172 protein-coding genes, 3 pseudogenes and 1 riboswitch (1 of these 176 cut by a window edge) are annotated in these 183,028 nt (G+C 62.5%); of the genes and pseudogenes, 88 read left to right on the top strand and 87 right to left on the bottom strand.

Translation table 11 applies throughout. From position 1 onward, the window contains the following. From ATY76_RS06680 to ATY76_RS06655, 6 genes are all read right to left on the bottom strand, one after another. Positions 1–631, bottom strand: a 631-nt coding sequence (locus ATY76_RS06680; RefSeq protein WP_088673991.1) for a transporter substrate-binding domain-containing protein, incomplete at its 3' end; no start/stop codon positions are given. 91 nt (positions 632–722) lie between these two features. Further along, positions 723–2,498 carry an amino acid ABC transporter permease/ATP-binding protein gene (locus ATY76_RS34435; protein WP_088673990.1) on the bottom strand — a complete coding sequence of 592 codons (1,776 nt, stop codon included), beginning with the start codon at positions 2,496–2,498 and terminating at the stop codon, positions 723–725. 36 nt (positions 2,499–2,534) lie between these two features. Continuing rightward, positions 2,535–3,098: a GNAT family N-acetyltransferase gene (locus ATY76_RS06670; RefSeq protein WP_088673989.1), complete on the bottom strand. Its 564-nt coding sequence runs from the start codon at positions 3,096–3,098 to the stop codon at positions 2,535–2,537. Next, positions 3,095–4,294 carry a M20 aminoacylase family protein gene (locus ATY76_RS06665; protein WP_088673988.1) on the bottom strand — a complete coding sequence of 400 codons (1,200 nt, stop codon included), beginning with the start codon at positions 4,292–4,294 and terminating at the stop codon, positions 3,095–3,097. Before ATY76_RS06665 ends, ATY76_RS06670 begins: the two co-directional genes overlap by 4 nt. Before the next feature lie 18 nt (positions 4,295–4,312). Beyond that, positions 4,313–5,662, bottom strand: a complete 1,350-nt coding sequence (locus tag ATY76_RS06660; RefSeq protein ID WP_088673987.1) for an LLM class flavin-dependent oxidoreductase — start codon at positions 5,660–5,662, stop codon at positions 4,313–4,315. Positions 5,663–5,685: 23 nt separating this feature from the next. Beyond that, entirely contained in the window at positions 5,686–6,678 is a 993-nt protein-coding gene (locus ATY76_RS06655; protein ID WP_088673986.1) for an LLM class flavin-dependent oxidoreductase, read from the bottom strand. Between the two features lie 220 nt (positions 6,679–6,898). On the opposite strand from ATY76_RS06655, the gene ATY76_RS06650 reads away from it, so the two are divergent. Further along, complete coding sequence (locus ATY76_RS06650; RefSeq protein ID WP_088674002.1) at positions 6,899–7,180, top strand: type II toxin-antitoxin system Phd/YefM family antitoxin; 282 nt, start codon at positions 6,899–6,901, stop codon at positions 7,178–7,180. After that, positions 7,180–7,503: a type II toxin-antitoxin system RelE/ParE family toxin gene (locus ATY76_RS06645; protein WP_088673985.1), complete on the top strand. Its 324-nt coding sequence runs from the start codon at positions 7,180–7,182 to the stop codon at positions 7,501–7,503. The genes ATY76_RS06650 and ATY76_RS06645 overlap by 1 nt, the downstream gene beginning before the upstream one ends. 78 nt (positions 7,504–7,581) lie before the next feature. Here the strand turns inward: ATY76_RS06645 and repC are convergent, their stop codons facing one another. The 5 genes from repC to ATY76_RS06620 form a co-directional block, all read right to left on the bottom strand. Beyond that, positions 7,582–8,886 (bottom strand): plasmid replication protein RepC, encoded by a 1,305-nt coding sequence (gene repC / locus ATY76_RS06640; RefSeq protein ID WP_088673984.1) that lies wholly within the window; start codon positions 8,884–8,886, stop codon positions 7,582–7,584. A gap of 199 nt (positions 8,887–9,085) precedes the next feature. Next, entirely contained in the window at positions 9,086–10,075 is a 990-nt protein-coding gene (gene repB / locus ATY76_RS06635; protein WP_088673983.1) for a plasmid partitioning protein RepB, read from the bottom strand. Continuing rightward, positions 10,072–11,289: a plasmid partitioning protein RepA gene (gene repA, locus ATY76_RS06630; RefSeq protein ID WP_088673982.1), complete on the bottom strand. Its 1,218-nt coding sequence runs from the start codon at positions 11,287–11,289 to the stop codon at positions 10,072–10,074. Before repA ends, repB begins: the two co-directional genes overlap by 4 nt. 279 nt (positions 11,290–11,568) lie before the next feature. Next, the gene (locus ATY76_RS33625; RefSeq protein ID WP_190233607.1) at positions 11,569–11,745 is read right to left on the bottom strand and encodes a hypothetical protein; all 177 of its coding nucleotides are present in this window, start codon (positions 11,743–11,745) and stop codon (positions 11,569–11,571) included. Positions 11,746–12,196: 451 nt separating this feature from the next. Next, positions 12,197–13,282 (bottom strand): ROK family protein, encoded by a 1,086-nt coding sequence (locus ATY76_RS06620; RefSeq protein WP_088673981.1) that lies wholly within the window; start codon positions 13,280–13,282, stop codon positions 12,197–12,199. Between the two features lie 169 nt (positions 13,283–13,451). On the opposite strand from ATY76_RS06620, the gene otsB reads away from it, so the two are divergent. From otsB to ATY76_RS06585, 7 genes are all read left to right on the top strand, one after another. Continuing rightward, entirely contained in the window at positions 13,452–14,183 is a 732-nt protein-coding gene (gene otsB / locus ATY76_RS06615) for a trehalose-phosphatase (RefSeq protein WP_190233609.1), read from the top strand. Between the two features lie 179 nt (positions 14,184–14,362). After that, entirely contained in the window at positions 14,363–15,247 is an 885-nt protein-coding gene (locus tag ATY76_RS06610) for an AraC family transcriptional regulator (RefSeq protein ID WP_088673979.1), read from the top strand. A 242-nt stretch (positions 15,248–15,489) separates the two neighbouring features. Continuing rightward, a complete protein-coding gene (locus tag ATY76_RS06605) occupies positions 15,490–16,563 on the top strand; it encodes a sugar ABC transporter substrate-binding protein (protein ID WP_190233606.1) in 1,074 nt (357 codons plus the stop codon). Between the two features lie 67 nt (positions 16,564–16,630). After that, a complete protein-coding gene (locus ATY76_RS06600) occupies positions 16,631–17,452 on the top strand; it encodes an ATP-binding cassette domain-containing protein (protein WP_088673978.1) in 822 nt (273 codons plus the stop codon). Continuing rightward, positions 17,449–18,708, top strand: coding sequence for an ABC transporter permease (locus ATY76_RS06595; RefSeq protein WP_088673977.1), 1,260 nt, complete (start codon positions 17,449–17,451; stop codon positions 18,706–18,708). Before ATY76_RS06600 ends, ATY76_RS06595 begins: the two co-directional genes overlap by 4 nt. 26 nt (positions 18,709–18,734) lie before the next feature. Then, positions 18,735–19,463: an SDR family oxidoreductase gene (locus ATY76_RS06590; RefSeq protein ID WP_088673976.1), complete on the top strand. Its 729-nt coding sequence runs from the start codon at positions 18,735–18,737 to the stop codon at positions 19,461–19,463. A 42-nt stretch (positions 19,464–19,505) separates the two neighbouring features. After that, positions 19,506–20,270, top strand: a complete 765-nt coding sequence (locus ATY76_RS06585; protein WP_088673975.1) for a 3-oxoacyl-ACP reductase family protein — start codon at positions 19,506–19,508, stop codon at positions 20,268–20,270. Positions 20,271–20,331: 61 nt separating this feature from the next. On the opposite strand, the gene ATY76_RS06580 is transcribed toward ATY76_RS06585, so the two are convergent. The 3 genes from ATY76_RS06580 to ATY76_RS33955 all read right to left on the bottom strand — a co-directional run bounded on the left by ATY76_RS06580 (position 20,332) and on the right by ATY76_RS33955 (position 22,875). Beyond that, positions 20,332–21,600 carry a D-tagatose-bisphosphate aldolase, class II, non-catalytic subunit gene (locus ATY76_RS06580; RefSeq protein WP_088673974.1) on the bottom strand — a complete coding sequence of 423 codons (1,269 nt, stop codon included), beginning with the start codon at positions 21,598–21,600 and terminating at the stop codon, positions 20,332–20,334. Positions 21,601–21,603: 3 nt separating this feature from the next. Beyond that, positions 21,604–22,587: a sugar kinase gene (locus ATY76_RS06575; RefSeq protein ID WP_088673973.1), complete on the bottom strand. Its 984-nt coding sequence runs from the start codon at positions 22,585–22,587 to the stop codon at positions 21,604–21,606. Between the two features lie 93 nt (positions 22,588–22,680). After that, entirely contained in the window at positions 22,681–22,875 is a 195-nt protein-coding gene (locus ATY76_RS33955) for a hypothetical protein (protein ID WP_141104992.1), read from the bottom strand. 42 nt (positions 22,876–22,917) lie between these two features. Here ATY76_RS33955 and ATY76_RS06570 point away from each other — a divergent pair, with 42 nt between their 5' ends. The 4 genes from ATY76_RS06570 (at position 22,918) to ATY76_RS06555 (ending at position 27,406) form a co-directional block, all read left to right on the top strand. Further along, on the top strand, positions 22,918–24,231 hold the full coding sequence (locus ATY76_RS06570; protein ID WP_190233605.1) for a sugar ABC transporter substrate-binding protein: 1,314 nt from the start codon (positions 22,918–22,920) through the stop codon (positions 24,229–24,231). A 138-nt stretch (positions 24,232–24,369) separates the two neighbouring features. Continuing rightward, complete coding sequence (locus ATY76_RS06565) at positions 24,370–25,140, top strand: L-iditol 2-dehydrogenase (protein ID WP_088673972.1); 771 nt, start codon at positions 24,370–24,372, stop codon at positions 25,138–25,140. A gap of 33 nt (positions 25,141–25,173) precedes the next feature. Continuing rightward, positions 25,174–26,184 (top strand): zinc-dependent alcohol dehydrogenase family protein, encoded by a 1,011-nt coding sequence (locus ATY76_RS06560; protein ID WP_088673971.1) that lies wholly within the window; start codon positions 25,174–25,176, stop codon positions 26,182–26,184. Positions 26,185–26,392: 208 nt separating this feature from the next. Continuing rightward, a complete protein-coding gene (locus ATY76_RS06555) occupies positions 26,393–27,406 on the top strand; it encodes a LacI family DNA-binding transcriptional regulator (protein WP_190233608.1) in 1,014 nt (337 codons plus the stop codon). 9 nt (positions 27,407–27,415) lie between these two features. Here the strand turns inward: ATY76_RS06555 and ATY76_RS06550 are convergent, their stop codons facing one another. The 5 genes from ATY76_RS06550 to ATY76_RS06530 all read right to left on the bottom strand — a co-directional run bounded on the left by ATY76_RS06550 (position 27,416) and on the right by ATY76_RS06530 (position 33,201). Continuing rightward, positions 27,416–29,305, bottom strand: a complete 1,890-nt coding sequence (locus ATY76_RS06550) for a sugar phosphate isomerase/epimerase and 4-hydroxyphenylpyruvate domain-containing protein (RefSeq protein ID WP_088673969.1) — start codon at positions 29,303–29,305, stop codon at positions 27,416–27,418. A gap of 28 nt (positions 29,306–29,333) precedes the next feature. After that, positions 29,334–30,194, bottom strand: a complete 861-nt coding sequence (locus tag ATY76_RS06545) for a shikimate dehydrogenase (RefSeq protein WP_088673968.1) — start codon at positions 30,192–30,194, stop codon at positions 29,334–29,336. 64 nt (positions 30,195–30,258) lie between these two features. After that, positions 30,259–31,275, bottom strand: a complete 1,017-nt coding sequence (locus tag ATY76_RS06540) for a TRAP transporter substrate-binding protein (RefSeq protein ID WP_088673967.1) — start codon at positions 31,273–31,275, stop codon at positions 30,259–30,261. Between the two features lie 71 nt (positions 31,276–31,346). Then, positions 31,347–32,627: a TRAP transporter large permease subunit gene (locus tag ATY76_RS06535; RefSeq protein ID WP_088673966.1), complete on the bottom strand. Its 1,281-nt coding sequence runs from the start codon at positions 32,625–32,627 to the stop codon at positions 31,347–31,349. A 10-nt stretch (positions 32,628–32,637) separates the two neighbouring features. Next, positions 32,638–33,201, bottom strand: coding sequence for a TRAP transporter small permease (locus ATY76_RS06530; RefSeq protein ID WP_088673965.1), 564 nt, complete (start codon positions 33,199–33,201; stop codon positions 32,638–32,640). A 280-nt stretch (positions 33,202–33,481) separates the two neighbouring features. Here ATY76_RS06530 and ATY76_RS06525 point away from each other — a divergent pair, with 280 nt between their 5' ends. Next, entirely contained in the window at positions 33,482–34,120 is a 639-nt protein-coding gene (locus tag ATY76_RS06525) for a TetR/AcrR family transcriptional regulator (RefSeq protein ID WP_088673964.1), read from the top strand. Between the two features lie 15 nt (positions 34,121–34,135). Here the strand turns inward: ATY76_RS06525 and ATY76_RS06520 are convergent, their stop codons facing one another. The 6 genes from ATY76_RS06520 to ATY76_RS06490 all read right to left on the bottom strand — a co-directional run bounded on the left by ATY76_RS06520 (position 34,136) and on the right by ATY76_RS06490 (position 40,131). Next, positions 34,136–35,158: a HAMP domain-containing sensor histidine kinase gene (locus tag ATY76_RS06520; protein ID WP_088673963.1), complete on the bottom strand. Its 1,023-nt coding sequence runs from the start codon at positions 35,156–35,158 to the stop codon at positions 34,136–34,138. Beyond that, positions 35,158–35,856 carry a response regulator transcription factor gene (locus tag ATY76_RS06515; protein ID WP_088673962.1) on the bottom strand — a complete coding sequence of 233 codons (699 nt, stop codon included), beginning with the start codon at positions 35,854–35,856 and terminating at the stop codon, positions 35,158–35,160. Before ATY76_RS06515 ends, ATY76_RS06520 begins: the two co-directional genes overlap by 1 nt. Continuing rightward, entirely contained in the window at positions 35,856–37,400 is a 1,545-nt protein-coding gene (locus tag ATY76_RS06510) for a DUF4173 domain-containing protein (protein ID WP_088673961.1), read from the bottom strand. Before ATY76_RS06510 ends, ATY76_RS06515 begins: the two co-directional genes overlap by 1 nt. Positions 37,401–37,672: 272 nt before the next feature. Continuing rightward, the gene (locus tag ATY76_RS06500; protein ID WP_348627508.1) at positions 37,673–38,929 is read right to left on the bottom strand and encodes a helix-turn-helix transcriptional regulator; all 1,257 of its coding nucleotides are present in this window, start codon (positions 38,927–38,929) and stop codon (positions 37,673–37,675) included. A 127-nt stretch (positions 38,930–39,056) separates the two neighbouring features. Beyond that, positions 39,057–39,245, bottom strand: a complete 189-nt coding sequence (locus ATY76_RS06495; RefSeq protein WP_088673958.1) for a hypothetical protein — start codon at positions 39,243–39,245, stop codon at positions 39,057–39,059. Positions 39,246–39,411: 166 nt separating this feature from the next. After that, entirely contained in the window at positions 39,412–40,131 is a 720-nt protein-coding gene (locus tag ATY76_RS06490) for an Ig-like domain-containing protein (protein ID WP_088673957.1), read from the bottom strand. A 380-nt stretch (positions 40,132–40,511) separates the two neighbouring features. Here ATY76_RS06490 and ATY76_RS06485 point away from each other — a divergent pair, with 380 nt between their 5' ends. The 5 genes from ATY76_RS06485 to ATY76_RS06465 all read left to right on the top strand — a co-directional run bounded on the left by ATY76_RS06485 (position 40,512) and on the right by ATY76_RS06465 (position 42,353). Further along, entirely contained in the window at positions 40,512–40,715 is a 204-nt protein-coding gene (locus ATY76_RS06485; protein WP_088673956.1) for a hypothetical protein, read from the top strand. 37 nt (positions 40,716–40,752) lie between these two features. Further along, on the top strand, positions 40,753–40,986 hold the full coding sequence (rpsU, locus tag ATY76_RS06480) for a 30S ribosomal protein S21 (protein WP_088673955.1): 234 nt from the start codon (positions 40,753–40,755) through the stop codon (positions 40,984–40,986). A 40-nt stretch (positions 40,987–41,026) separates the two neighbouring features. Further along, complete coding sequence (locus ATY76_RS06475) at positions 41,027–41,221, top strand: hypothetical protein (protein WP_088673954.1); 195 nt, start codon at positions 41,027–41,029, stop codon at positions 41,219–41,221. A 16-nt stretch (positions 41,222–41,237) separates the two neighbouring features. Further along, complete coding sequence (locus tag ATY76_RS06470; protein WP_088673953.1) at positions 41,238–41,810, top strand: alpha-ketoglutarate-dependent dioxygenase AlkB; 573 nt, start codon at positions 41,238–41,240, stop codon at positions 41,808–41,810. A 63-nt stretch (positions 41,811–41,873) separates the two neighbouring features. Then, entirely contained in the window at positions 41,874–42,353 is a 480-nt protein-coding gene (locus tag ATY76_RS06465) for a pyridoxamine 5'-phosphate oxidase family protein (protein ID WP_088673952.1), read from the top strand. Here the strand turns inward: ATY76_RS06465 and ATY76_RS06460 are convergent. Further along, positions 42,343–43,275: a LysR family transcriptional regulator gene (locus ATY76_RS06460; protein WP_088673951.1), complete on the bottom strand. Its 933-nt coding sequence runs from the start codon at positions 43,273–43,275 to the stop codon at positions 42,343–42,345. The genes ATY76_RS06465 and ATY76_RS06460 overlap by 11 nt on opposite strands. Positions 43,276–43,371: 96 nt before the next feature. On the opposite strand from ATY76_RS06460, the gene ATY76_RS06455 reads away from it, so the two are divergent. Continuing rightward, on the top strand, positions 43,372–44,247 hold the full coding sequence (locus tag ATY76_RS06455; protein ID WP_088673950.1) for an aldo/keto reductase family oxidoreductase: 876 nt from the start codon (positions 43,372–43,374) through the stop codon (positions 44,245–44,247). A gap of 91 nt (positions 44,248–44,338) precedes the next feature. Here ATY76_RS06455 and ppk2 read toward each other — a convergent pair whose 3' ends face one another. Beyond that, complete coding sequence (gene ppk2 / locus ATY76_RS06450) at positions 44,339–45,253, bottom strand: polyphosphate kinase 2 (RefSeq protein WP_088673949.1); 915 nt, start codon at positions 45,251–45,253, stop codon at positions 44,339–44,341. A gap of 329 nt (positions 45,254–45,582) precedes the next feature. Between ppk2 and ATY76_RS06445 the strand changes: the two genes are divergently transcribed. The 5 genes from ATY76_RS06445 (at position 45,583) to ATY76_RS06425 (ending at position 51,349) form a co-directional block, all read left to right on the top strand. Next, a complete protein-coding gene (locus ATY76_RS06445; protein ID WP_088673948.1) occupies positions 45,583–47,457 on the top strand; it encodes an adenylate/guanylate cyclase domain-containing protein in 1,875 nt (624 codons plus the stop codon). 118 nt (positions 47,458–47,575) lie between these two features. Then, a complete protein-coding gene (locus ATY76_RS06440) occupies positions 47,576–48,907 on the top strand; it encodes a hypothetical protein (protein ID WP_088673947.1) in 1,332 nt (443 codons plus the stop codon). A gap of 8 nt (positions 48,908–48,915) precedes the next feature. Then, a complete protein-coding gene (locus tag ATY76_RS06435) occupies positions 48,916–49,521 on the top strand; it encodes a hypothetical protein (protein ID WP_088673946.1) in 606 nt (201 codons plus the stop codon). 31 nt (positions 49,522–49,552) lie between these two features. Then, complete coding sequence (locus tag ATY76_RS06430; RefSeq protein ID WP_088673945.1) at positions 49,553–49,927, top strand: hypothetical protein; 375 nt, start codon at positions 49,553–49,555, stop codon at positions 49,925–49,927. A gap of 237 nt (positions 49,928–50,164) precedes the next feature. Then, entirely contained in the window at positions 50,165–51,349 is a 1,185-nt protein-coding gene (locus ATY76_RS06425; protein WP_088673944.1) for a hypothetical protein, read from the top strand. Here the strand turns inward: ATY76_RS06425 and ATY76_RS06420 are convergent. From ATY76_RS06420 to ATY76_RS06385, 8 genes are read right to left on the bottom strand one after another with little or no spacing between them, the layout of a single operon-like run. Beyond that, complete coding sequence (locus tag ATY76_RS06420; protein WP_088673943.1) at positions 51,346–52,359, bottom strand: succinylglutamate desuccinylase/aspartoacylase family protein; 1,014 nt, start codon at positions 52,357–52,359, stop codon at positions 51,346–51,348. The two genes, ATY76_RS06425 and ATY76_RS06420, sit on opposite strands and share 4 nt — an antisense overlap. 20 nt (positions 52,360–52,379) lie before the next feature. Next, positions 52,380–52,724, bottom strand: coding sequence for a RidA family protein (locus tag ATY76_RS06415; protein ID WP_088673942.1), 345 nt, complete (start codon positions 52,722–52,724; stop codon positions 52,380–52,382). Positions 52,725–52,759: 35 nt separating this feature from the next. After that, a complete protein-coding gene (locus ATY76_RS06410) occupies positions 52,760–54,067 on the bottom strand; it encodes an alanine racemase (protein ID WP_088673941.1) in 1,308 nt (435 codons plus the stop codon). Continuing rightward, on the bottom strand, positions 54,060–55,016 hold the full coding sequence (locus tag ATY76_RS06405) for an amidohydrolase family protein (RefSeq protein ID WP_088673940.1): 957 nt from the start codon (positions 55,014–55,016) through the stop codon (positions 54,060–54,062). The genes ATY76_RS06410 and ATY76_RS06405 overlap by 8 nt, the downstream gene beginning before the upstream one ends. Beyond that, positions 55,013–55,954 (bottom strand): ABC transporter permease, encoded by a 942-nt coding sequence (locus ATY76_RS06400; protein WP_088673999.1) that lies wholly within the window; start codon positions 55,952–55,954, stop codon positions 55,013–55,015. Before ATY76_RS06400 ends, ATY76_RS06405 begins: the two co-directional genes overlap by 4 nt. Next, complete coding sequence (locus ATY76_RS06395) at positions 55,951–56,916, bottom strand: ABC transporter permease (protein ID WP_088673939.1); 966 nt, start codon at positions 56,914–56,916, stop codon at positions 55,951–55,953. Before ATY76_RS06395 ends, ATY76_RS06400 begins: the two co-directional genes overlap by 4 nt. Next, a complete protein-coding gene (locus ATY76_RS06390; RefSeq protein ID WP_088673938.1) occupies positions 56,913–58,427 on the bottom strand; it encodes a sugar ABC transporter ATP-binding protein in 1,515 nt (504 codons plus the stop codon). Before ATY76_RS06390 ends, ATY76_RS06395 begins: the two co-directional genes overlap by 4 nt. Before the next feature lie 21 nt (positions 58,428–58,448). Continuing rightward, positions 58,449–59,522, bottom strand: coding sequence for an ABC transporter substrate-binding protein (locus tag ATY76_RS06385; protein WP_088673937.1), 1,074 nt, complete (start codon positions 59,520–59,522; stop codon positions 58,449–58,451). 239 nt (positions 59,523–59,761) lie between these two features. Between ATY76_RS06385 and ATY76_RS06380 the strand changes: the two genes are divergently transcribed. The 5 genes from ATY76_RS06380 (at position 59,762) to ATY76_RS06360 (ending at position 64,925) form a co-directional block, all read left to right on the top strand. Then, positions 59,762–60,547, top strand: coding sequence for an IclR family transcriptional regulator (locus tag ATY76_RS06380; RefSeq protein ID WP_088673936.1), 786 nt, complete (start codon positions 59,762–59,764; stop codon positions 60,545–60,547). Between the two features lie 360 nt (positions 60,548–60,907). Next, on the top strand, positions 60,908–62,260 hold the full coding sequence (locus tag ATY76_RS06375; protein WP_088673935.1) for an LLM class flavin-dependent oxidoreductase: 1,353 nt from the start codon (positions 60,908–60,910) through the stop codon (positions 62,258–62,260). A 10-nt stretch (positions 62,261–62,270) separates the two neighbouring features. Next, entirely contained in the window at positions 62,271–63,122 is an 852-nt protein-coding gene (locus ATY76_RS06370; protein WP_088673934.1) for an ABC transporter permease, read from the top strand. A gap of 39 nt (positions 63,123–63,161) precedes the next feature. Continuing rightward, complete coding sequence (locus ATY76_RS06365) at positions 63,162–64,145, top strand: ABC transporter substrate-binding protein (RefSeq protein ID WP_088673933.1); 984 nt, start codon at positions 63,162–63,164, stop codon at positions 64,143–64,145. A 9-nt stretch (positions 64,146–64,154) separates the two neighbouring features. Further along, the gene (locus ATY76_RS06360) at positions 64,155–64,925 is read left to right on the top strand and encodes an ABC transporter ATP-binding protein (RefSeq protein WP_088673932.1); all 771 of its coding nucleotides are present in this window, start codon (positions 64,155–64,157) and stop codon (positions 64,923–64,925) included. A gap of 24 nt (positions 64,926–64,949) precedes the next feature. Here the strand turns inward: ATY76_RS06360 and ATY76_RS06355 are convergent, their stop codons facing one another. The 3 genes from ATY76_RS06355 to ATY76_RS06345 form a co-directional block, all read right to left on the bottom strand. After that, positions 64,950–65,372: a type II toxin-antitoxin system VapC family toxin gene (locus ATY76_RS06355; RefSeq protein ID WP_088673931.1), complete on the bottom strand. Its 423-nt coding sequence runs from the start codon at positions 65,370–65,372 to the stop codon at positions 64,950–64,952. Next, positions 65,369–65,635 (bottom strand): type II toxin-antitoxin system Phd/YefM family antitoxin, encoded by a 267-nt coding sequence (locus tag ATY76_RS06350; RefSeq protein WP_088673930.1) that lies wholly within the window; start codon positions 65,633–65,635, stop codon positions 65,369–65,371. Before ATY76_RS06350 ends, ATY76_RS06355 begins: the two co-directional genes overlap by 4 nt. Positions 65,636–65,708: 73 nt before the next feature. Further along, the gene (locus tag ATY76_RS06345; RefSeq protein WP_088673929.1) at positions 65,709–67,520 is read right to left on the bottom strand and encodes a chloride channel protein; all 1,812 of its coding nucleotides are present in this window, start codon (positions 67,518–67,520) and stop codon (positions 65,709–65,711) included. A gap of 209 nt (positions 67,521–67,729) precedes the next feature. On the opposite strand from ATY76_RS06345, the gene ATY76_RS06340 reads away from it, so the two are divergent. Continuing rightward, positions 67,730–68,167, top strand: coding sequence for a MarR family transcriptional regulator (locus ATY76_RS06340; RefSeq protein ID WP_088673928.1), 438 nt, complete (start codon positions 67,730–67,732; stop codon positions 68,165–68,167). Between the two features lie 21 nt (positions 68,168–68,188). Here ATY76_RS06340 and ATY76_RS06335 read toward each other — a convergent pair whose 3' ends face one another. The 8 genes from ATY76_RS06335 to ATY76_RS06300 form a co-directional block, all read right to left on the bottom strand. Further along, a complete protein-coding gene (locus tag ATY76_RS06335; protein WP_088673927.1) occupies positions 68,189–68,977 on the bottom strand; it encodes an ABC transporter ATP-binding protein in 789 nt (262 codons plus the stop codon). Next, positions 68,974–70,026 carry an iron ABC transporter permease gene (locus tag ATY76_RS06330; RefSeq protein ID WP_088673926.1) on the bottom strand — a complete coding sequence of 351 codons (1,053 nt, stop codon included), beginning with the start codon at positions 70,024–70,026 and terminating at the stop codon, positions 68,974–68,976. Before ATY76_RS06330 ends, ATY76_RS06335 begins: the two co-directional genes overlap by 4 nt. Positions 70,027–70,095: 69 nt before the next feature. Further along, positions 70,096–71,214 (bottom strand): ABC transporter substrate-binding protein, encoded by a 1,119-nt coding sequence (locus ATY76_RS06325; protein ID WP_088673925.1) that lies wholly within the window; start codon positions 71,212–71,214, stop codon positions 70,096–70,098. Between the two features lie 111 nt (positions 71,215–71,325). After that, the gene (locus ATY76_RS06320; RefSeq protein ID WP_088673924.1) at positions 71,326–72,234 is read right to left on the bottom strand and encodes a homocysteine S-methyltransferase family protein; all 909 of its coding nucleotides are present in this window, start codon (positions 72,232–72,234) and stop codon (positions 71,326–71,328) included. Positions 72,235–72,310: 76 nt separating this feature from the next. After that, positions 72,311–73,000, bottom strand: coding sequence for an ABC transporter permease (locus tag ATY76_RS06315; protein WP_088673923.1), 690 nt, complete (start codon positions 72,998–73,000; stop codon positions 72,311–72,313). Positions 73,001–73,012: 12 nt separating this feature from the next. Next, on the bottom strand, positions 73,013–73,738 hold the full coding sequence (locus tag ATY76_RS06310) for an ABC transporter permease subunit (RefSeq protein WP_088673922.1): 726 nt from the start codon (positions 73,736–73,738) through the stop codon (positions 73,013–73,015). Between the two features lie 12 nt (positions 73,739–73,750). Next, the gene (locus ATY76_RS06305; protein WP_088673921.1) at positions 73,751–74,524 is read right to left on the bottom strand and encodes a transporter substrate-binding domain-containing protein; all 774 of its coding nucleotides are present in this window, start codon (positions 74,522–74,524) and stop codon (positions 73,751–73,753) included. A 40-nt stretch (positions 74,525–74,564) separates the two neighbouring features. Next, positions 74,565–75,344, bottom strand: a complete 780-nt coding sequence (locus tag ATY76_RS06300) for an ATP-binding cassette domain-containing protein (protein WP_088673920.1) — start codon at positions 75,342–75,344, stop codon at positions 74,565–74,567. Positions 75,345–75,505: 161 nt separating this feature from the next. Between ATY76_RS06300 and ATY76_RS06295 the strand changes: the two genes are divergently transcribed. The 5 genes from ATY76_RS06295 (at position 75,506) to mctP (ending at position 80,017) form a co-directional block, all read left to right on the top strand. Then, positions 75,506–75,970, top strand: a complete 465-nt coding sequence (locus ATY76_RS06295; RefSeq protein ID WP_088673919.1) for an Lrp/AsnC family transcriptional regulator — start codon at positions 75,506–75,508, stop codon at positions 75,968–75,970. A gap of 83 nt (positions 75,971–76,053) precedes the next feature. Beyond that, positions 76,054–77,439, top strand: a complete 1,386-nt coding sequence (locus ATY76_RS06290; protein ID WP_088673918.1) for a cache domain-containing protein — start codon at positions 76,054–76,056, stop codon at positions 77,437–77,439. Beyond that, the gene (locus tag ATY76_RS06285) at positions 77,436–78,107 is read left to right on the top strand and encodes a response regulator transcription factor (RefSeq protein ID WP_088673917.1); all 672 of its coding nucleotides are present in this window, start codon (positions 77,436–77,438) and stop codon (positions 78,105–78,107) included. Before ATY76_RS06290 ends, ATY76_RS06285 begins: the two co-directional genes overlap by 4 nt. Before the next feature lie 247 nt (positions 78,108–78,354). Further along, the gene (locus ATY76_RS06280) at positions 78,355–78,552 is read left to right on the top strand and encodes a DUF3311 domain-containing protein (RefSeq protein WP_007539443.1); all 198 of its coding nucleotides are present in this window, start codon (positions 78,355–78,357) and stop codon (positions 78,550–78,552) included. Continuing rightward, the gene (gene mctP, locus ATY76_RS06275; protein WP_088673916.1) at positions 78,542–80,017 is read left to right on the top strand and encodes a sodium:solute symporter family monocarboxylate transporter; all 1,476 of its coding nucleotides are present in this window, start codon (positions 78,542–78,544) and stop codon (positions 80,015–80,017) included. The genes ATY76_RS06280 and mctP overlap by 11 nt, the downstream gene beginning before the upstream one ends. Positions 80,018–80,094: 77 nt before the next feature. On the opposite strand, the gene ATY76_RS06270 is transcribed toward mctP, so the two are convergent. The 13 genes from ATY76_RS06270 to ATY76_RS06210 form a co-directional block, all read right to left on the bottom strand. After that, a complete protein-coding gene (locus ATY76_RS06270) occupies positions 80,095–82,068 on the bottom strand; it encodes a methyl-accepting chemotaxis protein (RefSeq protein WP_088673915.1) in 1,974 nt (657 codons plus the stop codon). Between the two features lie 667 nt (positions 82,069–82,735). After that, positions 82,736–83,806, bottom strand: coding sequence for an LLM class flavin-dependent oxidoreductase (locus ATY76_RS06265; protein ID WP_088673914.1), 1,071 nt, complete (start codon positions 83,804–83,806; stop codon positions 82,736–82,738). 58 nt (positions 83,807–83,864) lie between these two features. Continuing rightward, the gene (locus tag ATY76_RS06260; protein WP_088673913.1) at positions 83,865–85,232 is read right to left on the bottom strand and encodes an LLM class flavin-dependent oxidoreductase; all 1,368 of its coding nucleotides are present in this window, start codon (positions 85,230–85,232) and stop codon (positions 83,865–83,867) included. 21 nt (positions 85,233–85,253) lie between these two features. Next, positions 85,254–86,003, bottom strand: coding sequence for an ABC transporter ATP-binding protein (locus tag ATY76_RS06255; RefSeq protein WP_088673912.1), 750 nt, complete (start codon positions 86,001–86,003; stop codon positions 85,254–85,256). Further along, entirely contained in the window at positions 85,979–86,887 is a 909-nt protein-coding gene (locus tag ATY76_RS06250; protein WP_088673911.1) for an ABC transporter permease, read from the bottom strand. The genes ATY76_RS06255 and ATY76_RS06250 overlap by 25 nt, the downstream gene beginning before the upstream one ends. 33 nt (positions 86,888–86,920) lie before the next feature. After that, entirely contained in the window at positions 86,921–87,946 is a 1,026-nt protein-coding gene (locus ATY76_RS06245; protein WP_088673910.1) for an ABC transporter substrate-binding protein, read from the bottom strand. 250 nt (positions 87,947–88,196) lie between these two features. Beyond that, positions 88,197–88,535 (bottom strand): hypothetical protein, encoded by a 339-nt coding sequence (locus ATY76_RS06240; protein ID WP_088673909.1) that lies wholly within the window; start codon positions 88,533–88,535, stop codon positions 88,197–88,199. A gap of 88 nt (positions 88,536–88,623) precedes the next feature. Continuing rightward, positions 88,624–89,724, bottom strand: coding sequence for a substrate-binding domain-containing protein (locus tag ATY76_RS06235; protein ID WP_088673908.1), 1,101 nt, complete (start codon positions 89,722–89,724; stop codon positions 88,624–88,626). Between the two features lie 48 nt (positions 89,725–89,772). Further along, entirely contained in the window at positions 89,773–90,813 is a 1,041-nt protein-coding gene (locus ATY76_RS06230) for an ABC transporter permease (protein ID WP_088673907.1), read from the bottom strand. Between the two features lie 18 nt (positions 90,814–90,831). Then, positions 90,832–92,328, bottom strand: coding sequence for a sugar ABC transporter ATP-binding protein (locus ATY76_RS06225; RefSeq protein WP_088673906.1), 1,497 nt, complete (start codon positions 92,326–92,328; stop codon positions 90,832–90,834). Positions 92,329–92,433: 105 nt separating this feature from the next. Further along, a complete protein-coding gene (locus tag ATY76_RS06220; protein ID WP_088673905.1) occupies positions 92,434–93,327 on the bottom strand; it encodes an NAD(P)-dependent oxidoreductase in 894 nt (297 codons plus the stop codon). Continuing rightward, the gene (locus tag ATY76_RS06215) at positions 93,317–93,871 is read right to left on the bottom strand and encodes a gluconokinase (protein ID WP_088673904.1); all 555 of its coding nucleotides are present in this window, start codon (positions 93,869–93,871) and stop codon (positions 93,317–93,319) included. Before ATY76_RS06215 ends, ATY76_RS06220 begins: the two co-directional genes overlap by 11 nt. Before the next feature lie 13 nt (positions 93,872–93,884). Then, on the bottom strand, positions 93,885–94,649 hold the full coding sequence (locus tag ATY76_RS06210) for an SDR family oxidoreductase (RefSeq protein ID WP_088673903.1): 765 nt from the start codon (positions 94,647–94,649) through the stop codon (positions 93,885–93,887). A 137-nt stretch (positions 94,650–94,786) separates the two neighbouring features. Here ATY76_RS06210 and ATY76_RS06205 point away from each other — a divergent pair, with 137 nt between their 5' ends. Next, entirely contained in the window at positions 94,787–95,728 is a 942-nt protein-coding gene (locus ATY76_RS06205; protein WP_088673902.1) for a 2-hydroxyacid dehydrogenase, read from the top strand. Between the two features lie 8 nt (positions 95,729–95,736). Beyond that, the gene (locus ATY76_RS06200) at positions 95,737–96,768 is read left to right on the top strand and encodes an L-idonate 5-dehydrogenase (protein ID WP_088673901.1); all 1,032 of its coding nucleotides are present in this window, start codon (positions 95,737–95,739) and stop codon (positions 96,766–96,768) included. 12 nt (positions 96,769–96,780) lie between these two features. On the opposite strand, the gene ATY76_RS06195 is transcribed toward ATY76_RS06200, so the two are convergent. Continuing rightward, positions 96,781–97,848 (bottom strand): LacI family DNA-binding transcriptional regulator, encoded by a 1,068-nt coding sequence (locus ATY76_RS06195; protein ID WP_088673900.1) that lies wholly within the window; start codon positions 97,846–97,848, stop codon positions 96,781–96,783. A gap of 179 nt (positions 97,849–98,027) precedes the next feature. Here ATY76_RS06195 and ATY76_RS06190 point away from each other — a divergent pair, with 179 nt between their 5' ends. After that, complete coding sequence (locus tag ATY76_RS06190) at positions 98,028–98,954, top strand: SMP-30/gluconolactonase/LRE family protein (protein ID WP_088673899.1); 927 nt, start codon at positions 98,028–98,030, stop codon at positions 98,952–98,954. A 55-nt stretch (positions 98,955–99,009) separates the two neighbouring features. Here ATY76_RS06190 and ATY76_RS06185 read toward each other — a convergent pair whose 3' ends face one another. Then, the gene (locus ATY76_RS06185) at positions 99,010–101,157 is read right to left on the bottom strand and encodes a VWA domain-containing protein (protein ID WP_088673898.1); all 2,148 of its coding nucleotides are present in this window, start codon (positions 101,155–101,157) and stop codon (positions 99,010–99,012) included. Next, positions 101,154–101,678, bottom strand: a complete 525-nt coding sequence (locus tag ATY76_RS06180) for an RNA polymerase sigma factor (RefSeq protein WP_088673897.1) — start codon at positions 101,676–101,678, stop codon at positions 101,154–101,156. Before ATY76_RS06180 ends, ATY76_RS06185 begins: the two co-directional genes overlap by 4 nt. 257 nt (positions 101,679–101,935) lie before the next feature. On the opposite strand from ATY76_RS06180, the gene ATY76_RS06175 reads away from it, so the two are divergent. Further along, positions 101,936–102,847 (top strand): alpha/beta hydrolase, encoded by a 912-nt coding sequence (locus tag ATY76_RS06175; protein ID WP_088673896.1) that lies wholly within the window; start codon positions 101,936–101,938, stop codon positions 102,845–102,847. Positions 102,848–102,850: 3 nt separating this feature from the next. On the opposite strand, the gene ATY76_RS06170 is transcribed toward ATY76_RS06175, so the two are convergent. The 10 genes from ATY76_RS06170 to ATY76_RS06125 form a co-directional block, all read right to left on the bottom strand. Beyond that, positions 102,851–104,854: a CocE/NonD family hydrolase gene (locus ATY76_RS06170; RefSeq protein ID WP_088673998.1), complete on the bottom strand. Its 2,004-nt coding sequence runs from the start codon at positions 104,852–104,854 to the stop codon at positions 102,851–102,853. An 11-nt stretch (positions 104,855–104,865) separates the two neighbouring features. After that, on the bottom strand, positions 104,866–106,497 hold the full coding sequence (locus tag ATY76_RS06165; RefSeq protein ID WP_088673895.1) for an ABC transporter ATP-binding protein: 1,632 nt from the start codon (positions 106,495–106,497) through the stop codon (positions 104,866–104,868). Further along, positions 106,490–107,317 (bottom strand): ABC transporter permease, encoded by an 828-nt coding sequence (locus ATY76_RS06160; protein WP_088673894.1) that lies wholly within the window; start codon positions 107,315–107,317, stop codon positions 106,490–106,492. Before ATY76_RS06160 ends, ATY76_RS06165 begins: the two co-directional genes overlap by 8 nt. Continuing rightward, positions 107,314–108,321, bottom strand: coding sequence for an ABC transporter permease (locus tag ATY76_RS06155; protein WP_088673893.1), 1,008 nt, complete (start codon positions 108,319–108,321; stop codon positions 107,314–107,316). Before ATY76_RS06155 ends, ATY76_RS06160 begins: the two co-directional genes overlap by 4 nt. 95 nt (positions 108,322–108,416) lie before the next feature. Then, complete coding sequence (locus ATY76_RS06150; RefSeq protein ID WP_088673892.1) at positions 108,417–110,006, bottom strand: ABC transporter substrate-binding protein; 1,590 nt, start codon at positions 110,004–110,006, stop codon at positions 108,417–108,419. A gap of 118 nt (positions 110,007–110,124) precedes the next feature. Further along, positions 110,125–110,907, bottom strand: a complete 783-nt coding sequence (locus ATY76_RS06145) for a carnitinyl-CoA dehydratase (RefSeq protein WP_088673891.1) — start codon at positions 110,905–110,907, stop codon at positions 110,125–110,127. Positions 110,908–110,914: 7 nt separating this feature from the next. Beyond that, positions 110,915–112,969, bottom strand: coding sequence for an acetate--CoA ligase family protein (locus ATY76_RS06140; protein ID WP_088673890.1), 2,055 nt, complete (start codon positions 112,967–112,969; stop codon positions 110,915–110,917). A gap of 4 nt (positions 112,970–112,973) precedes the next feature. Next, complete coding sequence (locus tag ATY76_RS06135; protein ID WP_088673889.1) at positions 112,974–114,134, bottom strand: acyl-CoA dehydrogenase family protein; 1,161 nt, start codon at positions 114,132–114,134, stop codon at positions 112,974–112,976. 11 nt (positions 114,135–114,145) lie between these two features. After that, on the bottom strand, positions 114,146–115,636 hold the full coding sequence (locus ATY76_RS06130) for a carnitine 3-dehydrogenase (protein WP_088673888.1): 1,491 nt from the start codon (positions 115,634–115,636) through the stop codon (positions 114,146–114,148). Between the two features lie 7 nt (positions 115,637–115,643). Next, positions 115,644–116,546 (bottom strand): 3-keto-5-aminohexanoate cleavage protein, encoded by a 903-nt coding sequence (locus ATY76_RS06125; protein ID WP_088673887.1) that lies wholly within the window; start codon positions 116,544–116,546, stop codon positions 115,644–115,646. A gap of 105 nt (positions 116,547–116,651) precedes the next feature. Here ATY76_RS06125 and ATY76_RS06120 point away from each other — a divergent pair, with 105 nt between their 5' ends. Next, positions 116,652–117,641, top strand: coding sequence for a GlxA family transcriptional regulator (locus ATY76_RS06120; protein WP_088673886.1), 990 nt, complete (start codon positions 116,652–116,654; stop codon positions 117,639–117,641). Here the strand turns inward: ATY76_RS06120 and ATY76_RS06115 are convergent. Continuing rightward, complete coding sequence (locus ATY76_RS06115; RefSeq protein ID WP_088673885.1) at positions 117,619–118,491, bottom strand: LysR substrate-binding domain-containing protein; 873 nt, start codon at positions 118,489–118,491, stop codon at positions 117,619–117,621. The genes ATY76_RS06120 and ATY76_RS06115 overlap by 23 nt on opposite strands. A gap of 111 nt (positions 118,492–118,602) precedes the next feature. Between ATY76_RS06115 and ATY76_RS06110 the strand changes: the two genes are divergently transcribed. Further along, positions 118,603–119,511: a DMT family transporter gene (locus ATY76_RS06110; RefSeq protein ID WP_088673884.1), complete on the top strand. Its 909-nt coding sequence runs from the start codon at positions 118,603–118,605 to the stop codon at positions 119,509–119,511. A gap of 91 nt (positions 119,512–119,602) precedes the next feature. On the opposite strand, the gene ATY76_RS06105 is transcribed toward ATY76_RS06110, so the two are convergent. Continuing rightward, on the bottom strand, positions 119,603–120,037 hold the full coding sequence (locus ATY76_RS06105) for a hypothetical protein (protein ID WP_088673883.1): 435 nt from the start codon (positions 120,035–120,037) through the stop codon (positions 119,603–119,605). 661 nt (positions 120,038–120,698) lie between these two features. On the opposite strand from ATY76_RS06105, the gene fdhA reads away from it, so the two are divergent. Beyond that, entirely contained in the window at positions 120,699–121,889 is a 1,191-nt protein-coding gene (gene fdhA / locus ATY76_RS06100) for a formaldehyde dehydrogenase, glutathione-independent (RefSeq protein ID WP_088673997.1), read from the top strand. 73 nt (positions 121,890–121,962) lie between these two features. Here fdhA and ATY76_RS06095 read toward each other — a convergent pair whose 3' ends face one another. Continuing rightward, the gene (locus ATY76_RS06095; RefSeq protein WP_088673882.1) at positions 121,963–122,766 is read right to left on the bottom strand and encodes a transporter substrate-binding domain-containing protein; all 804 of its coding nucleotides are present in this window, start codon (positions 122,764–122,766) and stop codon (positions 121,963–121,965) included. 150 nt (positions 122,767–122,916) lie between these two features. On the opposite strand from ATY76_RS06095, the gene ATY76_RS06090 reads away from it, so the two are divergent. Then, positions 122,917–125,280, top strand: coding sequence for an EAL domain-containing protein (locus ATY76_RS06090; protein WP_088673881.1), 2,364 nt, complete (start codon positions 122,917–122,919; stop codon positions 125,278–125,280). A gap of 76 nt (positions 125,281–125,356) precedes the next feature. Then, on the top strand, positions 125,357–125,941 hold the full coding sequence (locus ATY76_RS06085) for a cysteine hydrolase (RefSeq protein ID WP_088673880.1): 585 nt from the start codon (positions 125,357–125,359) through the stop codon (positions 125,939–125,941). A 21-nt stretch (positions 125,942–125,962) separates the two neighbouring features. Here ATY76_RS06085 and ATY76_RS06080 read toward each other — a convergent pair whose 3' ends face one another. Beyond that, the gene (locus ATY76_RS06080) at positions 125,963–126,913 is read right to left on the bottom strand and encodes a helix-turn-helix domain-containing protein (protein WP_245309742.1); all 951 of its coding nucleotides are present in this window, start codon (positions 126,911–126,913) and stop codon (positions 125,963–125,965) included. A 201-nt stretch (positions 126,914–127,114) separates the two neighbouring features. Here ATY76_RS06080 and ATY76_RS06075 point away from each other — a divergent pair. From ATY76_RS06075 to ATY76_RS06030, 10 genes and pseudogenes are all read left to right on the top strand, one after another. Next, a pseudogene (locus tag ATY76_RS06075) lies at positions 127,115–127,543 on the top strand (glycine betaine ABC transporter substrate-binding protein); the annotation flags it as partial. Between the two features lie 74 nt (positions 127,544–127,617). Continuing rightward, positions 127,618–129,654: an FAD-dependent oxidoreductase gene (locus tag ATY76_RS06070; RefSeq protein WP_141104991.1), complete on the top strand. Its 2,037-nt coding sequence runs from the start codon at positions 127,618–127,620 to the stop codon at positions 129,652–129,654. A gap of 130 nt (positions 129,655–129,784) precedes the next feature. Beyond that, complete coding sequence (locus tag ATY76_RS06065; protein WP_088673877.1) at positions 129,785–130,027, top strand: hypothetical protein; 243 nt, start codon at positions 129,785–129,787, stop codon at positions 130,025–130,027. Positions 130,028–130,344: 317 nt separating this feature from the next. Next, the gene (locus ATY76_RS06060) at positions 130,345–130,776 is read left to right on the top strand and encodes an acetyl-CoA carboxylase biotin carboxyl carrier protein subunit (RefSeq protein ID WP_088673876.1); all 432 of its coding nucleotides are present in this window, start codon (positions 130,345–130,347) and stop codon (positions 130,774–130,776) included. After that, on the top strand, positions 130,776–132,170 hold the full coding sequence (accC, locus tag ATY76_RS06055) for an acetyl-CoA carboxylase biotin carboxylase subunit (RefSeq protein WP_088673875.1): 1,395 nt from the start codon (positions 130,776–130,778) through the stop codon (positions 132,168–132,170). The genes ATY76_RS06060 and accC overlap by 1 nt, the downstream gene beginning before the upstream one ends. Further along, positions 132,167–132,592, top strand: a complete 426-nt coding sequence (locus ATY76_RS06050; RefSeq protein ID WP_088673874.1) for an acetyl-CoA carboxylase — start codon at positions 132,167–132,169, stop codon at positions 132,590–132,592. Before accC ends, ATY76_RS06050 begins: the two co-directional genes overlap by 4 nt. Continuing rightward, positions 132,589–133,293: a 5-oxoprolinase subunit PxpB gene (pxpB, locus tag ATY76_RS06045; protein ID WP_088673873.1), complete on the top strand. Its 705-nt coding sequence runs from the start codon at positions 132,589–132,591 to the stop codon at positions 133,291–133,293. Before ATY76_RS06050 ends, pxpB begins: the two co-directional genes overlap by 4 nt. After that, complete coding sequence (locus tag ATY76_RS06040; RefSeq protein WP_088673872.1) at positions 133,290–134,285, top strand: biotin-dependent carboxyltransferase family protein; 996 nt, start codon at positions 133,290–133,292, stop codon at positions 134,283–134,285. The genes pxpB and ATY76_RS06040 overlap by 4 nt, the downstream gene beginning before the upstream one ends. A gap of 46 nt (positions 134,286–134,331) precedes the next feature. Continuing rightward, a complete protein-coding gene (locus ATY76_RS06035) occupies positions 134,332–135,099 on the top strand; it encodes a 5-oxoprolinase subunit PxpA (protein ID WP_088673871.1) in 768 nt (255 codons plus the stop codon). Between the two features lie 62 nt (positions 135,100–135,161). Then, positions 135,162–136,364, top strand: a complete 1,203-nt coding sequence (locus ATY76_RS06030; RefSeq protein WP_088673996.1) for a pyridoxal phosphate-dependent aminotransferase — start codon at positions 135,162–135,164, stop codon at positions 136,362–136,364. Positions 136,365–136,370: 6 nt separating this feature from the next. Here ATY76_RS06030 and nac (ATY76_RS06025) read toward each other — a convergent pair whose 3' ends face one another. Further along, the gene (nac, locus tag ATY76_RS06025; RefSeq protein ID WP_088673870.1) at positions 136,371–137,276 is read right to left on the bottom strand and encodes a nitrogen assimilation transcriptional regulator NAC; all 906 of its coding nucleotides are present in this window, start codon (positions 137,274–137,276) and stop codon (positions 136,371–136,373) included. Positions 137,277–137,509: 233 nt separating this feature from the next. Here nac (ATY76_RS06025) and ATY76_RS06020 point away from each other — a divergent pair, with 233 nt between their 5' ends. The 6 genes from ATY76_RS06020 to ATY76_RS05995 all read left to right on the top strand — a co-directional run bounded on the left by ATY76_RS06020 (position 137,510) and on the right by ATY76_RS05995 (position 142,137). Beyond that, positions 137,510–138,289 (top strand): SDR family oxidoreductase, encoded by a 780-nt coding sequence (locus tag ATY76_RS06020; protein ID WP_088673869.1) that lies wholly within the window; start codon positions 137,510–137,512, stop codon positions 138,287–138,289. Then, positions 138,286–138,993, top strand: coding sequence for an amino acid ABC transporter permease (locus ATY76_RS06015; protein ID WP_088673868.1), 708 nt, complete (start codon positions 138,286–138,288; stop codon positions 138,991–138,993). Before ATY76_RS06020 ends, ATY76_RS06015 begins: the two co-directional genes overlap by 4 nt. Further along, the gene (locus tag ATY76_RS06010) at positions 138,990–139,745 is read left to right on the top strand and encodes an amino acid ABC transporter permease (RefSeq protein ID WP_088673867.1); all 756 of its coding nucleotides are present in this window, start codon (positions 138,990–138,992) and stop codon (positions 139,743–139,745) included. The genes ATY76_RS06015 and ATY76_RS06010 overlap by 4 nt, the downstream gene beginning before the upstream one ends. Further along, positions 139,742–140,506, top strand: coding sequence for an amino acid ABC transporter ATP-binding protein (locus ATY76_RS06005; RefSeq protein ID WP_088673866.1), 765 nt, complete (start codon positions 139,742–139,744; stop codon positions 140,504–140,506). The genes ATY76_RS06010 and ATY76_RS06005 overlap by 4 nt, the downstream gene beginning before the upstream one ends. Before the next feature lie 31 nt (positions 140,507–140,537). Further along, a complete protein-coding gene (locus tag ATY76_RS06000; RefSeq protein ID WP_088673865.1) occupies positions 140,538–141,374 on the top strand; it encodes an ABC transporter substrate-binding protein in 837 nt (278 codons plus the stop codon). Between the two features lie 88 nt (positions 141,375–141,462). Continuing rightward, on the top strand, positions 141,463–142,137 hold the full coding sequence (locus ATY76_RS05995) for a 4-carboxy-4-hydroxy-2-oxoadipate aldolase/oxaloacetate decarboxylase (RefSeq protein WP_088673864.1): 675 nt from the start codon (positions 141,463–141,465) through the stop codon (positions 142,135–142,137). 50 nt (positions 142,138–142,187) lie between these two features. Here the strand turns inward: ATY76_RS05995 and ATY76_RS05990 are convergent, their stop codons facing one another. Continuing rightward, positions 142,188–143,090, bottom strand: a complete 903-nt coding sequence (locus tag ATY76_RS05990) for a LysR family transcriptional regulator (RefSeq protein ID WP_088673863.1) — start codon at positions 143,088–143,090, stop codon at positions 142,188–142,190. 401 nt (positions 143,091–143,491) lie between these two features. Here ATY76_RS05990 and ATY76_RS05985 point away from each other — a divergent pair, with 401 nt between their 5' ends. The 13 genes and pseudogenes from ATY76_RS05985 to ATY76_RS05925 form a co-directional block, all read left to right on the top strand. Continuing rightward, the gene (locus ATY76_RS05985) at positions 143,492–144,535 is read left to right on the top strand and encodes an Atu2307/SP_0267 family LLM class monooxygenase (protein ID WP_088673862.1); all 1,044 of its coding nucleotides are present in this window, start codon (positions 143,492–143,494) and stop codon (positions 144,533–144,535) included. A 326-nt stretch (positions 144,536–144,861) separates the two neighbouring features. Next, positions 144,862–146,055 (top strand): ABC transporter substrate-binding protein, encoded by a 1,194-nt coding sequence (locus ATY76_RS05980; protein ID WP_088673861.1) that lies wholly within the window; start codon positions 144,862–144,864, stop codon positions 146,053–146,055. Between the two features lie 23 nt (positions 146,056–146,078). Further along, complete coding sequence (locus ATY76_RS05975; RefSeq protein ID WP_037137580.1) at positions 146,079–146,951, top strand: branched-chain amino acid ABC transporter permease; 873 nt, start codon at positions 146,079–146,081, stop codon at positions 146,949–146,951. Positions 146,952–146,989: 38 nt separating this feature from the next. Then, positions 146,990–147,976: a branched-chain amino acid ABC transporter permease gene (locus ATY76_RS05970; RefSeq protein ID WP_088673860.1), complete on the top strand. Its 987-nt coding sequence runs from the start codon at positions 146,990–146,992 to the stop codon at positions 147,974–147,976. Further along, positions 147,973–148,746, top strand: coding sequence for an ABC transporter ATP-binding protein (locus tag ATY76_RS05965; RefSeq protein WP_088673859.1), 774 nt, complete (start codon positions 147,973–147,975; stop codon positions 148,744–148,746). The genes ATY76_RS05970 and ATY76_RS05965 overlap by 4 nt, the downstream gene beginning before the upstream one ends. Then, complete coding sequence (locus ATY76_RS05960) at positions 148,739–149,479, top strand: ABC transporter ATP-binding protein (protein ID WP_088673858.1); 741 nt, start codon at positions 148,739–148,741, stop codon at positions 149,477–149,479. Before ATY76_RS05965 ends, ATY76_RS05960 begins: the two co-directional genes overlap by 8 nt. 42 nt (positions 149,480–149,521) lie before the next feature. Continuing rightward, positions 149,522–150,730 (top strand): aspartate transaminase, encoded by a 1,209-nt coding sequence (locus ATY76_RS05955; RefSeq protein ID WP_088673857.1) that lies wholly within the window; start codon positions 149,522–149,524, stop codon positions 150,728–150,730. Between the two features lie 128 nt (positions 150,731–150,858). After that, the gene (gene nac, locus ATY76_RS05950) at positions 150,859–151,797 is read left to right on the top strand and encodes a nitrogen assimilation transcriptional regulator NAC (RefSeq protein WP_088673856.1); all 939 of its coding nucleotides are present in this window, start codon (positions 150,859–150,861) and stop codon (positions 151,795–151,797) included. A gap of 229 nt (positions 151,798–152,026) precedes the next feature. After that, positions 152,027–154,090 carry a hydantoinase/oxoprolinase family protein gene (locus tag ATY76_RS05945; protein ID WP_088673855.1) on the top strand — a complete coding sequence of 688 codons (2,064 nt, stop codon included), beginning with the start codon at positions 152,027–152,029 and terminating at the stop codon, positions 154,088–154,090. An 11-nt stretch (positions 154,091–154,101) separates the two neighbouring features. Next, positions 154,102–155,778 (top strand): hydantoinase B/oxoprolinase family protein, encoded by a 1,677-nt coding sequence (locus ATY76_RS05940; RefSeq protein ID WP_088673854.1) that lies wholly within the window; start codon positions 154,102–154,104, stop codon positions 155,776–155,778. A gap of 9 nt (positions 155,779–155,787) precedes the next feature. Beyond that, the gene (locus ATY76_RS05935; protein WP_088673853.1) at positions 155,788–156,591 is read left to right on the top strand and encodes an SDR family oxidoreductase; all 804 of its coding nucleotides are present in this window, start codon (positions 155,788–155,790) and stop codon (positions 156,589–156,591) included. A 16-nt stretch (positions 156,592–156,607) separates the two neighbouring features. Beyond that, on the top strand, positions 156,608–157,309 hold the full coding sequence (locus ATY76_RS05930) for an aldolase/citrate lyase family protein (RefSeq protein ID WP_088673852.1): 702 nt from the start codon (positions 156,608–156,610) through the stop codon (positions 157,307–157,309). Between the two features lie 360 nt (positions 157,310–157,669). Continuing rightward, positions 157,670–158,483, top strand: a pseudogene (locus tag ATY76_RS05925) (IS30 family transposase); the annotation flags it as partial. Between the two features lie 85 nt (positions 158,484–158,568). On the opposite strand, the gene ATY76_RS05920 reads toward ATY76_RS05925, so the two are convergent. Next, positions 158,569–160,575: an EAL domain-containing protein gene (locus ATY76_RS05920; RefSeq protein WP_190233604.1), complete on the bottom strand. Its 2,007-nt coding sequence runs from the start codon at positions 160,573–160,575 to the stop codon at positions 158,569–158,571. A gap of 259 nt (positions 160,576–160,834) precedes the next feature. On the opposite strand from ATY76_RS05920, the gene ATY76_RS05915 reads away from it, so the two are divergent. From ATY76_RS05915 to ATY76_RS05880, 8 genes and pseudogenes are all read left to right on the top strand, one after another. Continuing rightward, positions 160,835–161,878: a class I SAM-dependent methyltransferase gene (locus ATY76_RS05915; protein WP_088673994.1), complete on the top strand. Its 1,044-nt coding sequence runs from the start codon at positions 160,835–160,837 to the stop codon at positions 161,876–161,878. Positions 161,879–162,005: 127 nt separating this feature from the next. Further along, positions 162,006–162,138: riboswitch (TPP riboswitch) on the top strand. A 92-nt stretch (positions 162,139–162,230) separates the two neighbouring features. After that, complete coding sequence (thiC, locus tag ATY76_RS05910) at positions 162,231–164,075, top strand: phosphomethylpyrimidine synthase ThiC (RefSeq protein ID WP_088673851.1); 1,845 nt, start codon at positions 162,231–162,233, stop codon at positions 164,073–164,075. A gap of 1 nt (position 164,076) precedes the next feature. Next, positions 164,077–165,057, top strand: a complete 981-nt coding sequence (thiO, locus tag ATY76_RS05905; RefSeq protein WP_088673850.1) for a glycine oxidase ThiO — start codon at positions 164,077–164,079, stop codon at positions 165,055–165,057. Further along, on the top strand, positions 165,048–165,245 hold the full coding sequence (gene thiS, locus ATY76_RS05900) for a sulfur carrier protein ThiS (RefSeq protein WP_088673849.1): 198 nt from the start codon (positions 165,048–165,050) through the stop codon (positions 165,243–165,245). Before thiO ends, thiS begins: the two co-directional genes overlap by 10 nt. Before the next feature lies 1 nt (position 165,246). Then, the gene (locus tag ATY76_RS05895) at positions 165,247–166,020 is read left to right on the top strand and encodes a thiazole synthase (protein ID WP_088673848.1); all 774 of its coding nucleotides are present in this window, start codon (positions 165,247–165,249) and stop codon (positions 166,018–166,020) included. Continuing rightward, positions 166,017–166,631: a thiamine phosphate synthase gene (locus ATY76_RS05890; RefSeq protein ID WP_088673847.1), complete on the top strand. Its 615-nt coding sequence runs from the start codon at positions 166,017–166,019 to the stop codon at positions 166,629–166,631. Before ATY76_RS05895 ends, ATY76_RS05890 begins: the two co-directional genes overlap by 4 nt. Positions 166,632–166,718: 87 nt before the next feature. Continuing rightward, positions 166,719–166,958, top strand: a complete 240-nt coding sequence (locus tag ATY76_RS05885) for a type II toxin-antitoxin system ParD family antitoxin (RefSeq protein ID WP_088673846.1) — start codon at positions 166,719–166,721, stop codon at positions 166,956–166,958. 16 nt (positions 166,959–166,974) lie between these two features. Then, a pseudogene (locus tag ATY76_RS05880) lies at positions 166,975–167,286 on the top strand (type II toxin-antitoxin system RelE/ParE family toxin); the annotation flags it as partial. An 81-nt stretch (positions 167,287–167,367) separates the two neighbouring features. On the opposite strand, the gene lpdA reads toward ATY76_RS05880, so the two are convergent. From lpdA to ATY76_RS05845, 7 genes are all read right to left on the bottom strand, one after another. Beyond that, entirely contained in the window at positions 167,368–168,765 is a 1,398-nt protein-coding gene (gene lpdA, locus ATY76_RS05875) for a dihydrolipoyl dehydrogenase (RefSeq protein WP_088673844.1), read from the bottom strand. Positions 168,766–168,768: 3 nt separating this feature from the next. Continuing rightward, positions 168,769–170,007 (bottom strand): dihydrolipoamide acetyltransferase family protein, encoded by a 1,239-nt coding sequence (locus tag ATY76_RS05870; RefSeq protein WP_088673843.1) that lies wholly within the window; start codon positions 170,005–170,007, stop codon positions 168,769–168,771. Positions 170,008–170,010: 3 nt separating this feature from the next. Continuing rightward, positions 170,011–171,024 carry an alpha-ketoacid dehydrogenase subunit beta gene (locus ATY76_RS05865; protein ID WP_088673842.1) on the bottom strand — a complete coding sequence of 338 codons (1,014 nt, stop codon included), beginning with the start codon at positions 171,022–171,024 and terminating at the stop codon, positions 170,011–170,013. A 1-nt stretch (position 171,025) separates the two neighbouring features. Further along, positions 171,026–172,258, bottom strand: coding sequence for a 3-methyl-2-oxobutanoate dehydrogenase (2-methylpropanoyl-transferring) subunit alpha (locus ATY76_RS05860; RefSeq protein WP_088673841.1), 1,233 nt, complete (start codon positions 172,256–172,258; stop codon positions 171,026–171,028). A gap of 63 nt (positions 172,259–172,321) precedes the next feature. Then, a complete protein-coding gene (locus ATY76_RS05855) occupies positions 172,322–173,449 on the bottom strand; it encodes an acyl-CoA dehydrogenase family protein (protein ID WP_088673840.1) in 1,128 nt (375 codons plus the stop codon). A gap of 15 nt (positions 173,450–173,464) precedes the next feature. Continuing rightward, positions 173,465–174,652, bottom strand: coding sequence for an acetyl-CoA C-acyltransferase (locus ATY76_RS05850; RefSeq protein WP_088673839.1), 1,188 nt, complete (start codon positions 174,650–174,652; stop codon positions 173,465–173,467). Between the two features lie 20 nt (positions 174,653–174,672). Then, positions 174,673–175,440 carry a 3-hydroxyacyl-CoA dehydrogenase gene (locus ATY76_RS05845; protein WP_088673838.1) on the bottom strand — a complete coding sequence of 256 codons (768 nt, stop codon included), beginning with the start codon at positions 175,438–175,440 and terminating at the stop codon, positions 174,673–174,675. A gap of 83 nt (positions 175,441–175,523) precedes the next feature. Here ATY76_RS05845 and ATY76_RS05840 point away from each other — a divergent pair, with 83 nt between their 5' ends. The 6 genes from ATY76_RS05840 to ATY76_RS05815 all read left to right on the top strand — a co-directional run bounded on the left by ATY76_RS05840 (position 175,524) and on the right by ATY76_RS05815 (position 182,780). Further along, a complete protein-coding gene (locus tag ATY76_RS05840; protein ID WP_088673837.1) occupies positions 175,524–176,591 on the top strand; it encodes an AraC family transcriptional regulator in 1,068 nt (355 codons plus the stop codon). A 277-nt stretch (positions 176,592–176,868) separates the two neighbouring features. Further along, positions 176,869–178,014: an isovaleryl-CoA dehydrogenase gene (locus ATY76_RS05835; RefSeq protein WP_088673836.1), complete on the top strand. Its 1,146-nt coding sequence runs from the start codon at positions 176,869–176,871 to the stop codon at positions 178,012–178,014. Next, positions 178,011–179,621: a carboxyl transferase domain-containing protein gene (locus ATY76_RS05830; protein ID WP_088673835.1), complete on the top strand. Its 1,611-nt coding sequence runs from the start codon at positions 178,011–178,013 to the stop codon at positions 179,619–179,621. Before ATY76_RS05835 ends, ATY76_RS05830 begins: the two co-directional genes overlap by 4 nt. Before the next feature lie 8 nt (positions 179,622–179,629). Beyond that, entirely contained in the window at positions 179,630–181,495 is a 1,866-nt protein-coding gene (locus ATY76_RS05825; protein ID WP_088673834.1) for an acetyl/propionyl/methylcrotonyl-CoA carboxylase subunit alpha, read from the top strand. Beyond that, positions 181,495–181,947: a MaoC family dehydratase gene (locus tag ATY76_RS05820; protein ID WP_088673833.1), complete on the top strand. Its 453-nt coding sequence runs from the start codon at positions 181,495–181,497 to the stop codon at positions 181,945–181,947. The genes ATY76_RS05825 and ATY76_RS05820 overlap by 1 nt, the downstream gene beginning before the upstream one ends. After that, the gene (locus ATY76_RS05815; RefSeq protein ID WP_088673832.1) at positions 181,944–182,780 is read left to right on the top strand and encodes a CoA ester lyase; all 837 of its coding nucleotides are present in this window, start codon (positions 181,944–181,946) and stop codon (positions 182,778–182,780) included. Before ATY76_RS05820 ends, ATY76_RS05815 begins: the two co-directional genes overlap by 4 nt. 18 nt (positions 182,781–182,798) lie before the next feature. Here ATY76_RS05815 and ATY76_RS05810 read toward each other — a convergent pair whose 3' ends face one another. Further along, positions 182,799–183,028, bottom strand: partial view of an efflux transporter outer membrane subunit gene (locus ATY76_RS05810; protein ID WP_088673831.1) — the final stretch only. The gene runs 1,219 nt beyond the window's last position; 230 of the gene's 1,449 nt are visible here — the last part of the coding sequence; its start codon lies beyond the right edge, outside the window; the stop codon is at positions 182,799–182,801.

The raw sequence follows: 183,028 nt of genomic DNA, 5'->3' as shown, positions 1-183,028 counted from the left end.
CGTCGTCGTCGTAATACTGCACCTCGATCGGCTTCAGACCGGCCGCGACATTCTGCCGGTCCCACTCCAGCAGGATCTTCTCCTGGTTGGTGCCGGCATCGGTGATGACCTTCAGGCCGGCAATATCCTTCGGATCCTTGATCGAGGTGATCGGGTTGTCGGCCCTGACGTAGAAGCCGAGCTCATCTTTGCGGTAGGTGGAGAAATCGAACTTTTCCTTGCGCTCTTCCGTCACCGTGACGTTGGAGATCACTGCATCGAACTTGCCCGAGGTGAGCCCCAGCGGCCAATCGGCCCAGGCGACGGAAACGAGGTTGAGCTTCAGGCCCAGGCTGTCGGCGATCGCCTGCGCCAGATCGACGTCGTAGCCGATGACCGTCTTGGAGTCGGAGGCATAATCGTGCAGCGGCAGATTACCGCTCGAGCTGATGCCGACGGTGAAGACGCCGTTTTCGACGAACTTGAAGTCCTTGATCTCGGCGATGCGCTTCTCGTTCTTTTCCACCCGCAGCCGGTTCGGCTGTTCGGGGCTGAGATCGAACTTCTGCTGCGCATCAGCGGAACCGAAACCGATCGCGCCAATGGCGACGGCTCCTGCTATCAGAAGCCTTACCCTATCTGTAAATGCCATGCCCCTTCTCCATTTCGTCTTAAGGTTGTGGTTGTTGTCATTCGGCCGGAGCAGCCCGTCGCGGCCCGGCATTTCACCAGCGCTGTCTGCGCTAGAGAACCTTGGCGAGGAATTCGCGCGTTCGAGGATGCTCCGGTTGCGTGAAAATCCGGGCCGGCGGACCGGCCTCCAGAATGCGTCCGCTTTCCATGAAGACGACGGTGTCGGCGACTTCGCGGGCAAAACCGATTTCATGGGTGACGATGACGAGGGTCGTGCCAGTGCGGGCGAGCTCCTTGATGACGTCGAGCACCTCGCCGACGAGTTCCGGATCGAGTGCGGAAGTCGGCTCGTCGAAGAGCAGCACCTTGGGGCGGAGCGCCAGCGCGCGGGCGATTGCGACGCGCTGCTGCTGGCCGCCGGAAAGCTGGCGCGGATAGGCATTGATCTTGTCGCTGAGACCGACGCGTGCCAGCAGTTCCTGCGCCAACTGCACGGCCTCCTCGCGGCCGAGACCACGGACCTCGATCGGCGCCTCGATGAGGTTTTCGAGCACGGTCAGATGCGGGAAGAGATTGAAGCTCTGGAAGACCATGCCGATATCGGCGCGGCGTTTGAGGATATCCTTCTCCTTGAGCTCATAGAGCGTGTCGCCATTCCTGCTATAGCCGACGAAATCGCCATCAATGGAGATGAAGCCGTCGTCGACGCGCTCCAGATGATTGATCGACCGCAGCAGCGTCGACTTACCCGAGCCGGAGGGGCCGAGAATGGCGGTCACGCTGCCGGCTGGCAGGTTGAGCTCGACATCGTCGAGCACCTTCAGCGAACCGAAGCTTTTCGAGATGCCGTGGATGCGCACCGCACCGCCTGCCCGGAGAGCTCCCGCATCATGGAAACCAAGATTGCGCCCTTTATCGGCCGCTCTATCCAGAACCGGCAGCGGACGGCGGAAGCGTTCGAAAAAGGCCTGGAAAGGCAGCGGTGCCGGATTGCGCACGGCGCCCCTGGAGAAGTAGCGCTCGATATAGTGCTGGGCGACCGACAGCACGGTCATGATGATCAGATACCAGACGGTCGCGACCATCAGCAGCGGAATGACCTCGAGATTGCGGCGGTAGATCACCTGGACGGTGTAGAAGAGCTCCGGCAGCGCCAGCACATAGACGACGGACGTGCTTTTCGCCAATCCGATGAGCTCGTTGAAACCGGTCGGCAGGATGGAGCGCATGGCCTGCGGCAGCACGATGCGAAACGCCTGGCGGCGGCGCGGCAGACCGAGTGCGGCGGCGGCCTCCAACTGCCCATGATCCACCGACAGAATGCCGCCGCGGACGATCTCGGCGAAGAAGGCCGATTGGTTGAGCGTGAGGCCGAGATAGGCAGCGGCGAAGGGCGTCAGCAACTGCACGGTGGGATAATCGAACAAGACCGTGTCGGTGAACGGGACGCCGATCCTGATCGTTTCATAGAGATAGCCGAGATTGTTCAATATCAGGAGCAGCACGATCATCGGGATCGAGCGCAGCAGCCAGATATAGCCCCAGGAAAGGCCCGATAGCAGCGGCGACTTGGAGACGCGGGCGAGCGCCAGGGCTGTTCCGAGGATGGAACCCGATATGGCGGCAAGCGCGGTCAGCAGCAGTGTCCGGCCGAGGCCGACGAGCACCGGCTCGGCGAAGAACCATTCGGCAAAGACGTTCCAACCCCAGCGCGGATTGGTGAAGGTGGAATAGAGCACGGCGACGATGACGACGGCCGCGAATATCGTGCCTGCCAGCCGCTCGGGATGGCGCGCCGGCACGATGCGGTAACGGGAATAGTCCTGCCTCGGTTCTGCCGTCCTGCTGCCGGGCTCGATGCCCGCGAAATCCGTCGTCAGTGCCATTCTTGCTTCCCTTTTATGATTATCGTCGTGTCGCTTTCAGAGATTTGCGCCGGCCACGCGCAGGCGCGGTTCGGCCGCCTCGGTTCCGAAGACCGGCGGAACGAGATGGGTGATGTCCTTCTCGAAGGGCAGGCTCTTGTAGATCTCGGGATCGGCTGACGTGTCGAAGAGAGCGCTGTAGCCGTAGTTCAGATAGAGACCGACGGCCTCGGGCTGGCGGAAACCGGTTGTCAGATAGATCCTCGTATAACCTTGACGGGCCGCCTGAGCTTCCAGCTCCACCAGCAGCTTGCGGGCAAGGCCCTGGCGGCGCAGATCCACGCGTGTCCAGATGCGTTTGAACTCGGCCGTGCGATCGTCGTAATGCTTGAAGGCACCGCCGCCGATGGTTTCGCCATTGCGGATCAGCAGGAGGAAATTGCCGTGAGGCGGCGCGAAAGCTTCGGGCGGATAGCGGTTCAATTCGGCCGCCGCGCCTTCGGCATTGAAATAGGTGCCGTAGCGGCTGTCATATTCGTGGATCAGTTCATCGATCAACGGCTTGGCGCGGGGATCGAGAGGGGTCGTATAGAGAAACGTGTCGCTCATATCGTTCGTCACCCATTGTCTTCAGTGAGGAATGTTTCCGCGAGCCGGACCCAGTAGCGGGCGGCCGGCGCGATGATCGCATCGTTGAAATCGTAATGGGCGCTGTGGAGAGGCGCGCTGTCGCCGTTGCCCACGAAGAGGTAGCTGCCGGGATTGGCCTGCAGCATGAAGGCGAAATCCTCGCTTGCGGTTCTCGGACGGAAATCCTTCTCGATCGCGGCGAGACCAAGCGCGTCATAGGCGACGTCACGGGCAAACGCCGTTTCCTTGGCGTGGTTGACCAGCGCCGGAAAACCGAGCCGGTAGTTCACGTCCGCCTCGGCGCCGAAGCTTTCGGCCTGGGCGCGGGCGAGCGCTGGAATGCGCTCCTGCAGCAGCCGGCGAACTTCTTCGCTGAAGGCCCGCATGGTGAGTTTCATCTCCACGCTCTCGGGTATGACATTCGAGGCGGAGCCGGCATGGATCGAGCCGACGGTGGCGACCGCCATATCCTGCGGATCGACATTGCGGGAGACGACGCTCTGCAATGCGGTGATGAAGGAAGCCGAAGCCAGCACCGGATCGACGGCGCGGTGCGGCTCAGCGCCGTGGCCGCCCTTGCCGATGATCCTGATGACCGCCTGGTCGACCGAAGCCATGGCCGGACCGGTGACGAAGCCGAACTGGCCCGCCGGCACCCCCGGCCAGTTATGCAGTCCGAAGACCGCATCGACTGGGAAACGTTCGAACAGTCCTTCCGAGATCATCTTGCGCGCGCCGGCGCCGATTTCCTCAGCGGGCTGGAAGATCAGCCTGAGCGTGCCGCTGAAATTGCCGCTTTCGGCGAGATAGCGGGCGGCGGCAAGTAGGATCGCGGTATGCCCGTCATGGCCGCAGGCATGCATGACGCCGGGATTGCTGCTGGCATAGGCAAGGTCGGTCGCCTCCTCGATCGGCAGCGCGTCCATGTCCGCCCGGATACCGATCCTCTTCCCGCCCTCGCCGCGTCTGAGGGTGGCGACGATGCCGGTGCCGGCAATGCCCGTCGCCACCTCATAGCCCCAGGAGGAAAGGCGGGACGCCACCAGCTTGCTGGTCCTGAGCTCCTGAAAGGCCAGCTCGGGATATTGGTGCAGGTCGCGGCGAAGCGCGATGATTTCATCGAGATAGGCGGCGATGCCCTTCTCGATCGGATCGTTGCTGCGCGTGTTCAGAGCGATGGTGTCCATAGCGGTTCGCTCGGCGCCTCAGGCGCCGACAGCCCTTCCCTGCTCAACCTGATCGGCGCCGGCCGCATACCGGCTTTCCCGGAAGGGCAGGCCCAGATGATCGCGCAGCGTCTCGCCCCTCAGGACCGGATCGAAATAGCCGCGCGCGGTCAGGATCGGCAGGACGTGCTCGGCGAAGTCGTCGAAGCCTTCGGCGATGACGGGGAAGCCGAGAATGAAGCCGTCGGCGGCGCCATGATCCACCCAGCGGATGATCTCGTCGGCGATATGCTCTGCCGTGCCGATGAAGGCAGTGCGCGGCGTCGCGGAATCGAGTGCGACCTGGCGCAGCGTCAGCCCCTTCTCACGCGCCGTCCTCTTGATGCGGTCGGTGGTGGCGCGGAAATTGTTCCTGCCGATATCGCCAATGTCGGGGAAAGCCTCATCGAGCGGGTAGACGCTGAAATCATGGTGATCGAAGAAGCGGCCGAGATAGAGGAGCGCCTCCTCGATCGTGACGAGATTGCGGATCGCCTGATACTTGGCTTCCGCCTCCTCCGACGTCTTTCCGACGATCGGGCCGATGCCGGGATAGATGCCGACCTCCGCCGCGGCGCGTCCCTGAGCGATGACACTGTCCTTGAGCTGCCGATAGAAGCCTTGAGCCTCTTCGAACGGTCCGCCATTGGTGAAGACGGCATCGGCATGCTTGCCGGCAAGCCTGATGCCGGAATCGGAAGCCCCCGCCTGGAAGACGACGGGCTGACCTTGCTTCGATCGGCCGATGTTGAGCGGTCCTTCGATGCGGAAGAACCGGCCCTTATGGTTGAGACGATGCATCTTCGCCTTGTCGACAAAGACGCCGGTCTCGCGATTGCGCACGAAAGCGTCGTCGTCCCAGGAATCCCAGAGACCCTTGATCGCGTCGATATAATCCTCGGCGATCTCGTAGCGCAGCTCGTGCTCAGGATGTTCACGGCTGTAATTTCGCCCCGAACCCTCGAGCGGCGAGGTCACTGCATTCCACCCTGCCCTGCCGCCGCTGATGAGATCGATCGTGGCAAACTGGCGGGCAACGGTGAAGGGGTCGCTATAGGAAGTCGAGACCGTGCCGACGAGGCCGATCTTCGAGGTGGAAGCCGCCAGCGCCGAGAGAATGGCGATCGGCTCGAACCGGTTGAGGAAATGCGGGATCGACTGCTCGTTGATATAAAGCCCGTCGGCGACGAAGGCGAAAGCGATGCCCGCCTCCTCCGCTTTGCGTGCCGTATTGACGAAGAAGTCGAAATTGACGCTGGCATCGGCTGGGCCGCTCGGATGTTTCCAGGCATTCATATGGCCGCCAGGACCTTGCAGCATGATGCCGAATGTGACGTGTTTCTGAGCCATGGGATCGATCCTCCTTGGAAAGGTCAGGCGACGAGGGAAAGGCGCTCGGCGGCGAGCAGCTCGATGGAGGCAAGGCGGTCGGCGGTTGAAAGCGCCGGCGTGTCCAGCACGAATTCCTTGACGCCGTGGCGGCGGTGGAGCTCGTCCAGTTCCTTGCGGATCTGCTTTGCCGTGCCGTGCAGCACGCTCGGCACCCTCTCCTCGATGCGGTAATCGCTGACGCCGGCCTGCCGGGCGAATTCGGCTGCTTGCTCTTCGCTGCCGACATTGACGGTCTGACCGTTCGGCAGGAACACTTTAACGATCCGAAGCTTACCGACACGCTCGCGGGCATATTCCTCGCTTTCGGCAGCGAAGGCCGCGAGTGCCAGGATGGGACGCTTGCCGCCCGAGGCCCGTTCATAGGCTTCGAAGGTCTTGCTCAGATTTTCGGGATCGCCATTCAGATGGCCGGCGAACACGAGCTCCCACCCCTTCTCGGCCGCGAGTTCGGCGCTCTCCACGCTGGCGCCGAGCAAGAAACGCTCCGGAGCCGTCGGCGGGAAAGGGATCGCCTGGGCACCGTCGTAACTGGGATCGGCCGCGAGATAGGTGTTGAGATCGGAAAGCTGGCTCGCAAAATCCGGCTTCCTCACCGGATCGACGGCAAGCTGCAAGGCGCGCGTCGACAGCGGAAAGCCGCCCGGCGCCTTGCCGACACCGAGGTCGACGCGGCCAGGCGCAAGCGATGCCAGGAGATTGAAGGTCTCGGCAACCTTGTAGGCGCTGTAGTGCTGCAGCATCACGCCGCCGGAGCCGACCCGGATCCTCGAAGTCTTGGCGAGAAGATAGGCGATCAGCGCCTCCGGCGCGGAACTCGCCAGGTTGGACATGTTGTGATGTTCGGCGACCCAGAAACGGTGATAACCGAGCTCCTCGGCCCGGGCGGCAATCTTTACCGTCGCCCGCAACGCGTCGGCGGCGGAGAGACCCTGTTCGATCGGGCTTTTGTCGAGAAGGCTGAGGAGGTATGTCATGGCGCCACGATCCGCTCAGTGGTTGTAATATTTAATCTATAAAATCAGTAGACAAACATCATTATAAGAAATGACATTCTCTTTCGCGGACATTGAGAGGAAAAAAGCAGCCGCAGCTGCGACGGAAATTCAGATGCCGGGAATGCGGGCGCGCATGCGCATGGATCTTTCAATCGACCATTTAATGATCTATATTCTGGTCAAAATGGAGAGTAGCCGCATGAAGCTGTCAGAACAGGTCAAGCCGATCAGCTATCTCAAGGCGCATGCGCCCGAGATCATCCGGACGCTGAAGGACAATCCGCAACCCGTCGTCATTACCCTTCACGGCGAGGCCAAGGCGATCCTTCAGGATGTCGGCCAATATGAAGAAACGCAGGAAACCCTGGCACTGCTGAAGGTGCTGGCGCTCACCAATCGACAGGTCGAGGAAGGCAAGCTGCGTCCTGTATCGGAATCCTTCGCGCGCATCCGCAAACGTCTGGCCGACGACCAGTCCTGATGCGTTATCGTGTTCTTCTTGCCGAGGACGCGGAACGCGACGTCGAGGATCTCTATCGTTTCATTGCCGCCCGCGACGGCGCCGAGATGGCAGAGCGCATCCTGACGGAAATCGAAAGCGCCTGCGCCGATCTCGAAAAATTCCCGGCCCGCGGAAATATTCCAAAGGAACTGGCCAGCATCGGTATCTCCGAATACCGCGAACTGCACCATAAGCCCTGGCGCATGATCTACCGTATCATCGGCACCGACGTCATCGTCTACTGCGTGGCCGACGGCCGTCGCGACATGCAGGCCTTCCTGGAACGAAGGCTGATCCGCTAACATTCGGCATTCCCATCTCCTTCGGCATCGTCGCCGGCGCTCATCCGAGCATGGATGACCCGGACGAGCGCCGAAAACTTATCCCGCCTTTCGGCCGGCCGGCGCATTTGCCCGCAAGAGCGCCATCAACATCGGGCCGATCGCGAATTCTCCCTTTTCGCTTCGCCGCGTCAGGTCGCGAAGATAGCCGCCGGCGGAATTGATGTGGCCCCCGCGCTCCAGGATGCACGCCATCACGGTCGCGGCATTTTCCGCGCCCATCACACTTGCCGCCTCCTCATAGGCGGACGGGCTGACGCCCAGCATCGATCGAACTGTGACGGCCGCCGTCATCAGGTCGCGCCAGTTTCGGATCACGCCATCCGGCCCGTAGGCGAGGATCTCGGGGCAGGCCTGCAGAACCAGACCAAGCGGGAAGGATTTCAATCCGCCGGCATCATCACGGCCGCCCGACCGTCCCCTTTGCCGCTCCTCCTGTCTGGGCTGATCAGCTGCCTCCTGCCTTTTCTCGTCTATCGTCACGCCCCCTCGCCCGTTCTCTTGCTCCGGCCTCGCGCCCTGCTTCGATTCGAAGCTTGGTTCAAGTTCAGAGATGGAGTCGGGGTTTGAATTCTGTATGTGACGCTCGTTATAATAGGCATTGCCGCGTTCTTTTGTTGTTTTAACGCGAACTTCCAACCGGTTAAGGATATCCGCCCTCAGCGCCGTCAATTCATCCAGCAGCTGCTCGAGTTGTGCAGTCGTTGGCGACCGCGGCAAACCCTCGACCAGGTCGCGGAACAGCTGGTAGACGGCCTGCCAGTCGTCTTGAACGTCTTCCTCGACCGCCGCTTCGATTAGCTTTGCGATGTCGCGGCGGCAAAGCGTGACGCGTTCGCGCAAACGCTGAACGTGCAGCCGCTCAGCCATCACCGCGGCCGCCAGTTGCTCAATCTCCTCGGCGCGGGCAAGCAGCGGCGCCAGCGAGAAGCCGAAGGCCTCGTCGATCTCCCCTGCCCTGTCCCTGCGGACGTAACGCTTGCCATTGGGACTGTCCTTGCGCACCAGAAGACCCGCATCGACGAGCGCTGCGAGGTGCCGGCGAACGGTTTGTTCGGCCATGCCATGGGTCCTCAGCGAGAGCTGGACATTCGACGGGAAGACGATCAAGCCATTGTCCTGCGCCAGCTCGTTCTTCGGATAAAAGCTGAGGAGCGCATTGAGCACGGCAAGCGCGCGATCGGTGATGCCGAGCAACGGTTTTGCTTCGCACAGCGTACGAAACAATTTCCACTTGTCGACGGATTGATCGGGCTTGATCTCGCCTGCGGCAACCTGGCTTGCGAGCATGCCAAGCGTCATCGACCGCCGCCCGAACGGCGTCGTTATACTTCCGGTTTCCATCTCTTCCACCTCATCAAGGCAAAAGAAATCCGCTCACCAAAACGGCGCCAAAAACTCTTGACAGCGATTCTCGGAAGTGCGATTCTCGGAGGTGTTCAAGACTACGAGGAAAGCTTCCGTGACGGTGACGTTCGGGGGCTTTTTTCTTTTGCGGGTTATCTCCTGTTCGAATTGTCAGCTGACAATTCGTCTAACTGCCTCATTTCCTATCATTTTCCTCTTCGAACTCAACGGCGAGACCTGCCAGCCGCTGAGCCAGGAATTCCGAAAACGCCGCCGATTTGGCGGTGATGCGAAAGGTTTTGCCGGCGCGAGACACCGAAGCAAGCGGCGCACCCGCTGACGTGCGAAGGGTCTGCTCGTCGCGCTGCGGCGGGCTCTTCTCCTCCAGCGCTTTCCAGACGACATCGAAACGGCCGTTGGTTTCCAGCGCCTCGAAACCGGCGGCGCGGATCGCCGCCTGCGCTTTCTTCGGCCCGCCTGTTTCTCTGAATTTTTCGGCGAAGGCCAGCCAGCGTGGGCGGCCGACCTTGGGGGCCGGTCCGATGGCCAGAATAATCTCCGGATCGATCGTCTGCGCGACCTGCAGCAGCCTCGAGGTTTCCGGCTTATCCGTCGCCAATGCCCTGGCAATCATGTCACGGTTGAAGCCATGTTCATCCATGCGGCGCGCAAACAACGCCCGTTCGATGAAGCTCAAGTCGACGCGAGGGCCGTTCTCCTGACCCTGAGCAAGGATCAATTCCTCATCCGTCAGCTTGCGCACCACGGCCTTAACCGGAACGCCGAGTTCTGCGGCCGCGCGCAGGCGCCGATGGCCATAGGCCGCCTGATAATGGCCGGCCTTTACAGGGTCCGGCCGGACCAGGATCGGAACCTGCTGTCCGCTGTCCTTAATCGATTGCTTCAACCGCTCGAATTCAGGATCCTGATCGACGGGGATACGGTCACGGATGAAGGACATTTCGACCGCAGCCGGATCGATCTCCAGCACCTTGTCTCCGGAGGCGAGGGATTCGCGCAATGCCTTGGCGGCCGCTGCTTCCTCTCCCAGCCGCCCGAGCGACAGGTTCATCGCCTTGACCGCGCCGGACGGCCGATGCGGCGGCGGCGCGCTCGGCGCATCCGGTCGCGCCGGCTCGACCGAACCAACCATGCTCTTCAGGATGTCGCGACCTTTCGGGCTCATGTCCTGCTCCATGCATTGCGAATGAGTTGCTCGACCTCGGCATTGACGCTGTCGACGGATTCCACCCCGCGGTCATAAGTCTGGCGATGCATCGTCTCACGCCCCGCCTCGTAGATCGTCTGCTTGGACAGGCCCGCATCCGAGACCGCCGTCGATTTGACCATCATGGACGTCAGCACGCGCTCGCCGAACAGGCTGCGCAGGAAGGCAACGATCTGCGCCTGCGGACCGTCATTGGACTCGTAACGAGTGATCAGATAGCGCATCCAGTCATATTCAAGATTGCCGCCGGCCTGCTTGACGACCGCCAGAAGGTCGGAGGTCATCGTCAGGAACTGGTTCATCGATGCCACGTCGAGCATCTGGGGATGAACGGTAATAAGAACGGCTGTGGCGGCGCAGAGAGCAGACAGCGTCAAGAAGCCGAGGGTAGGGGGGCAATCGATGATGACGACGTCGTAGCTCTGCTCGAGCGAATGCAGCGCATTGCCGACCCGCATGAAGAACATGTCTTTGTCGTCGCGGTTGGTGTCGGCCAGCGCCTTTGGGGTATCGTGTTCGAACTCGTGCAGTTCGAGATTGCCGGGGATGAGATCGAGACCGGGGAAATAGGTCTGGCGGACGATGTCGCCCACGTCGCGGCGCGTCTCGTCATATTTGATGGCGCCATAGAGCGTCTCGTTTTCGCCGACGTCGAATTCCGGCTGATATCCGAGCATCGCCGACATCGATGCCTGCGGGTCGAGATCGACAGCGAGCACGCGGTAGCCGCGAAGCGCCAGGAACTGCGCCAGATGGATGGACGTCGTCGTCTTGCCGGAGCCGCCTTTGAAATTGGTGACGGCGATGACCTGGAGATGGTCACCCGGCCGGCGCATCGGCAGATAGGAAGGTTTGGTGCGCCCGAGATGCTGGCGCATCGCATGGATTTCCTCGAGCGAGAACACCCGGCGCCCGGCCGGCGTCTTCTCGGGGTTGATGGTTTCCACCTGGGCAGCGAGGTGGCGAACATAGCTGTCGGTCACGCCGAGTAGCTTCGCCGCCTCAGTGCTGCTGAACCGCCGCAGCGATTTGCGCGCATCAGGCGAGAACAGCCGCTCGAACAGCACCTGCAACTGGCTGCTGAGCATTGTCGAGTCCTGCGCAATCGTCTCGTCGATCGAGACCTGACTCGCCCTCTTGGCTTTCTCAACAATCGCGGCCTTGTTCGGCATTCACGCAAATCCTGATAAATCGGGTAATTTTGCGCAAATGATCGTGAGTCTGGCGATTCCGTCAAGCGATTTCTTGGTTAGCAAACAGATAACGGGACGGATTCGATGGGAAAATAGCGTGGAATTCCGGAATCTTAGCGAGGTTGTCAGCTGACAACGACAGCTCTAGCCGCACCGTCCAGGTCATCCTTAATCTATGGAAGCGTGATTTCGATATGTTGATGACATCGGCGACTCAGCTTGCCGCCGCTCATAACGGCCCGGGCAGGCGACCTTATCTCACTTATAAGCAGACGGGCGGTACAGGCTTTCGCCCTCCAATCCACGGACGGGCTCGCTGCCGGAGGACTTGTCGCTCGCATCGTGCGTTTCAGGATCACGGCGTGACGGGGCAAGGCCGAGCATCTGCTCGAGACGGCCGGCATTGAGAGGAGCGCTTATTCCCTTGAAGTTCATGATCCATCTTTCGTCTGCGCATGACCTGCGTAATGACGCAGAGATAAGCGCAATTTGAAGCTGGCGAGAACTGTCCCTCGACGTTATCACCATCTTTTCCCACGCAAGCAGCAAGGGGAGGGGTGCACCATCGATTGAGCGGAGCAGGGGGAGGGACATCACTTCGGCAAGATTGCAGACGCTCATCCTATGCGAATCAAGTGCTTGCGGATATGATCGGATGCATAGAGAGACGGGCATTCGTCGCTTTTCAGCCCGAGCGATCGGGCAGGCCTCGCAAAGATCTCCTCGCGTCTAGCGGAACTTATTAAGGCCTTCGCTTCCGTCTGCCGAATTCCTCTTTGTTTACCGACTATTTACCATACGCCTGTGCGAGCTCAGATCCTGTCGTCGGGCAACGGATTGCGAGCACTGAGGCAGAAGTCGGCATGCACGACGGGGGTAGAGGTCGCTATCGCGCCTTCATTCCCTCGCGATTGGTGAAATGGGCGTTGCCCAAACCCGTGCCGATGGTCAGCACCGCCCATCTCGAAACGTCCTTCATGAGAGGGATCTGCGACAGCCCCTGCACCACGGCATCGTTGTGCATCATCACAAAGGTGCTGTGATCGCCGATTTCGGGAATGGCCTTCATCAGCGCCAGAGGAAGGTTGAAGCTATCGCTTTCCCAATTCCCGCCGGGCAGGTTCTGTCCGCCGCGTTCGATCGAACCGTCGGCTTTGATGATGCCGGGGCAGGCGATCCCGATGATGGGAGCAGGTTTCAGATTGGCCTTTTCGGCTTTCTCGATCAGGTTCCGCAACATGGTCGCCAGCTTCTCTATCGTGGCGCTGCGGCTCGGCTCATCGTCGGCGTGGCGCCAGATCGCCGAGTCCCAGACGCGCGCATCGGCAAAATCCGGCGATTTTTCCTTTCCGAACTCGACGACTCCAGCGCGGACGTTCGTGCCGCCGATATCGACGGCGAGAATCGCCTCATAACCTTTGAACATCCAGGGCGGCATCAGGTGAACGGAGCCGATCAGTCCCGCCTCGTCGGGATGATGGGCGATCGGCACGACTTCGATATTGATGCCGTCCGCTTTGAGAAGAACCATGGTCCTGGCGATTGCGAGCTCTCCGAAGCGGCTTTGCCGGAAGCCGCCACCCACCACGATCCGCTCCGTCTTCGACCAGCGCTCGTCCTTGAGAAACTTTGCGATCACTTTCGCAAAGTCCTGCGAGAAGTCCTCCACCGCGCCCATGACCAGCGCGGCGGCTTCCATATCATCGCCCTTCAGCAGGGCCTCGATCTTTTTCTTGGAAAGCTTCTCCGTCGCAACCTTACCGATCGGGTCGTCTCCGAACTTGCGGACGCGTTTTCGCCAATCGTCCAGCTTCTGCTGGAAGGTCTTCTTATTGGCGTTGTCGCCGACGAAACCGTTCTTGTCACGCAGTTCATTGTTGTAGTCGTCGATGGTCACCAGCGGCAGCACCGATGCGCCGTGCGCCAAAGGCGCGTTGATTTCGTCATGATGCTTGGAACTGCCTTTGGCCATCAAACTACCTTTTGCTGCGCGAGTGCATGAGCGGGCGGCCTGACAAAACGCGGAGTTGCTCCGGATGTTCCGGGGACCGGCTCGTCATCTTGCCCTCGTCGGACAGCGACCTAGCTTCAATGATGCAGAATTGGAGAATGCCGTGCAGGAAGACGCCGCTACGCAGGAAATGCTTTCCCTTGTCTTGGAGGAGCCGGATCGTTGGGCGATGTTTCTCGACATCGACGGAACGCTGCTCAATCTCGCGCCCACACCGGATGCGATCGAGGTTCCCGAGGCTCTTCCCGGGCAGCTTCATCGCTTGTCGAACAAGCTCGGCGGCGCCCTGGCGCTGGTCACCGGCCGATCGCTCGCCTTTGCCGACACTTTGTTCAAACCCTTCGCATTTCCGACGGCAGGTCTCCACGGGGCGGAGATCAGAAGCGCCACCGGGATGCATACCGTCGAGGCGACCACAGAGTTTCAGGCATTGAAGCATGCACTGACGGCAGAAGCCGAGCACTATCCCGGCGTATTGATCGAAGATAAGGGCGCTGCCGTTGCCGCCCATTACCGGCTTGCGCCGGAATATGAAAAGGTTCTCGAAGAACGCATGCATCATTATGCGGAGCTCGCCGGACCGAACTGGGCGCTGCAGCTCGGCAAGATGGTGTTCGAGCTGCGCCCGGCACGGTCGAGCAAAGGCGATGCGCTGGAACGGTTTTTCCAGTCCGAGCCCTTCAAGAACCGCTGCCCGATCACCATGGGCGACGACCTGACCGATGAGTCGATGTTTGCGATCGCCAATGCGCGCGGCGGCGTCTCCGTGCGTGTCGGCACCATCGGCGCCCCGAGCTGCGCCACTAACCGGCTGTCTTCCGCCGCGCTGGTGAGGAACGTCATTGCCGCTTTGGCTGCCTGAGGCGGCGGAACGCGCTCGTCTTTCCACCGGCTGCGCAGCTTCGATTGTCAAAAAAGTATCGGTTTCGGCAGGGAATCGTGGTGGCGGTCAGCAGATGAGCCCACTACACTCCCCTCAAGAATAAAGCCAAACAGAGAATTTGGCTGACGGGCTTAAAACCGTCCTCGGAGGAGGAAACAATGGAACCTGACTTGGAAGTCGTTCAGATCAGGCCGGGCGAATCTTTCGCAACGAAGGCGCATGGCTATCCCTATCATACGGTTCGCTGGCACTTTCACCCGGAATATGAACTTCATCTCGTCGTGGCGACAACGGGCCGCTATTTTGTCGGCGATTTCATCGGCGAGTTCGAGCCCGGCAATCTGGTGCTGGCCGGCCCCAACCTTCCTCACAACTGGATCAGCGATGTCCCGAAGGGATCGAGCATTCCGCTTCGCTGCCAGCTCATCCAGTTCAGCGAGAGTTTCATCAGCGGCACCATGAAGGTGCTGGCCGAGCTCGGATCCTTCGAGCCGGTTCTCGAGGCCTCCCGCCGCGGCGTGCTCTTCGGCACCGAGACCAGCCGGCAGATCGCCCCCTTGATGAACGAGGTGCAGCAGGCGCAGGGTGTACGGCGCATCGAGCTCTTCATGATGATGGTCGGCCTGCTCGCCCGAGCGCAGGATGCGCAGTTGCTCGCAAGCCCGAGTTATCTGCCCGATCCCTCGGGCTACATGTCGGCCGGCATCAACAAGGCGCTCGCCTATATCAGGGAGCACCTGACCAAATCCTTCGACGAAACCGATCTCGCAACGATCGCTGGACAATCGACCGGCGCCTTCTCGCGCGCCTTCCGCCGCCACACCGGCATGTCACTGGTGCAATATGTGAAGCGGCTTCGCATCAACCTCGCCTGCCAGATCCTGATGAGCGACGACCATGCATCGATCACCGATATCTGCTTCGAGGTCGGCTTCAACAACCTGTCCAACTTCAACCGGCAGTTTCTCGCGGAAAAAGGCATGACACCGTCCCGTTTCCGGCGATTGCTGGGAGACAATATCAACGTGGCGAAGGCGGCTTAATCGGCCGGACGATTTCGTTTCGAGGAGCACGAAGCACGGTCCGCCGAACGACCAGAGGAGGACGAGGGAGGAGGCAGCAAAACGACACTGACTTGAACGTGAGCACGCCACGAGCGGCTCGCGATGGGGAACGCTTGTCCTCAAGAACTGCAACCGCTGGGACAGGCGCGGCCGTTTCTTCACGAACGGCACAGCAGAGCATTGCAACCACGAAGCTATACGATTTTTTCCAATGGGAGGAGATGGAAATGATGAAGTTCTCGATGAAAACGGCAGGCGCTGCGGCCCTTGTCCTGTCCCTGCTCGGCGGCACGTCCGCCTTCGCGCAAAGCGCCGTTGCCGATGCGACGGTCGCGTTCCTCATGCCCGACCAGGGTTCGACCCGTTACGAAGAGCACGACCATCCGGGCTTCGTCGCGGAAATGAAGAAGCTCTGCGCGTCCTGCAAGGTCATCTATCAGAATGCCGATGCCGATATCGCCAAACAGCAGCAGCAGTTCAATTCGGCAATCACCCAGGGCGCCAAGGTGATCGTGCTCGATCCGGTGGACTCGGCGGCGGCTGCGTCTCTCGTCCAGCTCGCCCAGAGCCAGGGCGTCAAGGTCATCGCCTATGACCGGCCGATCCCGACCGGCAAGGCCGATTTCTACGTCTCCTTCGATAACAAGGCGATCGGCAAGGCGATCGCGGAATCGCTCATTGAGCATCTCAAGGCCAAGAACGTGCCGGCCGATGGCGGCGGCATCCTGCAGATCAACGGCTCGCCGACTGATGCGGCGGCAGGGCTGATCAAGGACGGCATCCACGAGGGTCTGGCCAGCGGCGGCTACAAGACACTTGCCGAATTCGACACGCCGAACTGGCAGCCGGCAAATGCCCAGCAATGGGCGGCCGGCCAGATCACCCGCTTCGGCAAGCAGATCGTCGGCGTGGTCGCCGCCAATGACGGCACCGGCGGCGGCGCCATCGCCGCCTTCAAGGCGGCAGGCGTCGATCCGGTTCCGCCGGTGACGGGCAATGACGCGACGATCGCAGCCTTGCAGCTCATCATATCGGGGGATCAGTACAACACGATCTCCAAGCCGAGCGAAATCGTCGCCGCTGCGGCTGCGAACGTGGCGGTGAAGCTCTTGGCGGGAGAAACGGTCAAGGCCGAAATGACCCTTTACGACACGCCTGCCCAGCTTTTCGTCCCGGCTGTCGTCACCGCCGAGAACCTCAAGGCGGAGATCATCGACAAGAAGATCAACACCGCCGAGGAACTGTGCACCGGCCGCTATGCCGAAGGCTGCAAGAAGCTCGGCATCATCAAGTAACCCGCAAGGAAAGCGCGGCCGGCCGCCGGTCGCGCTTTCAGTTTCGCTTTTTACGAAAGGCCAGACGATGTCTGAAACCTCTCATATCCTCGATCCCACGCGTCAGCCCGTTCTCAGCCTGCGCGGCATATCGAAGAACTTCGGGGCGGTGTCGGCGCTGACCGATATCGAACTCGACGTGCATGCCGGCGAAGTCGTGGCGCTGGTGGGCGACAATGGCGCCGGCAAATCGACGCTGGTCAAGATCCTGGCCGGCGTGCACCAGCCGAGCTCGGGCACCATCCTGTTCGAGGAAAAACAGGTCGATCTGTCGAGCCCGAGTGCCGCCCTCGACCTCGGCATCGCGACGGTCTTCCAGGATCTGGCACTCTGCGAAAATCTCGATGTCGTCGCCAACATCTTTCTCGGCAAGGAACTCAATCCCTTCCAGCTCGACGAGGTCGCCATGGAGATCCGCGCCTGGAAGCTATTGAGCGAGCTTTCGGCCCGCATCCCCAGCGTGCGCGAGCCGGTGGCCTCGCTTTCTGGGGGGCAGCGCCAGACCGTCGCGATCGCCCGGTCGCTGCTGCTCGAGCCGAAACTCATCATGCTCGATGAGCCGACTGCGGCACTCGGCGTCGCCCAGACCGCCGAGGTGCTCGATCTGATCGAACGCGTGCGCGAGCGCGGCCTCGGCGTCATCATGATCAGCCACAACATGGAGGATGTGCGTGCCGTCGCTGACCGCATCGTCGTCCTTCGGCTCGGGCGCAACAACGGCACCTTCATGCCCGATGCGTCCAACGAGGCGCTGGTCAGCGCGATCACCGGCGCATCCAACAATTCCGTCTCCCGCCGCGCGATGCGCCGCCAGGCGCAAAGCCGAGAGAACGAGGAGGGCAGGCCATGATGAAGACCATCCAGAACGAACCGGCGGCCCCTTCGCTTCTCGACCGGCGCGATGAAAGAGTGCGCCATGACGACAGCCTCAGCGGATGGGTTCGCGGCTTTATCGACCGCATCCGCTCCGGCGACCTCGGCTCGCTGCCCGTTATCGTCGGCCTGGTGATCATCTGGACGGTATTCCAGGCGCTCAATCCGGTGTTCCTCTCCAGCGCCAACCTCGTCAACATGCTGTTCGATTGCTCGACGGTCGGCGTCATCTCGCTCGGCATCGTCTGCATCCTGATGGTGGGCGAGATCGACCTGTCGGTCGGCTCCGTCAGTGGCTTCGCCTCGGCGCTCACCGGCGTCTTCTGGATCAACCAGGGCTGGCCGGTTGTGCTCGCCATCCTCGCCGCCATGGCTGTCGGCGCCTTGATCGGCTCGCTCTACGCCTTCCTGTTCAACCGCTTCGGCATGCCGAGCTTCGTCTCCACCCTGTCGGGACTGCTCGCCGTTCTCGGCCTGCAACTCTACATTCTTGGATCGACCGGCTCGATCAATCTGACCTATGGTTCGTGGCTGGTGAATTTTGGTCAGATCATGGTCATGCCGGATCCGGTCGCCTATGCGCTCGTGGCGCTTGCCGGCATTGGCTTCTTTTTCTCCAGCTATCGGACAGCGACGCGGCGGCGGGTAGCCGGCCTTTCGTCGAAATCGGTCGGCGGACTTCTTCTGCGCGCCGTCATCATCACCGTTGCTCTGGAGGCGGTGGCCTTCTATCTCAACCAGTCGCGTGGCGTCCCCTGGATGTTCGGCCTCTTCGTCGGCCTCGTCATTGCCATGAATTATGCACTGACGCGCACGAAATGGGGGCGCTCCATGCATGCCGTCGGCGGCAACAGAGAGGCTGCCCGCCGCTCGGGCATCAATGTGTCGCGCATCTATGCGAGCGCCTTCGTCATGTGCGCCCTGCTTGCGGCAACCGGCGGCGTGCTCTCGGCGGCGCGGCTTGCCACGGCAAGCCAGCAAGCCGGCACCGGCGACGTCAATCTCAACGCCATCGCTGCGGCGGTGATCGGCGGCACGAGCCTGTTCGGCGGGCGCGGCAGTGCCTATTCGGCCCTTCTCGGCATCATCGTCATCCAGTCGATCGCCAGCGGACTGACGCTCCTCGATCTGTCGTCATCGCTTCGCTACATGATCACCGGCGCCGTTCTTGCCGTTGCCGTCATCGTCGACTCTCTGGCACGCCGCTCGCGCATTTCGCACGGCCGGGCCTAAACCAACCAGGAAAGCAGAGGAAGAAAATGGGACAGGATCTGTCTGGAAAAGTCGCGGCCGTCACCGGGGCGGCGTCAGGTATCGGCCTGGAATGCGCCAAGGCCATGCTTGGCTCCGGCGCGCGCGTCGTGCTGATCGATCGCAACGAAGAAGGCTTGAGGGAAATTTGCTCGACGCTCGGCGCAGACGCCATCCCGCTGGTCGTCGACCTCTTGGACCCCGAAAGCGTGGCGCGGATGATGCCCGCAATCCTGGAGAAGGCGGGGCAGCTCGACATCTTCCACGCCAATGCCGGCTCCTATATCGGCGGCGAAGTACTCGGCGGCGACCCTGATGCCTGGGACCGGATGCTCAATTTGAACATCAACGCGGCCTTCCGCTCGGTGCATGCCGTTCTGCCGCACATGGTCGAGCGCAAAACAGGAGACATCATCCTCACGAGCTCCGTCGCCGGGATGGTCCCCGTCGTCTGGGAGCCGGTCTACACCGCTTCCAAACATGCGGTCCAGGCCTTCGTCCACACGCTCAGGCGACAGGTGGCCAAGCACGGCCTGCGCGTCGGCGCCGTCGCGCCGGGCCCCGTCGTCACTGCGCTTCTCAGCGATTGGCCGCAGGAAAAGCTGGATGAGGCGCTCGCCGCCGGCGGCCTGATGGAGCCGAAGGAAGTGGCCGAGGCCGTGCTCTTCATGCTGACGCGCCCGCGCAACGTCACCATCCGCGACCTCGTCATTTTGCCGCAGAGCACCGATATCTGAGAGGGATTTGCCAGCCTCCACAACCGGACAAAGGAAACGGCCATGATCTTCGATAGATTTCGCCTGAACGGACAGGTGGCGCTGGTAACCGGCGGCACGCGCGGCATCGGACTGGCAATCGCCGAAGCGCTCGGCGAAGCGGGCGCTAAGGTCGTTATTGCGGGACGAACGCCCAATGCGGCCGCGGACGCACGGCTCTCAAAGGCCGGGATCGATTTCGAGTTCATCGCCGCGGATCTGGTGAAGGAGCGCGCTGCCGACGAACTCGTGGCTGAAACCCTTTCACGGGCCGGCCGGCTCGACATTCTCGTCAACAATGCCGGCATCGCCATTCATGGCGACAGCGGCGAATTCTCCGATGCCATCTGGCGCGAGATCATGACCGTTAATGTCGATGCCGTCTTCCGTGCCTGCCGGGCCGCGCTCGCGCCGATGCGGCGTCAAGGTGGCGGCGTCATCCTGAATATCGGCTCGATGTCCGGCATCGTTTCCAACATTCCGCAGAACCAGGTCGCCTACAACACCTCCAAGGCGGCGGTCCACATGATGACGAAGAGCCTCGCGAGCGAAGTCGCCGCCGAGAACATCCGCGTCAACGCCATTGCGCCGGGCTATATCGAGACCGATCTGTCGCGCGGCGGCATCGACAATCCCGACTGGTTTCCGACCTGGCGCAGCATGACGCCGATGGGCCGCGTCGGACAGCCGGAGGAGGTGGCGGGTGCTGCCTTGTTCCTCTGCTCGGCGGCGGCAAGTTACGTCACCGGTGAAGTGCTCGTTATCGACGGCGGTTATACGACGCGATAGCCTCGGAAAGGGAAGGCGAGTTCCCGCCCGATGGCTAAGCCGTTTTTTTTGGGGCAGAAGTTCAAGGCGTCGCGCCACAGGCGCTCTGGTAATCGGCAAGCACGCGGTCGATCGCGGCAATCAGTATAGTCCGGGGATCGCCGGCTTCGGCTGAGGAGAACTGCGGCAGGTACTGGTGCAGCAGCGTCTCCGGGATCGTCTTTCCGCGCAGGGCGGCGAGCAACTTCTCAAACGCCTTCTCCGCCTCGGGCCTGTTCCAGTAATAGCGGATACGGTCGCTGTAGCTATAGTGCCGCTGCAGGCGCAGGGCCGTCTCATCGCCGTGATAGTGAGCCCGCCAGTCGCCGGGTGCCGACAGCATCACCGCCTCCATCGTGGCGGCCAGCGGCCTGTCGCCGTAGCCGGGGACCATCTCGCTGGCGATCATGTCAAGCGCATAAGCTGCCTCGCGCAGCGCGAAGGTCAGGCCGGGGCCGACCTTGAGGATCGGGAAGCCATCCTGCACCAGCCGCGTCAGGGCCTCCCGCGTCTGATAATCGGTGGAATGGGCCTCGAAGACGAATTGCGGTTCCTCGTCGAGAAGCGCGGTCAATTCAGTCGCAAGCTCCGGTCTGTAGCCGATGACGTTCTCGCTGCCGAATTCGACGCCCGGCTGGACGACGAAGGCGATGACGCGGGAAAAGGCGTCCTCCAACCCAGCCCGCGAAAAGATTTCGCGATGAATGGCGATCGTTGCGCGAGCGGCCTCCGGCGCGGTCGGCCGGAGTTCTTCGAGCGCATGATCGGCGCCGCCCGGCACCGGAACCTCGGTGCCGAGAATATAAAGCGGCATCGGCGCGCCGATCGCCTTCGCCGTCCTTTCGCTGATCTCCGCCAATCTTGCGGCGCGCTCGGCGATCGTCCGGTCGTCGAGCGCGGCCGGCTCGCCGGCACAGCCCATCGAGGCGTCGAGATGGATCTTGCCGAACCCGGCCCTGACATAGGCTTCGACCATCAACTCCGCCTGCTTCAGCGCGGCTTCCGGCCTCTCCTTGCGCCACGGGTTGGGGCCGAGATGATCGCCGCCGAAGATCATCCGCGCGCGATCGAGACCCTCCTCGGCGGCAATGCGCTCGGTGAAGCGGATGAAGTCTTCCGGCGTCATGCCGGTATAGCCGCCGAGATGGTTGACTTGGTTGCAGGTCGCCTCGATCAGGACCGGCCCGCCTTCGCGCACCGCTCGCCGGATGGCAGCCCTGAGCACGAGGGGATGGGCGGAGCAGACCGAGGTAATGCCGAAGGGTCTGCCTTCACGCCGGGCGGCGGCAAGACGGGTCAATATCCGGTCCATCGTCTATCTCCTCGGGGTTTCGGCGATAAAGGCCGTGAGTTCGGCAAAGGTGGAGACGCCTTCCATAGGCCCGAGCCGCGTCACGTTGCGAGCACCGGCCGCATTGGCGTGGAGCAGGGCGGCATCCGGCGCCATGCCCTCGCGGCGGCAGGTGAGATAGGCCGCGCCGAAACAATCTCCGGCGCCGGTCGGATCGACCTCGGCAACCGCAAAGGCGGCGCAATCAATGCGCGGAAAGCCGCGGGTGAAGAAGGACGCGCCCTGTTCACCCCGCTTCAGCACGATCTCGCCGACGCCGCTCTCCAAAAGCTTGGCGACAGCCGCAGCTTCGTCCGTCCGGCCGGCGGCGGTGAAGAGTTCCTCGCCGGAGGGCAGCAGCAGGTCGGCGGCGGCAAGCACCTTGTCGAAGCTTTCCAGCGCGCCGTCATCCGTCAGCAGTTCCTTACGAAGGTTGGGGTCCAGCGACACCGAACCGCCGCGAGCCTGCACCGTCTCGACGGCATAGAGGATCACTTCGCGGGCACCGGGAATGGTGAGAGCCGTTCCCATGACATGCACATGGCCGGCACGCCGGACGAGAGCCTCGGCGGCGGAGGTCAAGCCGATCTGGCCGGCCGCGGATCTGGCGATGTTGAAGACGAAATCACGGGCGCCATTCGGCCGGTAGCGAACGAAAGCACTGCCTGTCGGCCAATCTTCATGGATTGCGATGGCGGATACGTCGACGCCGTCGTGGCGCAGGCGGTCGACGTTCAAGCGGCCGAAATCGTCATTGCCGACGGCGGCGATGATGCCGGCCGCACCGCCCATGCGCGCAACCTGGTCGACGAAGATGGCCGGCGCGCCGCTCGGATAAGGCCCCGTCAGGGATTGCGGCTCGAGGAAGCCCGCGCCGACCGTCGTCGCCATAATCTCCACCAGGATTTCGCCGACGGTGATCGTCGGCCCGAGCGCTTCCGGCGCAATCGCCCTTTGAGATAACGGCATCTGCAATCTCCTCCATGCGGAAAGCGGCGGTATCTGCGCTCCGCGCACTCATCAAAAACCTCAATCCGCCCGTAACTTGCTTGCAAAGGCCAGTCAAGAATAATTTTTACGCGCGGCAATTTCAATATTTGCGGCGCAGCAAACAAAAGTTACAACATTTTGCGCTGCAAAACTTGTTCCCGTTTTCATAAATCCCAATTTCAACGCGAACGATCGATATCCGGCCGCTTGATCTTCCAAAACCTTCTTGACAACAATGATCAAGATGGCAGATAAAACTTTACGCATGTAATTTTATGCGTGAACATCCGTAAAGGAGGAGCGGAGACCATGAGCAAGATCATTTGCATTCTGTCTGCATCCGTCGCCTGCCTCGCGCTGACCGCGGGACTGGCGGACGCCGAGGAACTGACGATCGCCACCGTCAACAATGGCGACATGATCATCATGCAGAAACTGTCGCCGGAATGGGAGAAGGAGACCGGCAACAAGGTGAACTGGGTGGTGCTCGAAGAAAACGTCCTGCGCCAGAAGGTGACGACCGACATCGCGACGAAGAGCGGCCAGTACGACATCATCACCATCGGCGGCTATGAGGCGCCGATCTGGGGCAAGCAGGGCTGGCTCGCGCCCGTTGACGATCTCGGCGCCGATTACGACTATGACGACCTGCTCGCCCCGATTAAGGCCGGCCTGACCGTCGACGGCAAGCTCTATGCCGTGCCCTTCTATACAGAAAGCTCGTTTACGCTCTACCGCAAGGACCTCTTCGATGCCGCCGGCATCAAGATGCCTGATGAGCCGACCTACGACCAGATCAAGGAATATGCGGCCAAGCTGACCGACAAATCGAAGGAACAGTACGGCCTATGCCTGCGCGGCAAGCCCGGCTGGGGCGAGAACATGGCGTTCCTCGGAACCATGATCAACGCCTATGGCGGGCGCTGGTTCGACATGGACTGGAAGCCGCAGATTAATTCCGAGCCCTGGAAGAAGGCGATTACCGACTATGTCGAGCTGATGACCAAATATGGTCCTCCAGGCGTGACTGCGAACGGCTTCAACGAAAACCAGGCGCTGTTTTCGACGGGCCACTGCGCGATGTGGATCGATGCGACGTCGGCTGCCGGCCGTGTCTACGACCCGAAGCAGAGCAAGGTCGCCGACAAGATCGCTTTTACGCGCGCGCCTATCGCCGTAACGGCGAACGGCTCGAGCTGGTCATGGTCCTGGAACCTGGCGATCCCGGCGACATCGACCAAGCTCGATGCGGCCAAATCCTTCCTGAAATGGGCGACATCCAAGGAATACGTCAAGAAGGTTGGCGAGACGGAGGGCTGGGTCGCGGTGCCGCCCGGCACCAGAAAATCGACCTACGCCCTGCCGGAATATCAAAAGGCGGCCCCCTTTGCCGATACTGTGCTGAAGGCCATCCTCTCGGCCGACCCGTCCAAGCCGACCAAGGACCCCGTTCCCTATACCGGTGTTCAGTTTGTCGCCATTCCCGAGTTCCAGGGCATCGGCACGCTCGTCGGCCAGCAGATCGCCGCCGCCCTGTCCGGACAGCAATCGGTCGATGCCGCTCTCGACAGTGCCCAGAAACAGGTCGAACGCGACATGAAGAAGGCCGGCTACCCGAAGTGAGCCTTTCATCCTCGCGGCCTGCCCGCGAGTTCCTCCCGGAAAGGTCCCGGCAGCACGACTGCCGGGACCTTCTAGTCAGGCGATTGGCCTTCATTTTTTGCATTACCGGCGTCTGCGCCGGCTGAACTGGAGAACGACATGAGACTGAAAGACAAGGTCGCCCTGATTACCGGCGGCGCGCGCGGCATCGGCCTCGGCTTTGCCGAGGCCTTCGTCAGGGAAGGGGCCAAGGTCGTCATCGCCGATATCGATATCGAACGGGCAACGAAATCCGCCGCCGCGATCGGCCCTGCGGCCAAGGCGATGAAGCTCGATGTCACGGATCTCACGGCGATCGACACGCTCGTTGCAGAGGTCGACAAGGAGTTCGGCGGTATCGACATCCTCGTCAACAATGCTGCCATTTTCGACATGGCTCCGGTCAACGAGATCACCGAGGCCAGCTACGACAAGGTTTTCTCGATCAACCTGAAGGGCCCGCTCTTCATGATGAAGGCCGTCTCGAACGTCATGATCAACCGGGGCAGGGGCGGCAAGATCATCAATATGGCCAGCCAGGCCGGGCGTCGCGGCGAGGCGCTGGTGCTTTTATACTGCGCTTCCAAGGCGGCGATCATCTCGGCGACACAGTCGGCAGCCCTTGCGCTCGTCAAATACGGCATCAACGTCAATGCGATCGCCCCCGGCGTCGTCGACGGTGAGCATTGGGATATCGTCGATGCGCATTTTGCCAAATGGGAGGGGCTGAAGCCCGGCGAGAAGAAGGCCTCCGTCGCCAAATCCGTTCCGATCGGCCGCTTCGCCACACCCGACGACATCAAGGGGCTGGCAGTCTTCCTTGCCTCATCGGACAGCGACTACATCCTTGCGCAGACCTACAATGTCGACGGCGGCAACTGGATGAGCTGATCGCCCTTCCGCAAGAAGTCTGGAGCCAGAGAGATGGAAGCCATCTGCTATACCGAGAAGGGCGTCGCGGTCACCAAGCCGCTGCCGCTGCCGGAGCTGCGGCCCGGCCATGCACTGGTGCGCGTGCGCGCCGCCGGTCTTTGCCACACCGATATCGACGTCCTCCATGGCCGTTACGGCGAGGGCCGCTTCCCGCTCGTCCCCTGCCATGAATATGCCGGCGTGATCGAGGCCGTGGCCGGCGATGTCTCCGGTCTTGCCGTCGGCGCCCGTGTCGTCGTCGATCCCAATCTTCCCTGCGGAGAGTGTAGGGCCTGCCGCAAGGGATTGACCAATCTCTGCCGCAACCTGAAGGCTTACGGCGTGACGGAGGACGGCGGTTTTGCCGAATACAGCCTGGTCAGGACCGATCACCTGCACGAAATCGGCGATCTCGACTTCAATCTTGCCGCCCTCGCCGAACCGCTCGCCTGCGTCTTGAATGGCCTTGGCAGCGCCGGCCTGCGGGCCGGCCCCACGGGAACGGAAACGGCGCTCGTCTTCGGCGCCGGACCGATCGGGCTGCTGCTCGCCCTTTCCCTGAAGGCCGAAGGCGTTTCGTCGGTGACGGTTGCCGATATCAACGAGGGCCGCCTGGCCTTTGCCGAACGGCTGGGACTGGAGACGGCCGTCTCCGGCTCCGAAGCGCTGGCCGGGCGCCGCCGCAGCTTCGATTTCGTTGCCGACGCAACCGGCATCGCCCGCGTCGTCGAAGGCATGATCGACTTCGCCGCCGATGGCGGCACGGTTCTCGTCTTCGGCGTCTGCGCGCCCGACCAGCGCATTTCCCTCGCGCCCTTCGAGATCTTCCGGCGCCAGATCCGCTTCGCCGGCTCCCACTCGCTGAACCGCAACATTCCTCAGGCGCTCGACATTCTAAGAAGGGATACCGGCGCAATGGCGCAGCTGGTGTCCCACCGGCTACCGCTTGGCGAGGTACTTCCCTTCATCACGAAAAAGTCCGCCGATCCGGCAACGATGAAGGTGCAGTTCTCCATAGACTAAAGCACGTCGCGATCTTTCAGATTCGCTCCCCGTGCTTTAGGTCTTTGTTTTTACGCGTGTCGTTATCGCAAAACCGCGCACACTTTTGCGCGACACGCTCTAGGTTCGGGTGATCGACAGGGCGGCTTTCCGTCCGGCGATGAGTCATCTAGAAACCGTCGGAGACGCCGCGTCAGGAGATCAGATGGTGGGAAAGACGATCAAAACCATGGAGGACTTTTCGGAGTTCGTCGGCCTGTCGCGTCCCACCGTCTCGAAATATTTCAGTGATCCGATGTCGGTGCGCCAGAAGACGCGGGAGACGATCGAGCAGGCCCTGAAGAAATCGGGGTTCCGTCCGAATATCTTCGCCGTCAATCTCAATCGGCGGCGCAGCAACATTCTCGGCGTCATCATCCCCAATTCCACCGACCCGTTCTATATGGCGCTCACCCGCCGCATCGAGATGATCGCCAACGAGACCGGCTTCCTCGCCTTCGTCCTGTCGTCGGACGGCAAGGCTGAAATGGAGGACCGGGCGATCAAGACGCTGAAATCGATGAATGTCGCAGGCGCGATCATCGCGCCGCTCGGCGTGGAATCCCACCACGCCACGCTCGACGAGCTCGGCCGCAGCGTACCGCTCATCTATGTCGATTCGCCGCTCGACGAGACATCCTCCTTCGTCGGCACGAACAATCGCCAGAGTTTCAGCCTGATCGTCGATTATCTCTGCCGCTCGGGCGAACCGCCCTGCTATTTCGGCATGCCGCATGTCAACACCAACGCCTTGACCCGCCAGACGGCCTATCTGGAAGCGATGGAGCAGTTCAAGATGGCGCCCAGCATCGTCGAGCTGACAGACAGCAAGAGCTGGGACTTCGAACGCTTCGGCTTCGAGGAGGCGACCCGCATCCTGACGTCCGGCCAGGGCTTTCCGACGCGCACTGTGCTCTGCGCCAACGACCGCGTCGCCTTCGGCGTCATCGCCGCCGCATTCCAGCTGGGCCTCAAGGTCGGCCATGGCGCCAATTACGACTTGCGAGTCGCGGGACATGACGATCACCCGCTGTCGCGATACGCCTGCCCTCCGATCACGACGGTGGCGCAGAATTATAACGAGATCGGCCGGCTTGCGATCGAAATGCTGCTCGCCAGGCTCGGCGAGGGCGAGGGGCCTGCCGCGACGCCGGCAGCCCGCATTCTTCTCAATGCCGAGCTGATGCTGCGGACCTCGGCGTGATATGGCGTCTCAGGCGCGGGGCAGTCCCGGCGGCCTTAAATGTTTCCTCAGCGCGGCAATCCTGAAGATGGCATTCGCGGCGCCATAACCGCGATAACCGCGCCGCTCGACGATTTCGAAGAACAGACCCTCGCCATAGGTTGGGCTGTAGAGCTGGAAATATTCGCCAGCCTCGTCGCGGTCATAGAGGATGTTGTTGGCCTTAAGGCAATCGGCGAATTCGGCGTCGAGGCCGAAGCGGGCTTCGAGATCGTCATAATAGTTCGGCGAGATCGAAAGCGAGACGAAGCCGTTTGCGGCAAGGGCGGCGGCGGTCGCGAAGATGTCGTCGGTCCTGAAGGCAAGATGCTGGATGCCGGAACCGAAGGTTTCGGCAATGAAGCGGCCGGCGAGCGTATTGCGGTTTTCCGCCCCGTTCATGGTGATGCGCAAGGACCCTTCCGCATTCTCCACCACCTGGCTGCGGACGATGCCGGAAGGATCGACGATATCGACCATCGGCGTCTTCTCCGCTTCGACGAGCGAGGTGTAGAACAGCAGCCAGGTCAGCAGTTCCTCATATTTCATCGTCTGCGCCATATGGTCGATCGATTGCAATCCGGCGGGCAGCGGCGCGGTTTCGTCTTCGATCGCATCGAATTCGATCTCCCAGATGCGGGCAAGCTCGCTCTTGCGATCGAGGAAATAGAGGACGCCGCCACCGACGCCGCGCACGGCCGGCATCTCGATCTCGCCGGCATCGAGCGATTGCTCGAAGCGTTCCGCGCCAAGCGCCACGGCGCGCTGCAACGCGGCCTTGGCATCGTCAACCATCAAGCCTGCAGCATAGGCCGAGGTGCCATGGACGGCGTAGGAGGCGCTGGCAAAGCCCTTCTGCTCCGTGTTGATCACGAGATTGATCGCACCCTGGCGGAAGACCGTCACGCGCTTGCTCTTGTGTCTGGCCGCCTTGCTAAAACCGAGGCTCTTGAACAGCGCCTCGAGCTCAGGCGCTTCGTCTTCATCCGCCGTGAACTCGACGAAGGCAATACCCTCGACAGCGGCGCGCGGCGGCATGGCCGGCACCGGCAACGCACTCTCCGGCTGCTGGCGCTTCACCTGGTCGTCGAGATAGATCAGCGAGCGGCGGCCATCGACGGCGATCGCGCTCGGCGAGCCGCCGCGAAACTGATCGTTGAAGATCTCAAGCGAGAGATAACCGTCATAGCCCGTCGCGGCGACGGCCTTCATGAAGTCGAGCACCGGCAGGTCGCCTTCCCCCGGCATGTTGCGGAAGTGCCGGCTCCAATAGAGCAGATCCATGTCGATCAGCGGCGCATCGGCAAGCTGGATGATGAAGATCTTCTCCTTCGGGATCGACCGGATCGAATTGACGTCGATCTTGCGCGACAGCGTATGAAAACTGTCGAGGATCAGGCCGATATTCGGATGATCGGCCCGCCGGACGATTTCCCAGGCATCGCGGTGATCGTGGATGTGGCGGCCCCAGGCAAGCGCCTCGTAGCCGACGCGCAGCCCGCGCTTGGCGGCCCGCTCGCCGAGTTCGTGAAAATCCGCCGCCGCCCGGTCGAGGCCGCCAAGCGCGGCCGGCGAGACGTTGGAGCAGACGAGCACGAGGTCGGTTCCCATCTCCTGCATGATGTCGAACTTGCGTTCCGCCCGGTCGAAGGTACGGCTGCGCAGCGGCTCCGGCATGCCTTCGAAATCGCGGAACGGCTGGAAGAGCGTGATCTCCATGCCGAGGTCGCGCACCATCCGGCCGACCTCCTTCGGGCTCTCGTCGAAGATCAGAAAATCGTTCTCGAAGATCTCCACCCCGTCGAAGCCGGCCTTGGCGATCGCCTCCAGCTTGTCTCGGAGGTCGCCGCTCAGCGAAACAGTCGCAATCGATGTCTTCATCGGCGTGATCCTTCCGGAGTTCAGGCGTTTACGTCGTCATCGTCTTGAAATGCGCGAGCATGCGGCCGGCATCGGGTTCCCTGCCGGTGATTAGGCGAAAGGCGCCGACCGCCTGGAAGACCGCCATGCCGCCGCCATCGAGCGTCCGGCAGCCGCGCTGCCTCGCCTGCCGCAGAAGCTCGGTCTCCAGGGGGAAGTAGACGATCTCTGCGACCCAATGGCGCGTTTCCAGGAGTTCCGGCGGAAGCGGTGTGCCGGGATATTTGGCCATGCCCGTCGGCGTCGCATGGATCAGGCCCGATGCGTCTTTCATCGCTGCTTCCCGGTTGCTTCCCGCAGCGATCGACGCGCCGGGAAAGAGCGCGGACATCGTTTCGGCCAGATCGACGGCGCGCTCGTGCTCGCGATCGAAGACCGTCAGCCGCTTAAGGCCGAGCGTCAGGATCGCATAGGCGGTCGCCACACCCGCGCCGCCGGCGCCAAGCTGCACGGCGGAAGAAAGGTCTGCCTGCGGCAGCCCGCGCCGGAAACTCTCGGCAAAACCCCACCAGTCGGTGTTGTGGCCGAAGCGCCGGCCGTCCTTCAGGACGACGGTGTTGACGGCGCCGAGTGCGCAGGCTTCGGGCGACAAGTCGTCGAGCAGGGGGATGACGAGCTGCTTGCAGGGATGCGTAATATTGAGACCGGCAAGTCCCCGCGCCTCGGCATCGCCGATCAGACGCGGAAGATCGGCCGGCGACGCGTTCAGCTTGATGAGATCGATCAGCTCATAATCGTAGTCCAGCCCCTGCGCCGCACCTTCTTCCATATGCATGGCAGGCGTCAGCGAGGCCTGGATGCCGGAGCCGATCAGCCCGGCCTTCAACGGTTTCAGGAGTGTCTCGGCCATGCGCCAGTTCCTGTCTTGCTCGTGATGGGAAAGGCCCGCGGGATCGCCCGCGGGCCCGATCTGCTTACTTGCCGCGAACCGTGTCGAGCTCCTTGAAGAGCTGCGTGACGGTCTCCGCACCGATCTGAGCCGCGAACTTGTCGACCAGCGGCTTGACGGCGTCGCGCAGCTTCTGCGTCTCTTCAGGGCTGAGTTCGGCGACTTCCATGCCTGTCTTCTTGATTTCCTCGATCGCCTTGGCGTCCAGCTCCCTGGAAACCTTGCGCTGATAGTCGCGGGCTTCCGTCGCGGCCGCCTCGAAGACCGCCTTTTCCTCGTCGTTCAGGCCGTCCCAGAACTTCTTGCTGATCAGCACGATCTGCGGATTGTACTGGTGACGGGTGATCGTCATGTACTTCTGCACTTCGAAGAACTTGGCGTTGATGATGTTGGCGGCCGGGTTTTCCTGGCCGTCGACCGTGCCGGTTTCGAGCGCGGTATAGAGTTCCGTATAGGGCAGCGGCACCGCATTGGCGCCGAGGCTGTTGAAGAGTTCGATCGGGATCGGCGACTGGATGGTGCGGATCTTCAGGCCCTTGATGTCCTCGAGCTTGGTGACAGCATGACGGTTGTTGGTGAGGTTGCGGAAACCGAGCTCCCAATAGGCGAGACCGACGAGGCCGGTATCGGGCAGGAGCTTCATCAGGCTGGTGCCGAACGCGCCGTCCATCACCTTGTCCGCCTCTTCGCCGCTGTTGAAGAGGAAGGGCAGGTCGACGGCGCCGAACTGCTTGACGTTGCTTGCGAGGATGCCGGCGTTGAGCACCGTCATCTCGATGACGCCGCCCTGCAGGGCCGACACCGTCTGAACGTCGCCGCCGAGTACGCCGCCCGGAAACAGCTTGACCTCGATCTTGCCGCCGCTCTTTTCCTTCACCAGCTCGGCGAACTTCTCCATGCCCATGACCTGGGGATGGCCCTTATTGTTGGCGGCGGCGAATTTGAGGCTGTGTTCGCGGATTTCGGCCATGGCAGGGCCGCTCGCCAAGAGGGCAATGGGCAGAGCTAGTCCCAGCGCCAGTTTCGTCAATCTATTCAGCATGTTTTCCTCCCAGGATAGAGCCGGCATCTCCCTCCGGCCGCGTTGAAATTCCATCACCGTCATCGGCGACATCAGTGTCCGAACCAGGCGACCGGAGCGGTCACCAGCGCAGGGAAAAGGACGAGCAGAAGCAGAACGATCAGCTCGGCGATCATGAAGGGAATGACGCCCTTCATCAGATCCTCCATCGACAGCTTCGAAACGCCGCAAATGACGTTGAGCACCGTGCCGACCGGCGGCGTTATCAGCCCGATCGAGTTGTTGATGATGAACAGCACGCCGAAATAAACCGGGTCGATGCCCGCCTGCTTGATGATCGGCATCAGCACCGGCGTCATCACCAGGATCGTCGGCGTCATGTCCATGGCGGTGCCGACGACGACGATGAGCACCATGATGGCAAGCAACAGCAGCGTCTGATTGTCCATCAGCGGCTCGACCAGGCCGGCAAGCTCGCCGGGCACATCGGCAACGGTAATCAGCCAGGCCGAGACGGCGGCGCAGGCAACCAGGAACATCACCACCGAGGTGATCTTCGCCGCCGCGACGAAGACCTCGAACAGCCGCGACGGCGGCAGTTCGCGATAGATCACCATCGACACGAAGAGCGAATAGACCGCTGCGACGACGCCGGCTTCGGTCGGCGTGAACACGCCGAATTTCAGGCCGACGATGATGATGACGGGAAGCATCAGCGCCCAGATGCTTTCGACGAAGGCCTTCATCCGCACGGCGCCGCTCTGTTTCGGCGGCAGGGCGAACTGTTCCTTGCGGGCGACGATCAGCCAGGTGACGCAGAGGGCGGCACCGATCAGCAGGCCGGGAAAGATGCCGGCAAGGAACAGCTTGGTGATCGAGACCCCGCCGATGACGCCATAGAGAATGAAGCCGATCGAGGGCGGGATGATCGGGCCGATGATCGAGGCCGAGGCGAGAAGGCCGCCGGCGCGAGCTGGATCATGTCCCGATTTCAGCATCATCGGAAAGAGCAGGGCGCCGAGGGCGGCCGCATCGGCGACGGCCGATCCCGAAAGGCTGGACAGTACGCAGGCCGCGAAGATCGCGACGAAGCCGAGGCCGCCCCTGATATGGCCGACCATGGCCATGGCGAGATTGACGATCCGGCGCGAAAGGCCGCCGGTGTTCATCACCTCGCCGGCGAGAAGGAAGAAGGGCACGGCCATCAGCGGAAAGCTGTCGGCGCCGTTCAGCACGTTCTGCGCGACGATCTGCGCATCGAACATGCCGAGATACATCATCAGCGCCACGCCTGTGATGATGAGAGCAAAGGCAATCGGCACGCCGAGCGCCATGGGGCCGAGAAGTGCGCCGAGGAAGATGGTGACGGTCATGGCGCGCTCCTCAATGCTTCGGCTTCAGCACGGGAAAGGCCGTGTGCGAGGGATCTTCGAGCGCGGCCTGTTCCTCGCTGTCACGCACGAGTGCGGCGGTCGTCACGTCGATGCGGCCGGTGGCGATCGCAAAGGCGTCCCAGAGAAGGATGAAAAAGGCGGGCACACCGAAGGCAAGGCCGGCGCCATAGAAGACACCCATCGAAATGCCGGTTGCCGGAGCCGAAACGTGCAGATTGATCAGCGTCTGGGTCCAACTGCCGCTGATCATCAGCCATGTGGCGGCGAGCATCATGCCGTAACCGAGGAGGACAGCGAGTTTGGCGACGGGCTTCGGCAGGCGCGTGATCAGGGAATCGACGCCGAGATGCGCGTGCTCGCGCATCGCGACGACGGCGCCGAGGAAGGTCAGCCATACGAAAAAGATGCGCGAGAGTTCTTCCGAAGAGGTGATGCCCTGGTTGAAGGCATAACGCAGCACGACATTGCCGAAAACCAGCACGACCATAGCTGCCAGCAGGAGCGCGATCGTCACCTTCAGCGCGAAGAAATAGAAATCGATGATACGGGTCATTCGCTCCTCCCAAGCGTGGCCTTGCTCTTACCGGCCGACCCTCGTCAGGCCCGCCGGAGCGCGTCATGACCGAGATATTGCCGTCGCGATCAATTCCTCCACTGTTCGCTTCTTCAAAATGTACTAACTAGTTCGTATGTCAAGCGGCATCTATTGAAACATGTCGCCAACGTGAATAAGACTGACGGACATCGGAAACAGAAACGCATGCTTCCACTGAAGCCGAAGATCGAAATTCGGAATATAAAACAATAGATTGGAAAGCGCGGTAACGAGGCTCATGGCGGAACGGGGAGAAAACGGCCGGAAGAACGATCCACAGCAGACGAAGGAGGACATTCTCCTCGTCGCGACCGAAGAATTCTCGACCCATGGGCTCGCCGGCGCCCGCGTCGACTCGATCGCCGAGAAGACGCGCACCTCGAAGCGGATGATCTATTATTATTTCGGCAGCAAGGAGGGGCTCTATCTTGCCGTGCTGGAACAGTCCTACCGCAAGATCCGCTCGCTGGAATCCGATCTGCATCTGTCCAACCTCGAGCCGGAAGAGGCGCTGCGGACGCTGATCTCGACGACCTTCGACCACGACGAGGCCAATCCCGATTTCGTCCGGCTCGTCAGCATCGAGAACATCCATCATGCCGCGCACATGCTTCGCTCGGAGGCGATCCGCGATCTCAACGTCTCCGTCATCGAAACCATCGCCGGCATATTAGAGCGCGGCTTCGATCAGGGCGTCTTCCGGCGCAAGGCCGACCCGATCGACATCCATATGATGATCAGCGCCTTCTGCTTCTTTCGCGTGTCGAACCGCTACACCTTCGGCACGATCTTCCGGCGCAATCTCTCGGACGGCGAAACCATCGAGCGCCATCGCGGAATGATCGCCGATGCCGTCGTCAGCTATCTGAAAAGCTGACGGGACAGGTCCTCGTCACCCGCGCTGGGATGACAAGGGGATCGCAATCTCGAATTCGGCGCCTGCACCTGTCGTCTGCCGAAGGTGGATCGTGCCGCCGTGGGAGCCTAGCATGGCGTGGACAATACCGAGGCCCATGCCGGTGCCGCCCTCTTCGCGGCGGGTCGAGAAGAACGGCTGAAAAATGCGGTCGCGGTTCGCTTGGGAAATGCCGCTGCCGTCGTCACGCACGAGAATGAAGGCGCTTCGGGCGTCGGCCGACACCATGAATTCGAGCAGTTTGGCGCCATGCCGAAAGGCGTTGTCGGCCAGATTGGCGAAGACGATGACGGCGGCTTCCTGGGGAAGCGCGATCGGTGTTTCCGTATCTCCCGTGCCTGAAATATCGAGCGCGGGAAAACGCTGGCGCAATGGGCCTATGATGCTTGCGACGCTGCTTCTGCCTTCGGCCATCGGCGTTTCCGCCTGTGCAAGCTCCCTCAGCCGCTGCAGCAAGGCGTCGAGCCGGACAGCGTCGGCGACGATATTGTCCAGAAAATGCAGGCGCTGGGCTTTCGTCATCGGCCTTTCCGCGTCATCGTCACGCAAGAGTTCCGCCGCGCCGCGAATGGCCGTCAGCGGCGATTTCAGTTCATGCGAGACATGCGCAGCAAAAGAGCGGACATATTCGGTGCGGTCGACCAGCTTTCCCGCGAGATCGAGGAAGCTCTGCGACAAGACGGCAATCTCCCGCGTCCCGTAGCTTTCCAGCGGACGGATCGCCGCCTTGCCGCCGCGGGCGATCTCTTCCGTCCGGGCGATCAAGGCATCAATGGGGCCGGTGATGGTGCGCGTCAGCACATAGGCGACGCCGAGCGTCAGGATAAGCACGACGACGAGGGCGATGATCTCCACCGGCTCCATCCGGTTCACGCTCGCCTCGGTGGCGCGAAACCAGATGACGATGAGAACAGGCAGCGCCATCACGGTCAAAAGCACGGCATAGACGATCAGCGCCAGCGGCGGCCGCCATTTCGCCCTGACTTTTAGCGCCGGCATCAGGCCTTCCTCCCGTCGCCGAGCTTGAAGCCGATGCCGTGAACGGTGGCGATGACCCCGGAGCCGCCGGCCGCTGCGAACTTCGACCTTATGTTGCGGATATGGCTATCGATCGTCCGATCCGAGACATAGGTACCGGCACCATAGGCCGCTTCCATCAATTGCTCGCGGCTGAAGACCATGCCGGGACGCGACAGCAATGCGTCCAGGATCGCGAATTCGAGCGCCGTCATGGCGACGGCACTCTCGCCGAACATCACCGTCCGGCCATGGCGGTCCAGGCTGATCTCGCCGGCGACGAGGGTGGAATGGCGTCGGTCGGAGCCTGCTTCATTGCCGCTGCGCTTCAGGATCGCCTTCACCCGCGCGACCAGTTCGCGCGGGCTGAACGGCTTGGTCACATAGTCGTCCCCGCCGATTTCGAGACCCAACACCCTATCGATCTCCTCGTCGCGCGCCGAAAGAAACAGGATCGGCAATCCCGATGTCTTGCGGATCTGGCGGCAGACTTCGAGGCCATCCATGCCGGGCATGCCGATATCGAGAATGATGAGGTCGATATTGCCGCGCCGGAAGGCCGCCATCGCTTCGGTGCCGCTGCGGGCGGCCGTCGATGCCAGGTCGGCGCGCTCGAGGGCAAAGCAGATCACATCGCGAATGTGCGGTTCGTCATCGACGACGAGAATGCGGGGCGCCATCACCGGTCCTGTATCGGTTTGTCGTGCCTGTTGTCACCGTTCTCGTCCGATCTTGCAATGGCCGCGGGAGCCAGGAGATGAGCCTGCAGCCGCGCCGCGCGAAAATTCCAGCTGCGCCAGCCGCGCGGGCGCCACTCGAAATCCCTGACGAGATAAAACCGAACTGACAGCGCGTCATTCCGCTGAGCGACCATATGGTCCGGCAGCTTGGAGAGATAGAGGTCGAGCGCCGGAATGACGGAGGGACCGAGCAAGGAGAGATAGGCAAGGTCGAGCGGTGGGCCTTCCTGGCTGATTTCGCGGCTGTGGGCGACATTGAAGCGCGCGATGAAGGCCGAAAAATCGATGAAGGCGCTGATATAGAGCACCGCAATCAGGGAAACGAGGTTGGCGGCGATCAGCCACTTGTTTGACCGGTTGAACAAAATGCGCAGCAGGATCAGGACAAGGCCGATGGCGACGAGGCCCATCCAGATGCCAGCGGCGACACGCAGTTCCGTCAACGAATAGACTTCGACGTAGAGCCCGAGCCGCAGCATCGACGACAGGCAGAGAAGGACGTTCTGGCCGATCCAGGCATGGACCAGGCCGCGGATAAGCGGACTACGGTCGCCGGGGCCGCCGCGCCGCATGGCAATGAGGACGAAACCGGCGGCAAGAAGCGCGGTCGCGATCAGGGGATAGGCGCCGCGATGCGCATATTCGGCATGGCTCATGTGAGCAGGCAAATCCGCGCCGCCCCAGAGATAGACGAGATCGAGAAGCGTCTGCACCGCAAAGACCGCATTGAACAAAGCGAGCGACCGCAAGAGCGAGGCGTGGCCGAGCGGCGCATTCCTGGCGGGCACGATCATGAACCCGCGATCAGGCTGCGGCCGGACGCCACGCCGATTCAGGCGCGGCCGCAGCATCGCCCAAACCACGATGGCGATCATCATCCAGAAGCCGATCCGCCACGGATCGAGGAACTGCAGCAGAAGGCCGAAATCGATGCTTCGCAGCGCGATCTCAATAAGCGGATTTGCGGTCGCAAAGAGAGACACGAAGACCGCGGCGAGAACGAGCGGCATGATCCAAAGGCCGATGCCTTGGCGAATGCCGGTGAAAGAGAACCGTCTGCCCGGCATTGCAAGATATTTCCTGATGCTCTCGGCAAGTCGCAAAGGAATGATGAGAGCGAAACGAACGAAGACCAGCGGCACGGCTGTGAGCCGGCGAGGCATGAGCCTGGCGCTGACGAGAGCAACCGACATCAAGGCGCCGAGGCAAAGGGCAACGCCGATGAGCGAGGGCGCCTCCAGCAGCGGGGCCGAAGCCAGGGCCGGAAAGCCAAGCAGAAGAGCTGCCTTCGAAGGCGATGGCGGCCTCCGGGCCGAAAGCAGAATGCCGATGCAGACGGCCAAAGCAAAGAGGAAAAGGTTTATCCCGGGCGCATAGCCAAAGATCAGAAAATCGGCAAGCGCCACCAGCCCAAGCAGCGCGGCGACCCGGACGCTGTCGCGCCTGATGGGCATTGGTTGTGTCAGGGTATCGGTTGTGTCCATTGCTGCTCCTCTCGCAGATGCCGCTTTTCGATCACGATGAGCGTGCTTCCCGATGGCCTCTCCGCAGAGGACCCTTCGGTCAGCCACCACCCGTCCTTGCGGAGGCGTTCCGGCACGGCGAGGGGCGTAATAAGGGGCGGGGTGTCGTTCTTGCTCATGCCGGCAAGATGCCCTGCCGGATTGCAGATTTTGTGCAGAGAGTGAGGAGCAATTCAGGAAATTACGCCGACCCAGGAGGCACGAGAGCTCGTCAGCTGGCAGCCGGTGACGATTCACGAATCCCGCGGAAGGCACTTGGCCTTGGCAGGTGAGGGGGCTGCACTTTTTTCGGCAATCGGGGTCGAGGCGATCAGCCTGGCGAACGCTGCCTGGGATCGCACCCCGGTTTTGCCGAAGCATCGGCTAGTATGCGTTTTCACCGTGTTGGCGGAAATTCCGAGGGCCTTGGCGATTTCAGGCAGATTCATCCCGCTGCCGATCAGCGCGGCCACCCTTGTCTCGGCTTCGGTCAGGCCGAAGATGCGTTGCAGCTGCTGCGCCTGCCGGCGGGCCTTCGCTTCCGGATCGACGATATGGATCAGCAGGCGTGCTCCGCTGTCGACAGCATCCCAGATGGACACCGCCGCCGGCGCAAGCGGCGTGATCATCACCAGATAAGGCGGCAAGCCCGACGGTCGGGAGATCGACAGCACCCCTTCGAAAGGCGTGTCTTCGCCATTGGCAATCAATAAAGCCTGGCGAATGGCGTTCGTCAGGCGGATGGAGCTTTCGGAGATGTGGGCTGCAAGCGAAGGCCTCTCGGATCGGCTGAGGAAGATGCCGTCGGCCCGTTTGAACAGCGCTTCGGCCGCCGCATTCGGGAGAAGAACCGCGCCTCGACCGTCAAGCAGCATGGCGGCATCGGCTATCGCATCGATCAGCCGTTGCGGCAGTTCGGGAGCGCAGGCGATCCGACTGACTTGAAAGGAAAGGTCGATTGCGCGCGTCATATGCGGGCTGAGCAGCTTCAGCCGCGCTGCCGCTTCCGCGGCGTGTTCGTCCTGCTGCCGGGACAGGAAAAGAGCGACACCGCCAATGCCGCCGCGCTCGTGCAGGCTGGCATGCGGCAGGAAGAGCTGATTGAAGATATCCTGAGGTTCGCAGATATCGGCATAAAAGGCGGAATGCCGGACGGCCTCGGCGTCGATCATCGTGTTGCCGATCGCGATCTCGCCGGGCTTTACCCTCTCGAACGCACGGGCATAGGGATTGCGGGTGTAATGCTGGAGATAGAGCTTGTTTAAATCGTCCCGCATGCGGCCGGGGATCAGGAAGCTGCCGCGGCCATCGGGCGCCTGATAAACGATGTTTCCGCCGGTGGCGCCGACATAGTCGGCGATTGAGCAGAGCGTATCCGACCATAGTTCGGAGCGGACCGCAGCCTGGTAGACGGCATCAATCACATCGACATGATCCATATCAGCGCTTCTCGTTTTCACGACGACGGTTCCGCCAATTGCGAGATCGCCACATTCGCTTGCTCTATAAATATCTAGGGGGAGGCAGGACGACGAGCATCACCCGATCAGGTGATTCGTCTGCCGGTCCAGGGAGACCGGCAGATCGAGATCAATGACGGAAGCGTGACATCTCGTCCAATCGAGATGAGTGAGGACTTTATCTGAATCGCGGCGCGCGCCTGGCATTGTGGAGCAGTTCGCAGGCCGTCGCGAATGGCCCGAAGAGCCGGAGCAACAGCGCTTGTTCTTCGGCATCTATCTGATGACGAGCGCAGAATTCGGTTACGGACCAGACTTTCGTCAGATCGTCCGTCTCGATTTGCTTGGGTTCGATGTGTTCGGTCAAGGGCGTGTCCTCCGAACATCGAGACTACGCCCACGCGGCTTTTATAAGAACTAGCTAAAAAGGGCTATATTGGTGCGCCGGGGCCTTGCGGCAAAGGTCGCCGACATACCAAAACGCCCGCCGGTTGCACGGCGGGCGTTGTCTCTCACCGATCTACTGCTGCGGATCAAACGCCGACGCCGTCGGGATGATAGTCCGTGCCGGTGATGTTGAGCGTCACCTTGGCAGTGTCCGTGTGGCCTTCGCCGTCGGAGATCTTGTAGTAGCGGAGAACTTCCGTGTAGGTCTGACCTGCATCGAGATCCTGCGTCAGCTCATAGGTGAAGGTGCCGTCCGACTTGACGTGGAACGTGCCGTAGGTGCCCTGAACGTCGGTAACCGCGCCGTTGTGGGCATCTACCTGCGTGCTCAGGAACTGACGCAGGAACATCTTGCCATTGTCGCCGGCAATATCGTTGTCGAGAACGTTGCCGCCGATCGGGCTGCCTTCGGTGAAGCTGTAGGTATCGTCGACAGCGATCGGCTTGACCTGGGTGACGCCCTGGATGTTCAGGGTGAACAGGCCGACGTCGGTGTGACCGCTGCCGTCGGAGATCTTGTAGGAGACCTTCTCCTGGTACGATTCGCCATTGGCGAAGCCGATCTTGGCAGCGTCGCTCAGAACGTAGGTGTAGCTGCCGTCAGGCTTGACGAAGAACGTGCCGTAGTCGCCCTGGATTTCGGTGATCTGACTGTTGCCGCCCTTGGCGCCAACGCTTGCGCCATCGAAGGCGCGCAGGAACAGGTGGCCGTTATCGGAAGAATCGTTGGAAAGCAGGTTTCCGGAAATAACGTCAGTTTCTAGAAATGTTGCACTATCATCAGTTGCGTGTATCGGCGAAGCCATTGCTCTCTCCTTAGATTAATTATCGGCGGGTCATTTTTGACCATAGCGAGCGGCTCCTTTAACAACTTATTAATTGTACAAGTCAATGGGGTATTTAACGCAAGGTTAACATTCGCCTCAAACGTGTGTTATTGCCATTTTATCGACCAATACGTTCTCGACATCAGTCAAATTTGAAGAAATTGCGAATAATTTATGCGCGGTAAACTTGAAGGAACCTCTACGGGGACTGTTGCCCCGGCGCTGTCTGCACGCCATTGCAATCCCCGGCACCTGCACCTACCTTAGAACCGACCCGATCGGACCGGACGCTGAGGCAGGGCCCGCGTTTAAACACATGTCCAAGGATCGGCGGCGCGTGCCGTTCCGGCGCGCAGGGGATGTTCCCAGCAACCATCAATGATCCCGGCGACAGCCGGCAAGGATTTCTTTTGAACCATACCAATACCGCGACCGCGACTGCGGTCGTCAACCCGCGTGGGGGCGAACTGGCCGTCCGCCCAATTTCCAGGATCTGGAAACCGTCTCCGTGCCTTCTCACCCGCCGCGAATTGCAGGCGCTCATCCTCGAGCAGCTCGGCTAACGGCGATCAGAACAGCAACGAAACAAGGAGAACTCGAATGCAGGTACTCGTCAGAGACAACAATGTCGATCAGGCCCTGAGAGCATTGAAGAAGAAAATGCAGCGCGAAGGCCTCTTCCGCGAAATGAAGGAACGGCGCGTCTACGAGAAGCCGTCTGAACGGCGCGTCCGGGAAAAAGCGCAGGCAATCAGCCGGCAGCGCAAGGCGGCACGCAAGAAGATGCAGCGCGAAGGCCTGCTTGCCGCGCGCAAGCGGACGGCCGCTCGCTAGCACTCATCCAGCCTTCGGCCGTTACCTGAAAGGATAGACAATGGACGAATTGAATAGCCTTACCGTTTCCGAAGAACGCCTCGAGGATTGCCGTGACGTCGTGGAGCCGGATCTGCAGGACCTGATTCAACGGGCTCTGAAATCGGGCTTCTCCCGGGAGGAGATCCTCATCGCCGTCAGCGAACTGGTGGCGGAGGAGTTCGCGATCGCCGTAGAAATCCCAAGCGTTCATTGAGGTGCGGGCGGCTGGCATGACAATGCAAGCAGATCTGTTCGGTGCGGGCGACCAGGCATTTCCCGAGGGGTTTCGATATTCTCCCGATATCGTTCCCCGGGATATCGAGCGTTCACTTCTCGAAGCAATCCCCGCCCTGCCATTCAAAGCCTTCGACTTTCACGGGTTCGAAGGCAAACGCAGGACGGTCTCCTTCGGCTGGAAATACGACTTCGACAGCCAGCGTGTGAGGAGAACCGAGGCGATGCCGCCGCTGCTGCTGCCCGTGCGCGAGGCAGCAGCACACTTCGCCGGAATCGAACCGGCTGCGCTCGAACAGGCTCTTGTGACGGAATACGGGCCTGGGGCTCCGATCGGCTGGCACAAGGACAAATTCGTCTTCGGCCGGGTCGTCGGCATCTCACTGCTTTCGCCTTGCACCTTCAGGCTGCGGCTGCGGGAGGGCGACAAATGGCAGCGGCGATCGCTCGTTCTCGAGCCTGGTTCGGCCTATGTCATGGCCGGCGCCGCAAGAACGCTCTGGGAGCACTCCATCCCGCCCGTCGACCGGCTGCGTTATTCCATCACCTTCCGGGAATTGGCCGCGTAAGGGGCGCTGGAACATCGGCTTGCGCAGATGGTTACCTCATCTGCCGAACAGATGGAGAAGACGATGGCCGAATACGACGATGCAACAAGGGTATGGGAATTGCTCGAAAAGATCGGGTTTTGCATGCTGACGACCCGCAGCGGCGACGATCTCAGAGCCCGCCCGATGTCCGCCTACACCGAGCAGATCGAGAACGCGATCTATTTCCTTACGGACGTCGGCAGTCATAAGGACGATGAGATCGCCCGCTGGCCAAATGTGTGCCTGGCCTTTGCCGACACTAAGGGACAGAAGTATGTTTCCGTGTCCGGCACGGCCGAAGTCCAGAACGACCGCGAGAAGATCAGGGAATTATGGGCAACGCCGGCAAAGGCGTGGTGGGAGAATCCCGACGACCCATCCATTCGCATCCTCAGGGTCACCCCGTCCTCTGCCGAATATTGGGACAGTCCGGGCACCATCATCAGCTACATCAAGATGGCCGCCGCAGCGGTCTCGAACAACAAGCCCGACATGGGCGACAATGCCGAGGTTAAGCTTTGAGGCCAAGCTGCACCGGCGAGTTGCTCGACGTCTTGACGAAATCGATGAAGGCGCGGAGCGGGGCGGGCACCAGGCGGCGGCCGGGATAATAGAGGAACGGGCCGGAGAAGCCCTGCCACCATGGTTCGAGGATCGGCTCGAGCGCGCCGCTTTCGAGATGCGGGCGCAGCCAGTCCTCGAAGACGCAGATGATCCCTATGCCCGATATTGCCGCATCGACGGAAAGATCGGTCGCCCCGCCGACCCTGACGATCAACGGTCCGGAAGGTTCGACCCGGACCACTTCGCCGTCCCGCTCGAATTCCCACGGCGTCGTCAGCGCGCCGCTGGCGAAGCGGCCCAGCAGGCAGGCGTGGCCGAGCAGCTCGCTCGGATGCTGCGGCCGGCCGTGGCGATCGAGATAATCGGGAGAGGCGGCGGTGGCGAACCGTTGCACGCGCGGTCCGATCGGCACTGCGATCATATCCTGCTCCAGCCGCTCGTCGTAACGGATGCCGGCATCGCAGCCGGCGGCGAGCACATCGACGAAGCTCTCTTCGGTGACCACCTCCAGCCGGATATCAGGGTAGGTGGCCAGAAACCGGGGAATGATGGCCGGCAGCACCAGCCGCGCCGCGCTGACCGGTACATTGAGACGCAGCGAACCGGCCGGCTTGTCGCGAAAACCGTTGACGACGTCGAGGGCAGACTCCACCTCCGTCAAGGCCGGGCCGAGCCGCTCCAGCAAACCCTTGCCCGCCTCGGTCGGAACGACGCTGCGCGTCGTGCGATTGAGCAGTCTGACCCCGAGCTCGGCCTCCAGGCGACGTACTGCTTCGCTGAGAAAGGAGGCGCTGCTGCCGCTAACGCGTGCGCCCTCGCGAAAACCGCCGGCCCGTGCTACTGCGAGAAAGGCATTCAGATCTCCGAGATCGACCTTCATTGTTCGCCACTCCGCACAACCCGTGCGGATTATGCCTCATTTTCATACGGCCGGACAATGCTTAACTTGATGTCATCTCATCAAAGGAGTTTGATCATGTCTATTATCGACCAGTCCGGAACGTTCCCTATCGGCGACCGCCGCGTCAGACGGCTCGGTTACGGCGCCATGCAGCTTGCAGGCCCCGGCGTATTCGGTCCGCCACGGGATCATGATGCAGCCCTGGCGGTGCTGCGCGAAGCCGTTGCATCAGGCGTCAACCACATCGACACCAGCGACTTCTACGGCCCGCATGTCACCAACCGGCTCATTCGTGAGGCGCTTCACCCTTATCGCGACGATCTCGTGATCGTCACCAAGATCGGCGCACGGCGCGGCGCGGATGGATCTTGGATCCCGGCTTTCTCATCTGAGGAACTGATCCAGGCCGTGCACGACAACCTCCGCAATCTCGGAGTCGATGTGCTCGACGTCGTCAATCTCAGGATCGCCTTCAACCTGCATCATCCTGCGGAAGGATCGATCGAAGCGCCCCTGACGGTGCTTGCCGATCTTCAGCGGCAGGGCCTCGTCCGTCACGTGGGCCTAAGCAACGCCACCGCGCGGCAGATCGCCGAAGGCCGGGGGATCACCGAGATCGTCTGCGTGCAGAACCAGTACAATCTGGCGCATCGGGCCGACGATGCCGTGATCGACGATCTCGCGCGCGAAGGCACGGCCTATGTCCCATTCTTTCCGCTCGGCGGTTTCACGCCGCTGCAGTCGTCCACGCTCTCCGGCGTCGCCGCGCACCTTGAGGCCACGCCCATGCAAGTCGCACTTGCCTGGCTGCTGCGCCGCGCGCCGAATATCCTGCTGATCCCCGGCACCTCGTCCGTCAGTCATCTCAGGGAAAATCTCGCCGCCGCCGGGCTTACGCTGCCCGATGACGCCGTCGAGGAACTGAACCATATGGCTGATATCGCCGGCTGAGGCTCCGTGCGATCCAGCCGTAGTGCGGCATTCCCACGTGGCGCAGCCGCGTCACGTGGGAATATTGTGTTCAGCCCGTTGCGGCCATGCTTCAATAACGTTCGGGCACCTGCATTTCAGGCGGAACCGGCGCCCTGTTGTAGTCGGCGTGGCGGATGCGGTCCGGCAGCTCGATTTCCGGCTTCGGAACATCCTCGTAAGGGATCTGCTCGAGGAGATGGGCGATGCAGTTCAGCCGCGCCCGCTTCTTGTCCACGGCCTGCACCACCCACCAGGGCGCTTCCTTGGTGTGTGTGCGTGCCAGCATTTCTTCCTTGGCCTTGGTATATTCTTCCCAGTGGACACGGCTTTCCATATCCATCGGCGAAAGCTTCCATTGCTTCAGCGGATCGTGAATGCGCATCTTGAAGCGGAATTCCTGCTCCTCGTCGGTGATCGAAAACCAGTATTTGATCAGCACGATGCCGGAGCGCACGAGCATCCGTTCGAATTCCGGCACGGAACGGAAGAATTCCTCGAGTTCGTCGGGCGTGCAGAACCCCATCACGCGCTCGACACCGGCGCGGTTATACCAGCTCCGGTCGAAGAGCACGATCTCGCCGGCGGTCGGAAGATGCGGGACATAGCGCTGGAAATACCATTGGTGGCGTTCGCGCTCGGTGGGCGCGGGCAGCGCGACCGTCCGGCAGACACGCGGATTGAGCCGTTGCGTCACGCGCTTGATCGCGCCGCCCTTGCCGGCGGAATCCCGTCCTTCGAACAGCACGACCACTTTCAGTTGCTTGTGCTGAACCCAATCCTGCAGCCGCACCAATTCGTGCTGCAGCCGAAAGAGTTCCCGGAAATAGATCTTCCGCTCGAGCGTCTGCTCGGCCGGTTCCGACATTCCCTCGGCGACCAGATCGTCCAGCCGGTCCTCCTCCATCTGCATTTCCAGCTCCTCATCGAAGCTGTCGGCGATTTCGGCCTTTATCCGGCTGAGCTGGTCCTGATGTGTTTGAGACATGGGTTTTTCCTTCCTGCTTTTGTTGACAGGAGCATGTCAGTGCGAAGCTTATATGACGGCCACTGATCGAAGCTGAAACGGTTACCCGCGCCCGTCGTTCCAAGCGCCTTAAAGCTGCCCTGTCCGCTTCAGCATCATGCATCTGCTTCATTGGACGGCCGGAACTGCGCAGGTGGTCACCCGGCCGCAAATTGCCGCCCTCTCCCACACCTGAAGTTCTTGCGGCCAAGAGGGAGATTTTAGTTGTCAGTAATATAATCGTCCGGCAACATTACTGACTGGCTGCTAGAATTGAGAAGTATTGCCACCAGCGCGTTGGGGAGACGGGCATGTGCGCAGAGCTTGTTGAACGTCGGCTGGCGGCTATTCTGGCTGCCGATGTGGTGGGCTACAGCCGGCTCCTCGAAGCCAATGAGGAGGAGACGCTCAACGCCCTTCGTCAGCATCGCCGGGAACTCTTCGATCCTGCTGTCGCAACCCATGGCGGACATATCATCAAGGTCATGGGCGATGGCTTCCTGGTCGAATTCGGCAGCGTGCTGAGCGCCGCGCGCTGCGCGGTCGAAATCCAGCGCGGCATGCTGGAGCGCAACATAGGGATTCCCGCGGACAGGCATTTTGCGTTCCGGATAGGCTTGAATCTCGGCGACATCGTCTTCGATGAGGACGATTTTCATGGCGACGGCATCAATGTGGCGGTCCGGCTGCAGGCTCTTGCAGCTCCCGGCGGCATTGCCTGTTCGGCGGCCGTGCGCCACGAAGTCGCAAACAAGCTCGGTCTCGATTTCGCAGACCAGGGCGCCATGACCGTCAAGAACATCTCCCGTCCGGTCCATGTCTATTTTGCCGATTGGGGCAATGCCGCCTCCGCTGAGCAGGTTCCGCTTACCGCAGGCGGGCACACGCGGGCACCCATCAGCAAGCCATCGGTCGCCATCCTGCCATTTGCCAATATCAGCAGCGATCCCGGGCAGGATTTTTTCAGTGACGGCATCACCGAAGATCTCATCACCGATCTGTCGAATGTCTCAGGCCTGTTCGTATTGAGCCGCAACACCGTCTTCACCTGGAAAGGCCGGAGCGAAAATCTGCAGCGCATCGCGGGCGAACTCGGCGTTGCCTATATCGTGGAGGGCAGCGTCCGCAAGGCGGGCAACCATGTCAGGATCAATGCCGAATTGATCGAAGCGGCCAATGACGGCCACGTCTGGGCCGCGCGTTACGACCGCGACCTCACCGACATCTTCGAAGTACAGGACGAGATCGCGAAGGCGATCGTCGAGCAGCTCAAGGTCAAGCTGCTGCCCGAGGAGAAGAAGGCAATCGAGCAGGCGCCGACGGGCAATGTCGAAGCCTATACGCACTTCCTCAGAGGGCGCGAATACTACCATATCGCCTCGCGCTCGAACCATCTCATGGCCAGGCAGAGCTTCGCCAGAGCCATCGAATTGGACCCAGGCTATGCCCGCGCCTATGCCGGTATCGCGGTCTGCGACGCGCGTCTGCGGTCCCAGTTCGGGGCGGAAATTTCGGTGGAGGAGATTCTCGCGAACACCGCGAGAGCGCTCGTCATCGACCCCAATCTGGCGGAAGCACATGCGGCCAAGGGGTTTGCATTGGCGGTCGCAGGCGATCGCGCTGAGGCGGTGTCTGCCTTCGTGCAGGCTTTGTCGCTCGATGCGAATTGCCACGAGGCCAACAGGTACTATGCCGAATTTTGCGTCACCGAAGGTCAGTTCGAACTCGCGGCGACGTATTTTCAGCGCGCAATGGAAATCAAGCCCGCCGATTATGGCGCGCCGATCATGCTCGTGAATGTCCTTCGCTCGCTCGGGCAAATAGACAAGGCCAGCAGCTATGCCCGGATCGCATTGAAAAGGGCGGAGGAAGAGCTGCGGCTGCATCCCGAGAATGCCAATGTTGCCTGCCTAGGAGCGACCGCGCTCGCCTTTCTCGGTCTCCGCGACATGGCGCTGGAATGGTTGGCCCGCTCTTTGGCGACGGATCCCAGCGACATCAACATCCAATACAATGCCGCCTGTACTTATGCCCTGCTTGGCGAAATCGACCGAGCGATAGACCTGCTCGAGGTCTGGATGCCGCAAGTCGGCATCGAAATGCGGCTGTGGTTCAAAAACGATTCCGATCTCGATCCCATTCGCAGTCACCCCCGCTATCTGAAATTGGTCGAGCTGTCTGAATAACGCCCGGCCCACCCGTCAGCTTCGCACCTAATGCTATTTCATTACTTGCTAATCTTCTTCGTGACGCCGAAGATCAACTTAAAATGGCATCATAAAAGTCTTGTGAGGGGGGATGCGGATGGGCACCCGGTTCAGACTTTTTGTACAGCCTCCATTCGAAGATGCTCGGTCCAGCCCCGAGGTCGTTGAAGTATCGTCTCCGGCTGGCAGCCTGGCCGCCGGTCCGGCCGACGATCGCATGTTTGTCGTGGAGCCGGTCGGCAAGACCGGTCCCTACGGCGTGAACCGCGGGCCGCTCGGAACGCCCTATATGTTTCTGCCGCCCTGGACCGGAAAAATTCTCGAGCCGGCCGCCCCCGACGAGCGCGGCAATTTCGACTATCTCCGGCCTTCGGTGCCCGGCTTTCAAGCCGCACACGTCTTCGGCTGCGTACGCTTCACTCTGGATGTATGGGAGCGCTATCTCGGCCAGCCGCTGACCTGGCATTTTCGCGATCATTACGATCGCTTGGAAATCTCCATTTTGCCGCGATGGAACAACGCTCAGTACGGCTATGGTTTCCTCGAAGTCGGCAGCCAGTTCGAGAGGGATGGACGCATCCTTCCCTTCAGTCTGGATTTCGACGTCATCGCTCATGAGGTGGGGCACGCGATCATCTTCAGCGTCCTCGGCGTGCCGCGTCCTGGAACCGAGTACCCGGAATATCTTGGTTTCCAGGAGGCTTTCTCCGATTGCGTGTCGCTGATCGCGGCCATGCATTTTCCATCCGTGATCGACAATGTTCTTGCGGAGACACGCGGCAACCTCCACCGCGCAAATCGCCTCTCACGCTTTTCGGAGTTCTCGCCGCATCGACAGATACGTTCGGCAAACAACAAAAGGACGATGCGCGAGTTCGCGCGCGGCTGGAAGGACGAGCATGAGCTCTCGCAGCCGCTCACCGGTGCGATATTCGATATACTCGTCGATATCTTTCATGAGAGCCTCGTGGCGCGCGGCCTGATCTCGCGGGCGGTTGAAGATCTCGCAGATATTGCCGAGTTCGATCCGGTCGCCGAGGCGTCCGTGCAGCATGCTTTTGACCGCGCTTTTGCACTGAATTCGGATGGATTTGTCGAAGCGCTGCTCGATGCACGGGACATTGCCGGCACATATCTGGCGGAAACCCTATGGGCTCTTGCCCCTGATTTTCTGGAGTATGGCGACGTTGCCGAAACGATGCTTGCCATCGATCGGCAGGAAAGCGGCGGCCAGTTCGCTGGCATTATCACCGGAAATTTCAAGCAACGGGCGATCGGCAAGCTACATGCCGGGGCGCACCTCAAGGGCGGCGAGCATCGCAGCCATGTTCACTCTGCGCGGATCCTGCTGCCGATGGATCATCTGGATCTTCCCAAGATGAGCTATCGCGAGAGAGTTCTGCTGTCGAGATCAGGCATCGGTCAATAATCAGCTAGATGGAGGCAGACGTGGCAGACAACGAAACCTTGCTCGGCATATCGGCGATACATCTATTCGGGCGCCCACTGAGTGATCTGATCCTGAGGGGCGGCCCCATCTATCAGAACCTGAGCGTGCCCATAGCGGGAAGAAACAATTTCCTGAGGGACCAGCTTGGTGCGGCCGACGCAGTTCTGGCGCGCATCTTCGCTTTCTCCTTCGAGGGGGCCTTCATCGAACTTGGCCGGCCGGCGATCTTCGTCGTGCACGGTCCCGGGGCCGATCCAAACGATCCACCTCCGAGGAACGTGGGTGGTGATATCGAATATGACCGATTGTACCGGTCTCCCGGTTCGAGTGCACGAACCGGCCTTGGATCCCAATTCGGCGCCCTCGCCAAGGACATGCGGGTCTGGATTTATGACAAGGGCGACGTTTCGATGAGGCTCGATGCCGAAGCGGGAACCTTTGAGCAAATCCTGCTGTCGGTCGAGGTTTCTGCCGATCCCCGAGGGATGACGAGCGGCGCAATGTCCAGATCGGGCGGCGCTCTGTCCCGCTCCGGCGGCGTGATGTCACGATCGGGCGGGTTCATTCCTCGCAGATCGAGCGACAACGACTAATCCAATATGAAGACGCACCAGGGAGGACAATATGCCTACCGTAACTCCCAAAGTTACAATCGATCGCTTCGAGCCCGAGGTTGTGGTTGCTCCATTACTGGTTCGAACGCCATTTAAGATCATCGGCACTGGCCTTAGCAATGAGATATATGTGTATATATCTACTCAACCAAACGGCAGTGACGATATTTCAAATCCAACTGCCAGCGCGAAGGAAGAGGATCACAAAATAAAAATCTCTAAAGATCCTTCCGCCTCGAGCACAGATAAAGTGCTGTCACTAATTGTTAAGCCGGAGCTTGATGCAGGCCCTTTCACCGAGGAAACGGTTTTTTTTATCGCTGTAAAACTGGGTGATGTTAAAGGGAGTTTTCAAGACGCATTGAAACCATTCAAGCTTGTCTGACTTTCGACATCACCTTCTCAGTGCGGGGTGAGGCTTGCCGACTTGGTAGCGTCGTCAGGCGCTTTCTGGCACCTGAGGCAATACATGGATTACACGGCGCGGCGCGCGGGAGCAGTCGCCTGCGACCGGGGCGACTTTACCGTCGGAATGCCTGCGCAGACGCTGCTCCAAAGATCGGTCTGGACACTATTATGGACACGTGTTCTATGAAGTGGACAGACTCGACGGGAGCGCAGCATGCATCTTTCCATGTGGACTTACCCCTGGGACATTCAGGACCAGGGGCTTGAGGCGATTGCAGGCGAGCTCCGCGACCGGGCCGGGCTCAACACCGTCAGCATGGCGACGTCCTACCATGCCGGCCGCTTCCTGCAGCCGCGGAGCCCGAAGCAGAAGGCCTATTTCCCTGAGGACGGGACGGTCTACTTCCGGCCGGACGAAAGCCTCTGGCAGGATAAGGTGATCCGGCCGCTGATGGCCGGCAATGTCGGCGAGCGCGGCGACATGCTGGAGGCGCTCGTCAAGGGACGTGAGAAGACAGGCCTCAAGGTTTCCTGCTGGACCGTCTGCCTTCACAATAGCCGCCTCGGCATGCTGCATCCCGATCATGTGACGCGCAACGCCTTCGGCAATGCCAATTATTACAATCTCTGTCCCTCCAGCCCGGCGGCGAGGGACTATGTCGTCACCCTTGTTCGCGACATTACGACGAACTACCGGCCCGATATGGTGGAGCTGGAGAGCCCGAACTTCATGGGCTTCGCGCACGAATATCATCACGAGAAAGACGGCGTCGGCCTGAATGCCGAAGACGACTTCCTGTTGTCGCTGTGTTTCTGCGACCATTGCACGGCGCGCGCCGGAAAGGCGGGGGTGCCGGTCGAGGGCGCGCGCCGAACGGTCGCGCACTTCATCGCGGAGTTTTGCGAGCGAGCCATCCCTGAACGGCAGTTCCCGGATTTCCCGGCCGCCGGCATCGATGCCTTCCGCGATCATCCCGATCTGCATGCCTTTCTCGCGTGGCGCAGCGAGCCGGTGACCAGCCTGATCGGCGAGATCAAGGCAGCGGCCGATCCGGCGAGCCGCATCGTGCTCATCGACCTCAAGGATGGCTGGCTCGGCGGCGTCGATCTCGCAGCCGCCGGCAAGCTCTGCGACGGGGTGATCCTCTGCTGCTACGAAATGCAGCCGGATGCCGTCGGCGATGTCATCCGCACCGGCCGGGCGGCGATCGGTCCGGAAAAGTTCCTCGGGGTCGGGCTTCGCGTCTTCTATCCCGAGGTCGGCGGACCGACGATCCTTGCGGCACGCGCCAAGGCGGCCGTCGATGCCGGCGCCGATGGCGTGAACTTCTACAATTACGGGCTCATCCCGGCAAAGCGGCTGGACTGGGTCAGGGCGGCCGTCGACGCGATCGGCTAAGCCGCGATGGGTTCGGCAACCTGGATCAGGCAGTCGCCGGCCTGGCTGTCGCAATGCAGCCTGTGGGAGATGACGATACCGCCCTCTGCGAAGCGCAATTCCTCCTCGGGCTGCTCTGGCCGTTCCAGGTCGTGATACCACCCGGCGAGATCGCTGCCGGAAACGGTCGCGCCAAGTGCAGCGGCCGGCTCGAACCAGCCTCTGCGGTTGGCATAGATGCCCTGGCTGTGGCGGGACAGTGAAAGCAACTGCAACGGTCCCGGTTCGGAGAGCGGCACGCGCGACAGGACCGGACGCCCGACGATGCCGAGCGCCTGGAGCAGCCGGTCGATGGCCGCCGCCGTGAACGCCATCGTCTCTGATGTCACCGTGCCGCCGCCGCCGAATTCGCCGGAAAGGCCGATGGTTCCGGACCGCGCAGCAGCCCCCATGGAGGTCGGCGCCGCCGCCCCGTTGTCGGCGATGAAGGCATGTGACGCACCGAGCGCGCGCAGCAGCGAGAGGGACCACTCGAAGCGCGCGGCATCGGCCTGCCGCTCGATCAGCGTGCAGGGCAGGTGGGCCATCGACGTGCCGCCGGAGTGCAGGTCGAACGTGACATCGTGCCGGGGAAAAAGTTCGTGCTCGAGGAAATGCGCTAGGCGCGCCGTCGGTGAGCCCACGGGATCGCCCGGAAAGGCGCGATTGAGGTTGCCGCCGTCAAAGGGCGAGCAGCGCCTGGCCGCCATCACCGCCGGCAGGTTCGCCATCGGCAGGATGGTGACGGCGCCGCGGATTTCATTGACATCAAGCAGGCGCATCAGCCGGGCGAGTTGCAGCTCGCCCTCATATTCGTCGCCATGATTGCCCGCCATCAGCAGCAGCGACGGCCCTTCGCCATTTTTCAGGCGAAGGATCGGAATGCGGATCTGATAATAGGGTGAACGGTCGATCGAATAGGGAATGGCGAGGTGGCCGGCCTGCCGGCCCTCGCGCGAAAAATCGATCGGATTGACGAGGCCGCTGTGCATGATGTCTCCAATGCGGGCTGTCAGAGTGCCGCGACCGCCGTCATTTCGACGCGCAGATCAGGATCGGCGAGACGAGCTTCGGTGCAGGCGCGAGCCGGCGGGTTTTCGATATCGATCCAGCTGTCGTAAACGCCGTTCATCGCCTCGAAATCGGTGATGGCAGGCAGAAAGACGTTGACGGCGAGGAGGCGGGAACGGTCGGTGCCGGCTTGCTGCAAAAGCGCGTCGATCTTGCCGAGCACGTCGCGGGTCTGCTCCTCGATATCAGCCTTTCGATTTTCCGCCACTTGGCCGGCGATATAGACGAGCCCGCCATAGCTGACGGCCTGGCTCATGCGCGAGCCTTTCTGGTAACGCTGGATCATGCAGGTTTTCCTTTTCTTGCTTTTGGAGGGAGGGTTCAGCCGAAGCTGGTGAGATAGGCCGCCGTCACCGAATGATCGGGGTCGAGGCCGTAGAGGATGGCATGCCGGTCGAGACAGGTGCAGGGATGCGAAATGCCGAACTCGATGACGTCGCCGACCGAGACGTCGCTGCCCTCGGCAAGCGCGATAAATGCGTGCTGATCGTTGAGGCGAAACACCTCTGCGCTATCGAGACCGGCGAGACGAACGCCATTGCGATAAAGCGCCAAGGGCCGCGGCAGGCCCTGGTCCATCGCCACATCGCGCAGGCCCATGCCCGCAATCGCCAGCCCTGGCTCCGGCCGGGAGAGGACCTCGGCCCAGAGCCTGAGCGCCGGGCGGAACCCGGCTGCGGCGGACACCGTCTTGCCGCCGATCTGCAAACCGCCGCGCGCATCGAGGCCGGCAAGTCCGCGCTCGTAGATGCCGTGATCGTGGAAGAAGATCGCGCCGCTGCGCAGCACGAGCCGGCAGGCAGGATCGGCCGCGACCACGGCTGAAAGCCGCGCGACTACGATATCGAAAAACACCGAGCCGCCTGATGTGACGAGGAGGGGCCGTTCATTGCCAATGCGGGCGCGCACCTTGGGCAGGAAACCTGATGTCATCGCCATCAGCGCGTCGATGTGCAGCCCCGTCTCTTCCGGATCGGCCGTGGCGGCCGCGCCCTCATAGGCGGCGATGCCGGTCAGGCGGAAGGCCGGCGTCTCTGCGGCAAGGATCGCATCCAGAATGGCCGCTGCGGCTTCCACGCTGCGCAGACCGGCGCGGCCGGCGCCGAATTCCACCAGCAGGCCGAGAGGCGGCAGGTTTTCGCGTTCCTGCCATGCCGACCGGAGAGCTTCGACGAGCGCCGTCGAATCTACGAAAACATGCAGTTCCGCATCGGGATAATGGCCGACAAGCGCCGCAAGCCGGCGGGCGGCGGCAACCCCGCCGATCTCGTTGGCAAGGATCAGCCGGCGCTGTCCCGCCTTGAGCATGACGGCGGCCTGGCGGATATCGGCAACCGTCGTGCCCCAGGCGCCGGCCGCCAGCAGCGCGTCCGCCAGCGCCGTCGACATCGGCGTCTTGGCATGCGGGGCGATTTCGACGCCATGGCTTTTCACATAGGCCATCATCAGCTCGACATTGCCTGCGAAGGCTTGCCGGTCGAGCGAGATCAGCGGTAGAGCCATCCTGCTGTCATAGGGCTTCCATCCTTGCATTCCCACGGCCTCGAGCGGCAGCGGCGGATGGCCCGGCGGAAAACCGCGCACCCGTTCGTCGATCAATCCCTTTTCCCCAGCATGAAGGTCAGACATGGCGGCCTCTCAGATCCTCGACCGCGTCTGTAATGGCGAGGCGATAGGTGTCGTTGGCGGTGGCAAAGAAGAGCGCTCGCTGCTCGTCGTAAGAGAGCTCAGCGGCGACGATGCGAAAAACCTGATAGATCTCGTCGAAGGAGGCGTGCAGGCCGGCGACCGGAAAATCGCTCGCGAACATGGCGCGCGCCGGGCCGAAACAATCGAGGCAATGGTCGATCACCGGCCGCAGGCTTTCGAGCGTCCAGTCGTTGTCATAGGCGACAAGGTCGGAAATCTTCAGCCGAACATTCGGCTCGCCGCCGAGCGCCCGCAGGCCGCGGCGCCAGAGGGCCATGCCGTCCTCGGTGCGATCGGCGGGGCTGCCGCCGTGATTGAGCACGAAAAGCGTTTGCGGAAAGGCGCGAACGAGGTCGAGCGCCTCGTCCATCTGCCAGGGATAGAGCATCAGGTCGAAGACCAGCCCGAGCCGAGCCACCTCGGCGAGGCCCGCCCGCCAGGCAGGATCGCCCATCCGGCCGGCGCGCGCCGCGAAGCTCTTCGCCGGCTCCGGGTGCCAGCTGACGACGTCGCGGATACCGACGACGTTGGGATTTTCTGCTTCCGCCGCCAGCAGGCGTATGGCGTCCGGTCCGTCGAGAGGAGCGCGCGCGATATACCGGCGCGCCACGCCGGACGTGCGGTCGAGGCCATCCAGCCAGCGGCTCTCTTCCAGCAGGTGCGCATCGGACCAGCCGGCCTCCACATGCACGGTCGCAACCACATTCTGGCGCGCGGCATCGGCACGATAGTCGTCGACGCCGTAGTCGCGCAGGATCGGCGCCAAGCTTCCGAACACCATCTCCTCACCTGAAGCCCGTGCTTTCTGAAGCCAGGGATGGCGCTGCAGGCTGAGGTCCCAGAGATGGTGATGCGGGTCGATCACCGGCCCGTCATAGCGCTCCGTCATCTTCGCGCCTCGCGGCCGGATACGAGCAGGAGCGCAAGGATCAGCGTGCCGAACATGATCGACCGCCAGCCGGGCGAAGCGTTGACGACGGTGATCAGCGCCGTCGTCGTCACGAGCAGGATCGCCCCCGGGATGGTTCCGGCATAGGTGCCGCGGCCGCCGAGGATGGAGGTGCCGCCGAGCACGACGGCGGCAATCGACGTCAGCAGATAAGGGTCGCCGATGCCGACATAACCTTGCCGGTTCATCCCCAGCACGAGAATGCCGGTAAGCCCGGCAAAAAAGCCGGACAGCGTATGGACGATCAGCGTGTTGCGCGTGACGCTGACGCCGGAAAGCCGGGCGGCGAGCGGGTTCGCGCCAAGCGCCAGGAAGCGCGCGCCGATCGGCATGCGGTGGATGAGCAGCAGGACGACGGCCGAGACGACGAGCCAGAGGATGATGCCGGCCGGGATGCCGAGCGGCCGCGACTGTCCGAGCAGAATGACCGCCGGATTGCTGACGGTGACCGCGCTGCCGCCGGCGACGATGACGAGCAGGCCCTGCAGGAAGGTCGCCATGGCGAGCGTCATGATGATCGGCGGGACGCGGAGATAGGCGGCCCCCGCACCGTTCAGGAACCCGATGCCGGTGGCGATGGCAAGGGCCGCCGCAATGCCGGTGAGGCCGGTCGGGTCCCATGCGGGCGAAATCAGCGGCAGCAGGATCGCGGTGACGGTTATGACCGCACCGACGGAAAGGTCGATGCCACCCATCAGGATGACGAGCGTCTGGCCGGCAGCGACGATGCCGATGACCGCGGCGAGTTCCAGCAGGTAGCGCAGGTGGCCGTAAGCGCCGAAACCGCGCAGCGTGAAGCTTGCGACGATCCAGACGAGCGCGACCAGAAGGAAGGTCAGAAGCGGCGGATTGCGGAACGCGGATCTGACGATGTTCATCGCCTTGCCCTCCACTGTGCGAGAAGTTCCGGAACGGCGACCGCGCCGACGATGATCAACCCTTGCGCGACATATTGCGCAACCGGCGGGAAGCCCAGGAAGAACATGACGTTGATCATGACCGAAAGCAGCAGGCTGCCGCAGATCGCGCCGCGCATCGTGCCCTTGCCGCCGAGAAAGCCGACACCGCCGAGCACGGCGGCGGCGATCGAGTTCAGCGTGAAAGGCGTGCCGATCACAGGATCGCCCGAGCCGGTCTGCGCGGCGACGAAGAGACCGGTCAGCGCCGCGAGAAGGCCGGAGAGCGCGAAGGCTGCGACCTTCACCCGCTCGACCGGCACACCGGAGCGGAACGCGCCGACCGGATTGTCGCCGGCCGCATAGATGCCGAGGCCGAGCGGCGTGGCGAGAAAGGCTTTCCAGAGCGCCAGGATCACGACAAGCAGCAGAAAGGCGACGGGCGTGTGGCCGGCGAGCGTGGTCGACAGCCAATCGGGAATGGCCCCGCCCGGTCGCGGCAGCAGGATGAGTGCGACGCCGCTGATGATGAAGGAGCCGGCCAGCGTGACGATGATCGCCGGCAATCTCAGATGCGTGACGATGACGCCGATAATGGCACCGATCGCAAGACCGGCGGCAGCGACCGCCAGAACGCCTCCGGGCACGCCGAGCGCCCCTTCCATCGTCGTCGCGGCGATCACTGCGCCGAGACTGACGAGCGGACCGATCGCCAGCGTGATGCCGCCGTTCAGCATCAGCAGCGCCTGCGCCATGGTCACGAGCGCGAGCGGAAACCAGTTCTGCGTGAACTTGGAAAATCCGCCGATCGAAAGAATGCCGGGAAAGAGAACGGCATAGAGGATAAGAAAAGCCGCGACGACGAGGTAGAGGCCGCCGAGGCCGCGGTTGCGGCGAAGCTGGATCGAGCCGTAGAGCCGGCCGGAAGACGAAATCGTGCTCATGCCGCCTCTCCCTGTGTCGCGGTCGCAATGCCCATGGCCGCGCCGACGATCGCCCCTTCGCTGATTGAGTCACCCGACAGCGTCGCGGCAACGCGCCCTTCGCGCAGAACCACGACGCGGTCGCAGAGATGGACGAGTTCCGGCGTGTCGGAACTGGCGAGAATGACGAGCCGCCCCTCGGCGGCGAAGGCGCGCAGCATGAGGTAGATTTCCCGCTTGGTCTCGATGTCGACGCCGCGCGTCGGATCGTTGAGGAGCAGAACGGAGGGATCGAGCGGCAGCCATTTGGCGAGCGCCACCTTCTGCTGGTTGCCGCCGGAAAGCGCCTGCACCGGGCGGGCCGTATCGCCCTTGATCGTCAGGCGGCGCGCGAGATCGGCGACCAGGCCGGTTTCCGCCGGCCGGTCACGCAAACCCTTGCGGGCGAGCCGCCCGAGCGAGGGCAGGATCAGATTGGAGGCGATGGAATGCGGCAGCACCAGCCCTTCGTGCTTGCGGTCGGCCGGGACATAGACGATGCCCGCCGCATTCGCTTCGCCGACATGGGCGGGCAGGCCGGGCTTGCCTGATATCTCCGCTTGGGCGGCGGAGGCAGGGATCGCGCCGTAAAGGCCGAGCAGCAGGTCTTCCTGCCCTTGTCCCACAAGTCCGCCGATGCCGACGATCTCGCCGGCGCGGGCGGAAAAACCGATCTGGCGCACCATGCCGGCGGAGAAATCCTCGACGCTGATGCGCGTCGCCCCGGGCTTGGCGGCGACACGCGGCGGAAACAGATCGCCGGTCTCGCGGCCGACCATGAGGCGCACCAGCCCTTCGCCATCGATGCCGAAGAGCGACTGATCCGCCGTGACACCGCCATCCTTCAGCACCGTGACACGCGAGCAAAGCGCCTGCACTTCATTCAGGCGGTGGGAAATATAGAGAAGCGCGGTACCGCGGTCCCTCAGCGTACCGATCAGGCCGGCAAGAATACCGGCCTCATGCGCGGAGAGGGACGAGGTCGGCTCGTCCAGAATGAGCACGCGCGGCTTGCGGAACAGCGCCTTGGCGATCTCCACCATCTGGCGGCGGCCGAGCGCGAGATCGGCGACCGGCATGTCGAGCGGCTCGGTGAGCCCCACCATGTCGCAGACCTCCCGCACGCCACGATGCAGCGCTTTGTAATCGATCAGGCCGAACCGGCGCGGAAAGGCGCCGAGCCCGATGTTTTCGGCAATCGACAGGCTGGCCGTCAGGCTCAGTTCCTGCTGAACCACCGCGATGCCGGCCGCGCGCGCCGCCGCCGGGCTGAAGCGCCCGGCGGGCTTGCCATCGACGAAAATGGATCCGCTGTCCGGCTGGAGGGCGCCGGACAGCAGGTTGATCAGCGTCGATTTGCCGGCGCCGTTCTCGCCGAGCAGGGCGTGAACCCTGCCCGGCAGAAGGGCGATGTCGACGCCCTTCAGAACGGGATTGCCGAAAAATCCCTTGAACACCTGCCGGGCTTCCAGCAGGGGCTTTTGTTCCGTCATGACGGCAGCCCTCAATCCGGATTACTTGGTGGCAAGCAGCTTGTCGAAGAGCGCCTTGTCGTAATCCGAGTAGATATAGCCGTCGGCCGGGAACTTGTCGGCGCGGGCGAGATAGCTGCCGATGGTGCTGTCGTCGATGACGGGCAACGGCACCTTGACGAAGGCGGGGACATCCTTGCCCTGCAGCGCCTGCACGGCGGTATAGACGGAAAGCGCGCCCAGCCAGTTGGGCTGCATGGTCGCCCAGCCCTTCAGGCCCTTCTCTTTCCACAGCTCCAGGAACTGCCGGGCATTTTCGCCCGTCGTCGGCACCTGATCGCGGCCCTGGCGCTCGAAGGCGAGAACGGAGCCGGCCGACAGCGCGCCGCCGAGCGACAGCACGCCATCGATTTCGGGATTGGCGAAGAGCAGGCTGGTCATCGCCTCCTGTGCCGGCGCGACGTTATATTCCGTGTTCGTCTCGGTGATGACCTGCAGGCCCGGATTGGCGTCGAGCACCGGCTGTGCGCCCTTGCGGCGATCATCGCTGACCGAGATGCCGGCCGGGCCGTTCATGATGATGATCTTGCCCTTGCCGCCGAGCTGGCTGACCATCCACTTCGCGGCGGTCGCGCCCCATTCGTTGGAATCGGTGTTGATCTTCGCCGTCACCTTGTCGGTATTGACGAGGCTGTCGAAGTTCACGACCGCGATGCCCTTGTCGCAGGCATCTGAAATGACGCGGTCGAGCGCGTTGGAGGAGCCGGCGATGACGACGATGGCGTCGACATTGGCGTCGATCATCGACTGGATATGCTGGATCTGCGTCTGGGCGTTGCCCTGCGCGTCGGTGATCATCAGGTCCTTCACCAGGCCGGCCTTCTTCAGCTCCTCCACCTCGGCGGTGATGGTGCCTTCGGTCTGCTTCATCCAGGTCGGCACCGAATAAATGTTGGCCCAGCCGATCGTGTAGGGCGCTTTCCTGTCACCCTTGATGCAATTGGCGGCGGCCGATGCCGTGCCGGCCGAAAAGGCGAGCAGGGCCGCAGCGGCGGCAGCGCCCGCCAGAAGGCGGCGGCGTAACGAGGCGGAAATGCTGTTTTCAAGATTCTTCATGTCGATCCCCTTTTTTCTATGCGGCAGCGCTGACGGCTTGCCATCTCGCAATTGTCCAATATAATGTACATATGATCTAAATACCGGACGCGCTGATCTTATGCCGATTTTTCCGCCTCGCAAGAGGGGTGAAAAAATTTCGTTCGCCGGGAAGACAGGATCGGTTGACAGATGCGGCAGAGGGTTTGAAAAGCTTGGCCGGACAGGAACAGGGCCCAACAGGAACGGGATTGACAGCAATGGACGCAATTCAGGACGAAGCAGTCGGCAAGCGCGCCCGCGGGCTCGACCGCGCCTTCGAGATCCTCGATTTCCTGCGCCAGAAGCGGCAGGCCCTGAAGCCGAATGAAATTGCCGCGCAGATCGGTGCGCCGCGTTCGTCGGTCTATGAGCTCGTCAACCTGCTCTTGAGCAACGGCATTCTCGAATTCACCGGCGGCGAGGGCCGCGTCTATCTGGGCCGCAAGCTCTATTTCCTCGGCGCCGCCTACGAGAACCACTTCGATTTCACCCGCGAATGCGAAGCGGCGCTGGAACAGCTTGCCGACGAGACGCGGGAGACCGCGCAGTTCTGCATGCTCGACGGGAACAAATATACTGTCGTGCGCATGCGCGAGGGCGCGCGGCCGTTCCGCATTTCGACGGATATCGGCCAGTCGGTGCCGATTCCGTGGACGGCGTCGGGCCGTCTGCTCGTCGCGCATCTGTCGGATGAGGAAATCCTGAACTTCATTCCGCCGCAGGATTTCCGCCTGCCGAGCGGCGAATGGCTCGACCCGCAGACCTTCATCGCCGAGGTGCGTCAGGCCGAGCGCGAAGGTCTCTTCACCTTCAACAGTATCGTCGACAGCTTCACGCACTGTTTTGCCGTACCGGTCAGGGACGAGGAAGGCCATGCCGCCGCCACGCTCTGCCTCGTCACCCCCCGCGACGACGGCATCGCCAACCGCGACCGCTACCTTGACTGCCTGAAGAAAGCCGCCGCGGGTCTCGACCATGCGCCGGCGCGGCCGAAGCGTGGCTGATCCACCGAGCAGAGTTCGGTATCGGCATTCTGATGGTACCGACATTCACGCTTAGGCCGGCATTCAGCTGCATGCCCTGTTAAACCCGTATCACCTCCGCCCGGCGCTTTGCCGGACTTGCGGCTGCTTGTCCTAGCCGGAATACCTGCCGCAGGACGATATATCTCCTGATGCCTCCCCGGCCGTTGATTTCCGGTTTCGCGCCAATCCCGAAAATCTATTCACTCTTCCTCCCAAACTACGGAATGAAGTTTCTCTATAAATTTTATGGAGAACGTATCTTAACTTTCCGACAGCCGATAACTGCACCTTGGCCTTGGGCAAGGCCGGGCTCTCGGCGGCAAACGGAGAGGACGCGAAATGACACGGAAAATCAGGCTTGGGGCATTTCTGCCCGGTGGCGGACAGCATGTTGCATCCTGGCGGCATCACGACCAGCCGGTCGATGGCGCGACCAGTTTCGCGTTCCACAAGCAGCTCGCTTTGACGGCCGAGCGCGGGCTCTTCGACGCCTATTTCCTGGCCGACGGCCTGGCTGTCGGTTTCGGCGGAGCGCGCGAAGGCGGCAATGCCCGGGTGGCCGGCTTCGAACCGGTGACACTGTTTTCCGCGCTGGCGCCTCTGACAACCCATCTCGGCTTTATCGCCACGTCCTCGACCACTTATGAGGAGCCCTACACCACCGCCCGCAAGTTCGCCTCGCTGGATCTGATCTCCCAAGGCCGCGCCGGCTGGAACGTCGTGACCACGACGGGCGACCTCACCGCGCAAAACTTCAACCGCGAAACGCAGCTGCCGCATGCCGAGCGTTATCGCCGCGCCGCCGAGCATGTCGACGTCGTCCGCAAACTCTGGGAGAGCTTCGAGGACGACGCGTTCATCCGCGACAAGGAGAGCGGCGTCTTCTTCGACCCGGCGAAGCTGCACGATACCGACCATCGCGGCGAGCATTTCAGCGTGCGCGGTCCGCTCAACGTCTCACGTTCACCGCAGGGCCATCCCGTCATCGTGCAGGCCGGACAGTCCGAAGACGGACGCGGGCTTGCCGCGGCGACGGCCGAGGTCATCTTCACCGCCCATCAGCACATCGAAACCGCCCAGGAATTCTATCGGGACATCAAGGCGCGCGCCCGCGGTCTCGGCCGCAATCCCGATCACATCCTCGTCATGCCCGGCGTCTCCGCCTTCGTCGGCAGGACCGAAGCCGAGGCGCGGGAGAAATACGACCGTCTGACCTCGCTCATCCTTGAGGAGGACGGGATCGGCCTTCTCAACGGCCTGACCGGCGGCACGCTCGACCTGCATGGTTACGATCTCGATGGGCCGCTGCCGCCCGCACCGCCGACGGAAGGGATGAAGAGCCGCCAGGCGCTGATCCGCCAGATCGCCGACGAGAACAACTTCACCATCCGCCAGCTCTATCAGTGGATCGCTTCCGCCCGCGGTCATTTCACCATCGTCGGAACGGCCGAGCAGATCGCCGATACGCTGCAGACATGGTTCGAAAACGAGGCTGCCGACGGCTTCAACATTCTGCCGCCCTGGCTTCCGACGGCGCTCGACGATTTCGTCGATCTGGTCATTCCAGAGCTGCAGCGGCGCGGCCTGTTCCGGACCGCCTACGAAGGCAAGACGCTGCGGGAAAACCTCGGCCTGCCTTTCCCGAGCAATCGATGGGCTGCCGGGCGCGCAGCTCTTCAGGCAGCGGAGTAAGGAGAAATCCATGACCTATGAGATCAACCAGGTCCTTCCGAGAAGCTTTGACCGTCTGAAAAACCGCGAAAGCAATACGCCCAGTTTCGCATCGCATGTGCGCGGGGTGCTCGCATCGCTTCTCCCGCGTTACGGCCTGCTCATCGCCTTTCTCGTGCTGTGGCAGGTGTCGAGCACCCGGGGCTGGGTCAATCCCGCCGTCTTCCCGCCCTTGAACGTGATCCTGTCGGCCCTCTGGACCAACCTTGCCAACGGCGCGCTGCTCGACGACATCGCCATCAGCCTGCAACGATCGGGAACGGCCTTTGCCTTTGCCGTCGTGGTCGGCATTCCGCTCGGCCTGTTCATGGGCCAGTTTCGCGCGGTCGAGCAGGCGCTCGACCCGATCCTGCAGCTCTTCCGCCAGACCTCGGCGCTGGCGCTCTATCCGGTCTTCATCCTGCTGCTCGGGCTCGGCGAAACGTCCAAGATCTTCGTCATCTTCTGGGCGACGCTGTTTCCGGTGCTGCTCTCCACCATCGGCGGCGTCAAGGAAGTGGATAGGAAGCTCATCGAGATGGCCCGGACCTATGGCGCCGGACCGCTCACGGTCTTCCGCCGCGTCATCCTGCCGGCCTCCGTGCCTGCGATCTTCGTGGGGCTGCGTCTCTCGGCCACGACTGCGCTTCTCCTGTTGATCGCGGCCGAGATGATCGGCGCCAACAAGGGCATCGGCTTCCAGGTGATGAACGCCCAGTACAATTTCCAGATCCCGCTGATGTTCGCGGCGATCCTGCTGCTCGCCTTTCTCGGTCTTGCCGCCAATGCCCTGCTCGTTCTCCTGCAGCGCCGTCTCTGCCGCTGGTCTCAGCCGAGCGCCTGACCCGCTTCCTCCAATTTTCCTCTTCCGAAAGGACATCCCATGACATTCCATCCCCGCAACCTTCTCCTGCCGGCCGTGATCGCGCTCGGTCTCGCCACGCCGGCCGCAGCCGCCGACGCAGTGAAGCTGCGCTACCTCGCGAGCCAAGGCGGTCTTGCCGCCCATGAACTCGCCGACGCGCTCGGCTATTTCAAAGACACCGGCATCACGTTTGAGAATGTCGGCTATGCCCAGGGCGGCCCGGCCTCTCTCATCGCTCTCGCATCCGGCGACGTCGAGATCGGCAGCGCCGCCACATCAGCCGTGCTGAATTCGATCATCGGCGGCAATGATTTCGTCGCCGCCTATCCGTCGAACGGCATCAATGACGAGGTGCAGTCGACCTTCTACGTGCTGGAAGACAGCCCGATCAAAAGCATCAAGGACATTGCCGGCAAGAGCATCGCGGTCAACACGCTCGGCGCCCATCTCGATTACACCATCCGCGAAGCCCTGCATTCCGTCGACCTTCCGAGCGACTCCGCCAACCAGGTCGTCGTTCCCGGTCCGCAGCTCGAGCAGGTATTGCGCTCCAAGCAGGTCGATATCGCCGCCTTCGGCTACTGGCAGACGACCTTCGAGGGTGCGGCGCTGAAGAACGGCGGCCTGCGTGCGGTCTTCGACGATACCGACGTGCTCGGCGACATCGCCGGCGGCTTCGTGGTCCTGCGCCGTGACTTCATTCAGCAGCACCCCGAGGCCGCGAAGATCTTCGTCGAGCAGTCGGCCCGCGCCCTCGATTATGCCCGCGAACATCCTGAGGAAACCAAGAAAATCCTCGCCAAAGCTCTGGCCGAACGCGGTGAGAACCCTGATATCGCCCAGTATTTCCGCGGCTACGGCGTGCGCGCCGGCGGCCTGCCTGTCGAGCGCGATATCCAGTTCTGGATCGACGTCCTGGTTCGCGAAGGCAAGCTGAAGCAGGGTCAGCTGGCGGCCAAGGACATTCTCTTTACCGCCGACACCAAGCCGGCTAGCAACTGAGGAACCGTGATGAGCGTCGCTGAGGACATTCGCCGCGGAGAGGTGACGATCCGTCACCTCTCCAAATCCTACAAGCTGAACGGCAGCCGCCTGCAGGTTCTTAGGGATATCAACCTCCACATCCGCTCCGGCGAAAGCCTCGCCATCGTCGGCGCCAGCGGTTCGGGCAAGACGACCTTGCTGCGGGTCCTGGCCGGCCTAGAGGAATCGGATACAGGCGAAGTACAGGTCGACGGCAAGACGATACGCGGCGTCGGCGCGGAACGCGCCGTCATCTTCCAGGAGCCCCGCCTTCTTCCTTGGCTTACCGTCCTCGACAACGTCGCCTTCGGACTGGAAACGCGGGGTCTGTCCCGTGAGCAGGCGCGGGACCGGGCACGCCACTACGTCAAGCTTGTCGGCCTGCAGCAATTCGAGGCAGCTTATCCCCGCCAGCTCTCGGGAGGCATGGCGCAGCGCGTCGGCATCGCCCGGGCGCTTGCCGTCCAGCCCGAGATCCTGCTGCTCGACGAACCGCTCGGCGCGCTCGATGCGATGACCAAGATCGGCATGCAGCAGGAACTCGCCCGGATCTGGCGGGATGAGGATGTGACGACCATTCTCGTCACGCACGATCTCGAGGAGGCGATCTATCTCGCCGACCGGATCCTGATCCTGCCGCGGGAAAAGGGAGGCGAGCCGCGCCTGATCGACATCGATCTGCCGCGTCCCCGCGACCGCAGCGCACCGGAATTCGTCCGGCACCGGGAAGAACTGCTCAACCTGTTCGGGCTGCATTGAAAGTTGTGACCATGCCTTCCAGGACTACACGGTCCAGGGATCGACGAGCTCGATCCCGAACCCCTCGAAATCTCTGGTGTTGCGGGTAGCCAGGGTGAGATCGTAAGCAATTGCGGTTGCAGCGATCAGGCCATCCATCGACGACAGACCGCGGCCGCTCCGTTTCGCGCGGCCCATGAGATCGCCCCAGGACAAGGCAACCGGCTCGTCCACCGGGATGATGCGGCCCTCGAAGCGTTGCGGCAGGTCCCGAGCAAGCCATTCGCCCAGCGCGTCGCGTTTCCGCCCGTTGTCCATCAGGGCAACACCGCGCCGAATCTCCGCGATCGACACAATGCTGATGAAGGAGCGATCCTCGTCGAGCTGATCCAGCCACGCCAAGACGCGCATGTCTGGGTTCGGCTTCGTCACCTCCGACAGGACGTTGGTGTCCAGCAGAAGCCTCACAGTTCGGGATCACGCGGTTCGTCGCGTTGACGATCGAGATCCAGATCAGCGCCGCGCAGCGGCGAACTCATCAGAAATTCGACAAGCGTACCCTTGCGCGCAGTCTTGCGCTGCCATTCCTCGGCGGAGACGACGACGACGCTCGGCTTGCCATTCCGGGTAATCGTCTGCGGCGCGGATTGGGCGCGTTCGATAACCTCGGAAAGCTTCGCCTTTGCGCTGGCGACGGTCCAGCTTTCATCGCCTTGTCGCGAGGGCTGCATGCTCAACTCCTGACTAGAATAACCATGATGACTATATAAGCCACGGCCGGAGGAGTGGCAAGCGGCATGGCTATCACGGTTTGCTTCTCGCTCCCGCGGTCAGATAGGGCCGCCGGTCCAGTTCCGCGGACCGCAAGGAACTGCGCAGCCGCAGCAGATCCTTGCGGGCGATCAGGCCGCACAGTCTGCCCGATGCCGGATCGACGATCGGGATACGGCCGTTGTCCGTCGACAGCATCAGGTCGGCGATGAAGGCGACGGTATCGTCAGGATGCCCGACGGGAACGGAATCATCCGCGACGGTTTCGCCAAGCGTCTGGGCGGCGAGGCCGGGCTTGCCTTGCCAGAGCAAGGCATCGGCCCGCGAGACGATGCCGGCGAGCTTGCCCGCAGTATCGACCAGCGGGTAGATCCGGTGCGTCTTCTGCTGCGAGGCGAAGAAATCGCAGGCTTCGCCGACCGTCATGGTAACGGGAAGCGTATCGACCTCGCTGATCATGATTTCCCTTGCCCGGGAAAGCTCGAACGGATCGACGCCGTATTCGCGGGTGATATGCTGCCCGCGGCGCGCGATCTTCTCGGTGAGGATCGAGCGGCGCAGCAAAAGGACCGTGACGGCATAGGCGACCACCGTTGCGGCAAGCAGGGGAACGAGCGTGCTGATGTCGCCAGTGATCTCCATCGCGAAGAAGGTTCCCGTCAGCGGCGCGCGCATGGTTCCGCCCATCATCGCCGCCATTCCGAGCAGCGCCCAGAAGCCGGGATCGTTGCCAGGCATGACCAGCCCGACCAGCCATCCGAGGGCGCCGCCGAAGATCAGGAGCGGAGCGAGCACGCCGCCCGAAGTGCCCGACGACAGGGCGAACAGCCAGATGATGGTCTTCACCAGCAGGATCGACAGGACCGCCGGCGCAAGCAGCCGGTTGTTGAGCAGGCCGTCGATGATGTCGTAGCCGACGCCCATGGCCCGCGGTTCGATCAGGCCGCCGAGGCCGATGACGAGACCGCCGAGCATCGGCCACCACATCCAGTGGATCGGCAATGCCTCGAACAGGTCCTCGATCCGGTAGAGCAGCGTCGTCAGCAGTCCGGATTGCAGCCCCGATAGGATGCCCATCGCCGCACAGGCGAAAATCCCCCACCAGGGCAATGTCACCTGGAAATGAGTCGGGAACAGCGGGCCTACTCCGAAGAGCAGCGGGCGCCAGCAGATCGATACGCAAGCTGCAACCGCAACGGGGATGAAACTGCGCGGCTTCCATTCGAACAGTAAGAGTTCGACGGCCAGCATGACCGCGGCGATCGGGGAACCGAAGATCGCCGTCATGCCTGCGGCAGCACCCGCGACGAGCAGCGTCTTCCGCTCGGCCGCGCTCATGTGAAAGAACTGCGCGAAGAGCGAACCGATCGCGCCGCCGGTCATGATGATCGGCCCCTCGGCGCCGAACGGGCCGCCCGTTCCGATCGAGATTGCCGATGACAGCGGCTTCAGCACCGCGACTTTCGGCGACATCCGGCTGCCGCCGATCAGAATGGCCTCGATTGCTTCCGGAATGCCGTGGCCGCGGATCTTCTCCGATCCAAAGCGGGCCATCAGGCCGATGGCAAGCCCGCCGAGCGGCGGCACCAGCACCACCCACAGCGAACGCGGCACGGCAGCCAGAGAGGCGGGCTCGATGCCGATCTCTCCGAACCAGACTACATTGGTCACCAGCGAGATCAGGCTGACGAGACACCAGGCCGCAAGGGCGCCTGACGTGCCGATGATGACGGCCATTCCGACAAGCAGGAGGACCCGCTTGTCTGTGGTGAAATCGCCGGCCTCGCGCCGGGAAAGGCCGCCGGTGAAATCATGCGGCCGGTTGCTTGGTTGATGCTGCGCCATGGAAGCCTCTGCTACGCGGAAACGGTCTGTTTGAGCGGCGTCATTATATCGTAATACGATATAAATCAATGGACGAAAGCAAGAAGGCGAAAATGTCTCGGAAGGTGCCTCACTTGACCGGCCGGCGGCTGCGCATCTATTCGAAATCCGGGAACAGTCCGCGCACGCAAACCGCGGCCGCTTTGCGTAGGCGGCAGAGGAGAATGAGCTTGAAGAAATCCGCACCGCCGCTGAGACAGGAGGATTACGAAGCTCTTGCCGACCTCAGATTTGCGCTTCGCCAGTTCATGGATTTCAGTGCGTCAGCCGCCCAATCGGAAGGCCTGCCTCCGCAGCAGCATCAGGCTCTGTTGGCGATCAAGGGACAACGCGGCGGCGAGGCGATGACGATCGGCATGCTGGCCGAGCGGCTGATCATCGCGCCCCATACGGCGACCGAACTCGTCGGACGGCTGTCGGATGCCGGGCTGGTCGAACGCCACGCCGATCCGGTCGACAGGCGCCGCCAGACGATCCTCCTGACCGAGAAGGCGGACGCGCTTCTGACGAGGCTGAGCGCCGTCCATCTCTCGGAAATCAGGGTGATGGCGCCGAAGCTGATCGAGCTTCTTCTCGAGCTCCAGAAGACGGCGCTGAAGGACGAATGAAGACGCCGTCGCGGCGGAGGACTACAAACTCTCGGCGACCAGCGGCTGAATGACGGGCTGGCCACGCCGGTCGTGCAGCACCTCGACATCCACGCCGTAAGTCTGCGCGATGAGGCCCGGCGTGACGATCGATTGCGGATGGCCGCTCGCCTTCATCGTGCCGTTTGCGATCACCAGCAGATTATCGGCATATTGGCAGGCCAGATTGAGATCATGAAGCACGACCATGGTGATCCAGCCATTGGCGCGCGTTTCCCGGCGCACCAGATCGAGCAGGGCAAGCTGATGCTTCAAATCAAGCGCGCTGACCGGCTCGTCCAGCAGCATGACTTTCGGCTCGCGCATCAGCACCTGGGCAAACAGCGCCATCTGCCTTTGTCCGCCGCTCAGCGAAGCGATGTCGCGGCCGGCAAGATGAGCGATGCCGGTCTGTGAAAGCCGTGTCATCGCCATGTCGAGCGTCTCGTCGTCGATATGCAGCGAGAGGCGGCCAAGCCGGCCGAGAACCACGACTTCGAGAACGGTGAGCGCAATATCCGTAGCGGTGTCCTGCGGCATATAGGCGAAGCTCTCGCGCCACGATTTCAGCGCCCGCGCGCCTGTGCGTCCGGCGGCTAGGCTGTCCCCGCCGAGCGTCAACCTGCCTTCGGCGAGCGGCAGGTCGCCGAAGAGGGCGCGCAGAAGCGTGGTCTTGCCCGTGCCGTTGGGGCCGATGACGGCATGGATCTTTCCGGCTTCCAGGACAGTGTCGACGCCGGAAACAATTCTCTGCCCGCCGCGCTCGATGGCGATGTTTTCGAGGCGGATCATGCGCCGTTCCTTTTCGGCGCGAAGATCAACCACAGCAGGAACGGCACGCCGACGATGGCGGTGACGATGCCGACGGGAAACAGCGCGCCGGGGATGATCGACTTCGACACGATGGAGGCAGCCGACAGCATCAGCGCACCGCTGACGACGGACATCGGCAGGAAGAAGCGCTGATCCTCGCCCACCGTCATCCGGGCGATGTGCGGGGCGACGAGGCCGATGAAGCCGATCACGCCGACGAAGCTCGTGGCGGTCGCCGTCATGACCGCGACGATGACGAGGACTTTCATCCGCAAGAGCCGGACATTGACGCCGAGGCTTGCTGCCCGCATCTCGCCCATGCGCAGGGCGGCCAGCTTCCAGGAATCCGCCATCAGCATGGCGCAACAGACGAGGGTGACAGCCGCGGTGAGGGCCAGCGTCGGCCATGTCGCCTTCGTCAGGCTGCCGAACAGCCAGAACAATATCTGCTGCGACAACTCAGGCGAGGAGAGGAACTGGATGAGCGACAGAAGCGACTGGAACAGGAAGAGAAGGGCGATGCCGCCGAGAATGATGGTTTCCGCCGTCATGCGGCGCATCGAAGCCAGCGTGAAGAGAAAGAGCGCCGCCAGCATGGAAAAGACGAAAGCACCGAGCGGCACGGCCACCATCGCGTCGAGGCCAAGGCCGCCGAGCGCGAGAACCAGTGCTGCCCCGAACCCGGCCGCAGCCGCCATGCCGAGCGTATAAGGGCTCGCCATCGGATTGTTGAGAAGCGTCTGCATCTGCGCGCCCCCGGCCCCGAGCGCTGCACCGACGGCAAGCGCCATCAGCGCCATGGGCAGGCGCAGGCCCCGGACGATGGCGTCAGTCATGGCCGCCCGCTCGCCGAGGCCCGTGAGCGAACGTACCACTTCTGCCGGCGACAGCAGCGACGGGCCTGTCGCGATATCGAGAACGAGACAGATCACCGTCAGAGCCACGAAAATCAGAAGGCTGCGCCAGCGCCTGCGTTCACGCAGCCTGTGCGCGCCGATCGCTTCGGCATTGCGGGCGGTCACTGTCATCCAAACACCCATTTCAACGGAAAACGAGCGCCATGAACCATGGCGCTCGCAGAGCTATGCCCGTCAGGATCAACCCTTGACGGCGATGGCGAACGTGCCTTCGGGAACCACCGGCAGATACTTCTTGTAATAGCCGAGGTAGTTGGCAACGGGATCGACGTCCTTGAACTGCTCGGGATAGAGCTGCTTGGCGATATACTGCACCATTGCAAAATCCGAGAGCGTGCGGGAGGCGCCCTGATAGACGCCGAAGAGGTGGGCGTCCTTGACGGCAGGCAGTTCGCTCCAGCCCTGGCGGGTTTCGAAAGCCTTCAGCTTCTCGCGGGCTTCGTCGGCCTTCACACCCTGGCCCATCGGCAAGGCGGTCTCGCTCTTGTTGTTCTCGCGGCCGGAAATGAAGATGGCATCGGGCTTGGACGCCAGGACCTGCTCCGGATTGATCGGACCCCACCATTCGACGAAGGGCGCTGCGATATTGTCGCCGCCGGCGGCCGTCGACATGGCGCCCCACATGTTCTTGCCGTAGGTGAAGGAATATTCGGCCGGTCCCTTGTTGCCGAATTCGACATAGACCTTCGGCTTCGGCTTGCCCGATGCGGCAACGCGATCGGCAATGTCCTTCAGCGCGCCGGCGTAGAAATCGGCGATCTCCTTGCCGCGGGCGTCCTCACCGGTCAGTTCCCCGAACAGCACGGTCGAGGCGACATGGCGCTCGACGGTCTGGGCGTTGTAGTCGACGACGACGACAGGAATTCCCTGTTCTTCGAGCCGATGGGCGTCCTGGCCGAGCGCCTGGTACTGCCAGTCGGCAAGAATGACCAAGTCAGGATTGAGGCTCAGCACCTTCTCGATGGAAAAGGTCTGCGCTTCCACTTCGCCGACATCGGCGATGTCGCCGAGCGAGGGGCGGTGGGCAAGGTGCATCTTCCAGTTCGCGGGAACCCAGCCTTCCCATGCCTCGCGGGAAATGCCGACGACGGAATCATAGGCCTTCTCGCCGCCGACGGCCATGTAGTCTTCGAAATAGAAGCCAAGCACCACGCGCTTGGCCGGAAGATCGACCTTCACCTGGCGGCCGATCACATCGGTGATCGTCTTTTGCTCTGCCATGGCGGACGGGGCGAGGAAAATAGCGGAAACAGAAATAAGCGAGGCAGCCAGCCAGCTGGCCACGGATCTAGAATTCATGACGACCTTCCATGCGTTAAATACAGCGCCGGGTTATAAAAGGTGATGAAAAAAATCAAGTTATTTATTAACTGTCTCTCCCCCCGGGAAAACATTGTTTTCTCCAGCGCTTCAGCCTGAAAGCGTGTTCCTGAGGCGATGGATATGGGCGGCGCCGATGCCGCAGCAGCCGCCGATGATCGTCGCACCGGCTTCGGCCCAGGAGCAGGCAAAGCGGGAATAGACATCGCCGTTCAGATCGTCGCGGGTTTCGTGCAGACCTTCATTGGCCGCCGATGCGCCCTGTTCCCCTTCGAAGGCATTGGCATAGACGCCGATTTCGATCTGAGCGTCCGCCTTGCGGAACACGCGCGCTGCCGTCTCCACGGCGCCCCGCATGACCTCGGGCTTGCTGCAATTGAACAGGAAGGCTTCCGCACCTGACGAAACCGCCCAGGACGCCGCGTCCTCGACACTTTCGCCGGAGCGAAGCCTCAGCTCGCCGCTTTTTATGTCGGCCTCGTCATCCGCCAAGGTGAACGAGATCCAGAACGGCTTGCCGGATGCCGCAACCGCCTTGCGCACGGCCTCACCCTCGGCGATCAGGCTCAAGGTCTCGCCGAGCCATATGTCGACGAAGGGCGCAAGGTTTTCGACCAGCACCTTGAGATAATCCTGCACCCGCGCAGGCTGGAAGTTCTGCGGCTCGTAGGAGCCGAAGATCGGCGGCAGCGAACCGGCAACCAGCACCTTGCGGTCCGTGACGGCATCGGCCGCCTCGCGCGCCAAGCGGCCGGCGAGACGGATCAGCGCAGCTCCCTCCTGCCGAAAACGGTCTTCGCCGATATGGAAGGGCACGAGCGCGTAGCTGTTCGTCGTGATGACCTCCGAGCCGGCGGCGATGAATTCCTTATGCACCTCGCGCACGATGTCAGGCGAATTCATCAGCGCCAGCGCCGACCATTCCGGCTGCTTCAATTCGGCGCCCAGCCGCAGCAGCTCGCGGCTCATGCCGCCATCGAGAATTCGCGTTGTGCTCATGAGGTAATCTCCATTCATGCTGTCGCGCCGTGACCGGCGGCGGGCTTTAAAAACAAAGTGGGAAGCTTCCGTCCGCCTAGCGGCGAACCGGCACCTGCGCTTCAAGACCTCGAAAGACGCGGGCGATCACCGCGGTCAGGGCGAGATAAAAGAAAGTGACGACGAGCAGGGGTTCGTAGACGAGCAGCGTGTCCTGGCGAACCTTGTTCGCCACGGCATAGAGATCCATCACGGTCACCGTGAAGGCGAGCGGCGTCGCCTTCAGCTGCATGACGATCTCTCCGGCAATGGTCGGCAGGGCGATGCGGATGGCGCGCGGCAGCCAGATGCGGCGGGTCAGCTTCCAGGGCGACAGGCCGAAGGCCCGGCCGGCTTCGAGCTCGCCCTTGGGAACGGCGAGCAGCGCGCCGCGCAGCACTTCCGCCTCATAGGCCGCATAGTTCAGCGTGAAGCTGACGGCGGCGAAGAAGAAGCCCTCGCGCAGGATCGGCCAGAACAGGCTCTGGCGAATGCCGGGAACCATGGGCAGCAGCGAGCCGACGCCGTAATAGAGAAGCCACAGCTGGATCAGCAGCGGCGTGCCGCGAAAGAAGGTGCAATAGCTCCGCGCAAGAAGCCGCGTCAACCTGCCGCCGCTGACCTGCGCGAAGGCGAGGCCGATGGCGATCATGAAGCCGAACACCACTGAGATGACCAGCAGCGAAACGGTCTGCCAGGCGCCGGTCAGAAGAAGCGGCCAGTAGGAAGAGATCCAGGTGAAGCTCATGGGGCGCTTTCTTCAGGCAAGACGCGGCTGCCCCCGCCGCACCCGCCCTTCGATCAGCTTGAAGACGACGTTGGAAGCGAGCGTGATCGCGAGATAGAGAAGGGCCGAAGCGAGGAAAAAGACGAAATAGTGCTTGGTGCTTGCACCGGCGAGGCGGGTGGCGAGCGCCAGTTCCTGATAGCCGACAACCGCGACCAGCGCGCTGTCTTTGGTGACCGACATCCACAGATTGGCAAGCCCGGGCAGCGCGTTCGGCAACAGCGCCGGCAGCAGGATGCGGCGGAATCGCAGTACCGGTCCCATGCCGAAAGCCTTGGCAGCCTCGATCTGGCCCGAGGGAATGGCGAGGATCGCGCCGCGCAGCACTTCCGTCATATAGGCGCCCTGCACGAAGCCCAGCACGGCGACGGCCGCGACGAAGCCGTTCACCTCGACCGGCGGCAGCTCCATCGCAGCCAAGAGCCGGTTGAGGCCATCGGTGCCGGCATAGTAGAGGCCGACGATGAGGATCAGTTCGGGAACGGCGCGGATGAGCGTGGTGTAGAGATCGAGCAGCAGGCGAAGCGCGCGATTGCCCGAAAGCTTCCCAAGCGCGCCGCCCGTGCCGAGCAAAATTCCGACCGTGAAAGCGCAGGCGGAGATGGCGACCGTCGAGACAGCACCTGCCAAAAGAACGCCGCCCCATCCCGGAGGATAGGGAGACAGCAGGTCCAGAATGCCTTGTTGCGCGGTCGCCATCGCCGGGATTGCTTACTTCGCGCCGTAGATATCGAAGTCGAAGTATTTCTTGGTGATGGCGTCATACTGGCCGTTGGCGCGAACTGCAGCGATTGCCGCATTCAGCTTGGCTTTCAGCTCCGTATCTTCCTTGCGCAGGCCGCCGGAAACGCCGGCGCCGAGAATCTCCTTGTCGTCGGCGACATCGCCCATCTTGGCGCAGCAATCCTTGCCGCCGTCGCTTTTGAGGAACGCATCGAGCGCCAGCGAATCGCCGAAGACGTATTCGATGCGGCCGGAGGCCAGATCCTGGAACGCCTCGTCGAGCGTCTGGTAGGTCTTTTCGTCGGCAGCCTCGGCAAAGTATTTCTTGTAATATTCAGACTGGATCGTCGACACCTGGATGCCGATGGTCTTGCCCTTAACATCTTCGGCGGTGGCGCCCGGCTTCTGGTCCTTGGGGCCGATCAGCGTGCTCGGCGTGTTGTAATACTTGTCGGTGAAATCGATGACTTTCGAGCGTTCCGCCGTGTTCGACATCGACGACCAGATCACGTCGAACTTCTTGCTCTGGAGAGCCGGAATGAGACCGTCCCAGGAAATGTCGACGATCGAGCACTTTTCCTTCATCTCTGCACAGACGGCGTTCATCAGGTCGATTTCCCAGCCGTGCCACTCGCCCGAGGCATCCTTGGCGAAGAAGGGCGGATAGGATTCGTTCATGACGCCGAAGCGGACCTCGGCCTGAGCCGTGACGGCGGAAAGCGCAAGGGCGGCGCCGGCAAAAAGCATGGGGAGCAGTTTCATTCGCAGGGTTCTCCTGGTTCGTGTGTATCGATGATATTCATCAGTGGGCGCTGAGACCGGTGAATTCCCGGCAGCGGGCGCTGAGCGGCGCCCCGAAGACTTGCTCGGGCGGGCCTTCCTCCTCGATCCGGCCCTGATGCAGGAAGAGGACGCGGCTGGAGACATCCCGGGCGAAGCGCATTTCATGGGTGACGATCAGCATGGTCCGGCCTTCCTCCGCGAGATCGCGGATGACTTTGAGGACCTCGCCGACCAGTTCCGGATCGAGCGCCGATGTCGGCTCGTCGAACAGCATGACGGCGGGATCGATGCAGAGCGCCCGCGCGATCGCCGCGCGCTGCTGCTGGCCGCCGGAGAGGAAGGCGGGATAGGCATCGCGCTTGTCGAAGAGCCCGACCTTATGGAGCAGGGCTTCGGCCTTTTCGATCGCTTCGCGTTTGGAAACGCCCATGACATGCACCGGCGCCTCGATAACGTTTTCCAGCACGGTCCGATGCGCCCAGAGATTGAAGCTCTGAAAGACCATCCCAAGCCCCGTCCGCAGCCGCTCGATCTGCCGCCAGCTCTGCGGCTGCAGCCGCCCGCCGCGGCCGGTCTTTAGCGAGACCTCCTCGCCATTGACGGCAATACGTCCGCGATCGGGCGTTTCCAAAAAATTGATGCATCTGAGGAAGGTGCTCTTGCCAGAACCCGACGAGCCGATAATGGAGATGACGTCGGACTTGTGAGCCTCCGTCGAGATACCCTTGAGAACCTGTTGCGAGCCGAAGCTTTTATGGAGATCTTCGACGCGAAGAGCAGGAAAGGGTTGATCCGACATGCGTGGTTCCGGCTGAACTTGAGCTGCGAAGGATAATGATTAATTGCGCGGTTTTTTCGCGCAATTTCCATCTCTTTTGCATTTTCTATGCAAAATAATCTTTCTCGCGCGGCGAACACGGCAGAATGTGGCTGCTCAGAGAGCTTAAAGTGGACAGGACAATGGAACAACTGGATCGTTTTGACCGCGACATTCTCGATATCGTTCAGCGCGACTGCCAGCTGAAGGCCGAAGCGATTGCCGAGCGGATCGGTCTGTCGGTCTCGGCCGTGCAGCGGCGCTTGAAGCGACTGCGCGAGGAGGGGATCATCAAGGCCGAGGTCGCTGTCGTCGACCGGAAGGCGACGGGGACGTCGATGGTGTTCATCGTCGGCATGGAGATCGAGCGGGACAATTACGACGCGCTGGCGAAGTTTCGCGTCTGGGCGGAGAAGCAGGATCATATCCAGCAAGTCTATTACGTCACAGGCGCTGTCGACCTGATCGCGATCGTCACCGCCCGCGACGTCGAACACTATGACGACATCGCCGCCCTGATCATGGCGGAAAATCCGCAAATCCGCCGCATGCACACGAATGTCGTGCTGCGCGACGTCAAGCTCGGCCTGTTCGTGCCGCTGGAATAGCGCATGCCGGCCACCGACAAGCCGCTGGACTCGCCTTCGGCAAAGCGCATAATTCCGGCACGCATCCCGGGGAGGACCGATCGTTGACGTTACGACACCAGATCATCGCATTGGCGATCGTTCCGCTCGTCATCTCGATCCTCGCGATCACCACCTTCATCACCTGGCAATCGGCAAATCTCGCCAAGAACAGCATCGACACGTTCGAGCAGAACATGCTGAAGACGAGGGAAGCCGAGATCCTCAACCTGACCAATCTGGCGCTCTCGGCCATCCAGACGATCTATGACAAGGCCGGTCCCGACGACGAAGCCGCCAAGCGGCAGGTGGCCGACATTCTGACCTCGCTCGACTACGGCAAGGACGGCTATTTCTTCGTCTACGATTATGACGGCAACAATATCGTCCATCCGCGCCAAAGCTTCCGGCATGGGCAAAATTGGCTCGACCTCACGGATCCCGATGGCGACAAGGTCATTGCCGAGCTGATCGCCACGGCAAAGGCGGGCGGCGGCCTGCACCAGTACAAATGGCAGAAGCCTTCAACCGGACAAATCGCCGACAAGCTCTCCTTCGTCGTCAGCCTCGACAAATGGCACTGGGTCGTGGGAACCGGCGTCTATCTGGACGACGTCTTTGCCCAGAGTGCCGCCGCCAATGCGGTGATGCGCGCCAACATCAGACGGACCTTCGTCATCGTCGCGCTGATCGCCGTGCCGGCAGTGCTCGTCGTTTTCACGACCTGCATGCTGCTGACCTTCCATGAACGCCGCATGGCCGACAGCCGGCTCAAGGAGCTGACGCAGCGGGTGATCGACACCCAAGAAGAGGAGCGCACGCGGCTGGCGCGCGAACTGCATGACGGCATCTCGCAGACCCTTCTCGGCGTGCGCTATGCAATGGACCTCGCCGGCCGCAAGGTCAGGACCAATGTCGACGAAGCGGCGGTGACCATCGAGCGCGGCGTCGAGGCGCTGAACGGTGCGATCAAGGAAATACGGCTGCTCTCGCACGATCTGCGGCCCCGCGTGCTCGACGATCTCGGCCTGACGGCTGCACTCGAGGCGCTCTGCCATCACTTCGCCGAACGCACCGGGATCGAGACGGAGATCGACGCCTCGGGCTTTAAGGGCATGCTGAAGGCGGAAGCCAGCACTGCCCTCTATCGCGTCGCGCAGGAGGCCTTCAGCAATGTCGAGCGGCACGCGGGCGCCTCGAAACTCTCGGTCAAGCTTTGGAGCGACGGCGGCCGCGCCCGCATGACCATCTCCGACAACGGCACCGGCTTCGACGGCGCCAGGGATGGCGCATCCGGCGGCTCGGGCCTCGGTCTGCGCAACATGCAGGAACGGATGGCGCACTTCCGGGGCCTGCTGCTCATCGACAGCAGCGAGGCCGGCACGACGCTGACGGCGATGATGCCGAGATCGGCCAATCTGCCGGCCGGCAGGCAGGCGGAAGCCGCATGAACGAACGCCCGAAAATCAAGGTCCTCCTGATCGACAACCATCCGCTGGTGCTGGACGGGCTGAAAGCCGTGCTCGAAACCTTCGATCATATCGCGGTTGCAGGCACCGCCGGGCTTGCGCAAACCGGTCTCGACATCGCACGGCAGATCCGGCCGCAGGTGGTGCTGATGGACATCAACATGCCGAAGCTCAGCGGCATCGATGCGATCGAACTGTTCAGGAACGAACTTCCTGAGACCCGCGTCGTGATGCTCTCCATGCATGACAGCCGCGAGTATATTTCCTCGTCGGTCATGCATGGCGCCGCCGGTTATGTGCTGAAAGACGTGTCCACCGACGAGATCGTCGCGGCCATCGAGGCAGTGGCGGGTGGCGGCACCTATTTCTCCTCCGGCGTCTTCGACGCGCTGATGGGTGAGCGCGTGGAGGAGGGGAGCGATCCCCTGACGCCGCGCGAGCGCGATACGCTCGGGCTGATCGTTGCCGGCAGGAGCAACCGCGAGATCGCCGAAGTGCTCGGGATAAGCGCCGCCACGGCGGAAACCCACCGCAAGAACCTCAAGAAAAAGCTCGGCATCGCCACCACGGCAGGCCTCATCCGCTATGCGCTCGACCATGGCATCGTCTCGAAAATCGAAGCAAATCCGCACCTACCCACTTCTGGGTAGGCCCCGGTATTTCGGCTCTGCGCCCATCTTGTGGGGATAAAACCGACGCCCTAGGACTCCATTCGCGGCTTGCCAAGTGTCAAGCCGTTGGGAGGAATTCACATGCGTTACATCAGCTTCCGATTGGCCGGAAAAGCTCGAGCGACCCGAACGGGGCCTGCTGCCGCCGCCGGCTGACAGACCTGCCTTCCACGCCGACAACTGGAACATGGCGACCGCAATTGCGGCGCCTGAAAGGTACTCCGACATGGAAAAACCACGTAGCAAGGCAGCGCTGTGGCTGCTGATCATTCCCTACATCGGCCTGCTCTGGCCGCCATTCTACAATCTCCGGGAGCCGTCGCTTTTCGGCTTTCCCTTCTTCTACTGGTATCAGCTTCTCTGGGTGCCGATCACGGCGACGCTGACATGGATTGCCTACCGGAGCGTTCGCCATGACGACTGACATCAACGGCACGGCGCTTGCCGTCTTCATCTTCTTCTTCGCCCTCGTCACCGTCATGGGCTTCGTCGCCAGCCGCTGGCGCAAACCCGAGACGCTCGCCCACATCGATGAATGGGGCCTTGGCGGCCGCAACTTCGGCACCTGGATCACCTGGTTCCTCGTCGGCGGCGATTTCTATACCGCCTATACCGTCATCGCCGTTCCGGCCCTGGTCTACACCGTCGGCGCCTACGGCTTCTTCGCGCTGCCCTATACGATCGTCGTCTATCCTTTCGTCTTCATGGTCATGCCGATCCTGTGGAAACGCGCCAAGGATTTCGGTTATGTCACGGCCGCCGACGTCGTTCACGGCCAATATGGATCGCGCGGACTCGAACTCGCCGTCGCGGCGACGGGCGTCATCGCCACCATGCCTTACATCGCCCTCCAGCTCGTCGGCATGACGGCGGTCCTGAAGGCGCTCGGGCTGCATGGCGAGCTGCCGCTTGCGATCGCCTTCATCGTGCTGGCGCTCTACACCTATTCGGCGGGCCTGCGCGCGCCGGCTCTGATCGCCTTCGTCAAGGACATCATGATCTATATCGTGGTGATCGCAGCCGTCGCACTCATCCCCTCGAAGCTCGGCGGCTATGCCAATGTCTTCGCCTCGGCCGATGCGGCCTTCCAGGCCAAGGGCTCCGGCAACCTGCTGCTCGGCGGCAATCAGTATGTCGCCTATGCCACGCTTGCGCTCGGTTCGGCGCTCGCCGCCTTCATGTATCCGCATACGCTGACGGGCATCTTCGCCTCCAACAGCGGCAAGACGATCCGCAAGAACGCGATCATGCTGCCCGCCTATACGCTGCTGCTCGGGCTTCTGGCCCTGCTCGGCTACATGGGCCATGCCGCCAACCTGAAGCTCGACAGTGCCAATGACGTCGTTCCCACGCTGTTCAAGACGCTGTTTTCGGGCTGGTTCTCCGGCTTCGCCTTCGCTGCGATCGCGATCGGCGCACTGGTGCCGGCGGCGGTGATGAGCATCGGTGCGGCCAATCTCTTCACCCGCAATTTCTGGAAGGCCTATGTCGATCCGAAGGTCAGCGATGCGGACGAGGCGAAGGTCGCGAAGGTGACGTCGCTGGTGGTGAAGGTCGGCGCGCTGCTCGTCATCATCTTCCTGCCGACGCAGTTCGCCCTCGACCTGCAGCTGCTCGGCGGCATCTGGATCCTGCAGACGCTTCCGGCCCTGGTCTTCGGTCTCTACACCAACTGGTTCCGCGCACCCGGTCTGCTTGCCGGCTGGTTCGTCGGCTTCTGCGGCGGCACCTACCTCGTTTGGGATGCCGGCTGGAAGCCGCTGCATATGATCAGCCTCGGCGGCGAGCCTTTCACCGTCTATACCGGCCTGCTGGCTCTGGCGGCAAACATCGCCGTCGCGGTCGTCGTCAACGCCCTGCTTCCCGCCAGGGCTCCGGCTCGGGCGTAGGATGAAAATGCGAAGGGCAGCAAACGCTGCCCTTCCTCATTCCAAATTATGGCAGGGGCGCAAGAGCGCTCCGGCGATCAGAATTCTTCCCAATCACCGGCCAATGCCGTGTTCCCCTGGACCGCCGCGCCGCCCTGGAACGACTTGCCGATCTTCGCGATCATCTGCCGAGCCGGCGAGACGACGGGTTGAGCGTGCTGCGCCGCTGCGGCCGGCTGCGTCATGCGCCTCGATGCTACCGCGCCGCCGATGTTGAACTGGCTGAGCAACTGGAACAGCGCATCGGCTTCCTTGGCAAGGTTATGAGCGGCGGCTGTGGCTTCTTCCACCATGGCGGCGTTCTGCTGCGTGCCCTGATCCATTTTGTTGACGGCGGCATTGATCTCTTTCAAGCCCGTCGCCTGTTCCTGCGAAGCGCCGACGATGGCGCCGACATTGCCGTCGACCTGCTGCACCTGCGTCGCAATCTCCTGCAGGGCCTTTCCGGTCTCGCCGACCAGGGCGACGCCGCTCTTCACGTGGCCGTTCGAAGCGTTGATCAGTTCCTTGATTTCCTTTGCCGCCTTGGCGGAACGCTGCGCCAATTCGCGCACTTCCTGGGCAACGACGGCAAAGCCCTTGCCGGCTTCACCGGCGCGGGCGGCTTCGACGCCGGCATTCAGCGCCAAGAGGTTGGTCTGGAAGGCGATCTCGTCGATCACGCCGATGATGCTGCCGATCTCGGTGGCGGAGGATTCGATCTTGCCCATGGCGTCGACCGCATCGCGAACGACGCTGCCCGAGCGTTCCGCATTGTCCTTGGTCTTGCGAACGAGCTGCCCGGCTTCCTGGGCCCTGTGGCTGGAGTCGGCGACGGTGGTCGTGATTTCTTCCAGGGCGGCGGCGGTTTCCTCGACGGAAGCGGCCTGCTGTTCGGTCCGCTTGGCGAGATCGTCCGAGGCCGATCGGATCTCCTGTGCGCCGGCCGCGATGGCGCTGGCGTTCTGGGAAACCTTCTGCATGGCGGCACGGAGCTTTTCGACCGCGGCATTGAAGTCGGCCCGGAGCTTTTCCAGAGACGGAATGAAGGGCGTGTCGATCTGCTGCGTGAGGTCGCCGTCTGCCAGCGCCTGCAAGGCATCGCCGAGTCGGCCGACGGCCTGGTCCGTTTGCTCGGCAAGGGTGCGGCGTTCGTCGGCATCCTGCTCGAGCCGGTGCCGCTCCGCGACAGCCCGCTTGCTTTCCGCATCGGCTTCCCGTTCCGCCTTTGCCGAAATCGCGTCGCGCAAGCCGGCCACGGCGCGCGCAAGCTTGCCGATCTCGTCGCCGCGCGCTTCGAGGCGACGATCGCCGTCGAGATTGCCTTCCGCCATCGCCTTCAGCGAAAGCTGGAGTTTTGCCAGCGGGCCGACGATCGTGCGGGATGTAATGGCGGCAGCGATGACGGAAAGAAGAGCTGCGATGCCGAGCGCGGTCAGCGCTATCGGCTTGAAGCCGCTCGCCGTGCTGCGAACCTCGCCGCCGATCGATTTGTTCAGCGCTTCCTGATAGTCGATGAATTTGTTGATGGCGCCGAGCCACTCCACGAAGGCCGGCCGGGCCTGTTCAAGCAGGATCTTGCGGGCCGCTTCGCCGTCGCCCTTCTCCTCCAGCGCGATGATCTCCGCGACCAGAGGATTGGTTTTCGCCTGAATGCCGGCAATCTCGTTCAGAATGGTTTTTTCCTGATCCGTCGCACCTGCCGGTGATGCAACCATGTCGGCCATGCGCTTTTCATTCTCGGCATAAGTGGCCGCCAGCTTTTCGATCAGCGCCACGGCCGCCTTGCGTTCGTCCGCCGAGGTCACCAGGGTCACGTCGCGGATGGCGATCGCCCGATCGTGCACGCTGCCGCGATAGTTGATGGCAAACCGCTGCTTGACGCTGTTGACGTCGTTGATCGTTTCAAGATTGCTGTTGATCTGCGCAACCTCCACTGCCGAATAGATGGTCAGGCCGGCCATCAGCAGAACCAGGAAGCTGAAGCCGAGGGTGAGACGCATCGCGATCCCGAAACTCTTAATGCTGTTCATTGGCACTCTCCATCGTTGGCGAGGTTTGTCAAAAGTGGCTGGGACGCCAGGATCGCTCGTCACATCTCATTCAAGCGTGCGGCCTCGATCCGTACTCCCGAATGCGTCCGGCCGCGGCTCTTCGCGCCGGACATGCCACTTCGCATGCACACTGCGCATTTATCCGGGAGCGGCCAAAGCCGATGCCTCGAGACGCGGAAGCGCGCGTGAAAGTAACACCGGCAATTTCATGCAAGATTTCGGATGCCTGGCCCGCCATCATGGCGTAGGTGACGATCCTGAGAACGTCGTTCCGATATCCTAAAAAATTTAAGAGAATATATTTTAGAGAGTGTAAACGGAGGCTGCCGAGCGCCAATATGCTGCGCTTTTCGTATATTTTATGCGCATTTTTTGGGCGGACGCCACGTGAAAAGAGTATGCCAAGTTGTTTCGCAGAAACGGTCGATATCTGCTGTTGTAGATCCGAAGCTCAACTCCTTCGGTGCCTTGTACTCGGGCAATGATCTGACGCACGACGAACGGAAATTGCGAATCACTTGGGATGCACTGCAGCGGCGAGGACGATGCTTGGCGCCGTCTCTACGTCGCCAACAATTTCGGCCGCAGCCAATGCGCTGCAGCGACCTGACATCCTATGCTCTTGGCACATTGCCCGCCTGCGGCGTCAGCCACGCAGCAGCGGCAGAAGCCGATCGCCCTGGCGCTTGATCTCGGAGAGGTAAGGCGTATCCGAAAGCACGAAATGCGTGATGCCGAGATCCTGGTATTTGCGCAGCGAGCGGGCGACATCTTCCGCAGAACCGACCAGCCAGGTGGTGCCGGCACCGCCGCCGCCGAATTTGCCCGGCGCGGTATAGAGATTGTCGTCGAGCACGTCGCCGCGCTCATGAAGAGCGAGCAGCCGCTGCTGGCCGACGGCGAGCGCGCGCTGGTGATCGTGCCAGCCGTCACCCTTGCTCTTCGCCATCTCGGCGACCTTCGCCTCGGCGTCGGCCCAGGCCTCATCCGTGGTGTCCCGAACCAGTGTCGTTATCCGCAGCCCGAATTCCAGCGGAGGCAGATCGCGATCGAGCTGCCTGCTCAGCGCTTTCAGGCGGTCGATCCGCTCGCGGACGCCTTCGAGCGGCTCGCCCCAGAAAAGCTGGACATCGGCCTCGGAGGCCGCCACTCTTTCAGCCGCTTCCGAAGCGCCGCCAAAATAGAATTTGGGATGGCGGCGGCTGCCGCGAGCCTCAATGCGCGGGACTACAGTAGAGTCGGCGAGCCGGAAATAATCGCCGGCGAAGGTGACGTTTTCTTCGGTCCACAATCGTCGGACCAGCCGCATGAACTCCCTTGTCCTGCTATAGCGATGCGCCTGGTCGCCCTCGCTGTCACCATAGGCGCCGAGATTGTCCTTGCCCGAGACGATGTTGATCCGCACCCGGCCGCTGCTGAGATGGTCGAGCGTCGCCGCGGCGGAAGCGAAATTCGCTGGCCGCCAATAGCCCGGCCGGATCGCAATCAGCGGCTCGAAGGTCGTGGTTCGCGCAGCAAGCGAGGCCGCGACCGTGAATGTGTCGGGCCGGCCCCAGCCGGTGCCGATAAGCGCGCCCTTCCAGCCATGCTCTTCGAGCGCCCTCGCATGGCTGGTCAAGGTATCGAGGCTGTTGTGGTTTTCCACGGCGGAATCGCCGCGATGGCCGGGTCTGACGTCGTTCGGGATATACCAGAGAAATTCGGACTGATTACTCATGCGATGCTGCAGTTTTCCATGGTTGGGAATGGGAGGCCAGGGAAAGGCCTCCCGAAGATCAGACGGCGGCCTGCGCCTGCTGCGCCCGAAGGGCAAAGCCGTTCGGCGGGCGCCGGAGGCCGAGATTCTCTCGCAGCGTCGCACCTTCATATTCGTGCCGGAAGAGGCCGCGCTTGCGCAGGATCGGAACGACCTGATCGACGAAATCGGTCAGCGCCGTGGGCAGGATCGGCGGCATGATGTTGAAGGCGTCGGCCGCACCATTCTCGAACCATGTCTGCATCGCATCGGCGACCTGTTCGGGCGTGCCGACCACCGTGCGGTGGCCGCGCGCGGTGGCGACCGCCAGGTAGAACTGGCGCAAAGTCAGATTGTTGCGTGACACCAGGTCGGAAACCAGCTTGAGGCGGCTCTTGTTGAGTTCCGTATCCTCGGGCAAGGGAGGGGCGGGATCATCCAGCGAATAGCCGGAAAGGTCGACGCCCCTGTAGTGGCGGGCAAGAATATTCCAGGCGATCGAGGGATGGACGAGCGACTGGATATACTCGTAGTTCGCCTGGGCTTCCGCTTCCGTCCCGCCGAGGACCGGGAATATGCCGGGACTGATCAGCAGATCGTCCGGCCGCCGCCCGTAGCGGGCGAGCCGCCCCTTGACGTCGGAATAGAATTCCTGCGCATCCTCGAGCGTCTGGTTGGCGGTAAAGATCATTTCCGCCGTGCGGGCGGCCAGTTCGCGCCCTGGTTCCGAGGCGCCCGCCTGCACGATGACGGGATAGCCCTGAACGGGGCGACCGACATTGAGCGGACCGGTCACCGAGAAAAACTTGCCCTTATGATTGACGAGATGCACCTTGTCGGGATCGAGATAGATCCCGCTCTCCTTGTCGCGGATGAAGGCATCGTCCTCGTAGGAATCCCACAGGCCTTTGACCAGATCGACGAATTCCTCGGCCCGCTCATAGCGGTCGGCATGCGCGGGATGACCGGCGACCGAAAAATTCTTCGAGACATCCGCGCCCGTCGTGACGACGTTCCAGGCCGCCCGGCCCTTCGAGATATAATCGAGCGACGCGAAGCGGCGGGCGAGAAGATATGGGTCCTCGTAGGTGGTCGATGCCGTGGCGACGAAGCCGATATGTTCGGTGACCTGCGAGAGGGCGGCCCAGAGGGTCAGGGGCTCGAAATGTGCGCCCTGGGCGGTTCGGCGGACCGCCTCCAGATCCTTGGCACGCTCCCATCCGGCCGGACTGTCGGCGACGAAGACGAGATCGAATTTGCCCCGCTCGGCGGTCCGCGCAAGCTCCCGGTAATGATCGATATTGAGGCCGGCATCGGTCTGCGCGTCCGGATGGCGCCAGGCGGCGATATGATGGCCTGTCGCCATGATGAACGCGCCAAGCCGCATTTGCCTTTTCGATGTGCTCATTGGCTTAAATCCCTCGCTGATTCAGGCTGCCTTGCGGCCCGGGATGTCGACCCCGAGCCGGCGGAGAAGATGGATCCGGAAATCCGCGAAGCGCGGATCGCCATGATCGCGCGGCGTCGGCAGATCGATCTTGAGATCCTCGACGAGGCGGCCTTCATCGAGAACCAGGATACGGTCGGCCAGCGAGATCGCCTCATCGACATCGTGCGTAACCAGCAGCACGGCCGGACGGTGCCGCGCACAGAGCTCCCGCAGCAGATCGTGCATCTTGAGCCGTGTCAGGGCGTCGAGCGCGCCGAAGGGTTCATCGGCAAGAAGCAGGGCAGGCTCCCGCACCAGGGAGCGGGCAAGCGCAACCCTCTGCTGTTCGCCACCGGAAAGCTCGTTTGGCCACGCGCTCTCCCGCCCTTCGAGGCCGACTTCCGCCAGGGCTTTCCTTCCTGCTTGTTGACCGGCAGCGCCATGCAGGCCCAGCGTGACGTTCTCGATGACGCTTCGCCATGGCAGCAGGCGGGCGTCCTGGAAGACCACCGAGAGGTTTTCCGGCGTCTCGAGCGTGCCGGTCCCCTCGACACCGTGATCGAGGCCGGCAAGGGCTCTGAGAAAGGTGCTCTTGCCGGAGCCGCTGCGCCCGAGAAGGGCAACGAATTCGCCTCTCTCAATATCGAGATCGACGCCGTCGAGGATTGTCTTGGCCGCGAACCGGCGGACGAGGCTCCGCACATGCACGGTCTTGGCTTCGGGGTTCAATTTGCCAGGGTGCGGCGCCATGCGAGAGCCCTCCGTTCGATGAAGCGGACGAGACCGTCCGAAACGAGGCCGAGCAGCACATAGACCACAAGACCGACGAGAATGACGTCTGTCTGTCCGTAATTGCGGGCGAGATCGATCATGTAGCCGAGCCCGCTCGTGGCGTTGATCTGCTCGACCACGACGAGGGAAACCCAGCAGAGGGTGACGGCAAACCGCAGTCCCAGGAGGAAGCCGGGCAAGGCGCCGGGCAGAACCACCTGAAGGATGAAGTCCTTCTGGCTCATGCGCAGCGTCTCGGCGAGTTCGACATAACGGCTGTCGATACTGCGCAGCGCATTGTGGGTGTGGATGTAGATCGGCACGGTGACGGCGAGCACGATGGTCGTGACCTTCATGCTCTCGCCGATGCCGAACCACAGGATCAGCAAGGGGATCAGGGCGAGTGTCGGTATGGCGCGCTTGATCTGGACAGGCCCGTCGATGAGGGCTTCGCCGATCCGGGAAAGGCCGGCGATCACGGCCAGCACCGTGCCGACCAGCAATCCGATGCCGAGGCCGAGCAAGGCCCGCGTCGCCGACGTCACGAAATTATCCTGCAGGCGACCCTGCTCGATGAGCCTGACGAAGGCCTCGGCGACCGTCCACGGCGCCGACAGGATGCGCGGGTCGATCCATCCGAGAGCGGAGCCGGCGACCCAGGCCAAGACCAGCAAGGCCGGCCCGATCTGCAAGCCGAAAGGTATGGCCGGCCCAGGGCCAAGCCTGCGCCGGACGCGAGGGCCGGTCGGTCCGGCAATGGTCGCCGGGCCGGCCGGTTTGGCCGCGCGTGAACTCGAATGCGCAATTCTGCCGGCGGATGGCCGCGATGGTTTCGCCGCATCCGCATCCCAAATGGTTGCCATGCTATGGATCTCCTCCTGGATGGATGTGGAAAATTACAGGCTCCTCGCCAAAGCCGCGGCGCCGAGCTTTTCGAAGCGACTGTCGAAGATCTGCTCGACGTCGAAAGGTTTGTAGCCAAGCTCGTCCGCCAGCAGGTTGATCGTTTCCTGGTGGCGCTTCTTCACTTCGCTCCAATCGCCGGGCACGATTTGCTCACCGGTCAGCTTGACGAGGTATTCCCCGTCCTCCTGGCTGAGCCCCTGCTGGGCGACGTAATATCCCTTGATCCAGGGTTCGGGGTTTCGGTTCACCCATTCTGTGGCGCGGGCCCAGAGGCCGACATATTCGGCCAGAGCCGCCGCCTTGGCGGGGTCGTCCAGAACCCATTGCGGCGCATAGAGATGGCTCGGATCGTCCCGCAACCCATGCTCCAGGAGGGTCGCCCCGTCGGCTCCGTATTGGCCGATGTAACGCCTGATGTAGACGCCGCCGAGCGGTGCGATGTCGACCTGTTTGCTCGCCAGGGCCTTGGGATAGACATCGCCGGTGCTCGGCAGCTCGACGAGGGTGACGTCGCCGCTCTTCAGGCCAGCCGAGTGAAGGGCACGCAGGACAAGAGTGCCCTGAGCCTGGCCCGGGCTGAAGGCGATGCGTTTGCCGCGGAAATCCGCAAGAGTTTTAACGTCGACGCCCGGCGCGATGCCGAAGCGGTAGATCGGATTGGCGATCGGGTCGCGGCGTTCGCGATAGGTGATGTTGCGGACAGGCAGGTTGTTCCAGTTGGCGAAGATCGAGGGGATCTCGGCCACCGATCCGACATCGAGCGCATGGGCACGAAATGCTTCCGAGGTCTGCGGCCCGCCGCTGATATTGGCCCATTTCACTTCGAATGTCAGTTCTTTGTCGAGGCCGGAGAGCTCGAATGCTTTCTGGGTGACCGGATCGCCGATCGTCAGCACCGTGCCCGGCGGCACCTTGGGAAGGAGCGGCGCGTCCGCCTGGGCAGTAGCCGGATTGTGGATGGCGCCGAAGCCAAGCAGACTGAACAATGCGATTTTGAATGTCTTTGCCAATGTCATCGTCGATCTTCCCGTTTGGATTTCTGGTTGCAGGAACGATGCGGGGCAGGATGGGGCATAATCTACTAAATCAGTAGACTATTTTCTCTAATATTGTGGTCGCTGGTGAAAAAATTTCCCCGGGAACTCCCGGGGCAGAGGACCTTCGCGTCCGCCGGGCGATCAAGCGCACGGACAAAAAAGACGCCCCGGACGTGCGTCCAGGGCGCAGGTTTTGGTTTAATCGGTTTTGCCGCCGGGATCGGCTACATCAGGCAATTTGCGGCGGGTATTCGCTGGCCGAGAAGACGTGATGGTGCACCTTGCCCGTGAAGAGCTTCAGCAGTTCCCCTGTCACCTCGCGGCTCTCGGAGCGCACATTGGAGCGCAACGCAGTGTCCACCGCCTTCATGTCGGGATAACGAATGGCGAGCGCCATGGCATAGACCGGGGCGCCTTCGTCGCGCTCCATTCCATCAAGCACGCGGACTTCTTCGGCGCCCGGAAATTGAGTCCATAGCGGGACGAGCCGTCGCCTCACGAAATCGCGGAACTCCTCTTCCCGGCCGGGATGGATTTCGCCTTCAAACAAAGCGTAACGAATGATCATAGGTTCTCTTTTCCAAAACTCGCGGAGCTGGATTGATGGTGATGCGGGGGAAGGAGGGCGTATCGGCCGATACGCCCTGGGGAGGGGCTTATTTGCCCCAGATTTTCTTGTATTGGTCGCGATAGCCGTTGTCGGGATCGAAGCTGTTCTTCGGTCCGCCGTCGAATTCGACATTCGCACTGGTCACGACATGGAGCGGCGACACATAGCCGGACCACGGAGCGCCGGCGAAAGCGCGGTTGAGTTCGTCGACGAGCTGCCAGCCCTGGAGATTGAGCGGCTCGGCGACGGTAACGGCTTGGTACTGCTTGGCGCGAATGCGCTGATAGGCGCTTTCCGAACCATCGCCGGCCGCGACGTTCACCGGCTTTCCGTCACCGGCAATGCCGGCCGAGGCGAGCGACGGCCCCATGAAGTCATAGTAAAGGTCGTTGATCGCGAGAGAATGCGTCCACTTGGCGCCGTACTTCTGCAGCAGCGACGTGGTCAGCTGCGGCATGCGCTGCGAGGTTTCGGCGATCGGCGTATCGACATATTCGAGCACCGTGCCGCCGAGATCTTCGATCTCCTTCTTCATGCGGTCGGCCTTGGCGATGGCGATCGCATAGGTGGAGTCGGTGAAGATGATGACGCCGGGCTTGCCGCCGGCATCGGCGAAGGCCCAATCCGCGGCAGACTTCGAGACTTCCATCGCGTCGGTGGTGACATTGGCGAACACGCCGACATCGGCAACCGGACCGACGGCCGAGGCTGCATGCCAGGAAACCATCGGAATGCCGGCCGCCTTGGCCGCTTCCATCGCCGGCTTCTGCTCGACGGCGTCAAAACCGTTGATGATGATGCCGTCAGGCTTCAGCGCCATGGCCTGGCCGAATGCCGCCGTCCGCCCGCCGATCGAGCCGGCGCCGTCGAGCACCTTCACAGTCCAGCCGAGTGCGCCTGCCGCTTCCTGAACGCCATTAGCCACGCCGAGGATGCCGCCATTCTTCATATCGCCGGCAAGGACGACGATGTTCTTACCCTCAGCGCCCTTGGGGCCGCTCGTCGGGCCGTCCCAGGCGCTCACCTTGGAGGCATATTTGTCGACCACGGCCTTGGCGTCGGCCATGGAATCGGCCAGTGCCGGCATGCCGAGCATAAGGACGGCGACGGTTGCGACCGTTGCCTGCAATAAATTCCTGCGCTTCATGTTCACTCCTCTTGTTTATTGTTTTGAAATGCCGGCGAGCCGGCTTCCTCATTTGGACGCGGGCGTGATCCTCCTCACGGCCCCGCGTTTGCGCTGGGCGTAGCCTGCTATACCGATGGCGATCAGCAGGGTTACGCCATTGAACAGCGGTTCGACGAAGAACGACCCGCCGAATTGCTGAATTCCCGATATCCCGACCGCCAGGATAATGACGCCGATCAGGGTGCCCCAGACGTTCACCCGGCCCGGCTTGATCGTCGTCGATCCCAGGAATGCGCCGACGAGTGCGGGCAGGAGATATTCGAGGCCGACGCTTGCCTGGCCGATGCGCAGCTTGGAGGCGAGAAGGACGCCCGTCAGAGCCGCGAGCAGGCCGGAGGTGATGAATGCGCCCATCACGAATTTGCGGACCGGGATGCCATTGAGGGCGGCAGCCTTGGGATTGGCGCCGATGGCGTAGAGATAACGGCCGATCGGCAGATATTCGAGAACGATCCACATGCAGATTGCGATCAGGAGAACGTAGAAGCCGGTGATGGGCAGGCCGAAGAGCATGGTGCCGTTCAGCGCGTAGAAACCCTCAGGCAGCACGCCGACCACCTGCCGGCCGCCGGTGTGCCAAAGCGCAAGCGCGTAGAGAACCGTTCCGGTGCCGAGCGTGGCGATGAAGCTGTCGATCTTGGCAACCTCGACCAGCAGGCCGTTGATGAAGCCGGTGAGAACGCCGAGCGCCAGCACGATGATGACGGCGACCGGCCAGGGCAGGCCATAGACCGTCTGCAGGCTGATGGCGAGAACGTGCCAGAGCACGATACCGTAACCCACGGTCAGGTCGATGCGGCCCGATGCCATCGGGATCATTGCGGCGAGCGACAGAAGCGCGATGATCGCCTTGTCGGAGACGATCGAGCGGACGTTCAAAACGGTCGGAAACGTATCCGGCAGCATGATCGAGAAGAGCAGGATCAGGCCGAGGGTCAGGATCACCAGCCCGTAAACCGGGATCAGGCGTCCGATCTTCTGGCCGGTGGAAAGGCCGGCCATTTCGCTCTTGGTCGGCTCCAGCGCGGTGGATTCAATGGATTGCATGGCTGTTCTCCCGATGGCTCAAGCGGCTTCCGATGCCGAGGCGGCGGTGATGACCGCCTCCGTCGTCAGGGCGCTTCCAGTCAGTTCGCTGACGATTTTGCCGCGCGAGAAAACCAGCGCGCGGTGGCAGATATGGGCGATTTCCTCGAAATCCGTCGAGACCACGACGACTGCGAGCCCCGCTTCCAGCGCCTGCGTGATCAGGCGGTAGATTTCAGCACGCGCGCCGATGTCGACGCCGGCGGTCGGATCTTCCGCGATCAGCAGCTTACGGCCGGTCGCCAGCCAGCGGCCGACGACCACTTTCTGCTGGTTGCCGCCGGACAAGGCCTCCACCGGCAGATCCGGATCGTTCGGCCTGAGGCCGACGGATTGGCCGATCGCATGGGCGAGGTCGGCTTCGCCGCGCGGAGACAGGAAGGAAAACAGCCCGCGTCCGACGGCGCCAGGATTGATGTATGTGTTTTCCCGAATGGAAAGCGAGAGCGCCACCGACTCTTCCGTCCGGTCGCGGGCGATCAGTCCGATGCCTGATGCCATTGCCCGCAGAGGGCTCGAAAGATCAGGCGCCCTATCATGCAGCAGAACCGTGCCGCCGAACGGCTCGCAGCCGAACAAGGCCCGGCCGATGCGCTCCTGCCCGGCGCCGCGCAATCCGGCAAGACCGAGGAGCTCGCCCTCGCGGATATCGAAGGATATCGGGCTCGTGCCGGCACAGACGAGATCGCGCACCTTGACGATCGCTTTGCCGGGCTTGATCTCGGTCTTGGAAAAGAGACTGTCGCCGCTGCGGCCGATGATCATCGACACCAGTTCGTCGGGGGTGGTTTCGCTGACGGGCTTCTGCCCGACCATGCGCCCGTCGCGCAGGACGGCGACCCGATCGGCGATGCGGAAAATTTCGTCAAGCCGGTGGGAGACGTAGATCATGCCAACGCCGCGCTCCTTCAGGGGGCGGATCGCATCGAACAGCCGGTCGACCTCATCGGCGGGCAGGCTCGCCGTCGGCTCGTCGAGGACGAGAACGTCGGCTTCGACGGCCAGCGCGCGGGCAATGGCGACAAGCGATTTCTCCGTGCGCGACAGCGCCGACACCCGGGTCGTGGGATCGAAATCGCAGCCGACGAGCTTCAAGGCTTCCCTGGCCCGCGCCTGCGTCCTCTTCCAATCGATCAGACCGCTTCGCATCGAGAAGCCCTGCGACAGGCCCATATTCTCGCCAACCGTCATCCATTCGATCAGACCGAGATCCTGGTGGATGAAGGCGACCGGCTGCCGCTCGTTCGGCTTCGGCGGACGATGGTGGTAGCTGTGGCCGCGGAAGAGAATGTCGCCGGCATCCGGCTTGTAGATGCCGGCAAGGGTCTTGATCAGCGTCGATTTCCCGGCGCCGTTTTCGCCGAGCAGCGCAAGGATCTCTCCCTCGCGCAGATCGATCGATACGTCACGCAATGCCTGCGTGCCGCCGAAGCTCTTGGTGATCGATTGGAACTCCAGCAGTCTCTTGGCTTCCACTGTGGCTCCTCCCAAAGCTGCAGCTATCATCGTAGAATTATGTTATCGATAACATTACCAAGTAGTCAAGCGGAAAGTGACGATCTCGAACATCCGATGATGGCGTCAGTCGGCGCGAAATCCATCGAGAAGGCGCATCATCTCGGCGGAGTCTTTCGGCCCCAGGCCGGCGGCGCAGAGCAGGCGATGGATTTCGACCACCGCGCCCGTCATCGGCAGCGGCGTCTTCGTCTTCAGCGCGAAGGCCTGAAGCGAATCCAGATCCTTCAGCATGTTGTCGATCCTGCCCGTCGGCGAGAAATCGCGGGCGGCGAATTTCGCCATGAATTCCTGCAATATCCGGCTGTCCGCCCTGCCGCCGGCAAGGGCGGCCGGAATTGCCGAGGGATCGACGCCGCCGGCTTCGGCGAGTTTGACCGCTTCCGCGACCGCCTGGAACAGCACGGCACAAAACAGCTGATTGATCAGCTTCGTGGTTTGCCCGGCGCCGGATGCGCCCATCAGCGTGTAATTGGCGGCAAGATGCCGCATCACCACGCGCGCCCGTTCGAAATCTTCCGGGCTGCCGCCGGCCATGATCGTCAGCTTTCCGCCGAGCGCGCCGGGCACGCCGCCGGAAAGCGGGCAATCCACCCACGCCATTCCCGTTTCCTTCCGCAGCCGCGTCGCCATGTCGGCCGTCTCGGCGGGATCGATGGAGGACATGTCGATCAGCAGCTTGTCGGCATTTGCCGCCGCCGCAACACCCTTCTCGCCGAAAACGACGGCGCGGACGATGCTGGCGTGATTGAGACTGAGCACGCAGAATTGCGAAGCCGAGACCGCCGCCTCCACGGAAGCGGCCGCGCGAGCCCCCTTGGCTTCCAGCGCCGCGACCTTTTCTGCATCGAGATCGAAGACGGTGACTTTGTGTCCGGTCTCGATCAGGCGCGTGATAATCGCCGTGCCCATGATGCCCGCACCGACGACGGCGACATCTGCTCTGTAATCATCCTGCATGAAATCCTCCCTTGACCGCGACGCCCCTCAGCTCCTCACAAGCCAGCGCCACCATATCATCCAAAGCCATATCGATCGTCACCGTCACCACACCGGGCTCACCGGTCGGCGGCTCCAGCGTCTGCAGCTGGCTGTCGAGCAGCGAGGCCGGCATGAAGTGGCCCTGACGCGCCTGCATCCGCGATAGCAGCAGATCACGCGTCCCCTCCAGGAAAACGAAGGCCAGGCGCCCGTCTGCCGCCTGCCTCAGCCTGTCGCGATAGCTTCTCTTCAGCGCCGAGCACGAAATCACCAATCCCTGCGACGCGTTTTGCGCGGTCTTTATCTCATCGCCGATCCGGTCGAGCCAAGGCAGGCGGTCGGCGTCGGTGAGCGGCATGCCCTCGGCCATCTTCGCGACATTGCGAGCGGGATGGAGCTGGTCGCCTTCCAGAAACGCCAGCCCGTATTGCCCGGCGATACGCTCTCCGACCGAGGATTTGCCGCAGCCGCTCACGCCCATGACGACAATAGCCAGAGGCGGCGCCTTTCTTTCAAGGTCCATCGTCTCGCCTCCCCTAGAGGCAGGTCGTGATGCCGCCGTCGACATAGAGCGTGTGGCCGTTGATGAAGGACGAGCCGCGCCCCGACAGGAAGACGGCAGCGCCGACCAACTCCTCGACATTGCCCCAGCGCCCGGCCGGTGTGCGCTTTTCGAGCCAGGAAGAGAATTCGGGATTGTCGACCAGCGCCTGATTGAGCGGTGTCTTGAAATAACCCGGCGCAATCGCGTTGATCTGCAGGCCGTGCTTGGCCCAATCGGCGCACATGCCGCGCGTCAGATTGCGCACCGCGCCCTTTGTCGCCGTATAGGGGGCGATGCCGGGACGGGCGAGCTCGCTTTGAACGGAGGCGATGTTGATGATCTTGCCCTGACCGCGGGCGATCATGGCCTTGGCCGCCGCCTGGCCGACGTAAAAGACGCTCGAAATATTGGTGGTCAGCAGCAGTTCCCATTTGTCCGCCGGGAAATCCTCCAGCGGCGTGCGAAACTGCATGCCGGCATTGTTGATCAAGATGTCGAGCGGCCCGATATCGGCTTCGATCGCGGCGATCCCCTGCGCCGCGGCGTCCTTGCTGGTCACGTCGAAGATGGCCGCATGGGCCGACAGGCCCTGAGCCTTGAGGCATTCAACGGCGCGCTGGACGGTTTCGGGCGTGCGGCCGTTGATGACGACCTCGGCGCCATGCTGCGCCAGACCCTCGGCCAGCGCATAGCCGATCCCCTGGCTCGAGCCGGTGATCAGGGCAAGCCGCCCGGTCAGATCAAACAGGTTCTTCATGCAGATAACTCCTCCAGTCTCGCTGCGGGCGACGGCTCATGCTGCCGCGTCCGGGTGAAACTTACTTGACATCCCTTTTTCGGATTATATGTTATCGATAACATAATCAACTGCAAAAAATGCGGGATGGAGACGGAATGCCTGAAGTAGAAATCTTGATGGCCGGAGCCTATCCGGAATGGGACATGGTGGATCTGGAGGCGAAGTATCGCATCCATCGCCTGTGGGAAGCGGCCGATCGCCAGGAACTGATCGCAAGGGTCGGCGGCAATATCCGCGCCATCGCGACGCGTGGCGAACTCGGCGCGTCCGCCGAGCTGATGAAGCAATTGCCGAAGCTGGAGATCGTTTCCTGCTACGGCGTCGGCACCGATGCCATCGATCTCTCCTATGCCCGCGCCAACGGCATTCGCGTCACCAATACCCCTGACGTACTGACCGAAGACGTCGCCGATATCGCCATCGGGCTGCTGCTTGCCACGGCGCGGCAGATTCCGCAGGCCGATGCCTTCGTGCGCACCGGCCAGTGGGGCAAGGTTCCGATGCCGCTGGTAACACGCGTCGCAGGCAAGAAGGTCGGGCTCGTCGGTATGGGCCGCATCGGCAAGGCGATCGCCAAGCGGGCCGCCGCTTTCGGCTGCGATATTGCCTATTTCACCCGCAACGAACACACGGATGTCGCCTACGCCTATCAGCCCGATCTGATCGCGCTTGCCGACTGGGCGGACTTCCTGATCGTCATCGTCCCCGGAGGGGAGGCGACCATGAAGATCATCAACGCGCCCGTGCTGAAGGCACTCGGCCCCAACGGCATGCTGATCAATGTTTCGCGCGGGACGACCGTCGATGAAGAGGCGCTGATCGCCGCGCTTCAAAACCGCATCATTCAGGCCGCAGGCCTTGACGTCTTCCTGAACGAGCCCAAGATCGACGCGCGCTTCCTGACGCTGCCGAATGTCGTGCTGCAGCCCCACCACGGCTCCGGCACCATCGAGACCCGCAAGGCCATGGGCCAGCTGGTTCGAGACAATCTCGCCGCGCATTTTGCAGGGCGCGCGCTTCCAACTCCTGTCGTGTGAGGTTCGATATGAAAGCCATCGTCATTCATGCCGCCAAGGATCTGAGGGTCGAGGAGCGCGAGCCGGAAGCTGCGGGAGAGGGGCAGGTGGAGATATCAATCGAAGCCGGCGGCATCTGCGGTTCCGACCTGCATTATTACAATCATGGCGGCTTCGGCACCGTTCGCCTGCGTGAACCGATGATCCTCGGCCACGAGATCGCCGGCACGGTCAAGGCGCTGGGCGCCGGTGTGAGCGACCTTGCGGTCGGAGATCGCGTCGCGGTGTCACCGAGCCGGCCGTGCAATCAATGCCAATATTGCTTGAAGGGCCAGCAGAACCATTGCCTCAACATGCGCTTTTACGGCAGCGCCATGCCGATGCCGCATATTCAGGGCGGCTTTCGCCAGCGGCTGGTGGCGGAGCGGTGGCAATGCCACAAGGTCGCTGAGGGCATCTCGATTCATGAGGCCGCTTTCGCCGAACCCTTCGCGGTGACGCTGCATGCGGCAAGCCGCGCCGGATCGCTGCTGGGCAAGCGGGTGCTCGTCACCGGCTGCGGCCCGATCGGCATGCTGGCGATCGTTGCGGCGCGCGTTCTCGGCGCCCGTGAGATCGTCGCGACCGACGTGACTGACAGCGTTCTCGCCATCGCCCGCACCAGCGGCGCCGATCGCACGATCAACGTCGCCACAAATGCCGCAGACCTTGCGGCCTACGGCGCCGACAAGGGATATTTCGACGTCATGTTCGAGGCATCAGGCAACGAAAGGGCGGTGCGCGCCGGCCTGGAGGTGCTGAGGCCCCGCGCCGTTCTCGTGCAGCTCGGCCTTGGCGGCGATGTCTCCATTCCGCAGAACATGATCGTCGCCAAGGAAATCGAGATGCGCGGGACATTCCGTTTCCACGAGGAGTTCGCGCTTGCCGTCGAACTGATCAATGCGCGCCGTGTCGATCTGAAGCCGCTGCTGACAGGTGTCTTCGGGATCGACGAGGCCGTCGCCGCCTTCGAACTGGCAAGCGACCGCAGCAAGTCCATGAAGGTGCAGATCGCCTTCTGACGGCGTCGCCGGCTATGTGCCGCCGCGGTTCGTGCTTTCGCGTAAGACAACCTTGTAGCCGGTCAATGTGATCTCATCGCCCGTCGAGCCGCCGCCATGCACTGCATCCAGCAGGCGCACGGCGGCCTGCTGGCCGATGCCATAACAGTCGACATTGATGGTGGTGATGCTGGGATGACAGATCGACGAGATCTCGTAGTCGCCAAAGCCGGCAATGGCGATATCTTCAGGCACGCTCATCCCCCTGCGCTTGCATTCCATGATCGCGCCGAAGGCGGAAAGGTCGGAGACGCAGAGAACGACTTCCGTATCCGGCCAGCGCTCCAGGAGGCTGACGACCGCCTGGCCGCCCTGTTCCATGGTGATCGGCGGCACGCCGAAGGAAATCACCCGGCCCGGTCCCAGGCCCAGCTCTTCGACCGTCTTCAGGAAACCGCTTCGCCGCTGGCTGCCGCGCGTATCGCGCGCCGTCGTTCCGCCGATATAGCCGAACCTGCGATAGCCCTGGTTCGCCAGCGCCCGCACCAGCAGGGACATCGCCTCGCTGTTGGAAAAGCCGACGACGTGGTTGATCGGCTCTTCCGGAATCTCCCAGGTTTCGACCACCGGAATGCCGGCCTTATCAAGCATGCGCCGGGCGCGGTCCGTGTGCGAACCGCCGGTGAGGATGATGCCTTCGGGGCGCCGGCGCAGCATCGCCTCGATCAGTCTTTCCTCTTTCTCCGCCGAATAATCGGTATAGCCGAGCAGAAGCTGAAGGCCGGTATTCTCCAACGCGTCGGTGATGCCCCGCGCAGTATCGGAGAAATTCGAATTGTTGATGGAGGGCACGAGGGCGGCGATGAAGCCGCTGCGCCTCGAGGAAAGACTGCCGGCGGAGAGATCGAGCACATAACCCAGCGCATCGACGGCTTCCATGATGCGCTTTCGGGTTTCTTCGGAAACGCTCGCATCCTGCCGGAAGGCGCGTGAGACGGTCATGGCCGATACGCCGACATATTTGGCGACCTCTGCCATCGTCAGCTTCTGGGCGTCAGCTGCCTTGACACGTTTGTCTTTTGGCTCATCCTCGTTTTTCACTGGGCTCCGCTTTCAAAACAGCTTCCGAGTTGGGCAACTCAGGACACGATAAAGTTATCGCTATCATCGCACAATCGATATTATTGCGGGAATGCAGCCTTCCACAGTTGGTCGGTCCCTGTACGATGGCTGCAAAACAAGGCATTATGATATCGATAACAATTCGAAAAGGGAGCATCATGTTCGGCGAAATTGAGGGTACGGGGTTTGAGGTTCTCGATCCGCGCTTTGAACGCTGCTTCGTCGGCCACGCGCGCGTCGAGCGGCTTTGGACGGGCGGCCGTTGGCTGGAGGGACCGGCCTGGTTTGCTGCGGGGCGTTATTTGGTCTTCTCGGATATCCCCAACAATCGCATGATGCGCTACGACGACACCAGCGGCCATACGTCCGTCTTCCGCTCGCCCAGCAACAATTGCAACGGCAACACGGTCGACAATCAGGGCCGGCTCGTCACCTGCGAGCATCTGACACGCCGCGTCACCCGGACGGAGTTTAACGGCAAGATTAGCGTGCTGGCCGACAGGGTTGCTGGCAAGCGGCTCAATTCGCCGAACGACGTCACCGTCAAATCCGATGGCACCATCTGGTTCACCGATCCGAGCTACGGCATTCTCCACGACTATGAGGGCGATTACGGCGACGAGGAAATCGGCGGATGCCATGTCTACCGGCACGATCCGGCGACAGGCGCGACCGATCGGATGACCGCCGATTTCGTCAAACCGAACGGCCTGGCTTTCTCGCCTGACGAAACGATGCTCTATGTTGCCGATACCGGAGGAACGCATCAACCCGGCGGTCCGCGCCATATACGAAAGCTCGCCGTATCCGACGATGGAAATCTCACCGATCTCGGCGTTTTCGCCGAATGCACCGCAGGTTTTTTCGACGGTTTTCGCGTCGACCGGAAGGGCCGGATATGGACGAGCGCCGGCGACGGCGTGCACTGCTATGATCCGGATGGCACCTTGCTCGGCAAGATCCACATTCCCGAGATCGTCTCCAACGTGGCCTTCGGCGGAGAGAAATTGAACCGCCTCTTTATCACCGCCACCACGTCGCTCTACGCCGTCTATCTCACGGCCAACGGCTCGAGCGCCGGGTAACGCCGAGCAGCAGGGGCCGCCGTTACAGGCGCCCCTGCTTGCGATACGTCTCAGCTCATCGCTGGCTGAGGCCATCGGCCAGCCTGACGAGGCCGAGGAAGTCCGATCTGTAACCGAAAGGATCGGCCCCGCGCGATGCTGCGGCGAGATCGGCGATTGCCTGATAGGAATAGGCATCGAGGGCGGGAACGCGGCTCAATTTCTGGCCGAAAGCGGCGACGGCGACCGAGAAGCGGACGTCCTGCGGCGCGGCATCGACGCTGGCGACCGTGTTGGCGTCGCCGACGGGCGTGGTGATGAGGGCGCTCTTGTCTTCGCCCGGCCGCTTATAGCGCATCTTGACGAAGGCAAGCTCGCCCTGATGCGCGCTATCGGACGTCTCGGCCGGCGCCTTGCTGGCCGCGCCGTAACGCAGGTCGTCATTCATGACCGCGGGGCTTCCCTTTGGCGTGATCTCATAGATTGCCGTGACGCTGTGGCCGGAACCGATATCGCCGGCATCGACACGGTCATTGTTGAAATCCTCACGCTTGAGGGCGCGCGTCTCATAGCCGATCAGCCGGTATTCGGCGATCCGCTGCGGATTGAACTCGACCTGGAACTTGACGTCCTTGGCGATCGGAAACAGCGTCGATCCGGCTTCTTCGACCAGTGTCTTCTGCGCCTCCGCCAGTGTGTCGATATAGGCAGCGCTGCCATTGCCGTTCTGCGCCAGCGTCTGCATCAGGGAATCGTTGAGATTGCCCCGCCCGAAGCCGAGAACGGTCAGGAAGATGCCGCCTTCGCGTTTCTCCTCGATGATGCGCTTCAGATCCTCGTCGCTCGACGGGCCGACATTGAAGTCGCCGTCCGTCGCCAGCATCACCCGGTTGACACCGTCCTTGACGAAAGCCCGTCTGGCGAGATCGTAAGCCGCCTCGATGCCTTCGGCGCCGCCGGTCGAGCCGCCGGCCTCCAGCCTGTCGATCGCCGACAACATCTTCGATTTCTCCGCCACGCGTGTCGGCTCCAACACCGTACCGGCATTGCCGGCATAGGTGACGATCGAGACGGTGTCGTCGGGCTTCAGCCTGTTGACCAACAGACGGAAAGCGCTCTTCAGCAACGGCAGCTTGTCCGGCTCGTCCATCGAACCGGAGACGTCGATCAGGAAGACCAGATTGGCGTGCGGCGCTGTCGCCGGCGCGATGTCATAGCCTTTGATCGCCACATGCATCAGCTCCGTGTCACGGTTCCACGGTGTCGGCATCACGGTCACGGTCGCCTTGAAGGGCTGATCGGCGTTCTCGGGACGCGGCCAGTCATAGGGAAAATAGTTGATCATCTCCTCGACGCGAACCGATTGCGGATCGGGCATCGCACCGCCGGTCAGCGACCTACGGACGAAGGAATACGAGGCGCTGTCGACATCGGCGGAAAAGGTCGAAACCGGATCGGTGGCAACGCTCTTGATCGGATTTGCCGCGGCATTGGCGAATCGCTCACGAGCGGGATCGAGCTGAATCTGGATACGGCTTTCCATCGGCGCCGGTGGCGGCGAAGGGGCGATAGCGGCCATCGGTTCGGCCAACTGCTGCTGGGGGGCGGCACCTGAGACAACAGGCGCAGAGCGTTTGGCGCCTTCGAGCGCCGTGCCGGAACCACCTGGCTTATTTATGAGGCCAGCGATGTCGTCAGAATTAAAATCAGATATCCGCGTCCCATGGGGTTTCGCGGCCGCCTTCTCCTCCTTGTCCTGTAAAGATTGCGCGCTGACAGCAGCGGGCTGGTCGGCAATTCCGTCGGTTTCAGGGGCTTCCGGCCGAAGCTGAGGCACAACCGTGATGGGTTGCAGCTGGCGCGCCGACTCGTCGATTCGTATTGGCGCGTCATTCTTCGAAAGGTTGCCGGCAATCCCGGTCTGATCGACGATCGGCAATCCGCGGCGGGTCAGCTCGATCGAGAGATAACTGGCGGCAGGAATGACGAGCAGTGTCGCGAGGGCTGAACCGGCGAGGAATTTCTTGTTCACAGCAGGGCTCCATATCCAGTTGATGATGGAGCTTGGACGCCAGCCCTGCGCATTTCCTTGGGCTGTGGCTGCATTATTTCCCGCGTCGTCGAAAGCCTGCATCGCAGCGGCAAGTGCACGCGCACGAGCCTCCGGATCGGCTGCGGGCGGTGTGGTGCGGGAGAGTTTTTCCAGTTCCTTGTCCACGGTCATACCTCTTCCTTGCCGAGCATGGCCTTCAGCCTTTTGCGCGCTTCATGGACCTGCCAGGATACGGTCGTTTCCGAGCAGCCCATGACATCGGCGGCGGCGGAGTGGCTGAGGCCTTCGCCATAGACGAGCAGCACGGCGTCGCATTGCCTTTCCGGCAGAGCGCGCACAGCCGCCCATAATTCGCTCGACATCTCGTCATCGTTTCCGCTCGGCGGATCCTGCTGCGGTTCGGCGGCATAAGCGCGGAATGTCTGCTCCTCCCGCGCAAGCTTGCGCCTATGGTCGCGGGCGGCATTGAGCGTCAGCGTGTAGAGCCACGTCCTGAAGCGGCTGGCGCCGCGAAAGCCGCGAATGGCGGCACCGAGCTTGACGCAGACCTCCTGGGCGATGTCATCCGCATCGGTGGAACTGCCCGACCACCGCCACGCCGTCGCATGGACGAAATCATAATGGCGCGAGACCAGTTGACCAAAGGCCTCCCGGTCACCGCGCTGCGCCCGTTCTATGAGCTCCGCATCCAATGCGCACCTACCCCCAAGCTATCCAGCAAGATGCTATTTCGGGATTGAGACGTTTCTCCGATGGCGTTCCTTGGGTCGACAGCAAAAAAATTTTTGTTCGAACACCGGCAATATCTCCGGCGCGGCTTAAAAATAATGAAGCATCACGACATCCACGAGTCGCGGCCAGACAGATTGCCTCCGTCCCGAAGGCGCATGATACGGGCAGAGTCGGCCAAGGGCATGGATCTGCATGTCCCAAATCGAAAGGACCTTCCATGTCCGCTCCATCGCCTGCCCCTACCGAAAAAGGCATCCTGCAGTTTCTCGAAATTTGCGATAGCTTTTATCCCACTCATGCCGTCGAAGCCTCCGTCGAGCAGCAGCGAAACTGGTACGACGCCCTCTGCGCGCGCTTCGATCGCCCGCTGCCTCCTGACATGGTCTTCGCCGATGGCATGGTCCAGCGCATCCCGATCAGGCGCTATCGTCCAAGGAAAATCAGCACACGCACGATTCTTCTCTATCTTCACGGCGGCGGCTTCGTCTTCGGTTCGCTTGAGAGCCATCACGCCATCTGCGCCGAGATCGCCGATGCTGCCGGCGCGGAACTCGTTTCGGTCGATTACCGGCTGGCCCCCGAATATCGCTGGCCGGCGCAGACGGATGACGGTTTCGCCGTGCTGAAGCATCTGCTTGCCGCCAACAACAAGGTCGTCCTGATCGGCGACAGCGCCGGCGGTAATTTGGCGGCGGGTCTTGTCCTGCGGGCACGCGAAGAGGAACTGTCCGGACTTGTCGGCCAGGTCCTGATCTACCCCACACTTGGAGGGAAGCTGGATGCGGGCTCCTATGTCGAGATGGCCGACGCTCCCGGACTGACGACGGCGGATGTCACCTATTACCGCGAGATCCTGCAGGCGCCGGCGGATAATCCGATCGCCGAACCGCTCACCGCATCATCGCTTGCCGGGCTTCCGCCGGCCTTCATCACGGTCGCGCACTTCGATCCGCTCCGCGACGACGGCCGGCATTATGCCGCCCGGCTCGCGGAAGCGGGCGTCGAAGTAGGGTTCCGGGAAGAGCCGCAAATGGTGCATGCCTGGCTGCGCGCCCGCCATTTGAGCGATGGCGCGCGCGACGGCTTTCGTGCTGTCTGCGAGGCCGTCAGGCATTTCGCGATGCTTTGACGATCACATCAGGTCGCGCGGGATCCGCTTTTCCGAACAGACCTTTTCGAAGATCTGCACGTCATCCTCGAAAGCCGTGACGACTGCGCCGATGATCCAGTCGGTCGCCGTGCAGGCAATCCGTGCGGTGGCGACGGTGCGGACGAACCAGCCGGGACGGCGCATATCGCAGGTCCAGGTCGACGTACCCATCATCGACAGCGGATCATCCGGCGAAATCGACCAGATTTCTTCTCGCAACTGCCGGGTCGAAAGGCCAGTCTCGGGGTGCTCGTAGAGCCCGGTATCCTCGTGGATGCGATACTCCGTCCGGTTGGTGGAGAGGTCGCGGACGACCTGCCGCTTCGTCGTGGCGGGCGCGTGCTCGATGTATTTCGGCAGCGGATCGGGATTGGCGGGCTCCGCGATTTCGATCCTCTCGTGTTCACCCAGCATCGGCAGACCCAGGCCGAGCGAGGCGATATCGATCTCTACCCCTTCATCCTCAGGCGGCGGCAGGATCATCGGCCAATAGGCGGTGGAAAGCGAAAGGCGGATGCGGTGGCCCTTGCCGAAACGGTAGCCGCAGGCGTCGAGGACGAGACGGATCGACACCTTCTCGCCTGGCACCAGCGGCTCAGGGTCGGCATTGCCGTCGCGGTGGGTGAGATTGACGACGCCGAAGGCGACGCGCATTGCCGTGCCGTCGGGATGGACGTCGATCAGCCGGGCGCAGAGATTGCCGCCTGTTGTCCGGGAGCGCAGCCCAAGTGTCAGCACGGGCCGGCCGAGATAGTCCTGGTCTCCGGCAAGCGGCATCGTATCGAAGACCAGCGAACCGGCGTCGTCACCGCGCTGATCGATCGCCATTTCGGCGTCGGGCTTCAAAGTGAAATATTCGCCCGAAGCCGTGCCGGTATCGAGGGGAGACCTGAGATAGACGGAATGCTCCGGCGCATGCGGGATCGGCATGCCTTCCGTCAGCTTGCCGAACTGCTCGACGTAAAAGCACTGCATCCGCGGCGGCGACCAGACGTTTCTGGCGACCCAGAAACCCGGATCGCTGTCGCGCCGCGGGGCGGGGCGGATGGCATCGAGAATATAGGCGCGGGTCTGCGGCAGTCTGTCGATGCCATTGTCCTCGCCCCGCAGCCATTTGTTCCACCAGGCGATCGCCTCGCCATGGAAATCGACGCGCGGTTTCGGCCAGGCGAAGTGCGGATATTTGTGCACCCAGGGACCGATCAGCGCCTTCGCCTTTTCCCCCAGGCCCTCGACCGCCATCAGCGGCGTGTTGCGGTAGCCATCCGCCCAACCGGCAATGACAAGTGCCGGAATCTCGACGCTGGAAAAATCCTGCGAGATCGAGCCGTGACGCCAGAACTCGTCGCGCCGCTGGTGCGCCAGCCATTCCTCCATGAAAAAAGGTTCGCCTGCCAGGCGTTCCAGCCACATCTCCTTCCAGTCTTCACCGACAAGCGCCGGATCGGGCGGGCGTGACTGATAGCCGAGCATGGTCGCCGCCCATGAGAGCTGGGCGGAGAGATGGCAGCCGTTCTTGTAGTGGATATCGTCGTTGTAGCGGTCGACGGTCGAGGCGATCGAGATGACTGCCTTCAGCGCCGGCGGACGCAATGCGGCGACCTGCAAGCTATTGAAACCGCCCCAGGAGATGCCCATCATCCCGACCGCGCCGTTCGACCAGGGCCGCGCGGCGATCCAGGCAATCAGCTCGCAGGCGTCGGCAAGCTCGCGCTCGGTATATTCGCCGTCGATGACACCTTCGGATTCGCCGGATCCGCGAATATCGACGCGCACGCCGGCAATGCCAGCGGCGGCGAAGACCGGATAGGTCGACTCGTCCCTAAGGCTGGTTCCGTCCCGCTTGCGATAGGGCAGAAATTCGAAGACGGCGGGAACGGGATCTTCAACCGCCCCATCCGGCATCCAGATGCGGGCGGCAAGCCTTGTCCCATCCTTCAGCGTGATCCATTCGTTCTCGATGGTGGTGAAGCCGCGCGAAGCCATGTTCATTCCTTTCAGTGACCGGCGCTTTCCATGCGCCGCGTGGCGAGCACGCGTTCCAGCCAGCCGATCTCCATCTCCGGCACGGATTTCAAAAGCAGATCCGTGTAGTCGTCGAAGGGCGGCGACAGCGCCTTCGATTTCGGGCCGAAGCGCACCAGCCTGCCGCGATGCATCACCGCCACGCTGTCGGCAATCGCCCGGACGATCGCGATGTCATGGGTGATGAAGATATAGGAAAGCTGCTCTTCCTCCTGCAGTCGCAGGAGCAATTTCAGAATGCCTTCCGCCACCAAGGGATCGAGCGCCGACGTCGGCTCGTCGCAGAGGATGAGTTCGGGCTTGGCGGCAAGAGCTCTGGCGATCGCCACGCGCTGCTTCTGGCCGCCGGACAATTCCGCCGGGTAGCGATCGATGAAGCCGTTGCCCATCTCGATCTGGTCGAGCAGTTCCTTCACCCTGGCGGTCTTCTCGGCACCCCTCAGCCCATAATAGAAGGTCAATGGCCGGCCGATGATGTCACGCACCGTCTGCCGCGGGTTCATCGCCGTGTCGGCCATCTGGTAGATCAGCTGGATGCGCCTCAGATCGTCGTTCGGCCGGTTCTTCAGATCGGGCACCAGCGGCTTGCCGTCGAAGACGATGCGGCCGCTCCTCGGCGGCAGGAGGCCGGTAATGGCGCGCGCCAGGCTCGATTTTCCGGAACCGGATTCGCCGACGACGGCAAGCGTCTGGCCCTTCGGCACATGCAGCGAGACATCGTGCAGCACCTTGAAGCCGTTGGAATATTCGGCGCCGACATTCTCCACCTTGAGAAGCGCCGAGGACTGATCGGCGGCTTCGTCGCGATAGGCCTGCCTGACATTGACCAGCGCCCGGGTGTAATCCTCCCGGGGCGCCTCGATGATTTGCTGGACACTGCCATATTCCACCTGGCGGCCATGACGCAGAACCATGATGTCGTCCGAGATCTGGGCGACGACGGCGAGGTCGTGGGTGATGTAGAGCGCGGCGGTGTGCGTCTCCTCGATCGCATGCTTGATCGCCGCCAGTACGTCGATCTGCGTGGTGACGTCGAGCGCCGTGGTCGGCTCGTCGAAAACGATGAGCTCGGGGTTGGAGCAGAGCGCCATTGCCGTCATGGCACGCTGCAACTGGCCGCCGGAGACCTGATGGGCAAAGCGCTCGCCGAAGGTTTCCGGATTGGGCAGGCCGAGGACGCGGAACAGATAGAGCGCCCGTTTGCGCGCCTCGTCCTTGCTCATCAATCCATGCTTGACCGATGCCTCGATCACCTGATCGCCGAGCCGGTGTGCCGGATTGAAGGCGGCTGCGGCCGACTGCGCGACGTAGCAGACCCGCGCACCGCGAATTTTCCTCACACCGTTCTTGCCGAGCGTCAGGATATCGGCGCCGTCGAGCCGCACTTCGCCGCCGGTGATTTCGGCGCCACCACGGCCATAGGCCAGCGCCGAAAGGCCGATCGTCGATTTGCCGGCGCCCGATTCCCCGATCAGACCGAGGACCTTGCCCTTCTGGAGGTCGAAGGAGACGCCATCGACGATGGTCACGCGTTTCGGCGGCTCGCCTGGCGGATAGCTGGTCGCCTCGATCTTCAGATTGCGGACGGAAAGAAGCTCAGGCATCGCCGCGCCCTCCCTTGAGGCTGGATGTGCGTTTCAGGAGCCAGTCGACGACGAGGTTGACGCAAATGGCCAGCGTCGCAATCGCGGTGCCCGGCACCAGGGCTGCGGAGATGCCGAAGATGATGCCGTCCTTGTTGTCCTTGACCATGCCGCCCCAATCGGCGGCCGGCGGCTGGATGCCGAGGCCGAGAAAGGAGAGGGTGGAGAGAAAGAGGATCGAGAAGGCGAAGCGCAAGCCGAATTCGGCCAGCAGCGGCGACAGCGTGTTCGGCAGGATCTCGCGGAAGATGATCCAGAGCTTGCCTTCGCCGCGCAGCTTCGCCGCCTCAACGAATTCCATCACCGCCACATCGAGCGCCACGGCGCGGCCGAGACGATAGACGCGGGTGGAATCCAGGATCGCCATGACGAGGATCAGGACGATCATATTCTGCGGCAGGACCGCGAGCACCACGAGCGCGAAGATCAGCGTCGGGATCGACATCATCAGATCGTTGAAGCGCGAAAAGACCGTATCGACGATGCCGCGCGAGACGGCGGCCGTGAAGCTCAGGATGACCCCGAGCGAGAAGGAGATGATGGTGGCGGCGGAGGCGACGAGCAGCGTCGTGCGCGCACCGAAAATCAGCCGTGAGAGGATATCGCGGCCGAGATTGTCGAGGCCGAAGACATATTTATCGTCAGGCAGTTGCCAGACGTCGCCGACGACCTGGGTCTCGCCGTAAGGCGCGATCCAGGGCGCGAAGATCGCGAAGATGAAGGCGATGGCGATGCCTGTTATGCCGATCCAGGCAGTGATGGGGATGTCTCTTGCTCTCATCTCGGATGCCTTAGCCGGGGATTGGCGACGATCGCGAGGATATCGGCCATCATGTTGAGGAAGATGTAGACCGCCGCGAAGATCAGGCCGCAAGCCTGCACGACGGGCATGTCGCGCACGGTGACCGCATCGACCATATATTGCCCCATGCCGGGGTAGACGAAGACCACTTCGACGACCACGACGCCGACAACGAGATAGGCGAGGTTCAGGGCGACGACATTGATGATTGGTGCGAGCGCATTCGGAGCGGCGTGCTTGACGATCGAACGGAAGGCGCTGAGGCCCTTCAGCTCCGCCGTCTCCATATAGGCCGACGACATGACGGAAAGGATCGCGGCCCGCGTCATGCGCATCATGTGCGCGAGCACGACGAGCACCAGGGTCGCCGTCGGCAGCGCGATCGCCTTCAATCGCTCGACGAAGCCCATGCTGTCATAGACGGTCGCCGGAAAGGTCGCCATGCCGAACTTCACCGCGAAAAACAGGATCAGCAGGTAGCCGATGAAGAATTCCGGCAAGGAGATTGCCGCCAGCGAAATCACGTTGATGATCTTGTCAGGCATGCGGTTGCGGAAGTGCACCGAGACCATGCCGAGACCGATGGCGAGCGGCACTGAAATCAACGCCGCGAAACCCGCCAGGAAAAGCGAATTGCCGAGACGCTTGCCGATCTGTTCGCTGACCGAATTCTTGCTAGCCCAAGAGGTGCCGAAATCCCCCTGGACGGCATTTCCGAGCCATTCGATGTAGCGCGTCGTCACCGGGCGATCGAGCCCGAGATCCTGGCGAATATTGGCGACCGCCTGCGGCGTCGCCGACTGGCCGAGATAGGTGGTGGCGAAATCACCGGGCAGGGCTTCCAGGCCGCCGAAGATCAGGATGGAAACGGCAAAAAGCAAAACGATGCTGAGCACGAAGCGCTCGAGGATAAGGGCAAGCAGCGGGAAACGCTGCCGGAACCGGAGGCCGGGCAGGATATTGCTTGGGGCAGGATTGGTCATGGCGAAGGCCTAGCGCTGAAACGTCGGGAGGACCGCGGGTTTCATCCCACGGTCCCGGCTTCGTTGGAGGTCGGAAGGGCGTGTGCCCTTTGCCGCTAGGTGTCCAGCCAGACGCGGGTTGCGACGTAGCCGTTCGACATGTCGTTGCCGATGTCGTGGACGTAACCCTTCACCTGCTTGGTGGAGGCGTTCACGAAGTCGTTGAACATCGGCAGGATCACGCCGCCCTCGTCGCGCACCATCATCGCCATGGCGCGGTACATGTCCTTGCGCTTGGCTTCGTCAAGTTCGGAGCGGGCCTGCAGCAGCAGCTTGTCGAAGTCGGGGCGCTTGAACTTGGTGTCGTTCCAGTCCGCCGTCGAGAGATAGGCGGTGGAATACATCTGGTCCTGCGTCGGCCGGCCGCCCCAATAGGAGGTCGAGAAGGGCTGGACGTTCCAGACATTGGTCCAGTAGCCGTCGCCCGGTTCGCGCTTGACCTCGATTTCGATGCCGGCCTTCTTGCAGCTTTCCTGATAGAGCACGGCCGCATCGACACCGCCGGGGAAGGCGACTTCCGAGGTGCGCAGCAGCACCGAGCCGCTATGGCCCGACTTCTTGTAGTGAAACGCGGCCTTGTCGGGATCGTACACGCGCTGCTCGATGCCCTCGGGGAAGAGCGCATAGGTGCTGTTGATCGGAAAATCATTGCCGACCTTGCCGTAGCCACCGAGGATCTTCTGCACCATGGTCTCCCGGTCCATGGCGTATTTCAGGGCGAGCCGCAGGTCGTTGTTGTCGAACGGTGCCTTGTCGCAATGCATGATGAAGACGTAGTGGCCGCGGCCGGCGGTCGAGAGGATCTCAACATTGGGGGCGCGTTTCAAGAGGTTGACCGTCTTCGGGTCGACGCGGTTGATATAGTGCACCTGGCCGGACGACAGCGCCGCGATGCGGGCGGTTGCGTCGTTCATGCCGATGATCTCGATCGAATCGACATAGCCGCGGTCGGTACGCCAGTCCTCCTTGTTTTTTTCGAAAGTGGCGCGAACGCCGGGTTCGAAGCTCGTGAGCTTGTAAGGGCCGGTGCCGATCGAGGCGAGGGGATCGTCGACGCCGCCATTCGGCTGGATGACCAGATGGTAGTCCGACAGCAGCAGCGGCATGTCGGCATTGCCTTCGCTGAGCGTCAGGACGAGGTTGCCGCCGTCGGCCTTGATCTCCTTGATCGAGCCGAGAACGCCGAGCGCGCCGGATTCGGACTTCGCATCCGTATGGCGCTTCAGCGTCGCAACCACGTCGTCGATCGTCAGTTCCTTGCCGTCGTGGAACTTGACGCCCTTGCGGATCTTGAAGGTCCAGGTCACCGCGTCTTTCGAGGGCTCCCAGGATTCGGCGAGCGCCGGCACGGCCGCACCCGTCAGCGGGTCGGATTCGACGAGCATGTCGCCCCAGCAGCGGCCGACGCAGAACATGAATTGGGACAGGAATTTCGCCGGGTCCTTGGAATCGGTGGCAGCACCGCCTTCGAGGCCGAGCTTGAGGTGGCCGCCGCGCTTCGGTTCGGCGGCTTCGGCGCTTTCGGTGAAGAGCTTGTCGGCGACGGCAAGCGTGATGCCGGCCGCCATGGCGCGTCCCATGAATTCGCGGCGGCTGAGCCCGCCTGCGGTGACGCGGCTTGCGAGATATTTCGTGTAGTCGTTCATTCCCCAGTTCCTTCTTTGTGGTGCGTTGACAGAACTTCCGGGCAGGATCGCAGGCGGTTTCCTCTCCGCCTCCGGTGCCCGCATCATGCGGGAAAATGCTGCGGTTGCCGCCGCCTCGTTACTTTCCTTTCCAAATGGGGTTTCGCTTCTCGGCGAAGGCGCGGGCGCCTTCCAATTGGTCTTCGCTCGAATAGAGCTTGTCGACCGTCGCAAACTGCCGCTTGGTGATCTTGTTCATGGCAGTCTGGAACGTCGAACCCTCCGCTTCGCGTACGATTTCCTTGATGGCCGCATAGACGAGCGGCGGCCCGCTTTCGAGCATCCGGGCAAGCTCCCAGGCTCTTTCCATGAGCCGCTCAGCCGGCAACACCTCATTGACGAAGCCCCAGCGATGCGCCTCGTGCACGTCGAGCCAGCGTCCGGTCAAAAGCATGTCCATGGCGATGTGATAGGGAATGCGCTTCGGCAGCTTGATCGACGCTGCATCGGCGACCGTGCCCGAGCGGATTTCCGGCAGGGCGAAAGTCGCATGTTCGGCAGCGAGGATCAGGTCGGCCGAAAGCGCGATCTCCAGCCCGCCGCCGCAACAGATGCCGTTGACGGCACATATGACCGGCTTGTTGAGGTCGCGCAGTTCCTGCAATCCGCCGAAGCCGCCCACGCCGTAATCGCCGTCGACCGCATCGCCTGACGCAGCCGCCTTCAGGTCCCACCCGGCGCAGAAGAACTTTTCGCCCCCACCCGTCACAATGGCGACGCGCAACTCGGGATCGTCGCGAAAATCGCGGAAGATCAATCCCATGACACGGCTGGTCGCAAGGTCGATGGCATTCGCCTTCGGCCGGTCGATGACGACTTCCAGAACGCCGCCGTCACGTCGTGTGCGAATAGGATCGCTCAAACCTACGCTACCTCCTTCGCCGTATGAGAGCATCAACTGCGGCCACACCGCGCCCTTCGGGAAGAACCATCAAGGGATTAAGGTCCAGTTCCTCCAGGCGCACCGCATTCGTTACGACATATTCTGCCGTAGCTGCGACAGCATCGACGGCAGCTTGGAGATCGCCCCTCGGCCGGCCGCGATAGCCATTGATCAATTTCGCAATCTTGAGACGCGAAATCGCCGCATGAATCTCGGCTTTCGTCGCCGGAAGCGGCAGGATGACGGAATCCTCAAGCAATTCCACGAAAACTCCACCCGCTCCCAATGTCAGCGACAATCCGAAGACGGGATCGCGGGTAGCGCCGACGATGAGCTCTGCGACCGAGGGATCGACCATCTTCTCGACGAGATAACCGGCATCGCAGGCCATGGCCGCCGCCGCATCCGATACGGCCTCGGCATTCCTGAGATTGAGCACGACAGCCCCTGCCTCGGTCTTGTGGGCTATGCCGAGGCCCTTGAGAACGACCGGGAAGCCGAGCCGTTCGGCCTGCTCGGCGGCTTCGCGAGAAGAAAAGGCCTGCAGCCCTCGGGGAACGGGAAGGCCGCAGGCAGAAAGCTCCATCTTTGCATCAGCTTCGGTCAGTGTTTCGATCTCGCCCTCCATAGGCCGCACATCGAGCAGCGGCGCAGGCGGCGGGCGATCCCAGGCCCGACCGATGCCGGCGGCGACTTCCGCTGCGGTGACCGCTTCATCGATGCCTGAGAAGGCGATGATACCGTTTGCCATCAGACGATCGGCGACTGGCTCCGGCATATTCTCGGGAAGGGTCGCGAGAACGCCGGCCAATGCGCCGGTCGCGGCAGCCGCGGCGATGACCGCGTCCACCGTTGTCGTCCACTCGGATGCATCGCATCGGTCGCCGCGAGGGAAGTCCAGCACCACCAGATTGAGCGCGCAGCCGCCCTCGAACATGGCGCTGAAGGCTTCCGTCTGGCGCGCGGCGTCACCCCAGACGAAGGTGTGGTAGTCGAGCGGATTGGACAGCGCCACCATCTCGCCCAGCACCTGCCGCAGACGCGGCAATTGCTGCGGCTGCAAGGCCGGGAATTCCACTTTGCGGCCGACGGCGGCGTCCGCCATCAGTGAAGCCTCACCGCCGGAGCAGCTCATGGACGAGATCGAATGGCTTGCGAGCGGACCGGCGATATGCAGGAGCTTCAGGGTTTCGAGCAGCGCCGGCAGGGTCTGGGCCCGGCCGATGCCGAGGCGGGCAAGCACGGCATCGGCCACCGCATCGCTGCCGGCAAGCGAGGCGGTATGTGACACCGCCGCATGTCTTGCCTGCTCTGATCGGCCGACCTTCAGCACGACAACGGGCTTCCGTGAACGCCGAGCAATGGCGGCAAGACGTTCGAGCGCGGCAAGATCGCCAAACCCTTCGACGTGGAGGCCGACCGCCGTCACACGCGGATCCTCCATCAGCGCGCAGGCGACATCGGCAAGCGATGTCTGCGCCTGGTTGCCTGCCGTCACCATATAGGCGATCGGCAGCCCACGGGTCTGCATAGTCAGGTTGATGGCGATATTGGAGGACTGTGTGAGGATCGCGACACCGCGTTCGATCCGCTTCATGCCGTGCTGGTCAGGCCAGAGAAGCGCGCCATCGAGGCCGTTGATCAGCCCGTAGCAGTTCGGCCCGAGGATCGGCATGCCGCCGGCCGCTTCCACAAGTGCCTGCTGCAGCTCGGCGCCGTCGGCAAGTTCCGCCGTCGCCTCGCTGAAGCCCGATGCATAACAGACCGCCCCGCCGGCGCCGGCGCGCGAAAGGCCGTGTACGATGTCGATGGTCAGCGTTCTGTTGACGCCGACAAAGGCAGCGTCCGGCGCGGCGGGCAGATCGGAAAGGGAGCGGTAGCAGGGCCGCCCGAGCACTTCATCGAGTTTGGGATGGACTGGCCAGATCTCGCCCGAAAAGCCCATCCGGTCGCATTGCTCGATCACCCGGCGCGCCTCACGACCGCCGAAAACGGCGATCGTTTGCGGTCTGAGCAGGCGGTCGAGCGGGCTGGATGTCATCGGCTCATGCTCCCAAAGGCCGGAGCAGGTCGCGGCTGATGATATGCCGCTGGATTTCCGAGGTGCCGTCCCAGATGCGCTCGACGCGCGCATCGCGCCAGAAGCGGGCAAGCGGCAGGTCGTCCATCAGGCCCATGCCGCCGTAGATCTGGATCGCCTCATCCGTCACGCGCGCCAGCATTTCGGAGGCATAGAGCTTCGCCGAGGCAATCTGCCGGTCGGCCGAGAGACCGGTATGGATCCGCCAGGCGGCTGCAAGCGTCAGCCACTCGGCCGCGTCGATCTCGGTGATCATATCGGCAAGTTTGAACGACACGCCCTGATTGGCGCCGATCGGCCTGCCGAACTGCCTGCGCTCGGCGGCATAGGGCAAGGCCATCTCGAAGACGCGCCGCGCCCGGCCGACGCAGGTGGCGGCAACCGTCAGCCGCGTGCCGTAGAGCCATTGATTGGCGATATCGAATCCACGATGCACCTCGCCCAGCACCTGGGCTTCAGGAATCCGGCAATCGGTAAAGCTCAGGGTGCAGTTGTGATAGCCGCGATGCGAGACGGAATCATAGCCCTTCAAGATCTCGAATCCCGGCGTGCCGCGATCGACAAGAAAGGCGGTAATCTTCTTCTTGATGCCTTTCGGCGTTTCCTCCTCGCCGGTGGCGGCAAAGACGATGACGAAGTCAGCGACATCGGCATGCGAGATGAAATGCTTCGTGCCGTTCAGCACGAAGTCGCCGCCGTCGCGGCGGGCAGCACACTTCATGCCGCGCATGTCGGAGCCGGCGTCCGGCTCGGTAATGGCGAGCGCATCGATCTTCTCGCCGCGTACCGCCGGCAGCAAATAGCGCTCGCGCTGCTCGCCCTCGCAGGCCATCAGGATGCCGGAGGGCCGGCCAAAGAAAACCGTCAAGCCCAGCGAGCCGCGCCCAAGCTCCCGCTCGACCAGCGTGAAGGTGACGTGGTCGAGGCCGGCGCCGCCGACCTCCTCCGGGAAATTGCAGGCGTAGAAGCCGAGATCGATGCATTTGCGCTGGATCTCGCGCCCGAGTTCCGGCGGAACGATGCCGATCCGCTCGACCTCGTTCTCATGCGGATAGATTTCGGTCTCGACAAAGGCGCGAACCGTCTTGACGATCATTTCCTGTTCTTCGCTGAGACCAAAATCCATGCCGATCCTCCTCACCGCCTCTGGCCGACGTGGCGGCCGGCGCCTTCGGGCAGCGCCAGTTCCGCATGGGCCGCGGCAATCGCCTTCACTCTGTCGAGCACCGCGGCCGGCGCCGCCACCGCCTTGCCCGCCTTGCTGTCGACATGCAGCAGCATCTGCTCGGCGGTTGCGATGACCTCGGCCGTCGCCGTGTCGTGCAGGGTGTGGAACACATGCAGCCGCTTCTCGTCGGCGCTCAGGATCTGGCAGGCCGAATGGATCGACTGCCCGAGTTTCGCCTCGCCGAGATGGCGGATATGGCTTTCCACCGTGTAATAGCTGTGCCCCGCCTCGACATAGGCAAGGTCGACGCCGACGAGACGCAGCAGCGCGTCTGATGTATCGCCGAAGACCTGGAGATAGCGGTGCTCGGTCATATGGCCGTTATAGTCGACCCAGGCCGGGCTCACCTTAGTTTCGACAAGTCGCAACGGCTGTGAAGGATCGGCGGGCATGGTCTCGCCTCCACCTTGCGCCCAAAGCGATTGCTCGAATTCCTTCAGCAGCTTGCCGGCGCCCCAGCCCTTGCCGCCGTCGCCGCCCTTTAGCGCCTGCAAGATGCCGACGAGATTTTCGTCGCGTATGCGCTCAAGCTGGCGGATCGAAAGGCCCGCCGCCTGTTCGTCGGATTGCCGGCCGATCTTTTCGATCAGCGCATCGTCGAGATCGACGACGTCGGTGAGCTTGGTCCAGGGCCAGGCAAGGCAGGGACCGAACTGGGCGAGGAAGTGGCGCATCCCGGCCTCGCCGCCGGCGATGCGGTAGGTCTGGAACAGACCCATCTGCGCCCAGCGCAGGCCGAAGGAATAGCGGATGACGTCGTCGAGCGTATCGACGGTGCAGATGTCGTCGTGGATGAGCCAGAGAGCCTCGCGCCAGAGCGCTTCGAGCAGCCGGTCGCCGACGAAGGCCTCGATCTCCTTGGCGATGTGGACGCCCTTCATGCCGATCGGCGCCAGCCTTTCGATCGCCGCCAGGATCGTCGCCGCCGAGGTTTTCTCACCGCCGACGATTTCGACGAGCGGCAGCAGATAGACGGGGTTATAGGGATGGGCGACGAAGAGGCGCTCCGGATGCTTCATGTCGCGCTGCAGGTCGCTCGGCAGCAGGCCCGAGGTGGAAGAGCCGATCAGGGCATCCGGGCGCGCAGCCGCATCGATCTCGGTCAGGACGCCGCGCTTGAGATCGAGCCTTTCCGGCACGCTTTCCTGGATCCAGTCGGCATCCGTGACGGCTTCCGCCAGCGTCGGGCAGAAGCGGAGCCTGCCCGGCGGCGGCAGCGGTGCGCCGGTCAGCATGGCATAGGCTCTTTCGGCATTGGCGATCACCTCGCCGACGATACGGCCTGCTTCCGGATGCGGGTCGAACACGTCGACATCGATGCCGGCGAGCAGGAAGCGGGCGATCCATCCGCCGCCGATGACGCCGCCGCCGATACAGGCCGCCTTGCTGATCTTGGTCATGATATCCTCAGCGTTTCGTCAGCTTCAGCTTCTTGCGCACATCTTCCGGTCCGATGATCCGCGCCCCCATGCCTTCCACCACCTGCACCGCCTTTTCGACGAGCTGCGCATTGGTGGCGAGCTGGCCCTTGCCGACGAAGAGGTTGTCTTCCAGGCCGACGCGCACGTTGCCGCCGGCCAGAACCGCCGCCGCCGGATAGGCCATGGCATTGCGGCCGATCGAGAAAGCCGAGAAGGTCCAACTCTGAGGCACATTGTTGACCATCGCCATGAAGGTGTTGAGGTCGTCGGGGGCGCCCCATGGAATGCCCATGCAGAGCTGGATCAGCACCGGGTCTTCGATCAGGCCTTCCTCGGCAAGCTGCTTGGCGAACCAGAGATGGCCGGTGTCGAAGGCCTCGATTTCCGGCCGCACGCCGAGATCCGTCATCTTCTTCGCCATCGCCCGCAGCATGGCCGGCGTGTTGGTCATGACATAGTCGCCGAGATTGAAGTTCATCGTGCCGCAGTCGAGCGTGCAGATCTCGGGCAGGCATTCGGCGACATGGCTGACGCGCTCGCTGGCGCCCGCCATATCGGTGCCTTTCGCATTGAGGGGGAGGGGGGTTTCAACGTCCCCGAAGATCAGATCCCCGCCCATGCCGGCCGTCAGATTGAGGACGACATCGATGTCAGCCGAGCGGATGCGGTCGGTGACCTCCCTGTAGAGATTGTTGCGGCGGCTCGCGGCCCCCGTTTCCGGATCGCGGACATGGCAGTGAACAACAGCCGCCCCAGCCTTGGCGGCGTCGATCGCGGACTCCGCGATCTGCTTGGGAGTGATGGGAACGTGGCTGGATTTGGAGACCGTATCGCCGGCGCCGGTAACGGCGCAGGTGATGAAGACATCACGGTTCATCGCTAGAGGCATGTTTTGTTCTCCCCGTCTTGTCGGGCATTACGCGACAGGACGAGCAGCAATGCTTTGCATTTTCGGAAGCCATCGATACATTATCGGAAACCTTGGGAGGCGGCCTTGCTGCAGCGATCGACGGAACGGCTCGATATCGACCTTCTCGTCCTGCCGGATACGAACCTAATCCTGATCGCATCGGTCATCGAGCCGCTGCGCGGCGCCAACCGCATCGCCGGCAGCGAACTCTATCGCTGGCGGCTGCTGACGCCGGACGGCGCGCCGGTGCCGACCACCAGCCACATCGCGATCCCGGCCGAAGGCACCTTCCAGGCGACGACCGACGACAGGCCGCTCTTTGTGCTGGCGAGTTACAACTGGCACCGCAGCGCGACGCCGGCACTCAAGATGCAGCTTTCCCAGGCCGCCCGCTACCGCAGGATCGTTGCCGGCATCGAGTCCGGCACGTGGCTGCTCGCCGAAGCAAGCCTGCTCGACGGACTGCGGGCGACTGTCCATTGGGAGGATTACGAGGATTTCGCGCTCGCCTATCCCGAGGTGAGGGCCGTCAAGGATCGTTTCGTCATTGACGGCAAGCGCCTGACGACATCGGGTTCACTCCCGACCGTGGACCTGATGCTGGAGGCGATCCGGCATCGGCAGGGTTATTCGCTGGCGCTCGAAGTCAGCCGGCTGTTCCGTTATGAGCAGCCTTCCTTCCACGCCGACGAAACGCTTTCGGCCGCTTCGGCGGGGCTGCGCGCGCACGATCCGCGCGTGACGCAGGCAGTGCATCTGATGGAGGAGCATATCGAGCAGCCCCTGATCCTTGCGCGGCTCGCCCGCAGGGTCGGCATCAGCGCCCGGCATCTGCAGGACCTCTTCCAGCAGAGCATCGGCGCGCCGCCGCATGTGCATTATCTCGCGCTGCGTCTGAACACGGCGCGCCGCAAGGTGATCGAGACGACGGCCTCCTTCGCCGACATCGCGGCGGCGACCGGCTTCAATTCGGCCTCGGCCTTTGCAAGAAGCTACCGGGCGAGTTTTTCGGAGAGCCCGTCGGAGACACGGCGCCGCTTGCGCCGCCGTATCATACCATCGGCGCCGACATAGGCTGGAATGCGTCCCGCAGCATCTCGGCGAGTTCCCGCACCGCTTCGCTGGAGCGGAAACTATTGCGGCGCAGAACGACCTTGGAGGAGTCAACCGGCGGAAAGCCATCCTCGGCCGTCAGTTCCCGGCAGCCGGGCGGAATGCTGCTGCGGGAAAGCGTGGTGACGGCAAGACCCGCGGTCACGGCATTTTTCAGCCCCGAACCGGTATCGGCGATGAAGGCGATCCGGTAGCTGCGGCCGATCTGCTCCAGCGACCGGAGCGCGAAGTCGCGCGACCAGGTGGAGTTGCGATAGGTCGCAACCGGCAAGGGATCGATGTCGTGCAGCCGATGCACCATCGACGTAACCCAGACGGTGGGATCGACGCAGAGAACTTCGCCCTTGTTCTGATCGCTCCAGTCGAAAACGACGGCCAGATCGAGTTCGTCCCGTTCCAGGGCGGCGAGGTTGCGGACGGTGTAGTCGCAGGACACGGTGACTTCGACCGCCGGATGGCGAACCGCGAAAGCCGCAAGTGCCGCCGGCAGCACCGTCTGGCTGTATTCCTCGGGAATTCCGATGCGCACCGGCCCGTCGAGCGGCTTGCTGCGGATCATCGCCGCCGCCTCGTTCAGGAGATCGATGACCCTGCGGGCATAGGGCACCAGCTGAATGCCTTGACGCGTGAGCAGCACGCCACGGGCGCCGCGCTCGAAGAGGCTTTCGCCGATCGCCGCCTCGAGCCTCTTGATCTGCGTGCTGACGGCAGATTGCGTCCGCCCGATGCGCTGGGCGGCCGCCGAAAAGTTCGACGTCTCGGCGACAACAAGGAAGGTTCTGAGAAGGTCGCTCTCGATCGGTTCTTGCATTGGAAGCCATAGAAAAAATCGATGATAGCTATCACTACTATTCGTTTGTCTAATGTCAATTGCTGGCGCAGAAATGGGCGGCGTTCGACTTCCTTCTTTGAGACTATCTGCGTGACCATTGAAAATCCGGCCAGACACCTCGCAGGCAGCGAGCACGAGAAGGGTGTGCTTCTCATCGTTGCCGCGACACTAGCCTGGAGTGCGAGTGGCGTTTACTCGCGGCTCCTCACCACCGACGTATGGACGGCGATCGCCTGGCGGTCGCTGTTCGGAGGCCTGTTCCTGCTGATCCCCTGCCTTTTCCTCGAAGGGGGCATCTCGCGGCGGCAATGGCGTTCCGTCTTTCATCCGTCCGGACTTGCGATGATCGCATGCCAGACCTTCAGTCAGGGATGCTTCATCGGGGCGCTCTACATGACCACCGTCGCCAATGTGACGATGATCTATGCGACGACGCCCTTCATTGCGGCTCTGTTCGGCTGGCTCATCCTCGGAGAGAGGGTTGCCAGGCGGACGATGATTGCCGGCGCCGTGTCCCTCTTCGGCGTCGGCGTCATCGTCGCCTCGTCGATCGGCGGCGGCACCGGCTGGGGCGATCTGCTGGCCCTCGGCATGACCGCATCCTTCGCGCTCGTCATCATCATTCCGCGTATCAGCCCCGGCGTGCCGAGCCTGCCGCCGACCGTCGTCAGCGCCTTTCTGACCTTGGTCATCTTCGCGCCGTTCGGTTCGGTCGGTTCGCTCGACCTGCACAACTGGATCGTGCTTGCCGCCTTCGGCGCCACCAATTTCTCCCTCGCACTGGTGCTCTTCCTCGCCGGCGCGAAGCGGATGCCGCCGGCGGAAGCCGCGCTGATCGGCACGATGGAAATCGTGCTGACGCCCTTCTGGGTCTGGCTGCTGTTTTCCGAAGCGCCGCCCATCGCCACCTATTTCGGCGGCGCGATTATCCTCGGCGCCGTATTCTGGCATACGGCGGTCGACTTCAACCGAGGCCGGCGGCGATCTTACGACGGCTAGTTAGCCCCACTGGCGCAACCGCATTCAGCTGAGCGGCCGCCGTTTCACGGCGAGCGCCAGCCTTCCAGCATCATGGCCCCCTCAGCCTCGGTTAGGCAAAGAACGCACGAAGCTGAGCGAAAAACCCGCTTGGTTTGGGATCCACGATCTTTCGCACGCGGCGAGCGACGGCCGCAGCGCTGACGCTTTCACCAAAATGGCAGAAGCAGACAAGCTCGTGCAACTGTTCGTCGCTGAGTTCGAAGAACCGTTTGGCTTCTCCATAGCTGTCATTTTCAATTCCTGCCGCCCGCAGGACGGGATCAGCGAACGCAACGGAGATCGGGGTATCGTTATCCCGCAAGGCCATCCGATCCGCGATCGGCTGATATTCCGTTTCGTGAAGCGTCTTGAGAAACGGTCTGGGGCTGCGTTCGAGACTTTCGGCCCACCGTTCGATGCGTTCACGCCGTGTCAGTTCAAGGCGCTTAAAGGTCGTGCTGACCTTAGCAACTGTTTTCAGCTGCTCCAGTGCGTACTGTTCCATTCCGGCCTCCTATCTTCAAGAAAAATAGATGGTCCGCTCCCAAAAGCAGCGTGGCTCAGGTCGCAGCCGATGTCCAATCACGATTGAAAACGGCGTCTGCTTCGCTCAAATCTTCTGAGATCATCCGGAAAACCGCCCTATTCCAGGGGCCAACTCGTTCCCCTGAGCGGCACGCTGCCGCGGATTTTCGACTGTCGTCTTTGAATTGCACCCATGTCGTTTTTTCGGGCGCTGTTTTCCGCCGGAAGTGGTTTCCTTGTGGTGTTCAAGGCGCCGCCTCGCGAGCTGGCGACATGAGCCATTGGGAGGCCGGTCCGATGCTGGCGCTGCCCGCAGCGGTTAGAACAACTGAGTCCTAGCAGATCGCCGGATGAGACATTCGGAAGGATATCGAGACGGATCGAAAGGAGGTTCTGGAGCCCGAACCAGCTCTCTGCGCAGCAGATCGACGATCGCGGCGGCGATGACGAGCGGACGACAGGCAAGACCTCGTGTTCACTTTCTCCCTCCATCCGATCGGTCAATCATGAATTCGAATATCGCCCGATGCGGCGATATCCGGCGTCGTGAATACCGGGCTGCAAAGGAGGGCCGCCCGGAGGAAGGGGTTGTCGCCGGCTATCGGCTGCAGCTCGAGGCATCAAACACATGGGAGGAATCCATGAGCAAGAATAGAGGCGTCGTCTATCTCCGGCCGGGCAAGGTCGAGGTCCGCGACATCGACGATCCGAAGCTGGAAGCGCCGGACGGCCGTCGCATCGAGCACGGCGTTATTCTGAAGGTGATATCGACCAATATCTGCGGTTCCGACCAGCACATGGTCCGCGGCCGCACGACGGCGATGCCGGGCCTGGTCCTCGGCCACGAAATCACCGGCGAGATCATCGAGAAGGGCGTCGACGTCGAGATGCTCGACATCGGCGATATCGTCTCGGTGCCCTTCAATGTCGCCTGCGGTCGCTGCCGCTGCTGCAAATCCCAGGATACCGGTGTCTGCCTGACGGTAAACCCGGCCCGCGCCGGCGGCGCCTACGGTTACGTCGACATGGGCGGCTGGATCGGCGGACAGGCGCGTTACGTCACCATTCCCTATGCCGACTTCAACCTGCTGAAAATCCCGGATCGGGACAAGGCAATGGCGAAGATCCGCGATCTCACCATGCTTTCCGACATCCTGCCGACCGGCTTCCATGGCGCGGTGCGCGCCGGCGTCGGGGTCGGCTCGACCGTCTATGTCGCGGGCGCCGGTCCCGTCGGCCTTGCCGCTGCGGCTTCGGCCCGCATCCTCGGCGCTGCGGTCGTCATGATCGGCGACTTCAACAAGGATCGTCTTGCCCATGCGGCCAAGGTCGGTTTCGAACCCATCGATCTCTCCAAGAGCGATCGTCTCGGCGACATGATCGCTGAGGTCGTCGGCAGCAACGAGGTGGACAGCGCCATCGACGCGGTCGGCTTCGAGGCGAGGGGCCATTCGGGCGGCGAACAGCCGGCGATCGTGCTCAACCAGATGATGGAGATCACCCGCGCCGCCGGTTCGATCGGCATTCCCGGCCTCTATGTGACCGAGGATCCCGGTGCCGTCGACAATGCCGCCAAGCACGGCAATCTCTCGCTTCGCTTCGGCCTCGGCTGGGCCAAGGCCCAGTCCTTCCACACCGGCCAGACGCCGGTGCTGAAATACAATCGCCAGCTCATGCAGGCGATTCTCCATGACCGGCTGCCGATCGCCGATATCGTCAACGCCAAGGTCATCCCGCTTGACGAGGCCGTCCAGGGCTATGAGAGCTTCGACCATGGAGCGGCGACGAAATTCGTCCTCGATCCACATGGCGACGTCGCAAAGGCCGCATAACGATCGGACCGAAACGGAGATGGCCGGACGAACCGGCCATCTCACGGCAATCGCATGAAAATTCGGCTGGCGGCTATTGGATGCTGAACGGGAAATACTTCGCGTTGATCATGTCATAGGTCCCGTCTTCCTTGATCGCCTTCAAGGCCGCGTTCAGGCGCGAAAGGCGTTCGCCGTCATCCAGGCGCACGGCAATCCCGGCGCCCTCGCCGAAATAGGTGACGTCGGCCAGATCCGGGCCCTTGAACTCGCAGCAGCTTCCCGCCTTCGTGTTGGCGATCCAGTCGTAGATGGCGAGCTTGTCTTCCAGGATGATATCGACGCTGCCGTCCGCCAGCCCCTTGTACAGTTCCGGGGAAGACCGGAAAACCGTCTTCTTCATGTCGGGATATAGATGATTGGCGTAGGACTCCTGCGCCGTCGACGAGGTCACGCCGAGATTTTTGTCATGCAGGGCGGCCGGGCTGACATCGCTGATTGCAGAATCCTTGCGGACGATGAATACCGACGGGCTGGTGTAATATTTTTCGGTGAAGGCAACCTTCTGGCGGCGCTCCAGGCTCATCGACATGGATGAGATGATCGCATCGTATTTCTTGCCGACGAGATCGGGAATCATGTCGTCCCACTTCTCGATGATAAACTTGCATTCGAATTTGCCGGTTTCGCACAGCGCATTGGCAATATCGATGTCGAAGCCCTGAAGCTTATTGTTGGCGTCGAGGTAGTTGAAGGGCGGAAACGCGCCTTCGACGGCAATGCGCATCGGCGCGGAATCCTGCGCAGCGGCCTCTAGCGGCAAGATCGCGGCCAAGACGGCGCCGACGCTCGCCATCAGTGTTGCGCGCAATGTGGTCTGGATGGATCTGCGCATCATTGTCCGGGCTCCCTGGGACATAGTCGATCTTTCCCAATAGTGAGCATTAGCCTTTAATTCTACGTGAACGCTTCTTTGTTAGCGTCTGCGACAGCGTTAATTTTGTTTTGGTGATTGCGCCCTGGTCTAGCGGTGTTTTGGGGTCTGCGTTTGCACATCGTCCTTCCCTCCAGCTCCAATACGTTTCAGCAATCCTGGATCGCCTCGGGAAGAATTCTCTTTCTGATCGCCATCAGCGGATTGGGAGCGATCGGGCTCGTCGTTCTCTCGGCGCTCTGGGCGGGCAAGGAGAGCGATGCTGCAGCGCTCGATCGCCAGCGCCAGCTCGTGAATGCGCGCCTGCGGGAACAGGTCGATCAGGTCGCCCACGTTATCGGCCAGTTCGGCAACGGCTACCTCGCCCGTGTCTATCCCGCATCCCAGGCAGCAGGCGTTTCCTCCAGCCTCGATGCGGTTCTCTCGGCAGCAGCCGGCAGCGCGATCAGTCAAACCGCGATGTCCGCCTTTGGCTACGACCAGGCCTTCGTCGTCGATGAGAAGGCTCAGCTGGTCATGCTGACCGACGCCGCAACGGAAAAGCGCTACCGCTGGATGAGGCCTCTCTTCCTGCCTCTCCTCAAAGATGCCCGCCTGACGACAGACCAAGGCGTTGTCTTCAGCGAACGAACACCATCATCGCTGGAAAGCCGCCGTGCGAGCATGATCAATCTCAACCATGCACTCGCCAATCTGATGCGGCTGGAGGGCCGTCCGACCATCGTCGGCATCGTCGGCATCAACGACACTCCTCAGGGGCAACGGCAGCCCGCACGGCAATTTCTGATCGTCGTGCGGTTTCTCGACGGGGCGGCACTGGACGAATTGAGCCGGCAGCAGGGCCTCAACGGCGCCCGCTTCGCGCGCACGGCCGATCCCGACGAGGACGAAGTGGCGTTTCAGATCGATGCGACGGCAAACGGCGAACCGATCGGCTTCATCGTGTGGCGGCCCGACCTTCCAGGTTCGAGAGTGATCGGCCGATTGATGCCGGCGCTTTCAATTGCCGCCCTGGTGATCGCAGTTCTGCTCTCGGTCCTGCTCGTGCGGCTGCGAAACAGTCTCGGCGAGCTGAAGAAAAGCGAGCTCCATGCAAGGCAGCTTGCGCTGCATGATGTGCTGACCGGCCTTCCCAATCGCGCCTTGTTCGCGATGCGGTTCGAGGAGTGCCTGGCGCAAATGCGCACTTCCTCCGAGCGCTCGGCGGTCGCGCTTCTCGATCTCGACCGGTTCAAAGCCGTCAACGACACATTCGGCCATGCCGCCGGCGATGAACTCATCAGGGTGGCGGCGGACCGGATCCGCTCCGTGCTTCGTCCCGGCGATACGCTTGCCCGGCTTGGCGGAGACGAATTCGCCGTGCTTCTGCGCAACATCCGGGGCGATGAAAAAATTCTGCCGGCAATCTGCCAGGCGATCGTGGCCGAACTCGGCAAACCCTTCCCGCTGCTGAACGGCGAAGCGGTCGCACGCGTCGGCGGCTCGATCGGCGTCACCATCGTGCCGGATGCCGGACGGAATGCCGACGATATCATGCGTTATGCCGACGTCGCGCTCTACGAGGCCAAGATGGGCGGGAGAGGTCAATGGCGCATCTACTCGTCGTCGATGGACGGCGGCAGAAATGCGCGCGACATTCTGAAGAACGAATTGCGGGAGGTGCTGGCCATCGGCACTGCCGCCTCCGCCAACCGCTCCCTGCCCGATCTGAACAGGCCGGACTTCGGATCGCTCGAAGTCTACTATCAGGCGGTCCACCGCGCCGAGACGGGATTCAAGGCGTCGGGGGCGGAAGCCCTCGTGCGCTGGCGTCACAGCCAGCGCGGATTGTTGACACCTGCCAGCTTCATCCCTGCGGCAGAAGAGGGCGGCCTCATCGACGCGCTTGGCTTCTGGGTCCTGCGCGAAGCCTGCAATGCCGCCCGCAGCTGGCCCGAAGACACTTTCGTCGCGGTCAACGTCTCTCCCTCTCAGCTGAGACGGCCGAATTTCGCCGAGGAGGTGTTCGCCGTGCTTGACGAGATCGGGCTGTCGCCGTCGCGGCTCGAACTCGAGCTCACCGAGTCCTCGCTCATCGAGGATAATTCGGAAATTTACACCGTGCTGAAGTCGCTGCGCAGCCGAGGCGTCCAGATTTCGCTCGATGATTTCGGGACCGGCTATTCCTGCCTCAGCCATCTGATGCGCTTCGATATCGACCGGATCAAGATCGATCGTTCCTTCGTATCGATGCTCGGCACGAAAGCCAATGGGGCTGCCATCATCGGCGCCATCGTCGCGCTCAGCCGCAACCTCGCCATCTCGACGACGGCCGAAGGGGTCGAAACCGAATATCAACGCGATTTCCTCGCCGCCCTCGGCTGCACCGACCTGCAGGGCTACTTCTTCTCCAAGCCGGTTCCCCTTCACGAACTGGATTGTTTCCGGCCAGCCAACGGCGCGGGATCACCTCCCATCGCTTCGGAAGCCATTGCCTGAAGGACTTTCGACCTCGTCCCGATCGGGAACTTTCACTCCGGACGACGGTTAGCGCCGAAGGTCAATGGAGAATGACATGGGCGAGATCGGGGAGTGGCGCCACCTCTGCGTCGACATGCAGCGGATGTTTTCCGAAGACACGCCGTGGCACGTTCCCTGGATGGCGCGGGTCTGTCCCCAGATCGAGGAACTTGCCGGCCGGCACCCGTCCCGGACGATCTTCACCCGCTTCGTGCCGCCCGAGCGCGCCGACGAGATGCCGGGAAAATGGCGGGACTACTACCGGAAATGGTGGATGATGACCGGCGAGCATCTGCCGCGCGGTCTCGTCGATCTGGCGTCTTCACTGGCCTCGCTCGTTCCGCCGGCAAGACACTTCGACAAGCGCACCTATTCCCCGTGGATCGACGGTCGTCTTCATCAGGTCCTCCAGTCGGAGCGGGTCGATACCCTTGTCATCACCGGCGGTGAAACAGATGTCTGCGTGCTCGCCACGACGCTCGGCGCCATCGATCTCGGTTATCGCGTCATCGTGCTGAAGGACGCCGTCTGCAGCAGCGCCGACGACACCTATGACGCATCGCTGGAACTTCTGCACGATCGGTTCTCCGTGCAGCTCGAACTCATGGAGACGGAAGAATTTCTACGCGGCCTCGGCTGAAGCCGGCCTAAAAACGGCCAGTCAGCGCACTCCCAGTTCACGATGCGATCTGCGCAATTTTGCCGGTGTCACGTGATAGGCGCGCTTGAACCAGTTCACCAGATGGGCGCAATCCGTGAAGCCGCACTCGTAGGCGATCTGGGCGATGGACCTATCGCTGTTGAGCACCATCCACTTCGCCGCTTTCAGGCGCATCTGGCGCCAATATTCGCCGGGAGCGACCTGCAGATGCTTCCGGAAAAGCCGGGAAAGCTCGCGTTCCGATGTCCCGACGCTCGCAGCGATCTCGGCGACCGAACAAAGCTCATACATCTTCTGCCGCATCAGGCCGATCGCATTAGTGACACGACGGTCCGCGCACTTCATGCCGAGATCCGGCTCCTCGACGGCTTCCTCCCTGTCGAAGCCATGATCGCCGAGAAGGTAGTGAAACGCCTTGTGCGCACGGGACTCCCCGCAGGCGTTGGACACCAGATACATTGCGAGCTTTATCGAAGCCAGTCCGCCCGGACAGGTGATGACGTTTCCGTCGACCACGACCGGCCGGTCGGTGATCGGCGTGACGTCAGGAAAGGTCTGCCGCAACAGCCCGGCCAGGGTGAAATGGACCGCGCATCCTTTTCCGGCGAGCAGGCCGGCCTCGGCCAGCACGAAGCTTCCCGAGCAGTTGCCGGCCACCGGCACGCCTTGGCGCGCAGCCGCCGTGACGAAGTCGTAGAGCTCAGGCGGGATCTTATGATCGGCATGGAGGATGCCGCCGTGGACAACGATGAAGTCGTAGTCGCGCGGGTCGCCATATGTCCGGCCCGGCGTCAGTTCCAGGCCGCAACTCGACCGCACCGGATCGAGATTGTGCGACAGCAGCTCCCAGTCACAATAGATCCGCCGGCTGAAGTCGCCTTCGTCACCTGCCAGCCGAAGAAAGTCCGTGAAGCAGGCAAGCGGCATCAGCGTGAAATTCGGCGTCGCCACGATCCCCACCCTGAGCGGTGAGGTTACATCGGGCGGCGGCTTGCTTGGCCCCGATTGAGAGTAGTCGCGCTGCAAACGAAGGTCCTCCGGGCCATCGAATTTGTCCTAAACGTACAATACCGCGGCGGCCAAGACAAATACGATCGGTGTGCATGGGGAGGCGAAGCGCCGAAGTGAGGAAACCGGCGTTCCGCCCGCCCAGCCGATGGAGCCATGGCGCGAGCCTATGAGCGCAAGGAGGGATGGATGGGCTATTATTGGTCGCCGACCGCGCTGCTTGGGAAATATTCGATGGTTCGCCTGGACGCCGGCGTCCCGCACGACATGGCGGAGTGGAAGCGCTGCAACACCGTCTCCGATTGTACCGATCCCAGGAAGAACGAGTGGCCGAAGGACCACGTCGTGACGCTCGTCTCGCAGCGGCTCGCGGAAAGCGGCAACACCGGGGTGGTCGATTACCTCAGCAAGAGGTCATGGAACAATCAGACCGTCAGTTCGGTCATGGCCTGGATGACCGATACCCAGGCGGGCGGCGAAGATGGCGCATTGCACTTCTTCAAGGAGCATCCCGAGATCTGGAAATCGTGGCTGAGTGCCGACGTGGCGAAGAAAATTACGGCCGCCCTCTGAATTCCCGGTGCGCGGGCCTCATAGGCCTGCGCATTCGCACGACAGGCAAGCCGTGAACCCCCACAGGATTCGACATGACAAGCTCCTTTCCGAAGACCTTCGCCCCAATCACGCTGGCGGGCCATACGCTGCGCAACAGGATCGTATTCGGCGCCCACACGGCAAATATGTCCGTCAATGGACTGCCCGGTGATCAGACGATCGCCTATTATGTCGAGCGGGCGATCGGCGGTGCAGCCATGATCGTCGTCGAACCGATGCCCGTGCACCCGGCCACCGTGCTGACGCGCGGTAATTTTCGGACATCTGATGACTCCGTCATTCCCGCCTTCCGGCGGCTGACCGACAGCGTGAAGCAGCATGGGGCAGTCGTCCTCCAGCAACTCTACCATGTCGGAAGCCATGGAGATTCCGACCTTTCGTTTCATGCGCACTGGTCGCCTTCGGGAGGGCCGAGCTACCACGATAGCGACGGCTCGCATGCGATGACGGAGGACGAGATCGAGGAAACGATCGAAGCCTTCGTCAAGGCGGCGTTGCGCTGCCAGGCGGCCGGTTTTGACGGCGTGGAGGTCTGGGCTGCCTATGGCGGTCTGCTCGACCAGTTCTGGACGCCCTTCTACAATCGCCGCGACGATCGCTGGGGCGGGAGTCTCGAGAACCGGACGAGGTTCTCTAGGGAAGTCCTCAGCCGCATCCGGCATGCCTGCGGCCCCGGCTTCATCATCGGGCTGACCGTCAGCGACGAGCCCGGCTGTCCGACCGCCTTGAACCGCGACCAGTTGACGGAGATCGTCGCCGGCCTCGATGGCGAGAGACTGATCGACTACGTAACCTGCGGCTCGGGCGGATATTTCGACTATGGCAGCCTGATGCCGACCTTTCTCTATCCGGAGCGGCTGGGTGCCGAGCTGTCGGCACGCCTGAAGAAGGTCGTGACGCATGCGCTGGTCACGGCGGAAAGCCATATCCGGACACCCGAAAACGCCGAAATCACGCTCGGGGAGGGGGCGGCGGACCTGGTTTCCATTGTCCGCGGCCAGATCGCCGACCCGCATCTCGCCAACAAGGCGCGTCTGGGAACGCCCGAGGATATCAGGGGCTGTCTTTCCTGCAACCAGATGTGCTGGGGCCGCCGGTCGCGCGACTATTGGATCAGCTGTCTGATCAATCCTTCGGTCGGGCGCGAAGCGGAATGGGGAGGCGACCGGTTCGAGCCCGTCGAAAATCCGCAATTCGTCCTGGTGGTCGGGGGAGGGCCGGCCGGCTTGGAAGCGGCTCGCGTGGCAGCCGAAAGAGGCCATCGCGTCGTGCTGGCGGAAGCCTCGGACCGGCTTGGCGGCGCTTTCCGCCTTGCCGGCGAGCAGCCGCGGCGAGCGCAGATACTGGACCTCATTCGCTGGTACGAGATCCGCTTCGAAAAACTCGGCGTCGAGGTCCGCTTCAATACCTATATCGAGGGAAGCGACGTCGCTGCCATCGGGGCCGACATGGTGATCCTGGCGACCGGATCGCTGCCGCAGGATTCCGGCTTCCAGAAGGCCATGCCCGATCGACCGGCGCTCGCCGGGATCGAGCGCGGAAACGTCTTTTCCGCCGAAAGTGTCATGGCGCGTCAGGCAAGGCTCGGCAAACGCGTCATCCTCTTGGACGAAACCGGCGGCTGGAAGGGCTGCGGCACGGCCTGGAAACTCGCCGAGCAGGGACACGAGGTCGTTCTGGTGACGCCGGATGCGCTCGTCGGAAAGGAACTCCAGCGCACCTCCGCCGACGTTCCGCTGCGGCGCACCCTCAGCATGCTCGGTGTCGAATTCCGGACGGAGGCCAGCATAGAAAGCTGGCAGGGAACATCCGCGATCCTCGTCTCCCACCTGACGGGAAAGCGCGAGACGATCGACGCCGACAGCCTCGTCTTCTCCACGACCAATGCCGCCGCCAACTGGCTCGCCCTGGAACTGGTGGAACTCGGCATTCCCTTTGTCGAGATCGGCGACGGCGTAGCGCCAAGACAGGCTCCCTATGCATTTTACGAGGGCCGGCGGGCCGGAATGGCGATCGGCGTCGAGAAAGAGGTGCGAAGCGGGCAGGCGCTGGAAATTTCCGTGGCATAACGTTATCCGAGGACGACCGCCGGCGCGCGGTCGTCTTGTGCAGGACGGCGCAACTCAATAGGAAGGCGGGATCCGGTCCAGAGAAGATACGGGACCGGGCCTAATACTATTGATTTTGAAGGAGAATATATTGCGCCGGGCCATTCAATTGCTGCTGACCGTCGTCATTGCATTCGCCGTGATCATCGGCTTCCGCTGGTACCGCTATGTCACCAATGTGGAAAGCCCGTATGATGAAGTCGGCATCGAGTTGAACAGCCGGATGCCCGGCCCGATCAACGCATGGGGATGCGCCACCCTTCATGCGACATTTGCCGGCGCCCTGCCGCCCTATGGCTGCCAGGATAGCGCCGATGCGGGCAAGTGGCGGTAAGCCCGAGACCCGTTACATCCTCAAAGCCGCGCGGTGAATTCCGGATTGGCCGCGCGGCATACGACATCCGATCGGCATAAGCGACGGCATTCGTGGCGTGGCCATTGAAGCCGCCGACCGCGCTCAGACGAATGAAGGACCGGATGCCTTCGGGCGTTTTCAGCACGCCCATTTCTTCTTCGCGCCGTGACCTCCACCCGTCCATCAAAAGTTCGTCTGACCCCATCAGCCGACGCATCGTGCTACGAAAATCATAACGCCGGGCGATTTGAAACCTCAGGTCTGCGCGGTGGAATTTTGAAATTCCGAGCACGCACATGGACCTCTCGAAGATCAAGACGCTGATCGACTTTGTCGGCCGATCGAACATTACCGAGCTGACCGTGACGGAAAAGGACGTGACGGTTCGGATTTTCAGAACGTCTCCGGGGCAGGAGGCCGTGGCCGCGCTCCCCCAAGAAGCAGGATCGACGGACAGCCTTGTTCCCGATGCGCCTTCGAGCCTCGCGCACACCTCCCATGCGGTAAAGGCACCGGTTTTCGGCGTTCTGCACCGGGCGCCGGCGCCCGGGGAGCCGCCATTCGTCGCGATCGGCGACGAGGTGGAGGAGGGGCAGACGCTCTTCATCATCGAGGCGATGAAGGTCTTCAACAAGATCGCCGCGCCGCGGGCCGGACGCATCACGCGCCTGATCGAAATCGACGGCGGCGAGATCGAGACCGGCGAGTTACTGGCGGAGATTGCCTGATGCCGGAAATCTCTAAACAAGCCGCCGCTGCCGGACGCCGGTTCGATACCGTGCTGATCGCCAATCGCGGCGAGATCGCCGCCCGGATAGAGCGCGCCTGCCGCGACCTCGGCCTGAAGACGGTCGCCATCTGCTCCGAGGCGGACAGGCAGGCGCCTTATATCAGGACCGCAGACGGTTTTCTCTGCATCGGCCCGTCGGCTGCGGGCAAGAGCTATCTCAATCAGGATGCGATCCTTCTCGCGGCGCGCCTCACCGGCGCGGGCGCCATCCATCCCGGTTACGGCTTTCTGTCGGAGAACGCCGCATTCGCAGACGCGGTCGAAAAGGCCGGGCTGGTCTTCATCGGCCCCACGTCTTCGTCGATCGCGACCATGGGCGACAAGATCGCGGCCAAGCGGGCGATGATGGCGGCCGGCGTCCCCTGCGTCCCCGGTCCCGATACCGCGCTGCCTGACGATCCGGCGTTGGTCGAGCGCATTGCGCTGGAAATCGGCTATCCGGTCATCGTCAAGGCGTCTGGTGGCGGCGGCGGGCGCGGCATGCGCGTCGTGCCGGAAGCCGGCCAGCTGCAGGAAGCTATCGCGCTGACGCGGGAAGAGGCGCGCAAGGCCTTCGGCTCGCCCTCGCTCTACATGGAGAAATTCCTGGAGCATCCCCGCCACATCGAGATACAGGTTCTTTGCGACGATCACGGCAATGCCGTGTGGCTGGGGCATCGGGACTGCTCCATGCAGCGCCGCCATCAAAAGGTGGTGGAGGAAGCACCGGCGCCGGGAATCGCGCCCGATGTCATCCAGCCGGTCGGCATGGCATGCGTCGAGGCCTGCCGCCAGGTCGGCTACCGGGGCGTCGGAACCTTCGAATTCCTCTATGAAAACGGCGCTTTCTATTTCATCGAAATGAACACGCGGCTCCAGGTCGAGCATCCCGTCACCGAGATGACGAGCGGGCTCGATATCGTCCAGGCGCAGATCAAGGCGGCCCAGGGGGAGATTCTGGATCTCGCCCAGGACGATGTGGCGTGCGAGGGCCATTCCTTCGAATGCCGCATCAATGCCGAAGATCCCGAAACCTTCCTGCCGTCGGCGGGTGTCATCAGCCATCTGGCCTTGCCCCAGGGGCCGGGCATCCGCGTCGATACGCATATCCATGCCGGCTATAAGGTTCCGCCCTATTACGACTCGCTGATCGCCAAGCTGATCGTGCATGCGCCGACGCGGGCGAAAGCCATGGCCAGGATGTGCGAAGCGCTTGCCGGCACGGAGATCGAGGGGATCGCCACCAATCTTCCCTTCCTCAAGGCCCTGTTCGAGGACCACGCTTTCGCGCGCGGCGAGACGGATATCCATTATCTCGAGCAATGGCTGAAACTGCGGAGGGCGGCGGCATGAGCGCGATCGACTTCAGCGATCCCACCACCATCGCATCCCTGACCGAGGCGCTGACGGCCGCTGGCGTGGACGGGCTGGAAATCTCCCACCCAGACGGACAGCTGCGCATCCTCATCTCAGGGGAGGGCGGCGCCCGGATCAGCGCGACGGACGCAACGCCGCGCGCTCCAGGCTCCGCACCTGTCGTCGTCAAGGCGCCGATAGCAGGACATTTCTGCGTCGAACATCCCGCAGCCTCCGCCGCGGCTCACACTCTGCCGCGCTCCGTATCCGATGCCGATATCCTCGGCTTCATCAGGATAGGCCATGTGCTGCTTCCCCTTCGCGCCGGCCGCTCCGGTGTTTTGACCAAGCTGCTTGCCGAGCCAGGCGCGCTGATCGGCTTCGGTGATCCTCTGTTCGAAATCGAGTTCTCATCATGATCGTCACGACGAACAGGCATGCGCAACGCGAGATCGTTCCAGCCACCCAAGCCCGGGCGCGGGTTTCCGCAATCGGTGCCAAGGCCTTCCTGCTCGAAGCGCCAGGCGATTTCGATCTTGCCGCGCAGCGGCGGATCTGGGCCCTGTCCCGGACCGTCAAGGGATGGGCGGAGCTTGCCGAGGATATTCCCGGGATGACCAACCTGCTGGTGATCTTCAAGGAGACGCCGGAGGATCCCGATGCGGCGGTCGCCCGCCTGCTTGAGGCATGGGAGAATGCGCAGAGCATCGATCTCGAAGGCAAGACCATCGAAATTCCCGTCCACTACGGCGGCGAACATGCAACAGATCTTCCCGCCCTTTGCGATCTCTCGGGCCTCACCGATCGCGAGGTCGTGCGCATCCATCACGAGGCAACCTACCGTGTTTTCGCCTTGGGCAGCGCGCCCGGTTTCGGCTATCTGCACGGCCTCGACCCGCGCATCTATATGCCGCGAAAGACCGTGCCCTCGCTGAAGATGGCCAAGGGCTGCGTGACCATCGGCGGCATGCAGACCGGCGTCGCCATGCTGACCGGTCCCAACGGCTGGAATTCCATCGGTTTTGCCACGCTTGAGATGTTCGACCCCGCCTCGCCGAACCCTGCCATGATGGCGCCGGGAGATACGGTGCGGTTCTTGCCGGCAAGGATCGAACTATGATCGAGATCCTGGAAAGTGGCCCTTTCAACACGGTACAGGATCTGGGGCGGCCCGGTTATCGCGACATCGGCGTATCGGCGAGCGGCGCGATGGATCCGCTCGCGGTCCGGATCGGCAATATTCTCGTCGGCAATGACGAGAATGCGGCCGTGATCGAGGTGCAGACCTTCCCGTTCCGCCTGTGTTTCGAGCGGCGCACCGTCTTTGCCGTGACCGGCGCCGACGGCAATCCTCGTCTCGACGGATCGGAATTACTGCCCTGGTGCGCCCATGTCGCCGAAGCCGGACAGGTTCTCGAATTGAAGCAGCCGCCGCGGCTGGCGCGCTCCTATGTCTCGTTCGGCGGCGGGCTGGATATCCCTGTCGTCATGGGCTCGCGCAGCACGTCGCTGCGCGGCGGCTTCGGCGGCAATTCCGGCCGGCCGCTGGCGAAGGACGACCGGCTCACCGTCGGCGAGGATCTGGAGATTGCCATGCTGCCGGCCACGGGCCTTGCCGTTATCGAGCCGGCCGTGGCACTGCGCGAGGTCTTCCCGGCTCCCGTCGACGGCGTGCTGCCGATCCGCGCGCTGCCGGCCGGCGAGCACGATCTTTTCGCGGCAGACGGCGAAGCCTTCTGGAGCCAGACCTGGCGGATTTCCTCGCGCAGCGACCGGACCGGCTACCGCCTGTCCGGCGAGCCGATCACGCCGACCGCATCGATCGAGATGCGCTCCCACGGCGTCGTGCCCGGGGTGATTCAGGTGCCGCCCGGCGGCGAACCCATCGTGCAGATGAGCGATGCGAATACCGCCGGCGGATATCCGAAGATCGCCGGCGTGATCGAATGTGATCTCTGGCGGCTCGGCCAGGCCCGCATCGGCGCCCGCCTGAAATTCGTCCGCTCGACGCATGCGGAAGCGCGCGCGGTCGAACAGGCTGTCGGCCGTTATGTCGAGGATGTCAGGCAGACGTCGCAAATAGTCAAACGCGCGCTGAAGGCGATGGCCTGATGTGGGCATGCGAGAAAGAGCCCGAGGCCGACAGAAGGAGGAACTCATGAAAATCGATCTGAATTCCGACATGGGCGAAGGATTTGGCCCCTACCGGCTCTGCGACGACGAGGCGATGATGAAGATCGTCTCCTCGGCCAACATCGCCTGCGGCTTTCACGGCGGCGACCCCGATACGATGGGGCGCATGGTGCGGCTGGCAAAACAGAATGGCGTCGGCATCGGCGCGCATCCCGGCCTGCCCGACCGACTGGGCTTCGGCCGGCGCGAAATGCCATTTTCGGCGGACGAGCTTCGCCAGCAGATGCTCTACCAGCTTGGCGCCTTGATGGCGATTGCCAGAGCCGAGCGGGTCGCCGTCTCCCATATCAGCTTCCATGCCGCCATGGGCAATATGGTCAACCGCGATCCTGTTCTCGCCGACCTGATGATGGATGCGATCGCGACCGTTGACGCCAATCTCGTCGTCTTCGTCACCTCGGGCAGCGAGATTGAGCAGGCCGCGAAGCGCGCGCGTCTGAAGACGCTGGCGCTTTTCCTTGCGGACCGGGCCTATGACGCCGACGGCAAGCTCGTCGCGCGCGGGCTGCCGGGCGCCGTCATCAAGGACGAAGCCGCGGTGCGCGCGCGGGTGCGAAAATTCCTCCTCGACGGCAGCGTCGAGACCATCGACGGCGCCGTGATCGCCATGCCGGCGCGCTCCATTCTCGTCCATAGCGACACGCCGGGCGCCCTCGAGCTTGCCGGCATCGTGCGCGGCGAGATCGAAGCTACCGGCGCCACGCTCGCTCCCGCCGCCGAACTCGCAGAATGAATGCAATCCCGATCGCCTGCAGGCGATCTTTCGTTTCAATCCCTTATCGAAGGACCATGTCGATGTCCCTCATCGCTGACCGCCTGAAAAATGTTTCCATATCCGCATCCGCCGCCATGACCCAGCGCGCCCGGGAATTGGCCGCGAAAGGCATCAAGGTCGTCAGCCTCTCCTCCGGCGAACCGGATTTCCCGACGCCAGCGCACGCGATCGAGGCGGCCCATGCGGCTGCCCTTGCAGGCGATACGAAATATCCGCCGATGGACGGCACGCCGGCGCTGAAGGCCGCCATCATCCGGAAGTTCAAGCGCGACAACAATCTCGACTACGATGCCAGCCAGATCGTCGTCTCAGGCGGCGGCAAGCAGGTGATCTTCAACGCCATGCTGGCGACCTGCAATCCGGGTGACGAAGTGGTCATCCCCACCCCCTCCTGGGTCAGCTATGCCGACATCGTCAAATTCGCCGGCGGCGTGCCGGTCGCTGTCCCCTGCCACGAAGAGACCGGCTTCAAGCTGCGTCCTGAGGATCTGGAAGCGGCGATCACGCCGCGCACCAAATGGCTCTTCCTGAATTTCCCGAACAATCCGACCGGTGCTGCCTGCTCCCGGGCGGAGATGGCAGCCATTGCCGAGGTCATGCTGCGCCATCCCCATGTCTGGATCATGACTGACGACATCTACGAGCACCTCGTCTACGACGACTTCCAGTTCTGCACGATGGCGGAAGTCGAGCCGAGGCTCTACGACCGCGTCCTGACGATGAACGGTGTCTCTAAGGCTTACGCGATGACGGGCTGGCGGCTCGGCTTCTGCGCCGGCCCGAAGGATCTGATCTCGGCCGTCAGCAACGTCAACGGCCAGAATGGCGGCGGCATCGCGACGCTGACGCAGGCCGCGGCGACCGCAGCGCTCGACGGGCCTCAGGACCTCCTGAAGGAGCGCGCCGCAATCTACAAGAAAAGACGCGACTTCGTCCTCGGCAGATTGTCGGAGGTGGAAGGCCTGCGTTGCCATAGACCAGAAGGCGCCTTCTATATCTATCCCAACATCTCGGGTCTGATCGGCAAGACCAGCAAGGGCGGGCGAAAGATCGAGACGGATGTCGACTTCGTCATGGCGCTGGTGGAGGAGCATCATGTCGCGACCGTGCAAGGCGCGGCTTACGGAATGAGCCCCTTCTTCCGCATTTCATACGCCACCAGCATGGAAAAGCTCGGCGAAGGCTGCGCGCGCATCGCCCAGTTCTGCAAGGAGATGCGCTGACCGCTTTTAACCTTTTAGCCGGGCCGTCAGTTCCAGAAGGATGTCGCGGACGGCGAGGGCCGGTTCCGACAAAGGATTCTGGTCGGAAACGCAAAGCGAAAGCGTTTCCTCTATCCTGGGCGAGACGAGCCGGCAGATCAGCGGCTCGCCCGATTCCGAGACGATGCGATCGGCTATGGCCCGCGGCATGATCGTCGCGCCGAGACCGCTCGCGACAGCGCGGGCGAGCGTACGGACGATTTCGACTTCCGCCACGACTTTCAGATTGGTGCGCGTGCGCGTGAAGGCGGTATCGACTGCGCGGCGGACGAAATTATAGGCCGGCGGCAACAGCATCGGCATCCCGTCGAGAGCATTGACCGGAACCGGCTTCGCATCCGCTTCGATCGCAAAGTCGCGATGGGCAACGAGGAAGAATTCCTCGCTGAGGATCGGCTCGAACCGCACACCCTTGATCGGGCCGGTTCCATGCAGAAGCGCCATTTCCAGCCGGCCGTTCATGATCATCTGGCTATAGGTCTGGCCGACACTTTCGGTCAGATGCAGCAGGATGCCGGGATGCAGTTTCCTGGTCTCGGCGAGCAGATCGACCGAGAGCGTCGCGGCGCTGCTGAAGGGCACCAGGCCGACGGAAACGCGCCCCGCAAGCGAGTTGCCGGCGGCGGAAGCATCGGCCTGCGCCTGCTCCATCTGCCGCAGGATGATCTGCGCATGGCGATACACCGCATGTCCCGCATCGGTCATGCTGACGCCCTGCTGGCTGCGGATCAGCAGCTTGTGGCCGAAATGCTCCTCCAGTGCCGCAAGCTGCTGGCTCAGCGCCGGCTGGGCGATATGCAAAAGATCCGCCGCGCGCGTGATGCTGCCGCTGTCGACGATCACGATGAAGGATTTGAGACGTCTGATGTCCATGAGGATCGGGGTACCATTCTAATCTGCATGGCAGCATGTTTGCAGAGGCGCATTGCTTTTGCAACGCGACGCGGTCTCGGGCTCCGCGCACAAGGATGCTCCGCAGCCCTATTGTCTCTGCTTCTGCAGGCCGCGGCTGCTCCATAACCGTTGCTTATTGCTCCAGAGATAATCGGTCTTAGGCAAGGGGTTAAAGCTTCGCTACTGTCTCAATCAACAACAAGGGAACGACAATGCCATTCTCCGACTACAAGACCGCACTGGTAACCGGCGCATCTTCCGGAATCGGCGCAGCCGTTGTCGAGCGGCTCCGCCGGGAGAACATTGAGGTCCATGCCGTAGCCCGCAGTGCGGACGCGCTGCAGCAGCTGGCAGAACGCACCGGCTGCATCCCTCACGTCATCGACGTGACCGACCGCCAGGCGATGGCCGAGCTCGCGGGTCGGGTGGAATTCGACATTCTCGTCAACAATGCCGGCGTCGACCGGCCGAAGAAATTCCTGGAAGCCGACGAGGGCGATATCGATCTTCTCGTCGACGTCAATCTCCGCGCGGTCCTGCACCTCTGCCGCCTGGTCGTGCCCGGCATGGTGGCGCGGGATCGCGGCCACGTCATCAATATCTCGTCGATCGCCGGCGCTTATAATTTCGGCGGTAACTCCTCCTATCACGCCACCAAGGCCGGCGTGAGCATGCTGTCCAACCAGCTGCGCATCGACGCTTTCGGCAAGCGGGTGCGGGTCACGGAAATCTGCCCCGGCCGCGTCGCCACCGACATTTTCAACCATGTCCATGGCAACGACCCCAGCGTCCGCGAGAGGTTCATCGACGGCTTCGAACTGCCGCAGGCGACCGATATCGCCGATGCGATCGCCTTCGCAATATCGGCTCCCGTCGCGGTCAACATCGGACATATGGAGATCACGCCGACGCTGCAGGTCATGGGCGGCCTGCAGACGGCAAAGCCGCAGCCTGCGACGAAGACGGATCCATCCGAGGAGCCGGGCCCGTGAGCGGTTTCGATCTTTCGGCCATCCTGGGCAATCCCGAATATGCCGCCATGCTGCTGCATGGCATCCAGATGACCTTCATCATCTATGCCGGGTCCTGGACACTGGCGATGGCACTGGCGCTCGTGCTGCTGGCTGTGCGCCTGTCGCCCTTCCGCTTCGGCGATCCGTTGGTCGCCGCTTACGTTTCCTATCACAGGAACGTCCCGACGCTGGTGCAGCTGATGCTCTGGTATTTCGGGATCTTCACGCTGATGCCGAGCGGCCTCTCGGCATGGCTGGCAAGCCATAATGCCGAGGCGATCTTTGCGGTGATTGGCCTTGGCCTCTGCCAGGCGGCCTATTTCAGCGAAGATCTTCGTTCGGGTGTGCGATCGGTCAGCGACGGCCAGATGCAGGCGGCTCGCGCGCTCGGCCACGGTTACGTCTCGGCGATGCGCTTCGTCATCATGCCGCAGGGCGTGCGCAACGCGCTGCCGCCGCTTATCAATCACAGCGTCTCCCTGTTCAAGAACAGCAGCCTCGCGGTCGTCATCGGCGCGTCGGAACTGACGCATGCCGTCAAGGAAATCGAGAACCTCAGCTTCCGGACATTCGAGATCTACCTGATCGGCACGGTCCTCTACCTCTTCTTCTCGCTCGTGATCATGAGCGTCGGCGCCTACCTGTCGATGCGCGCGGATCCTGCCTGGAGGGCGCGCGCATGATCCAGGACATGGTCGCCATCATCCACGACTACTGGCTGCTGCTTTTGATCGGCCAATATCCGAACGGGCCGCTCGGCGGGCTCGCCAACACGCTGATCCTTTCCGCGCTCAGCATCGCTCTCGCCTTTCCGGCGAGCATCCTGTTCGCCTTGGCGCGGCTTTCCAAATCGCGGCTCTTGCGCTGGCCGGTCACTGCGCTCGTTTATTTCACCCGCGGCGTGCCCCTGCTGATGCTCATCCTGTGGAGCTATTTCCTGGTGCCGCTGCTGACGGGCGCCGACGTGCCGAGTTTCGTCACCATGCTGACGACGCTGGTGGTCTATCAGAGCGCGTTCCTGAGCGAGGTCGTGCGCGCCGGCATCGTCGCGCTGGGACCGGGCCAGATGGATGCGGCGCGTGCGCTTGGCCACAGCTATATGGGCGCGATGCGCTACATCATCCTGCCGCAGGCGCTCTACAACATGATCCCGAGCATCATCTCCACCTTCGTCTCGACGATCAAGGACACGACGCTCGGCTATGTCATCAACGTGCCTGATCTGACCTTTGCGGCAAGCCAGGTTAACAATCAGCTGCTGACGCAGCCCTTCCAGGTCTTCCTCATCCTGGCGATCGTCTACTTCATCATCTGCTGGACGCTCACCTACTTCGCCAATCGCCTTGAGCGGCGCATCACGCGGCGGCGTGCGGGACTGCTCAACGTCCCCGCCGCCGTGGTCGCGCCATCGAAAATCGTATCGGAGCAGCTATGACCATGTCCGTTTCAGCACAGGAATCGCAGACGATCCGGCTCTCGAAAGTCTGCAAGAGCTATGGCGACTATCCGGTCTTGAAGGACATTGATGCTGAGGTCGCGCGCGGCGAGGTGGTCGTCATCTGCGGCCCGTCCGGTTCGGGAAAATCGACCCTGATCCGCACGATCAATCGCCTTGAGGAGATCAACAGCGGATCGATCACGCTCGAAGGGCAGAACATTCACGCCGCCATGCGGGCGAAGGAACTCAATGCGATGCGCAGCCGGATCGGCTTCGTATTCCAGAACTTCAACCTGTTTCCGCATCTTTCGGTCGCCGAGAACGTCTCGATGTCGCCGATCCGGGTGAAGGGCGTTACGCCCGATGTCGCGCACGAAAAGGCCCTCAAGCTCCTCGACCGCGTCGGTCTTGCCGACAAGGCCCGCGCCTATCCCGGCCAGCTCTCTGGCGGCCAGCAGCAGCGCGTGGCGATCGCCCGCGCCCTTGCCATGGAACCGCCGGTGATGCTGTTCGACGAGCCGACGAGCGCGCTCGATCCCGAAATGGTCGGCGAGGTGCTCGCCGTCATGAAGAGTCTCGCCTCCGAGGGCATGACCATGCTCTGCGTCACCCACGAGATGGGTTTCGCGCGCGAGGTCGCCGACCGGATCTGGTTCATCGATGCCGGCCAGATCATCGAAATGGCGGCCCCCGAAGACTTCTTCACCAATCCACGCCATCCCCGCGCTCAGCGTTTCCTCGCTGATCTCAGGCACTGACACCAACGACCAAAAACAAAGGAGAACAGCAATGAACTGGAAATATCTGAGCCTCACCGTCGCATTCGCCGGCATGGCGGCAGCATTGCCCGCGAAAGCCGATCAGCTCGACACCATCATGTCGGCCAAGACCTTGCGCTGCGCGACTTTCGCCGACGTTCCTCCCTTCGCCTCTCCCGATCCGAAGACCCGCGAAATGGCCGGTTTCGACGTCGACCTCTGCGGCGCCATCGCCAAGGAATTGGGCGTCAAAGCTGAAATCAAGCCGGTTTCGGTCGAAGCGCGCGTGCCCGAGGTCAAGCTCGGCCGCGTCGACATCACCGTCGCCAACCTTGCCTATACGCTGAGCCGCGCCGAACAGATCCAGTTCAGCGATCCCTATTATCTCGCCAAGGAAATGCTGATCGTGCCGGCCGACGATGCCGGCAAGACGAAGGCCGATTATGCCGGCCAGCGCATCGCCTCGACCAAGGGTTCGACCTCGGAGATGTCGATCAAGCTCAACAAATCCGACCCGCTGACCTTCCAGGATACCGCCTCGGCCTACCTCGCCGTCCAGCAGGGCAAGGCGCGCGGCATGGTCGCCAACACCATGACGACGACCAAGTTCGTCAATGAATCGAAGAGCAAGGGCAAGGAAATGCGGATGATCGAGGAGCCGATGCTCTACCAGCCGATCGGCATCGGCATGGCCAAGGATCAGCCGAAGCTGACGGCCAAGATCAACGAAATCCTGCACAAGCTCGACGAGTCTGGCGAGATCAACAAGATCTGGGACAAGTGGCTCGGCCCGAACACCGAGTACAAGATGACCCGCACCGACAAAGTCGTGCCGCTCGCGCAGCTGAAATTCGACCCGATCCCGTAGACCGACCGGTCTCGGAACCTCCCGAAGACATTCAACCGAGACAAGACGGCGGGATTTGCCCGCCGTCTACCAACGATGTGAGGCACCCATGATTCATATAAAAGACATCGCTGAACGGCCCAGCAAAGCTGACATCGAGGCCGTTTCGAAATTTTCGCCGGCGACCATCCACGAGGCCCAGGGCCGCCGCGGCGCGCTTTCCTCCCGCCTCAAGCCCGTGGACTACCGCATGAAGCTGTGCGGCCCGGCATTCACGGTCAAATGCGCGCCGCGCGACAACATCATGCTGCAGCTCGCCATCAACTATGCCAAGCCCGGCGATATCATCGTCGTCTCGGCGGGCGAATATGAGGAGGCCGGCTCCTTCGGCGATGTGCTCGCCAATGCCTGCCTTGCCAAGGGCATCGGCGGCCTCGTCACCGACACCGGTGTGCGCGATACGCTTCAGCTCAGGGAACTCGGTTTTCCCGTCTTCTCGCTCAGCGTCTGCATCAAGGGCACGGTCAAGGAAACCATTGCGGCGGTGAACGACCCGATCATCGTCGGCGGCGAGACCATTAATCCGGGCGATATCATCGTCGGCGATGCCGATGGTCTCGTGGTCGTGCGCCGGCAGGAAGCGCGGGAAGCCGCTAGCCTCTCGCAGGCTCGTGAAGATGCGGAAGCCGGCTATATCGCCGCCTACAAGGCGGGCAAGTCGGTCATCGAGGTCAGCAAGCTGGAACCGGTGCTGAAGGCCAAGGGCCTCGTCGTCGATATTTGAAACGGCATCGGCGGCCCGGCGAAGCGAAGAGCGCCAGCGGAAGGGTTTCGCTACCTGGCGCTTGAGCAGATCTTCAGCCGCTCGATCAGCCATCGCCCCGCCGGCCCCGGCGGGACATCCGAGCGATAGGCTGCCGACATCGGCAGCCTCAGTCCGCCTGCGGGAATATCCTCCACCGTCAGCTCCACCAGACGCCCGGCCTCGATGTCCGTTCGGACCGCGTGTGACGGCATCCCGCCCCAGCCAAGCCCGTTGATCAGGAAAGTGTGCTTGGCGAAGAGATCGGCCAGCCGCCAGGTCTGGGGCGACATCACGCCGAACTCCCGTCCTTTCGACAGATCCGTTCGATCGGTCAGCACCAGTTGGACGTGCTTGGCGAGTTCGGCTCTCGAAATCGTTCCTTCGATCGCCGCAAGCGGATGATCCGCCGCTGCAACGACCAGGAACATCACGCCGGCGAGCGGCTCCGTGACGACGCCGGGCGGCATGGCCGGCAACGAGCCCACGATGCCGAAATTCGCCCGCTGATCGAGTACCGGCTGAACGGTGCCGCCGAGCGCCTCCACGAACAGCCGAAGCGGCACATTGGGAAACTGCTGCCGAAAATCCTTGGCTGCCTCGGCGATCACGTGAATCGGGAAAAAGACGTCGATGACGACGGATAGCTCCGGCTCCAGTCCTGCGGCCATTCCCTTCGCCTGAGACTTGAAGGCATCGACCTTGGCGATGACCTCGCGGGCGGTCGCAAGCAGCATATTGCCCGATGCCGTCAGTTGCGGATAACGGCCGCTGCGATCGAAAAGGTCGACACCGAGCTGGATCTCGAGGCTGCGGACCAGCTCGCTGACCGCCGATTGCGCGCGCCCGAGCTTGCGCGCGGCCGCGGAAAAGCTGCCCTCATTGGCGGCGGCGATGAAGGTCCGCAATTGATCGAGCGACAAACCATCCAGCATGGCGAACTCCGGTGACGTCGACCCTGCTTCGCGCCGGCGAGACAGCAACTTCGGTCAATCATATCTTAGTATCGGATAAACCGATAGATTATCTCGGAAAATAACGGCTATTCGGATGGTCGCGAACATGTCATCGAAGCGCCGCTACCTGAAACCACAGAACGGGCCAGCGTAAACAACACAGTCGCACCGCCGCACCTTCGCGACCATCCTCGACGCACTCCGCTGACCCAAGCGTCGTATCAACCCTATTTCTAGAGGTACCAATGCTCCGCCTCACCATCCTCCTGCTTGCTTGCCTTTCCGCCGCCGGATGCCACACGACGCAGTTCGGCCAATCGCTCGGCTGGCCAGAACCGCAGCGCACCGGCAGTTCCTATTGAGCAGGAAGGATCGAACCTTTGGAAATCGGTATCGACAGTTTTGCAATGCTCGTCACCGATCCGAAGTCGGGACGGTCTCAATCGGCGAGCGATCGCATGGAAACCGTTCTGGCCGAGGTCGAGACCGCCGATCGCGTCGGCCTCGACATCTTCGGCATGGGAGAGCATCACCGGGAGAATGCGCTCGATTCAGCGCCTGCCGTCATTCTCGCCGCCGCCGCCGCACGCACCAGGACCATCCGGCTGACGAGCGCCGTCGCGGTATTGAGTGCCGCCGATCCGGTCCGCCTGTTCCAGGAATTTGCAACTCTCGACCTCATATCCAGGGGACGGGCGGAGTTGGTGGTCGGGCGGGGCTCCTTCGTCGATGCCTATCCGCTCTTCGGCTACGACCTCAGGGATTACGACGCGCTGTTCGTCGAAAAGCTCGATCTCCTTCTCAAGCTCAATGACGCGCCGCGTATCGCGTGGCAGGGCCGTTTCCGGCCATCCCTGAACGGCGAGGGCGTTTATCCCCGCCCGCATCAGGAGCGTCTGCCGATCTGGCTCGGCGTCGGCGGCACGCCGGAATCCTTCGTCCGCGCCGGCACGCTCGGCCTGCCGCTGATGGTCGCCGTCATCGGCGGCAATTTCGAGCGCTTCCGGCCGCTCGTCGATCTCTATCGGCGGGCATGGCTAAGCGCCGGCCACCCTCCTGAAAAACAGAAAGTCGGCCTGCACGCGATGGGCTTCGTCGCCGATACCGACGAAGCCGCCAAGGATGTCTTCTTTCCCGGCTGGCTGCAGATGTTTACCGAGGCCGGGAAGGAGCGAGGCTGGCTGCCGCCGTCGCGCAGCCAATTCGACGCGATGTGCGGCCCCCGCGGAGCTTTCCTGATCGGCAGCCCGCAAACAGTTGCCGAAAAAGTCCTCGCCGCCAACGAGACATTGGGAGGAATTTCCCGCGTCACCTTTCAGATGAGCACCGCCGCGCTCGAAACGGAAGCGATGCAGCGTTCGATCGAGTTGCTCGGCACCGAGGTGGCGCCGTTGCTGCGCCGTGCGGCCGGAGCAGATCGATAAACACCTGTTATTGAAAATTAATCTCTCTCTTGCCTCTGGCGTTCCACCGGAACGCTGGAGGCGGCTTGATCTCGATGACCAAGCAGCAGCAGCGCATCTTTCCCGCGCCGCTTTTTATTTTCCTCCTTCACGTCCGATATTCTTTCCGCGCCTGCCTGATCGCTATAACGAAACGCTATGGCGGCAGAATGGAGTTATGTTGGCCAAACTCCGGCGCATGAACTTACTGTGACATAGCTGGCTGAAGCCGGCCTTGAAGAACCGCTTAAGCGGCGAAAGATGGTCCGAAGATGGACCGGAAGGTTTCCTAACACGGAGCGGAACAGATGACCTACTCGCTTACTCGCAGAGCTCTTTGCATGACGACCGCAATCCTGTCGTTGTCCGCCATCGTGCCGGGCCTCTCGGCCCCGGCAAGAGCGGACGAAGACACGATCAAGCTCGGAATTGTCGCGCCGATGAGCGGCCCCAACGCGCGCTACGGCGCATTTTCGACGCGCGGCGCGCAGCTTGCCGTCGACGAGATCAACCAGGCAGGCGGCGTCGACGGCCACAAGATAGAAATCTATTCGGCCGACAGCCAGGGCACGCCCGTCGAAGGCGTATCCGCCACACGCCGCCTCATTGACGAGGACGAAGTCTCCTTCGTCATCGGCGACGTCTCCAGTTCCGTCACCCTCGCGATGCAGCCTGTGGCCGAAGATGCGGGCGTTCTTCTTCTGAATGCGGCCTCCTCGAACCCCAAGATCACCTATGGCGCAGGCGTCGGCGGCTACAAGTGGACGTTCCGCAACTATCCGACCGACGAAAACCGCGCCTTGATCGTCGCCAAATATGCCGCCGAACAGCGCGGCTTTACGAAGTACGCCGTCCTCTCCGTCGATACCGATTATGGCCGTTCGGCGATCGAATTCACCAAGAAGTACTTGCCGGAATTCAAGGGCGAGATCCTCAGCGAGGATTATTACAAGGAAGGCGAGGTCGATTTCCGCAGCGTGCTGTCGAAGATCCGCGACAACGGAGCCCAGGCGATCATCATGTACGGCCTTGCCGATACGACGCCGATCGTCGCCCGCCAGATGGTCGAACTCGGCCTTGCCGGCAAGGTGACCCTCGTCGGCAATGGCGAGTTCAATACGGCCAAGACGATTGCTTCGGCGCCGACGGCGCTCGAAGGCGCGGTCGAGGCCGCAGCATGGCTTCCGGCGTGGGATTCCCCGGAAAGCAAGGCCTTCGTCGAAAAGTTCACGACGACCTACAACGAAGCACCGAACAACCATGCCTATGTGCACTGGGATACCGTCCACCTTCTCGCCAAGGCGATCCACGAAGCGGGCAGCATCGACCAGGAGAAGGTCCGCGACGCTCTCTCCAAGATCAAGTATAAAAGCCCTGTGGGCGAAGTGACGTTCGACGATCACAATCAGGCGCGTCTGCCGATGATCCTCCTGCAGATCGAGAACGGCAAGCCCAGCATCAAGGGAGCCTATACCGCAGACATCAAGTACCCGACCCAGTAATCGGGGTCGCGAGGAGTACAACCATGTTCTCGACCATTCTCGAGCAGGTCGTCAACGGAATCGTGACCGGCTCCGTCTATGCGATCGTAGCCGTCGGCATGACGATGATCTTCGGCGTCCTCAGGGCGATCAATTTCGCCCATGGCGAATACTACATGCTGGGAACGTTCGGGGCCTGGTTCGCGATCGACTATCTCGGCCTATCGTATGAGGCCTCGATCGTCGTCGGCGTGCTTTCGACGATCGTCATCGCCTATGTCGTCGGGCGCTTCGTGATGCAGCGCATGGTCGGCGCCCCGGCGGAGGCCGGGGTGCTCGCCACGCTCGGCATTGCGCTGGTTCTCCAGAATACCGTCATTCTCGTCTTCGGCGGCGGCTACAAGTTCTTCACCGGCGGTTATATCGAGCCGGTTTCGATCCTCGGCTTCAGCCTCGCCGAACAGCGGATCCTGATCCTGGTCGTGACGCTCCTCGTCTTCATCGGCCTCGAGCTGATGGTCACCTACAGCCGCATGGGCAAGGCGATGCGGGCAGTATCGCAAAATGTCGAATGCTGTGAGGTGGTCGGCATCGACGTCTCGCAGGTCGTGCTGCGGACGTTCATTCTTGGTGCTGCGCTTGCCGCACTTTCGGGCGTGCTGACTGCACCCGTCAACGTGAGCGTCTATGGCGGTATGGGTGAGCTCATCACCTTCAAGACGCTTCCGATCATCATCATGGGCGGCCTCGGCAACGTCCGCGGCACCTTCTTCGCGGCCATGATCCTCGGCATCGCCGAAAGCCTGGTGGCGACCTATGTCGGCCTCCAGTTCCGCGACACAGTCGGCTTCGCGACCCTGATCCTGATGCTGATGTGGCGACCGCACGGCCTCTTCTCCGCGCAGGCGCGCTTCTAGGCGCTCTGCAGGCCCATTCCTGACCTCGAGGACACGACATGTCTCTCACCGAAACCACTGCACAGCCGAGACGGCGCGATCTCAGGATCCCGCTCGCCGCCCTGTTGATCGCTCTCGCCGTGGCCGCTCCCTTCATCGGCAGCCGTTACGTCACGCATTCCCTGATCATCGCTCTGATCTTCATGCTGCCTGCGCACGGACTGAACCTTCTGGTCGGCTACACCGGTCTTCTGTCCCTGGCCCAGGCGGCCTTCTTCGGCATCGGCGCTTATGCAGCGGGTCTGCTGGCCGTCCACTACGGCACACCCTTCTACGTCAATATCCTTGCAGCTGCCGCCATCGCCGGCGGACTGGCCCTCCCGCTCGGCATTCCCGCCCTCCGGCTGCGCGCGACATCCTTCGTGATGTGCACGCTGGGCTTCGTCATCATCGGGCAGGCCATCGCCAAGAACTGGATCTCGCTGACCCGCGGCGACATGGGGCTCTCCAGCATCCCGAAGCCGCACTTTGCCCTTGGCCCATGGTCCTTCACCATATCGGGCACGACGAATTTCTATTACCTGACGCTCGCGGTCGCTCTCCTTGCCACGTTGCTCGTCTGGGCGATCGTGCGCTCGCCGGCCGGCCGGAACATGGTCGCCATTCGCGAGAACGAGACGCTGGCGGAATCCGTCGGCATCCCCACCTGGCGCTACAAGCTCATCGTCTTCATGATCAGCGCCGCCTTCGCCGGCGCCGGCGGGAGCCTCTACGCCCACTACCTGACGGTCGTCAGCCCGCTGACCTTCCAGATGTATTATTCCACCACCGTGCTGATCATCGTGCTCGGCGGCGGCGCAGGCACCATCTCCGGCACGATCATCGGCAGCCTGCTCTTCGTCGGCCTGACCGAGGCGCTGCGCGTCGCCCCCGAAATGAGAATGATCGTCTATGGCCTCTGCCTGCTGATCCTCGTGTTCTGGTTCAAGAAAGGCTTCGCTCCGCTGATCAACCGCTTCTGGGACGCGATCGGAGGTGCGAAATGACAACTCATCTTCCCATCCTGCAGATCAGAAATCTCAGCAAGTCCTACGGCGCGGTCAAGGCGGTCAACGATGTCAGCCTGCACATCGAGCGCGGCGAGATCGCCGGGCTCATCGGCCCCAACGGATCCGGCAAGTCGACCTTTTTCGACTGCTCGACGGGGCTTGCCCGCCCCGACGCCGGCACCGTCGTTCTCGACGGTCAGGACATCACTGGCTGGTCGCTGAACAGGATCGCCCGCGAGGGCAAGATGCTCCGCTCGTTCCAGAAGACCGTGACGTTCCGGTCGCTAGATGTGGAGGAAAATCTTGTCATCGCAGGCCAGATGTTCACCTTTCCCTCGCTCTGGTCGACGTTCGGCATCGGCGCCGCATCTCGAAATCGCGTGACCGGACTGCGGGAACGGGCGCGCGATCTCATCAAGATGGCCGGTCTCTGGGACGTGCGGCATCAGCCGGCGGGAAACCTGTCGGGCGGCCAGCAGAAGCTCATTCAGTTCGCCTCCATGCTGATGCCGGAGCCGAAGCTCATTCTTCTCGACGAGCCGATGGCGGGCATCAATCCGAAGATCATCGAGCGCGTGGTCGAGACCATTCTCTATGCCAACAAGAACCTCGGGGTCAGCTTCCTCGTCATCGAGCACAATATCGATGTCGTGACCAGCATCTGCCAGCGGGTGATCGTCCTGGATCAGGGCGCGAAACTCGCCGAGGGACTGCCGCAAGACATCATTCAGGACCAGCGCGTGAGGGAGGCTTACCTCGGTGGCTAATTCGAATCTCACAATTCAGGATCTGCGGGCCGGCTACGGCAACCTCGACATTCTGAACGGCGTCGATCTCGATGTGCTGTCCGGCCAGTTCGTCGCGCTCATGGGACCGAACGGCGCCGGAAAATCGACGCTGCTCAAGTCGCTCTACGGCATGACGACGATCAAGGGCGGCAGCATATCCTGGCGGGACAGGAACATTGCCGGATACAAGCCGCGCGCCATCCTCGGGGAAGGCATATCCTTCGTGCCCCAAGGCCGCTGCAATTTTCCGCTGATGACGATCGACGAAAACCTGCAGATGGCCGCCTATACTCTGCGCGACGCCAAGGTGAAGTCCGACAGGGACTATGTCTATGATCTCTTCCCGATCCTGAAGACGCGGCGCAACACGCTCGCCGGAAACATGTCCGGCGGCGAGCAGCAGCTCCTGGAAGTCGCGATGGCGGTGCTGCAGCGCCCGAAAGTGCTGCTCGTGGACGAGCCCTCCGTCGGGCTGTCGCCGGCCGCAATCGGCATCGTCTTCGACGAACTCCTGCGGCTTCACGCGGCGGGAATGACCATCCTTCTCGTCGAGCAGAACACCAAGAAGGCGATGGAGGTCGCGCAGCGCGCGGTCATCCTGCGTCTGGGCAAGGTGATCTGGGACGGGCTCCCCAAGGATATCACCCATGACGAGCTGGGTGAGCTGTTCCTGACCGGAAAGATGCGCGGCGAACTCGAAGCCGCGCATTAGACTAATCGCCCAAGCGGGCTTTATTTCACCGAGGAACCAACCATGAACAATTTCGTGGCCGCGTCGCGCGTGGCGCGCATCAAGATTTCGCCCAGCACCGCAGCATCGGCGCGGGCGCGCGAGCTGAAGGCGGCGGGCAAGGACATCGTCGATATGACCGTCGGCGAACCCGATTTCGATACGCCCGAGAATGTAAAGGCTGCGGCGCATGCAGCGATCGATCGCGGTGAAACCAAATACACGGCGGTCAATGGAACGCCGGCCCTTCGCAAGGCGATCATCGGCGACTTCGAACGCCGCCTGTCGCTGCAATATGCCGACAACGAGATCTGCGTCGGCGGCGGGGCCAAGCAGATCCTGTTCCTCGCCTTGATGGCGAGCGTCGAGAACGACGCCGAAGTCATCATTCCGGCGCCGTACTGGGTGTCCTATCCCGATATGGTGATCGCCAACGACGGCAAGCCTGTCATCGTCGAGTGCCCGCAGGAAAAGGGTTTCAAGCTGACGCCGGAAGCGCTCGAAGCGGCGATCACGCCGAAGACGCTCTGGCTGATCCTCAATGCGCCGTCGAACCCGACGGGCGCCGCTTACAGCCGCGGAGAGCTGGAAGCCCTTGGCGAAGTCCTGCTGCGGCACCCGCATGTCTTCGTCCTTTCGGACGACATTTACGACCAGGTCTGGTTTCGCGAGGAGCCGATGACGACGCTGGTCGCGGCCGTTCCGGCGCTGAAGGACCGGGTGCTTCTGACGAACGGCGTCTCGAAGTCCTACGCCATGACCGGCTGGCGCATCGGCTATGCGGCCGGACCGGCTCCGCTGATCGCGGCGATCAACAAGCTGCAGTCGCAGATGTCGTCCTGCCCGTCCTCGGTCAGCCAGGCGGCCGCCGCTTATGCTCTATCCGCGGATCAGTCCTTCGTGCGTGACAGCGTCAAGGTCTACAAGGAGCGCCGTGATTACGCCTGCGGCCGCCTCAATGCCATTCCGGGAATTTCCTGCCGGGTGCCGGACGGCGCCTTCTATCTCTTCCCGAACTGCGCCGGCGTGATCGGCAGAAAGACGCCCGAGGGAAATCCGATCGAAACCGATCTGGACTTCGTCCTCTACCTGCTCGACGGCGTCGGCGTCGCCGCCCTGCAGGGAGCGGCCTATGGGCTGTCGCCCTACTTCCGTCTTTCGATCGCAACCTCAATGGAGGCGATCAAGGAAGCCTGCGACAGAATCGAACGCGCCGTTGCGGATTTGCGCTAGAGCAATGTCGGGAAGGGGCACATGCTTCCTTCCCGCTGCAACTTGTTGAATCGGCGCGCCATAGTTTCCGAAAATCGATTCCGATTTTCGGGCCGATGCGCTAGGGTCCACGAAAGAGAGCGTGGACCATGAGCGTAGATTTCCGCAAGCTGAAAAGCTTCGTCAAGATCGTCGATACCGGCAGCGTGTCCCGTGCCGCGGCGATCCTTCGAACGGCACAGCCGGCGCTGTCGCAGCAGATTGCCTCGCTGGAAGCGCATTTCAAGCACAAGCTCCTGATCCGCAGCAATGTCGGCATCACACCGACCGAGGCCGGGCTCATTCTCTACCGGCACGCCCAGTTGATGCTGAAGCAGATCGATCAGGCGCAGATCGACATCAACCAGGCGACCGCCTCCATTGCCGGGCGCGTCTCGATCGGGCTTGCGACCTATTCGACGTCGAGCTCGCTTTCGCTTCCGCTGCTGCGCGAAATGCGGATCAGGCATCCCCAGATCGTCGTGCACATCAACGACAGTTTCGGACAGATCCTCAGCGAACTGATCATGACCGGCAAGATGGACATGGCGTTGATCTATGCCTCCGAACCGATCAAGGGCACGACGCTGCAGCCGCTTTTCAAGGAGGAGATGTTCCTCGTTTCGCCGCCCGGCGAAAACCTCCCCGGTGCCGCTGGCGAAGCCCTGGCCTTGAGCGCGCTCGCCGAGATGCCCCTGCTGCTGCCCAGCAAGAACCATCTGCTGCGGCGCCTGATAGACGATGCGCTGGCGCGCGCCCGCGCAACGCCGACGGTCGTCTCGGAGATCGAGTCGGTTCCGGCCTTGAGCGCCGCCGTCCTCGACGGACTGGGCTCGACCATTCTGCCGGCCTCGGTGGTCACGGCGATCCCTTCCTTCGCGGGTGCCCAGGTGCGCCCGCTGACCAGGCCGGTTATCGACGCCACCGTCTCGCTATGCGTGTCGGATCATCTTCCGCTCTCCGAGCCCGCTCTCGCGGCCAAGGCGGTGCTCCTCGAAATCGTCGGCCACATGACCGCAACCGAACATCCGGGCATTCGTCCCGTGTAGGATCGGCAGAAACCTTCCGGCCAGCACCTCCTCTTCACCGCCCGAGCAGGCGCCCTATCAACCGGGTATTGCAGCGCATCCGCTATAAGCAAACCCTATGGCGGCAGACGCGAGTTGTGTTGGCCAACCGCCGCCGAACTCACCTAACCTTGTGAGAGATAAGGGGTTCGGCCTTCGGACCCGCGGTTAACGGGCGCATGCGGCGCCGAGCTTCTGCTTCGAGGGAAACATGGCAAAACTGGCTTTCGACACTGGCGGCACATTCACCGATTTCGCTCTCCTCGACGACAGCGGCGAGCTGCATCTGCACAAGGTGCTGAGCACGCCGAAGAACCCGGCCGAAGCGGTCGTGCAGGGCGTGTCCGAGCTGCTCGAACAATTTTCCGCTTCGATCGCCATGGACAACCTGCAGGTCCTCGGCGCCACGACGGTCGTCACCAATGCCGTTCTCGAACGCAAGGGTGTCGAAACCGGCTTCGTCACCACGGACGGCTTCCAGGACATGCTGCGCATCCGCAACGAAGGCCGCTACGACCTTTACGACCTCAACATCAAATATCCCGATCCGCTCGTCACCCGCGCCAACAGCTTCGGCGCCGAGGAAAGGATCGCCGCCGATGGCGAAGTGATGACGGCGCTCAGCGAAGACAGCGTGCGCGAGATTGCCGGCCGCCTGCGCGAGAAGGGCGTGCGTTCCGTGGCGGTGTGCCTGCTGCACGCCTACAAATATCCTCAGCATGAAAAACGCGTGGCCGCCCTTCTGCGCGAAGAAAATCCGGACATCTTCGTCTCGATCTCCTCCGAGGTCTGCCCCGAGATGCGCGAGTTCGACCGCGCTTCGACCACTGTGGTGAATGCCTATACCCGTCCGCAGATGGCTGGTCACGTCGCCCATCTCGAGCGGGAGTTCGCCAAGAAGGGCATCGATCGCCAGGTTCTGTGGATGACCTCCTCCGGCGGCCTGGTGCCGAGCCGGCGCGCCGCCGAGCTTCCGGTCCGCCTCATCGAATCCGGGCCTGCGGCCGGCGCCGTCGCTGCCGCCGAGTTCGGCCGGGTTGCCGGCGAAACCAGCGTGCTGTCCTTCGACATGGGCGGCACGACGGCGAAACTCTGCCTCATCCCGAACGGTGAGCCGAATGTCGGGATCGACCTCGAAGTCGCCCACTACCAGCGCTTCCGCAAGGGGTCCGGCTTCCCGCTGAAGATCCAGTCGATCCAGATGATCGAGATCGGCGCCGGCGGCGGCTCGATTGCCGCGAAGAACCCGCTCGGCCTGCTCGACGTCGGCCCGCATTCGGCGGGCGCCATGCCTGGACCGGCCGCCTATCAGCGCGGCGGCACCCAGCCGACGGTCACGGACGCCGATATCCTGCTCGGCTACATGGGCACAGAGTCCTTCGTCGGCGGCTCCTTCAAAGTCTCCAGGGAAGCCGCGCACGATGCCATGGTCAAGCTCGCCAATTCTCTGGAGGTCAGCGTCGAGCGCTGCGCCTGGGGCATTCACGACCTCGTCAACGAATCCATGAGCAAGGCGGCCGCCATGCATGCGACCGACCTCGGCGTCGACCCGCGCTCGCTGCCGATGGTGGCCTTCGGCGGCGCCGGCCCGGTTCATGCCTATGGCATCGCCCGCAAGCTCGGCATCAAGCGTATCATCTGCCCGACCGGCGCCGGCGTCAGCTCAGCCATCGGCCTTCTGATCGCACCGGTCGCGGTTGATCTGTCGATGAGCCATCCGATGTCGGTGAACGCCTGGAATAGCGCCGAGATGAACCGCATCCTCGATGATCTCGCCGCACAAGGCGCCGAAGTAGTGTCGGCTGCGGGCGTCGCCAAGGAGACGATCGCAAACCGCTTTACCGTCGATATGCGGCATGTCGGCCAGGGCCACGAGATCACCGTCACCCTGCCGGATCGGAACCTTCCCGAAGAGGAATTCCTCAAGCAGCTCACCGACAATTTCTTCAAGCTCTACCGCGAACTCTTCGGCCGCACCGTGGCCGCATCCGTCGAGGTCATCACCTGGCGGCTTCGGGCGAGCGGCGGGAAAGACCAGGTCACCCGTCCTCACGAGACGCAGGCGGAAGAAGCCAGGAAGGGCAGCCGCCAGGTCTATTTCCAGGAACTGGGCGCCTATGCGGAAACCTCGGTCTACGACCATTACAAGCTTCCGGTGAACCACGAGATCAAGGGACCGGCCATCGTCGAACAGCGTGAATCGACGGCCGTCGTCGGCCCGAGTGGCATCTTCCATGTCGATGCCAGCGGCAATCTCGTGATCAATATTCTCTAAGGGAACATCAGATGTCGAAGCCCGTCACCGATTTCAACGATCCGATCAACCTGCAGGTCATGTGGAACCGCCTGATCTTCATCGCGGACCAGGCCGACAATGTGCTCGGCAAGACGGCGTTCTCGCCGATCGTGCGCGAAAACCACGATTATGTGACCGTTCTTCTCGACAGCAAGGGCCGGGCGCTCGCCCAGTGCACTTGGTCGATCCCGGTCTTCATCACCTCGCTGCCTGCCGCCGCGCAGAAATTCTTCCTTCCGAAATTTCCCGCCGGCGCGCTGGAGGAAGGGGACGTGCTGGCGACCAACGATCCCGAGATCGGCACCGGCCATCTGCCCGACGTGACGATGATCACGCCGATCTTCAAGAACGGCAAGGTCGTCGCCTATGCCGGATCCATCGCCCACCTGCCCGATATCGGCGGTGCGCCGCTCCACTCCGAAGCCAGCGACATTTTCGAGGAAGGCATCCGCTTTCCGATCGTCAAGCTGCTCAAGGCGGGCGTGCCGAACAAGGATGTGTTCGACATCATCGAAGCATCGGTGCGTCTGCCGACCGAAGTCCGCGGCGACCTCGAATCGATGATCGCGGCGAACAACGTCATGGGCCGCGAGCTCGTCAAGTTCCTCGACGAGTACGGTCTCGACGACGTCGACGGCCTGGCGAATGCGATCCATACGCGCTCGGAAGCGCAGACCCGCAAGGCCATCCGCGCGTGGCCGAACGGCAGCTATTGCGCCGAGATGCTGCTCGACGGCTATTACGTCGACATCACGCTCAAGGCAACCGTCGTGGTGAATGACGACTCGATCCATGTCGACTACCAGGGCACCTCGCCGCAGGTGCTGCATTCGATCAACTGCCGCACGAATTATCGCTACGCCCATTCGGTCTATGCGCTGAAATGCCTTCTCGATCCCGATACGCCGAACAATGAAGGCTGCATCACGCCGATCACCGACGATGCCCCGCTGGGATCGATCCTGAACCCAGAACAGTGGACGGCCGGCAATTCGCGCAATCTGATCGGCCACGCCATTCCGTCGCTGATCTTCAAGGCCCTGGAAGGCGTCGTGCCCGACAAGGTGATGGGCGACAGCGGCGGCGCGCCGATCTGGGCCGCAAACTGCGTCGGCCGCCGTGACGACGGCACGCAATACGGTTCGGTTCAGAATTTTCATGGCGGGCAGGGCGCCCGCGCCGAATTCGACGGCCTCGATACGCTGAGCTTCCCGTCGAACTGCAAGGTCACGGCGATCGAAATGTTCGAGATCGCGGTTCCGGCGCTGACGGAACGCAAGGAACTGATCGCGGATTCGGGCGGCGCCGGCAAACATCGCGGAGGTCTCGGACAGCGCGTGGTCCTTCGCAACCTCGGCAAATCGCCGATGAACATCTACCTCGCTTCCGAACGGGTGCGCCATCCCTGCTTCGGCGTCGTCGAGGGCCAGAACGGCACGGCGGGCAAGGTCTTGAAGAATGGAAAGCCGCAGTTTCCGAAGGGCAAGGTCGTCCTGAAGACCGGCGAGCGCCTCGAGGTGGAAACCCCCGGCGGAGGCGGCTGGGGCCGCGCAAGCGAGCGCGCTGCCGAGTTTATCGAGCAGGATCTCGCCGAGGGCTTGATTACGCCGCAGGCAGCGAAGACGGTCTATCGCTACAAGGGTGCCGATGCGGTCGCCGCCGAGTAGGAGATGGACATGGGTTTGCTGGATGGAAAAATCGCCCTCGTAACGGGGGCCGGGACCGGGATCGGAAAAGAAGCCGCGCTGCTTCTCGCCAAAGACGGCGCGAGCGTCGTTCTGACCGGCCGGCGCATCGAGCCGCTCAGCGAGGCTGCCGGCCTCGTCGCGGCGGCGGGCGGCAAGGCTTTTGTGAAATCTCTCGACATCGAATCGCGTGCGGACATCTTCGCCGCGGTCGAGTGGGTCAGGGAAAACGTCGGCCCCATCGACATTCTGGTCAACAATGCGGGCAGCGCCAGCAAGGTGCTGAACGCCCGGTTCCTCAGCGAAGAGGAATGGAATTCGACCGTCAACGTCAATCTGACGGCGGTTTTCAATCTCACCCAGGCGGTTCTTCCCGATATGATCGCGAAGGGCGAGGGAACGATCATCACCGTTTCATCGCTCGCCGCGCTCAATCCGAATCTCCTTGGCGGCGCCGCCTATGGCGCTGCCAAGGCCGGCGTGAAGAATTTCATGACCTTCCTGCACAACACCTACAGAAACCAGGGCATTCGGGCGACGACCATCCTGCCCGGCGAGACGGACACGCCGATCATGAACAACAGGGCCCGGCCGCCGCTTGAGAGCGAACGCGCGGTCATGCTGGACCCGCACGACGTCGCCAGGGCGATCGCGCTCTGCGCCAGCCTGCAGAAGGGCGCGGTCATCCCGGAACTGCATATCTGCCCGACCTTCATGCGCGACACGTCGGCCGATATCGAGGTTGCGCGCTGGGTGGGCGCGCCGGCCGGCACGCCGGACCTGCCAAAGAAATAATCAGGAGGAGCACATCATGAACGGTGCAAAATTGCGCGCCCGGCTTCAGGCCGGCGAACCCATTACCATGTTCACGCCGCATCATTCCTCCTCGGGCCTCGCCGCCCGGCTGGTCGAACTCGGCGCCGACTCCGTCTTCGTCGACTGTGAACACGGCACCTGGAGCTTCGAGGACGTTCGCGAAACCGCACAGATCGTTCGCTCGGTCGGGGGCGCTGCGATCATTCGGCCTCACTCCCACGAACGGCCGATCATCATCCGGTATCTGAACGCCGGCGCCGACGGGATCATGGTGCCGATGGTGGACAATGCCGACGAGGCGCGGGCCATCGTCGAGGCGGTCCGCTACGCGCTCCCGGCGGACCATGAAAAACGCCTGGTCGTCGCCATGATCGAGACCGTGGAGGCCATCGGCAACCTCGACGAGATCGCCAGGGTGGAGGGGATCGACGTCTTCTTCATCGGACCCGGCGACCTCTCCCAGGACATGGGCCTCCCGCCGGCCCCGGCCTTCGGCGAGCCCCGGCCGGCAGAAGTACGGGAGAAGGTTGCTGAAGCGGTCGGGAAAATCCGTTCCGCCGGCAAGATTGCCGGCACCCTAGTCACTGCGGACGAACTGCCGGAATGGCTCGAAAAGGGCGTGCAGTTCTTCTACATCCACTCCGACCCCTTCCTGAGGCGCGGCATCGCAGCGATCAGGCAGACGCTGGCGCGGTAGGGTGAAGGATCTCGAATTCCTCTTCCATCGAAGAGTGACCGCTCGGCTTGATCTGTTCCGGCAGCATGGAGAAACGTCGATGACGGACTTGCTTCCCATACGGCCTTGCGGCTACCCATATTGAGGAACGGCGCGGCCAAAGAATTGAACCGCACCATGCACCGATTGCACCGCCATTATTCGCAGCTATCATGGCGGCGGTGATTTCTTCTTTGTTCGCTCCCCTGCACGCCGGCGTCGCGTCCAGGCAAAGGCTATGTTCCATAATTCCGCTTATCTGATTTTTGACTGTAGCGGGTACATTCTATTTCCAAGCGCGACATGCCAGAAAAAACAATGGCTTCCCTTTGGAGATTTGGAATGTCCCGATGCTATTTGCAACTGACCCTCGCCGATCGCCGTCGCCTGCACCAGCTTGTCGAACGCAAGGTGCCGGTCAATGAGATGGCGCGCCAGCTCGGCCGGCACCGCTCGACGATTTTCCGCGAGCTCAAGCGGAATGCTTTTGAAGACCCGCACATGCCGGATCTGAGCGGCTACTATTGCGTCACCGCCAACGAGATGGCCCGGGAGCGCAGAGCCAAGCTGCGCAAGCTCGCCCGGTTCTCCCATGTGCGCCAATCGGTGATCGAACGGATCATCCATGGCTGGTCGTCACAGCAGATCGCCGGCCGCATGCGGCTGGAGCGCCATCCAATCTGCGTCAGTTATGAGACGATCTACAAGTTCGCCTATTCCGCAGACGGTCAGGCCATCAAACTGTGGTGGCACCTGCCGGAGCGGCGTGCGAGACGCAGATCGCGGCATGCCGCCGGCGTCACGGTCGCCGCTTCGGCCCGGAACTCAACATCCTCCATCGTCCCGATACTGTCGCCGAGCGCAAGCAGTTCGGCCACTGGGAGTGCGATCTCATTCAGTTTCGCAAGAAGTTCGGCAAGGCCAACGTGACCTCATTGGTCGAGCGGGTCAGCCGTTTTGCTGTCTTCCTTCGCAACAATGACCGGCAGTCGAAGCCGATCATGGACGGGTTGATCGAGGTGCTCCAACCCCTGCCCCACGCTGCTCGACAATCACCTTCGACCGAGGCACTGAGTTCAGCGAATGGCCCTATCTGCAGGCTGGCATCGGAACGCAGACTTGGTTCTGTGACCCGCAATCGCCTTGGCAGAAAGGCCCTGTGGCGAAATGGGCGGATGACACCTCTCCCGGATATACTTCATTCCGCCTTGCGAAAAAGAGGCGCTTGATAGGATCTGAACCTATGCGCCATTCCCAAATAGACGTTTGGAATCAAAGTTCCTGACCATGCCGAACGGCAACACGTTATCAGTTTCAAACTGAGCTGCCGGCGCGGGGCGGCCAATGTAATATCCCTGAAGCTGATTGATTCCGTACTGCTGCATCAGCCGCTGATGTTCAATAGTCTCCACGCCTTCAATGAGGATCCTCACGCCGCGATTGCGCAGCAGGCTGATGATGTCAAGCAACATCCTCTTGCCTCTTTCCGTGTCGCAGTCATGGAGGAAGGACCTATCGATCTTGATGGTGTCGAATTCTATGAGACGAAGCCAAGAGAGCCCTGCGAACCCCGTGCCAAAGTCGTCGAGCCAGACTTGAGCGCCCAGCTTTCTCAGATCGCTGATGCAACGAACCACATCCTGGTCGATTTCCAGCTCCACCCCTTCGGTAATCTCGAAAGCAAGCCGAGCGCCCGTGACGTCGAATTCAGCGAGTGTCGCTGCGACATAGCTGGCGAAACCTGGCATCTTGAGTTCAATCGGCGAAACGTTGACGCTTGCCACTTGCACCACGCCGGTCGCCAACAGGTCCCGGCAGACAGTGCGGATCGCCCACCGCCCCAGTTCGATGATCGACCCTGTCCTTTCCGCGACTGGAATAAATGTGGCGGGGGATACCGCCGTTCCGTCCAACATCCTCAAACGCATTAAAGCTTCAACGGCATCCATCTTGCCTGTCTGCACGTTGCGGATCGGCTGATAGACGAGGGAGACAAGGTCGTGTTCAACCGCGATCTTCAGGGTCGCAGCTATATCCTCGCTGTCATCGCTACTCAGCGGGTCTTCAGGATCGAAGACCCGCAGGGTGTTGCGGCCCGTTGCCTTGGCGGCATAAAGCGCCCGATCAGCTTCATGAATGACCTTGTCGACCTGCTTGGTCTGGTCCCGCGTATAGGAGACGCCGACACTTACGGTGATGACGGTGGTCCCGTCTCGCCTGTGCTCGTGCGGCCAAGCCAGCGCTCGAACGGCAGCACACATGGCTTCCGCGAGCTCCGCCGCTCTTTCCGGGTTCGGCATCGGTGTGATGACGATGAATTCCTCGCCGCCATATCGCCCGATGATCGCGTCATGGGACAAGGCCACGTTTTGAAGAAGCTGGGAGACCGCTACAAGACACCGGTCACCTTCTTGATGGCCGTAGCAGTCGTTATAGCGCTTGAAATGATCCACATCGATAAGCAGGACGGCAAAGGGCGCCCTCTGGTCCTGCCAGCGTTGCCAATGATCACGCAGACGTTGATCGATTGCCCGGCGATTTTCCAGGCCGGTCAACGAGTCCGTATTCGAGAGGTGCAAAAGAGCCTTGCCCCTTTCATCGGCCGCAGCCTGCTGCAAACCAGCTTCAAGAGCATTGAGGAACACTTTGTAGCGCTCTCGATTGAGCTGAAGGTTCACGTAAGAGGTAAAAATAAAGCAGGAAATGCAGAAGGCGCCGAGGATCAGCTTGTGGAGAAGCACCATAGGCACGAACAGATAGAGGGCGCCGATGAAGATGAGCACGTTCGTTGCGGAGGCGGCAAGAGCAACCGGAAAACGGAAACTGAAGAACAAGTTGACGCTCATCATAAAGATCGCGCCAAAAACCATATAATATGAGAAAGCGTCCCTGACCGTGGTCATCTGGCCGGTCAGAAGCCAGACAAGATAAGCTGCCAGGACGGACACCGCCGCGGCCATGTCGACCGTGTCGGCCTTTGCTTTGCGGTAGAGTAAGAGTTCCAGCAGGCAGAGCGCAGTGACGCCGACCGCCAACCGGCCAGCAATTGTGTACTGAACGACATCACCGATAAAAAGATAGTCCGTGAAAGAGTAGGCAAGGTAAGCAGCCACCGCTATCCAGAGGCCCTTGCGCGTCGCGCTCTTTCGGCCGCTCTCGCTCTCCTTACTATAAATGCGACGCAACTGTTCTGACGACAGTGTCGGCCGCGTGGCGGCGACTGCGGTCTCGGCTAACACGTGCATCATGCCCCTGCCACCCAACATCTTGCAGCAGTTGTCCTACACAGACCGCTAGCTGAAGCTGGATAGCCCTACACAGACCCCACATCAACCGATAACGCCCGAAACGATCCCCAAGCGGGCGGAGTATCTCTTGGGTTCACTAATACTTTCTAAAGCCAGGACGTGCACGGGGACGCTGCCGCCAACCTTTGCGCTTGACCTTCATGAAAATGGTAAGGATTTTATGCAATCTATTAAATCTCTATTTACCGACGAGGTTTCCTTGGTTCAGCCGCTTTTTTCCCTTGATGGCCAAAGCTTGATTACACCGCAGTCCGTCAGCAATACGCTTCTCTCACCTGGCAAGGATAATGAAACAGACCGCCTGCGAATTGCGGAGGCTGAGTTTGCAATCGTCATCAACATTGCCATGCAGCGATTCGCCGCGGGCAAAGGCCTGTCTGACGCAGTCAGGTGGTTGATTGGTCAGCTCCACGACATCCGGCATAAATTCGGCGCTGTTGTGTGGCAGAAGCTCATCCCGATTATTCAGGCCCATCCCTCGGCAGAGATTCTGCAGCAATGCCCGTTCACTCGTTGGTCCTTTGAAAAACCTCGCGGCTACTCCGGTGATGCCAGTCTCATAGACTTTATTTATGGGCATCCGGCGGTGACCGAAGAAGTGGCCAGATCGACCCTTCTCGGTCTGAATATCTTCGAATACACGATAAACGCTCCCGGCCCGGTAGCCGTAAGGGAGCGTCGCGAAACCCTGACCCGCTACGTCGATGAGACGGCTGCACGAATAGGTCGGGATACCGAGGTCCTCGCCATCGCCGCCGGTCACCTTCGCGAAGCGGAGGAATCAAAAGCACTTGCAGAAGGCAACCTTAAACGCTGGGTTGCTCTTGATCAGGATCCCCACAGTATCGGCTCGATCGCGAGCCAATTCCATAGAACTTCGGTCGAGCCTATCAATGGATCCGTGCGCGGCTTGCTGGCGCGAAAGCATCAGATTGGCACCTTCGATCTCATCTACGCAGCAGGATTGTACGACTACCTCACCGATAAAGTCGCAATCCGACTGACGCAGATTTGCATGGAAATGCTGAAGCCGGGCGGCGTCTTTCTATTTGCCAACTTCTCCGACGAGATGGCCGACGACGGATACATGGAATCCTACATGAACTGGGAGCTCCTCCAGCGTTCCGAGGCCGATATGTGGCGTATTGCCAATGGTAGTGCGCCGGAAAACACGGTTGATAAGACGGTCTGGTTCGGCGCCAACCGCAACATCATCTACAGCACGATAAAAAAGCTGTCGTAGGCTTCGACGGGCTGGGCGCTCACAAAACCGACGCGCCCAGCCCGGCGGCGTCGCCACTCGTGCGTGGCGATCGGGTTACTTTCAGCTCCAGGGTTGACATGAACTGGATCGAGGACGTAGCCTCCGCAGCATTCACCAGGGGGGTCCCGGCAAGGGGCTGAGATACTGCTGGACAATACGGCTTTGCCGGTTTGTGGCGCAGTGACCCGTTGAACCTGATCCAGTTCATACTGGCGTAGGGACGGTGCAAGCGCTCGAAGGCTGCGGATTCACGCGTGGAATCCATGCCGGCGTCTTTTCATCATTCCGGCTGACTGACTGGGTCTCCAACTGCACTTTGGAGCCTCAAACCATGACCATTGCCGCAAAGAACCTCACCCCAACCGTCACCACCGGCGCCCTGCCGTCATCGCGCAAGATCCACGTCGCGGGAGAGATCCATGCCGACGTTCAGGTCCCGATGCGCCAGATCAGCCTCCATCCGACCTCGGGCGAGCCGCCGGTAACCGTCTATGATTCCTCCGGTCCCTACACGATCGAAGGCGCCGATATCCGTATCGAGCAAGGTCTTGCCGCGCTGCGCCGCGACTGGGTGCTCGCCCGCGGCGACGTCGAGCCCTATGAGGGCCGCAGCATCCGTCCCGAGGATAACGGTTTTGCCAGCGGCGAGCGGCTGACGCCGGAATTTCCGGCAAAACGGCAGCCGTTGCGGGCCAAGGACGGCAAGGCGGTGACACAGCTGGCTTACGCGCGCGCCGGGATCATCACTCCGGAGATGGAATTCATCGCGATCCGCGAAAATCTCGGCCGCAAAGCCCAGGCCGGCGTGATGCTTCGCGATGGCGAGAGCTTCGGCGCCCATATTCCCGATCACGTGACGCCGGAATTCGTGCGCCAGGAAGTCGCCGCCGGCCGGGCCATTATTCCGGCCAATATCAATCATCCGGAATCGGAACCGATGATCATCGGCCGGAATTTCCTGGTGAAGATCAACGCCAATATCGGCAATTCGGCGGTGACCTCGTCAATGGCGGAGGAGGTCGAGAAGATGGTCTGGGCCGCCCGCTGGGGCGCCGACACCGTCATGGACCTTTCGACCGGCCGCAACATCCACAATATCCGTGAATGGATCATCCGCAACTCACCGCTGCCGATCGGCACCGTGCCGCTTTACCAGGCGCTGGAAAAGGTCGAAGGCATCGCCGAAAACCTCACCTGGGAGATCTATCGCGACACGCTGATCGAACAGGCCGAACAGGGCGTCGACTATTTCACCATCCATGCCGGCGTGCGGCTGCATTACATCCCGCTGACCGTCAATCGCGTCACCGGCATCGTCTCGCGCGGCGGCTCGATCATGGCCAAGTGGTGTTTGCACCATCATCGCGAAAGCTTCCTCTACGAGCATTTCGAGGAAATCTGCGACATCTGCCGCGCCTATGACGTCTCCTTCTCACTCGGCGACGGCCTGCGCCCCGGCTCGATCGCCGATGCCAACGACGCGGCGCAATTCGCCGAACTCGAAACGCTCGGCGAGCTGACGAAGATCGCCTGGGCCAGGGATTGCCAGGTCATGATCGAGGGGCCGGGCCACGTGCCGATGCACAAGATCAAGGAAAACATGGACAAGCAGCTTGCGGTCTGCGGCGAGGCCCCCTTTTATACGCTCGGCCCGCTGACGACCGACATCGCGCCGGGCTACGATCACATCACCTCAGGGATCGGCGCGGCGATGATCGGCTGGTTCGGCACGGCCATGCTCTGCTACGTCACGCCGAAGGAGCATCTCGGCCTGCCTGACCGCAACGACGTCAAAACAGGCGTCATCACCTACAAGATCGCCGCCCATGCCGCCGATCTCGCCAAGGGCCATCCCGCGGCGCGCATCCGCGACGATGCGCTGTCGCGCGCCCGTTTCGAATTCCGCTGGGAAGACCAGTTCAACCTTTCCCTCGATCCCGAAACGGCCCGCTCCTTCCACGACGAGACGCTTCCGAAGGAAGCGCACAAGGTCGCCCATTTCTGTTCGATGTGCGGCCCGAAATTCTGCTCGATGAGGATATCACACGATATAAGGTCGGAAGCGCAGAAGGAGGGTCTTGAGGCCATGGCCGCCCGCTACCGCGAAGGCGGCGACCTTTATGTTGCCGTCTCTTCGATCGAGGGGCCCTCTCCGATCGAGACCACGGGAGCCTGAGATGCACGTCCTCGTCAAAGGGGCCGGCATCTCAGGGCTCCTCGTTGCGCACGAACTGCAGGCCCGCGGCGCCGAGGTCAGCATCGTCGACCCGCATGCGAATTTCGACCGGGCCGCGTCGTGGCTCGCCGGCGGCATGCTGGCGCCGTGGTGCGAGCGTGAAAGCGCCGACGAGGCCGTGGTCCGGCTTGGGGCGCAGGCGGCCGACCGCTGGGAGGCGATCCTGCCCGGCCACGTCGTCCGCAACGGGACATTGGTGGTCGCGCCGGCGCGTGACCATGGGGAGCTGAAGCGCTTTGCCGGGCGGACGAGCAGTTACCGATGGGTGAAAGAGGAAGACATCGCCCTGCTCGAGCCGGCTCTTGCCGGCCGGTTCCGGCATGGCCTGTTTTTCCCCGAGGAAGCGCATCTCGATCCCCGGCGGGCACTCGTCGCGCTGAAAGACAAACTGTCGGCGCAGGGCGTCTTCTTCGCAGGCGGCGCTGTGGAGGACGGCGATTTCTCCGATATTGTTGACTGCACGGGTGCTGCGCGCATTGGCCAGGTTGACGACCTGCGCGGCGTGCGAGGCGAAATGCTCTATCTGCACAGCGATGAAATAGAGCTTTCACGGTCCGTCCGCCTGCTTCATCCCCGCATCCCCGTCTATGTCGTGCCCCGCGGCGGCGGCCTCTTCATGGTCGGCGCGACCATGATCGAGAGCGATTTCGGCGGGCCGATCACCGCACGCTCGCTGATGGAATTGCTGAACGCGGCTTACACGCTGCATCCAGCCTTTGCTGACGCGACCCTTGTCGAAACCGGAGCCGGCATTCGCCCGGCCTTCCCCGACAACCTCCCCCGGGTGATGCGGCAAGGCAATGCCGTCGTCGTCAACGGCCTTTATCGCCACGGTTTTCTCCTGGCGCCCACAATGGCGGCAAAAGCCGCCGATCTCGTCTTTTCCGGACGGACGAAGCAAAGGAGCTCCCAATGCGTCTGATCATCAATGGCGAACCCCAGACAATCGCCGCAAGCACGCTTTCGCAGCTGCTCACCGCACTCGACTACGAGGGAGAATGGCTGGCAACCGCGGTCAACGGCGAGCTCGTTCCTCGCGAGGACCGCGACGATCACGCTCTCAACGACAATGACCGGGTCGAGATCCTGACCCCGATGCAGGGAGGCTGACATGCTTGATCTCTACGGAAACCAGATCGGATCGCGGCTTCTTCTCGGGACCGCGCGCTACCCTTCGCCGGCGGTCCTCGCCGACGCCGTCAAGCGATCCGGAACGGACATCGTCACCGTGTCGCTGCGGCGTGAAGCTGTCGGCGGGCGCAGCGGCAACGTCTTCTTCGACATGATCCGCGCGCTCGGAGTGCGCGTGCTCCCCAATACCGCCGGCTGCCATGGCGTCTCCGAGGCGGTGCTGACGGCCAAGATGGCGCGCGATGTGTTTCAGACCAACTGGATCAAGCTGGAGGTGATCGGCAACCATGATACGCTGCAGCCTGACGTATTCGGGCTCGTCGAGGCCGCCCGGATCCTTTGCGGCGAAGGTTTCGAGGTCTTTCCCTATACGACCGACGATCTGGTGGTGGCCGAGCGCCTGCTGGAGGCGGGGTGCAGGGTACTGATGCCCTGGTGCGCACCGATCGGGACGGCGGCTGGGCCGCTCAATCTCTCCGCCCTTCGATCCATGCGGGCGCATTTTCCCGATGTGCCGCTGATCGTCGATGCGGGGATCGGGCGGCCGTCGCATGCAACGACCGTGATGGAATTGGGTTTCGACGCGGTCCTGCTCAACACCGCAGTTGCCGGCGCGGGCGATCCCGCCGCCATGGCGGAAGCCTTCGCCAAAGCGATCGATGCCGGCAGGCAGGCATTCGGCGCCGGCATGCTGGAGCCGCGCGACATGGCGGTTCCCTCGACGCCGGTGATCGGAAAGGCGGTTTTCGCATGACGCTCGATCCTTTCTATCTGATCGTCGACAGCGCCGCCTGGATCGAGAGGCTGGTACCGCTTGGCGTCAAACTCGTGCAATTGCGCGTCAAGGAACGAGCGCTGGAGGATATACGCGCGGATATCCGAGCGGCAAAAGCAGTCTGCGAGACGCATGGCTGCCAGCTGATCGTCAATGACCACTGGCGGCTTGCCATCGAGGAAGGCTGCGATTTCATCCACCTCGGCCAGGAGGATCTCGCCGCTGCCGATCTTGCCGCGATCCGCAAGGCCGGCCTGAAATTGGGACTTTCCTCCCATGACGAGGCGGAATTGGACGTCGCGCTTGCGGCCCGCCCGGACTATATCGCGCTCGGTCCGATCTATCCCACCATCCTCAAGGTCATGCCCTGGGCGCCGCAGGGCCTCGATCGACTGCGCAACTGGAAAAGCCGCATCGGCCCGCTGCCCCTCGTGGCCATTGGCGGGCTGAACGTGGAGCGCATCGCCGGTGTGTTTGAAAACGGCGCCGACAGCGCTGCCGTCGTCACCGACATCACACGCAATTCCGATCCCGAGCGGCGAACTCTGGAGTGGATTGCGACAACGCGTGTGTTCTGCGGGGAAGGCTGATGAAGAACCCGCCCCTCAAATAGCCGTCTCCGAAAATCGTGGAAGCCACACCTTGCCAAGTTTTGCCATGGTGGCTACCTTGCCGCGATGAGCACTATGAATATCTCGTTGCCCGACAGTCTGAAACACTTCGTCGATCAGCAGGTCGCCGGGCGAGGTTATGGTACGAGCAGCGAGTATGTACGTGAGCTGATTCGTCGCGATAAAGAGCGGCAGCATTTGCGCGATCTCCTGCTTGAGGGCGCGTCATCTGCGGCGACCGAGCCGGTTGATGCCAATTATTTCGACGGCTTGCGCGATCGCGCCTTGAAACAAAGCTCCAAGTGACAGCAAAGTCTGTTATCCCCGCCAATCGGCTCGCGAGGACGCTAAGAGCGCCGTGGATTACTATGCTCGCGAGGCTGGCGCTCAAGTCGCGATAGGCTTCGTTGATGCATTGCAGTCGACATTTGCTTTGCTCGCCGAGCATCCTGCATCGGGTTCCTTGCGTTATGCATATGAACTCGGCCTGCCTGATCTGCGCAGCATAAAACTAAAGGACTTTCCCTATATCGTCTTCTATCTCGAGCAAGCCGATCATGTCGACGTATGGCGTATCCTCCACGCCAAGCAGGATATTCCGGCGTGGCTGCAAGATCCCGAAACATCGAATTAGCCCCATGGTCATGTTAGGCTGAAATGTCTATGGCCGAGAGATAGTCCGGCCCACAACCATGCCAGGAGCCCGCCATCCCTTTCACATATGCAGCGCGCTCCCTAAAGCTTTCGCCGCCGCCTCCATGATCGCTTCGCTGCGGGTCGGATGTGCGTGGATGGTGCCGGCGATGTCTTCCAGACGTGCGCCCATCTCGATCGCCATGGCGAAGGCCGCCGAGAGTTCGGAGACACCCGCCCCCACTGCCTGCAGGCCGAGAACGAGATTGGTGTCGGCGCGGGCGACGACGCGCACGAAGCCCTCTTCGGACAGCATCGTCATCGCCCGTCCATTGGCGCTGAACGGAAACTGGCCGGTGCGGCTTTCATAGCCTTGCGCCGTTGCCTCCGCCGGCGAGAGCCCGGCGCTGACGATTTCGGGATCGGTGAAGCAGATGGCGGGAATGCAGCGCTTGTCCCAGGCCCGCTTCCTGCCGGCGATGATCTCCGCCACCATCTCCCCTTGCGCCATCGCCCGATGGGCCAGCATTGGCTCGCCGGTCACGTCGCCGATCGCATAGATGCCGCGCATTGAGGTGCGGCAGCGATCGTCGATCCTGAGATAAGGACCGGCACGATCGAGATCGAGCTCTTCGAGACCGGATCCCGCTGTTCGCGGGCGGCGGCCGACGGTGACAAGGATGCGGTCGGCCGGCAAGGTCTCCCGCCGGCCGTCGGAGGTTTCGATGAGCAATGCCTCGCCATTGTCGGCAAGACCCATGGCCTTCGCACCCGTCAGCACCCGGATACCGCTTTCCGTGAGCTTGCGCAGGACGGGCCGCACCAGCTCGGCGTCATAGAGCGGCAGCACCTGTTGCGTCGCCTCGACGACCGTGACTTCCGATCCCATCTTGGAGAAGGCCGTGCCGAGTTCCAGCCCGATATAACCGCCGCCGACCACCACGAGCTTCTTGGGCAGCTCCGTCAGCGACAGCGCCTCCGTCGAGGAAATGACGCGGCCGCCGAATGGCAGGCTGGCAAGCTCCACCGGATCGGAGCCGGTGGCGATGACCACGGTCTCGGCACGGATGATCTGCTGGCCGGTTTCAGTCTCCACCTCCACGGTCTTGCCGTCGCGAAAGTGGGCGCGGCCGTGGACGATCTTGACCCGCGCCTTCTGCAACAGCCCGGAGACGCCACCCGTCAGACGGCCGACAATGCCGTCCTTCCAGGCGATGGTTCTGCCAAGATCGATCGAGGCGCCTTCGACGCGAATCCCCATCGGGTTCCTGCCGGCGAGCATCTTTCGCGTCGCGTCGAATTCTTCGGCCGCATGGATCAGCGCCTTGGAAGGAATGCAGCCGACCGTCAAGCAGGTGCCGCCAGGCTTTCCGGCCTCGACGATGACGGTATCGATGCCGAGTTGTCCGGCGCGGATGGCGCAGACATAACCGCCCGGGCCGGCGCCGATGACGAGGAGCTTGCAGACAATCTCTTTCATGGATCAGCCTTCGATGAAAATGAGCGCCGGGGTTTCGAGGAGCGTACGGATGCGCTGGACGAAGGTCGCCGCATCCCAGCCGTCGATAATGCGATGATCGAAGCTGGAGGAGAGGTTCATCATCTTGCGCGGCACGAATTGCGTCCCGTCCCAGACCGGACGCGTGGCGATCTTGTTGACGCCGATGATCGCGACCTCGGGATGATTGATGACAGGCGTCGAGACGATGCCGCCGAGTGCCCCGAGCGAGCTGATGGTGATGGAGGAGCCGGAAAGCTCATCACGCGTCGCCGTGCCCGAGCGCGCCGCTTCCGCCAACCGGTTCATCTCGGCCGCGCAATCCCAGATGCCGCGCGCTTCCGCATGCCGCACGACGGGCACGGTCAGCCCCGCCGGTGTCTGCGTGGCGATGCCGATATGCACGGCACTATAACGCGTGATGATGCCGGCATCGTCGTCGAAGGTGGCGTTGACCTCCGGCTGCTCGGAAATCGCCTTGACCAGCGCCCGCATCAGGAAGGGCAGAACCGTCAGCTTCGGATGACCTTCCCTGCGGTCGCCGTTCATGGTGGCGCGCAGTTCCTCGAGCGCCGTTATATCGACTTCCTCCACATATGTGATGTGGGGAATGCGCGAGGTGGACAGCACCATCTTCTCGGCGATCCGGCGGCGCAGGCCGGTGAGCTTGATCTCTTCGGTCGCCGTCTTCCTGGCAAAGCCAGCTTTTGCCGCCGCAGGAGCCGTTCCCTGGGCGAGGAACTGCTCGACATCCTCGCGCAGGATACGCCCGGCCGGTCCGTTTCCCTGCACCTGTCGGAGATCGACGCCGCTTTCCCTGGCGAAGAGCCGCACAGAGGGAGCCGCAAGCGGCCTTTCGGCCGGAGGCGACGCGGGAGCCGGCGCAGCCGCAGCAGCCGGAGCCGGCCGTGCAGCTTCGACCTTGACCGGTTCGGCAACCGGCGCCTGCGAGATCTGCATGGGCGGAGCCTCGCCGGCATCTCCCGCCGTCTCGATCCGCACCAACGGCGCCTTGACCGCGATACGGTCTCCGATCTCGCCGGCAAGCCAGATGACGGTACCGTTGACGGGTGAGGGAATTTCCACCGTCGCCTTGTCGGTCATGACGGCGGCGATCACCATGTCCTCGCGGACCGGATCTCCTGCCTTCACGTGCCATTCCACAAGCTCGGCCTCGGCGACCCCTTCCCCGACATCGGGCATCTTGATGATGAATTCGCCCATGGCTCAGGCCTCCATGACTTCGGCAAGCGCCCGCCCGACGCGGCCTGGACCGGGGAAATAATCCCACTCCTGCGCATGCGGATAGGGCGTGTCCCAGCCGGCGACGCGCACGACAGGCGCTTCGAGTTGATAGAAGCAATGTTCCTGCACCAGCGACACGACCTCGGCGCCGAAGCCTGACGTCAGGGTCGCCTCATGCACGACGACGCAGCGTCCTGTCTTCGAAACCGATTTGACGATCGTATCGAGATCGAGCGGCAGCAGGCTTCTCAAATCGATCACCTCGGCATCGATGCCGGCATCCTCGGCCGCGGCAAGCGCCACATGCACCATGGTGCCATAGGCAACCACGGTTACCGCCGATCCCTCGCGCCGCACTTCGGCCTTGCCGATCGGGATGGTGTAATGGCCGTCGGGCACCTCCCCCAGATCATGTTTCGACCAGGGTGTGACCGGCCGCTCGTGGTGGCCGTCGAAGGGGCCGTTATAAAGCCGCTTCGGCTCCAGGAACATGACCGGGTCGGGATCCTCGATCGCTGCGATCAGCAGGCCTTTGGCGTCATAGGGATTGGAGGGAACGATCACCTTCAGCCCGCAGACATGGGTGAAGAGTGCTTCCGGGCTCTGGCTGTGCGTCTGGCCGCCGAAGATGCCGCCGCCTGTGGGCATGCGCACGACGATCGGGCAGGTGAAATCGCCGTTGGAGCGGTAGCGGATGCGCGCCGCCTCCTGCGTCAGCTGGTCATAGGCCGGGTACATATAATCGGCGAACTGGATCTCGACACAGGGCTTCAGCCCATAGGCGGCCATGCCGATCGCCGTGCCGACGATGCCGGATTCGCTGATCGGCGTGTCGAAGCAGCGCGTCCTGCCGTATTTTGCCTGCAGGCCCTGCGTCGAGCGGAAGACACCGCCGAAATAACCGACATCCTCACCGAAAACGACGACATTGTCGTCCTTCGCCATCGAGACGTCCATGGCGCTACGCACCGCCTCGATCATCGTCATCCTGGCCATCTCAGTACCCCGCCTTCTGCCGCTGTCGGCGGATATGCGCCGGCATCTCGGCATAGACGCCTTCGAAAATATCACGCACCGAAGGCTTGCCGCCGGCGTGCAGCGTGCCGTGCGCCTCCGCCTGGCGCTGCGCCTCGATCACCTCATCCGTAATTTCGGCTTCCGCCTGCACGTGCCGCTCCTCCGACCATACGCCCTTGACGATCAGATGTTTCTTCAGCCGCAGCACGGGATCGCCGAGCGGCCAGGCCTCTGATTCCGTCTTCGGGCGGTAGGCGCTCGGATCGTCGGAGGTCGAATGCGCGCCGACGCGATAGGTTACATATTCGATCAGCGTCGGGCCGAGATTGCCCCGTGCGCGCTCGGCCGCCCAGCGGGCGACGGCATGGACAGCGAGATAGTCGTTGCCGTCGACCCGCAGCGCCGGAATGCCGAAGCCGAGGCCGCGGGCGGCGAAGGTGCCCGAGCCGCCGCGGGCAATGCCCTGGAAGGTGGAGATCGCCCACTGATTGTTGACGATATTGAGGATAACAGGCGCCTTGTAAGTCGAGGCGAAGACGAGCGCCGAATGGAAATCCGATTCCGCCGTCGATCCGTCGCCGATCCAGGCGGCGGCAATGCGGCTGTCGTTCTTGATCGCCGAAGCCATCGCCCAGCCGACGGCCTGCACATATTGGGTGGCGAGATTACCCGAGATGGTGAAAAAGCCATGTTCTTTGGACGAATACATGATCGGCAATTGCCGACCGCGCAAGGGGTCGCTCTCGTTCGAGTAGATCTGGTTCATCATCTCGACCATCGGATAATCATCGGCGATCAGCAGGCCCGCCTGCCGATAGGTCGGGAAGTTCATGTCGCCCTTGTTAAGCGCCTTGCGGAAGGCGCAGCTGACGGCCTCTTCGCCGAGATGCTGCATGTAGAAGGAGGTCTTTCCTTGCCGCTGCGCCATCAGCATGCGGGCATCGAAGGCGCGCAGCTTCATCATGTTGCGAAGCCCGGTCAGCAACTCCTCGTCGGAGAGCGACCCGGCCCAAGGGCCGACCGCCTCGCCATCACGGTTCAAGACCCGGATGATCGAATAGGCGAGATCGCGTATATCCTCGGATGCGACATCGACCTCCGGCCGCGGCACGGAACCGGCCTTGGCGATCTTGACGTTGGAAAAATCGGGCTGGCCGCCCGGGCGGACGGCAGGTTCGGGGACGTGCAGGCTCAAACGAGCGGAATCCACCATGTCTTTTCTTTCCTCCCTTTGCCGGCCGTGCCTCCCTCCCCGGAAGCAGGGCCGGTATGGTTCTTATAGATTGCGGGCAATCACCATGCGCTGCACGTCGCTCGTTCCCTCATAGATCTGGCAGATGCGCACATCGCGATAGATGCGTTCGACCGGATAATCGGCCATGTAGCCGTAGCCGCCATGGATCTGGATCGCGTCGGAACAGACGCGCTCGGCCATCTCGGAGGCAAAGAGCTTCGCCATCGAGGCTTCCGACAAGCAGGGCAGTTCCGCCTCCCTCAAGGCAGCGGCATGAAAGACCAACTGGCGGGCCGCCTCGATCCGCACCGCCATGTCGGCAAGACGGAAGGCGACGGCCTGATGCTCGAAAATCGGCTTGCCGAACGCCGTGCGCTCCTTGGCATAATCGCGCGCCGCCTCGAAGGCCGCCCGCGCCATGCCGACCGCCTGCGCCGCAATGCCGATCCGTCCCCCCTCGAGATTGGCGAGCGCGATGCGGTAACCTTCGCCTTCCGCCCCGAGCCTCAGCTCTGCAGGAATGCGCATCGCGTTGAAAGCGATCTGGCAGGTATCGGTCGAATGCAGCCCAAGCTTTTCCTCGACGCGGATCACCTCGTAGCCCGGCGTCTCCGTCGGCACGATGAAGGCGGTGATGCCCTTCTTGCCAGCATCCGGGTCGGTGACGGCAAAGACGATGATGACATTGCCGTTTTTTCCCGAGGTGATGAACTGCTTGGCACCGTCGATCACATAGTGGTCGCCGTCCCGCCGCGCCCGGGTTTTCAGGTTCGAAGCGTCGGAACCGGCCTGCGGCTCGGTGAGCGCAAAACCGCCGATCCATTCGCCGTTCGCCAGTTTCGGCAGGAAGCGCTGCCGCTGTTCCTCAGTGCCGAATTTCAGGATCGGCACGCAGCCGACGGAGCTATGCACGCTCATGATCGTCGAACAGGGCCCGTCGCCGGCGGCAATCTCCTCGAGTGCCGCGGCATAGGCGACGACGCCGGTATCCGAGCCGCCATAGGCCTCCGGCACCAGCATGCCGAGCAGGCCAAGCTCGCCCATCTCCTTCAGTTCCTCGCGCGGGAAAAGATGTTCCCGGTCGCGTTTGGCCGCCCCCGGCGCCAGCCGGTCGCGAGCAAAGTCGCGGGCGAGATCGCTGATCTGCTGTTGGAGGTCGGAAAGGATCATCTGCCCGCCTCCCCGCTAATGCCGCTCGATGGCGACGGCCGTCGCCTCGCCACCGCCGATACAGAGTGCCGCCATGCCGCGTTTCAAGTCGTAACGCTCCAGCGCCGCAAGCAGCGTCACCAGAATACGGGCTCCCGACGCCCCGATCGGATGGCCGAGCGCGCAGGCGCCGCCATGGACGTTCACCTTCTCATGCGGCAGGTCTAGATCGCGCATCGCCGCCATGGCGACGACGGCGAAGGCCTCGTTGATCTCGAAGAGATCGACGTCCGAAAGCGCCAGGCCGGTTCGATCGGAGAGCTTCTGCAGGGCGCCGATCGGGGCGGTGGCGAAAAGATTGGGTGCCTGCGAATGGGTAGCGTGGCCGAGGATGGTGGCGAGCGGCGTCAGACCGCGACGCTCGGCCTGCGAGCGGCGCATCAGCACGAGGGCTGCCGCGCCGTCGGAGATCGAGCTGGAATTGGCGGCAGTCACCGTGCCGCCGTCGCGGAAGGCGGGTTTCAGCGTCGGGATCTTGTCGGGCCTGGCCTTGCCGGGCTGCTCGTCGCGGCTCGCCACTTGCTCGGCTTTGCCCGATTTCACCGTGACCGGCACGATCTCGCTTTCGAAACAGCCGTCCGCGATCGCCTTCTGCGCGCGCGTCAGAGAAGCGATGGCGTAATTATCCTGCGCTTCGCGCGTGAACTGATAGGCCTCGGCGCAATCCTCCGCGAAGCTGCCCATCAAGCGCCCCTTGTCATAAGCATCCTCCAGCCCGTCGAGGAACATGTGATCCACGACCCGCCCATGGCCGAGCCTGTAACCGGCACGGGCTCTCTCAAGGAGATAGGGCGCGTTGGTCATGCTTTCCATGCCGCCTGCGACTGCCACCGAGGCGCTGCCGGCGGCAATCAGGTCATGGGCCATCATGATCGCCTTCATGCCAGAGCCGCACATCTTGTTGACGGTACTGGCGCCAGTCGCAAAGGGCAGGCCGGCATGGATGGCCGCCTGCCGTGCCGGCGCCTGCCCCTGCCCCGCGGGCAGCACGCAGCCAAAGACGACTTCCTCGATCGCCTCGGGCTCTACGCGGCTGCGCTCAAGTGCTGCGCGGATCGCCGCGGCTCCAAGCTCGGGGGCTGCCGTATCCTTCAGCTCTCCCTGAAAGCTGCCGATCGGCGTGCGCCCCGCACCGGTGATGACGATGGGGTCCTGCAATGCCATCTTTCCTCCTCGGGCAACGCTCACCGCGCGCCCATCCGCAATGCACCGTCGAGGCGGATGACCTCGCCGTTCAGCATGTTGTTTTCAAAGATATGGCGCACCAGCCCGGCAAATTCCGCCGGCCGGCCGAGCCGCGGCGGAAAGGGCACGCTCTTGCCCAGCGCTTCCTGCACTTCCGCCGGCATACCAGCCATCATCGGCGTCTCGAAAATACCAGGCGCGATGGACACGACGCGGATGCCATGCCGGGCAAGCTCGCGGGCAACTGGCAGGGTCATCGCCGCCACCCCGCCCTTGGAGGCGGCATAGGCCGCCTGGCCGATTTGCCCGTCGAAGGCGGCGACCGAGGCCGTATTGACGATGACGCCGCGTTCGCCTTCCGCATCCGGCTCCGCATTCTGGATGGCTGCGGCAGCAAGCCGGATCATGTTGAATGTGCCGATTAGATTGATGCCGATGGTGCGGGTAAAACTCACCAGCCGGTGCGGCCCGTCGCGGCCGATCACCTTCTCGGCCGGCGCGACGCCGGCGCAATTGATCAGCCCGCGCAGGCCGCCGAAGGCCTTGACCGCAGCGGCAACCACCGCCGCCCCTTCCTCGCCATCGCTCACATCGGCCTTGATGAAGCGCGCGTCGCTGCCAAGTTGCCGGGCGATTTCTTCGCCCGCTTCGGTATTGAGATCGGCGATCGTTACACGCCCGCCGGCCTCGACGAGCATGCGCGCCACTGCGGCGCCGAGCCCGGAGCCGCCGCCGGTCACGATAAAACTTGCTCCCGGGATCAACATGGATCTCTTCTCCTCGCCGCCGGCCCGTCTCCTCCAGATCATGCCGGCAGGCGGGATTCTATTCGCTCCTCCTATTGCAAGCGATGACGAAATTGCTCCATTATTTCGGCCAGTTTTGCCATAGCGGAGGTATAATGGTCGAAATCGAGCGACGCATGATCGCGCCCGGCTTCGTCGAGGAAGCGCTCGACAGCCTGCGGCGGCTCGGCAAACCGACAGCGCCGATCCTTGCGCAAGTCGGCATGCCGTCTCTCGTCGAACATCCGGTTTCGGCGGAGACCTACGGCGCGCTGTGGCTCGCAATCGCTGCAGAACTCGACGATGAATTCTTCGGCATGGGCGCACGGCCGATGCGCAGCGGCAGCTTCACGCTGCTTAGCCATTGCGTGCTGCACGCGCCGACGCTCGGTCACGCACTGCGCCGGGCGCTGCGCTTCCTCGATGTCGTGCTCGACGATCCCCGGGGGCAGCTCGTCATCCGCGATGGTCTCGCCGAGGTCGAGCTCAGGGATGCCGGCGGACCGCGTTCGGCCTTCGCCTACCGCACCTATTGGATCATTCTGCACGGCATCATCTGCTGGTTGGTCGGCCGGCGCATTCCGATCCGCCTCGTCGATTTCCGCTGCGCCGAACCCAAACAAGGGGCCGACTACCGGCTGTTTTTCGGTGCGCCGGTGCGTTTCTCACAACCGATCAGCCGTCTCGGCTTCGACAGCGCCATGCTCGACCTGCCGATCTCCCGCAGCGAGCAGGCGCTGAAACAATTCCTGCGCGGCGCCCCTGCTAATATTCTGGTGCGCTACCGTTACGATGCCGGCATCGCCGCGGCCGTCCGCCGCCGCTTGAGCCAAGCCACGCCCGCTACCTGGCGAAGCTTTACCGAACTCGCCGCCGATATGCGCATGCCGCCCTCGACGCTGCGCCACCGCCTGCACGCCGAAGGACAAAGCTACGCCGCCATCAAGGACGACATCCGCCGGGATCTCGCCGTCGAACTGCTGCTGAATACCTCGAAAACGATCGGCGAGATCGCCGTACAGCTCGGCTATTCCGAACCCAGCGCCTTCTTCCGGGCCTTCCGGAAATGGACGGGCAAGAGCCCAGAGGCTTTCCGGCGGGATGGTTCGGGAGAGCGGGAACGCGAGCGGTAAGGGAAAGACCCGCGTTGTTCCACACGCTCCCTCATGCCTGTGCTTGTCACAGGCATCCAGCGCGTCCAAGTCCTTGGGCGCAAGAGACTACCTTGAGCAAATGAGTCATTCACCGCGCAGACGCGCGGTGGCTGGATGCCTGTGACAAGCACAGGCATGAGGGTGGAGAGAGAGGCGCCTGCCATAGTGCCCTCCATAAGCACCAGCAAATACCATTCACCCACAGCACTTTGAACCTGCCGCAACCCGCGCTACATATTTCAGCGGGAGGAGTGCCATGTTTGATTTTTCGCTCGGCGACACCGCGGACGCGATCCGCGAAACGACGGCGCGGTTTGCCGCCGATCATATTGCTCCGCTGGCGGCGGAGATCGACGAAAGCAACACGTTTCCACGCCAGCTCTGGCCCCGGATGGGCGCGCTCGGCCTGCATGGCATCACCGTCGAGGAAGAATTCGGCGGCGCCGGTCTCGGTTACCTTGAGCATGTCGTTGCTATGGAGGAGGTCTCGCGTGCCTCGGCCTCGGTGGGCTTAAGCTACGGCGCCCATTCCAATCTCTGCGTCAACCAGATCCGCCGCTGGGCCTCGCCGGAGCAGAAGCACCGCTATCTGCCGAAACTGATCTCCGGCGAGCATGTCGGTTCACTTGCCATGTCCGAAGCCGGAGCCGGTTCCGATGTCGTCTCAATGCGTCTGCGGGCCGAGAAAAAGGGCGAACGCTACATCTTGAACGGCACCAAATTCTGGATCACCAATGCGCCGCATGCCGATGTGCTTGTCGTCTACGCCAAGACCGACCCGGCGGCCGGGCCGAAGGGCATTTCCGCCTTTATCATTGAAAAGGGCCTGCCCGGCTTCAGCGTGTCGAACAAGCTCTCCAAGCTCGGCATGCGCGGCAGCGACACGGCCGAGCTGGTATTCCAGGATTGCGAGGTGTCGGCCGAGGCGCTGATGGGCCGGGAGGGAGAGGGCGTGAAGATCCTGATGTCAGGCCTCGACTATGAGCGCGCCGTGCTCGCCGCCGGCCCGCTCGGGATCATGCAGGCCTGCCTGGATGTCGTGCTGCCCTATGTGCGTGACCGAAAACAATTCGGCAAAGCGATCGGCGATTTCCAGCTGATGCAGGGCAAGATCGCTGACATGTATGTCGCGCTGAATTCGGCGCGTGCCTATGTCTATTCCGTCGCCCGCGCCTGCGACGCCGGCCGCGCCACCCGCACGGACGCGGCCGCCGCGATCCTCTTTGCCAGCGAGAATGCCGTGAAGGTGTCGCTGGAGGCGATCCAGGCGCTCGGCGGCGCCGGCTACACCAAGGAGTGGCCGGTCGAGCGCTTCCTGCGCGACGCCAAGCTCTACGATATCGGCGCCGGCACCAACGAGATCCGCCGCTATCTGATCGGGCGGGAGCTCATCGCATCATGACGGTGATTTCGACTGCGATCGATCGCGACGGCGAAAGCTTCAAAGCCAATGCCATCAAGAATAGAGCCCTGATCGAAGAGCTCCACGCCCGTTCTGCGAAGGCGCGTGAGGGCGGATCGCAATCGGCACGCGAGCGCCACACAAGCAAGGGCAAACTCTTGCCGCGCGACCGCATCCAGCTGCTCATCGATGCCGGGAGCCCCTTCCTGGAGATCGGCACGCTGGCGGCCAACGGCATGTATGGCGACGAGGCGCCGGGTGCCGGCATCATCGCCGGCATCGGCCGCGTTTGCGGCCGCGAGGTGATGATCGTCGCCAATGACGCGACGGTGAAGGGCGGCGCCTATTTCCCGATGACGGTGAAGAAGCATCTGCGGGCGCAGGAGATCGCGCTGCAGAACCAGCTGCCCTGTCTCTATCTGGTCGACAGCGGCGGCGCCAATCTTCCGCATCAGGCCGAGGTCTTTCCCGACCGCGACCATTTCGGCGCGATCTTCTACAACCAGGCGCAGATGTCGGCCGAAGGCATTCCGCAGATAGCCTGCGTCATGGGAAGCTGCACGGCCGGCGGCGCCTATGTTCCCGCCATGTCCGACGAAACGGTGATCGTTCGCAATCAGGGCACGATCTTCCTCGCCGGCCCGCCGCTGGTCAAAGCGGCGACCGGCGAAATCATCTCGGCCGAAGAGCTGGGCGGCGCCGAAACCCATGGCCGCCGCTCCGGTGTGGTCGATCATGTCGCGGAAAATGACGAACATGCGCTGCTTCTGGTGCGCGATATCGTCGCCAGCCTCAACAGCGTCAAATCGGTCGATATCGACATTCAGCTTCCGCGTCCGCCGAAGCTCGACGTCGAGGACCTTAACGGCATCATACCCGATGACGTGCGTTCGCCCTATGACGTGCGCGAGGTGATCGGCCGGATCGTCGACGGCTCGGAACTGCATGAGTTCAAGCCGCTCTACGGCACCACGCTCGTTTGCGGCTTCGCCCGCATCTGGGGCATGCCCGTCGCCGTCATCGCCAACAACGGCGTGCTCTTTTCCGAAAGCGCACTGAAGGGCGCGCATTTCATCGAGCTCGCCTGCCAGCGCCGCGTACCGCTGCTCTTCCTGCAAAACATCTCCGGCTTCATGGTCGGCGGCCGCTATGAGGCCGGCGGCATCGCCAAGGATGGGGCAAAGCTGGTGACGGCGGTCGCGACCGCCACCGTGCCGAAAGTCACCGTCATCATCGGCGGCAGTTTCGGCGCCGGCAATTATGGCATGTGCGGCCGCGCCTATCGCCCACGCTTCCTCTTCACCTGGCCGAACAGCCGCATCAGCGTCATGGGCGGCGAACAGGCGGCCTCGGTGCTCGCCACCATCCGCCGCGACGCGATGGAAGCGCGCGGTGAGGATTGGCCGGCCGCCGAGGAAGAGGCCTTCAAGGCGCCGATCCGCGCCGGCTACGAGGCCGAGGGCAATCCCTATTATGCGACCGCCCGCCTCTGGGACGACGGCATCATCGACCCGCGCCAGACGCGCGATGTGCTGGGCCTTGCCTTTTCCGCCTGCCTGAATGCGCCGATCCCGAAAGGGCCGCGCTTCGGCCTGTTCAGGATGTGAGGCGCGGCATGATGGAAAGTCTTCTCATCGCCAACCGGGGCGAGATCGCCCGCCGCATCATCCGCACGGCAAAGACGCTCGACATTCGCACGATCGCCGTCTATTCCGAGGCCGATGCCGGCCTGCCCTTCGTGAAGGAAGCGGACGAGGCAATCGCCATCGGCCCGCCACCGGCCCGCGAAAGCTACCTCTCTGAGGCACGCATCCTGGAGGCCGCCCGAAAAACCGGCGCTGCCGCGATCCATCCTGGTTACGGGTTCCTGTCGGAAAATGCCGAATTTGCCGAAGCGGTTGAGAAAGCCGGCATCGTCTGGGTCGGTGCGCCCCCGGCCGCCATCCGCGCCATGGGGCTCAAGGACGCCGCGAAACAATTGATGCAGGCGGCGGGCGTGCCCGTCACCCCCGGTTATCTCGGCCCCGACCAGAGCGAAGCAAGGCTTGCAGCCGAAGCCGATGCCATCGGTTATCCCGTGCTCATCAAGGCGGTTGCCGGCGGCGGCGGCAAGGGCATGCGCCGTGTCGACCGCGCGCAGGATTTCGCCGCGCTTCTCGCCTCCTGCCGCCGCGAGGCGGCCGCCGCCTTTGGCGACGACCGCGTTCTGATCGAGCGCTATATCGCCAATCCGCGCCATATCGAGGTGCAGGTCTTCGCCGATCAGCTCGGCAATTGCGTTCATCTCTTCGAGCGCGATTGTTCGCTGCAGCGCCGGCATCAGAAGGTCATTGAGGAGGCCCCTGCTCCCGGCCTCGATGCCGCCACGCGGACAGCGATCTGCGATGCGGCGGTCAAGGCCGCAAGAGCGGTGAATTATGTCGGCGCCGGCACCATCGAATTTATCGCCGACGCCTCCTCCGGCCTGCATCCCGACCGCATCTGGTTCATGGAAATGAACACGCGGCTGCAGGTGGAACATCCCGTCACAGAGGCCATAACAGGCGAGGATCTGGTGCTCTGGCAGTTGACGGTCGCCAGCGGCGGACCGTTGCCGAAAAGCCAGGACGAAATCGCAATCAGCGGCTGGGCCTTCGAAGCCCGCCTCTACGCCGAAAATCCCGCCGCCGACTATTTGCCTTCGACCGGCCGGCTCGACCATCTCAAACTCCCGACGACGGTCCGCGTCGACAGCGGCGTCGTCGAGGGCGATGAGATCACCGCCTTTTACGATCCGATGATTGCCAAGATCATCGCGCATGGGCCGAACCGCGAGGCCGCCCTTTCGAAGCTCGCCGTCGCCTGTGCCGGCATCGAGGTCTGGCCGGTCAGATCCAATGCCGGTCTCCTCGCCCGCATCGCCAATGATCCGGATTTTCGCGCCGCGCGGATCGATACCGGCTTCCTCGACCGCCACGGCGAAAACCTGGCGGCGAGCGACCCGGATGAAACTGTCGTCGACAGGGCAGCCACGGCACTTTCGAAAGGCATGGATGGCGATCCCTGGTCCGCGCTTCCCGGCTTCCGCATCGCTGCGACGAGCGACAGCCGCGTGCGCGTGCGCATCGACGGTCACCTCCATTGGGGGCGTGCGCGCCGGGACCTCGAAGCCAATACCGTCGAGATCGACGAAACGATAGTGCTCTTCGATGCCGGCAATGCCTGGTCGATCGGCTTGCCCCATGCGGGCGAGGTCGAGGCGTCTCACGGCGTGGGCGACGGCGCGATCCTTTCACCCATGCCGGGCCTCGTCATTTCGGTGGATATCGCCGAAGGCGATCCGGTCGCCAAGGGGGACCGTCTGCTGACGGTCGAAGCCATGAAGATGGAACATACGCTGCGGGCGCCCTTCGACGGCATCGTCGGCAAACTGCAGGTTTCCCCCGGCGCCAGGGTCTCGGAAAACCAGCTGGTCGTCACCGTCATGAAGGGAGAGGAGTGATGGCCGGCCGCTATTTCGACGAGTGGACGGTCGGCGACCGCATCGCCCACGATATCCGCCGCACGGTCACTGAGACCGACAACCTGCTCTTTACGACGCTCTCCCACAATCCACAGCCGCTGCATCTCGATGCCGAATATGCGGCCGGCACCGAATTCGGCCGGATCGTCGTCAACGGCACCTTCACCTTCGCGCTGACCGTCGGCCTTTCGGTCGGCGACACCACGCTCGGCACGCTCGTCGCCAATCTCGGTTATGACAAGGTGACAATGCCGAAACCGGTCTTCATCGGCGATACGCTGAGGGTGGAAACCCAAGTGACGGAGCTGCGCCGCTCGAATTCCCGCCCCGATGCCGGCATCGTCACCTTCAGGCACATCACCCTGAACCAGCGCGACGACATCGTCTGCCAGTGCCTGCGCACGGCGATGCTGAAGGTAAAACCGTCATGAGGCTGCGCTCGCTGCTCTTCGTGCCCGGCGACCGGCCGGAGCGTTTCGAAAAAGCCCTCGCCTCGGGCGCCGATGCCGTCATTCTCGATCTGGAAGATTCGGTTGCGCCGGCCAACAAGCCAAAGGCCCGCGACAGCGTGCACACCTTCGTGCAGCGCCATGCCGGCGAGACCAAGCTCCTCATCCGCATCAATCCCCTCACTTCGCCGGAATTCGAAGGCGACATCGCCGCCCTGAGCAGTCTTCAGCCTTTCGCGCTGATGCTACCGAAGGCCGAGGGCGCCGCTTCGGTGCGCAAGCTTGCAAGCTCGCTCGCGACGGCTCTTCCCATCCTGCCGATCGCGACCGAAACGCCATCGGCGATCTTCGAGATCGGCAGCTACCGCGAAGTCGCAGACAGGCTCTGCGGCCTGACCTGGGGCGCCGAGGATCTGCCGGCCGCGATCGGGGCTACAACCGCGCGCAGGACGGACGGCCGCTATACGCCGCCTTACGAGCTTGCCCGCTCGCTCACGCTCTTCGGAGCCCATGCCGCAGCCGTTCCTGCGATCGATACCATTTATCCCGATTTTCGCGATCTCAATGGTCTGAGGGCCTATGTCGGCCGCGCCCGGCGCGACGGCTTCTCCGGCATGATGGCCATCCATCCAAGCCAGATCGAAACGATCAACCACGCCTTCACGCCGGATTTATCCGAGATCGCCTGGGCGGAAAAGGTCGTCGCCGCCTTTGCCGCTAGGCCCGACGCCGGTGTTATCCAGCTTGACGGGCGCATGCTTGACCTGCCGCACCTCAAGCTCGCGCTCCGCCTTCTGGAGAGTGCTGGGCAATAGGCAAAACCCTCCGGCCAATCAGCCCGACTTTGCCGTTGGCTTGGAGGCACGCTCCGGCTCGAGGTAGCCGGCGCCGATCGCGACATAAAGGTCCACATAGTCCTTGGCGACCTGCTGCACGGTGGCGGCAAGACTCGCCTGAGCATCGGAGACCGAACGCTGGGCGTCCAGGACATCGAGCAGCGACGAGGCGCCATCCTTGTAGCTTACGGTCGAAAGTGCGAGCGATTCCTGCGCCGTCTGCACCT

The organism is Rhizobium sp. R339, from assembly GCF_002211395.1.
Taxonomy (GTDB): domain Bacteria; phylum Pseudomonadota; class Alphaproteobacteria; order Rhizobiales; family Rhizobiaceae; genus Rhizobium.
The sequence above is the reverse complement of the archived record's forward strand: the minus strand, read 5'-3'. Positions and strand labels throughout refer to the sequence as shown.

Bases quoted from the DNA above. Each gene is read 5' to 3' on its own strand.
- accC (WP_088673875.1), top strand. From the start codon at position 130,776: ATGCCGGAAATCTCTAAACAAGCCGCCGCTGCCGGACGCCGGTTCGAT.
- ATY76_RS05845 (WP_088673838.1), bottom strand. From the start codon at position 175,440: ATGTTGATCCCGGGAGCAAGTTTTATCGTGACCGGCGGCGGCTCCGGG.
- ATY76_RS06575 (WP_088673973.1), bottom strand. From the start codon at position 22,587: ATGCCGTTATCTCAAAGGGCGATTGCGCCGGAAGCGCTCGGGCCGACG.
- ATY76_RS05860 (WP_088673841.1), bottom strand. From the start codon at position 172,258: ATGGTGGATTCCGCTCGTTTGAGCCTGCACGTCCCCGAACCTGCCGTC.
- ATY76_RS06000 (WP_088673865.1), top strand. From the start codon at position 140,538: ATGAACTGGAAATATCTGAGCCTCACCGTCGCATTCGCCGGCATGGCG.
- ATY76_RS06175 (WP_088673896.1), top strand. From the start codon at position 101,936: ATGTCCGCTCCATCGCCTGCCCCTACCGAAAAAGGCATCCTGCAGTTT.
- ATY76_RS06010 (WP_088673867.1), top strand. From the start codon at position 138,990: ATGATCCAGGACATGGTCGCCATCATCCACGACTACTGGCTGCTGCTT.
- ATY76_RS06320 (WP_088673924.1), bottom strand. From the start codon at position 72,234: ATGAGCACAACGCGAATTCTCGATGGCGGCATGAGCCGCGAGCTGCTG.
- ATY76_RS06070 (WP_141104991.1), top strand. From the start codon at position 127,618: ATGACAAGCTCCTTTCCGAAGACCTTCGCCCCAATCACGCTGGCGGGC.
- otsB (WP_190233609.1), top strand. From the start codon at position 13,452: ATGCTTTCCCTTGTCTTGGAGGAGCCGGATCGTTGGGCGATGTTTCTC.
- ATY76_RS06020 (WP_088673869.1), top strand. From the start codon at position 137,510: ATGCCATTCTCCGACTACAAGACCGCACTGGTAACCGGCGCATCTTCC.
- ATY76_RS06550 (WP_088673969.1), bottom strand. From the start codon at position 29,305: ATGAAGACATCGATTGCGACTGTTTCGCTGAGCGGCGACCTCCGAGAC.
- ATY76_RS06545 (WP_088673968.1), bottom strand. From the start codon at position 30,194: ATGGCCGAGACACTCCTGAAACCGTTGAAGGCCGGGCTGATCGGCTCC.
- ATY76_RS06585 (WP_088673975.1), top strand. From the start codon at position 19,506: ATGATCTTCGATAGATTTCGCCTGAACGGACAGGTGGCGCTGGTAACC.
- ATY76_RS05940 (WP_088673854.1), top strand. From the start codon at position 154,102: ATGTCGAAGCCCGTCACCGATTTCAACGATCCGATCAACCTGCAGGTC.
- ATY76_RS05835 (WP_088673836.1), top strand. From the start codon at position 176,869: ATGTTTGATTTTTCGCTCGGCGACACCGCGGACGCGATCCGCGAAACG.
- ATY76_RS05820 (WP_088673833.1), top strand. From the start codon at position 181,495: ATGGCCGGCCGCTATTTCGACGAGTGGACGGTCGGCGACCGCATCGCC.
- ATY76_RS05930 (WP_088673852.1), top strand. From the start codon at position 156,608: ATGAACGGTGCAAAATTGCGCGCCCGGCTTCAGGCCGGCGAACCCATT.
- ATY76_RS06345 (WP_088673929.1), bottom strand. From the start codon at position 67,520: ATGGCGCAGCATCAACCAAGCAACCGGCCGCATGATTTCACCGGCGGC.
- ATY76_RS06060 (WP_088673876.1), top strand. From the start codon at position 130,345: ATGGACCTCTCGAAGATCAAGACGCTGATCGACTTTGTCGGCCGATCG.
- ATY76_RS06475 (WP_088673954.1), top strand. From the start codon at position 41,027: ATGGACGAATTGAATAGCCTTACCGTTTCCGAAGAACGCCTCGAGGAT.
- ATY76_RS06005 (WP_088673866.1), top strand. From the start codon at position 139,742: ATGACCATGTCCGTTTCAGCACAGGAATCGCAGACGATCCGGCTCTCG.
- ATY76_RS33625 (WP_190233607.1), bottom strand. From the start codon at position 11,745: ATGAACTTCAAGGGAATAAGCGCTCCTCTCAATGCCGGCCGTCTCGAG.
- ATY76_RS06160 (WP_088673894.1), bottom strand. From the start codon at position 107,317: ATGAGAGCAAGAGACATCCCCATCACTGCCTGGATCGGCATAACAGGC.
- ATY76_RS06210 (WP_088673903.1), bottom strand. From the start codon at position 94,649: ATGAAGAACCTGTTTGATCTGACCGGGCGGCTTGCCCTGATCACCGGC.
- ATY76_RS06285 (WP_088673917.1), top strand. From the start codon at position 77,436: ATGAACGAACGCCCGAAAATCAAGGTCCTCCTGATCGACAACCATCCG.
- ATY76_RS06430 (WP_088673945.1), top strand. From the start codon at position 49,553: ATGCCTACCGTAACTCCCAAAGTTACAATCGATCGCTTCGAGCCCGAG.
- ATY76_RS06485 (WP_088673956.1), top strand. From the start codon at position 40,512: ATGTTCCCAGCAACCATCAATGATCCCGGCGACAGCCGGCAAGGATTT.
- ATY76_RS06215 (WP_088673904.1), bottom strand. From the start codon at position 93,871: ATGGACCTTGAAAGAAAGGCGCCGCCTCTGGCTATTGTCGTCATGGGC.
- ATY76_RS06370 (WP_088673934.1), top strand. From the start codon at position 62,271: ATGACCTATGAGATCAACCAGGTCCTTCCGAGAAGCTTTGACCGTCTG.
- ATY76_RS06445 (WP_088673948.1), top strand. From the start codon at position 45,583: ATGTGCGCAGAGCTTGTTGAACGTCGGCTGGCGGCTATTCTGGCTGCC.
- ATY76_RS33955 (WP_141104992.1), bottom strand. From the start codon at position 22,875: ATGCGTAAAGTTTTATCTGCCATCTTGATCATTGTTGTCAAGAAGGTT.
- ATY76_RS06315 (WP_088673923.1), bottom strand. From the start codon at position 73,000: ATGAGCTTCACCTGGATCTCTTCCTACTGGCCGCTTCTTCTGACCGGC.
- ATY76_RS06300 (WP_088673920.1), bottom strand. From the start codon at position 75,344: ATGTCGGATCAACCCTTTCCTGCTCTTCGCGTCGAAGATCTCCATAAA.
- ATY76_RS06465 (WP_088673952.1), top strand. From the start codon at position 41,874: ATGGCCGAATACGACGATGCAACAAGGGTATGGGAATTGCTCGAAAAG.
- ATY76_RS06655 (WP_088673986.1), bottom strand. From the start codon at position 6,678: ATGACATACCTCCTCAGCCTTCTCGACAAAAGCCCGATCGAACAGGGT.
- ATY76_RS06605 (WP_190233606.1), top strand. From the start codon at position 15,490: ATGGAAATGATGAAGTTCTCGATGAAAACGGCAGGCGCTGCGGCCCTT.
- ATY76_RS06470 (WP_088673953.1), top strand. From the start codon at position 41,238: ATGACAATGCAAGCAGATCTGTTCGGTGCGGGCGACCAGGCATTTCCC.
- ATY76_RS06560 (WP_088673971.1), top strand. From the start codon at position 25,174: ATGGAAGCCATCTGCTATACCGAGAAGGGCGTCGCGGTCACCAAGCCG.
- thiC (WP_088673851.1), top strand. From the start codon at position 162,231: ATGACCATTGCCGCAAAGAACCTCACCCCAACCGTCACCACCGGCGCC.
- ATY76_RS06190 (WP_088673899.1), top strand. From the start codon at position 98,028: ATGTTCGGCGAAATTGAGGGTACGGGGTTTGAGGTTCTCGATCCGCGC.
- ATY76_RS06305 (WP_088673921.1), bottom strand. From the start codon at position 74,524: ATGAAACTGCTCCCCATGCTTTTTGCCGGCGCCGCCCTTGCGCTTTCC.
- ATY76_RS06270 (WP_088673915.1), bottom strand. From the start codon at position 82,068: ATGAACAGCATTAAGAGTTTCGGGATCGCGATGCGTCTCACCCTCGGC.
- repA (WP_088673982.1), bottom strand. From the start codon at position 11,289: ATGCCGAACAAGGCCGCGATTGTTGAGAAAGCCAAGAGGGCGAGTCAG.
- ATY76_RS06220 (WP_088673905.1), bottom strand. From the start codon at position 93,327: ATGCAGGATGATTACAGAGCAGATGTCGCCGTCGTCGGTGCGGGCATC.
- ATY76_RS06645 (WP_088673985.1), top strand. From the start codon at position 7,180: ATGCGTTATCGTGTTCTTCTTGCCGAGGACGCGGAACGCGACGTCGAG.
- ATY76_RS05850 (WP_088673839.1), bottom strand. From the start codon at position 174,652: ATGGCATTGCAGGACCCCATCGTCATCACCGGTGCGGGGCGCACGCCG.
- ATY76_RS06330 (WP_088673926.1), bottom strand. From the start codon at position 70,026: ATGACAGTGACCGCCCGCAATGCCGAAGCGATCGGCGCGCACAGGCTG.
- ATY76_RS06030 (WP_088673996.1), top strand. From the start codon at position 135,162: ATGTCCCTCATCGCTGACCGCCTGAAAAATGTTTCCATATCCGCATCC.
- ATY76_RS06660 (WP_088673987.1), bottom strand. From the start codon at position 5,662: ATGGCTCAGAAACACGTCACATTCGGCATCATGCTGCAAGGTCCTGGC.
- rpsU (WP_088673955.1), top strand. From the start codon at position 40,753: ATGCAGGTACTCGTCAGAGACAACAATGTCGATCAGGCCCTGAGAGCA.
- ATY76_RS06245 (WP_088673910.1), bottom strand. From the start codon at position 87,946: ATGACATTGGCAAAGACATTCAAAATCGCATTGTTCAGTCTGCTTGGC.
- ATY76_RS06415 (WP_088673942.1), bottom strand. From the start codon at position 52,724: ATGATCCAGCGTTACCAGAAAGGCTCGCGCATGAGCCAGGCCGTCAGC.
- ATY76_RS06115 (WP_088673885.1), bottom strand. From the start codon at position 118,491: ATGCAAGAACCGATCGAGAGCGACCTTCTCAGAACCTTCCTTGTTGTC.
- ATY76_RS05865 (WP_088673842.1), bottom strand. From the start codon at position 171,024: ATGGCCAGGATGACGATGATCGAGGCGGTGCGTAGCGCCATGGACGTC.
- ATY76_RS06565 (WP_088673972.1), top strand. From the start codon at position 24,370: ATGAGACTGAAAGACAAGGTCGCCCTGATTACCGGCGGCGCGCGCGGC.
- ATY76_RS06155 (WP_088673893.1), bottom strand. From the start codon at position 108,321: ATGACCAATCCTGCCCCAAGCAATATCCTGCCCGGCCTCCGGTTCCGG.
- ATY76_RS05995 (WP_088673864.1), top strand. From the start codon at position 141,463: ATGATTCATATAAAAGACATCGCTGAACGGCCCAGCAAAGCTGACATC.
- ATY76_RS05815 (WP_088673832.1), top strand. From the start codon at position 181,944: ATGAGGCTGCGCTCGCTGCTCTTCGTGCCCGGCGACCGGCCGGAGCGT.
- ATY76_RS05885 (WP_088673846.1), top strand. From the start codon at position 166,719: ATGAGCACTATGAATATCTCGTTGCCCGACAGTCTGAAACACTTCGTC.
- ATY76_RS06595 (WP_088673977.1), top strand. From the start codon at position 17,449: ATGATGAAGACCATCCAGAACGAACCGGCGGCCCCTTCGCTTCTCGAC.
- ATY76_RS06620 (WP_088673981.1), bottom strand. From the start codon at position 13,282: ATGGCCAAAGGCAGTTCCAAGCATCATGACGAAATCAACGCGCCTTTG.
- ATY76_RS06600 (WP_088673978.1), top strand. From the start codon at position 16,631: ATGTCTGAAACCTCTCATATCCTCGATCCCACGCGTCAGCCCGTTCTC.
- ATY76_RS06095 (WP_088673882.1), bottom strand. From the start codon at position 122,766: ATGATGCGCAGATCCATCCAGACCACATTGCGCGCAACACTGATGGCG.
- ATY76_RS06265 (WP_088673914.1), bottom strand. From the start codon at position 83,806: ATGAGTAATCAGTCCGAATTTCTCTGGTATATCCCGAACGACGTCAGA.
- ATY76_RS06260 (WP_088673913.1), bottom strand. From the start codon at position 85,232: ATGAGCACATCGAAAAGGCAAATGCGGCTTGGCGCGTTCATCATGGCG.
- ATY76_RS06650 (WP_088674002.1), top strand. From the start codon at position 6,899: ATGAAGCTGTCAGAACAGGTCAAGCCGATCAGCTATCTCAAGGCGCAT.
- pxpB (WP_088673873.1), top strand. From the start codon at position 132,589: ATGATCGTCACGACGAACAGGCATGCGCAACGCGAGATCGTTCCAGCC.
- ATY76_RS06085 (WP_088673880.1), top strand. From the start codon at position 125,357: ATGGGCGAGATCGGGGAGTGGCGCCACCTCTGCGTCGACATGCAGCGG.
- ATY76_RS05825 (WP_088673834.1), top strand. From the start codon at position 179,630: ATGATGGAAAGTCTTCTCATCGCCAACCGGGGCGAGATCGCCCGCCGC.
- ATY76_RS06240 (WP_088673909.1), bottom strand. From the start codon at position 88,535: ATGATCATTCGTTACGCTTTGTTTGAAGGCGAAATCCATCCCGGCCGG.
- thiO (WP_088673850.1), top strand. From the start codon at position 164,077: ATGCACGTCCTCGTCAAAGGGGCCGGCATCTCAGGGCTCCTCGTTGCG.
- ATY76_RS06665 (WP_088673988.1), bottom strand. From the start codon at position 4,294: ATGGACACCATCGCTCTGAACACGCGCAGCAACGATCCGATCGAGAAG.
- ATY76_RS05855 (WP_088673840.1), bottom strand. From the start codon at position 173,449: ATGATCCTTTCCGACCTCCAACAGCAGATCAGCGATCTCGCCCGCGAC.
- ATY76_RS06150 (WP_088673892.1), bottom strand. From the start codon at position 110,006: ATGAACGACTACACGAAATATCTCGCAAGCCGCGTCACCGCAGGCGGG.
- ATY76_RS06530 (WP_088673965.1), bottom strand. From the start codon at position 33,201: ATGACCCGTATCATCGATTTCTATTTCTTCGCGCTGAAGGTGACGATC.
- ATY76_RS06200 (WP_088673901.1), top strand. From the start codon at position 95,737: ATGAAAGCCATCGTCATTCATGCCGCCAAGGATCTGAGGGTCGAGGAG.
- ATY76_RS06125 (WP_088673887.1), bottom strand. From the start codon at position 116,546: ATGCCTCTAGCGATGAACCGTGATGTCTTCATCACCTGCGCCGTTACC.
- ATY76_RS05990 (WP_088673863.1), bottom strand. From the start codon at position 143,090: ATGCTGGATGGTTTGTCGCTCGATCAATTGCGGACCTTCATCGCCGCC.
- ATY76_RS06185 (WP_088673898.1), bottom strand. From the start codon at position 101,157: ATGACCGTGGACAAGGAACTGGAAAAACTCTCCCGCACCACACCGCCC.
- ATY76_RS06580 (WP_088673974.1), bottom strand. From the start codon at position 21,600: ATGGACCGGATATTGACCCGTCTTGCCGCCGCCCGGCGTGAAGGCAGA.
- nac (WP_088673870.1), bottom strand. From the start codon at position 137,276: ATGGACATCAGACGTCTCAAATCCTTCATCGTGATCGTCGACAGCGGC.
- ATY76_RS06420 (WP_088673943.1), bottom strand. From the start codon at position 52,359: ATGCACAGCGGCCTCGTCAATCCGATCGATTTTTCGCGCGAGGGCCGG.
- ATY76_RS06135 (WP_088673889.1), bottom strand. From the start codon at position 114,134: ATGGATTTTGGTCTCAGCGAAGAACAGGAAATGATCGTCAAGACGGTT.
- ATY76_RS06455 (WP_088673950.1), top strand. From the start codon at position 43,372: ATGTCTATTATCGACCAGTCCGGAACGTTCCCTATCGGCGACCGCCGC.
- ATY76_RS06555 (WP_190233608.1), top strand. From the start codon at position 26,393: ATGGAGGACTTTTCGGAGTTCGTCGGCCTGTCGCGTCCCACCGTCTCG.
- ATY76_RS06050 (WP_088673874.1), top strand. From the start codon at position 132,167: ATGAGCGCGATCGACTTCAGCGATCCCACCACCATCGCATCCCTGACC.
- ATY76_RS06395 (WP_088673939.1), bottom strand. From the start codon at position 56,916: ATGAGCACGATTTCGTCTTCCGGCCGGCTCTACGGCTCGATCCAGCTT.
- ATY76_RS06510 (WP_088673961.1), bottom strand. From the start codon at position 37,400: ATGGACACAACCGATACCCTGACACAACCAATGCCCATCAGGCGCGAC.
- ATY76_RS05970 (WP_088673860.1), top strand. From the start codon at position 146,990: ATGTCTCTCACCGAAACCACTGCACAGCCGAGACGGCGCGATCTCAGG.
- nac (WP_088673856.1), top strand. From the start codon at position 150,859: ATGAGCGTAGATTTCCGCAAGCTGAAAAGCTTCGTCAAGATCGTCGAT.
- ATY76_RS06365 (WP_088673933.1), top strand. From the start codon at position 63,162: ATGACATTCCATCCCCGCAACCTTCTCCTGCCGGCCGTGATCGCGCTC.
- ATY76_RS06385 (WP_088673937.1), bottom strand. From the start codon at position 59,522: ATGAAGAATCTTGAAAACAGCATTTCCGCCTCGTTACGCCGCCGCCTT.
- ATY76_RS05945 (WP_088673855.1), top strand. From the start codon at position 152,027: ATGGCAAAACTGGCTTTCGACACTGGCGGCACATTCACCGATTTCGCT.
- ATY76_RS06310 (WP_088673922.1), bottom strand. From the start codon at position 73,738: ATGGCGACCGCGCAACAAGGCATTCTGGACCTGCTGTCTCCCTATCCT.
- mctP (WP_088673916.1), top strand. From the start codon at position 78,542: ATGACGACTGACATCAACGGCACGGCGCTTGCCGTCTTCATCTTCTTC.
- ATY76_RS06170 (WP_088673998.1), bottom strand. From the start codon at position 104,854: ATGGCTTCGCGCGGCTTCACCACCATCGAGAACGAATGGATCACGCTG.
- repC (WP_088673984.1), bottom strand. From the start codon at position 8,886: ATGGAAACCGGAAGTATAACGACGCCGTTCGGGCGGCGGTCGATGACG.
- ATY76_RS06130 (WP_088673888.1), bottom strand. From the start codon at position 115,636: ATGACCAAGATCAGCAAGGCGGCCTGTATCGGCGGCGGCGTCATCGGC.
- ATY76_RS06520 (WP_088673963.1), bottom strand. From the start codon at position 35,158: ATGCCGGCGCTAAAAGTCAGGGCGAAATGGCGGCCGCCGCTGGCGCTG.
- ATY76_RS06350 (WP_088673930.1), bottom strand. From the start codon at position 65,635: ATGCAGCCCTCGCGACAAGGCGATGAAAGCTGGACCGTCGCCAGCGCA.
- ppk2 (WP_088673949.1), bottom strand. From the start codon at position 45,253: ATGTCTCAAACACATCAGGACCAGCTCAGCCGGATAAAGGCCGAAATC.
- ATY76_RS06440 (WP_088673947.1), top strand. From the start codon at position 47,576: ATGGGCACCCGGTTCAGACTTTTTGTACAGCCTCCATTCGAAGATGCT.
- ATY76_RS05935 (WP_088673853.1), top strand. From the start codon at position 155,788: ATGGGTTTGCTGGATGGAAAAATCGCCCTCGTAACGGGGGCCGGGACC.
- ATY76_RS06375 (WP_088673935.1), top strand. From the start codon at position 60,908: ATGACACGGAAAATCAGGCTTGGGGCATTTCTGCCCGGTGGCGGACAG.
- ATY76_RS06515 (WP_088673962.1), bottom strand. From the start codon at position 35,856: ATGGCGCCCCGCATTCTCGTCGTCGATGACGAACCGCACATTCGCGAT.
- ATY76_RS06425 (WP_088673944.1), top strand. From the start codon at position 50,165: ATGCATCTTTCCATGTGGACTTACCCCTGGGACATTCAGGACCAGGGG.
- ATY76_RS06400 (WP_088673999.1), bottom strand. From the start codon at position 55,954: ATGAACATCGTCAGATCCGCGTTCCGCAATCCGCCGCTTCTGACCTTC.
- ATY76_RS05890 (WP_088673847.1), top strand. From the start codon at position 166,017: ATGACGCTCGATCCTTTCTATCTGATCGTCGACAGCGCCGCCTGGATC.
- ATY76_RS06235 (WP_088673908.1), bottom strand. From the start codon at position 89,724: ATGAAGCGCAGGAATTTATTGCAGGCAACGGTCGCAACCGTCGCCGTC.
- ATY76_RS06540 (WP_088673967.1), bottom strand. From the start codon at position 31,275: ATGCTGAATAGATTGACGAAACTGGCGCTGGGACTAGCTCTGCCCATT.
- ATY76_RS06405 (WP_088673940.1), bottom strand. From the start codon at position 55,016: ATGACGGAGCGCTATGACGGGCCGGTGATCGACCCGCATCACCATCTC.
- ATY76_RS06140 (WP_088673890.1), bottom strand. From the start codon at position 112,969: ATGACATCCAGCCCGCTCGACCGCCTGCTCAGACCGCAAACGATCGCC.
- ATY76_RS06570 (WP_190233605.1), top strand. From the start codon at position 22,918: ATGAGCAAGATCATTTGCATTCTGTCTGCATCCGTCGCCTGCCTCGCG.
- ATY76_RS06255 (WP_088673912.1), bottom strand. From the start codon at position 86,003: ATGGCGCCGCACCCTGGCAAATTGAACCCCGAAGCCAAGACCGTGCAT.
- ATY76_RS05975 (WP_037137580.1), top strand. From the start codon at position 146,079: ATGTTCTCGACCATTCTCGAGCAGGTCGTCAACGGAATCGTGACCGGC.
- ATY76_RS05840 (WP_088673837.1), top strand. From the start codon at position 175,524: ATGACGAAATTGCTCCATTATTTCGGCCAGTTTTGCCATAGCGGAGGT.
- ATY76_RS05965 (WP_088673859.1), top strand. From the start codon at position 147,973: ATGACAACTCATCTTCCCATCCTGCAGATCAGAAATCTCAGCAAGTCC.
- lpdA (WP_088673844.1), bottom strand. From the start codon at position 168,765: ATGAAAGAGATTGTCTGCAAGCTCCTCGTCATCGGCGCCGGCCCGGGC.
- ATY76_RS06590 (WP_088673976.1), top strand. From the start codon at position 18,735: ATGGGACAGGATCTGTCTGGAAAAGTCGCGGCCGTCACCGGGGCGGCG.
- ATY76_RS06040 (WP_088673872.1), top strand. From the start codon at position 133,290: ATGATCGAGATCCTGGAAAGTGGCCCTTTCAACACGGTACAGGATCTG.
- ATY76_RS06205 (WP_088673902.1), top strand. From the start codon at position 94,787: ATGCCTGAAGTAGAAATCTTGATGGCCGGAGCCTATCCGGAATGGGAC.
- ATY76_RS06230 (WP_088673907.1), bottom strand. From the start codon at position 90,813: ATGCAATCCATTGAATCCACCGCGCTGGAGCCGACCAAGAGCGAAATG.
- ATY76_RS06280 (WP_007539443.1), top strand. From the start codon at position 78,355: ATGGAAAAACCACGTAGCAAGGCAGCGCTGTGGCTGCTGATCATTCCC.
- ATY76_RS05955 (WP_088673857.1), top strand. From the start codon at position 149,522: ATGAACAATTTCGTGGCCGCGTCGCGCGTGGCGCGCATCAAGATTTCG.
- ATY76_RS06035 (WP_088673871.1), top strand. From the start codon at position 134,332: ATGAAAATCGATCTGAATTCCGACATGGGCGAAGGATTTGGCCCCTAC.
- ATY76_RS34435 (WP_088673990.1), bottom strand. From the start codon at position 2,498: ATGGCACTGACGACGGATTTCGCGGGCATCGAGCCCGGCAGCAGGACG.
- ATY76_RS06435 (WP_088673946.1), top strand. From the start codon at position 48,916: ATGGAGGCAGACGTGGCAGACAACGAAACCTTGCTCGGCATATCGGCG.
- ATY76_RS06525 (WP_088673964.1), top strand. From the start codon at position 33,482: ATGGCGGAACGGGGAGAAAACGGCCGGAAGAACGATCCACAGCAGACG.
- ATY76_RS05895 (WP_088673848.1), top strand. From the start codon at position 165,247: ATGCTTGATCTCTACGGAAACCAGATCGGATCGCGGCTTCTTCTCGGG.
- ATY76_RS06410 (WP_088673941.1), bottom strand. From the start codon at position 54,067: ATGTCTGACCTTCATGCTGGGGAAAAGGGATTGATCGACGAACGGGTG.
- ATY76_RS06295 (WP_088673919.1), top strand. From the start codon at position 75,506: ATGGAACAACTGGATCGTTTTGACCGCGACATTCTCGATATCGTTCAG.
- ATY76_RS06610 (WP_088673979.1), top strand. From the start codon at position 14,363: ATGGAACCTGACTTGGAAGTCGTTCAGATCAGGCCGGGCGAATCTTTC.
- ATY76_RS05980 (WP_088673861.1), top strand. From the start codon at position 144,862: ATGACCTACTCGCTTACTCGCAGAGCTCTTTGCATGACGACCGCAATC.
- ATY76_RS06335 (WP_088673927.1), bottom strand. From the start codon at position 68,977: ATGATCCGCCTCGAAAACATCGCCATCGAGCGCGGCGGGCAGAGAATT.
- ATY76_RS06250 (WP_088673911.1), bottom strand. From the start codon at position 86,887: ATGGCAACCATTTGGGATGCGGATGCGGCGAAACCATCGCGGCCATCC.
- ATY76_RS06325 (WP_088673925.1), bottom strand. From the start codon at position 71,214: ATGAATTCTAGATCCGTGGCCAGCTGGCTGGCTGCCTCGCTTATTTCT.
- thiS (WP_088673849.1), top strand. From the start codon at position 165,048: ATGCGTCTGATCATCAATGGCGAACCCCAGACAATCGCCGCAAGCACG.
- ATY76_RS06380 (WP_088673936.1), top strand. From the start codon at position 59,762: ATGGACGCAATTCAGGACGAAGCAGTCGGCAAGCGCGCCCGCGGGCTC.
- ATY76_RS06390 (WP_088673938.1), bottom strand. From the start codon at position 58,427: ATGACGGAACAAAAGCCCCTGCTGGAAGCCCGGCAGGTGTTCAAGGGA.
- ATY76_RS05920 (WP_190233604.1), bottom strand. From the start codon at position 160,575: ATGATGCACGTGTTAGCCGAGACCGCAGTCGCCGCCACGCGGCCGACA.
- ATY76_RS06165 (WP_088673895.1), bottom strand. From the start codon at position 106,497: ATGCCTGAGCTTCTTTCCGTCCGCAATCTGAAGATCGAGGCGACCAGC.
- ATY76_RS06360 (WP_088673932.1), top strand. From the start codon at position 64,155: ATGAGCGTCGCTGAGGACATTCGCCGCGGAGAGGTGACGATCCGTCAC.
- ATY76_RS06460 (WP_088673951.1), bottom strand. From the start codon at position 43,275: ATGAAGGTCGATCTCGGAGATCTGAATGCCTTTCTCGCAGTAGCACGG.
- ATY76_RS06535 (WP_088673966.1), bottom strand. From the start codon at position 32,627: ATGACCGTCACCATCTTCCTCGGCGCACTTCTCGGCCCCATGGCGCTC.
- ATY76_RS06490 (WP_088673957.1), bottom strand. From the start codon at position 40,131: ATGGCTTCGCCGATACACGCAACTGATGATAGTGCAACATTTCTAGAA.
- ATY76_RS05870 (WP_088673843.1), bottom strand. From the start codon at position 170,007: ATGGGCGAATTCATCATCAAGATGCCCGATGTCGGGGAAGGGGTCGCC.
- fdhA (WP_088673997.1), top strand. From the start codon at position 120,699: ATGAGCAAGAATAGAGGCGTCGTCTATCTCCGGCCGGGCAAGGTCGAG.
- ATY76_RS05830 (WP_088673835.1), top strand. From the start codon at position 178,011: ATGACGGTGATTTCGACTGCGATCGATCGCGACGGCGAAAGCTTCAAA.
- ATY76_RS06105 (WP_088673883.1), bottom strand. From the start codon at position 120,037: ATGGAACAGTACGCACTGGAGCAGCTGAAAACAGTTGCTAAGGTCAGC.
- repB (WP_088673983.1), bottom strand. From the start codon at position 10,075: ATGAGCCCGAAAGGTCGCGACATCCTGAAGAGCATGGTTGGTTCGGTC.